This window comes from Planotetraspora kaengkrachanensis, from assembly GCF_016862895.1.
In the GTDB taxonomy this organism is placed as follows: domain Bacteria; phylum Actinomycetota; class Actinomycetes; order Streptosporangiales; family Streptosporangiaceae; genus Planotetraspora; species Planotetraspora kaengkrachanensis.
This window is the reverse complement of record NZ_BONV01000002.1, coordinates 114,250-339,436: the sequence shown is the minus strand read 5'-3', so window position 1 is coordinate 339,436 and position 225,187 is coordinate 114,250. Positions and strand designations below refer to the sequence as shown.

The following is a 225,187-nucleotide window of genomic DNA, read 5'->3' as shown; positions in this document are numbered from 1 at the left end:
GAGGTACCCGGTGGCCGGCCGCAGGGAGGCCGCGAGAACCTCAGCCGTGCCGGCGAGTCCGCTGTCGGAGACCACGATCCGGGATTTGGCCGTGAGCGCCCACGGCTGACCGGTGCCGGGCGTCTGCTGCACGGGCACGGGGATGATCTGACCCACGACCGGCGCCGGCTTGGGACCGGACCACACCTCGAACTCGTTGATCGTGTATCCGGTCGTGGAATTCGTGGCCAGGGCCTGCATCCGGACGCAGGAGATCGGGTCCTTGCGGTCGATCACATGGGAATCCTTGTCGCTCGGATTCACCACGTGGGTGACCGTCGTCCACGTCTGGCAGTCGGCGTCCGTGGCGACCTGCAGGTCGTACTCCGTCGGCTTGGCCGGTGACGTCCAGAGGCTGTACACCTCGTAGACCGGGGCGGGCGTGGCCAGCTTGACCTGGAACCAGTCCTGAGCCGGGTTGTAGCCGCCGCCGACCGACGCGTAGTTCGAGGTCCAGCCGTTGTGGACGAAGACGTCGACGGCGTTGGCGGGCGCGTACGTCGCGGCGGGCGCGGTCGTACGTTGCGACTTGGCGGAGGCGACCACACCCGGCAGGAGGGCGAGGTTGACGCTCTCGGGCGTGGTGCTCACCGAAACCGGAGGAACGATCTGGGGTGATGCCGGCGCGGTCGACGCCGTGTCGGCCTGTGCGGCGTTCGCCATGACACCGGTGAGGGATGTGGCGAGGAGCGCACCGAATGTCAGAGCAGAGACCGAGCGGGCCCGAGGTCGTCGGCTTCCGCCACGGCCCCTTGTCTGCTCGCGTTTCGCCGATAGGAACGAGATCTTCACGTCACTCCTTAAATCGGGGTACCGCATACCTCCAGCACGGGCCGCGTCCGGGCATCAGTTGGACATGTCCGGCGACCCGTTGGGCGCTGCAGCGTCGGTGCAGCTTCCTGATGTGGTGGTGGGGGAGTTCACGCGGCCAGGGGACCGACCGTCCCGGCGATCTTCTTGTTCATCTCGATTACCGCCTTGCTTTCGGGGGGTGGCTGGTCTATACCGGTTGGCGGCCATGGGCGGTGGATAGATCCCTTATGGAGGGATCTCAGGCTGTCAGGGTAAACAGAAGTTAAAGTTTTGGTCTATACCGCCATGTATCGGATTCGCAACAACGGCGGCTGTCGCCACAGCCGGTCTATACCGGGGGCCCGGCGACGCGGAGCAGCCGCGGTGGTACGGCCGCCGGCGCCGGCAGGCGCAGCGGATGGCGGCCCGGCGTGACACAGCCCAGCGGTGTGGCATGGCGCGCCCCGGTGCAGGAGGGCACCTGACCGGGCAGCCCGTGCACGGTCAGGAAACCGAGCACCGCGAAGGCCAGGGCCTCCTTCGCGGCGGACGGCACCCCGAGGTCGTCGCTGGACGGCAGCCGTACGCCCGGCAGTTCCTCCCCGATCACCCGCATCATCTCCGGGTTACGGACGCCGCCGCCGGACACGACGAGCTCGGTGACGCCATGGGCCCGGCAGGCGTCCGCGACGGTCACCGCGGTCAGCCGGGTGAGCGTGGCCAGGACGTCGTCAGGATTCGCCACGGGCCGCGCGGCCAGCGCCTCGAGCAGGTACGGCAGGTGGAAGTGCTCCTTGCCGGTGCTCTTCGGCGCGGACCTGCGGTAATACGGATCGTCGAGCAGCCACGCCAGCAGGCCCTGGTCCACCCGGCCCGCGGCCGCGCCGCGACCGTCCTCGTCGTGGTCGCGGGCGCCGCCGGTGAAATGCCGTACGGCCGCGTCGACCAGCGCGTTGGCCGGGCCGGTGTCGAAGGCGACCGGGTCGGCGCCCGGCGGGACGACGGTGACGTTGGCGATGCCGCCGAGGTTGAGGGCCGCGGGGACGCCGGCCCGGGCCCGCAGCAGCAGCGTGTCGAGCATGCTCACCAGCGGCGCGCCCTGCCCGCCGGCCGCGACGTCCCGGCCGCGCAGGTCGGAGACGACGGGCAGCCCGGTCGCCTCGGCGATCCAGGCAGGCTGGCCGAGTTGCAGGGTGCCCCGGACGACACCGTCGTCGACCCAGTGGAACACGGTCTGCCCGTGTGAGACCACCAGGTCGGCGGCTCCGCCACAGAGCTCGTCGAGGGCGCGGGCGGCCGCGTCCGCGAACGACCGGCCGATGCCGGTGTCGAGCCGGCAGACGTCCGCGGCCGTCGTCGCCGCCGGAGGCAGCACGGCGGCGATCCGCGTTCGCAGCTCCTGCGGATAGGGGAGGCTGAGCCCGCCCATCGGGCGCATCACCAGTTCGTCACCCAGGAGAGTCAGCTCGGCCGCCGCGGCGTCGATCGCGTCGTAGGACGTGCCCGACATCAGCCCGATCACGCGCACGATTCCTCCCCGTGCCGGCATGGGCGGGTCCCACAAGGTGACGTACGCGTGGAGCCGGCTGCGGTGCGATCCGCAAAGACGCCAGTAGGTTCCCTGGACGGTCTTCTAGATTGGCGGGGAGAAGTAGACCTTGAGGCTATCGCAGCCGTTTCTCGTTTCCCCGGAGGCGCGGATGGTCGCGGAGCCGTCTCCCTCGACCGTTGTGACGCCGACGGGGATGACCGCTCGCGCCTGTTGCGGCTGCCCATCAGGTGGCTGCTCCCAGAAGATGCAGACGACCCCGGCGGAGACCTTCCCGTGGTTCGGATTGGTGAGAACGACTGCGTCGAACGGCCCGAACTTCGTCGTCGGCCGCCCCGCTCCATCGACTGCTTGTGCCTCCACCTCTTGGGGCGCAACAGGGAATGCCGCATCAGCCATTCCACGGACGGTCACCCGGACGTCCGCCACGCTCGCGGCGTCACCGCCGGTGAAGGCGAGAACGTCGATTGATATTTCTCGAGCCGGCACAACCATCTTCGCCTGGTCGGATCCGTAGGCTGTGCTCACGGTGACTCCCGGCAGCGCTGCACCGGTGCGGTCCACCGCCGTGATCTCCAGTGTCGGTATGACGGCTGACGGCCCCTTGTTGACGATGTCCAGCGTCTGATCCATGTATCCAGACGGATTAATCCGGTGAAACGCGAACGCCAACTGGTTCACCCGGGTCGGTCCGCTCTTGCCCTGAGCGGCCAGAGAACAGCCGAAATTGGTCATTACAACCATGAGGGCGATGGCCGTGCGGAGGCTGCGCCATAAACCCACGTGCGGCCGAGGAATACGGACCCTGGCCGAGGTCCCGTTCGAGGTAGTGGGTCCGAGAGTGAAGATCACGCGCGAAGTATGCCAGGCCGGCGGACGCGAAGGGAGAGCGGCGACCTCGGCAGCATGTGGCCCTCAGATGGCGCCGGTCGACTCCTTCTACCGCGAGAACAGGACCGCACCCGAAGGAGCCTCATTTCAGGTCGGCGAGGACGCGGTCGAGGAGCCCGCACAGCGTCTCGAGTTCGCCGGGACCGAGGGCGGAGAACCATGTGGCGACGGCGGCGTGGTCGCCGATGTTCCGCTCGCGCCAGTATTCGGTGTTGGCCGTCGTGGTAACCAGCCTGCGGCGGCGCCTGTCGGCGGGGTCGGTGGCGATCCGCAGCATTCCCTTGCGCTCCAGGGACGCGACCAGTTGCGCGACGTTCTGGTGCGTGCTGCCGAGCACGGCCGCCGCCTCCTTGAGCGACGGTTCGCCGAGCGCGTCCACCACAGTGAGCAACGCGGCCTGCTGGGTGGTGAGCCCGTCCCCGCGCAGCCGGTCGTCCATGAGATACCGCAGTCGCTGGGCGAGGGCGAGGACCGCCCGGAAGGCGTGCACATGCGGCTCGGTGGCCTTGTACGGCTCAGACATAGGCAATATATTACCTAATATGATCGCTCTTGTCCCCCACTGCGGATACCTGTCGGAGACCTCGCGGATGCTGGAGCTGTACCACGCTCTGCGCCGCCGCGGCGCCCAGGTCAGGATCGCCACCCATGGCGGCACCCACGAGGACCAGCTCCGCGTGCCGTACGACGTCATCGAACCGCGCATGGATCACGAGCGCTGTGTCCGGTTCGTCCGGGACGGCCTGGGGCTCGGCCCACCCGACCAGAGCATGTACAGCGACGCCGAACTGCGGGAGCACGTGCTGGCGGAAGCCGACTACTTCCGGGAGCACGGCGTCACCGTCGCGGTCACGGGGATCACGCTCAGCACGCGGCTGTCCACGCAACTGACCGGAACCACGCTGGTGACCGAGCACGCGGGCTCCTGGGTGCCTCCCGCACTGGACCCGGGGCTCCTGGAGCTCACGGCGTACTGCGGAGGCTTCAACCGCGTGGCCGACGAGCTCGGCGTGAAGCGGATTCCCAACCTGCCCGAACTGCTGTGCGGCGACCTGACCCTCGTCCCCGAGGTGCCGCAGGTGCTCGGCGTGCCGGCCGATGAGATGGGTGCCAGGTTCCGCTACACCGGCCCGCTGTTCGCCCACCTCGACCTGCCCGTCCCCCCTCGGGTGACGGCGTTCCTCGACCGGCCGGGCCCCATCGTCTATGTCGCGCTCACGTCCACCCCGGCCGACCTGGTCAGGCGCATCGTCAGGCAACTGCGCGGGCGGGTGCTGGTCGCGGGGGTCGTCCACGATCTGTCCGACCTGGCCGGAGACGACGTCCTGGTGGAGGGCGTGCTGCCGAGCCACCTGATCATGCCGAGGGTCGATCTCGCGATCACCACCGGCGGGCAGGGGAGTGTTCAGACGGCGATGGCGGCGGGAGTCCCGCTCATCGCGGTGCCGCTGCAACCGGAGCAGCAGTTCAACGTCGGTCTGCTCCATCGGCTGGGGGCGGCCGAGCCGATCGATCTCGACCAGGTCGGCCCGCAGGCCGACAAGATGCTTCGAAGTGAGTCCCACCGCATGGCCGCGCGACAGATCAAGTCGTGGTACGACGAGGTCGACGGCCCCGGACTCGCCGCGGAGGCGATCATGGAGGTCGCGTCGCGCTGATCCACTGCGTGACCGTGGCGAAGGACGTTCTCCCTCGCGAAAGCTCGGAAGTGGATGGGAACCCTTGAGTTCCTCTCGAAGTGACGAAGACGCAAAAGTGGGCAATGCGAACCTACGTACAGTGCGTAGCGGATCACTGTTGTAGGCGACCGGGGGTCACTTTGATCAAGAACGTGTTCGTCCTAGTGTTGGCCGTCTTGGCGGGTTTCGTCACCTATGGCCTAGTAGCCGGTCATCGCGAACTGGCGAGACGGCGGGCGCGGTAAATCGTCGCGTTCGGCCCCACCGCCGGCCGTCATTCAGGGTCGGTTCCACGCGTCGCCGGCACGGGCCGGGACGGACGGCCGTCGCGTGCTTTGATGTTTAGCGGTAGCTCACCCAAGAGACCGCGTCAAAGGCAAGGTGGGGTTCCGGATGGCGGATGCCCGATCGGCCGTGCGTGACCCGAAGCGGCTGGCGGCCGTTCGGGCCTCGGGTCTGCTGGATTCCGAGCATGACCCCGGACTCGATCGGTTCACCCGGCTTGCCGCCGGCACGACGAACGCCGTGCGGTCGTTCGTGTCGATCGTCGGCAGTGAGCGTTCGCTCTGGAGGAGCACGATCGGGCCGGGTGGTCTGGCAGGCGCCGAGGAGGTGGACCGGCGGCTCCCGGTCGAGGCCAGTCCGTGCCGGACGCTGGTCGCGACGAATACGCCTCTGATCGTTGAGGACGCGGCCCACGATCCACGTGTCCGGGACCTGGCCGTGGTCGCGGAACTGGACATAGGTGCCATGGCGGGCTGCCCGGTCCACGGTCCCGAGGGTGAGGTCCTGGGCGGCCTGTGGGTGCTGGATGCGGCGCCGAGGGCATGGTCGGAGGGCGACATTCAGGTTCTGTCGGCCTTGGCGCAGGCGATTTCGGCTGAGATCGCGCTCCGTGGCGCGTTGACTCGTGCGAATCGCCGTGTGTCCGCGTTGCAGGCGGCGGGAGCGACCTCGACGGAGCTTGCGCAAACTCTTCAGCAAAGTCTTCTGCCACCGGTCATGCCGGAGATGGCCGGCATGGAGGCGGCGGCGGCTTTCATCCCCGCCGCCGGCGGCGTGATCGTCACGGGGGACTTCTACGACCTGTTCCCGACCGGCGAGTCTCGCTGGTGCGTGGTCCTGGGTGACGTCTCGGGACATGGTGTCGAGGCCGCCCAGTTGACGGCTCTGGCCAGGTACACCATCCGTGCCGACGCCCTCAACACGCTGTCGCCGAACCGCGTGTTGGCGCAGCTCAACCAGGCGCTGCTGACGCAACGGAAACCGGACGAACGGTTCCTCACGGCGGTCTGCGCCATCATGCGACCGGACAAGGACGGTTTCACCGGCCTGATCACCACCGCGGGGCACCCTTCGGCGCTGCTCCACCGCGCTGACGGCACCGTTGAGTCCCTGCGGACCTCGGGCACCCTGCTCGGCATGTTCCCGGACGCCGACCTTGGGCAGGTCCGGTTCTCGCTGCACCCCGGGGACGCTCTTGTGCTGTATTCCGACGGGGTCACCGAGGCGCACGCCGCGAACGACTGGGATCTCTTCGGAGAAGAGCGGTTGATCACGCTGATCTCGAAGGTCGGGAACGCGGAGGCGGAGGCTCACGTGAAGGGGATCAGTGATTCCGTCCTGACCTACAGCCGCGGGCACATGATCGATGACATGGCCATCCTGGTGCTTCGTGTGCTGCCGTCCGGCGAGACGGGCGCAGGCGGATAGCGGGCCTGGACGGCACGGCCCGCCTCTGCCCGGTTTGCACGGAACTGCCTTATCGCGCGAGCAGCGGGAGCGCCGGGAAGGTGTGATCCCGCCACAGCAGCCGCGAGGCCTCTTCCGGGTAGGCGGTGACCGTCGACGGCGTGTCGAAGAGCTGCGCGAGGCGGCGGTCGGCGTCGTACGGAGGCCAGCCCGGGTCGCCGTGAACGGCGAATGCCGTCCACGCCCGGCGGACCTGCGCGGACAGTTCCTCCGCCGCCGGGGAGGGCGGATCGCCGATCAGCATGGCGGTCTGCCCGCTGCTCAGGTTGCCGAAGACGAGAGGCACGTCCAGGCCGTGGCAGGCGCCGAGGGCACCGCCCGATTCCAGGGCGGACCAGGTCAGTTCGTAGAGGTGGGCCCGGCCGCCGCCGGCGATCTGCGCGTCGGCGAGGTGGAGGCTCGGCATGCGGAACAACCAGTCCGCGTTGACCAGCTCGTACAGCTCCTCATCGGCCGCGGCCGGGAACGCCTCCCGATAGCGGCGTGCACCGTCCGGGCCGGGCGCGAGCGTGTGCAGAGCGGTCTCGGTCTGCTCGTGCGTGACCTGGCCGAGCACGCCGTCGATCAGGCTGAACAACCGGTGCTCGTCACGAGTGTGCCCGACGAGAAGTCCGACGTCCCGGGCGGCGCCGCCGGCCAGTGCCTCCCAGGGAGTCGCCGGCAGGACGTCACCGTCGACAACAGGTGCGAACGGGATCGGCCGGTGTGTGATCTGCCCCCAGCGCTCCCGCCACTGGTCCGTCTTGGCGAAGACCGCGTCGCCCGCGGCGGGCAGCCGGGCCGGCGCCACCGCCGACAGGTCGGACACCGTGGGTCGTACGCCCAGCTCGGCGGCGAAGGCGGCGGCGATGTCGGCGGCCAGTTCGGGGGAGAAGAACGTCCCCGGAACGCTCTGCGCGACCGCCCGGCGGAAGAGCCCGGCGGCGCGCGGCATGGCGAGCAGCGCGGCGATCGATCCGCCACCCGCCGACTGCCCGAAGACCGTGACCCGGTCCGGGTCGCCGCCGAACACCCGGATGTTGTCCCGCACCCACTGCAGGGCCGCGACCTGGTCGAGCAGTCCCCGGTTGGCCGGGGCGCCGCCGATCTGCGCGAAACCCTCGATACCGAGACGGTAGTTGAGGGTCACGACCACGGCTCCGCTGCCGGCCAGGTGCCCGGCGTCGTATTCCGGGAGGCTGGAGTCGCCGATGGCGTAAGCGCCGCCGGGGATCCACACCATCACCGGGAGCCCTGCCGCGGGATCTGGTTCCGGTGTCCAGACGTTGATCGTCAGCCAGTCGTCGCCGTCGGTGTCCTGAGACATCCTGAGCACGCTGGACTGCGGGGGCGGCGGGCCGTACGCGACCGCCGGGCGCACACCGTCCCAGCTGCGCACCGGCTGCGGCGCGGCGAAACGGAGGGCGCCGACCGGCGGCTCGGCGAACGGGATGCCGCGGAAGACCGCCAGGCCCGCCTCCCGGCCGCCGCGGAGGACGCCGGCCGCCGTCCGGACTTCCGGCTCGGACCCGGACGGCTTGCTGGATGCGGTGACGGCCATCTGCGGCTTCCTCTCCGGCTGGCTCGTCCGAGCATCGCAGTGCGCGTCATCTGTGGGCAAAGCATTTAGGGGGCAGCCCACCTGAGCCTGAATTCGTCCAGCCTGCGGCGGGGCTTCCTGACGAAGCGCGCATACTGGATGGGTGGACCGCCTGACGAATCTGGGGGTCTTCCTCCAGTCATGCAGGGCCCGCCTCGGTCCTGAGGATGTCGGGATCAAGGCGGATCGGCCCAGGCGTGTCCGAGGACTGCGCCGTGAGGAGGTCTCGCGGCTCGCCGACGTCAGTGTCGAGTACTACACCCGGCTGGAGCAGGCGCGTAGCAAGAACGCCTCACCTGCGGTCCTCGACTCGATCTCCCGCGCCCTCAGGCTCAACGAGATCGAGCACGCCCACCTGTTCGCCCTGGCAGGGATATCGACGACCGGCGTCGAACATTCCTCGGCACAGGGCGTGCAGGCCCCGAGTTACGAACTACTCGACAACCTCGACCAGGCCGCCATCCCGTCATGTGTGGTCGGCCGTTACCTGGACGTCCTCGCGGTCAATCGGATGTACCGATGCCTGATGATCGGTTACGACGACATGCCGGCCCGCGAGAGGAACGTGGCGAGGTTCACCTTCCTGAACGAGGCATCCCGTGAGCTCTACGGGAACTGGCCTGCTGTGGCGAGAAATGTCACTGGCCTGCTCCGTTTCACCTTGGGACGCCACCCGGACGACCCGAAGCTCAATGAGCTGATCAACGAACTCCTGGAGAACTGTCAGGACTTCCGGCCTCTGTGGGCTGATTACAACGTTCAGATTCGCATGGCCGTGAGCAAACATTTCCACCACCCGATCGTCGGCGACTTCACGATCACGTGCCAGGCACTGTCGCTTCCTGCGACCTCGGACCAGCTGCTCTTCGTCTTCACCGCCGAACCGGGGTCGCCCTCCGAAGCCGCGCTGAAATCGCTCTCTGGCTGGGCGCAGACGCGGCGATGGGACTGACCGTTACCTGATTCGGGTAGCCGCTGCCAATGATGTCGAGCCGGGTCTTCTCGCTGCGACGCGCCGCCGCTTGGGCTGCGATTTTCAGTGTGGGGATCGAATGCTGCCAGTTGCTGCTGGTACTTCTCATCAACAATGACCGCGGAACTGACATCAATGACGTGATCGCTAATACTCTCGGAAGGCATGATCGGCTATACGATCATCCGGTTCGCCGGTCCACTGAAGCAGCCACTGCGCCGTTTCTCCCTTCCCGATTTCGTTCTGGCGACGGTGTGGACGCGCCGCGAGACGAGTGTCACGGCAGCCCGGACGGGGATCTCGTCTGCTCGCCGGGAGCTGGTGATCTACGACTCTGACTCCGAAAGCCTTCAGGCGGTCGAAGGCCGGCGGTCGACCCAGTCGATGATCAGCCGGCGCTCGGCGAAAAGCCACCGACCGCTCTGCCGGGCGAAGAGGTCGTGATAGCGGATCGACATGACCATGAGGGTGCGCTGCCCCTCCTGGGTCCAGAGATGGTGCGCCAGACAATACGTTTCTCCGGTGGCGCGGTCACCGTCGACGGTCACCGTGCTCTGACCGTTGAAGTGGGTCGTCTTGTCGTAGCTCCGCAGCGAGCCGAAGGCGGCGGCCAGTTCGTTCCGGCCGTTGAGGGCCTGGGCCGGCTCGGTGGTGTCGGGCTCGCCGTCGTACACCGCGACGCGGGCGTCTTCGGTGAAGAGCGCCGCCTGTCCCTGGGCGTCGCGCCGGTCCGCCAGATGGGCGTAGGCGTCGACCAGTTCGCGGATCGCCAGCCGATCGGCGAACTGTTCGGGGAACGGGTTGGGTGTGCTCATGGTGGTTCCTTGTGCTCAGCGGGACGGTGCCCGTGGTGCATTTGCCAGGAGCCGATACTGGCCCGGGCCGGTCCGGGCAGGCCAACACCGGTTGCCTGGCACGGCGGCAGGCGCAGCCTGTGGGCGCCAGGGGGTGGTCAGCCGGTGGCGGTGAGGTCCGTCGTGGCGGCCAGGTCGGTGACCACGTCCACCATCCGGCGCAGCGCGGGCGAGGTGTTGCCGGGCCGCCAGACCATCTCGGTCGGCATGCTCTCCCCGGTGAGCGGGATGAAGACCACGCCGGTACGGCGCAGGTTGTGCGCCGACCAGCCGAGCCGGGTGATCCCGACACCGGCGGCGACGAGGCCGAGCAACCCCTGAACGCCGGCGTCCCGGGCGACGATGTCGGGAGTGAACCCCGCGGCTCGGAAGTTCTCGTCGAATCTCTGGTGCCAGGGTTCCCAGGAGTTGCGCGGGGTCATCACCCAAAGTTCGTTCGCCAGTTCGGACAGGGCGAGCTCGGTGCGGTCGGCGAGCGGATGCCCCTGGGGCAGGACGACGCACACCTGTTCGGTGGCGACGGTTCGCGCGGCGAGGCCGGGGACCTGCGGTGGGCGGGTGAACGCGAGATCGTACCGGCCGTCGAACAGGCCCTCGACGAGCGACCCGATCGAGGTCTCCTCAGTGGTGAGTTTCAGGTTGGGGAGATGGTCCCGGGCGGCCCGGACCACCGGTGGGAGCAGGTGGTTGGCGGTGGTCGCCAGGAAGGCCAGGCGGAGTTCGCCGGTCTCGCCGCGTACGGCCCCACGAACCACGGCGACGGCCTCGTCGGCACGGTCCAGCACGGCGCGTGCCTCGGGCAGGAACAACGCCCCGGTATCGGTCAGCCTGGTACCCCGACTGTCTCGGTCGAACAGTCTCGCGCCCAGAATCCGTTCCAGTGTGTTGATCTGCTGCGACAGTGACTGCTGCGTGATCATCAGCCGGGCGGCGGCCTGGGTGAAGCTCGACTCCTCGGCGACGGCGACGAAGTACCTGAATTGCCGCAGGTCAGGGGTCACAGGCTGAGCCTACCGCCGCACCAGGCAATCGGTGTTGGCCGTAGCCGGCCGTCCCCCGGCAACATCGATCGCGTTCACGACGAACACGTAACGGGAGCGGGAAGATGCAGAACGACACGCAGGGCCGGGTCTGGTTGATCACTGGGTGTTCCTCCGGTTTCGGCCGCGAACTGGCGCTGGCGGCGGTGGCCGCGGGTGACCGGGTGATGGCCACCGCCCGCCGGCCGGAAACTCTGACCGAACTGGCCCGGCAGGGCAGGGGCCGGATCAGCACCGCGGCGCTCGACGTCACCGAACCGGCCTCGATCGACGCTGCGGTACAGGCCACGCTGGCGTCGTACGGCCGGATCGACGTCCTGGTGAACAACGCCGGGTTCACCATGATCGGGGCCGTCGAGGAAACCTCGATGGAGCAGTTGCGCTCACTGATGGAGGTCAATTTCTTCGGTGCCGCGGAGGTCACCAAGGCGATCGTCCCCCTGATGCGCGGGCAGCGCAGCGGGACGATCGTGCAGATGAGCTCCCTGGGCGGCCGGATGACCTACCCGGGGCTGGCCGCCTACGACGCCGCGAAGCACGCGCTCGAGGCTTTCAGCGAGGCGCTGTCGAGTGAACTGGCACCCCTGGGCGTTCGGGTACTACTGGTGGAACCGGGCATGTTCCGCACCAAGATCACCAACAACATGGTTCTGGCCCCAGAGAACCCGGCCTACCAGGCGAGCTCGGGAGGCCTCCGGCAGATGGTCGCGGGGATCGCGGGCAACGAACCGGGTGACCCCGCGAAGGCCGCTGCGGCCATCATCAAGGTGCTCGACGCCGAGAACCCGCCGCTCCGCCTCGTACTCGGCGGCGACGCGGTCGATGCGTTGCGTGCCCACCACGAGTCCCTGCTGGCCGACATGGTCACTTGGGAGACGCTCAGCCGGTCGACGACGGTCGCCTGAGCCGCCCCGCTGTACGTGCGGGCCGCCCCGTGAGGTCCGAGGGGCGGGATCTGAAGCATCCTTCGAGGAGAAATCTGACATGCCCAGTCCGCAACAACCGATCGGCTCCGGCTTCGGCGCCGCGTCCACGGCCGCCGACGTGATCAAGGGGATCGACCTGTCGGGCAGAACCGCAGTCGTCACCGGCGGCCATTCCGGCCTCGGCCTGGAGACCACCCGTGCCCTGCGGTCTGCCGGCGCGACGGTCGTCGTCCCGGTGCGCTTCCCGGACCGCGCCCGCGACATGCTCGCGGGGATCGACGGCGTCGAGATCGACCAGCTGGATCTGATGGATCCGGCCTCGATCGACGCGTTCGCCGACAGGTTCCTCGCCACCGGGCGGCCCCTGCACATCCTGGTCAACAGCGCGGGGATCCAGAACGTACCGCTGACCCGGGACACCCGCGGGTACGAGGCGCAGTTCGCCACGAACCACCTTGGCCACTTCCAGCTCACCACACGGCTCTGGCCCGCCCTGCGCCGGGCCGGGGGCGCGCGGGTGGTCACGGTGTCGGCCTGGGCGCACAACCTCTCGCCCGTGGACTTCGACGACCCGAACTTCGAACGGCGCGAGTACGACGGCTGGCTGGGTTACGGCCAGTCGAAGACCGCCAACATCCTGTTCTCGGTCGGGCTGGACCGGCGTGGTGAGGCCGACGGCATCCGCGGCTTCTCGCTGCACCCGGGCCTCATCATCGGCACCAACCTCAGCCCGTGGACCACGCCGGAGTATCTGCGAACCAATGACCTCGTCGACGAGCACGGCGACCGCGTCATCGACCCGCGGTCGGGCCGCAAGACCGCGGAACAGGGGGCGTCGACCATCGTCTGGTGCGCCACCGCTCCTCAGTTGGACGGCATGGGCGGCGTCTACTGCGAGAACAACGAGGTCTCCCCGCTGCTCACCTCGCATGACGAGATCATCGACGTGATGACGGGCCGGGTGGAGACACCCGTCGGAGTGATGTCCTATGCCGTCGACCCGCAGTTCGCCGACCGTCTGTGGGACCTGAGCGAACGGCTGACCGGCAGCACGATCTGACACTCCAGCGATCAGTCGTCGATCCGGAGCAGCGGCGCTGGGGGAGGTTCCCGGTGATCCCTGATCTGCCGGAGGATGGTCGGGTCGGTGATCCTGTCATCGTTGGCGAGGAGGAGTGCCTTGCTGAGGATGAGGGACAGGCGGCCGTCTTCTTCGAAGGGCAGGAACAGCTTGGCGTCGTGTCCGCGTGCGGAGACGATGCACAGGTAGACGTCGCCGGGTTCCATGAGGATGTTGGCGCTGCCGAGGTGGATCTTGTAGGTGCGCAGCTCGCCGCGGACCACGAGGAAACGGTCGGTGAGGGTGCAGCGGTCGGCGACAGCCGTACGGGGCAGCAGTCGTGCCAGCGCGTCGCGGCGCACCTCGGCCGACGGCGGCAGGTCGCCGAAGGCGGTCTGCCTCCAGTAAGCGTGGTGCCGGTCCTCACCGCGGTCCACCCACTCGGGGTCGGCGGCGATCGAGGTGACCGCGACGAACAGGTCCACATCTCGCATCGCCTCGCTGAACACCAGCGGCGGCACCTCGGCGAGCCTCGCCTCCCGCCATTCGCCGTCGGCCGAGTGGTGGAAGCGGACCTGGTCGGTGGCGGCGTAGTCGCCCTCCTCAGGGAGGTAGTCGTGGAAGAAGGAAGCCCGCCAGTGGCCGCCCGCCAGCACGCGCCGCGCGTCGCCCGCGTCGCCGCCGTCCCAGGGGCCGAGCAGGTCGGTCTCCCAGCCACGCTGTTTGAAGAGCGCGTACAGCTTTTGATAATCGACGACGTGGGCGGCGAAGCGGTTGGAATAGACGCCGGTGCGCTCCTCGGCGGGAGTGAGCAGGTAGACCTCGCGGAACGCCTGTTTGAAGGGTTGGCGCAACCGCCGGCCGGTCATGTGCTCCCGCCACGCCGTCACGTCGGCAAGCGGGGCGCGGGACGGATGCCACAGCCGGACTCGCGCCTCGGGTCCCGGCTCCGCGATGGGACGGCCCGTGACGTCGTGGAGGTCCGGCAGCACGCTCTGCCAATGCCCGGGTGAGGTTTCGATCTCCCAGATCAGACGCTTCGCGACGGCGCCCGCGATCGGGTGCGTCGCGACGTCCGCACGCCACTTCGCATAGGTGTGGACTGCCTCGCCGGTGTATCCGGCCTCCAAGGATCGGACCAGGGTGGCGAGCTGGCGACGGACCCGCGTAACCAGGTCGCGAAGCTGTTTGACCTCGTCAGGGCGGTCTCTGCGCAGTGCCGAGGGGACGCTCTTCAATCGCCTGTCACCCTGCCACCACGTGAGTTCGACGTCGTCGCCGATCGTCATCACCGCCGTGTGGTCACCCAAGGGGACGCTGAGCCGTCCGTCGGTGTCGAAGCCGAGGTCCGGCATCCTGAAGGCGACCTCGACTCGGTCGGCGAGCGAGCGCTCGGCTCGTTTGATCATGCGGTCGAGCTGCTTGGGCACGGCCTTGTGGCGGGTCACCGAGCTCGCCGCACGCAGAGCGACGATCACCTCGGGGGTCGGGAACCGTTGAGCGGCGCGGCCGACCTCGTACAGCACGGCCTGGGAGGGCAAGGTCCTGGCCGCGGTGGGCGCCACCGCGACCCCGGTCAGCAGCCTGGTCAGCAGGTCGGGGAGCCAGGGCTCGTCACGGAGAAGCGCCAGCCGTACGGCACGGCCGATCGTCTCCTTCTCCGCGCCGTCGAACGCACGGTCGGCCTGGTAGGCGAGCTCGTGGGCGTGGATCGCCGCGATCCTGGCGTCCGCCGCCTCCAGAGTCGTGCGGGCGAAGGCCACGTATTCCGGAATCGCCGCCAGCCGTTCCCAGGCGTCCGATAGCGGAGGAGGGGAGTTGTACGACCTGTCCTGGACGACTTCGAGCAGCAGGGCCCGGCGCTGCACGTCCCAGTCACGCAGCAGGTTGATCTCGCCGACTGCGATCGGCCCCCGGCCTCTTTCAAGCGTTCGGGCGACTTGGGCGTCCAACCCGGCGAGCCCCGCCACCGTCAGCAGCGCATAGGGGTGGTCGGTTCGACCGGCCCGGAGCAGGAAGCGGACCAGCGTCCGCGCGGGGCCGGCGAGGTCGGTGAGGGGCGGCCCGTCGGGGCAGCGCAACAGCGCCCCCGCGGCAACGCACAGATCGGCCCACTTCCGGGCATTCAAGCCGTTGACCAGTGCGACGAACAGGTCCAGGCAGGCCTCGGGTGTGAAGAGGGGCCGGCGCTGCCTGGCCGCGTCCTCCACCAAGAACCTCATTCCTCCGGCCACGCCGTTCCCGGCCGCGCGGTAGGCGAGAGGCAGGAGGGTCCCCAAATCGAAAGGGCTCAACTGGGATACGTCGGGCAACGGATCCGGACGCTCCGCGGCCGGATCCGTCATGAGCGTGCGCATACGGTGTGCCAGTGGGGAAAGAGGCATGCGGGCCGTCCCTTGAGTGAGTTCGCGCATGGCGGGATCATGGCGGGGCGCACCGACAGAATCCCGCCACCGGAACGGCCAGGCGGAATCACACGGTTGCGGCCGCTCTCCGGCCCACCGGTCTCGGCTTGTTCTGTCGGAGCGGACTGATATTCCTGGCGGCGCCCCCTACCCACTGGAGACAAGTGATGGCCCAGGTCACCCTCCGAGACGAGACCGCCACCGGCAGACCGCTGGAGGAGTTCACGCTGCCGGATCTGCCCGATCGGATCACCGCCCGCGAACTGGTACGGCTCCGCGTGCGTGAGGATGTCGCCCGCCACAACGCGACCACGTCGGCGCGCTTCAACGGACTGGTCATGCCCGAGGACGCTGAGGCCGAGCTGAACGGATACCGGGTGCGTACGGCCCGGCCGATCGACTGGGAGCGGCAGGCCGACATCGCGGAGAAGGCCTTTCAGCGCAACGGATTCATCCTGCTGGCCGATGACCGGCAGATCGAGGATCTGGACGAGCAGATAGACCTGACCACGGATCCGGTGATCTCGTTCGTCAAGCTCGTTCCCCTGGTCGGTGGCTGACCCGCCCGCCTGCGGAGACTCGGTACAGAGGGCGTGAACGAGGCATGCCCGCACCCGGCCTATGAGCCGAGACGCCCCTCCCACGCCCCCAGGCCGTCGATGAGCTGATCGATGAAGTGATCGGAGACGGATCCGGCCTGTATGGCGACGCGATAGATGATCGGCCCGACGAGTATCGCCGAGAAGTCGATCGGATCCGCGGAGATGTCGATCTCACGGTTCGCGGCGGCCAGCGCCAGCGCCGCCCCGAGCCTTTCGTTGAGTGTGTCGAGGCAGGCGTCGCGCTGCGTCGCGACGTGCGGATCCCCTCCTTCCGCCAGAAGAAGGCGCGCATGCCACCCTCAATGTGGCCACCGCCCCGGCACTGGCCGGGACCACAGGCCGCTACTTCCACATCGGGGCCGAGATCCGCTCCCCGGCCGTGTCGTACGACGTCGAATTCCAGCGGCGAATCTGGGAGATGACCGCTGCCCACATCGCTCGCGTGGGCGTCTGGAAATGACGACCTGCCCCGCGCCGCTGATCAGGGCGTGGTGAGCACGGCCTATGACGGCACGCCCCCGAGCTCGGCCAATCGCCTGGATTGTGGCGTTGACCTGCGGCTTCGCCCCTTCTAGCGTGAGGTGATGGCTGGTTCGAGGCAGGTGCGGCAGGTCGGCAACCTGCCTGCCGACCTGACCAGTTTCGTGGGCAGGAAACGGGAACTCGCAAGGATCAGGCAGTTGCTGGTCGCCTCACGGCTGGTGACGCTGACCGGGGTGGGCGGCGTCGGCAAGACACGGCTCGCTCTCCGGGCCGCCGCCGAGCAGCATCGGGCCTTCGACGCGGTGTGGCTGGTCGACCTCACCGGCCTCGACGATCCGCACCTCGTGGCGGAGACGGTCGCGGCGACCGTCGGCCTGCGCGACGAGTCCACGGCCTGCCCGCTGGACGGGCTCGCACAGCTGCTGGCCTCCCAGCGGACGTTGCTCCTTCTCGACAACTGCGAGCACCTGAGCGACTCCTGCGCCGAACTCGCCGACCGTCTTCTGCGATCCGCCTCCGAACTGCGGATCATCGCGACGAGCCGGCAGTCGCTCGGCATCGTGGGCGAGCAGGGGATGAGGGTGGCACCGCTCGCGGTCCCCGACTCGGGCCGGCCTCTGACGGCGAAGGCGCCGGAGCTGTACGACGGGGTCGCCCTGTTCCTGGAACGCGCGGTGGCCGCGGTGCCGGAGTTCACCCTCACGCAGGGCAACCAGGCGGCGGTCGCCGAGCTGTGCCGCCGCCTGGAGGGCATCCCTCTCGCGATCGAACTCGCCGCGGTGCGGCTGCGGGCGCTGTCGGTGGACGCGCTCGTCGAACACCTCAACGATCGCTACCGTTTCCTCACTCGCGGCAGCCGTACGGCCTCGCCGCGTCAGCGGACACTGCACGCGCTGGTCAACTGGAGCTTCCAGTTGCTCTCCGCCTCCGAGCAGACTCTGTGGACCCGCTTGTCGATCTTCCCGGGAGACTTCGATCTGGAGACCGTCGAATCCGTCTGCGCCGGCGACGGCATCGAAGGAGAGGACGTCCTGGATCTGATCGACGGGCTGCTGGACAAGTCGCTGCTGCAACGCGAGGAGCACGACAGGCAGGTCCGCTATCGCATGCTGGAGACGCTCCGGGAGTTCGGGCGGCAGCGGTTGGGCGCCGACGAGCGGCGGGCGCTGCTGCGACGGCACCGGGACAGGTACCGGCTGCTGGTCGACCAGGCCGTCGCCGAGTGGTTCGGCCCCCGGCAGGTCTCCTGGTTCACCCGGCTGCGGCTGGAGCGTGCGCATCTGCGGGCCGCCCTGGAATTCTGCCTGCAGGAGCCCGGCGAGGCGGAGGCCGGGTTGCACATCGCCACCCTCCTGTACGAGACCCACTGGAAGCCCAACGCGTTCTACAGCGAGGGCCACCACTGGCTCGCCCGCATGCTGGAGGCGGCTCCAGGTCCCACCGCGATGCGCGCGGAGGCCCTGTGCGCCGAGGCCGACGTCGCCTACACGCAGGGCGACATCGCGGCGGCCGAGCGGCTCGTCGAGGAGGGCCGGGCGCTCGCCTGTGAGCTGGGCCACGCGGGGGCCCTGGGCCTGGCCGCGCTCGTCTCGGGCATGGCGGCGAACATCACGGGCGACTACGAACGGGCGGCCGCCCTCTTCGAGGACGCCGTGACCAGGAACACCGAGGCCGGCAACACCATGCGTCTGGCGTGCGCCCTGCTCTCCCTCGGGACGGCCGCCGACTATCTCGGGGACCGGCGGCGGGCCGCCGAGCTGATCGAGCGGAGTCTCGCACTGTCCGAGGCGCACGGGGAGAGCTGGATCCGCGCCTGGGTGATGATCATCGTCGCCCTCGACGCCTGGCAGCACGGCGACAGCGCGCGGGCGATCTCGCTGCTGCGCGAAAGCCTGGTGGTCGGCCGCGACTTCGACGACCGGCTCATCATCACGATCGGCATGAGAGCGCTCGCCTGGACCCTGACGGGCACGGGCGACTTCATCGGCGCGGCTCACATGCTCGGCGCCGCGGACAAGGTGCGCCGCACGGCCGGCATCTCCGCCCATTGGAGCCAGCACGCCGAGTTCCACGAACGGTGCGTCGCCACCCTGCGGGACGGGCTGGGCGACGCCGCCTTCGCCGAGGCGGTCAGGCAGGGCGGCGAATGGACGCTCGGACACGCGACCGCGGAAGCGCTCGGCACCCCGCGGGTCACGGACAAGAAGGACGACGAGATCGACGCGCCGGCCCCCTCCCCGTTGACCAGGCGGGAGCACGAGGTCGCGGAACTCGTCGCCCGGGGATTGGGCAACAAGGAGATCTCGTCCGAGCTCGTCATCGCCCAGCGCACCGCGGAGAGCCACGTGGAGCACATCATGACCAAGCTCGGCTTCAAGTCCCGGACCCAGATCGCGTCCTGGATGACCGCCAGAAAAGTCGCCGGGGGAGGAGACCGGTGAGGGACCCCGCGCCGGCTCGTCCGCCGTGCCTCACTGAACGTCGAGGTTCCGTGCTCCACAGGACGCGGCGAGCAGCGGGTTCGGGGCGCCCGTGTCCAGCGAGCGGCCGTACGCCCCTTGATCCCGCAGAGACGTCAGGACGGACGACGCGAGTGGAAGGCGAACGACGAACCGCACGCCGGGATCGCCGTCCTGGATGATGATGTCCCCGCCGTGGGCCCTGACGACCTCTCGGACGATGGCCAGGCCGAGACCGGCGCCGCCGTGGCTCCTGCTCCTGGCCGCGTCCCTGCGGGCGAACAACTCGAAGATGTGCGTGCGGTCCTCCACGGGCACAGGCTCGCCGTCGTTGGCCACCGACAGCAGGGCTCGGTCGCCGTCCCGCCGGACGTCCACATCGACCGTCGTCGCCGCGTGGCGTTCCGCGTTGTCCAGCAGGCCCGCCACCAGCCGGGACAACATGGGGTGCGACCCCTCGACGGCCACACCCTCCTCGCAGTTGATCCGTATGCGCCGCCGTTCCGGGCGGCACCCGAGCTCGTCCGTAACCACTCGGCCCAAATCCACCTCGTCCCTGGTGGTCAGCGGCACGGTTCCGATGTCCGCCAGCAGCAACAGGTCGGCGGTTATCGACTCGAGCCTCTCGAGTGCCCCCAGCGCCCCGTCGAGAGCTTCGCGTGCGTCGCCGGGATACAGCAGGGCCGCCTCCAACTCGACACGTACGGCGGCGATGGGGGTGCGCAGCTCGTGCGACGCGTCGGCGGCGAACTGACGCTGCCGCCTGAGCACGCGGTCAGCGATCCGCTCGACATGGTCGGCACAGTTCAGACTGCGGTTCATTCTCGGATCTCCTCGATCCACGGCTGGAAGGTGCGGTCGAACACCCCACCCCCAGCATGAGAGCCCGCGGCCTCCCCGAGGACGGGAAAAACCACGAAATCCATACCGAGACTATGCGGGTAGGCGGGGAAAGCCCGCGTGGCGACGGTGTGGCCGGGCCGTCGGATCGCCCGGGGACGCGGCGCCGATGCCGCGATCCATACCTCTGAGCGCATCGCCCGATACTTGAGTGCTCATTGGTTCCCGGCACTCCCGGTGGTGAACTCGACCTGTTCACGATGCATCACCACCAGGAGTTTCACATGGGAAAGCTCGCCGGCAAGGTCGCCGTCGTCACCGGGGGCAGCGCGGGGATCGGGCTCGCCACGGCGCAACGGTTCGCCGAGGAGGGCGCACTCGTCTACATCACCGGCCGCAGACAGCAGGAGCTGGACTCCGCGGTCGCGAAGATCGGTCACGGCGTGGTCGGCGTACGGAGCGACGTCACCCGGCCGGAGGACGTGGACCGCCTGTACGCCACGGTCTCCGAGCATGGCCACCGGCTCGACGCCGTCGTCGCCAACGCCGGTTTCGGAGAGTTCGCCGGACTGGCCGATGTCACCGAGGAGCACATCGACAAGATCCTCGACATCAACGTGAAAGGCACCCTTTACACGGTGCAGAAGGCGCTGCCGCTGCTCAACGATGGCGGGTCGATCGTCCTGGTCACCTCGATGGCCTCCGTCAGCGGCCAGGCGGGCCTGAGCGTGTACTCCGCGTCCAAGGCCGCCGTCCGATCCTTCGCCCGGTCGTGGGCCAATGAGCTCAGCGCGCGCAACATCCGCGTCAACGCGCTCGCACCGGGCGGCACGATCACGCCCGCGGTGGACTCCGCCCTGGAGGCGTCCGGCCTGGACGCGGCGGCACGCGACCAGTGGCGGGTGGAGCACGCGGCGGCGATCCCGCTACGCCGCCTGGCCGGGCCCGAGGAGCAGGCCGCGGCCGCGCTCTTCCTCGCCTCGCCGGAGAGCAGCTACATCACGGGCGTCGAGCTGGCGGCCGACGGGGGCGCCACCCAGCTCGGCGTCGGGCTCGTCTAGGACGCCCGGCCCAGGCTGCCGTCATCGGCCGCGGCGGCCTTGGCCGTACGGACGAAAAGCGCGCGCGCCGCGTTCCGGGTGCCATCCGGCCAGGCCAGCACCAGCCGGGTGGCCGGGATGTCGGTGACGGGCAGCGCCACGATCGTGGTGCCGATGCGGTGGGTCACGCTCGCACCGGCCACCACGATCAACTGGCCGAGGGAGACCAGCTCGACGATCTGGTCCAGAGTGTCGGCCGGGCACAGCTCACGGTAGGTGTCCTCCCCGGCCAGCTCGGCGGACGTCACCGCGGACAGCCTGGACAGGCGGTGATCGGGCGGCAGCAGCGCGACCGCGGCCTCTCGGGCCACTTCGACGCTCGCCATCCCGTCCAGGTCACCGCGGCCGCACATCAGGCCGATGTCCGCCGCGCCGCTGTGAAGTGCTCCCACCTGGTCATTGGTGAAGACGAGCTCGACCGGCACCGCCCCGGGCAGCCGCTCGTACGCCCGGACCGTCCTCGCCATCAACCCCGGCCCCGTCCCCGGCCTGGTGGCGACGACCAGGCGCTGCCGCTGTGCGGCCCGCCGGGCCCGCCGTACGGCGGCGTCCATCGCGTCGAGCACCCGGCGGCTCTCGGCCAGGAAGACGCCGCCCGCGGCGGTCAGTTCCACCCGGCGGCTGGTCCGCTCGAACAACCGCACACCCAGCCGGCGTTCGAGCCGCCCGATGGCCCTCGACAGCGGCGGCTGTGCGATCCCGAGCCTCTCGGCCGCCCGTCCGAAGTGCAGCTCCTCGGCAAGAGTGATGAAGTACTCCACCTCGCGCATTTCCAGACGGTCCACATATCGCAAGGTAACAGGCCATGTCATCCCGCATACCGTGGGTCGGCGTTGACGGGTGCGACCACGCTCGTGACACTCCCTAGACGGATTCGAGCTCCTGGCTCTGCCCGGGCGGGGGAGCGGTGGTGTCGTCGTCAGGCGGGGATGCCGGCTTCTTGCGGACGCTCAGCTTGATGGCGATGTAGTACAGGTAGGAGCCGAGGAGGACCATGGCGATGGCGCTGGGCCATTGGAGCGGACCGGCGAGATAGAGCGGCAGGAACCACGACTTCACGTCGAGACCGATCAGCAGGAAGATCATCGGTACGATTCCCTGGGGGAAGAGCGCGATCGAACCCAGCGTCCAGCCGGTGAGGGCGACCCACGCGTCACGCTTCGGCATCTCGATCTTGACCGGCGTGCTGTTGCGCCCGGTGCGCATGAGGAAGAGCATCTCCGGCCCGCGCACCCGAAGGCTGCGAATCGCGACCCGTCCCAGCCACCAGGCGAGGAAGACGCCCGTGGCCACCCCCACCGGGACGGCCGTCCACAACAGGAACGCGTTGTCGTAGGCGGCGCCGAGAATGAGGAACGCGGCCGGGGGGATCCCTGTCAGCAGCCCGCCCCAGAACATGAGGTTGGCCTGGCCTGTCGTGTTGCCGTGTTCCAGCGGATTCTCTGGGCGCTTGTGGGCGTCGGGGCCGGGTGAGAGCGCCGCCACGGAGATGAGAGCGCCGAGCCCCGCCTGCCCGCCGAGCATCGCCGGTGTCAGGGCCAGCACCCAGGGCCAGGCGTAGGCGAATCCGCTCCAGGCGGTGAAGACCACCGCGATCAACAGCGTGATCGGGCCGAAGATGAGAAGGTAGGCCAGCTGCCTGCCGCGCAGGTCCGCACGCTCGCTGCCGGTGAGCAGGGTCATCCACAGCGCGGTCCCGTCCAGGCCGTAGATATTGCACATGGCGGCGCCGGCCATGACGGCGAGCGCCGGTGCGGTCCAGGGCAGCAGCAGTTTCTCGCCGAAGGTGAGCGGCAGCAGGGTCGTGCCCAGGGCCCAGACCAGCGGCACGAACACCGTCTGGGTGCGCAGCGGGTCGCGCCACCAGGTGCGCAACTCCTTGCGCAGGACCGTGCCGGAACGCCCGGCGAACAGCCCGCCGCTGGAGACCGCGGCGTTGCGCGAGCCGCGGATCGTGATCCGCGCCCGCCGTGGGGTGCCGAGGCTCCGGCTCCAGCCGAGCAGCAGCAACACGATGAGCAGTGCCAGCCCGGCGAGCGCGCCGAGCGCCAACGCCCAGTCGCCCCGGGCGGCCGACTCGACGGCGACGAGGCCCCAGCCGGACGGGATGGCCCGCACCGTGGTGGAGAAACCAGATCCGAAGCCGTCGTCGAGCACGCCGGAGACCTGGATCGCGACGGCGACCATCCAACCGGACTGGGCGAGGACCATCAACGCGGCGATGAGCACGCCGGTGAACGCGGCACCGACCCTGGACTTCGCCACGACGCCGAAGACGACCATGGCGACCCGCGACAACAGGACGACGAAGACCAACTGCAGAACGACCGCGGGCGCCGCGATGAGCGCGGGCACGAACCCGAGGCGGGCGCCGTAAACGATCAAGCTCACGAACGCCAGGAACGTCACCACCGTGGTGATGGCGACGAAGCCCGCACAGAGCAGTCCTACGGCGAGCTTGCGGTGCGGCACGGACAGCAGTGCGAAGTGGTCGACCCGCAGCACCGTGGAGCCGCCCCAGACCGGCCCGACGATCCAGCCGAGCATCCACATGACGTAGACCGCGGCGAGCAGGTCGGCCACCACGGCCGGGGAGAGGCTGTCCAGCACGCTCAGCCAGATGGTGGCGACCGCGAAGGCGATGCCGAAAAGGCCACCAATGATCATCCAGGCGGCCTTGCCGCCCGTCATGGAGTGCTGGATGATCGCGAGCTTCATCCGGATCAGGACGCCAGCCACGACAGTTCCTCCCAGGCGCCGGCCTCGACGCCCACCAGGCGGACGAACGTCTCCTCCAGGCTGCCGTCGCCGCGCACCTCGTCCAGGGGGCCCGCGGCGACGAGCCTGCCCTTGGCCATCACCGCGACGGTGTCGCACAGCTGCTCGACGAGGGGCATGACGTGGCTGGAGAGGATCACGGAACCACCCGAGGCGACGAAGCGCCCGAGTATCGCCTTGAGCGCGGCCGCCGAGACCGGATCGACGGCCTCGAAGGGCTCGTCGAGGACGAGCAGTCGCGGCCCGTGCAACAACGCGGTCGCGAGACCGATCTTCTTGCGCATGCCCGTGGAGTAGTCGACGACCAAGGTGCGCTCGGCGTCGTTGAGCTCCATGACGTTGAGCAGATCCTGGGTTCGCCGAGCCAGCACGTCGTCGGCGATGCCGCGCAGTTGGCCGATGAATGTCAGCAGCTCCCGGCCGGTCAGCCGTTCGGGCATCGCGAGCCCGTCCGGCAGGACGCCCATGAGCGACTTCGCCTGGACCGGGTCGGACCAGACATCGACGCCGAACACCTCGGACCGGCCCTCGTCCGGTCGGAGCAGGCCCACGGCCATCGACAGCGCTGTGGTCTTGCCGGCGCCGTTGGGTCCGACGAGGCCGAAGAACGAGCCTCGCGGAACCACCAGATCGACGTGGTCGACCGCGGTGTTGTCGGCGAAGACCTTATGAAGGCCTTTCAATCGCAGTGCTGGAGCCGGTCCTTCATCGCCCCCGGGTAACTCCCCTGAATTCTGGTCGATCGCTTTGTCCATCAATGCCCCCTTGGCCGATGTCGGTACGTTACTGCTGCGCAAATGGACTTAGAAGTCCTCTCGTAACACTTTTCACGCCGCTTCCGTTTCCGGGGGAATTCGCTTCAGCGAAGTTCGGAGCCGCGCTCGCGCCGCCGGAAATGCGACCGCGGGAGGTCAGTCCGCGGTGGCGGTGACCGTGAGGAAGAGGCGGAAATGGCGCCCCGTCATGCCCTTCTCCCGGGTCAGGCCGAAGGCGTAGCGGTCGACGGTCGTCTCGGCCTGCGCCCGCAGCACGCCGTTCTCGACGAGGAGGGAGGTCAGGGTCAGGACGGCCGGCCGGGTCACGCCGCGGACCGTCAGCGTGCCGTGCACCCGTGCCCCGTCGGACGACGGCTCGACGCGCAGTCCGCGGTAGACGATCTCCGGATGGGCGGCTGCGTCGAGGTAGACGTCCGACCTGACCTTGTGGTCTCGTGCCGCGATGCCGCTGGCGAAGCTGCCCGCGCGGACGACCGCGTCGATCGTGGAGTCCGCGACGGACTCGGCGATCCGCAGTTCGCCGTGGTCCAGCGCGAAGGACCCGGTGACGGGCAGCAGACCGAAGACATGCCGTGTGGCGAACCTGATCTCCGTGGCCTCAGGGTCGATGCGGTAAACGCCAGGGGCGGGCTCGGCATTCGTGGGCGACAGGGTCGGAGACGTCGTGGAGCGGGCTTCTTCTGTCGTCGTCATGACGACCACGCTAGAAAGCGGAGCGATCAGCCAGAAGCCGGTTGACTACCGTTCCGGGGTGTAGCTAGGTGCACCCCGGAACGGATCAAACCTACAGAAAACATGCCGTATATATCGCTACGGGAATGAACCGTTTCGGCCGATGAGATGTAATGGGGCTCATCTGCGCCCATGGGGAAGGCTGAACCGTCCACCGCGGACAGCTGCCGCGAACGCTTCTCACTCTCGGGAGAGAATTGTTCGATCGGCCCTGAGACGTCCCGTCCGGTGACCGGCTCCGTCTAGCTGATCGACGTTTCCGCCGGCGGCCGGGTGAGCACAAGGGTCGCAGCGCGGCGAAGCCGGAATCCCAGGGATTCGTACAGCCGGACGGCGTTCGTGTTGGACGCGACCACATGCAGGAACGGCGTCTCGCCGCGCATCCGGATGCCGGCCGCGACGGCCAGCACCAGCCGGGTCCCCAACCCCTGTCCGCGCCGGTCCGCGTCGGTGCAGACTCCGCTGATTTCCGTCCAGCCCGGAGGGCGCAGCCGTTCACCGGCCATCGCCACCAGGCGCCCGCCGTGCCGGATGCCCAGATAGGTGCCCATCTCGATCGTGCGCGGCAGGAACGGCCCCGGTTTGGTGCGTTCGGCCAGGGCGAGCATCTCCGGAACGTCCGCCTGGGTGAGGGTGACGGCCTCATCGTCCGGCGCGGCGGCGATCCCGTCGTCGACGAGTTGCAGCACTGTGCCCCGCATCACGACCTCCCAGCCGTCGGGCGGCTCGACCGTGAGGCCGGTCAGCGTGACTCCCCGATCGGGATCGGCGAGTGCCGCGATGTCCGCCCAGTCGGCGTCGCCGGGGGAGTCCGGCAGCGCCATGAACGGTGACATGTCCAACGGGTAGCGCAATGCGTTGCCCCGTCGCTGCGCGAAGTGGGCGTGCGGCCCGGTCAGCGCCGAGTAGACGGAATTGTCCAGCGGATGTGCTTGGCCGGACTCCGGTCTGAACGGCTCAACGTCTACCAATTGATTTCCGCCATCAGGAAGGGCTCGCTCTCCGGGGCCTCTTTGCGGGCCTGCAGGACCCGCCTGGCCGGTGCGCCGACCGGCACGCGAAACGGAGGCTCAGGCTGCTCGATCGTGTCGGCCACGGCCGTGGCCACCTCCTCGGGGGTGATGGACTCGCCACGGAGGACATCGAGTGCCTCATACAGCGGGGTGTACGGGTCGTTCTCTTGCAGGAACACCTTGGCGCGCCCACCGCCACCCGAGGAAACGACACCGGGCTGCACCACACTCACCTTGATTCCGAAATGACGCGTCTCGATGGCGAGCGTCTCCGCGAGCGCCTCCAGCGCCCATTTGCTGGCTCCATAAGGGCCGATCATCGGGAGGACCAGCCGCCCCTGGATGCTGGAGACGAAGAGGAGGTGCCCCGCGCCCCTTTCACGCATCGCCGGAAGCACTCCCTGCGCCACCCGCAGGGCACCCAGGGTGTTGAGCTGAAAGAGCCGTTCGACCTCCGCGAGCGGGACGCTCTCCAGAGGCGCGCGCACCGTCTCGCCGGCATTGCTGACCACCACATCGATGTCGCCGGCGTCCTTGATGGCCTGGTCGACGCTTTCCTGATCAGTGACATCAAGGCGCAGGCGCCGGTCGACGGGCAGGTCGGCCAGCGTCTCCGGACGACGTGCGGTGGCGATCACCCGGTGGCCGCGGCGTGCCAGCTCGGCCGCGACGGCTCGGCCGATGCCCTTGGACGCGCCGGTGATGAGCACGGACGACATGATGGATCTCCTCGTCAGTTGGTGACTTTTCAAGCGGGCCCCGCAGCGAACGTGCGTTCCGGATGACGGCTCGGGCCGGTGGTCTTCGGCGGCGCGGCGGACGCGGGTCAGGATCGACCGACGCGCACGAGCAGCTTGCCCGTGTTCGTGCCGTCGAAGAGCGTGTGAAGCGCCGCTGGGGCCGCGGTCAGTCCCTCGACCACGTGCTCCCGGCTGCGCAGCCCGCCGTCGCGCAGGCGGGGCAGGAGATCGGCTTCGATCTCATCGAAGCGATCCTCGTGATCCATGTAGATGAAGGCTTCCATCCGGACCCTGTTGACCAACAGGTGGAACCAGTTGTGCAGAGGAACAGGGCCACGTCCGCCGTCGTGCCGGGAGATCGCGCCGCACAGGACGACACGGGCGTTGACCGCCATGTGCGGGAGCAGGGCGTCGAGCATCGCCCCGCCGACGTTGTCGAAGACGACGTCGATTCCGTCGGGGCACAACCGGGAGCACGCCGCCGACACGTCGTCCTCCCGGTAGTCGACGCACTCGTCGGCACCGAGTTCCCGCACCCACTCACACTTGGCCGGTGTCCCGGCGACGCCGATCACGCGTGCGCCGGCGGCGACCGCCAGTTGGACGGCGACGGAACCGACGCCGCCGGCCGCCGCGGTGACGACGACCGTCTCGCCCTTCCGCGGCCGCCCGATGTCGTGCAACCCCAGCCAGGCGGTCTGCCCGGCGATGCCCAGGACATTCAAGGAGGCGTTCAGCGGCACGCCGTCGGGCACCCGCCGCAGGCTCGAGCCGTCCACCACGGCGTCCTCCTGCCAGCCCAGCAATCCGCACACCCGTTCCCCGACCACGAAATCAGGGTGCTCCGATGCGCTCACCGTGCCGGCGCCGAGGGCGCGCATGGTCTCGCCCAGCGGTGACGGCGGAAGGGAACTCGGGGTGTCGTTCATCCAGCTCCGGGTGGCGGGGTCCAGCGACATCCACTCGACCTTCACCAAAACCTGTCCTGATCCGAGCCGCGGCACGGGAACGTCCTCCTCGTAGCGCAGGACGCCTTCCTCCAGCGGCCCGGTGGGCGCGGCGGGGCGCTCCGCGAGAACGTAGCGGCGGGTTCGCCTCGGGGTCTCTGACATGGATGCCTCTCGATTTCCTCGTGTTGCCGCCGGATAGGACTCAGGCGGCGTCGTCGCCGATGAGGTTTCCTCTCATGAGCCACGCCGGACCCTCGGCGTAGGCGCCGGCCTCGGCGAAGAACGCGCCGAAGTAAGGACCGCTCGCGTGCGTGTCGAACGCGTCGAGGTCCGCATAGACCTCGTTCAGGTAGAAGACATTCGGGTCGTTCTCGTCCGCGATGACCTCGAACCGGTGGGAGCCGGGCTCGCTCGCCAGAGAGTCACGCGCGGTCTTCTTCGCCGCCCGGACGAAGTCGTCGCGATGCTCCGCCTGGACGGTGAAGGAGACGAGGAACTGGTACACGGGGCAGCCTCCTCAGGCTCGACCTACCCGGTTCATTGACTGAACTGCTACTGGTGGGACACCGTAGCACGCACCAGTTCGCTGAGTGAACCAGGCGGGTAGAATCGGAGCATGACGCTTCCGAGCACCTATGCCGACCGCAACTGCTCGCTGGCGCGATCGCTGGAGATCGTCGGGGAGCGGTGGACGCTCCTCATCGTCCGCGACGCGTTCTTCGGGGTCCGCCGGTTCGGAGACTTCGTCACTCAGCTGAAGATCCCCCGCGCCGTCTTGACCAGCCGGCTTAAGTCCCTCGTGCAGGAGGGCGTGCTCGTCCGTGACGACGGCGCGACCGGAGGTGTCGAGTACCGGCTGACCGCCAAGGGCGAAGGACTGTGGCCGGTCGTGCGTGCTCTGATGCACTGGGGGGACACGTTCTACTCTCCGTCCGGAGTCAAGCGCGCCGCCCGCCACGATCAGGACGGAGGTCTTCTCGACCACGAGGGGCGCTGCGGAGATTGCGGTCTGGTCATCCCGGTCCCGGAGATCCGGATCGAACCAGGACCCGGATTCGATTCGACGGACCCCGGTCACGATCCCGTGTCCGACGCGATCAACACGCCACGACGACTTCTCGAACCGATCACGGCGTCGCGCACCCGTTGACCGTCGGAGCCGGCGGCGGAGGCCGCCTGGTCAGCCCATGCCGAGGCGGCCGCCGCCGAGTTGTCGCGAAGGGTCGAAACCCGGCTGCGCCAGGCGATGAGCGACGAGGACTACTCCCGCCTGCTCAGGCTGCTCGACCGTGCCGCCGAGGTCACCGCCGACCTCGCTCTCGACGACTGACGCCGCGGGCTCGCCCGGCTCGGCGGAGCCGTGAGCTCAGAACAGACCGTTGGTGGGGGGTTCGGTCCCGTTGAGCCTGAAGGCGCCGACGACGGCCGCCTTCCAGTACCGGGGGTTGTGGTTGGCCACGGTCCGGGCGTTCCGCCAGTGCCTGTCCAGGTTGTGGGCACGCCCGGTCGCCGAGCCGCCGGCGACGTCGAACAGCGACTCGGCCGACTTGAGCGCCGCTTCGACCGCGAAGAACTGTGCCTGCGCGACCTCGACGGACGCGGCGGTCAGCGACTCGGGCCGCAGATCTTCGTGCCACGCTCGATCGATGGCGGCGGCCGCCCGCAGGACGGCGGCCTCGGCTGCGTAGGCCCGGGCGGAGATGTCCCCCACCGCGTGCTGGACGTACGGGTCGTCGACCGAGCGCGCGGCGCTGCTGTGCGCGATCGGCCGGGCCAGTTCGCGCACGAAGGCCACCGCGTCCGTGAGCGCGTTCCGTGCGATGCCGGCCTCGACCGCGGCCAGGTAGAGCTGCAGGAAGGCGGTGACGGGGGAGCGCCGTTCACCGCCGTCGCGGGTGCTGATCTCGTCGGGATGAACGACGACGTCGTCGAGTCTGGTGGTCCCGCTGGCGGTGAGGCGCTGGCCGATGCCGTCGTAGTCGTCGACGAGGTGCAGCCCCTCCCGATCGCGAGGCAGCGTGAAGAACACCTTCTCTCCGTCGTCGTCCAGAGCCGCCGTGCCGATCCAGTCGGCGTACAGCGCCCCCGTGCTGTAGAACTTGGTGCCGTTGACCTTGAAATGATCACCGTGCCGGGTGATCCGGGACTGGATCGTCCCGTTGGGGCCGCCGGTCTCCCAGCCCGCGTTGCCGAAGACGTCGCCGGCGAGGAAGCGGGGAAACCATTTGCGGCGTTCGGCTTCCGGTCCCGCCAGCAGCGCTTCGACCCGGCCGAAGTCCGGGCGCACCGCCTGGGCGATGTTCGAGTCCGCCGCGGCGAGATCGATCACGAAGCGGAACACGTCCTGGACCGACGAGCCCGCGCCGCCGTACTCGACCGGGATCCGGAAGGTGAACAGCCCCGCCTGGGCGACCCGGCGGATCTGGGCGTGCGGCAGTTCCCGTACGCGCTCCCGCTCGGCGGCGCCTTCTGCCAGCTCAGGCAGGATCAGCGCCGCACGCTCCCGCAGTTCCGTCACTCCGGCCGCGGGGAGGTTCTGAGTAGTCATGACGTCCCGCCGGGTCAGCTCGAGGATGCGGGGGCGAAGGGGATGGCGGCCGACCGGTCCGCGCCCTGCGGGGCCTGCGGGTGCTCCCAGAGCCCGCGGCTGCGCAGGATGGGCAGCACGCCCTCGCCGAACCAGTACGCCTCCTCGATGTGGGGATGGCCGGAGAGGACGAACTCGGTGATGCCGAGGCGGTGGTACTCCTCGATCCGGTCGGCGACCTCGGTGTGGCTGCCGACCAGAGCGGTGCCGGCTCCGCCGCGGACCAGGCCCACCCCCGCCCACAGGTTCGGATAGATCTCCAGGCCGTCGCGGCTGCCGCCGTGCAGGCCGAGCATCCGCTTCTGCCCTTCTGACTCGCTGCGGGCGAGGCCTGCCTGGACCTTCTCGACGGTGGCCGGGTCGATGCCGTCGAGCAGCCGCCGGGCCTGCGCCCACGCCTGCTCGCTGGTGTCCCGGCTGATCACATGGAGCCTGATGCCCTGGCGGAGGGTGCGGCCCTCGGCCGCCGCGAGTCCGGACACCCAGGCGATCTTCTCGGCCACGGCCGCAGGGGGCTCTCCCCACGTGAGGTACGCGTCGACGTGCCGGGCCGCGACCGGGCCCGCCGCGGCGGACGAGCCGCCGAAATAGACGTCCGGCACCGGGTCGGGCAGCCGGTCGAGTCGCGCGCCCTCGACTCTCAGATGGTCGCCCGCGAAGTCGACGACCTCTCCGCGCCACAGGGCCCGCACGATGTGCAGGAACTCGTCCGCCCGCGCGTATCGGGCGTCCTTGCCGAGGAAGTCGCCGTACGCGCGCTGCTCGTGGCTCTCCCCGCCGGTGACCACGTTGAGCAGCAGCCGGCCGCCCGAGTGGCGCTGGAACGTGGCGGCCATCTGGGCGGCCAGCGTCGGGGTGATGAAGCCCGGCCGGAACGCGACCAGGAACTTGAGCCGTTCCGTCGTCTCGACGAGCATGGCCGTGGTCAGCCAGGCGTCCTCGCACCAGGCGCCGGTCGGCGTCAGGGCGCCGACGAAGCCGAGCTGCTCGGCCGCGTCCACGATCTGCCGCAGGTAGGCCAAGGTGGCGGGCCGGGCGCCGCCGGCCGATCCCGCGGGCAGTCCGTGACCGCCGCCGACGATGTCGCGGCTGTCGCCGTACGTGGGCAGGAACCAGTGAAAGGTCAAAGTCATGGTTGTTCCTAGAGCAGGCCGTGGCGGGGCGGAAGCTGTCCGTTGAGTACGTACCGGCCGATGTGCTGGACCTTCCAGCGCGCCGGGTCGTGCAAGGTGTGGGTGCGGGCGTTGCGCCAGTGCCGGTTCAGGTTGAGCCCCTCCAGGCTGGACCTGGTGCCGCCCAGTTCGAAGACGGCGCTGCCGAGTTCGACCGCGACCGGGTCCGCGTAGGCCTTCGCGGTCGCCACGGCGATCGAGGCCGCTCCGGCCGACTCCGCGGTCAGGTCGGCTCGCGCCGCGTCGACCGCCTCCCCGGCCGCGACCAGCAACGCCTCGGCCGAGCGGACCTTGATGGAGAGTTCACCGACCCGCTGGATGACCAGCGGGTCCTCCGCGGCGGTCTCCTGGCCGCTCTCGAACCAGGGGCGGGCCTTGGTCCGCACGAACTTCACCGCCTCGGTCAGCGCACCGCCCGCGATTCCCACGTCGATGGCCGTGTGCAGCAGTTGCGCCAGCGCGCCGTGCAACTGCGGCCCGGTGAACGTCAGGTGGTGGGGCACCACATGCTCCGGCGGCACGGCGACGTCCTCGAGCCGTACCGTGCCGCTGGCGGTGGTCCGCTGCCCCATCCCGGCCCAGTCGTCCACCACGGTCAGCCCGGGGGCGTCCCCGGGCACGTACGCGACGTGCAGTGTCTCGTCTTCGTGACGGGCCAGGACCGGGATCCAGTCGGCGAACAGCGCGCCCGTGCTGTACTGCTTGACGCCGCGCAGCACGAAGTGGTCACCCGCGCGGACGAGCCGCGTCCGACAGTCCTGCACGTGCTTCGTCCCCGCCTCAGACTGGGCGTTGCCGAAGCGCCTGCCGGCCAGCACCTCGCCGAAGAAGAACTCCTGCTGCGCGGGGTCGCCCTGCTGACGCAGCACGTTGACGTAGACGATGTGGCTCTGCGGGATCTGGGCGATGTTCGGGTCGGCGGCGGCCAGGAGCCGGAACACTTCGGCGACGGTCCGCGCGCGCACGTCCGCGCCGCCGTGTTCACGCGGAACGGTGATCCCGAGCAGTCCGCTTGCCGACAACCGGTCCAGTTCCTGCCGGGGCAGTCGCCGCCGGGCGTCCCGCTCCGCCGCTTCCGCCGCGAATTCGCCGGCGAGCTCCTCCGCCACGGCCAGCGCCTCCGCGTCGTCCGCGATCACATGCGCGGTCGAGGTGCCGGGGGCTCGCGATGGTGGGCTGTCGATGCTCATGGTGCCGTCCGTTCGTGCGTGTTCACGTGGGAAGGCTAATCCATGTAAAACAGGTAGGTAATACTTTGTTTTCGTGCGGAAGGGTCCTTATGGTGTGGCGTGACGGCCCACGGCGGGCGTCGGGCCCGGCGTCATCCCGCCGAAGCCCTTCAGCGGGTGCGGCCAAGGGGACCCGGACTGCCAGATCCCGGCCGGACGAGCTCGGCCGGGCCGCATGCCCAGACCATCCGGAACACACAGTGAGCGAACGTGACTGACCTCGAACGCCGGATCATCCACTTCAACCTCTTCGAGATGAACTGCGTCGGCCACATCCAGCACGGGCTGTGGACGCATCCGGAGAACAACAGACACCGGTACACCGACATCGACTACTGGACCGACCTGGCCACGCTGCTCGAGCGGGGGCTGTTCGACGCGGTCTTCCTCGCCGACGTGGTGGGGCTCTACGACCGCTACCGAGGCGGGCCGGAGACCGCCGTTCGTGAGGCCGTGCAGGTGCCGGCCAACGACCCGCTGCTCGTGGTGCCCGCGATGGCCGCGGTGACCAGGCATCTCGGGTTCGCCGTGACGTTCTCCACCACCTATGAGCCGCCGTTCGCGCACGCGCGCCGGATGTCCACCCTGGACCACCTCACCAAGGGGCGGGTGGCGTGGAACGTCGTCACCTCCTATCTGCGCAGCGCGGCCAGGAACTTCGGGCTCGACGACGAGATCGAGCACGACCTGCGCTACGAGATCGCGGAAGAGTACCTGGAGGTCCTCTACAAGCTGTGGGAGGGCAGCTGGGAGGACGGCGCCGTCATCAGGGACGTGGAGGCGCGGGTCTACGCCGACCCGGCGAAGGTCCACGCGATCGACCACGTCGGCAAGCACTTCCGTGTCGCCGGGCCGCACCTGTCGGAACCGTCGCCACAGCGCACCCCCGTGCTCTACCAGGCCGGCAACTCCGAACGCGGCAGGGATTTCGCGGCCAGGCACGCGGAGGCCGTCTTCACCGGCGCCCCGTCACTGGAAGCGCTACGCGAGGAGATCGCCGATCTCAAGCGGCGCGCCGCCGCCTTCGGCCGCGACCCCGACCACGTCAAGGTCTTCCCCGGCGCCTCCGTGATCGTCGCGCCCACCCAGGCGGAGGCCGACGCCAAGGTGGCGGACCTGCAACGCCACATCAGTCCGGAAGGTTTCCTGGCACAGCGCGGCAGCGGCATCGATCTCGCGGCCTACGACCCCGACGAGGCGATCGACGACATCGTCGCGAGGGGAGGGGACTTCACCGAGCGCGCGATCCGCCCCCTGGTGGGCAGAGGGCTCACGGTCCGGGACGTGCTGGCATCCGTCGGCCGTGTCGGACAGGGCGGGCCGTTGTTCGTGGCCGGCACGCCGGAGCGAGTGGCGGACGAGATCGAGCGCTGGGCGGACGAGACCGGCGCCGCGGGCTTCAACCTCATGCAGTACCTCTCTCCTGGCACGGCCGAGGACTTCATCGAACTCGTCGTTCCCGAACTGCAGCGGCGCGGGCGTTATCGCACGTCGTACGACGACAGCACGTTGCGCGAGCGCCTGCTGGGCCGCGGAGTCCACCGGCTGCCGGACACCCACCCGGGTGCGGCGTTCCGCCGGGGCCCCAAGGCTCACGAGTCCGACTGACCGCGTGGTTCCGCTGCGGGAGGCCAGATCAGGCAAGTTCTATGTATAACCAGTAGGAAATATTGACTTTATGTCCTGGAGGTCGTAGATTGAGTGGCATGAGGCAGGATGTCCGACTGATTCGGCGCCAGCACGTGGACCTCTGCCACGTCGCCAGTGCGCAATGTCGCTGATCACTGACCATCACTCTTTCTGATCCGGTGGCATCGCCGCCGGCTTACCGAGCCCCGCCGACGCCGTCGGGGGACAGGCCCGAGGCCGCGGTCGCCTTGTGACCACCCATGCGCCGCCGCCGACGGCTCCCGCAGGAAACCCCAGCAGCAGAAGCGGGCGACCGTGGCATGGACGCGAAGGAGAGATCAGATGAGCACCCCTCAGGTGGTTCCGATTCCCGGGAAAGGTGCGGGAAGGTGACCGAGACCCTCCCCGGGCGGGCCGTGGACGGCGAGCAGTTCAGAAGGGCGCTCGCGGCGCACGCCGCGGGAGTCGTGGTGATCACGGCCCAGGACGAGGGGATCCCCGTCGGGCTGACCGCCACGTCGTTCTCCTCCGTGAGCCTCGAGCCCCCGCTGGTCTCCTTCTACGTGGACCAGGCCTCGACCACCTGGCCCCGGCTGCGTTCGGCCGACCACTTCGCCGTCAACGTGCTCACCAGCGACCAGGGCGAGCTGGCCGCCAGGTTCGCCCGCAAGGGCATCGACCGGTTCGCCGAGCCCACACGCTGGCGCCCCGGTCCGCACGCCACGCCGCTGCTGAGCGACGTGTCGGTGCACCTGGTCTGCCTGCCGTACGCGACGGTGGACGTGGGCGACCACGTGCTCGTCGTGGGCCTCGTCTCCGAGGCGACGGTGCACGGCGCCGACCGGCCACTGCTGTACCACCAGGGCCGATTCGGCCGATTCATCCCGCATTCCTGATCGTCGATTCATTTTTCCGCCGGCGGCTGCCCAGACGGCGCGGCCGGTGTGACTTCCGCGTACCCGCATCCCCCACGAGGAGCGTCAGTTGTCCCCCTCAAGAACCCTCCGGAGTCTCGTCGCCACGCTGGCCGGCCTGTCGCTGCTGACCGCGTGCGGCGGCGCTAGGGCGGGCACCGCCGACGGCGTCTCCGCCGAACCGGCGCGCGGTGGCACCCTGAACCTGTCCATGTCGCTCGACCCGCTGTGCCTCGACCCGCACGCGATCTCCTCAGACGTCGAGCAGATCTTCGGGCACATCCTCACGGACAACCTGGTCTACCTGGACGACAAGGGCGACCCGTCGCCGTGGCTGGCCACCTCATGGGAGATCTCGCCCGATGCCAAGACCTACACCTTCCACCTGCGCGAGGGTGTGACCTTCAGCGACGGCGCCGTGTTCGACGCCCAGGCGGTCGTCACCAACTTCGAGCACATGCTCGACCCGGCGACCCGATCACCGCTGGCCGGCCCGTACATCGCGCCGTACGAGGACAGCAAGATCATCGACGATTACACGCTCGAGGTGCACCTGTCCCGGCCGTACGTCCCGTTCCTGACCGTGCTGGCCCAGGGCTGGCTCGGGATGGAGTCACCCAAGGCGATCAAGGAGTCCACTCCGGCCCAGCTGTGCGAGCACCCGGTGGGCTCCGGGCCGTTCGTGCTGACCGGATACACCAAGAACCAGAGCGTCACCTTCGCCCGCAGGGCCGACTACAACTGGCCGCCCGACCTGTACAAGCGCGGCGGTCCGGCCTACCTCGACGGCATCAAGGTCGACTGGGTGGGCCAGGACGCGGTGCGCTTCAACTCGCTGGTCAGCGGCCAGTACCAGGCCACCGGCTACCTGCCGGCGCAGAACGCGCAGGCCGTGAAGTCCAACCCCGCCCTCGAATACCACAACAACAACCGGATCGGCTGGCCGTTCACGCTTGACTTCAACGTCTCCCGTGCGCCGTTCGACGACATCGACGTCCGCCGGGCCTTCGCCGCGTCCGTCAACGTGCCGGCGATCATCCAGACGATCGGGTTCGGGCAGCGGCAACCCGCGACCGGGTTCCTCGACCGGGTCACCCAGTATTACGACCCGAACGTGAAGTTCCCGGGGTACGACCCGGCGAAGGCCAACCAACTCCTCGACCAGGCCGGCTGGACGGGACGCGACGCCGACGGTTACCGCACCAAGGACGGCAAGGTCCTCGAGGCGCAGTCGCCGGTCACGCAGACCGCCACGGTCAGCCCGGTCTACAACCTGATCCAGGCACAGGCCAAGGCGGTCGGCTTCAAGGTGAACGTGAACCTCCTGCCCCTCACCCAGGTCACCACGCTGCGGTACGCCGGGGACTACGACCTCCTGTCGGGCGTCTGGCACACCAACACGCCGGACGTGCTCTACATCAAGTACGCGACGGAGAGCATCCCGAACGACAAGCGCCTGGGGCAGAACCTGTCCCATCTGTCCGACCAGCAGATCGACACCTGGTTGGAGCAGGCCCGCCAGACCACCGACGCCGCGAAACTCAGGGACCTCTACGGCAAGGTCCAGCAGCGGCTGGTCGACCTGGTGCCCGGCGTGCCCATCTACGACAACTCGGTGTTGTGGGCGACCAGCAGGAAGCTGCAGGGCGTCATCACCGACACGTCGCACGCCACGCCCGTGTTCACCTACGCGTGGCTCACGAAATGACAGCCCTCGGCACGACGGGGACCCGGCTCGCCGTGCGCCCCACGGCGGTCGCCATCGCCAAGCGGATCGGGGTACGCCTGATCGCCGGGGTGGGGGTCCTGTGGGGCGCGGCCACGCTCAGCTTCATCGCGCTGCACGTCACCGCGGGGGACGCCGCCCTGTCCACCGTGGCCGGCCAGGGGGCCAACCCGACCAAGGAGGTGCTGGACCAGGTCCGCCGTGACCTCGGCCTGGACCAGCCCCTCTACCACCAGTACCTGGACTACCTGGGTCGCCTGCTCCACGGCGACCTGGGCCGGTCCTACCAGCAGCGGATCTCGGTGAGCCAGGCGATCGGCGAGCAACTCGGCCAGACCGTTCAGCTCGCGGTGGCGGCGGCCGTTGTGGCCGTGCTGCTGGCGATCGCGGCCGCGGTGCTGACCGCGCGGAGGCGGCCGTGGCGGTCGATCGCCTCCGGAGTGGAGTTGACGCTGTCCGCGACGCCGACGTTCGTGATCGGCATCGTGCTCCTCATCGTCTTCTCCTTCACCCTCAAGGTCCTGCCCGTCTCCGGGAACGACGGGCCGCGCGCGCTGATCCTGCCGACGCTCACTCTGGCGTTGCCGATCGGCGCGGTGCTCGCCCAGGTCCTGCGAAGCGAACTGGAGGAGGTACTGGAGCAGCCCTTCATCCTCACCGCCCGCACCCGCGGCATGCGGGACACCGTCGTCCGGGTGCGGCACGCCCTGCGCCACGCACTGGTACAGATCGTCACGATGTCCGGTTTCGTGGTCGGCGGACTGCTGGGCGGCGCGGTCATCACCGAGACGCTGTTCGTACGCCAAGGGGTGGGACAGCTGATGCTCTCCGCGGTGACGACCAAGGACATCCCGATGGTGTTGGGGCTGGTGGTCTTCGCCGCCTTCGTCTACGTCTTGGTGAACCTGCTGGTGGACATCGCGTACACGCTCATCGACCCGAGGCTGGTGACTCGATGAGCGCGTTGACCGCGACGGATGCGGCGCTGCCGCGGGCAGGCCGCGTCCGGCTGCGCCCCGGGCTGATCCTGGCGGGGCTGTTCGTGGCGGCCGTCGTGGTCGCGGCCCTCGTGCCGCAACTGCTGGCACCGCACGACCCCCTGGAGATCGGCGCCGACGGGGCCTTCCTGGCGCCCGGCGGCACTCACCCGCTCGGAACCGACGAGTCCGGCCGCGACGTGCTCAGCCGCATGGTCTACGGGGCCCGGCCCTCGCTGGTGATGGGGCTGGGCGCGACGGCGATCGCGGTCACCGGCGGCACCCTGCTGGGTCTGATCGCAGGGCTGGGCAGCCGGTTGACCGAGAGCGTCGTCATGCGGCTGATCGACGTGGTGCTGTCCATACCGGAGCTGCTGCTGGCGCTGGTGGTCATCACCCTGGCGGGCGCCGGCAGCACCAATGCGATGTTCGCCGTCGCGTTCGCCAGCATCCCGTCGTACGCGAGGATCGTGCGGGCGCAGACGCACATCGTGCGCCGCTCCATCTTCGTCGAGGCGGCCACAGGGCTCGGCATGAAACGCTTCACGGTGATCTGGCGGCACGTGCTGCCCAACGCGATCCGGCCGGTGCTGGTGTTGTCCACCATCGGGATCGGCACCGCGATCAGTGCCGGCGCCGCACTGAGCTTCCTGGGGTTGGGCGCCGAGCCGCCGGCCGCCGAGTGGGGCGACATGCTCTCCAACGGCCTGCAGTACATCTCCAACGACTGGTTCCTGGTGGCCGTGCCGAGTGTGGCGATCACGCTGACCGTGCTGGCCATCACCGTGCTCGGCCGCGAAGTGCGCCGCCGCTCCGAAGGGAGAACCACATGACCAGCCTGCTCGAGGTCGCTGGGCTGAAGGTCGCGTTCAACGGCACCACGGTCGTCGACGGAGTCTCCTTCACGCTGGAGCGCGGCGAGTGCCTCGCGCTGGTGGGGGAGTCGGGCTCGGGCAAGAGCGTGACGACCCGTACGCTCGTCGGCCTCCCCGGGTACGGCGCCCGCGTGCACACCGACCGGTTGCGCTTCGACGGCACCGACGTCACCGGTTTCACCGACCGGACATGGCGTCGGGTGCGCGGGGCGCGGATCGGGTTCGTGCTCCAGGACGCGATGGCCTCGCTCGACCCGCTGCGGCCGGTGGGCCGGGAGATCGCCGAGCCGCTGGCCCTGCACACCACATTGAACCGGGCCGCGCGGGCCGCGCGGGTACACGAACTACTGGAGTCCGTCGGGGTGCCGGAGCCAGAGGTGCGGGCCGCCCAGTATCCGCACCAACTGTCCGGCGGCCTCCGCCAGCGGGCGCTCATCGCCTCCGCGATCGCGTGCGAACCGGAGCTGCTGCTCGCGGACGAGCCGACCACCGCGCTCGACGCGACCGTGGCCCTGCAGGTGCTCGATCTGCTCGGCTCGCTCAAGGGCAACCGCAGCGGACTGCTGATCGTCAGCCACGACCTGGCGGTGGTCGCCCGGCTGGCCGACCGGGTCGCGGTCATGAAGGCCGGCCGCATCGTCGAGCTCGGGGCGACCGATGCGGTGTTGCGGGATCCCCAGCACCCGTACACGAAGGCGCTGCTGGCCGCGGTGCCGTCCGCGCACGCGAAGGGCACGTGGCTCTCGACGGTGGAACGGCCTGCGGCCGCCGCGCCGGTCTCACCTCCCGCTGCGGCGCAGCCTGGCAGACCCGTTCTGGCCGCCGTCGGGCTGCGCAAGTCGTTCCCGGGACCGGACGGCGTCGCGCGGGTCGCGGTCGAGGATGTCTCGCTGACTCTGCGGGCCGGCGAGACGCTGGGCATCGTGGGGGAGTCGGGCTCCGGCAAGAGCACCACCGCCCGGCTCCTGCTGGGCCTGGAGACGCCGGACGCCGGCGAAGTCCACGTCGACGGGACCCCGTGGCCCGCGCTCACCCCTGAGCAGCGGCGCGCCCATCGGCGTCGGCTGCAGATCGTGTACCAGGATCCACTCGGTTCCTTCGACCCGCGATTCACCGTCGAAAGAGTCATCGGTGAGGCGCTCGGCGCCGCCGGTCACCCACGCGGCGCCCGCCGGGAGCGCACGGTCGAGTTGCTCGAGATGGTCGCGCTCGACGCCGGGCATCTTCGGCGGAGGCCGCTGGAACTGTCCGGCGGGCAGAGGCAGCGGGTGGCCGTCGCCCGTGCGCTGGCCGCCGAACCGGAGGTCATCGTCTGCGACGAGCCGGTGTCCGCGCTGGACGTCTCTGTGCAGGCGCAGATCCTCGACCTGCTCGCCGACCTGCAGGCCCGGCTGGGCGTGGCGTACCTGTTCATCTCGCACGACCTCGGCGTCGTCTACCACGCGAGCGACCGGGTGCTGGTCATGCGGGACGGGCGGGTGCTGGAGTCAGGCGACGTGCGCACCGTGTTCACCGATCCCCAGCACGACTACACCCGCGAACTGCTCGCCGCGATCCCACGCCTGACGCCCCAGGTGGCACCGCCGGCCACGCCCCTGGGAGTCGGCTGACCGTCCCGAGACCCATCACCTCTGTGGACCGCGGTCGCGGTGGGCGCGGATGAGTGCGATCACGGTGTCGGCGGTGTGGTCGAGGTAGGTGCGGCCGTCAGGCAGTCGCGCCTGCGGGCTGATGTAGCTGTGTTGCCCGATGTGGGTGGCCGGGTCGAGCCGGTGCACGGTGATCTTTTCCGCGCGGCGGGCCCGGTTCCATCCGCTGTTGCGGAACAGCCGCCAGCGCTGAGGGAACATCCAGGTGCCGACCCGCTCGATCCAGTCGCCGGCGCTGGTGAGCCGATGCAGATGACCGGCGTGGGTGAGATCGTTGGCGCCGTTGTGGAACCCGCCGAGAGTGATCAGTACGAGCGGGGCGCCGAGCAGGGTGTGCAGCTTCTCCACCGCGCCGGTGGCGACCTGGGCGCCGCCGCTGTAGCTGAGCAGGACCACGGGTGTGCCGCTGCCGGGCCGGTAACCGGCGAGGCGCAGGTGGCCGGCGATCTGGGTGCCCACGGCGCGGTTGTACAGGGGACGGTATCGGTGGTCGGCGGCGACGAAGATCTGCATGACGTTGTGCAGGAACAGCACGAGCCCGATGCGGTGGCGCAGCCACTCCCACACAGGCCGGTTGACGAGCGGGTCGGCCAGGGGGGAGTAGGGCTGCACCTGGCCCAGCACCCGCAGTTCCGGTGCTCCGGCGATCAGGGCCTTGACCAGCTGGCCCCCGTCCCGGGTGTCGGTGAAGTGGCGTTTGCCGATTCCGTCCAGATAGACCAGGTAGGCGTCCGGGGGACGGTCGGGGTCCGCGCCCCGGGCGTAGGGCATGCCGTGGGGGAGCTCGGTGGTGGGGGTCCGCCAGCCGGCCGTGTACGACATGACCTCGTAGCGGGCGAGCAGAGCCTCGGCGAGCAGGACCGGACCGAGCACCAGGACGAGGAGCGGGAACTCGATCATGCGAGCGACTCCCGTGCCCCGGTGCCGCTGATCTTCGCGACCAGGCGCCGAACGGCCTCGACGGCGACGCCGAGCCCGACGCCGGCGACGGCCACGCAGCCCGCGGCGGCCCACCAGCCCAGGCCCGTCATGGCGGAGAGCGGCGCCACGAGGCCGATCCCGACGCCCACGAAGAGCAGTAGATGCAGCAGGGGCCCGAGCAGTGGAAACGCGAGGACGGCGGAGAGCAGCAGCGGGGCGGCCAGGCCGGGTGTCCAGGTCAGCGCGGCGGCGCCGAACAGCGGAGGGGACAGCACGAGCTCGGCGATCGTCCATGAGGTCAGCGGCCACAGCGCGAACACGGCGCCTTCGACCACGGCGCCGATCAGCAGGAGCTCGGCGGCGACGGGCCGCGACACGCCGGGCCGGCGCGCCACCAGGGGCAGGAGCCGGCCGAGGGCCTCGGACAGCCCGGCGAGCAGCAGCACGGCGACGACCATGAGTGACATCGGTCAGCGCTCCTGGTGCGAATCCGCCCGGGTGGCGCTGCCGGGTCGGTGCAGGTAGCGCTCGAGTTCGTCGGCGGCCCGCAGATATCCACCCGCCTCGCGCTGGGCGACACGCAAGCCTTCCGCCGCGGCCAGGAAGCGTGGTTCGTCGAGCAGCCGCCGGGCGAGCGCGTTCACGCGTTCCGCGTCGGCGTCCTGGGTGCGGACCGACAGGCCGGCGCCGAGATCGACGACCCGCCGGGCCACCAGCGGCTGATCCGCGCCCTGCGGGACGACCACCATCGGAACCCCCGCGTGCAGGGCCTCGTTGGCGCTGTTCATCCCACCGTGAGTGACGAACAGCGCAGCACGGGCCAGCACCTCTGGTTGCGGCACGAACCGGCGGGCGATCACGTTGCCCGGCAGCGGACCCAGCGCGGCCGGATCAGTCTGTCCGGTGGAGATGATCACAGTGCCGCCCAGAGGCGCGAGCGCGGTGGCGAAGTCGCGCAACATCTGCGGGCCGGCGTTGAACACCGTGCCCAGCGAGGCGTACAGCACGGGGGCCCGCAGGCGATCGGCCGGGAACGACGGGTCGGGCGGACGAGCGCCGAGGCTGGGGCCGACGAACCGGTACGACTGATCGAATTCGTCGGCGCCGGGCTGGAACGCGCGCGAGGTGAAGACCAGGTTGAGCGGCTGACGCACGTTCAACAAGTCGAGCAGCGGCAACCCACGGGTGTCGTAGCGCCGGTACAACCCCCACCGCGAACGCAGATAACCCCGAACATCGCTGCGCCGGGTCGCCGCCGCTGCCAGCAGTTCCCATGAGGCGCGGCCGGGGCTGGGCACATGCCGGTTGAACGCGAACATGGTGAACAACGACGCCGCCGGCACGTCGAGCTCGCGGGCGGCGACCGCGCCCCAGGGGCAGGTGGAGTCGTGGACGATCAGGTCAGGCCGGATTTCCTGCAGATCAGAGAGCACAGCGGGCAGCAGGCCGACGGCGGTCCGCGCGAGCCCTTCGAGCAACGTGAGCGGCATCGGCGGATCGGGGAGGGACGGGTCGCCCCCCGGGTAGAGGCGCACGGTCGCACCGGTGGCCTCGATCTCCTTCGAGAACGCGGGCGAGGTGTGATACGTGACGGCGTGGCCACGGCGGACGAGTTCGGCCACGACCGGCAGCGTCGGGTTGATGTGCCCGTGCATGCCGATGTTGAGGAACGCGATGGTGCTCACCGGCCGACCCCCGACAAGGAGCCCGATACGGAGGCGGTCCGCACCTGGCCCGGACCGGCCGAGGTCGCAGAAGGACCATCGGCCCGGTACAGGCCTGGCCCGCTGATGCGCAGCTCGTCGAGAAACCGTCCCGCCGCGAGGGAGGCGGTATTGATCAGCCGCTGTGAATGGCCGAAGTCCCACGGGGCGGGCCAGTCCTCGATGCCGGTCGGCAGCACGACGGTCGGAATCCGCCGGGACACCTCGTGCAGGTCGCGCTCGATCTGATGGTGCCACAGCAGCAGCCGCGCCCTGGCGGCGACCGCGGCGGCCCGCCGGGGCGGGACGGCCGGGCGCAGCGGCCGGCTCTCCGGCCCGGTCACCAGCACCACCACGCTGGCCGCTCCTGACTGAAGGGCCGCCAGTACCGGGACGTAGGCGATCATCCCGCCGTCGACGAGCGTCCGGCCGTCCCGATTCACCGGGGGCAGGACCCCCGGAATGGCGGCGCTGGCCAGCAGCGCGGATTCGAGATCTCCGTGGTCGAGCAGCGCCTGGGCGCCGGTCGCCAGATCCATGGCGACCGCGGTGAAAGGTACCTTCAGCTGCTCGATCCGCGGCGGCAGCCCTGCCCGGGCGATCAGGGTGCGCAGGCCGCGATCGGAGCAGATACCGGCCCGCGAGGGCAGGTAGCCGAGCGGGAACACCTCACGGCGACGCACGTGCGTCCACACGCGATTCAGCCATGGTGCGGCCTCGCCCGGGTGGGCGGCCGCGACCGCTCCGTTGAGGGCGCCCACCGAGGTCCCGATGATCAGGTCCGGGACGAATCCTCGCTGTTCCAACGCGTGCCCGATTCCGACATGCGCGGCTCCAAGCACTCCTCCGCCCCCCACCACCACCGCCACGGGACGGGGAAGGGCGTGCAGGCCGGTCGATTTCCGGCGATATGTAACCCTCATGATCCCCCTCTCATCCGGGCGGATACTCGCGGCAGGTCGGCGAGGTCCTCCTCGGTGAGGGTGATCGACCGGGCCGTCAGGTTCTCCTCGAGGTGGGCCACCGAACCGGTGCCGGGGATGGCCAGGGTGACCGGGGACAGGGCCAGCAGCCAGGCCAGGGCGACCTGACGAGTGGTGGCGCCGTGCCGTCCGGCCACCTTGGCGAGGCCGGGGTCGTCGATGTCGGCCCTGCCCCCGCCGAGGGGGAAGAAGGGGACGAAGGCGATGCCGGATCGCGCGCAGGCGTCCAGGACGGCCGTCTCGTCGCGTTCGGCGATGTGGAAGTTGTTCTGGACGGCCGCGACAGGAGCGATCGTGCGCGCCTCCGCGAGATGGGCGGCGACGACGTTGCTGACGCCCAGGTGGCGGATCAGGCCCTCCTCACGCAGTGCGGCGAGCACCGCGAAGCGTTCGGCGAGCGACTCTCCGTGCGGGGCACCGGCCAGGCCGATGCGCAGATAGACCAGGTCGAGGCGGTCCAGGCCCAGGCTTTCCAGGTTGGCCTCGACCTGTGGCCGAAGTTCGGCGGCGGTGCCCTGGCGAGGGCCGTCCGGACCGAAGACCGGGCCGACCTTGGTGGCGATGACCAGGCCGCCCGGGTACGGGGACAGGGCTTCGCGGATCAGGGCGTTGGCGCCCGCCGAGCCGTCCTCGCCGCGGTAGAAGTGGGCGGTGTCGATGTGGGTGACACCGAGCTCGACGGCGCGGCGCAGGACGGCGCGTGCGGTCTCGGGGTCGCGGGCGGGTGCGCCCGGGCCGCCCCGGAGCAGGCGCATGGCGCCCAAGCCGAGCCGGTCGACCGTGAGGTCGCCACCGAGGCGGAACTGGTCGGTCATGTCTCTCCCTTGACGTGGTGCCTACGGGGCGTACCCCGGGCGCGGAACGGCCTCGTCACGCCGCGTGTGATCGCAGTACCGAACCCTCGACGAACGTGACCGTCTCCTCGAGCGGGGCCCGGCCCGTACGGGCGCAACCCACCGTGACGTCCTCGAACCCGATCGACATGCCGCAGAAGAGGATGAGTCCTTCCGGCGGCGACAGGATCTCCGCGACGGTTCTGCGATACACCGACCACGCCATCTGCGGGCAACTGTGCAGCCCTTCAGCGCGGAGCAACAGCATGACGGTCTGCAGATACATGCCGACGTCGGCCCATTGGGGCCGGCCCAGTTCGCGGTCGATGTAGCAGAACAGGGCGGCGGGCGCACCGAAACAGTCCCAGTTCGCAGCGGCGGCCCGCTGGCGCGCCGCCCAGTCCTCGCGCGCGATTCCGAGTTCTCCGTAGCGTTCCCTGCCGAAGGCGAATCGGCGCTCGCGGTAGGGGGACTTCAGCGCGGGCGGGTACGTCTCGTACTCCCGCTCGTCCCCGGGGGCGCCCGCGGCCACGCGCTCGAGGGCGCGCTTCTTGAGCTCGGCCAGCGGCGCACCGGTCAGCACATAGGCGTGCCACGGCTGCAGGTTCGACCCGGACGGCGACCACGCCGCGGCGGACAGCACACGCTCCAGCACCTCCCTCGGGACATGCCGGTCGGTGAATCCCCGCACCGCCCGCCGGCTCGTGACTGCCTCATAGACGTCCAAGATCACCTACCTCCTCATCCCTCCATGCGCGGATACTGTCATGTTTATGACGGTATCACTCATAATAGTATCATCCAATACTTTTTAGTGGGCGTGGCGAGCCTCACACCGTCGCGAGGAGGACGGTTCGTACGGGATCGGGAATGAACGTCGGCGTCGTCCGAGCGGGACGGCCGTCGTGAAGCGGCCCGGGAGGGGGTGCGCCCAGGCGCCCGGCGTGCGGCGGGTTTAGACCTCGCCGTCCGGCGGCGCGGCCGGCCTTACGCCTCGGTGCCCGGGGGATAGGCGAACCGGGTCAGGAGATCCCTCAGTTGCTCGGCCTCGCCGGGCCCCAGTTGGGCGACCAGACTCTCAGCGAGCGGTTCCGCCGCCACGTGGGCGGTGTCGAAGAGCTCGACGCCCGCAGGTGTGATCTCCACGGACTTCACCCGCCGGTCTCCCGGAACGCTCTTGCGTACGGCCAGCCCCATGCGCTCGAGATCGTCCACGACGCGCATGATTCCCGCCTTGTCCGATCCCGTCGCCGTCGCCAAGTCCCGCTGTACCGTGGCTCCGCGGTCGATCAGCACGAGCAGCACGGCGAAATGCCGCAACTCGATGCCGAGCGGCCGAAGCGCCTCCGTCATCACCGTGGCCGCGCGCCAGTGTGCCTGGCGCAGCAGCAGGCCGAGAGCGAAAGGCGAGGTGTCCCCAGGGCGGTCGGTCGCACGCGAAGCGGCGGTTCCGTGGGGGGTGTCAGAGGTCATAGAGACCATACTACCCATGATGCTAACGTTTGATACGGTATCATTTGAAATTATTTCACCCGGATGACGACGGACGGGGAGAACGCCGTCGATCTTTCCGCTGGAGCGCCGACGGACAGCGCCGGGCGGCTCGCCGCCGACCGCGAGGGCGCGGCGGCAGCTCGGTTCGAAGCACCGCGTCGGCTCCGTCACCTGCCGATGCGACCTGGTATCGGCGATGACCGCCTGAGGGGGCAGCTGAAATGAACGTGTTCGCCGAAGCGACGGACACAGGACGGAAGCCGGACCCGATCCAGCTCCTGCGCGCGCAACTCGCCGCGATCAACGTCAGCGACCTGAGCACCCGCATCCCGCAACCGCCGGGCTCCGGCGAGATCGCCCAACTGACGCGCATCATCAACCACACGCTCGGACGTCTGGAGCAGGCCAAAGCCTCGACCGAACACGCGCTGCAGCGGCAACGCCAGTTCGCCGCCGACGCCTCCCACGAGCTGCGCACCCCGCTGGCCGGGTTGCGCGTGCGTCTGGAGGAGGCCCAGATGCATCCCCGCGACATCGACCTGCCCGACCTGATCGGGCACGCGCTGGAGGACCTGGATCGGGTTCAGGGCATCATGACCGACCTGCTCCTGCTCGCCCGGCTGGGCGCCGCCGCACCCCAGGCCATTCAGCGCGTCGACCTGACCGACCTGATCCGCACCGAGATCGGCCGGCGCGCCGATCGCCACCCGGTGGCCCTGAATCTGGCCGACCTCGTCGTCGTCGACGCCGTGCCGGGACAGATCGCAAGGGTGCTGACCAACCTGCTGGACAACGCGCAGCGGCACGCCGCCAGCCAGGTACGGATACGGCTCCGCCGCTTGGTGACGCACGCCGAGCTGGTGGTGAGCGACGACGGCGACGGCGTGCCCCCGGCCGACCGAGAGCGGATCTTCCAGCGGTTCGTCCGCCTCGACGCCGCCCGCAGTCGCGACCGCGGAGGCACCGGCCTCGGCCTGGCCATCGCCCGGGACATCGCCACCGCCCACGACGGCACCCTGCACGTCCACCAGGCCGCGATCGGCGGGGCCGGCTTCATCCTGCGCCTGCCGCTGAGCGCCCCCGCCGCCTGACGACCCGGGCCGATTCGCGGTTCCGCGAGACCGGTATGGAACATTCCACGGGCATGCCGACAAGGTGCGGCTTCGGACGACATCTGACAGGAAAGATTGACGAATCGTCCGAACTGGGTGCGGTTTGTGGTGTTCTGTCGGTAACGTTGCGGCGAACCGAAAAGGGCCCCACCCCCGAGGGTCCTCTCACAAGGAGGTGGTTATGCGACACTTTTTCGGCTTCCTCGTCGGTGTGGTCGTCGCGGCGGTTCTGCTTGCCGGAGGCGGCTGGGCCGCCCAGGAACTGGTTCGGGGAGTCTCACAACACCTCGACCCGGCCACGGACACGCGGATGCTGATCGCCGTCGGCGTGATGGTCGTGACCGGCGTGCTCCTCGGGCTGGTGCTGGCTCTGCGCACGTCGCCGATGGCGACGTTGGTCCCGGCGCTGGCGCTGCTGGCCTGGACCGTGGTGTACGTCCTCGACGCCTCGACGGCCACCGGCCTGGTTCCCACCGGCTCCGCCTTCCAGGCGGAACTCGTGCTGGCAGGCAAGGGCATGACCACGCTGCTGTCCAGCGGCGTGTACGGCCTGCTCGGCGTGGCCCTGTTCATCCCCGTCCTCATGCCGTCCCGCTGGGCGGCCCCTCTGGACGAGGACGACGAGGACGAGTTGGAGGAGGAGAAGAAGGACGAGACGGTCAGCTTCTGGGACAAGGTCGACGTCCCAGTGGTGAGCGCGCCCAAGTAACGCGGGAAGTTGGGCGCGTACAGAACCGGCACGCGTCCTCCCGCATCAGCCCGGCGGGCGCCGCGCGGGACGGGGCCGACAGCGGGCCTACGACCACGGAAAGCGCGGTCCCGCCGGGGTCGGCGATCGCCGGCACCCGGCTCAGTCATGGGACGCCATCGCGAGCAACGCGCCAGGGCCGTCGGGGGAGAGCAGAACGTCCTGGACCGCGTGCGTGGCGGCGACCTCCTCCTCCATCCGGGTGAGCATCGACGTCTCGTACGCGCCGATCGCCGCGTCCACGTCGACGTGCTCGGCGGACGTGAGGGCGGTGACGAGCTCGAGGGCGTCGACGAGCCCCATGTTGACGCCCTGCCCGGTGAACGGGGGCATCACATGCGCCGCGTCGCCGATCAGGGTGAGCCCGCCGCGCCGCAGCCAGCGCTGCCGTACGGGAACGGTGTAGAGAGGCCACCAGACGAACTCGCTCTCCACCTCGTCGAGGATGCCGCGCATCCGCGGCGACCACTCCTGGAACTCGCGGTCCAGTTCGGCGCGGATGAAGCCGGGTTCCCTGAGCGTGCTCCCGGCCGTCCGGCTCGGATCCTGGTCGCGGCGCTGGGCGAAGTAGACGCGGATCGAGCCGTCGCCGTTCCGCTGGCACAGGAACGCCTTGCCGTACCCGAGGACGAGCCCGGCGCCCTCGCCGACGATCTCGGCGGCGTACGAGCCGGGCAGCGGACGGGCGATCTCGCCGGCGATGAACGTGACCCCCGTGTACGCCGGAGCCTCGTCGGTGACCACCGGGCGGGTCCTGGAGTTGATGCCGTCGGCGCCGATCACCAGGTCGGCCTCGACCGTGTCCCCGTCGTCGAGGGCGAGCCCCCACTGGTTGCCGGCCCTGGCGACCGAGGTGACCTTGCGGCCCCACTCGACGGTCCCGCCGGGAAGCGAGTCGAGCAGCAGGGAGCGCAGTTCGAGCCGGTCGATCTCGGGCCGGGTCTCGTCCTCGTCGGACTCGTCGGTGGTCAGCAGCACAGTGCCCTCGGTGTCGAAGTAGGCGGTGTGCTGCCCCTGGGGGCGGGCGAGGCGCTCGAATTCGGCCGTCAACCCGGCGGCGGAGAGCACGCGCAGTCCGGTGTTCACGCCGAGGTCGAGCGAGCCGCCCTGGGTCCGGGCGAGGCGGTCGGTGTCCCGCTCGAGCACACGGGCGCCCACTCCTGCCAAGTGAAGTAGCCGGGCGGTTGCGAGCCCGGCGGGGCCTGCGCCGATGATGACGATCTCCAGCTGGCCGAGAGCCTGTGTCGTGGGCATGACGCGTTCCTTTCTGTGGGGATGTCGGTGGGGATGTCCGCGGGATGCGGAGCTTGTGAGCTGGGGCTCAGTACTCGGGGACCTCGACCTTGCCTTCGGCGATCTCGATCATCGCGTCAGACAGCGGCTTCTCCCGCATGACGAGGGCGAGGACGAAGGAGACGGCCATGAAGGGGGTGGACCAGAAGAACACCGACTGGAACGCGTCCGTGGTCGAGGCGAGGCTGGGGTGGGCGCCCAGGCCTTCGGCGAGAAGGGCGCCGAAGACGGCCGCGCCGAACGCCCCGCCGATGCTCTTGAAGAAGTTCAGCGCGCCGGTCGCGGTGCCCAGGTGCCGGTGCTCGACGGCGTTCTGCCCGGCCAGCAACGCGACCTGGATCATGAACCCCATTCCCGCACCGGCGAGGGTCAGGGGCACGATGACCGCCCACGCCGGGGTGTCCTGGCCCGCGAATCCGACCGCCCACATCGACAGGCCGGTAAGCGCGGACCCGGCCACAGGGAAGAGCTTGTAGCGGCCCGTCCTCGTGATGATCGGCCCGGCGATCGCCGTGGCGACGACGAGGCCGGCGAGCATGGGGATCAGGAACAGCCCCGCCGCGAACGCGGAGCGGCCTTGCACGGTCTGCAGGAACAGAGGGACGTACAGCATGGCGACGAACAGGACCAGGGACGCGAACGCGAACTGAATCGAGGAGATCGTGAAGACGCTCGATCGGAACAGGGTGAGCGGAGTGATCGGTTCGGCAGCCCGGCGTTCGACGAGGATGTAGACGACGAGGCCCGCGACGGCGACGCCGGCCAGAGCGATCACCATCGGAGAGTCCCAGGCGTATCGGACGCCGCCGAGCGTGGCGAGCAGCAGGGCCGCCGTCGTCACGACCGTGGCGAGCAGTCCGCCCGTGACGTCGACCCGACCGCGCCGGTCGCCGAGCCTGGGCAGGTGCACGCGGAGCGCGACCATCACGACCGCGAGCACGCCGATCGGGACGTTGATGTAGAAGATCCAGCGCCAGGAGATCGTGTCCGCGAACAGACCCCCCAGGAACGGCCCAGCGATCAGGGCGAGCGTCGCGACGATCCCGGTGTAGGCCTGGTAGCGGGACCGTTGCCGGGCGGGCACGATGTCGCCGACGATCGCCATCACGAGCGAGTTCAGGCCTCCGCCGCCGATGCCCTGGAAGCCGCGGAAGACGATCAGCCAGGCCATGTCGCCCGAGACGGCCGCCAGGATCGAGCCGACCAGGAAGATCACGATCGACAGCTGGAAGATCCGCTTTCGGCCGAACATGTCGCCGAGCTTGCCGAAGAGCAGGGTCGTCACCGCGCTGGTGAGCAGGTAGGCGGACGCAACCCAGGCGATCTGGTCGGCGCCGCCCAGGTCCGCGCCGATGGTCGGCAGGGCGGTCGCGACGATCGTCTGATCCAGGTTCGAGATGAACAGGACGAGCGTCAGGGGGACCAGGATCACCATGATCGCGCGGTGGGTGAGTGGTGGTTGTCGCATGGTCGACGTCACGGTCGACCTCCTTCGATAGGTGAATGCCTAGGAAAGGTAAGTCACTCACCTATTCATGTCAACTCGCTGTATGTTCGCTATGGCTGATTAAGGAAACTGACTGTGAAAAGTGAGTTAGAGTGTGCGCATGGCCGCCGACATGAAGTCCCCGCTGCGGGAACGCAAGAAGGCACTCACCCGTCAGGCGCTGATCGACGCCGCCGAGAGGTTGTTCGAGGAGCGCGGCTTCGACGCGGTGACCGTGGCGGAGATCGCGGACGCCGCCAACGTGTCCGTGAAGACGCTGTTCGTCTACTTCCGGTCCAAGGAGGACCTCGCCTTCGCCGACACGCGGCTGATCGAGGCCGTGCTCGCGGGCCTGGCCGGGCGTCCGGCGGGAACGGCGGCGGCCGGCGTGGTCGCGGGCGTGCTGATCGCGACGCTCGACGGCGATGAGGCCGATCGGGGCCTGGAGGGGTTTCACCGCGCCTACGGCGAATCGGCGGCGCTCCGGTCGGGCCTGTTGCGGATGTGGGCCGACTTCGAGGACGGGATCACCGTCGAACTCGCCCGTGAAGCGGGCACCGAGACGACGCCTCACCTGCGCATGCACGCGATCCAGCTCGTCGGGATCATCCGGTTGGCGACCTCTTCTGAGGCCCGCGCGGCGGTCGCGGGACTGAGCCCGTCTGAGGCGGCCGCGCGCGTGCGGTCGATGCTCGACGAGGCCGCGTCCGCGGTCGCCCGTGCGTTTCCCGCCTGACCGCGCGCACCGGCCTCACGAGAAGGAGTTCGAGCTGTCGTGCCTCTCGCCACGGTTCCGGGCCTGCTGCACGGCTTCGGCAAAGGAGGCGGGCGCCCCTGTTTGCGGGCGTCGGGACTCCGTGCATGTCCCGCTCATATCCGGACGTGGAACGTCCGCAATGCCGTCTACGGTGGCGCCCATGACCGACGACGACACTCCGTGGGAACCGCCTCTTGCGGGCACCGAGATCGAGCACCTCATCGGGGCGCTCGACCGCCTGCGCACGACCTTCCTCTGGAAGGCCGACGGCCTTGACGCGGCCGGCCTGCAGGCCCGCGTCGGCGCCTCCTCGCTGACCATCGGCGGCCTGCTCAAGCATCTCGCCCTGGTGGAGGACTACACCTTCATGACCAAGCTGACCGGGAAGTCGATCGGCGCGGAGTGGGAGGCGCACGACGGCAGTGAAGGTTGGGAGTTCGTCTCCGCCGCCGATGACACCCCCGAACAGCTGTACGCGCTCTGGGACGGCGCCGTCGAACGCTCCCGCGCCAGGCTCGAAGCGGCCTTGGCCGAGGGCGGACTCGACGGGCTCGCCCACGTGTCCTCGTCCGACGGCCGCCGTGCCAGCCTGCGCCGGCTCGTCTGTGACCTGATCGAGGAGTACGGCCGGCACACCGGGCACGCCGACCTGCTCCGTGAGGCCGTGGACGGGCGGGTCGGTGAGGATCCTCCGGCCGGATGGCGCCCGATGCACAGCCGATCATCTGCCTGAGCACCTGACCGCCGTACCCGGCGAACGAGGCGTCGTGGGTGGTCCCCCGTGCCGGACCACCCACATGTGCATACGGGGCCTGCTGCGGCGACGTCCTCAGTCGCCGCCGTCGAGGCTCAGCCGGTCGAGTGCCTTCTCCGGGGTGGTGGAGGCGAGGTGGTGGCGTAGCCGTTCGCCCTCGACGTCGAGGTTGGGCAGCGCCCGGTCCAGAGGGCGGGGCAGCCACCAGGCGGCGCGGCCGAACATGGACGTCACCGCGGGGACGAGGGCCATCCGGACCACGAAGGCGTCGATGAGCACCCCGATGGCCAGCGCGAAGCCCATCGACTTGATGATCGCGTTGTCCATGAACACGAACCCGCCGAAAACGGCCGTCATGATCAGAGCGGCGGCGGTGACGACACGGGCGTTGTGCCCCATGCCGTTGATCACTGCCTGGCGGGGGGTGTCGCCGCGCACATGGTCTTCGCGCATCCGTGAGACCAGGAAGACCTGGTAGTCCATGGCCAGCCCGAACAAGATGCCGACCAGCAGGATCGGCAGGAAGCTGACCAGCGGCCCCGGCACGTCGACGCCGAACAGGTTCGCCAGACGTCCCTGCTGGAAGATCGCCACGGTTATGCCGAAGGTCGAGCCGACGGTGAGCAGGAACCCCAGCGCCGCCTTGACCGGTATCAGGATCGAACGGAAGACCAGCATCAGCAGCAGCACCGACAGGCCCACGACCAGCAGCAGGTAGACCGGCATGGCCTCGGCGAGCTTCGCTGAGATGTCGATGCCCACCGCGGTCGCGCCGGTCACGGCTATCTCCGCGGTCGTGATGGCGGCGACCTTGGTGCGGATGGCGTGGACGGCGTCTTCGGTGGCCGCGTCGGTCGGCCCGGTCTTCGGGATGATGGTGAGCAATGCCGTGGTACCGGCGGCGTTGGTCCGCGGTGGCGCCACGGCCAGTACGCCGCCGGTTCCCTGGATCAGTTGGGCGGCCTGCCCGGCGGCTGCGGCCGTTGCCTGAGGGTCGGCGGCCGTGACGACGGCGACAAGACGGGCGTTGAAGCCTTCGCCGAATCCTTCACTGGTCAGGTCGTATGCCTCGCGCGCCGGTGAGCCGGGTGCGGCGGTGCTCGCGTCCGGCAGGGCCAGCCGCAGGTCCTTCGCGGGGAGCGCCAGCGCGCCCAGTCCGAGGATCCCGGCCAGCAGGATCGGCACGCGCAGCCGGGTGACGACCCGCCCCCAGGTGTACCCGAAGCCGTCGCCGCCCGTGCTCGCGCTCTGGCCGGTGCGTTGCCTGCGCGGCAGGGCGCGAGCGCCGGCATAGGACAGGAAGGCGGGCAGCAGCGTGAGGGCGACGACCACGGCGACGGCCACGGTGCCGGCGGCGGCCAGGCCCATGACGCTCAGGAAGGGGATGCCGACGACCGACAGGCCGGCGAGCGCGATCACCACGGTGGCGCCGGCGAACACGACCGCGGATCCGGCGGTGCCGGTCGCCCGGCCCGCCGCCTCTTCGCGGTCCATGCCCTCGGCCAGGAACTGGCGGTAGCGGGAGGTGATGAACAGCGAGTAGTCGATGCCGACGGCCATGCCCAGCATCAGCGCCAGCACCGGCGTGACGGAGGTCAGGTCGATGACACCGCTGAGCGCGAACAGGCCGGCCATGCCGGTCCCGACGCCGATGAGCGCGTTGAGCAGGGTCATGCCGGCGGCCACCAGCGAGCCGAAGGTGAGGACCAGCACCACCGCGGCGATCAGGACGCCGATCCCTTCCGAGCCTCCGACCTCGGGCGTGCTGGTCATGACGTCGCCGCCGTGCTCCACCCGCAGCCCCGCGGCGGAGGAGCCGGCCTTCAGGTACGCCTCACGCTGCGCGTCGGTGATGTCCTGGACGTCCCGGTCGAACTGGACCTGGACCAGGGCGTAGCGGCCGTCGGGGGAGACCGCGCCGGCCCGGAACGGGTCCAGGGCCGCGATGACGCCGGGGACGGCGGACGCCTCCCTGACCACCGGCGCGACCCCGGCGGCGTCCAGTTTCCGCCCCTGTGCGGCGGCGATGACGATCGTGCCGGTGGCCCCGCTGGCCTGGGGGAACTCTCTGGACAGCGCGTCCAGCGCACGCTGCGACTCGGTGCCGGGCATGGTGAACTCGTCGCTGGACGGACCGTGGAAGACGGCGGCGGCCAGGCCCAGAAGCGCGAGCAGCAGCAGCCACGCGGTGGCCACGCGTCCGCGCCTGCGGAAGGAGAAGCGGCCCAGCCGGTACAGCAGGGTTGCCATGAGCGGGGGGTCTCTTTTCGGAAGATCGACAGGGTCAGTCGGTACCGCGGCCCAGCGTGCGCAGTGCGCCGCGGGTCAGCTCCGCGCGCAGTGCGGAGTCGGGGAGCGCGTGTTCGGCGGCGCTCGTCAGGAAGATCCCCACCATCGCCATCCACGCCCAGACCCGGGCCTGCGGGGTTGGCGAACGGCCGGTCAGCGCGTCGACCAGTCGTTCGGTGAGGGCGTACACGTCCGGCAGTTCCGGACGGTTGATCAGGGAGTCGACGTCCTGCACGAGTATCTTGACCTGCCGCCGGAAGTGCAGGGACAGATCCACGAGCCCGGCCACGGCCGCCCGTGCGGCGTCCTTGCCGTCCAGCCCGGCGAGTCTCTCCTCGAGTTCGGCCATCTCCCTTCCTGCGGGGGTGAGCAACTCCGTCAAGATCGCGTCCTTGTTGGTGAAGTGGTACAGCAGGGACGCCTTGGAGCAGCCCGCGTCCGACGCGATGTCCTGCAAGGACGTCCCGCGGAAGCCGTGCGCCGCGAACAGTCGCGCGGCCGACTCGAGGATTTCCGCGTGCAGGGCGGTCGCGGAGCGTGTCACGGCAGAACCCTATCTGACCGATCGGACAGTTCTGACCGATCGGCCAGATAATCCTGGACCTCCAGCTCGGGCGCCGTCGCCCGGGCGGCTCGACGCGGTGTCGTGCGTGGCGCCGCGTGGTGCCAGGTCGGCGGCCTCTTACCCTGCTTTCGTGTCCTCTTCGTCACTTTCTGTTCCCTCAGGGCTCTTGTGTTAGAGACTGACCGAAATTGGCGAAGAGTCTTGTTTTTTCGGCCCTTTAGTGATCAAGATGGCTGGGCCGTTCGGTATCGGGAGGGGGCGGTCAGTGGTGAGGGAACGGGAACGGGCACCCGCCGGCCTACGCGTACGACAGCCGCACTCCGCGACTCTGATCGGGCCCGCGGTCCCGCGCACGGCGCACCGCAGCCCGGACGCCCGCGTTCCTCGTGCACGACGAGGTCCCGCCGGTGGTGTCCGGCGGTACCGGACCTCCGCCCTCCATGGACTCGGCATCACCGGGCTCGCCCGCGGTGCCGCAGGAAATCCCCTCCCACTGCGATGAAAGGAACCCCATGATTCGCAAGCTCCGCTTCGGCCGCAGGCTCGCGGCGGTCACGGTCGCGGCGGCGAGCGTCGCCGCCACGGTCGCGTTCGCGCCGGCCGCCGGCGCCCAGACCGCCCCCGCGACCCCGCCCATCGCCTATGTGGACGTGTCCGTGGCGACCGTCTGGACCAGCCCTGACAGCCCGCGTCCGATCGACGCCCCCGCGCTGACCGACCCGGTGGACCCCGAGAAGTGGCTCGCCGGCATGACGGTGGACGACAAGCGGGGCCTGACGAGCGGCAACCTGACCCAGACGCAGGTCCTCTACGGCCGTCCCGTCTACGTGGTGGCCCAGCAGGGCGACTGGGCCGAGGTGGCGGTGCCGGGCCAGGCCACGCCGAAGAACTCCCTGGGTTACCCGGGCTGGGTGCCGAAGGCGCAGCTCACCAGCAGCCCCGGTTACGCCGCTGTGGCCGAGAACCGTCCCTTCGCGCTGGTGAACCGGGCCCCGGCCACGTGGCTCTACAACGACCTCGGGCGGCGGTCGAAGGCGCTGAAGATCAGCGCGAACACCCGGCTGCCGGAGCTCGCCCGCGTCGGCGACTCCGTCCTCGTCTTCACCCCGGGCGACGGCGCGAAGTGGCTCGCCGCCGGTGACGTCACCGTGTACGACTCGGAATCGGACATCCCCCGCCCGACCGGTGCGGACCTGGTGAACTACGCGAAGAAGTTCCTCAACGTGCCGTACCTGTGGGCGGGCCGGGCCGGGTTCGGCTTCGACTGCTCCGGCTTCACCTCCACCGTGTACGAGGCCAACGGCATCTCCATCCCGCGCGACTCCGGCCCCCAGGCGACCTTCGGCGGCGGCACCAAGGTGGACCGGGCCGACCTGCAAGCCGGCGACCTGATCTTCTACGCCCGCAACAACGGCACCGGCTCGATCTACCACGTGGCCATGTACATCGGGGACCAGCAGATGATCGAGGCGTACGACGCCGCGACCCCGGTCCGGATCACTCCAGTGCGCTTCAACAGCGACTACTGGGGCGCGGTTCGGTACCTCACCTCGGGCAACTGACGGTTCGCGCCCACGGCGACCTCGCCGTGGGCGCGGCCTCTGAGTGCTCGCACAGAGCGCGAAGGCGAACCGATGACCTTGCTGGTGCACCTCACCGCGGCCAAGAACATCCGTTCCGTGCGACGGGTTGGGATTCGTGCGGAAAGTCACGGGCGCGGCGGCGGGACCGGCGTCTACTGCGTGCCGGTGACGCCCTCCTACCAGATGACCTACCAGTGGGGGCGCGAGCTGCGGCGCGGCGGTCAGCGCACCTTCGTCGCCGTGCACTTCCGCATCCCGGACGACGAGATGGTGTGGGTCGGGCACTACAACTCTGTTCCGATTCAACTTGCCGGCGCGGAGGCCGCAGCTCTGGTGGCAGGGCGGGAGGATGCCCGCGGATACGAGTTGTTCGTCCCCCGGCCCATTCATGTCAGGGAGATCCACCGGGTTCGGCGAGTGAACCGGGTGACCGGATGGCGCTACATGCCGGACGCGCACGGCAGACCTCCATGCGGATGCCCGGTGTGCATTCCTCCGGGACAGTACGGCGGCGCCAAGATCCGCAAAGCCTACGAGGATTCCTTCAACAGTTAGGTCGTCACGTGTCGGTCCGACGCTGGGATGATCATGGACATGTCGCCGGACTGGTCACACCTCGAGCATGCCCATGGTGCCGCAGCCGACCTCCCGCTGGAACGTAGCTTGGGATCATGCTCGGCGAAATCCTCGGCGGCCTGCTCAGCAGTCTCCTTGGCTGGGCTCCACGTCGGTGGGGAATGCCTCGCGCCAGAGTGCATGCCGATGGCTCGGTGACCGTTCCCGGCCTGATCCATGGTTTCACCTCGATCGACAGTCACCACGGCTGGATCGGCGGCTACCTGACGATCTCGGATCAGCAGGTGGTTCACACCATCGACAGGGACGTCAAGGTCCTGCGCAGGACTGTCCCACGGGCAGGGGCCACCGTCGAGATCCAGTCGGCACACGGTGCGGACTGGGTCGTCATCGGTCTCGTCACGCCAGACGGGCGGCACTTCAAGATCAGCTTTGACCGCATGCACGACCAGGCCCTCGCGCAGTTTTCCTGACGTGCCCATCGTGCGGGCGGCCCCGGGGGGACGGGGGCCATGGCACAGCCCGGGGTCGAGCCCGTCTGACCCGACGAACATCACGGCCTACGTCACCTCTTCCGCCAGGGTTCATCGCATGCCCGTGGTGGCGTCACACAGGCTTCTTGGTTGATCTTTTTAATCGGGTGCGCGCCTTGATCGAACTGGGCGTAGCGGGGGCGTCGCCTCCGTTGCATCTCTTCACCCGAGGTTCCAATGAAATTGATGGTCTTGAACCATCGGCGTACGAGGACACTGCTGCCGGCGCTCGCCGTCGCGGTCACGATGGTGGTCGCACCTGCCGCCGCTTACGCGGACAGCGGTCAGCCCGCGCCGGTCACCGGCGGAATCCCCCTGATCAACACGGCCGAGAAGATCGGCCCCGGGATCGACCTGCGGCACGTGAAGGCCCTCGACCAGAAGGGCTGGTACGACGCGCAGTTCCTGACCGTGGACCTGTCGAACGGCGCGGTCGGCACGGACCTGCTGACCTCCGGACCGGTCGCGTCCGGCGGGCCGCTCAGTGAGGCCGCCAACAAGGCCGGCGCGGTCGCGGGCGTCAACGGCGAGTTCTTCGACATCGGCAACTCCAACGCGGCGCTCGGTGGCGAGATCCAGAACGGGCAGCTCGTCAAGACCGCCGACATCGGCGGCCGCCCGCACGTCGGCGTCAGCGAGGACGGCATCGCGCAGCTCGTGGACCTCACGGTCGACGCATCCGCGAACTTCGCGGGCGCGGACCACAAGGTTCTGACGATCAACGCCGCCAACGGCGGGGGAGTGCCCGCGGACGGCCTGATCGCGTTCACCTCCGCGTGGGGCGACTACAGCCGCAACCGCGGCCTGACGAACGTGGCCAACGACCAGATCGCCGAGGTGCTGGTCGAGAGCGGCTCGGTCGTGTCGGTCACGCCGAACGGCCCCGCCGGCTCGGGGACGATCCCCGGCGACGGATTCGTGCTCGTCGGGCGTGGAGCGGCGGCGGCCGCGATCCGGGCGCTGCAGCCCGGCGACCCGGTGAAGCTCAGCTACGCGCTCGCCGACACCGCTGCCAAGACGATGAAGTTCGCGCTCGGCAACGGCGGCACCATCGTCTCCGGCGGCAAGGTCGTCGACGGCCTCGACCCCTCGATCGCCCCGCGCACCGCGCTCGGCTTCAAGGACGGCGGCCACACGCTCGTGCTCGCCACCTGGGACGGCCCGGGCGGCACCGGCAAGGGCGGCGTCGGAATCGACAAGGAGGCGCGCGACCTGGCCGCGATGGGCGTGCAGACCGCGGTCAACCTCGACGGCGGCGGCTCGACCACGATGGTCGCCCGCGCGCTCGGCGAGGACGCCGCGACCGTCCGCAACGTCCCGTCCGACGGCCACGAGCGCAACGACCCGAACGGCGTGGGGGTGTTCGTCGCGAAGGGCGACGGCAGGCTGCACGACCTTCTCGTCAAGCCCGCGCCGGGCGCGGCCTCGGCCGACGGCGGCGTGAAGGTCTTCCCGGGGCTGCACCGCGCGTTCGTCGCGGCAGGCGTGGACAACCACCAGGCGCCGGTGAAGGTCGACCAGAAGTCCGTGCGGTGGTCCGCGCACGGAGCGACCGTCAAGAACGGCACGATCGCGGTCCCGGCCAAGGAGCACGGCGCGATCACGGTCGAGGCGAAGGTGGGACACGAGACGGCGAAGGAGAAGGTCACCGTCCTCGGCCCGGTCGACGGTGTCGAGCTGTCGTCCCAGCGCCTGTCGATCGCCGACGCGACGCCCGACCACGCGGTCACCGTCGCCGTGACCGGCCGCGACGGCCAGGGCTACTCGGCCCCGATCGACCCGCGTGACCTCACGCTCGACTACGACCACGGCGTCGTCGACATCCAGCCCGTCGACGGCAAGCTGAAGATCACCCCGCTTACCGCCGCGGGCACGATCCTCACGGTCTCGGTCGGCGGCAAGTCGGCTCAGCTTCCGATCACGGTCGGCGTCCAGACCAGGACGGTCTACGACTTCGACGACGACGTGCTCGCCCGCTGGCGCAACAACAGCACCGCGGCCACGACGTTCTCGGCGGACCCCGACGGTCTGCGGATCGACTTCAACGCGATGCGCAACGTCGGCATCACGGCGGCGTCGTCGGCGCAGCGCGTTCCGGTGCCCGGCCAGCCGCTGCGCCTGCGGGTGCGGATCAAGTCGAGCATCAGCGTGCCGAACGGCCTGACCTACATGGCCTACTACGACGCGAACGGCAAGAGCGGCGGTGTCTACGGCACCGCCCTGGCCCCGAGCGCCGACTGGCAGTACGCGACGTTCACGCTGCCCGCGAACACGGCGTTCCCGATCTCGTTCTCGGGCTTCCAGGGCATCAACACGAGCGTCGCCCAGCAGAAGGCCGGCACGTTCGTCCTGGACCGCGTCGAGGCGGACGTCCCGACGTCGATCGACCTGCCCGCGCAGCCCGGCCTGCGGGCCGACCCGCTCGTCTCCGGCGACGGCTCGCTGCTCGATGGCCACGACACGTGGCAGTTCGCCACGCTGTCGGACGTGCAGTTCACGGCCGACAACCCGGCGCTGACCCAGGTCGCGACGGCCGCCATCCAGCGGATCCGCAAGACCAGGCCGGACCTGCTCGTGCTCAACGGCGACATCACCGACCGCGGCCTGCCGCAGGACCTCGCGCTGGCCCGCCAGGTGCTCACCGACGCCGGCTGCGACCTCATCCCGGTCGGCCAGGAGCCGGGCGAGAACAGCACGCCGAACCCGAACACCGGCAAGATCCCCTGCTACTACGTGCCGGGCAACCACGAGTCGTACGGCCTCAACAACACCCAGTCCGACCTGACGAACTTCACCAACGAGTTCGGCCGGCCGTACCGGACGTTCGACCACAAGGGCACCCGGTTCATCCTTCTCGCCAGCTCCCTCGGGTCGCTGCGCGGGTCGGCGTGGGACCAGCTCCCGATGATGCAGAAGGCGCTCGCCGACGCCGAGAAGGACAAGTCGGTGCACAATGTCCTGGTGTTCGCCCACCATCCCGTGGACGACCCCGCCGAGACGAAGTCCAGCCAGCTCGGCGACCGCGACGAGGCCGCGCTCATCGAGAACATGCTCACGGACTTCCGCGACTCCTCGGGCAAGGGCGCCGCGATGGTCGGGTCCCACGCCCAGATCGCCGACGTCCACCGGCTCGAGGGCGTCCCGTACATGGTGTTGCCGTCGTCGGGCAAGGACCCGTACGGCACGCCGGACCGCGGCGGCTTCACCGGGTGGGTCGACTGGTCCGTCGACGCGCGGCGGGACGCCGACCAGCAGTGGCTCGAGGCCGACGTGCGCGCCTTCGCGCAGTCCATCACGCTCGACACCCCGGCTTCGATCGAGGTGGGCAAGGCGGCGCAGCTCTCGGGCAGCATCGTGCAGCCGCAGGGCGTGTCGGCGGGCACGCGGGTGGTGCCGCTGCGCTACCCGATGTCGGTTCACTGGAGCGGCTCGTCCAACCTGGCGATCGGCAGCGGGAAGGACGCCGTCGACAAGGCCCGCAAGTCACACAAGATCGTCGCGATCTTCGACCCGCTGACCCGTACGCTCACCGCGCTGCACCGTGGCTCGGTGACCGTGTCGGTGACGAACGACTCGATGCGTGCCTACACCGACGACAGCTCGCTCGCGCCGGTCACGACCTCGAAGACCATCGAGGTCGTGCCGTCCGCGGGCGGCGGAAAGTGACCGCGACCGACAGCGGCATACGGCCGCCGCGGATCCGCTCCCGGGCGGACTGACGGGCGAGACGGCCTGACTGAGGGCGAGCACCGGCTCCGGTGCTCGCCCTCAGCGCTGTCTCCCGGCTTGTCGTCGTCCTCTGGTGTGCGGCGGCGTGACGCCGTGCGCGGTTCGACTCCGTTCCGGCGCGGGGCGCCGTACGTGAAAAGGTGGCCGCCGGTTCAGCGAGCGGGCGGTGAAGCTCATCACGTTGATCGGGGAACTTAGATATGCCTAACCTAAGTTGCTTTCTAACTCCCTGACCTGATTTCCGAGGTGAGCTGTGCTTTTAGCGACCGTGGCGGCGGTTCCACCGCCCCCGACGCCGCTGGGTCCCTTCTCCGACTCCGCCGTGGCGTGGACGACGTGGATCACGTTGATGGGGTTCGTCGGTTTGACCGCGCTTGCGCTTTTCGCCGCGGGGCCGGCGGCCCGGCGGGTCGACTCCGACGCGCTCGCCCCCGTCACCGTACGACTGGCGCGAGCCGCGGTCGTCCTCGGAGTGTTGGTGGTTCCCGCCGTGCTGACCGACCTCGCGCACGGAGCGTCGAAGTCCGTCGGATATGACTACGCCGCGGCCTGGAACTCGCTTTATGACGGAAGCGGCGCCGGACTGCTGTCCGGGCTGGAGGTCACCCTCGCGTTGGCGGGCGCCGCGGTGGTCGCCCCACTCACGTTCCGGGCGCCGGCCGGCAGCCGGGCGAGGTCGTGGCTGCTCGGCGTCGGCCTTGCCGCGGGAGCGGTGTCGCTCGGCATGACCAAGTTCCCGGCCAAGGCGCCCGACGACTGGGGCCGGACCGCCTTCGAGACCCTGATCTGGATGGTGCACCTGCTCGGTGGCGCGGCCTGGATAGGCGGGCTGGCCGGACTGCTGCTGCTCGCCCTGTCCGGCGCAGCCCCGAAGGCGGCACAGGGCGCCTTCTGGTCGGCGGTCATCCGCAGGTTCTCCGCGCTCGCGATGAGCTGTGTGGCGGCGATCATGCTGTCCGGCCTGTTCCTGTACTGGGAGCACGTCGACGGCCCCAAGCAGCTGTTCACCACGATGTACGGCCAGGTGCTGGGCGTGAAGATCCTCATCTTCGGCACCATGCTGCTGCTCGGCGTGTTCAACCAGTTCTGGCTTCACCCCCGCATCGACGCCCTGCGCGCGGGCGGTGACCGGACAAGCCTGCGGACCATCCTCCTCCGGCGGTTCCCCGCCCTGCTGGCGGTGGAACTGCTGCTCGGCATGACGGTTCTGTTCGTCGCGCCCTTCCTGCACGGCTCGGCCCGCAACCAGGCGTTCCAGGCCGAGGCGGCCGAGCACGCCACGTCCGCGACGGTGGAGCTGCCGAAGATACCGGCGAAGGAGGTCAGCGCGTCCACCTGGACCTGGGGCACCGCCGAGACCGTCGCCGTAATCGTCGTCATGATCGCCGGCCACCGCGTGTCGGGGCGCATCGCCCGCAGCCGGACCGCGTCGGCCGCCGTCACGATGAGCAGGGAACCCGACGACCTCGTCGGAGCGTAGACGCACCGGTGACCAGGGGCTCGCCGTGCCGGCGGGCCCCTTCGGTCCGACGCCCCCTGCGCGGCAGCCGTTCAGTCTTGGGGGATCTGCGCGGCGATGGCGTTGTAGAAGGTGTCGATGTTCTGCACGGCCTGGGTGAATTCGTCGAAGTCGGCCGGCTTTATCACGTAGGCGTTGGCGTGACGCCGGTACGCGTCGGAGATGTCCTCGGGGGCGGAGGAGGTGGTGAGCACCACGACGGGGATGACGCGCAGCCGGTCGTCGGTCTTCAGGATGCTCAAGAGCTCGGCGCCGCCCATGCGGGGCATGTTCAGGTCCAGCATGATCAGGTCCGGGTGCCGCTCGGCGGACCGCAGGTGTTCCAGCGCGGCCAGCCCGTCGGGAGCTCGCACGATCGAGCGGAGCCGGCCTTCGGCGGTGAGCGCCTCCTCGATCAGTAACTGATCTCCAGGGTCGTCTTCGACCACCAGCACGTCGTAGGGCTTCCCGTCCTGCGCGGGCATTCCTGATCGCCCTCCTTCGAACGGCAGGCTCGTCGCGTCATGGAATATCCTCGGGACGAGTAACGTACGTATGCGGTTACGCGAAATCTTATTCGCCAATGACGTTCGTAGACTAGCCCCACCAAGGAAGTCGCCCGAACAGCGAGGTGGTCGGTGAAGGCCCCAGGAGAAACCGAAGATCGCAAGCCATGGACCTTCCTGACCAACCATGCGCGTGTGCTGATCTCCATCGCGCGCCTGTCCGACATCCGGATCCGCGACATCGCCGACGAGATCGGCATCACCGAACGCGCCGCCCAGCTCATCATCGCCGACCTGGAGGAAGCCGGATACCTCACCCGGTCGCGGGTGGGCCGCCGCAACGCCTACTCCATCGATCCCGGCCGGCCGTTCCGCCATCCTGCCGAAGCGGACCACGACGTACGGGCGCTGATCGCCATATTCGCCGGCAACGAAGTCGGCACCGCAGCGGGTGAGGCAGGCAAGCCCACGTCCTGATCGTGGAAGCGTGCGGGCACGGCCTCATGGAGAAGGCCGGCGCCGGCTCGAGCCGCCGCGCCGGGACGCTCAGTTCTGAGGCTTGCGCCAGACGATGCTGTAGCGCAACAGGAGGTGACGGCGATAGCGGGAGCCGGGCAGGACCTCGGCGGCCAGCGCCCGCATCTGCCGGTACGTCGCCGGTGGCGGCCACACCATGGGGGATGGATGCTCCCATTTGCCCTTCGTGGCCCGGTGGAAGGTGCTGACGGCGACGGCGGCGAGATCGCGCGGCAGGTCGGCGGGCATGGTGCTGCGGGCGAGGCCGACGACGGCCAGGACGCCGCCGGGACGCAGCAGGTCGCGCATGCGGGTCAGCCCCGTGACGGCGTCCATGTGGTGCAGGGTGGCCACGGATGCGATGACGTCGAACGAGGCGGGCTCGAAGGGGTGGGTGAGGAAGTCGCCGAGGACGTAGCCCACGTCATCCGGGTGCTCGCGGGCCTGGTCGATGCTGGGCGCGTGGAGGTCGATTCCGGTCACGCGCGGCACGCTCCGCCGGATTTCGCGGGCGAGCATGCCCTCGCCGCAGCCGACGTCGAGGGCATGCTGTGCGCCGTCAGGGATCGCGCGCAGGATGCGGGGGTGGTAGTGGATGTTGTGGTTCCACCGCCTGCCGTTCTCCTCTGTCATGTGATCATCGTGCCGGACGCGGGATCAGTGTGTCCGGCACTCAGGATCGGTGCGTTCGGGAACTTCCGCCGGGTCCAGTGATCCCGCAGGCGTCAGTCTCGCGCCAGTTCGATTGACGGCGCAGCGCCTCCGCGAAGCTGCGTGGCGGTGCGGTATTCGACCCGCCGTAAGCGGGGGCAAATCTACTCGGAAGCCATGTCGGGCCTGATGAGGGGTCGGCCGTCCGGCCCGCGCGATGGCCGGGTCGAATTGGTTAGCGTCCGGTTAAACGGCATATCAAATGGGTGAGTTGGTTATCGCCAGGTTAAATGGCATATAGCGGGTTAAATTTCATTTTCCCAATGTTTGACCACGTGTCTTACTGAGGCCAACCGAGATCCTTAGGTTCCCTAGCTGACGATCAAGCTAAGGGAGACCGACATGGACAGGACCCCCGCAGCCCGGGCTCGCGGGATCACGAAGGCGTTCGGTGATGTGGTCGCACTCGACGGCGTCGACCTCGACGTGGCGAGTGGGCAGATCCACGGCCTGGTCGGCCCGAACGGCGCCGGCAAGACGACGCTCCTCGGTCTGCTGCTGGGACTGGCGGTCGCGGACGGCGGCAGCCTCGAGATCCTGGGTACGCCGGTCGGGCGGACGCTGGCCGTCCCCGAGGGCGTCGCGGGTTTCGTGGACGGACCCGGGCTCTATCCTTCGCTCTCCGCGCGGCAGAACCTCTCGGCCCTGGCCTCGCTGCGCCGGTACGACGCCGATTCCACCGCCGGCGTCGACGAGGCCCTCGAGCAGGTCGGGCTCACCGACGTCGCCGACGACCGTGTCCGAGGCTTCTCGCTGGGGATGCGCCAGCGGCTCGGGCTGGCCGCCGCGCTGCTCACCGCACCACGCCTGCTCGTCCTCGACGAGCCCGCCAACGGTCTGGACCCCGCCGGTAAGCACCACGTGCACCGCGTCCTCACCCGCCTCGCCGCGGAGGGGACCGCGGTGGTCCTGTCCAGCCACCGGATGGACGACCTGGCCGCGCTGTGCTCCGAGGTCACCCTCCTCGCCACCGGACGGGTCGTCTTCTCCGGGCCGCTGAGCAAGCTCGCCGCCGAGAGCGGAGAACTCGACTACCGCCTGGTCACCTCTGACCCGGAGGCTGCCCGCCGGCTGGCGTCGGAGACACCCGGGCTCCGCGTCGTCTCCGGCTCCGAGCACGGTCAGCGACTGGACGCCGACGTCGTCGTACGCGGGCCGGTGCCGGCTGTCGACGAACTGGTCGTGCGACTCGTGCACGCCGGCGTGGCGCTCCGAGAACTCGGGCCTGTGGTGACACCGCTCGAGGCCGCGTTCCTGGCCCTGACCGGAACCGGCACCGTGCCTGCGAAGACCGATCAGGAGAACCTGTGATGACCGCCACCGTCACCCAGCCCCGGGCGGCCGCCCGGCCGGCGCCCGTGCTGCACGGCTACCGGTTCGAGCTGGTCAAACTGCTATCCCAGTGGCGGATCCGCCTGCTGCTGCTCGCCTGCTGGATCGGCCCGGCGGGCTTCGTGGCCGCGGTGAGCCTGCAGAGTTCGCTGCCCGCCGACACGGTCTTCGGCCGTCTGATGAACGCGACCGGCTGGGCGGGGTCGCTGGTCGTGCTGGACTTCTCGTGCACCTGGGCGCTCCCGCTGCTGACGGCGCTGGTCGCCGGCGACGTCTTCGCCGTCGAGGACCGGCTGGGCACGTGGCGCCACCTTCTCGTGGCGGTCCGCTCTCCGCAGCGGATCTTCATGGCGAAGACCCTGGCCAGCCTCACCGTGATCCTGCTGCTCGTCGTCGGCCTGACCGCGTCGGGCATCGCGGGCGGCCTGGCCGCGGTCGGCAACCGGCCGCTCGTCGGCTTGGACGGCCACCTCCTCGCCCCCGCCGACGCGGTCGGCAAGGTCCTGCTCGCCTGGGCCTGCGCGCTGGCGCCGACGCTGGCGTTCGCCGCGGTCGGCCTCCTCGGCTCGGTGGCCCTGGGCCGCTCCCCGATGGGACTGCTGATTCCCGTACTCCTCGCCCTCGCACTGCAGCTCGTGCAGTTGCTCCCGCTGCCGGTGGCCGTGCAGTTGGCCCTGCCGAGCCATGCCTTCCTCGCCTGGCGCGGGCTCTTCACCAGCCCGGCGCAGACCGGCCCGCTCCTCATCGGCCTCGTGGTGAGCCTCGTGTGGGCGGTAGTCGCCACCGCGCTGGCCTACCGCCTGTTCCTGCGCCGCGACTTCACCGACCTGACGTACGAGGGGTCGGGCCGGCGCGTACTCGTGACGGGAGCGCTGCCGCTGGCCGCACTGGTCGCCGTCGCCATCGGCGTGATCGCGGTCGCGACCCCGGCGACGGGCTCGGGGATCGAGAAGGGGAAGCTGCAGGACTCGCTCGCCACGGTGTACGGCCACCTCTACCGGCTGCAGACGCAGGAGCTCCACCGCCCCGACGTCACCGAGGCCCAGCTGCAGGCCGCCGCGACCTGCGACAAGGGCGACTCCCAGGTCTCCGACGAGGGGCCGGGCAACGACTGGCGGTGCGTCGTGACCTGGCGCCTCCCCGGCGCCACCGCCGTGGGCAACGCCATCTACCAGCTCGACGTCACCGCGGACGGGCGGTACGTCGCCGACGGAGACGGACCCAAGGAGGTGAACGGCTACTTCCAGGTGCGCACCCCCAACGGGGACGCGCCCAACCCCCTGTGGCAGTTCGACGGGAACGTCGACCTGCTCACAAGCACCACGAAGGAATAGTTTCATGCACGTCACGCGTCAGCGCGTCACGAAGGACCGTTTCGGACTTCGACCCACCGGCCGCCGGATCAACCTCCTGGCAGCCGCCACCGCCGCTCTCGTCGTCGCCGGCGGGGGCATCGCCTACGCCAACACCGGGATGTTCGGCACCGACCAGGTCGGCCAGACCACCGACAAGGGCCTGGTCGTGTCCGGCGACCAGTACATCAAGCCGATCGGTGACCGCCTCGTCATCAACAACGGCAAGATCATGTCGTCCTCGGTCAGTCCGGACGGTACCCACCTCGCGGCCGCGGTCACCGACGGTGGGGCGGCGCTCGCGATCGTCGACCTGAAGACCTGGCAAGTGCAGCAGGTCGTCAGCAACTCCGCGTCGTCGACCCCGCGCCTCAGCGGCACCGACGTCGGCCAGGAAGGCCCCACGTACTCGCCCGACGGCAAGCACCTGTGGCTGGGCCGGACCGACGGCTACACCCGGCTCGACGTGAACGCGGACGGCAGCGTCACCAACCCGGTCGACCTCAAGATCCCGGCGGACGGCTCCAAGCACGCGCTGATGGCCGCGGCGGTCTTCTCGGCCGACGGCTCCACCGTGTACGCGGCGGTCAACGGCCAGAACCGGGTGGTCGCGCTCGACGCGGTGACCGGGGCCGTCAAGCAGAGCTGGGCAGTGGGCAACGCCCCGCGCGGCATGGTCATGGTCGGGGACAAGCTGTACGTCAGCAACGAGGGCGGGCGTCCGGCGAAGCCCGGCGAGACCACGATCAACTCGTACGGCACCCAGGTGCCGGCCGACCCGAACACCGGTGCCACCACCACCGGCACGGTCAGCGTGATCGACCTGTCCAACCCGGCCGCCGCCCCCGCGAGCATCGACGTCGGTCTGCACCCGACCGCCGTGTACGCCAAGAACGGGGCGGTGTTCGTCACCAACACCGCCACCAACGACGTGTCGGTCATCGACACCAAGCGCGGCAAGGTCGTCCAGACCATCGCCACCCAGCCGTGGCCGGAGGCCTCGGTGGGTTACGAGCCCGACGCGGTGACGCTCACCGACGACGGTCACCTGCTGGTGACGCTCGGCCGCGCCAACGCGGTCGCCGTCTACCGCTACACCAAGCCGCAGGAGCCGGTCAGCTACGTCGGCCTGCTCCCGACGGACTACTTCCCCGCGGAGATCACCACCGTGGGCGACGACGTGGTCGTCTCCAACACCCGTGGCATCGACGCCCGCCGTCCCACGACCGCGGCCGGGCACGGTACCCACGACACGACGTCGAGCCTGACGCGGTTCAAGCTGCCGTCCGACAAGGAGATCGGCAAGTACACGGACACGGTCTTCGAGCAGAACGGCTGGGGCAAGAACGACCTCAAGCTGGCCCACGGCAACAAGCAGAAGGCCGAAGCGGTCCCGAAGCGACTCGGCGACCCGTCGACCATCAAGCACGTCTTCCTGCTGGTCAAGGAGAACCGGACCTACGACCAGGTCTTCGGTGACATCCCCCAGGGCAACGGCGACCCGACGCTGGCCCAGTACGGCGAGAACGTCACGCCGAACCAGCACGCGCTGGCCGAGCAGTTCGGGCTGTACGACAACACCTACGACATCGGCACCAACTCCGCCGAGGGTCACAACTGGCTGATGCAGGCCGACAACCCGGAGTACACCGAGTCCTCGGCCGGCGAGTACCTGCGCAGCTACGACACCGAGGACGACGCTCTCGGCCACCAGCGGACCGGCTTCATCTGGACCGGCGCGCAGGCGGCGGGCAACACCGTGCGTGACTTCGGCGAGTTCCACCAGTTCCTGACCAAGCCGGCCGCCGCCACCTGGCAGAACCTGTACTGCGACACCAAGAACATGGACGCGACCGGGCAGGGCACCGCCTACACCCTGGACTCGTCCTCGCCGATCCCGTCGCTCAACGACGTGTCGGTGCACGGCTTCCCGAAGTTCGACACCAGCGTCCCGGACATCTACCGGTACCAGATCTGGAAGCAGGACTTCGAGGCCAACGGGCCGGCGAACCTGAACATGTTCTGGCTCTCCAGCGACCACACCGGTGGCCCGGTGAACGGGGCCGCACAGGTCGCCGACAACGACCTGGCCGTCGGCAAGATCGTTGACGAGATCTCGCACAGCAAGTACTGGAAGGACTCGGCGATCTTCGTCGTCGAGGACGACTCCCAGGCCGGCACCGATCACGTCGACGGACACCGTGCCCCGGTCCAGATCATCAGCCCCTGGGCCCAGCACGGCAAGGTCGACAGCCACTACTACACGCAGATCAGCATGATGCGCACCATCGAGCAGATCCTCGGGATCCACCCGATGAACCAGAAGGACACCGCCGCCACCCCGATGACTGCGGCCTTCACCAACACGCCCGACTACACGCCGTTCACCTTCCTCCCGAACCGCACCTCGCTGACCCTGGGTCTGTCGGGCACGAAGCTGCCGTCCTGCGGTGCGGACGTCCCGGCCCCGCAGGACCCGGCCGCCGCGGCCGCGCCGACGGCGAAGGTGCCGGCGGACAAGCAGGAGATCGCGAAGAAGTGGGGGGCCTGGAAGTCGCAGCAGTCCTTCACCGGGCCCAGCGCCCGGGCCGACTCCGCCGCCCCCGAGCAGATGAACCGCTTCTCGTGGTACGAGGCGCACGACTGGAAGAAGCCCTACCCGGGCGATGACAAGATCTACGCGCCGGACCAGGTGCCCGGCGCCGCGATCCCGTCGTCGGAGAACGACGGCTGACCTCCGCACAACTCACAGGACGGCCCGCGGGGATCCCCGCGGGCCGTCTGGTTTCCCTGCCCTCCCTGTCCGGTGCACTCAGGGGCCGGTAACCACGGTGATCGGATGACGGGCCTGGAAGGCGAGCCGGTCGTCGGCATCCCGCGCCAGTGCGTCCAGGACGTCGTCGAGAGCCATGAACGCCTCCCAGGGACTTCCCCCGCAGTCCCGGCGGATCCGCTCGACGACGCGGTCTTCGAGGTCGCCGACCCGTTTCGCCTTCCAGATCTTGTCGGCGAGGCTGACCAGGAGGTCCTCCGTACTGATGTCGGCGGCCGTCCACGTCGCGTGGTTCCTGGCGAAGCGCGCGAGGCGGGCGTCCACGCCGTGAGTGCGGAGCAGTTCGTATCCGGCCTGTTCATGCGCGTGGCCCGGTCCGGACAGCTCGCCGGTGTGGATCACCTTGCCGACGTCGTGAGTGGCGGCGCCGAACAGGACCTCCTCGCGGTCGAACCGCAACCGGGGGAGCGTTTCGCCGAACGCGTCGACGAGACCGCGCGCGGTGTCGTGGACGGCCCGCAGGTGCGCGGCAAGGCGCGGCGGCGCCTCCAGGTCGAGGAGCAGGCGGGTGACGTCCTCCGGCAGCGGGCCGATCCCGGGGGTCGCAGGCTCGGTCAGGGCGCGCCGCAGGGCGATCAAGCTCACGTGGGAAGCCTAACCGCGGGGTCCGGCGTCAAGAGGGAATCTACGATGTAAAGGCCACCGGCCGCATACGCCACCGGCGTCGCAGGAGCTGTCGCGCCTGGCCCGGCTATCCTCTGGCGCCGTGTTTGAGCGCGTCGTCCAGTGATTCGTATGCCGTGATGCCTCCGACCCGGCCGGTGATCCCGGTCACGTCGAAGATCCGCCGGAGGCGTGGAGAGAGGCCGCATACGACGACCCGCTCGCCCATCCCGAGGCGTCTGTAGACGTCGAGGATCACGCGCAGGCCGGAACTGTCCATGAAGCGGAGCTCGCTGAGGTCGAAGACAAGGCGCTGCGGCTCCTGGGCCACGATCGCCTCGACCTGTTGGTGAAATGCAGGTTCAGCGGCGATGTCGAGCTCTCCACGTGCCCTGATGATCGTGAATGGAGGGCGATGTTCGGTCGAGGCTTCGAAGACTTCCATGCGGCTCACCTCCATCGCGTGCGGAGCAGAAGGTCTTGTCCTCTCACCAGCAACCCTATGTCGCGCTCCTGAGCCCCTGAGCTGGGCGGGGGCCTGCGGGCGGCCATACCCCCGTGGCGCCCGGCAAGATTGATCGCCTCGATCGTCTTGAAAGAGGTGAGGGAAGCCGAGGTGACCTCTAGGTACATTACTGTCGAGTCCGCCCATGTCAGCTGATCGAGGGGGCGAGGCCGAGCACCGCGACGAGGAGACCATGACACCGGCAGCCAAGCGCGTCACCAGTGCGGACGTCGCCCAGGCCGCGGGCGTTTCCCGGACCACGGTGAGCTTCGTGCTCAACGACAAGCCCGGATACTCCATCCCGGAGGAGACCCGCCGTCGCATCCTCGAAGCCGCCGAGCGTCTCGACTACCGCCCCCGCGCATCCGCGCGTTCCCTGGCCGCGGGACGGAGCGACATCGTGTTGCTCGCCGTCCCCGATCTGCCGATCGGCGCGGGCATCAGCCGTTTCATCGAGGAACTCGCCGGCGCCCTCGCGGGACACGGCCTGACCATGGTCACCCACCTCGCGGGCGCACGCGGTCGGCCCCTGCCGGATGTGTGCGCGGCCGTGGACGCGTCCGTGGTGATCGGCTTCGACTCGTTCGACGAGGACACCGTCCAAGCCCTTTATCGGGCGGGCGCCGACGTGGTGCTTCCGGCGCGTGCCGGCGCCTCCCTCGCGTTGCAGCCGATCGGCCGGCTGCAGGCCGACCACCTGATCGGCCGCGGGCATCGTCGGCTCGGCTACGCGATGCCGGAGCATCCCGATCTGCGGTCGATGGCCGAGGCCCGGCTGGACGGCGTCGTCGAGGCCTGCCTCGACGCCGGGCTCGAGCGTCCAGTGGTGCTGAGCACCAGCCTGGAGATCGCGCGGGCGGCCCAGGCGGTGGCCGGGTGGACCGAGAGATCCGTCACCGGCGTTTGCGCCTTCAACGATGAGACCGCGATCGCGGTGCTCGCGGGCATGCGCGAGCACGGTCTCGCCGCCCCCGGAGACCTGGCGGTCGTCGGCGTCGACGACATCCCCACCGCACGGCTGGCGGCTCCGCCGATCACCACGGTCTGCTTCGACCTGCCCGAGGTGGCCCGCCACCGTGCCGAAGAGATCGTGGCGGTCCTGTCCGGCCGCGAATCGCCCGTCGCGTTCACCTCGGCTCTCCTCCAGGTAGTCCCGCGCTCGTCCACGTGAGCGTCGCGGCCGCCCGGCGCCACGCCCGGCCGGACGCGCGGCCACGCGCCCGGCCGGACCTGCGTTCCGGCGGATCCTAGGCTGAGGGCTTCACCTGGAACACCGTGCTCGCGTCGTGGAACAGCGTTCCCTCGCCCGGCTTCTTGACCGTGATGTCGAGATAGAGGGGTCGGCCGGTGGCCGGAGTGGCGAAGGTGATCGGATACTGCTGCCGGCCGCCGAGCGCGACCTTCAGGTCGGCGCTGCCCTGGGCGACCGGACGGCCGCTCGCGGAACCGGCGCGCAGGCTCCACGAGACGGTCAGGCGTTCACCGGAGAAGGTGTCGTTGAACACCGTGAGCCGGCGCGTGGTGGGGCCGGGCGTGATGACCGCGGGCGTGGTCGGCCACGCGCCGGCCTCGTTCGACAGCTTGTTGGCATCCCAGAAAGCGGAGTCGATCACCGCGACGGGATTGAAGGCGTTCTGGATGAGGCGGATGGTGGGGTTCGCCCAGGGGTTGGGAAGGTTGTCTTCGCCGTAGATCGGGTGGGGACCGTTGGGATAGCCGGCCTCCAGTTGCATGTCCGTCCGTTTCACGCCGGGAATGTGCGAGGCCCAACCGGACAGCAGGGTGTAGGGGCGGGCCTCGGATCCGCCCTGCTCGCGCATGCGCATGGTGGCGGTGCCGAACCAGGTCAGCCCTTGCGGGGTGCTGTCGGCGGACCAGATGAACTCGCCCTGGCCGTGCGGTTTGCCGGTGGGTCCGTCGCAGATGCTCTCGTCGTACTTGCCGAATGAGTTGCCGTGGTAGTGGCAGAAGACGGTGTAGTTGTCATGAGGCAGGTCGGGTGACTCGCCGTCGGTGCTGATCGGCCGCGTGGTGTCGTACCGCATGACGGTCTGGTAGAGCGTTTCGTCGAAGGCGGGTCCTGCGCCGGGGTTGGCGAAGAACTGCACCTGGGGCTCGTTGGCCTGGCTCCATCGCAGCACCGACGCGTGGTTGCGGTCGCGCTGGACGAGGGCGGCCAGGTGATCGACCATGTTGTCCCGGCCGGCGTCGAAGTTCTCGCGGTTGTTCGAGCCGCGGATCGCGGTCTCGTCCTGGATCATGAGGCCCATCTCGTCGGCGACGTCGAGCATGTACGGCGTCGCCGGGATCTGGTGGATCCGCACGCTGTTGTAGTTCAGGCGCTGGTAGTCGTCCACCGCCTCGGGCCAGCCGCCGTTGCCCCGTGACGGCTTCAGGAACCCGGGGAACGTGTCGTACGCGTCGCTGCGGCCGTGGTGGTCGATGTTGTCGTAGTTCGCGCCCTGCAGGCTGTCCCCGCGGAAATTCACCCGCACGCCGTTGAGTTCGTAGTGGTCGCCGGCCTGGGCCAGTTCACGGAACCCGAACCGGACGTCGTACGTCGACGGCTTCGCGTGTCGGTCTCCGGTGGTGACCGCGAGGTGCAGATCATGCAGCTGGGCCCGGTAGCCCTCGCGGTAGGGCACGTTGGGCCACCAGAACGAATCCGGGCCCGCACGCCATGGCAGCGCGACGGTCACCGTGATCGTCGTGTCGGCGGGGACGGTCACGTCGCGGCGGGGGATCGAGGGATAGTTCCAGTGCTCGCGGTTCCACGAACTGAGCGCACCGCTCAGGGTGACCCGCTGCGGCCGGGACGTGCGGTTGGCGATGGACACGTCATAGCTCAGCTGACGCTTGCTCACCGAGGTACGGACGACCGCGTCGGTGACGGAGACGGCCGGGAGCACCTCGAGGTCGGCCGAACGGAAGATGCCCTGGGCGACGTCGTCCGACCAGGAGGCCCCTTCGGGGACCAGATAGCGGCCGTCGGGGCCGACGAGCGCCTTTCGACCCTCGACCGTGACGTCGATGCGGTGCGTTCCGCCCGGTCGGACGAAGCCGGTGAGGTCGAACGTGGACGCGGTGTACGACGTCACGTTGGTGCCGACGGTGCGTCCGTCGACCTTGACGGTCGCCCGGTGGTTGACGGCGCCGAAGGTCAGCCGGGTGACCTGGTCTGCGGCGACGTCTGGCACCCGGATCGTCCGGCTGTAGACGGCTCTGGACAGATCGGCGTAGCCCTGCTTCAGCCACCCGCCGCCGGGGACCTGGATCGTGGTCCGTTTCCCGCTCGCGGCCGAGTCGACGCACGTCATGGGGCCGGTGGTCGTGCCGAACGGGCCGCCGCCGGTACAGACGGTGTTCGTCAGCGGTGTGAAATCCCAGGTTCCGGCGAGGCTGACCGTCTTCGCCGGCTCAGGGCCGGAAACGCCGTTGAGATACCCCGCCTCGAACGTCGGCCGGCCGGGCTTCCCTTCGTGCGTGGGGGCGAGGCCTGCCGACTGGCCGAACGAAGGTGCGGCGGGGCCGGCGATCAGCCCGATCGCCGCCACCACGGCCGGTAATCCTTTGCCGAGAACCCGCATCGGCCAGGGGCGAGCGGCATTCGATCTGCTCACGGGGACTCCGTTTCTGTGGGGGTGTGCGGTTGTGGAGGCGTGCGCCACCGACGCGAATGCCGAGGCGGCATCGCGTGGTCGCTCATGAGTCGGAAAGCCGCCGCTCGCCGGTGAACCGATGGACTGATGCGATTCGCTGCTCAGGAATCCCGCGGTGAGGGAGCGGCGGCGACCGGCACGGCCGGTTGGTGCTGAGGCTCCTCGGAGCTCTGTTAGCGTTAACAACCTCCACTAGTAACGCGCGTTAGTAGTGCCAAGCCGGGAGTCAACCTCACCGGGTGAGGGTGGCGATAGTCGTGCGGGACCGACGTTGCCAACTCGTTATCGTCGGGCCCGGCATCCGGCCCAGGCGCCGGAGATGCGCGGTTCGATCCCTATGACGCGTGCCGTCCGGGCGCGGATCCCGTGCCCGGGGAGACGACTTCTCCTGATCGCAGGTCCTGGCTGAGTTCCCGATCTGGGAGGAGTCGCGACGCGGTGAGCACGATCGCCAGTGCCGCGAGGCCGGGGACCAGCGCGAAGGCTTCGCGAAGCTGAAAGAGCCCGGCGCCGGCGAGCGCGCCGGCCAGCAGGGCGACCACCGCGCCCGCGCGGCGGCGCCAGCGGACGCTGGTTCCGCCCGCGAGTCGTGAGTCCGCTCCGAGGCCGGTGAGGGTGCTGGTGACGACCGTCGTCGGCAGGTCGGCGACGGACAGTTTCTTGGTGGCGGCTCCCTGGACGCCCATCGCGAACGCCAGGAGAGGTGCGATCACGTGCGGCGCCGGCGCCCTCGGTTGTGTCACCCAGAGGAGGAACACCGACAGCAGCATCGCGAAGGTGATGCCTACGCAGACCGTCAGTTGTCGCGGCCAGGTGGCCGTGATGTCGCAACGCCGTACGATCCGTCCCGCGGCGATGGTGCCGACGATGAACGCGCCGAGGGCGATCGCGGAATTCAGCAACGGCAGAGCGGCTCCACCGGCGGCGAATCCGATGATCGCGACGTTGCCGGTCATGTTCGCGGTGAACACCTGACCGAGGCCGAGGTAGCTGGCGGCGTCGACCGCACCGGTGACCGAAGTCAGCAGCAGGAGGAGCAGGACGCGGGTGTTCTCACGATCAAGACCGAAGAGAGGTCCGGAGCGGCCGCGATAACGCTTACTTACTGACGGCGGAGGTAGTACGGCCATCTATATGGTGCCTTGCCTTGCTGTTCACAGATGTAACCGATGGTAGAGGGTGACCTCACCACGTGGTGACGCCGCCGTCCGAACCAGGGCGCCTGTGCTCCCGAGGGGCCGGTTCGACGGCTCGGGCGGGGCCCATGACCGCTTCTCGCCGGTTCGGCGCCGGCCGGGATCGCCGGCTTCAAGGGGCAGAGCCTTCTTCGCCGGGCCCGTTCATGGCCGGAAATCAAAACTTCGTGCGTGGTTAGAATGCAGGCATGAAGGCCGCATTCCGCACCAGGTACGGTCCGCCGGAAGTGGTAACAGTCACAGAAGTGGAGAAGCCTTCGCCCAAGGACGGCGAACTTCTCATCAAAGTCCACGCGACGACGGTCAATCGCACCGACTGCGCGCTGAGGGCGGCCAAGCCATTCTTGTGGCGATTCTTCACCGGGCTGATCAGGCCGAACGTGAGGATTCTCGGGAACGAGTTCGCGGGAGAAGTCCACGCGCTGGGCGCCGGCGTCACATCCTTCGCCGTCGGCGACAGGGTGTTCGGCTACAACGACGCCGGATTCGGGGCCCACGCCGAATACATGACGGTTGCGCATGACGGAACCCTCGCGACGATGCCGGAAGGACTGACCTTCGAGGAGGCCGCCCCCAGCACCGAGGGGTCGCACTACGCCCTCTCGGTGATCAGGGCGGCGAAGATCGAGCGCGGCCACGACGTCCTGGTCTACGGCGCGACCGGGGCCATCGGCTCGGCTGCGGTCCAGCTCCTGAAGAGCATCGGCGCCGGAGTCACCGCGGTCTGCGGAACGAAGGACGTGGAGCTCGTCAGGACCCTGGGCGCCGACAAGGTCGTCGACTACATGACAGAAGACTTCACGAGGGACGAGAGGAAATACGACTTCGTCATCGACGCGGTCGGCAAGAGCACGTTCTGGCGATGCAGGCGGCTGCTGAAACCACGCGGAGTCTTTGTCGTGGGTGACCTGGGCCCGTGGTCGCAGAATCCGATCCTGGCGCTCATCACTCCGCTGCTCGGCGGCAAGAAGGTCAAGTTCCCGCTGCCGAAGCACGACCAGGCGACGGCTCGCTATTTCAAGGAACTGATCGAGTCCGGGCGGTTCAAGCCGGTCATCGACAGGCGGTACTCACTGGACGAGATCCTCGAAGCCCACCGGTACGTGGAAACAGGCCGGAAAACGGGAAACGTTGTGATCAGCATCGGCCATTCGAGCTGAACGCCGGTGACCGCCCGCATCCCCGTCCGGATCTCACCGGCAGAGGGACGCGGGCGGGCGGCGCAGGTGGTCAGCGGAGCCTGAGGAGCTCCGCCGCGCGTTCTGCGATCGCGTAGACGGTGGGGTTGGTGTTCGCAGAGACGAGATGGCATCACGGAGGCGTCGGCGACCCGGAGACCTTCGACACCGTGTACGCGCGCGTTTCGTGCATGATCACGCTCGTGGTTCGCCCAGGTCGCAGGGTGTTTCGCCGAACCTTTGCATGATCACGGGGTGCGTTCATGCTGGCCGTACGGCGTGTCCCCGAACCTGTGCATGATCACGGCGGTCACCTCGGCGGCGGACGGCACGGCTAGCGGGCGGCCCGCAGGATCAACTTCGTCACCGCGTCGGGGTGGCTCATCATCGCGACGTGGGAGCTGTCGATCTCGACGGTCGTGGCCCCGGCCCGTTTCGCCATCGCGCGCTCGGCCTGGGGCGGGATGATCTTGTCCTGCCGGGCGACGAGGTACCAGCTCGGCACCGACTTCCACGCGGGCGGACCGGACGGCGTGACGAGCGCCGCCAAAGCGCCGGGCCGCTGCGTCGCGGCCATCACGCCGGTCGTGCTCCGCGGGAGGTCCTGTGCGAACAGGCTGTGGAAGTAGGCGGGGTCGATGGAGGCGTCTCCGTCTCCGGGGGTCGCGCCCGGGTAGGGCCGCACGATGAGGTGGTCGGTCACGTCGGTGTGGCCGCCGCCCAGCGTGTTCGCGGCCGCGACGCTCTCGCCCTGGTCCGGCGCGTAGGCCGCCACGTAGACCAGCGCCTTGACGTTCGGGTTTCCCGTGGCGCCGTTGCTGATCACCGCGCCGCCGTACGAATGCCCGACGAGCACGACGGGGCCGTCGACGGCGGTCAGGAACTGACGGAGGTACTCACCGTCAGCTTGCGGCCCGCGGAGCGGATTCGAGAACGCGACCACCTTGTAGCCGGCGGCGAGCAGCCGGCCGGTGACGGCGTTCCAGCCGCTGGAGTCGGCGAAGGCGCCGTGTACCAGGACGATCGTCGGCTTCACCGACGGCGTCCGGTGCGTCTGTGCGGCGGCGGTGAGGGGGGCGGAGGACGCGTTGGCCGAGGCGGTGGCCCCGGTGAGGGCGAGCCCGCCCATGAGGGCGGCGCCGGCGATCGTCCCGAGCAACCGGCGTCGCGGACGGGAGCGCGGAGGTGCGCCGGACTGGGAACTGCGGGAAGTCATGGGGACTCCTCGGGTCGGAGGGACCCGCACATCGTCGGCCGGTCGACCCGTGCGCCGGACCACGTGATGTTCGTAGTTCCCGGGCTTGGTGCCGTCCGGGTGGGTGGCTTAGCGTCATGGGCATGATCACAACCGGGGGACTATTCGGTCGCGACGACGAGCGGCGGAGGTTGGGCCTCCTGCTCGGCAACGCGCGCAACGGCCGCGGCGGATCACTCCTGATCACCGGAGAACCGGGGATCGGGAAGACCGCGCTGCTCGAGGCGTCCGCTGCCGGCGCGGCCGGATTGTCACTGCTCCGCCTCGACGGTTTCGAGTCGGAGATGACGCTTCCCTTCGCGGCCATCCAGCGGCTGACCATCCCGCTGAGTGAGCACTTACCCGCGCTCTCCGACCGCCAGCAGCAGGCGATCGAGGTCGCCTCGGGGGTCGCCGACGGCCCGCCACCCGATCGCTTCCTGGTGGGACTGGGAGTGCTCGGACTGCTCGCCGCGGCCGCCGCCGAGACTCCCGTCCTGTGTGCGGTGGACGACGCACACCTGCTGGACCAGGAGAGCCTGGAGGTCATGGCCTTCGTGGCTCGGCGTATCGCCGTCGAGCCGGTCGCGATGCTCTTCGCCGCCAGGGATGAGGAAACCGTCGCCGCGCGGATGGGCGGTGTTCCCGAGTTGGCTCTCGGCGGGCTCGATCAGGAGTCGGCCACGGCTCTTCTCAGCCGGTCGCTCGCCGCTCCGATCGACCCGGCCTCGGCGGCCGCGATCGCGCGGGCCACGGGAGGGAATCCGCTCGCGCTCATCGATCTCGCCGAAGGCCTGTCCGCGCAGGAGCTCGGCGGTCTGGGCCTCGGCAACGATCCGATCCCGGTGGGCCGTCGTCTCGAGGCGCATTACGCGCGGCGGGTGCGGGAGACGGACGACGAGGTCCAGCAGTGGGTGCTGCTGGCCGCCGCTGACACCACGGGCAACATCGACTTCATCACGTCCGCGGCACGCGCGATGGGTCTCGGTGAGGACGTGCTGGATCAGGCCGAGGCCGCCGGGCTGGTGGAGCTGCGGGAAACGGTCCGGTTCCGGCACCCGCTGGTGCGATCCGCCGTTTACAACGCCGCCTCGGGCGCGGACCGCAGGCGAGCCCACCGCGCCCTGGCCGGGGCAGCGGACCAGCACGGGATGGTCGAGCTCGAGGCATGGCATTCCGCGAAGGCCACGCTGGGAACGGACGCGCACGTGGCCGACCGGCTGGAGCACGCGGCAGACCTCGCCGCGCGTCGTGGCGGTTTCGCTTCCCGGGCGAGCATTCTGACCCGCGCCGCGGAGCTGACTCCGCCCGGCCGCGTCAAGGACTCGCGCCTGGTCGGCGCGGCAGAGGCCGCGCTCGCCGTGGGCGCCGCCCAGATAGCCCACGAGCTGCTCGAGAGGGTCGACGCCGACTCCGCCGATCGCGTCGATCGCGGGCGGATGATCGTCGTTCGCTGTGCGCTCGGCATGTTCACGGCGGATCCGGCCGTGTTGCTGCCTGCGGCGGCCGAACTCGCCCGCGCCGCGGACGAGTTCCACGGACTCGACACCGAACGTGAACAACGGGCCCTCCTCAGGGCCTTCGAGTCCTGTGCGGTCGCCGACCGGCTCATGCGCGGTGTCTCGCAGGACGCCCTGGGCCTGCGCATCGAGGCCGCGTCGCAGCTGGGCGGCGGACCGGACACGATCATCTTGGCGGGCCTCGGGTCGCTCATCCTGCGGCCCTACGCGGAGGCGGTTCCCCATGCCAGGGCGGCGTTCGATGCGATCGTGAAGTTGCCGAACCGCGAGATGATGCACATGGGTTCGGTGATCGCGGCGCTGGGGACCTTCCTGTGGGATGACGCCGGTCGCAGGTCCGCGCTCGCCCGGGCCTCCGCGGCGGCGCGGGAGGCCGGGGCGCTGCAGGCCCTCGACGCGTTGATGTGGGCCACGTCACTGTCCGAGTTGAACGGTGGGACCGTGCGACGGGCCGAGGAGGCCATCGAACAGGTCCGCGAGGTACGGCGGGCGATGGGCTACGACGCGGAGAATGTGATCAACGCCGCCCTGATGGCGTGGACCGGTTCGCCGCGCCATGTCGTCCTCGCCGTCGCGGACGGTGCGAACGCCGTCGGCTTCGGTGGTGTCGGCGCTTCCGCGATCGCGGCCGTCGGCCTCCGCGACCTCGCCGAAGGCCGTTACCGTGACGCCTACGACTGCCTCAAGCCGCTGATCCAGGACCCGTTTCTCCAGGTGACACCCCTTCAGTACCCCGACTTCGTCGAAGCGGCGGTCCGGAGCGGACGCGCGCACGAGGCAGAGCCGTACGTCGACCTGCTCATGGAGCGGGCGGCGGCGAACGACTCGCTGTGGTGCCGAGGGGTCGCCGAGCGCGCTCGAGCGCTGACAAGTGAGGACTCGGTTGCGGAATCCCACTTCGTGGCCGCGGTCCAGGCGCTTGGGCGAACAGGTGCGCAGATCGACCTCGCCCGTGCCCATCTGCTGTACGGCGAGTGGCTGAGGCGGATGAGGCGTCGCCGTGAAGCGGGCGAGCAGCTACAGGTGGCACTCCAGCACTTCGACCACAGCGGCGCCCAGATGTTCGTCCCACGGACTCGCGCCGAGCTTGAGGCCGTCGGAGCGAAGCCGGTGGCCCACACCGACTCCGGGACACCCGATCTGACCGCTCAGGAGTCGACCATCGCCAGGCTGGCGGCGGTCGGACACACGAATCCGGAGATAGCGGCCAACCTTTTCATCAGTGCGAACACTGTCGACTACCACCTGCGCAAAGTGTTCCAGAAGCTCGGCATCTCCTCACGGCGTCAGCTCGCGGACAGGCTGGACGCCGCCGACGGCTGAGTGACCCCTGAGCGACCACTGAGCGACTACGTGGATCACGTGGTCCACGAGAGGGGGCACCGGCGGCACGCTCGATTCACCCATCGAGCCAAAGGAGGCCACGGTGCCCTACGTCACCGCCGACGACGGAGCCAAGATCTTCTACAAGGACTGGGGGACCGAAGGATCCCCGGTTCTGCTCAGCCACGGCTGGCCGCTCAACTCCGACGCCTGGGAGGCGACCGCACTCTTCCTCGCGAGGAACGGGCACCGTGCGATCGCCCACGACCGGCGGGGCCACGGACGCTCGTCGCAGACCTGGCACGGCAACGAGATGGACACCTACGCCGACGACCTGGCCTGCCTGATCGAACACCTCGACCTGCGGGACCTCACCCTGGTCGGTCACTCGACCGGCGGCGGGGAGGTCGTCCACTACATCGGCCGGCACGGCACCAGCCGGGTGTCCAAGGTGGTCCTCGTGTCGGCCGTCCCGCCGTTGATGCTGCGCACCGACGACAATCCCGAGGGGCTGCCGATCGAGACCTTCGACGCCATCCGCGCGGGCGAGGCCGCGAACCGGTCCCAGCTCTACCGCGATCTGGCCGACGGCCCGTTCTTCGGGCACAACCGCAGGCAGGACGTCGACCGGGGGTTCCGGGACGCATTCTGGCTGCAGAGCATGGCGTGCGGGCACCGGGCCGCGTACGAGTGCATCGCGGCCTTCTCGGCCACCGACTTCCGGCCGGACCTGGCGAAGATCGACGTCCCCACCCTGGTCGTCCACGGCGACGACGACCAGATCGTGCCGTTCGAGGTCGGGGGGAAGCGGTCGGCAGGACTAATCGACGGAGCCGTCCTGAAGATGTACGAAGGGAGCGGACACGCTCTGCCGGACACCGACCGCGACCGCCTGCACGCCGACCTGCTCGAGTTCATCGACGCCTGAATCGACACCGCACCCCTGCCTGCCGAAGGAGACCTCATGAACCACAGCATCCGTCCCGACACCGTCGTGCTCGTTCACGGCCTTTGGATGACGCCCCGCAGCTGGGAGAGCTGGGTCGAGTACTACGAGGCCAAGGGCTTCACCGTGCTCACCCCCGGCTATCCGGGCTTCGAGATCGAAGTCGAGGCGCTCCGCGAGAACCCGGACCTCATCGCCAAACTGACCGTCCCCGAGACCGTCGACCACCTCGCCGCCGTCATCGAGGCCGTCCCGACCCCGCCCATCATCATGGGTCACTCGTTCGGCGGCACGCTCACCCAGCTGCTCCTGGCCCGCGGGCTGGGATCCGCGGGGGTGGTCATCGACTCCGCGCCCACCGAGGGAGTCCGGGTCAACCCGCTGTCGCAGGTGAAGTCGCTGTTCCCGGCGCTGAAGAACCCGGCCAACCGGCACAGGGCCGTCGCCTTCACTCCCGAGGAGTTCCACTACGCGTTCACCAACACCCTCACCGAGGAGGACTCGCGCAAGGTCTGGGACCGCTACGCCATCGCGGCCCCGGGCAACTGGGTGTGGGAGTACGGGCTGTTCGCGAACTTCAAGCCCGGACACCAGGACACGTGGGTCGACTACTCCGCCGACCGGGCTCCGCTCCTGTTCATCGGCGGCGAGAAGGACCACATCATGCCGCCGTCGGTGAACAGGTCGAACGCCAGGCACTACGAGAAGTCGCCCGCGCTCACGGAGTACCACGAGTTCGAGGGCCGTGACCACTGGACCTGTGGCGCACCCGGTTGGGAGGCCGTGGCCGACTACGGTCTGGCCTGGGCGCTGGAGCACGCGACGTCCTCCTCCCGCGGAACCCACGGGGACCAGTGACCCGCATGGCGAAGGGAGGCCCGCCCACAACGACCATCACCCACGTGGGCGGGCCCACCGTCTTGGTGGAGCTGGACGGCTGGCGCATCCTCACCGACCCCACCTTCGACCCGGCAGGCCGGCGGTACGGATTCGGGTGGGGCACCTCGTCCGTCAAGCAGCACGGCCCCGCCCTGGCGCCCGAGGACGTGGGCCCCGTCGACGTGATTCTGCTCAGCCACGATCACCACGCCGACAACCTCGACGACCTCGGCCGATCACTGCTCCCCGGCGCGACCACGGTCGTGACGACGAAGTCTGGGGCACGGCGTCTGGCCCTGCCCGACACCCGCGGCCTCACTGCGGGCGAGACGACAAGACTCACCGCACCGGGAAAGCCGCCGTTGACCGTCACCGCCACGCCCTGCCGGCATGGACCGCCTTTGAGCCGTCCCGTCGCCGGAGACGTGGTCGGATTCGCCCTCGCCGTCGGCGACCGGCCGGGCGTCGCGGTGTGGATGACGGGTGACACCGTTTTGAACCGCCCGCTCCGCCGGATCGCTCGGGAGATGGACGTCGACGTCCTTGTCCTCCACCTCGGCAGCGTCCGCTTCCGGCAGACCGGCCGCCTGCGCTACTCCATGGACGGCCGGGACGCCGTCGAGCTGCTGGCCCTGGCGCGTCCGCGAGTGGCCGTTCCCGTGCACTACGAGGGCTGGTCGCACTTCTCCGAATCACCGGAACACCTGCGCGGCACGCTGGCCGCCGATCCCGGTTCGAAGTCCGTCGTCCGCTGGCTCGAGCCGGGAATCGCCGACGTCCTGTGACCTGTGCGGCGGTGCTCGTCACGTCGCCGGGTTCCAGGCTCCGCGCGTGGCTCACCCGGCGTGCCGGTGCGGCGGGTCGTGCAGGGGGAGGCGTGCGACGAAACGTGCGCCGCGGTCGGAATCCTCGACAGTGAGGGTTCCGCCGTGGAGACCGGCGATCTCCCGGGCGAGCGGCAGCCCGAGGCCGGAGTCCGTACGGTCCTTGGCGCCCGCGGTGTCCGTCCGGCCGAAGCGGTGGAACACCACGTCACGCTGATCGGCGGGAAGTTCGGGGCCGTCGTCATGGACCTCGAGCACGGCCTGACCGTCGTCACGGCCGACGCGAACCGTTACGGCCGAGGCGGCGTGGCGTTCGGCGTTGTCGAGGAGGTTGGTGAACAACCGCGCGAGCTTGAACGGGTCGCCCCGGACCAGTGCGGGGTGGAGGTCGGAGACGATGTGCACCGTGCGGGGATGGCCGGCCAGCTCGCGGTTCACCATGTCACTCAGGTCCACCGGTGTCATCGCGCCGGCCTCGCCCTCGTCGATGCGGGTGAGCTGCAGCAGGTCGGTGACGATGGTCTGCAGGCGGTCGACGCTGTTGAGGACGCATCGGGCCATGGCCGGCCAGTCGGTCTCCGCGGGATGCAGGAGCGCCTCTTCGATCTGGGTGCGCATCGCGGTGATGGGGCTGCGCAGTTCGTGTGAGGCGTTGGCGGTCAGGCGCCGTTCTCGGTGCAGCGCGGTCTCCAGCAGGTTCAGGGTGGTGTTCACGGTGCAGGCCAGGTCGCGGATCTCGTCACGCGGTTCGGGCACCGGCACGCGGTGCCCGAGGTCGGTCAAGGTGATTTTGCGTAGCTGCGCGCGGGTGGCCTCGACCGGCTCGAGCGACCGGCCGACGATCCGGCGTGCGCCGAGCGTCGTGACCGCGACGACGAGCCCGGATCCGACGAGCAGACTCGCCAGGAGCCGGCCGCTGACGAGCCATGGGTAGGCGGGGGCGGCCGTGTAGATCATCCAGTAGCCGTCCTTCCTGGGGGCCCGCTGGACCGAGACGAGCATGCACGCGTTCCCGAAGCCGGGCACGTCGCACATGGTCTGCCCCGAGCCCAGGCGTTGCCCGGGTGGCGGGTAGAACCACGCCATTCGCGGCCGGCCGATCATGCTGGGGCTCGCCGCGGCGATCCGGCCCCTGGGGTCGATGACCTGAAGGGCGGACACCGACGGATCGTCGACGACGGGGGGAAGCTGATGGGTGGCCTGCAGGGTCCCCGCCCGCATGCCCGCATTCTGATTGAGGCGATTGCGCTCGGCCGTGCGGTCGGCATGGGCGGACGTCAGGATCAGCATGCTGATGATCGCGCACAGGGCCGTCATCACGACTGCCGTCGCCAAGGTCAAAGAAGTCCGCACCGACCAGCGGCGCCATGGCATCCTCATGCTCGCGCCCCTGATACCAGGCTAAATGCGTGCGGTCGGCTATCGATGAGAGGGAAGAACGCATTTGCCCAATCTCTAGCCAAATCCCTCCGCTGCCGCCGCGCACCCCGAGTCACTCACGCCGCTGGACGGCCACGAGAGAAGCGCATGCCGCCCTTGCCGATGGTGTTGATGATCAGCAGGAGTTTCCCTCTAATCAGAAAGAGCGTTCTTTCGGATTTAAACTCATATATCTACCGTAAAAGTATGAAATCCCATCAAACTTCATCGGGTATCGATGAGCGTCCTCAGGACCTGCGCCCGCCTCTGGGTCGACGACCTGGACGAGCGTCAGGTCTGGAGGGTTCTCCAGGATTCCACGGTCGCTTCGGCAATGATTTCGATGCGGCGTCCGTATGCCAGATGCCCATCGGACACGAAGCTGCCGTCCCTGAACGGCAACCCGCAGAAGGTGGCGCGGAAGGGTCCCGGGGATCCGCTCTGCGGGAGCGGCGCGTACTCCGCGAAGGGCGCCATGTCGTAGCTCGACCGTGCCCCGTGCTTGTTTCGTGCCACCTGATGTGCCGCCACGCGGAGCAGTGCGTCGATGCCCTTGTCCATGTAGAGCTGTAGCTGGCGGAACTGACCGTCGAGGTATTTCTCATGGGCTCTGGAAGGATGCTGCAGGAGATATGCGCAGACCACAGGCGTGTGCCACCTGTACATCTGAGGATCGGCCTGCTCTTCAGCCAGGATCGCGTGGTAGTAGTCCACGCACCCACCCAGCGGGCCGGCGGTCGCACCGCAGTCGCACTGACCCATGCTGGGGCTGGCTGCCATGGTCTGCAACATAGGTGGCCGGCAACAGCGTTGTCGACGGCATTTCGTGTCTCAGCGGGTGAGCAGGGCGCGCAGGGCCTTGGCGATGTCGTCCGGGGCCTCCTCTGCCATGAAGTGGCCGCAGGTGACGGTCTCGTGCCGCAGATCGGGCGCCCAGGCGCGCCACAGCGCCGCCGCGTCGTAGCCGAGTGCGGCGCCCCAGTCCTGCTGCAGCACGGTGACCGGCATCCGCAGCCCTCTGCCCGCCTCCCGGTCGGCCCGGTCGTGCTCGATGTCGATGCCGGCTGAGGCGCGGTAGTCGGCGACGATCGAGGGGATCGCCTGGCGGCACGCCTCCAGGTACGCGGCGCGGACGTCGTCCGGGATCGCCTGCGGGTCGCCGGTCCACAGGTCGAGGAAGTGGCTGAAGAAGCCGTCCGCGTCGGCGGCGATCATGCGCTCGGGCAGCCCGGGTGGCTGCGCCATCAGGTAGAGGTGGAAGGCGACGGCGGCGCCCGCGCCGTGCAGCACGTCCCACATGTCCAGGGTCGGCAGCACGTCCAGGCAGGCGAGATGGGTGATCGCCGCCGGGTGGTCGAGGCCGGCGCGGAAGGCGACGAGGGCGCCGCGGTCGTGCCCGGCCAGCGCGAACCGCTCGTGGCCGAGCCATCGGGCCAGCGTCACCACGTCGGCGGCCATGGTCCGCTTGGCGTAGGTGTGGGCTCCGGCCTCGGCGGGCTTGTCGCTGTCGCCGTACCCGCGCAGGTCGGGGCAGATCACGGTGTGGTCGGCGGCCAGGTCGGCGGCGACGTGCCGCCACATGAGATGGGTTTGGGGGAAGCCGTGCAGCAGCACGATCGGGCTGCCTGAGCCCGCGACGGCGACGTTGAGCGACACGTCGTCTGCGACGGGGACGCGCCGGTGGTCGAACCCGGTGATCATGATTTGCGCTCCTTTGCGATGGCCGATCCGGTCGGCTTCCAGCGTGCGGGGCGCGAATGAGCATCCGATGAGCGCGCTACCGTGGCTGCCGGGGAAGGCGGTTGCTGCGGTGCGGGTCGAGTTCGGGGTGCTGGGGCCGGTCACGGCCTGGGACGAGGCCGGGGGCGTGATCGACGTCAAGGGGCCTCGGCATCGGGCGGTGCTGGCCCGGCTGATCGTCGCCCGCCGGCGGGTCGTGCCCGTTTCCCGTCTGGTCGCCGACCTGTGGGAGGACGACCCGCCGGAGGGCGCGGTGGGCGCGGTGCGGACGTTCGTCGCGGCGCTGCGGCGCGCGCTTGAGCCCGACCGGCCGCCCCGGTCCGCGCCGCGGCTGCTGGTCACAGAAGGGCCGGGGTACGTCCTGCACGCCGGCCCCGACGCGGTGGACGCTTGGCGCTTCGAGCGGGCGGTCGCCGCCGCCGCGACGCAGCCGGCCGACGGGGCCATCGAGCGGCTGGAGGAGGCGCTGGGCTGGTGGCGTGGGCCCGCGTACGCCGACTTCGCCGATCAGGCGTGGGCGGTGGCGGAGCGGTCACGGCTGGCCGAGCTGCGGCTACACGCAGTCGAACGGCAGGCCGAGGCGCGGCTGGCGATGGGGCCGGCGGCCGAGGCGGTACCCGATCTGGACGCGCACGTGGCCGAGCATCCGTGGCGGGAAGACGCATGGCGGCTGCTGGCCCTGGCGCTGTACCGCGCCGGCCGCCAGGGCGACGCCCTTGCGGTCCTTCGCCGCGCGCGCACCCTGCTGGTGGAGCACCTGGGCGTGGACCCGGGGCCGCGCCTGCGCGGCCTTGAGGCCGACATCCTCCACCATGCGCCCCATCTGGACCCGGCGCCGGACGCGGCGGGGTCGGTGTGGGCGCAGGCGGCGGCCGCCTACGACCGCAGCGTGCCGTCGGGCGCCAGGGCGCGGCTGGAGTCGACGGTCAGCCTGATGCGCGACCTGGCTCTGACCGGCGGCGCCGGGCTGTCGGCGGCGCGCAGGCACCGCGTGGCGGCGGTCGCGGCGGCGGAGGAACTGGGCGACGCCGAGCTGACCGCGCGGGTGATCGGGTCCTACGACGTGCCGGCGATCTGGACCCGTTCGGACGACCCGGCGCAGGCGGCGCAGGTCGTCGCGGCAGCCGAACGCGCCCTGGCCGCCCTCCCGCCCACCGCCCCCGACGCCACCCGAGCCCGCCTGCTCGCCACGATCGCCCTGGAGTCACGGAGCGGTGTCCCGGAACCGCACGGCCCTGCCACGCGTGGCGATGAGGCGGCTCGACAGGCGGAGGAGATCGCTCGGCGGCTGGACGACCCCGCGCTGCTGGTCTTCGTGCTCAACGGCGTGTTCATGCAGAGTTTCCACCGCACGGGCCTGGCCGGTCGCCGCGACGAGATAGGCGCCGAGGTCGTGGCGCTGTCGGCCCGGCACGGCCTGTCCACCTACGAGATCCTCGGCCACCTCGTCCGCCTGCAGGCACGCTGCGCCCTCGGGGACTTCGCCGGCGCCGATCGGCACGCGGCCGCCGTGGAACGGCTGGCGCAGCGGCATGAGCGGCCACTCGTCGGCGTGTTCACCGGCTGGTACCGGGCACTACGGCTGGACACGACCGGCAAGGCGACGGCGGACGAGGCGGAGACCGCCTATCGTGAGGCCGCCGCCCGCCTTGACGGCGCCGGCATGCCTGGCCTGGAGCGGGGGCTGCTGCCTCTGGCCCTGCTGTGCATGCGGGCGCGACGCGGCCTGCCCCTGTGCCCTGATGGCCGCCGGCGTCCCCATCGGGCCCCACCCGAGACGGACGGGACGGACTGGGGGCCGTACGAACCGTGGGTCCGTCCCTTCCTCCTGGCGGCGGGCGGCCACCACAGGGAGGCGGCTGCGGCGCTGCGCGAGGTCCCGGCCCCGCCGCGCGACCTGCTGACGGAGGCGATGTGGTGCCTGGTGGCGAGGGCCGCTGTCATCGTCGGCGACCGGGAGGCGATTCTGCGCGCCCGCGACGCCCTCGCTCCCGCGGCCGGGGAACTTGCGGGAGCGGGCAGCGGCCTGCTCTCCCTGGGCCCGGTCGCGGACCACCTCGCCGCCCTCCGCGAATGCCGGTGAACAGCGGAGCCCTGCGAACCCGGAGCGCTCCAGTCTCCACACGGGCGGCTTGAGCCGGGCCGCCGTCCGTATCATCTCGGCATGGCGCTGAATCCGGAGTCACGGCTCAGCCGGAGGGCGGTGCTCCTGGCCGCCGGCGGGCTGCTCGTCGGTTGCTCGCAGCAGCCCAAGTCCGACGAGGTCCGGCTGCGACTGGCCACCGGACCGGCGGGGGCGGTGTATCGCCGCATCGGCGGTGCGCTGGCCGAGCACATCTCCGAGAAGGTGCCGGGCGCCACGGTGGTCACCGTGCCGAGCGGGGCGTCGACGGACAACATCCGGATGCTCCGGGCCGGCGAGGTGCACCTCGGGCTGACGAGCCTGGACGCCCTGATCACAAGTGACGGCAGCGCGCCCGAGGGGTTGTCGGCGATATGCCGGCTCTACGACAGCCACCTGCATCTCGTCGTCATGGCCGGTTCCGCGATCGAGGAGTTCCGGGATCTCGCGGGCAGCCGCATATCGCTCGGCGCCCGCGACTCCGGCACGGAGTTCACGTCGCTGCGGGTCCTGGAACTCGGCCGGGTCGACGCCGACGGCCGGTACCTCAGCCAGGCGGCGTCGGCGGCGGCGCTGCGCGACGGCGAGATCGACGCGATGTTCTCGCTGACCGGCGTCCCGACACCCGCCATCACGGAGCTGGCGAAGCGGCACCCTATCCGGCTGATCCCGTTGGACGCGCAGGCCGACGCGCTCTTCTCGGCGTTCCCCGGCCCCTACACCCCGGCCATGATCCCCGCGACCGCCTACGCCGGCGTTCCCGCCACCCGCACCGTCGCCGTGCCGAACGTGCTCCTCGCGCGCAACGACCTGCCCGACGACCTGGTCTACGCCATCACCGACACGATCTTCACGCACACCGGCACGATCACCTCCCGCGGGCGCGACGACGCCGAGGCCGTTCCCGAGGCGTGGCAGATCAATGTGCGCACTGGGATATCCACCTCGTCGATCCCGCTTCATCCGGGCGCGGCGGTCTGGTTCCGCGACCGCAAGCGCTGACCCGGAACGGCGACGAGCAGGCGACGAGCCGGCGACCAAGTGCCCTCAGACGGGCGACGGACCCGTGGCGTCGGACGGCGTCTCCCGCGGAACGGCCGGCAACGCGACCACGGCGGCGAATCCGTGCCCGGAGCCGTCAGGTCGCGGCAGGCCGTCCTCCAGTCGCAGCTCGCCTCCGGCGGCCCCGACCAGGTCGGCGCAGATCGCGAGGCCCAGGCCGGTCCCGGGCACGTTCTGGTGCCGCGGCGACCGCCAGAACCGCCGCAGCGCCTGGGCCCGCTCGGACGCGTCGATCCCCTGACCGTCGTCACGGACGGCGATCGTCACCACGTCGACGTCAGCGTCGGCGGCCGTGAACGCCTTGCCGCGTCCGTCACCCGGACGGCCCGGGCGGACGCGGGCGGAGACCTTCACCACCTGCGCGTCCGACAGCCGCAACGCGTTGCTGACCAGCTCGTCCAGGACGCTGCCGAGCCCGCCCGGCGGCTCCAGCAACCGCAGCCCCGGCGGCACGTCGACCGCCAGCGTCTGTCCCGCCGTCGCCGTCAACGCCCGCCACCTGTCCACCCGGGTCGCCAGCACCGCGTCGAGATCCACCGGCGACGCCGTCCGCATGCTCTCCATGCGCGCGCTGGCCTGCAACGAGTTCAGCATCCGCTGCATCGCCTTCAGCTCGTCGACGGCGACGTCGAACACCTGCCGCCCGTCGCCGCCCGCGCGCAGGTGCGGTTCCAGGCTCTCAACGGCGAGCCGGAGACTGGTCAGCGGATTGCGCAACTGGTGCGACGCGTCGGACACGAAGGCCCGCTGCCGCTGCACGGCGTTCTCCACCGCGTCCATCATGGTGTTGAACGACGCCGCGAGCCGCCGCAGCTCGACCGGACCGGCTTCGGCGTCCGCCCGGATGGTGAGGTCGCCCTGTGAGATGCGCGAGCTCGCCGCGTCCAGCTCCCGAACGGGCCGCAGCACCCACGCCGACACGGGCCATGCGACGGCGACCAGCGCGACCAACGGCAGCAGCCCGAGCCCGGCGAGCCGGGCCCAGCGCACGAGGATGCGATCGCGTGTCTTCGACAGGTCGGAAATCGTCACGACGGCGCCGACGACCTCGCTGTCCCGGCCCACCGGCTCCGCGACCACGAGTGCGGAGTCGTCCCACGGCGCCCACTCGCCGGACGGCTCCGACCTCGCCCCGGCCAGCGCGGCGGTCACGATCCTGGGCAACGCCGGTTCGCTCCGCGCGGCCTTCTGGTACGCGCCGGCGGGTCCGAGCAACACCGTGCCCGACGTGTCGATCACGGCCACCGGGATGCCGTACAGCTCGTGGTAGCGCGCAAGCTCCTGCTGGAGCGCCTCGGTCCGCCCCGCCGACAGCGCGGTCTCAGCCAGCGACGCGAACCGGCCGACGTCGCCCAGCCGGTCGACGTAGGTCTCCTGCATCTCCCGTTCGGCCACGGTGACGCTGAGCGGCACGCCGAGGGCCGCGACGAGCAGCACCGCGAGGGGCACGAGGACGGCGAGCAGGCGACGGTGCACGGCGGGTCAGCCGGCCAGCCCCGGCTGGTCGGCCAGGAGCCGATAGCCGACCCCGTGGATCGTGCGGATGAGCACGGGCGGCCCGAGTTTGTGCCGCAGGGCCGCGATGTGGGTGTCCAGGGTGCGGCTCGAGGACTCCCAGGTCGCGCCCCAGATCTGGTCGAGGATGACGTCGCGGCTCACCACGTTCGGCGCCCGCCGGGCCAGCAGCAGGAGCAGCTCGAACTCCTTGCGGGTCAGCGTCACGGGTGTGCCGTCGACGGTGACCTCGCGGGTGCCGACGCAGATCCGCATCGGGCCGAGGACGAGCGGCTCGTCCGGGTGGGTCAGGGCACGGGCCACCCGGGTGCGCCGCAGGACGGCGTCGATCCTGGCCAGCAGTTCCGGGATGCCGAACGGCTTCACGATGTAGTCGTCGGCGCCGGCGCGCAGGCCGCGGACCCGCTCGTGCTCCTCCGATCGTGCCGTCACGGCGATGACGGCGGTCTCCGGGCGGTCACGCAGCTTGCGGATCACGTCGAGCCCGTCGCCGTCGGGCAGGCCCAGGTCGACGAGGACCACATCGGACGGGTCGGCGCGCACGGCCTCCGCTGCGGTGGCGATGCGGTGGACCTCGAAGCCCGCCTGGGCCAGGACGGTCGCCAGTGCCCGTGCCACGCGGTCGTCATCCTCGATGATGGTGATCCGCATACCGGCGGATTGTAAGCCCGGATCGACACTCTTGTTAGACCCATAGTTATTGGGATTTCTCTGACATCCGGCGCATTCCTTGGGATTCCTCTGACACCATCCGCGTTCCTCCCGGTCAAGACTGAGGCCGCGCATGTACCGACGTACGCGCACGCGCTGACGAGGAGGCCGCGATATGAGAAGGACCAGCAGGTACCGGGCCGCGCGGATGATCGCCGCGATCGGCGTGGTTTCGCTCGTCGCCGCCTGTTCCGGCAACGGGGGCACGACCGGCGCGGGCGCCACCGGCGGAGCCGAGGCGGCGGCGGGCTACCCCGACCAGAACATCACGATCGTGGTGCCGTTCAGCGCGGGCGGCCCGACGGACACCGTCACCCGCATGATCGCCGAGCCGATGGCCGCCAAGCTCGGCGGCAAGATCGTCGTCCAGAACGTCGAGGGCGCGGGCGGCACCGTCGGCGCCGGCGAGGTCGCACGGGCCCAGCCCGACGGCTACACCGTGCTCATGCACCACATCGGCATGTCGACGGCGCCCGCGCTGTACCAGGACCTGGGCTACAAGCCGCTCGAGGACTTCGAGATGGTCGGGCTCGTCACCGAGGTGCCGATGACCGTCGTCGCCCGCAAGGACTTCGCGCCCGCCACGCTCCAGGACCTCGTGACGTACGTGAAGGCGAACGCCGACAAGGTCACGCTGGCCAACGCCGGCATCGGCGCCGCCTCCCACCTGTGCGGCCTGCTGTTCCAGACCGCCGCGGGTGTCAAGCTCCAGGAGGTCCCGTACGAGGGCACCGGCCCCGCGCTGACCGACCTCGTCGGCGGCCAGGTCGACTTCATGTGCGATCAGACGACCAACACCAGCGGCCAGATCTCCGCGGGCGAGGTGAAGGCGTACGCGGTCACCACGCCGGAACGGGTCAAGAGCCTGCCCGACCTGCCGACCACGGCCGAGGCGGGACTGCCGCAACTCGAGGTCAGCGTGTGGCACGGCCTCTACGTCCCGAAGGGCACGCCGCAGGACGTCGTCCAGAAGCTGTCGGACGCGCTGAAGACGGCACTGGCCGACCAGGGGGTCATCGACCAGATGGCCAAGCTCGGCACCGCGCCGGTGCCGGCCGAGGACGCGACTCCGCAGGCGCACCGGGCCAAGCTCGAAGAGCAGCTGGGGACCTGGGCGAAGGTCATCGCCGACGCCGGCGTCAAGGCCTCCTGAGTGGAAAGCCGCCGATCCTTCCCTGACGTCCTCGCCGGGGGAGTGTTCGTCCTGATCGGTGGCGCGTTCGTGGTGGGGTCGCTCGGCTACGAGCTCGGCACCCCGCTGCGGATGGGCCCCGGCGCCTTCCCGCTGCTGGTCGGCGCGGCCGTGGTCGCGCTGGGCCTGGCGATCGTCGTCAAGGGGCTCGTCGCCGGCGAGGTGATCTCCTTCGGGCCGATCCCCTGGCGGGCGGTCGCCGTCATCGTGCTCGCGGTCCTGTTCTTCGGCTTCACCGTCCGGGGCCTCGGATTCGTGCCGACGTCGGCGGTGACCGCCCTGCTCACGACGCTGGCCAGCTCGCGCGTACGGCCGCTCGCCGCCGTGGCGGTGGCCGCCGGGCTGACCGCGGCCGCCACGCTCATCTTCGTCGTCGGACTTCAGCTGCGGATCCCGTTATGGGGCCCATGGCTGGGGTTGTGACGCGGCATCCGGATTGAGGCATGGAACTTCTCGACAACCTCGCGCTGGGCTTCTCGACCGCCCTCCTCGTCCAGAACGTCGTCTACTGCTTCGTGGGAGTGCTGCTCGGGACGGCGGTCGGCGTGCTGCCCGGCATCGGCCCGACGGCGACGGTGGCGATGCTGCTGCCGATCACGTTCAACTTCGAGCCGGTGACGGCGCTGATCATGCTGGCCGGCATCTATTACGGCGCGCAGTACGGCGGCTCGACGACCGCCATCCTGATCAACCTGCCCGGTGAGTCGTCCGCGGCCGTCACCGCGCTGGACGGGCACGAGATGGCCCGGCAGGGCCGGGCGGGCGCGGCGCTGGCCGCCGCCGCGGTCGGGTCCTTCGTCGCGGGCACGGTGGCCACCGTCGCGCTGGCCGTCGCGGCCCCGCCGCTGGCCCGCGTCGCGCTGAAGTTCGGCCCGGCCGAATACTTCTCGCTGGTGCTGCTCGGCCTGATCGTGTCGATCGCCCTGGCGCGCGGCACGGCGCTCAAGGCGCTGGCGATGATCGCGCTCGGCGTCCTGCTCGGCACGATCGGCCAGGACATCTACACCGGCACGCCCCGGTTCGTGTTCGACCAGCGCGAACTGTACGGCGGCATCGACTTCGTGTCGGTCGCCGTCGGGATGTTCGGAGTGGCCGAGATCCTGCGCAACCTGGAGAACGAGCAGACCCGCACGGCGATCGTCAGCAAGGTGAAGAACCTCTGGCCGACCCGCGAGGACCGGCGCAGGATCGTCTGGCCGATCCTGCGGGGCACCGGACTCGGCGCGGCGCTCGGCGTGTTACCCGGCGGCGGCCACGTGCTCGCCTCGTTCGCCTCGTACGCCGTCGAGAAGCGCGTCTCGAAGCGGCGGGAGGAGTTCGGGCGCGGCGCGATCGAGGGCGTCGCGGGCCCGGAGTCCGCGAACAACGCCGCCGCACAGACGTCGTTCATCCCGCTGCTCACTCTGGGCCTGCCCGCCCACCCGGTGATGGCGCTGATGGTCGGCGCGTTCATCGTCCACGGCATAACCCCCGGCCCGAACGTCATCACCGACGAGCCGGCGCTGTTCTGGGGCCTGATCGCGTCGATGTGGATCGGCAACGTGCTGCTCGTGCTGCTGAACCTGCCGCTGATCGGCATGTGGGTACGCATGCTGCGCATCCCGTACCAGGTGCTGTTCCCGATGATCATTTTGTTCGCCGCGATCGGCACGTACTCCCTGGGGTTCAACGCGTACGACGTCTACGCGATCGCGTTCTTCGGGATCCTGGGCTACGTCCTGATCAAGTGCGGCTGCGAGCCGGCGCCGCTGCTGCTCGGCTTCGTCCTCGGGCCGTTGCTCGAGGAGAACCTGCGGCGGGCGCTCATCATCTCGCGCGGCGACGCGTCGGTCTTCCTGACCCGGCCGATCTCCGCGGTGCTCCTGGCCCTGACCGTGGCGGCGCTCGTCGTCACCGTGCTCCCGGCGATCCGCAAGCGACGCGAGGTCGTGTTCGCGGAGGAGGAGTAGGACCCGTTCAGCTGAATCGAATCGGCGAAAGCAAATCGATACTCACTTCTCGGGCGATCGCCACTCCATATTCACACCTGCGAGTCCGGAAATTCGGACCGATACGGGCATCCGAAATTCCTGACGAGTCTGAGGTGCAGCATGTTCGAGGTCTGTGATCCAACAGATATATGCCGCAATCTTCCAGTCCGCCGTATTAGTGAATACGTTGCGGGCTACGTGTGCGTTTTTCCGCGGTTCACCTGCAACGTCCCGAGGAGCAAGTATGCGTTCCCGCCTGAGTAAGGGCACGATCGGCGCGATCACCGCCGTCGCCGTGGCCCTGTCACCGCTCGCGTTGTCGGGCACGGCCAGTGCCCACTCCAACAACAACTCCGTTCGCAAGCTCGTCAAGGCTGTCTCCGGCAAGAACGTCAAGAAGCACCTCCAGGCATTTCAGGCCATCGCCGACCGCAACGGCGGCACCCGCGTGTCCGGCACCCCCGGATTCGACGCCTCCCGCGACTACGTGGCCCACAAGCTGCGTTCCGCCGGATACGACGTGACGATCCAGCCGTTCGAGTTCACCTTCGACGGCTACAAGACGCCACCCGTGCTGAAGCGGACCAGCCCGGCGCAGAAGACGTACGCGTACGGGTTCTTCGGCGACTACGTCGCGATGGGCGAGTCGCCTTCGGGGGCCGCCAGTGGCACAGTCCAGGGTGTGGACCTGGTGCTGCCGCCTGGTCCCGCGGCCAACTCCTCGAGTTCGGGGTGTGAGGCGAGCGACTTCGCCGGGTTCGTCGCCGGGAGCGTCGCGCTGATGCAGCGCGGCACCTGCAACTTCCGCGTGAAGGTGGACAACGCCATGGCGGCGGGGGCTTCGGCGGCGATCGTGTTCAACGAGGGGCAGCCGGGCCGCACGGAGGTCGACCTCAACCCGGTGCTCGGCGGCCCCGGGGTGACGATCCCGTCGTTCTTCACCAGCTTCGAGGTCGGACAGGAGCTGGCCGCCGCGGGCACCGCGGTCACGATGAACTGGGACCCGATCGTGGAGACCCGGACCACCTACAACGTGATCGCCCAGAGCAGGAAGGGCGACCCGAACAACGTCGTCATGCTCGGCGCGCACCTGGACGGCGTCCAGGAGGGGCCCGGCATCAACGACAACGGCTCGGGCAGCGCCGGCACCCTCGAGGTGGCGTTGCAGTTCGCCAAGACCAAGCCGAAGAACAAGATGCGCTTCGCCTTCTGGGGCGCCGAGGAGTTCGGCCTGCTCGGCTCCGACCACTACGTCGCCTCGCTGACGGAGGCGGAGCGGGCCAAGATCGCCCTCTACCTCAACTTCGACATGATCGCCTCGCCCAACTACACGTTCGGGATCTACGACGGCGACGGCGACGCGTTCGGCACCGCCGGTCCTCCCGGATCCGACGTGATCGAGGAGGACTTCGAGAAGTTCTTCGCCGGCCGCAAGCTGCCGTTCACGGCGACGGCGTTCACCGGACGCTCGGACTACGGGCCGTTCATCGCGGCGGGGATCCCGGCCGGCGGCCTGTTCACCGGGGCCGAGGTCCTCAAGACCGAGGAGGAGGCCCAGATCTTCGGCGGCACGGCCGGCATCCCGCTGGACCCGTGCTACCACAGCGTCTGCGACACGATCGCCAACATCAGCGACAAGGCGCTGGACGTGAACTCCGACGCCATCGCGACCCTGGCCGCGACGTACGCCTTCGACACCAGGGCGATCGGTGACCGCGCCCCGGCCGCCGCGAAGAGCGCCGCGCGCACCGCGCACGGGCACAAGCCGGCCGACTCGGCGAGCTGATCACCGGACGGCGCCCGCACCCGCGTGGTGCGGGCGCTCGTCATCTCCCGCGGCGACGTCGTCGGGGTCTTCACCGCTTGACTTGAACTTAAGTTCAGACGGCCACCTACGAGATGGTGCACGTGCTGTTCATCCGGCCGGATGTCGCGGCCGTCAAGGTGCGGCAGAGGGTGGTGACGCTCGACCGCAGGCCGATCGAGGGGCTGAGCGAGGGAAGCCCGCTGTTCGTCATGGCCAAGGAAGAAGGCCGATGGCTTCTCGTGGCATGTCAGAACACCGAGGTGATCGACTCCTGAGCGACAGGGGGATCCTGATCGCGGCGCTTGGTCTAGCTTGGGTGCTTGATCCCAGATGTTGGCCCTTGTGACCGCGAGAGGTGAGCGCCGGTGCTGGAGCGTTTGGACGAGATCCGGTGGGATCGGCTCGAGCACAACTACGGCTCGGCCGAGGACCTCCCCGGTCTGCTCCGCACGCTGGCTGGTCCGGCGCAGGAGGACGCGCCGTACGAACTCGGCAACCTGCTGCTCCATCAGGGCGGCTGGATCTGCTCGGCCGCTCCCGCCGCACTCCCGTTCCTGGTCGACCTGGCCACGGCATCGGGGAACGCGCGGCGGGCCCGGATCGTCGGCATCGTCGCCTCGCTGGCGCGTGAGGCCGAGCAACTCGCCGGCCGGAACGTCGATCCGGCCTGGCCACAGGCGTGGGCGGCGGCCGTACCCCGCCTGTTGACGTTGGCCGGCGACGCCGACGTGGAGGTCCGCCGCCGGGTCCCGTACGCGCTGGGTGCGGCGAGGCCGCAGGCGGGCGAGGTGGTCCCCCCGCTCATGGACCGGTTCTCGCACGAGCCCGATCTGGCCGTGCGGCTCGGGCTGGTGCTCGCCGTCGGCGAACTGACCGGCGGCGAGTTGACCCGCGGCGAGCCGGTCGGCGGTGAGGCGGGAGCCGCGAACGGTTGGCTGCGCGACCTCCACGGACACGCGGAGCCGCAGGTGCGGCTGGCCGCCACGATCGCTTCGGGACGGGCCGGCGAGGACCTCGACGTCGTCCTCGACGCGATCGACACGGGTGACCTGACGCCCTGGCGGGACAACCCGTGGATCTCGGGGACACCGGAATCGGTGATCTACTGGGTGGACGCCGAACTGGTGGAGTCCCGCCCGGCCCGCACACGCCTGGCGGCGAGGCTGCTCGGTCACGCCGACCCGGGCCGCCGAGCCGGAGCGGTCAAGGTGGCCGCCCGCGTTCTGACCACGTGGCGCTCCGCCATGCCGGACCTTCTCCCGCTGCTGGCCGAGCGGCTCGACAGCCCGGACGAAACCCTGCGCGCCTTCGCGGCGCATCTCATCGTGGCCAGTGGATCGGCGGGCGACCACGCCGATCGGATCGTCGCCGCGTCCGCTGACGACACCAGGCTGTCGCGCCGCCAGGACACGCGCATCAGTGATATCGCCGTGTGGGGCATGGCTCGGACGGGCGATGAACGCGCCCTGCCCGAACTGGTCGAACGCATCGCTGGAAAGCGGACGGGGTTCCCGTTGACGGCGAATCACTTCGGTGGTTCCGTCTACATGCTCGACCTGCCCGGCCTGCAGGAGGTTCTCAGCCGGTTGAGCAGGTGGGCCGACGAGCTTCTTCCCGCGGTGCGCGGTCGTCTGCGGCCGGGCGGTCCGCTGGAGATGAACCGAGCCCTCGCGCAGACGCTGGAGGCCTGGGGACCTGCCGCGGCGCCTGCCGTACCGGAACTGGCGGGGCTTCTCGAGGGCGAGGCGCGGCAGTGGGCGGTGCGTGCGCTGGGGGCCATCGGCGAACCCGCGGCCGAGGTCGCTCCTGCTCTGCGCCCGTTGGTGCGCTTCCCGCTTTCTCCTCCGGGGCAACCGGTGCGCAACGCCGGGCGGTTCGACGCCGCCTGGGCCCTGTGGCGGATCACCGGCGAGGCCGGTCCCATGCTCGAGCTGTCCGTCGCGGCGCTGGAGCAGAACACGGCGGTCACGGACGCGGCCTGGCGGCTGGCTGACCTGGGCCGGACAGCCGCTCGCCACGCGGACCTGTTGCGCGGGCTCCTGAAGAGCACCGGTGAGTGGGAGCGGGTGGAGGCTGCCCACGCCCTGTGGCGGGTGACCGGCGACTCCGCCGAGGCGATCCCGGTGCTGGCGGAAACGATCCGCCCGCTCGCTGAGGGGAGGGCCACTCCTGTCATGCGCCAGGCGACTGGATACCTCGCAGAGATCGGCTCGCCTACCGGCGATGTCGTCGCGCTGCTCGAAACGGCGCAGTCGCTCGACGTACGGCTCAACTACTTCGGCGGCTGGCGTGCCTTCACCGAGGACGAGGAGCAACGTCTGCTCATACGGCGGGCACTCGGCGACGGAGGGGCGGCGGTGGGCGCATTCTGAAAGACATATGTGTGTTCGTGTGCGCGGACTGCGAGGCCGTTCTGACCGCGCCGGTCTCGTCGGTCGCGCTTCCCGCTCACGCTTATCAGACGTACGGCTACAAGTTGCTTCCCGCACTCCTGGAGCCTGGGACCTATGCGGTGGACCCGGAGCCCTCCGGGTCGCCGTGGCGGCGGTGGGATGAGGTCGGTGCGGAGGAGGCGGAAGCACGTGGCGTGTACGCGCCGGTGTATTCGCTGTCGTACGGGCCGCCGGGAGAGGTCGCGGTCGCCCCAGGCGATATACGCGGAACGACTCTGATTCCAGATCGATGCGACGGCTCCTGCTGCGGCCTGGACGGCAGGTCCGGCCCGAACTTGGCCTGCGCTCAGTGCGGGCAGGCCGTCGCCAGCCTGATCGACGACTGCTCGATGTGGCAGGTGGTGTGGCTGGATCCGAGTGCCGTACGTCGGGTCGATGTCGACGCGCCCGCTCGCCGGGTGCTCAGCTGGGAGGAACTGCGGGAGTCGTGGCCGGAGAAACCGCCGGTTGAGCCGACCGGGGCGTGGAGCCCGGAGTGGGAGGCGGCGGTCGCAGTGGCGCTGGCCCATCTGATCGCGGTGTCGGACGGCGTGCCCGTGATCGTCCCCGGCGGCCACGTCGCCGACGTGTTCCGTCGGGCGGTCGACGCCCTGCTCCCGCCGGGCCCACCGGCACGGACCCTCACCCTGGCGGGGCCCGGCCTGTCCGCCACGGGTACGGACATCGCCCTGGTCCCGCGGCATCCGCAGACCGGTGACGTGTGGCCGTCCGGGACGCGGGCAGCGGTGCCGCTGGCCGCGGAGGTGTGGATGCATCTGGCCTTCGACGACGCTCGGCGGCGCATTCCCGCGACGGGCGGGCTGCCCGACGGCGTACACCGGGACGACCCTCCGCCGTTGTTGCCGTTCGGTCGATTCCGGCCCGACTGGAACGTGTTCCTCTACACGCTCGCACGGATGCCGGAGGTCCGTCAGCCCTGGTTACGTGCGATTCATGACCGCGTGAGGACCGACCGATCCGGAGCCCTGTTCTGGTGATGTCGCGGAAGGCTCAGTCCCACCAGGATTCCCATGCGCTGAAGCCGATGAGTCGTTCCGCGTAGCCGGTCAGCGTGTACGGCTTGTGGCCCTGCCAGATGTCGTCCGGGCACAGCGCGATGTGTTCGGCGGCGATGTGGAGCGCCTCGTCCATGGTCGCCGGGGGCGCCGCGACGCTCAGGAACAGTTCGGACCGGCTGACTCCGACGACCCGTGCGCCGTAGCGGCGAGGCCCGGCCACTCCTGGCCGAAGGGCGCGGTCACGGCCAATCGCTCGGCCGGCGACAGCGGATCGTCCTCGGCGTCCATTTCCGTGTACCGGCCACACCACGCGGCCAGCCACGATGTCGGCACGCCGGCGCCTTCATCGGCCAGGACGATCCGGCCGGGCGGCAGGGACACGGACAGGGATCGGTCCTCGCCCGTTCCCCCTCCGAAGAGGTCGCCGAGACCGTGCTGAAGGGACGCGTTGTCACTCACGCGGGCACCTTAAGACATGGCTGCGACAAGCAGTTCCTCAACCAGATCCGGCCTTGAGCCATGCGAGTGCTTCCGCCGGTCCTCGCCCGGCCCGGATACATGTGGGCGAAATATATGTTGACAGTCAGATCAGTTGTGTTGCATATAATAGTTCCAACAGCTCAATGGGCATCCCGGCGGCGTGTGAAGCACTCATGCGACCCCCGTGGCGCCTGCCCGCGGCACGCCCCCCTGCCGCCCACTCGAGGCGATCGGAGAAAGAGCCATGCGGAAGATCGACCAGGTCTACATCGGCGGCGCGTTCGTCACTCCCCATGGAAGTGAGCTCTCACCGCTGTTCAACCCGGCGACCGAGGAGGTCGTCGGCGAGGTCCGTCTCGCCGACGAGGCGGACGCGGAAGCGGCGATCGCGGCCGCCAAACGGGCCTTAGTGAACTTCTCCACGACGGGCAAACGTGAGCGGATCGACATCCTCGAACGGGTGAGCGCGGCGATCGCGAAGCGCGTCGACGAACTGAAGGAGGCGATGATCGAGGAGTACGGCGGGACGAAGGACTTCGTGGACGCGACCATGCCGCATGCGGCATCGGTGTTCCTCGACGCGGCGAGGACCCTCGAGTCGTACGAACTGACCCGTCCGGCCGGGGGCGCGATCGTCTCGATGCAGCCGGTGGGCGTCGCCGCCGTGATCACTCCCTGGAACCACAGCGTCGCATTCATCTGCGAGAAGGTGTCCAGCGCCATCGCCGCGGGATGCACCACGGTGGTCAAGCCGAGCGAGCTCAGCGCCCTCCAAACCCAGATCATGACCGAGTGCTTCGACGACGCCGGCGTCCCGGCCGGGTTGATCAACGTCGTGACCGGACGGGGTGACGTGGTCGGCGAGGTCCTCTCCCGGCACCCCGACGTGGCCAAGGTCAGCTTCACCGGCTCGACCGCCGTCGGGCAGCGGATCATGCGCAACGGCGCGGAGACCATGAAACGGGTGACCCTGGAACTGGGCGGCAAGGGGCCCAGCGTGTTCCTCGACGACGCCGACCTGGAGGCCGGCGTGCCTGCCGCCATCGCCGTGGGATTCGCCAACAACGGCCAGGCGTGCTTTGCGGGAACGCGCATCCTGGCGCCGGACAGCCGCCTTGAGGAGGTGCTCGACGCCGTCAGGGCCGTCGTTCCGACGTTCAAGGTGGGCGACCCGCGCGACCCCTCGACCGCCCTGGGCCCGCTCGTCAACCAGAGGCAGTACGACCGGGTTCAGAGCTACATCCGCCTGGGACGGGACGAGGGCGCCCAGATCCTGGTCGGTGGTGAGGGCAGGCCCGAGGGTCTGGACAAGGGCTGGTTCACCAGGCCGACGGTCTTCACCGGCGTGAGCAACGACATGCGCATCGCGCGTGAGGAGATCTTCGGGCCCGTCCTGTGCGTCATCTCCTACCGCGACGAGGACGAGGCCGTGGCGATCGCCAACGACACGCCCTACGGCCTGCAGGCGTACGTCTTCTCCGCCGACGCGGCGAGGGCGAGGCGCATCGCCGACCGGCTCGAATCGGGGACCGTCCTCATCAACGGGGCGCGGATGGATCCGCGGGCGCCCCACGGCGGGGTCAAGATGTCCGGACTCGGCCGTGAGCACGGTGTCTACGGCATGGAGGCCTACCTGGAGCCGCGCGCCGTCATCGCCTGATCCTCGCGCATCCACGCGGAGCCCCCCGTTTCAGCCTCCGGTGTCGCTGAGCGAGCGAGAAACATTCACCGTCCTCAGAAAAGGCACCCCAATGCCGTCTCCTCGGAAGTCTCATTCCTGCGTGCTCGCGGTCGTCCTGCTGGCCGTCTTCTCGTACGCGCTGCTCCAGTCCCTCGTCAACCCGGTGCTGCCCCGGCTGCAGAAGGACCTGCACACGACGCAGAGCCAGGTCACCTGGATCGTCACCGCGTATCTCCTGTCCGCCTCGATCTTCACCCCGATCATGGGACGGCTGGGCGACCGGTACGGCAAGGACCGGATCCTCATCGTGGCCCTCGTCGCCCTCGCGGCCGGCTCCCTTGTCTCCGCGGTGGCGCCCGGCATCGGCGTGATGATCGCAGGACGGGCCGTCCAGGGCGTCGGCGGCGGCGTCCTGCCCATGGCCTTCGGAATCATCCGTGACGAGGTGCCGCCGGGGAAGGTCCCCGCCGCCATCGGGGCCACCGCGGCGCTGACCGCGGTGGGCGGCGGAGCGGGCATCGTCCTGGCAGGTCCGCTAGTCGACGCGCTCGGCGTCCGGTCGCTGTTCTGGATCCCACTGGCGATGACCGCGCTCGCGGCCGTGGCCGCCCACTTCGTGGTTCCGCCCTCACGCTCCAGGCAGGAGGGGTCGATCAACTGGGCGAGCGCACTCCTCATGGCCGGCTGGCTGCTCGCTCTGCTGCTGCCGCTCGCCAAGGCGCCCGCCTGGGGGTGGTCGTCTCCCCGGGCGATCGGCCTCCTTGTCGCCGCCGTCGTCCTCGCGGGGTCCTGGTTCGTGGTCGAAGCGCGTTCGCCCAGCCCTCTGGTCGACATGCGCATGATGCGCGTCCCCGCCGTCTGGACCACCAACCTGGTCGCGCTGCTCCTGGGCATCGGTCTCTTCTCGGTGTTCGGTTTCCTGCCCGCCTTCGTGCAGACGCCGCCGGAGGCCGGCTACGGCTTCGGGGCGAGCGTCACCGAGGCGGGACTGCTCCTGCTGCCGATGACCGTGATGATGTTCGTCGCCGGGCTCGTGTCGGCCCGGTGGGTGATCCGGCTCGGCGCGCGCACGATGTTCGCCGCGTCGACGACGCTCAACGTCATCGCGCTGGCGATGCTCGCGTTCGAACACGACCGCCCATGGCAGGTGCTGGTCGCGATGGCGCTGCTCGGCGTCGCCTTCGGCAGCGCGTTCTCCACCATGTCGAACGTCATCGTGGCCGCCGTCCGTCCCGAGCAGACGGGGGTGGCCAACGGGGTCAACGTGAACGTCCGGACGATCGGCGGGTCACTCGGGGCCGCGTTGATGGGCGGAATCGTCAGCGCCCACACCCCTGCGGGCGGTCTGCCCACCGAGAACGGCTACGTGTACGGCTTCGCCGCGCTGGGCGCCGCCGGAGTCATCGCGGCACTGGCGGCCCTGCTGGTGCCAGGGCGCAAGCCCACCGCGGATGCCGTGCCCGGTCGCCATGAGCGCCCGGCGGCCGTACTCCACCAAGTAAGGAAGTCCTGATGAGGGTTCGAGCAGCCGTGGCGCAAGAACGGTCGCGGCCTTTCGTCTTCGAGGAACTGGAACTCGACGAGCCACAGGGCGACGAGGTCCTGGTCGCCGTCACGGCCACGGGCGTCTGCCAGACCGACGCGCATGTACGGAGCGGGCACATCCCCGTGCCGCTGCCGATCGTGCTGGGTCACGAGGGAGCCGGTGTGGTCGAGCGCGTCGGCCCGGACGTCATGGGTCTCAAGCCGGGCGACCATGTCGTCCTGTCCTTCCTGGCATGTGGACACTGCGCGCAGTGCCTGAGCGGACGGCCCGCGTACTGCGACGACGCCGTCGCCGCGAACTTCTCGGGGGCCCGGCTCGACGGAACCCGCGGACTGCGCCGCACCGGAGCCGGAAACGGTGACGTCCACGGGCACTTCTTCGGCCAGTCCTCGTTCGCCACGCATGCGCTGGCGACGGAGCGCAACACGGTCAAGGTTCCCGGCGACGCCCCGCTCGAACTGCTGGGCCCCCTCGGCTGCGGCCTGCAGACCGGGGCCGGCGCCGTACTGAACTCCTTGGATGTGCCGGCGGGCGCCGCCGTCGCCGTGCTCGGCGTGGGAGCCGTCGGGTTCGGCGCCCTCATGGCGGCGCGACTGTCGGGCGCGGGAACCATCGTGGCCGTCGACGTGAACCCGCGGCGCCTCGCCCTCGCCGAGGAGTTGGGCGCCACGCACGCGCTCGACGCCCGTCACGTGGACGTGGCGAAGGAGATCAGGCGCATCACGGGCAGGGGAGCGGCCTTCGTCCTCGACACCACCGGCCGCGCCGACATGCTCGATCACGCGATCGACTCGCTGGCGCCCACGGGCCAGGTGGGCCTGGTCGCCGGCGGTCCGGGCACGGTGCCCGCCTCCAAGCTCGGGCTCGGAATGGCGGTACGCGGAATCGTCCAGGGGGACGCGGTTCCGCGGCTGTTCATTCCGAAGCTCGTCCAGATGTACCAGTCCGGCCGGTTCCCGATCGACCGACTGGTGCAGTTCTACGAATTCGGCGACATCGACGCGGCGTTCGCCGACGCGGCACGCGGAGACGTCGTCAAGCCGGTTCTGCGCATCGCGGATTCCGGCGGCTCAGAAAAGGAGTAACACCATGGCAGGCAAGTACGGCGATTTCTACCCGTCGAAGTGGGGCTTCCCGAAGGCTGTGCGGGAGGGGAACATGCCGTCCCCGAAGCAGTTCATGCCCGACTACCTCGACGACCCGTCCTTCTACGAGAGGGGCTGGCACACGGAGAACCTGGGCGACGGCGGGAACTTCTACTGGGTCACCGGCCCCGCCGGTTACGACGCGGGTTTCGTGGTGACCGGCAGCGGGGTCGTCGTGATCGACGCTCCGCCGACGCTCGGCGAGAACCTCCAGTCGGCGATCAGGTCCGTCACCGACGAGCCCGTCACGCACCTGATCTACAGCCACTGGCACTCCGACCACATCGGCTCGGCGTCCCAGTTCGGCCCGGACGTGAAGATCATCGCGCATGACATCACCCGGGAACTGCTCACGCGTTTCCCCGACAAGTACCGTCCGGTGCCCACCGAGACGTTCACCACCGACGAGACCCTCGACGTGGGCGGCACCAGGCTCGAGCTGTCCTACAAGGGCGCGGACCACTGCCCGGGCAACATCTACATCTACGGACCCGCGCAGAAGGTGCTCACGAAGATCGACATCGTGAGTCCCGGTTCGGTGACGTTCGCGCACGCGGACGTCTCGGAGAACATCAGCGGGTTCTACCAGGCCCACGACGACATCCTGTCCTACGACTTCAAGGCCCTGATCGGCGGGCACATCTCCCGCTGGGGCACCAGGCAGGACGTGGAGATCGTGCGTGAGTACTGGCACGACCTGCTGGCGTTCTCCCAGGAGGCCCTCAGGGAGATGAGCAGCTCCGAGGCCCTGCAGGGCTTCATCGTGGGACTGGGCCGGGAGAACCAGCTCGTCGGCGCCGAGAACTGGATCAACTCGATAGCGAACTACGTCACCGAGAAGACGCTCACCAAGACCACGTCCAACGGCCAGACCTGGCCCGAGCGGCTCGCGGGCGCCACCGTGTTCACCAAGTATCACGCCTGGACGGTCGCGGAGACCACCCGCACCGAGCGGACCCACCTCGGCTATCAGACGGAGGGGAACGGCGGCCCCTTCTACATCGCCTAGATCCGTGACGGGACGCTGGAGCATGGGCCCGTGCTCCAGCACCCGCACGTTCCGCCGTGACGCTCGGCGGGGGGCGCCGGGATGACGACGGTGTGATCACGGTTGGGCTTCCGGCCCGGAAATCCCATTGTCACGAAATGCGCGAATGCGGCATATTTCCGCATTGTTCTTCTTGGTAGAGGAGTAATTCGTGCACCCCGCATCACCCCCCGATGTTCTCCGCCCCATCAACGGCCGGGCGATCGTGGCCGCCGCCGCGCTGGGCCTGAACGCCCTCGCCGCCATGGCGTCGGCCGTCGTCGGCGTGCAGCGCCTCGTCCTCATCGGCGATCTCATGGCCGAACCGGAGTCGGTGGACGTGGCCGAGGTCGAGGCGACGGACTCGGTCGCCACCGCCGTGGCCATGGTCCAGTACGTCGCCTATGTCGTCGCCATCGTGACGTTCCTGATCTGGCTCTTCCGGGCCAGGAGGAACGCCGAGCCACTGGCCATGTGGCCGCACCGCCGCGCCATGCCGTGGCTGATCTTCGGGTGGGTCGTCCCGGTGGTCTGCTGGTGGTTCCCGAAGCAGATCATGGACGACATCTGGGCCTCGTCGAAGCCGGGCGGCCTGGGCCTGGCCCACAACTTCGGCGAGGCACAACGATCGGGCCTCGTCTGGGCGTGGTGGCTGTCCTGGCTGGGCGCCGTCTGGGGGTCGAAGCTGGTGTCCAACGGCCTCCACCCCACCGACGAGCTCGAATCGATCAGGCAGGCGGTGCTGGTCGGCACCGTCACCGACGCCCTGCTCGTCGTCGCGGCCGTGCTCGCCGCCATGGTCGTCCTGCAGATCAGCCGTTTCCAGGAGGCGCGTAGAAGCGTCGCGGTGCAGCAGGCCGTCATCGCCGGCTGATCCTCCGTCGTGGGCTGACCTGGGAGTCCTTCGACTGTGAGTCCGGGATCCTGGGAGCGGCAGGGCCACCACGCCGAGGCGTTCCGCGTCGTACCGTGATGCGGTGACGCCGGAGGAAGAATAAGGACGCCCGTGTCGCCTCTGCACTCGATACGAGCGCGCTACACGATCATCGCGACCACGCTGTCGCTGGTGCTACTCGCGACGATCGGCCTGAGCCTCGACCTCGCGATCCGCTACAAGGTTCAGAACGAGCTCTTCTTCCAGGCCGAGCGAGCCGCCGCCCGGTGGAGCGCGGCGGAACGCAACGGCGTCCTGCCGCACCCGATCCCCGCCTCCACCGGTGTCGACCTCATCCAGTTGGTGGACGTCCGCGGCAAGGTCGTGGACTCGAGCCCGGGAGCCGCGGGCAGGCCGCCGGTGAGCCTGCACCGTCCTCCGGCCGATGACCGGCTCCAGCAGCAGATCGAGTGCTCGCACGGCCGATGTCTCATCCTCATGGCCAACCGCGTCACCCCCGCGGCGAACTCCTCCGTGGTCTACGCCGGTACGGCGGAGCCGTCCATTCTCGTGACCCACAGGCTGGAGTACGTCGTCGCAGGTGGGGCGGCGCTGATCGTGGCTCTGGCGGCGTGGACCACATGGTGCGCGGTGGGAAGGACGTTGCGGCCGGTGGAGGCCATCCGCGCGAGGATGGCCGAGATCACGGTGAGCGACCTGAGTCTCCGGGTGCCCACGCCTCGCGGCGACGACGAGATCGCGCTTCTCGCCAGAACCGCGAATCAGACCCTGGCCCGCTTGGAGGAGGCGGTGGAGCAACAACGCGAGTTCGCCTCCAATACGTCCCATGAGCTCAGAACGCCGATCACCGCCCTGCGCACACGGCTGGAGGAGGCGTTGCTCTACCCGGACGACGTCGATCTGCGCGACGCGGTCACGGACGCGCTGGCGGCCGGCGACCGGCTGGAGGCGATCGTCAACGACCTGCTGCTGATGGCCCGTCTGCGCGCCGCCGACCCGTCGCCGCACGAGGCGATCGAACTCGGAGCGCTCGTGGGCGAGGAGGCGGCGCGAGTCGGCGATGTGCCGGTGGTCGTGCATGCGCCGTCCGAGGTCTGGGTCCTCGGCTCGCGGATCCAGCTGATCCGCGTCGTGGACAACCTCCTGAGCAACGCGCGGCGGCACGCGGCGACCGGCGTCGAGGTTTCCGTCGAAGCCGTGGACGGCCAGGCCGTCGTGGCCGTGACCGACGACGGCGCGGGCATCGCGCCGGCCGATCGCCACCGGGTCTTCGAACGGTTCACCCGCCTGGAGGAGGGGCGTCGCCGGGACGCCGGCGGCAGCGGCCTGGGTCTGGCGATCTCGCTCGACATCGCCCGGGGCCATCGCGGAAATCTGGGCATCGAGGACTCGCCCCGAGGCGCCAGGTTCGTCCTCCGGCTTCCCCTGCTGAACCGAGGTGGTCCCGTCGACGACCGCGGCGCCGAGTAGGCCCTGACCGCCAGATCGGGGCTCCTTCGCCGGCGCACGGCACCCGCACTCGTGACCGCGAGTCACATCCTTCGATCTTCCCTCTTTACCCCCTATTCCTACTCCATTACTATGGAATCGTGCCGGACCCTTACAAGAGAGGTCGGAGATGAGCGAGACCGAAGCGGTCCGCCGCGAGGAGCCGCCCGCGCAGTCCAGTGGCTGGAAAAGGGCGATCAATGAGGACTGGGCAGCCACGATCATCGGGCTCCTGCTGCTCATACTGGTGATCTCCGGTGTGATCCCGACCGGGCTGGTGCCCTGATGAGCGCCGGGGAAGCGGGCGTCACGCCGCGCGACGGGGAACCCGCGGCGCGATCCGCCCCGGAATCCACCGCGGGATGGGCGGAGGGCCGACCGGCGGGAGCGGCCTGGCCCCTGACGCTGGCGGGTCTCGTCGTGGTGCTCGCACTGGCGGCGGTCACCCGACTGCTGGACAAGAACGTGCCGGGCCTGCTCGAGGGCACGGCGCTTGAGGACCTGGGCGCAGCCATCGAGTACCCGGTGTACGCGATCCTCCTCGGCCTCCTCGGCAACGCCGTGCTCACGGCCACGGGTCTGCGGGACCGGCTCGCCGGCGGATTCCGTACGGAGTTCTTCATCAAGACGGGCCTGGTCCTGCTGGGCGCCTCGATCAACCTCAAGGTGATCGCCACAGCCGCGGGTCCCGCCATCCTTCAGGCGATCGTGCTGATCAGCACGGTGTTCCTGTTCACCTGGTGGCTCGGCGGCAGGCTCGGCCTGGACGACAAGCTGCGCGCGTTGTTGTCGGCGGCCGTGTCCATCTGCGGGGTGAGCGCCGCGATCGCGGCGGCGGGAGCCGTACAGGCGAAGCGAGAACAACTCGCCTACAGCGCGAGCCTCGTCATCGCCTTCGCGCTCCCGTCGATCTTCATCCTGCCCTGGGCGGCCACCGCGCTGGGCCTGAGCCCCGAGGTGGCCGGGGCGTGGATCGGCGGCAACATCGACACCACGGCGGCCGTCACGGCGGCGGGGACGATCGTCGGTGAACAGGCGCTCCAGGTGGCGACGATCGTCAAGGTCACCCAGAACGCCCTGATGGGCGTGGTGGCCGTCGCGCTCACCGCCTACTTCGCCTTCAAGGTCGAGCGTCGCCCGGACGCCCGGCGTCCCGGTCTGGGGGACCTCTGGGAGCGGTTCCCGAAGTTCGTGCTCGGGTTCGTCGCCGCCTCCGTGATCGCCACCTGGTGGCTGTCCACGGTGAGCGCCGACACCGGTAAGGCGACCATCGGGGTGGCCAACGACCTGCGGGTGTGGTTCCTGATCCTGGCCTTCGTCAGCATCGGCCTCGAGTTCCGGGTGGCGTCGCTGAAGGAGGCCGGCTGGCGGCCCGTCGGCGTCTTCGCCACCGCGACGGCGGTGAACGTGGCGCTGGCGCTGGGCCTCGCGGCGCTGCTGTTCAGCGGCTTCTCCGTCGCCTGACGGAGAAGGAGTGAGGCCGGTACGGCGGACGCGGAGCCGTACCGGCCTTCTTCTCAGGGTGGCGGGTCAGGACGGCGCCGACGCCCGCCCCGCGAGCAGCACGGGAAGCCGGGCAAGGCGCCACGAGCCAGGGAGGAGTTGGCGCTGCAGGTCCGCCGGATCGACGGCCAGGGCGAGATCGGGGAAGCGGCGCAACAGCGCCTCGATCGCCACCTCGCCCTCCTGGCGGGCCAGCGCCGCGCCCAGGCAGTAGTGCAAACCGTGCCCGAACCCGACGTGGTTCTCCCGGCGTTCGTCGGGCTCGCGGGTGACGTCGAACCGATCCGGCGCGTCGAACTCGCGGGGGTCGTAGTTGGCTCCCACGAGCATGGCCATCACCGCCTCGCCCTGCCGCACGGGCATGCCGCCGATCTCGAGGTCCTCGCCGGCGTAGCGCATCCGTGTCGCGTGGACGGGGCCGCACCAGCGCATCAGCTCGTGGACGGCGCGGGGCGTCAGCCCGGGGCGGTCCCTGAGCAGGGCGAGCTGCTCAGGATGCGTGAGCAGCGCGACCACCCCGTTGCCGATCAGGTGCGCCGTGGTCTCGTGGCCGGCGAGGACCAGTGTCAAGACCATTGTGATCATCTCGGTGTCGCTGAGGTGGTCGCCGTCTTCGTCGTGGGCGCGGATCAGCCCGGTGAGCAGATCGCCGGCGGGTTCCGCCCGGCGCCGCTCGATCAGGTCCTGTATGTGAGTGACCATCGCGCCGACGACGTCGCCGAAGCGTCCGGGTTCCAGCGACACCAGGGCCTTTCCCCACTCCCGCCACCGCGGGCGGCACTCCTCGGGAATGCCGACCAGTTCGCAGATGACGGTGATCGGCAGGGGGTAGGCGTAGCGCTCCATGAGGTCGACGACGCCGTCCGCGGGTGTCGCGGCGAGCCCGTCGAGGAGGTCCTCGGTGATCCCCTCCACCCGTGGCCGGAGCTCGGCCACCCGGCGGGCGGTGAACGTGCGCGACACCAGCTTGCGCAGGCGGATGTGGTCGGCGCCGTCGACGTCCAGGATCCCGTCCATCAGGTACCGCGCGTATTCGGCAGGGATTCCACGCGCCTGGATCGCCCTCTCCCGGATGTTCCGCACGTCCATCCCGGGCACGTTCGCGGGGTCGTTGACGAAACGCCGGTCGCTCAGCACCAGCTTGACGTCGTCGTATCGGCTGACCAGCCAGATCGGCGTGTCGACGCCGGGAAAGACGCCGCGCACCATCGGGGCCTTCTCCCGCAACCGCGAGAACCCGGCGAACGGGTCGCCCATCAACGCGGGGTCCATCAGGTCGACCGTCTCGGCGGCGGCCTCGTTCGACTCGACCGGACCGGTCATGGTCGTCCCTCCAAATGGATCGTCTGTGCAGGCGCTCGTTGACCTGCGGCGCGAGCCGGGGCCGCCCTCGGAGAATCTCGATCGGGCCGCTGCCTGGATCCCCGTGGCTCACGCGTCCCGGTGACCACATACCCGGCTTCCGTACGGTCGTCCCGGCTCCATGCCACGCGGCACGCCTCAGAAGACGGCCGCCTCGGCCGCCGCAGGCCTCACGTCAGTCTCGCGTGTGCCGTTCCGCGTATGGATCGCGTCAATACTCCCGCCACATCCGTAGTGATTGCGTCAAGGGGAGGGGAAATCAAACACTTTGTACCTTGCTTTCCTTTAAGTTGCCGGATCGGGTAACTGAAGACCCCGGCGATCGCGGTGTCCGTGATTTCGGGAAGGTCGTGTCACGACATCGCAAGGTGCCGTCGCTCGTCGAAGTCAACCCCCACCGGCAGGGCCCTCGGCTCGGACGGGCGAGCCTGCGGTGGACGCTCCCGAGCCGACCTCTGCCCCTGAAGAGGAGTAGTGATCGCAGGTGCCACGCGGGCGGTTACGTGTCTATCTCGGGGCGGCTCCCGGTGTCGGGAAGACGTTCGCGATGCTCGCAGGGGGATGCCGGGCGACAGGCCGCGGCAGGGACGTGGTCGTGGGTCTCGTGGAGACCCACGGCCGCCCGCACACCGCCGAACTCCTCGACGGCATGGAGGTCATCCCTCGCAAGACGATGGAGTACCGGGGGACGACCTTCACCGAGCTCGACGTCGACGCCGTCATCGAACGCGCGCCCTCCATCGCCCTGATCGACGAGCTGGCCCACACCAACGTCCCCGGCTCGCGCAACACCAAGCGGTGGCAGGACATCGAGGAGATCCTGGACGCCGGCATCGACGTCGTCTCGACGGTCAACGTCCAGCATCTGGAGTCGGTGAACGACGTCGTCGAGCAGATCACCGGGGTGGCTCAGCAAGAGACGGTGCCAGACGAGGTCGTCCGGCGAGCCGACCAGGTCGAACTGGTCGACATGTCGCCGGAGGCGCTCCGCCGCCGGATGGCGCACGGCAACGTGTACGCGCCGGAGAAGGTCGACGCGGCGCTGTCGAACTACTTCAGGGTGGGCAACCTGACCGCCCTGCGCGAGCTCGCCCTGCTGTGGGTCGCGGACAAGGTGGACGACCAGCTCGACCGCTACCGGGCGGAGCACGGCATCGCCACGACGTGGGAGGCACGCGAACGAGTCGTCGTCGCGCTGACCGGCGGGCCCGAGGGCGACACCCTGGTGCGCAGGGCCACCCGCATCGCCGCACGCACCAAGGGCGCCGACCTGCTCGCCGTCCACGTCACCAAGGCCGACGGCCTCGCCGGAGGCGATCCGGCCAACCTGGCACGTCAGCGAACCCTGGTGGAAAGCCTGGGAGGCACCTACCACCAGGTCGTGGGGGAAGACGTCCCACGAGCGCTGCTCGACTTCGCCCGAGGCGTGAACGCCACCCAGCTCGTTCTCGGCGCGTCCCGGCGCGGCCGGTTCGCCCAGATCTTCTCCCGCGGCGTGGGCGTTGAGACCACCTCGCACTCCGGATCCATCGACGTCCACATGGTCACCCACGACGAGGTACGGAAGGGGCGCCGGCGGGCGGCCAGGTCCTCCGCCGCGCTCACGCGGACGAGACGGCTGGTCGGGTGGGGCGTCGCCCTCGCCGGAGTGCCGGGGCTCACGGCCGCACTCATCCCGTTCAGGGACAAGCTGTCGCTGCCGAGCGAGATCCTGTTCTTCCTGCTCATGGTCGTCGGCGTCGCGCTCATCGGGGGCATGTGGCCGGCCATCGTCGCCGCGATCGGCGGCTCTCTCCTGCTCAACTACTTCTTCACCCCACCGGTCAACGAGTTCACGATCTCGGACCCGGAGAATCTGTTCGCCCTGGTCGTCTTCGTGCTCGTCGGGGCCGCGGTCAGCACCATCGTGGACCTCGCGGCCCGCCGAACCAGGGAGTCCGCGCGGGCCCGAGCGGAGGCCGAGATCCTCTCGACCCTCGCCGGCCACGTACTGCGCGGCGACTCGGCCGTGTCGTCCCTGCTCGCGCGGATGCGCGAGACGTTCGGCCTGACCTCGGTCGCACTGCTCGAACGCCGGCCCGAGGCGGGGCAGACGCCGGACGACCGCTCCGACCCGGACAGCTGGCGCATCGTCGCCACCTCGGGCGGGGTTCCCTGCACGTACCCCGCCCTCGCCGACACCGACGTCGCCATCGACGACGACCTCGTGCTGGCCGCACGCGGCCGTCTCCTGGAGGCGTCCGACCGCCGCATGCTGGAGGCGTTCGCCGCCGAGACCGCCGTGGCCCTGCGCCAGGAACGGCTGAGGGAGGAGGCCGAGCAGGCGAGACCGCTCGCCGCGGCCGACCGGATGCGCACCGCCCTGCTCGCCGCCGTCAGCCACGACCTGCGCACGCCCCTCGCCTCGGCGAAGGCCGCCGTGGACAGCCTGCGCAGCGCCGACGTCGAGTGGTCCCCCGAGGACCGCGAGGAGTTGCTGGCGACCGCCGACGAGTCCCTGGTCAAGCTGGACCGCCTGGTCGCCAACCTGCTCGACATGAGCCGCCTGCAGGCCGGAGTGCTCGGCCTGTCCCTCCAGCCTGTCGCGCTGGAAGAGATCGTGCCGCGGGCGGTCGACGACCTCGGGCCGCTCGGCACGACCATCGAGACCGACTTCGGCACCGACGTGCCCGAGGTGATCGCCGACCCGGCGCTGCTCGAGCGGGTGCTGGTCAACCTCACGTCCAACGCGGTCCGCTACACCCCCACGGGGCAGAAGGTGCTGGTCACCGCCAGCTGGTACGGCGACCAGCTCGAGATCCGGGTCATCGACCGCGGACCCGGGATTCCGCGCGAAGCATATGAACGGGTGTTCCTGCCGTTCCAGCGGCTCGGCGACCGCGACAACCATTCGGGGGTGGGCCTGGGCCTGGCCCTGTCGCGGGGACTGGCCGAGGCGATGGGCGGGACGCTCATACCCGAGGAGACGCCGGGGGGAGGCCTCACCATGGTGCTGTCTCTGCCCATGGCGTCGGCGGCGCGTCCCGATCCGATGCCCCTGTGACGGGTGCACTCGTCACCTCGTCACCGACGACGATGGCGCGGGGCTCCGGCGCAGGGGAGCGCCGGAGCCCCCGAACCTCAGCCGTGGCCGGGTTTCATGCCGTGGTTGGCGTTCTTCTTCCTACGGGTGCGCTTCTTGCGGGCGCGCTTGGACATGCGTTCTCTTTCAGAAGGGCCAGGCGTCGGTGCGCGCCCGCTCGATGTGCGTGATCGCGGCGAACCAGCCGTCGGTGACGTCGGTGATGATGTGCTCGTGACCGGGCACGGTCACGGCCTCCGCCGCTTCGACGGCGGCGCCGTGGTGGGTGAGGACGACGACGCGGTCGTGTCCCTTCACGTGTTCGCGCAGGGCCTCGGCGACCGTCTGAGCGCCACCCGTTTCACCGAAGCGGCCGACGGCGTCGATCAGGCGGCCGGCGCCTTCGAACGTCACCGGCCCGGTGACCTGCCCGCATTCGACCAGGTCGGCGGAGGCGGCGCGCAGTGCGAGGGCGGCCCCGAAGACGGCCGCCGCGTCCGCTCGGGTCAGGGCCGACCCGGCGAAGGACGGTTCGAGCATCGCCTTGCTGCGATCCACCAGGATCAGCGTGCGACCGGGCAGGGCGGGGACCTCGGCCAGCGCATGGTCCAGGGCCTGCTCGAGCACCGACGACCAGCGTGACGAGGGGACCGACCGGTACGCGGCCAGGATCTCCACCGGGAGGGCTCCGCCGCGCGCCACCGACGCCTTGTCGGCCAGGTCGGCCGAGATCCGGTCGGCGACCTCGCCGGCCAGGTCGGTCTGGTCGAAGTCGCGCAGGTGCTCCATCCGGTCGCGGTAGCTCATCCGGGCGACGACCGTGGCCCATGCCTTGTCGGTCATCGAGCCGCCCAGCCAGGCGCGTACCTCTCGCCAGGACATGGCCGCCTGCGCGAAAGCGTCGGCGATGTCGGGACGGTCGAGCATGCGCGGACGCTTGTCGGCCGGTACGGCATGCAGCTGGGCCCGCGCCCGAAGGGTCGTCAGCGACTCGGGCACGGGGTGCGAGCCGCGCCGGCGGAGCGCCGCGTGCTGGAACGTCTCGTTCTGGATCTTGCCCACGGGCTTGGGATGGGTGAGGGCGATCACCTCGGCGAAGCGCATCTCGGTGTCCGCCGTGTCGTAGGTGGCGAGCGCCACTTCGTCGTACAGCCGCTCCGCGGCGTCGGCCACGCCCGCCTTCACCGCCTTGGGGATCGAGCGGCCGTGACTGCGTAGCCACTGCGCGAGCAGTTCGCCCGGCTCGTCGGGGCGGGTCAGCAGGGTGCCGATCAGCTCGCGGGTTTCGCCGGGAGTGCCGACCCCGGCAGCCGTCCGCGCATGGACGAACTCCACGGTGAGCGCGATGCCGAGCCGGCGCAGCGCGGGCTGCCGGCGGGTCCAGTCGATGAGGGCGCGCACCCACGTGTCTTCGGCGATCGCCAGCTGACCGGTCAGGGCGGCGAACCGGTCGCCCAGATCCCGCGCGTCGCCGTCGGCCAAAGCGCGCGCGGCGAGCAGGAACAGTTCCCTCTTGGCTGTTGTGACGGCTGAAGGTGCGAGGGAGTGAGGTGTGGTCATGGACCTTTCTCCATTAATGGACGGGAAACCTGTTCCCGCCCTCGGAAAAGGGCCTCCCGAAATGAGTCACCGGATTTCTCCGTGAATGCCGGAGGCATGGTGACAGAGGGGCGCCGTGCCCAGTCGCGTCCCCGTTCGCCGGCCAAGGGCGTTCACCGGGAGGCCATGTCCGCCGGATCACGTACTCGTGGTCACGGCGCGGTGCGGGTCGGCCTCGACGAGGCAGAGTCCGTCACCTGAACAGGCGTCCTGCTAGGGGACGCGACATCGGACGGGCACAAACGGAGAGGGAACACGCTCGCGGCAGACGTCCTCACGGAGACTCCGTGGCGCCATGGGTTCCCTCCCCTCCGGGTGCTTGATTTCGTCCGGGAATTCACTATGGAGGTACGGGAAGTTCCCCGGCAAGAGACGTTGACGCTTCTCTGATGCCGATTCAACATGGCGGGCCGTTAAACGGGCCGCCGCCGCACGACGAGTGTGGCCTTGGCCGGCGTGATGGCAGGGCACGACCAATCATTTACGCATCCGATCATTCGCGGCGCGGACGGCATCCCCACCCGCGGGGTATGAGTTCCGCACCGTATGTCGAACGTCGTTCAGCACACGAGCGCAGGGCGGGTGAGCACGGAAATGAATCTGCACTTCGCGGGCAATCCGCTTGCCGGCATGGTCGTCGGCGTGCGACGACTGACCCTGGCCCTGCTCGTGACGGCGGGTGCCGGCGCCGCGGTGTCGCCGCCGGCGAGCGCGAGCGCGGCGGCGCCCAGAACGGGGATGACGGCCGCCACCGCCGACGACCGCGGGCCCGTGCGCAACGGTAACGGCATCAAGAACAGGAACTATTCAGCCGTCAGAAGCCCGACCATCATGCGCGGCCAGCAGCAGGTGTCGATCAGCATCAGCGGGAGGACCAACACCCAGTCCGCCCTGTGCAACGGCGGACGGCACGGCTGCAACATCTCCCAGAGAATCCGCACATCCCACCGACGGTGACCCGCGAGCGGGCGCTAGCGATCGGATGATCGTGGCAGGCCGGAGACCCGGTCCCGGCCCGCCTTCCAGCGCTTCTGTTCCTCGAGCCAGTGCACGAAGCGCGGCGAGGTGACACGCAGGTCGACGCTGAGAGGGTAGGGGTCGTACTCGTCCAGAAGCAGCCCGCGCAGGAATTCGACCATGCCGCAGGGGAAGAGCGTGAAGTCCTCACTGGTGTGCCGGCCGCAGACCAGGACCGGCCACCGGTCGGGGTCGGGGTCGGTGGTCAGCCAGCACAGGATGTCAGGGCCCGAGGTGATGCCCCAGGCGAGGATGTGGTCCGGGTCGATGTCGAGGCCTTCCTGACCGCCCAGCATCTCCCAGGTGTCTCTGGCGTTCTCCGTCTCCTCCTCGAAGGTCCCGGGATCCCACTGGATGTACTCCTTGGGCAACGGCATCAGGACGCCGACCTCGCCGAACGAGCCGGCGCCGTAGACGGACATGAAGGTCATGTAGTCATGCGGGAACCGCGTGCCCCAGCGTGCCTGCGCCGCCGGCCAGTCGATCTTCTCGTCCGCGCCGAGATCTGGAGGCACGATCTCGGCCAGCGCTGCGATATCCGTCGGGTATTCCACTGCAATCCCTTCGACCATATGGCCGGGAGTCTACGAGGGTGCACCGACATGAGCCGCGACGAGCGCTTTCACACCGGGCTTCTACACGTGCCACATCGAGGCGAGCCGTCGCGTGGCCATCCCCCGCGGTGTCGCGCGGAGCACGGCGTCGCGCAGCCACGCCGTGGCGCCGGTTCGCGACATCAGCCACGACTGCCGCGACGACGCCAGCATCAGCCGGCTGGTACGGGGCCGGCGCTCGGCGTCGTAGCGGAGCAGCCGCTCCTCGACGTCCGCCGGCTCGGCGCCGGCCAGGTGCCGGGTCACCGCGGCCGCGTCCTCGAACGCCTGACTGGCTCCCTGCCCGAGATCGGGGGTCATGGCGTGCGCGGCGTCGCCGAGCAACGCGACCCTGCCGATCGTGAACGACGGCAGCGGTCCGGCCAGGCAGGCGATCGCGTCGACGTAGATGTCGGCGGGCAGGGTGGCCTCGATGAGTGCGGGGACCACCGGGTGCCAGTCGGCCGTCAGTGACAGCATGTCGCCGCGCGCCTCACGGGCCGGCGGCGGCGGTCCGTGCAGCGCCGAGTCGGTGAACCAGTACAGGTGACTCTCGCCGACCGGGAACAGGCCGAACATCGCCCCGGTGCGCCGGTCGATCATGATGCAGGCCAGAAACTCGCTCACGTCGAGGCCGGAGGGCGTGGGCAGCATGCCGCGCAGGTCCAGCCGGCCTGCCCGCCGCAGTCCGGGATGCCGGGGGAAGAGCCGGCCGCGTAACGCGCTGCCGATGCCGTCGGCCACGATCACCGCGTCGGCCCTGGTCACGGGCCGACCGTCGCTGATCACGGTCACTTCGGCGTGGTCGGACTCCAGCCGCTGAACCGGCGTCGCGGTACGCACCAGCCCGGCGGGCAGCGGGCCGCGCAGCGCCTGGTGCAACTCCGCCCGGCTCACGGCCACCGACGGGCCGACCGTCCGCTGCGCCTGGACGGCGTCGGTGACCAGCAACGGCCGTCCGCGCCAGTCCCGCAGGCCGCCGTTGACGGCCGGCATGGCCTGGCCGCGGACGTAGTCGCTCAACCCCAGCTCGTCCAGTGCCCGGACGCCGTTGGGCATCACCACGACGGCGGTGCCCGCCTCCCGAAGCTCGGCGCCGCGTTCGTACAGCGTCACCTCGTGACCTCGCCGATGCAGCCCCACCGCGGCCGCCACCCCGCCCAGCCCGGCACCCACCACCACGACCCGCATGCCGCTCACCCGCCCTGTCCGCACAGACTGGTACCACTACGATCGTTCTAGTACGGATACCGTCATACCATCGTCGTGTGCCGCCGACCAACCCAGCCCGCCGCCGAGCCTTGACGGATGCCGCCATCGATCTGCTGGCGGGCTCCGGGGCGCACGGGGTGACCCACCGCGCGGTCGAGAAGGCCGCAGGACTGCCGTACGGAACGGCCTCGAACTACTTCCGGAGCAGGGAGGCGCTGCTCGTGGCCACCGCCGAGCGCATCGTCGAGCTGCATCATGCCGACATGGACCGGGCCGCTCGGCGTCAGAAGAAGGCGGCCGCGGCGCACGGTGAAAGCATTCCGGCGGACTTCACGGAACACGTCGTCGATCTGCTGGCCGACTCACTGTTCGGCGCGGCGACCATTCTTCGCGACCGGTATCTGGCGATCTTCGAGCTTCAGCTGGAGGCCGTACGACGGCCTGTGCTCGCGTCGGCCCTCGCGGGACTGCAGGACGGCTCGATGAGGTTCACCGCCGGCCATCACGCCGACCTCGGTCTCCCCATTTCCCCTGAGCGGATCCCCGCACTGGTCGCGCTCTACGGCGGGGCGCTGTTCACCCTGGTGACCGCCCCACCCGAGAGCGTCAGCGAGGACGCCGTCCGCGGTGTCGCCCGCGCCATCGTGCACGGCGCGCTGCGCGGGTGACACCGGTTCCCCGTCCGTCGCTCCCCGTCCCGTCCCGTCAAACGGTGAGCCGGTAGAAACGCCAGTACGGCGTGTCGATGGGCAGGATCTCCACGTCCGTGAAGCCGGCCGCGCCGGCGTACGCGCGCAGGGTGGCCGGGCGCATGACGGTACCCGTCGCGGCGGTGTCGGGGACCCCCATGGAGTCGGGCAGACACGCGATGAGGCTCCAGCCGTAGTCGCACTGTTCCCGTTCCGTGCCGGGGCCGTGAACTCCTCCTCGGCCTTCACGTCGGCGATCAGCAGCCGGCCGTCGTCGGCCAACATCGTGCGCGCCGCCCTGAGCGCGTCCACGGGGAGGGCCATGTCGTGGAGCGCCTCGAAGATCGTCACGAGGTCGTACCGCTCCGGTCCGGTCAACTCGGCCGCGTCGCCGACGCGGAACCGCACCCGCTCGGCGACATCCGACGACTTCGCGTTCGCCCGGGCCGTCTCGACGCCGCGGCTGTCGAGATCGATGCCGTCGACCTCGACCAGCGGATACGCCAGCGCCATCGCGATGCCGGCCCACCCGGTGCCGCAGCCGATGTCCGCTATGCGGGCGGGCGGCTCCGAGCGCAACCGGTGGTCGAGCTCTCCGAGCGAGGGCAGCCACCGTTCGCCGAGAAGGTTGCGGAAGATCGCGCGGTTGGTGTCCACGCGGCCCTCCGGCTCCCAGGGGAGCGGCGGCGGCGCCCCCGCCGGTCCGGTACGCGGCGACGATCTCGGGGAGCCGCCGCCCGTACCGAGCGAGCTGCACCGCGGGTCTCCCCGCGAACAGGACGCTGTCCAACTGGTCGTCCAAATAGACGGAGTTCATCTCCAGGGCGCCGATGGTGCTGCCGAACAGATGCTCGGATAGCCGCTCTGCGCTGAAGTCCATGCGAACCGACCGTACCGGCCGCCGCATTTGTCCCCTGTTCAGCCCCCTGATCAGCGAAAATGCCAGGCGGAGAGCCCGCTGGGACGGCTCACCGCTCCCAGGGCGCGGTGTCGCCGAACTTGTCGTAGTACTTCGCCAGATGCGCCTTCACGCGCGGCATCTCCTGCTTGGGGATGTCGACTCCGCCGCGGGCGCCTTCGACGATCCCGCCGGCCGACATCACCGCCCTCGGCACGACCTTGAGATCGCCGCCGACGACGTCGGCGATCAGGAACTTGTACGCGGTGAAGTTGTCCTCGGCGTCGCCGTCGTACCAGACGTGGGCGTCCCGGTAGGCCGCGTTGGGAGCGTCCTTCGCGTCGGCCCAGGCCCGGACCCGCTTGTCGGCTGCGTCGCCGTCCCACTCGCGGTCACGGTCGGCCACGGGCAGGTCCTGAAATCTGGTCACGGTCATGCCTGCTCGCGTACCCCTGAGCCGCGGGTTAAACGAGGCCGCCCCTCACCATGACGCGGCTACAGTCGTCCGGTGCGGTGGGAGTGCCAAGGATGAGATGGGCGATTCGGGGTAACTGCCGTCTGTGACCAGGCGAGACGAGCCGTACCTGCGTATGGCGGGAGGCTGACGTGCGGGTGATGTTCGGGATCACGCTCGTCATCGTCGCCGTCGGCCTCGCGTACTTCATGGCCGTCGGGCTGCTGAAACGGTGAAGTGCCGTCCGAACTGTCGGCGCATTTGCCAATTATTGACCAAGATTTCCTATTCTGCCCATTATGGGAAGTTCTCTGGGTGAATTTCTTCGCGCCCGTCGCCAGCGCACCACCGTCGATCAGGTCGGGCTGACGGGCAGTGGCGGTCGTCGCCGGACTCCGGGGCGGCCAAGCTGCGCGCGCTCATCGCCGGCAACGGACGCCTCCGGGCGCACGGACCCCCGCGGCGAGCCGGCCTAGCTTTGCTCCTCTTCGTCCGAGGTTTCGGGCCCGGGTCCGGATACCGCGACGTCGGTGAAAGGCCGCACCAGCAGGGTGACCGCCTTGACGACGTTGTCGCGCAGCACCTCGGGAGCCGGGTGCCTGGTGGAGGTGCCGAACGGGAGCGCGGGTGACCACGCCGTGGCGATCGCCATCAGCGTCGTCACGAGGAACTCGGGCTCGAAGCCGGGGTCGATCCGGCCCTCCCGCTGGCCGTCGATCACCGCCGCGGCCATGTAGTCGAACGATTCCGCCCTGGTCTCCGGCAGTTGGGCGCTCTGCTCAAGGGTCGACCACGCGAGCAGTCGCAGGATCTCGGGATGCGCCGTGGCGAAGTCGTACACCTTGCCGGCGAAGCCGGGCAGGTCGTCGGCCGTGAACGGCATATGCAGGTTCACGTCCGCCAGATGGCGCTGGAGCAGCGTGGTGAACAGCTTCTCCTTGCTCTCGAAGTAGATGTAGATCAAGTTCTTGTTGCACCCGGCCTTGTGCGCGATGCGGTCGACGCGTGCGCCTGCGACCCCGAAGGTCGAGAACTCCTCCAGCGCGGCGTCGAGGATCCGTTCGCGTGTCGCTTCCGCCTTGCTCATCTTCTCGCCTCCCGGGTGCGACCCTACCAGTTTGACTAACCGGTTAGTTCGACCCTAGGCTTTGGCTAACTGGTTAGTTAGTCGCCTGCACAGGCGATCGATCCGGAGGGGAACCTCATGACCGCGACATCCGCGGGGAGCATCGCTCTCGCCGACGGCCTCACCGTCAACCGCATGGGCTACGGCGCCATGCAACTGGCCGGCCCGCACGTCTTCGGACCGCCGAAGGACCGGGACGAGGCCGTCCGCGTGGTCCGCACCGCCGTCGAGCGGGGTGTCACCTACATCGACACCTCCGACTTCTACGGCCCGCATGTGACCAACGAGATCATCAGAGAAGCGCTGGCGCCGTACGCCGAGGGTGTGCACATCTTCACCAAGGTCGGTGCGCTGCGGGGCGACGACGGCTCGTGGATCCCGAGCATCACGCCCGCCTCGCTGAAGGAGCAGGTCCACTCCAACCTGAAGACCCTCGGCCTCGACGTGCTCGACGTCGTCTACCTGCGTCTGCCCAACCGCGACACCACGACCGACGACCCGATCTCGGAGGAGTTCGGCGCGCTCGCCGAACTGCGCCAGGAGGGCCTGATCAGGCACCTCGGTCTGTCAGGCGCCTCGGACACGCAGCTCACCGAGGCACAGCGGATCGCCCCGGTCGTGGCGATCCAGAACCTCTACAACCTGGTCAACCGGCAGGACGACGCGCTGCTCGAGCGCTGCGCACGGGAGAACATCGCATTCGCCTCGTTCTTCCCGCTGGGCGGCTTCAGCCCGATCCAGTCGGACACGCTGAGCGACGTCGCCGCCCGCGTCGGCGCCTCGCCGCAGCAGGTCGCACTGGCCTGGCTGCTGCGGCGCTCTGCCACCTCGGTGGTGATCCCGGGCACCTCGAAGGTCGCCCACCTGGAGGAGAACATCAAGGCGGCCGAACTGACCCTGCCTGCCGACGCGATCGCCGGACTGGACGCCATCGGGGAGTCGTGACATCCACCAGGATGTGCGCATGAATTCCGCCCGTGCCTTCTGGGAGCAGCACGCCTGCCTGCCCCTCACGCTCGACGCCGACGTGACCGACCTGCTGCGCTACCGCCGTACCGGCGGGGCCTACGTGTGCGTCAACGTCGGCTACGCGCCGCATTCCCGTGCGGACGCGCTCTCCTACATCGGCCACTTCACCCGCGCGATCGAGGCGCACCCCGACCTGACGCTCGCGACGAGCGTCGCCGACGTCGACGCGGCGGTGCCGGACGACCGGATCGTCGTCGCGTTCGACCTGGAGGACTCCGCCCCGCTGGAGGGGGACCTCGACATGGTGCGCGTCTTCTCCGACCTGGGCGTGAAGTCGCTGCTGCCGAGCTACAACAACGGCAACGCCGCCGGCGGCGGCTGCCTGGACGCCGTCGACACCGGCCTGACGGCCTACGGCCGCGACCTGGTCCGGCGGATGAACGAGGTCGGCATGCTGGTCGACGGGTCGCACTGCGGCACCCGTACGGGGCTGGACCTGTCGGCCGCCACCGAGCAGCCGATGATCTACTCGCATTCGGCGATGCGCGGCCTGTGGGAGCACGCCCGCAACATCACCGACGAGCAGGCCCGGGAGTGCGCCGCTACCGGGGGCGTCATCGGCATCCCCGGTGTCGGCATCTTCCTGGGGCCCAACACCGCGACCTTGGACGCGTTCATCGCGCACATCGACTACGCCGTCGACCTGGTCGGCCCCGAGCACGTCGGCATCGGCAGCGACTACTCCTTCGACGCCGAGGACCTGACGGCGGAGCTGGCGGACAACCCCGACCTGTTCCCCGAGGAGTACACGCGCTGGGGCGTCATCGAGTTCGTCGAGCCGGAGACGACGCTGCTGGTCGAGCGCGAACTGGTGGGGCGCGGCTATCCGGAGGAGGCGGTCCGCGGCATCCTCGGCGGCAACTTCCGGCGGGTGGCCGCCCAGGTCTGGAGGTGACCCTTGTCCGATCGCACAACCCCAGCCGCACGCGGTTGTGCGATCGGCCGAGTACGCGCTCCCTGGTGGCGATCTAGCCTCTGCGCATGACGTCGCGCTGTTGAGCGGCCGTACCAGAAAAGGAACCGCATGAGTCCCTTCCGCACGAGGGCCCTCACGGCCCTGGCCCTGACCGGTTCGGTCGGGCTGACCGCCTGCGGCGGCGCGAGCTCTCCCTCCCCGAGCGCGGGCACGGCCGCCGCCTACGCCAGCGGCAAGACCTTCACCCTGGACCTGGCGACCGATCCCGGCGCCCTCGACCCGCAGGGGTCGGCGGTCAGCGCCCTGTTCGGCATGACCCAGTACGCCTACGACAACCTGGTCGCCGTCGCCAAGGACGGCACGATCAAGCCGCACCTGGCCACCGCGTGGACCGTCGAAGGTGCCACCCTCACCTTCGACATCAAGCCGGGCGTCACCTGCTCTGACGGCACCCCGTTCACGGCGCAGACCGTGGTCGACAACATTGCCTACGTGGAGAATCCGGACAACAAGAGCCCGTTCCTGGGCGCCTTCATCCCGGCCGGCGCCACCGCCTCCGCATCCGGCTCGAAGGTCACCGTCAAGCTGGCGGCCCCCGCGCCGTTCGCGCTGAACGCGTTCGCGAACCTGCCGATGGTGTGCGACGCCGGCATGAAGGACCGGTCGAGCCTGAAGGCCGCCACGAACGGCACCGGCCCGTACGTGCTGAAGGAAGCGGTCCCCTCCGACCACTACACGTACGAGTTGCGTCAGGGCTACACCTGGGGACCCGGCGGCGCCACCACGGCCGAGAAGGGCATGCCGGCCAAGGTCATCGTCAAGATCGTCGCGAACGAGACCACCGCCGCCAACGAGCTGCTCGCGGGCACGGTCAACGCGGTCCTGATCAACGGCCCTGACGCCGCCCGCCTGGCGGCCGCGGGCCTGAAGTCCGTCGGCACACAGGCGTTGATCGGCGAGCAGTGGTACAACCACGCCGAGGGTCACCCCACCTCGGACCCGGCCGTGCGCATGGCGCTGACCCAGGCGCTCGACCTCAAGCAGCTCCAGACCGCCCTCACCTCCGGCAAGGGCGCGGCCGCGACCCAGCTGGCCGCCCTCGAGCCCACCGGCTGCAGCGGCGACTCCGTCACCGGTCACCTGCCGGCCTTCGACGCCGCCGCGGCCGGGGCCGCGCTCGACGCCGCCGGCTGGGCCAAGGGCGCCGACGGCGTCCGCGTCAAGGACGGCAAGCCGCTCACGGTCTCCTTCGTCTACGACGCCGGGCTCGGCACCGGCGGCAGCGCGGCCGCCGAACTGGCCGCCGCGGCCTGGAAGGCGATCGGCGTCGAGGTCAAGGCCACTCAGCAGAACACGACACAGATCTCGGGCGCCCTCTTCGGCACCGGCGACTGGGACATCGCCTGGGAGGCCCTGAACCTCAGCACTCCCGACCAGGTCATGCCGTTCGTCTCCGGCCCCGCCGCGCCGGAGGGCACGAACTTCGCCGCCATCGACAACGCCGACTACCTGGCCCTGGCCACCAAGGCGAAGGCCGCGACCGGCAACGCCGGATGCGCGGACTGGTTCGCCGCCGAGCAGGCGCTGTACAAGGCCGCGGACCTGGTGCCGTTCGCCAACAACGTCATCCCCACCTTCCTCAAGGGCGCGGAGCTGGACATCGCCGGCAGCATCATCCCCACCAGCATCCGGATGCTCGGCTGACGATGAAGATCCCGACCAGCGGCCGGTGGCCGCGCTTCGCGCTCCGGCGCGCCGCGCGGCTGCTGGTGTCGCTCTGGGTGCTGGTGACCGCCGCGTTCCTGATGATCCACCTGGTCCCGGGCGATCCCGTACGCGCGGCGCTCGGCCCGACCGCGCCGGCCGACCTGGTGCTGGCCCGCAAACAGGAGCTCGGCCTGCTGGAACCCCTCTGGCGGCAGTACGTCACCTTCCTGCGCCACCTGCTGAGCGGCGAGCTGGGAGTGTCGATCTCCAGCCGGCTCCCGGTGGGCGAGACGATCGCCCAGCGGCTGCCCGCCACGGCCCAGCTCGCCGTGGCCGCGTTCCTGCTCGCGGTGGCCGTCGCGGTCCCCGTGGGCGTGGCGATGGCGACGCTCACCCGCCGCGGCCGCGGCAGACGCGTGGAGCTGGCGTTCACCAGCACGAACGTCGTCATCGGCGCGATCCCCGACTTCCTGCTCGGCGTCGGCCTGGTCTACCTGCTGGCGGTGCAGACGCACCTTTTCCCGGTGGCGGGACGCGACGGGCTCGACTCCTACGTGCTGCCGGTGCTCGCGCTGGCGATCGGCCCGGCTGCGGTGCTGTCGCGCATCGTCCGGGTGGAGATGCTCGCGGTGCTGGAGACCGACTACGTCCGCACGGCGCGGGCCAAGCGGCTCGCGTCGCTGCGGGTGCACCTCGTGCACGCCCTGCCGAACGCGGTGACGGCGACCCTGACGCTCGGCGGGCTGCTGCTGAGTTCGCTGGTGGCCGGGACGGTGCTGGTGGAGAACGTCTTCGCCTGGCCGGGGCTCGGCTCCTCGATCGTCTCCTCGATCGTCGCCAAGGACTACCCGATGGTCCAGGGCACCGTCCTGGTGTACGGCGTCGGCGTCCTGCTGGTCAACACCCTCGTCGACGTGGTGCTCGCGCTGCTCGACCCCCGTTCGGCGATCGGAGAGAGCTGACATGCGGGCGGCACGTGTTCTGCTCAGGCCGGTCGGCTTCGCCGGGTTCGGGCTGCTGACCCTGGTACTGCTGGCCGCCGCGTTCGGGCCCGTCCTGTGGGGTGGGCGGGCCGCGGCCGTCGACACCGGCAACCTGCTGGCCGGACCGTCGGCCGAGCACTGGATCGGCACCGACAACCTCGGCCGCGACCTGTTCGCCCGGGTGCTGGTGGCCGCCCGGCTGTCGATCCTGCTCGCGGTGGCGGCGACGGCGATCAGCCTGTTGCTGGGCATCCTTCTGGGGGCCGCGCCGATGCTGCTCGGACGGCGGCTGGGCCGCCTGGTCACCTCGGCCGTCAACGTGCTGGTGGCCTTTCCCGGCCTGCTGCTCGTCCTGTTCTTCGCCGTCGTCTTCGGCGTCGGCGCCCGGGGGGCCGTGCTCGCGGTCGGCGTGGCCGGGGCGCCCGCGTTCGCCCGGCTGTGCCACACCCTGATGGCCGCAGTCTCCGAGCGGGACTACATCGCGGTGGCGCGCATCGCCGGGGTGAGCCGCATCCGGGTGCTGCTTCGCCATGTGCTGCCGAACGTCGCCGAGCCGCTCGTCGTGAACGCGACGATGGCGGCCGGCGGGGTGCTGCTGACCTTCGCCGGGCTGTCCTTCCTGGGGCTGGGCGTGCAGGCGCCGTCCTACGACTGGGGCAAGCTCATGCAGGACGGGCTCAACGGAATCTACGTCCACCCGCTGGCCGCGCTCGGCCCCGGCATCGCCGTCGTCCTGGCCGGTCTGGCGTTCAACCTCACCGGTGAGGCGTTCGCGGCGATGTTCGGCCTCGGCGACTCGCCCGGCAGGTCCCGCTCCCTGGAGGAGCCCCGCGAACCGGTCGCCGCCACACCTGCCGTCCCCGGGACGGTCCTGTCGGTGGAGGGCCTGCGCGTGACGATCCCCGGCCCGGCCGGCCCGATCCGTGCGGTGCGCGGGGTCACGTTCTCCGTCTCCGACGGCGAGGCCGTCGGAGTGGTCGGCGAGTCCGGCTCGGGCAAGTCGCTGACGGCGCTGGCGTTGGCCGGGCTCATCGAGCCGCCGGTACGCGTCGAGGCCGGCCACCTCGTCGTCGCGGGCGAGGACCTCATGGCCGCCGGCGCCCACCGGCGCCTGGGCACCTCGCTGGCGATCGTCTTCCAGGACCCGATGACGTCGTTCAACCCGGCGCACCGGGTGGGGCCGCAGCTGGCCGAGGTGAGCCGCTTCCACCAGCGCATTGGCCGCAGGGCCGCCCTCGCGCGCGCCGTCGACCGCCTGCGCGCGGTACGGATCCGCGAGCCCGAACGGCGCGCGCGCCAGTACCCCTTCGAGTTCTCCGGCGGCATGCGGCAGCGGGCGATGATCGGCATGGGCCTCATGGGCGACCCCCGGCTCATCATCGCCGACGAGCCGACCACCGCCCTGGACGTCACCGTGCAGCGGCAGGTCCTGGAACTGCTCGCCGAGGTACGCCGCGACACCGGCGCCGCCCTCCTGCTCATCAGCCACGACGTCTCGGTCGTGACCGACGTGTGCGACCGGGTGCTGGTGATGTACGCCGGCCGGGTCGTCGAGGAGCTGCCCGCCAAGGACCTGCGCACGCTCGCGCGGCACCCGTACACGCGGGCGCTGGTGGCGGCCGTGCCGGACATGGACACCGACCTGAGCCGCCCGCTCGCCGTCATCCCCGGGCTGCCCGCCGACCCCGTACATGTTCCGGCCGGGTGCGCGTTCGCGCCCCGCTGCCCGCTCGCCGACGACCACTGCCGTGCGGTCGCGCCCGCGCTGGTGGCCGGTGTGGCGTGCCACAAAGCCACGGAGGTCCCGGTATGAGCACGCTCAGCTTCCATGATGTCCGCGTCCGGTACGGCTCGCACACCGTGCTTGACGACGTCAGCCTGGAGGTGGCCGACGGGCAGACCGTCGGCCTGGTCGGCGAGTCGGGCTGCGGCAAGTCGACCCTCGCCCGGGCCGCCGTCGGGCTGGCGCCCCTGACCGGCGGGCAGATCCTGCTCGACGGCAGACCCGTCCCGAACAGGGGCCGCCGCCCGGTGCAGATGGTCTTCCAGGATCCGTACTCCTCCCTGGACCCCCGCATGACCGTGGGGGAGAGCTTGGCGGAGGCCATGCCGGAGCGCCTGGGCAGGACCGCCCGCCAGGCGGAGATCGCGCGCCTGCTCGCGCTGGTCCACCTGGACGCGGCCCGGGCCGCCGACCTGCCGGTGCGCCTGTCGGGCGGGCAGCGGCAGCGGGTCGCGCTGGCCCGGGCACTGGCCGCCCGGCCGCAGGTGATCCTCGCCGACGAGATCACCTCGGCGCTGGACGTCTCCGTGCAGGGCGCCGTGCTCAACCTGATCCGTGACATGCGCCGGGATCTGGGCCTGTCGATGCTGTTCATCTCCCACAACCTGGCCGTCGTCCGGTACGTCGCCGACCAGGTGGCGGTGCTCCACAACGGGCAGATCGTCGAATTCGGCCCCACCGCCCAGGTGCTCGGCGCGCCTCGCCACGACTACACCCGCCACCTCCTCGCCGCCCTTCCCGGCGCCGTCCCCCTGAAGGAGCAGATGTGACCCTCGACCAGGCCCACTGGCAGAACCGTCTCGACGAACTCGCCGCCAAGCACGGCGTCCCCGGTGCCCAGCTCGGCATCCTCCGCCTCGGCACCGACGGCGCGGACGACGAACTGCTCACCGCCGCCACCGGCGTGCTGCACGCCGGCACCGGCCAGCCCGCCACCACCGACTCCGTCTGGCAGATCGGCTCGATCTCCAAGGTGTGGACGGCGACCGTCATCATGCAGCTGGTCGACGAGGGCGCCCTCACCCTCCAGACCCCGGTCGCCGAGGTCCTGCCGGAGTTCCGGCTGCGCGACCCGGAGACCACCGCCGCGGTCACCGTCTGGCACCTGCTCACCCACACCAGCGGCATCGACGGCGACCTGTTCACCGACACCGGCCGGGGCGACGACGCCCTGGAGAAGTACGTCGCCCTGCTGGCCGACGTGGCGCACAACCACCCCATCGGCGCCACCTGGTCCTACTGCAACGCCGGCTACTCCGTACTCGGCCGGATCATCGAGGTCCTCACCGGCCAGACCTGGGACCAGGCGATCAAGGCCAAGCTGTTCGCGCCGCTCGGCCTGACCCACACCACGACGCTGCCCGAGGAGGCGATGGTCTTCGCCCACGCGATGGGTCACGTCAAGGGCGGAGACGACCCGGTGATCGCCCCGGTGTGGGGGCTGCCCCGCGCGGTCGGCCCGGCCGGGCTGATCACGTCCACCGTCTCGGACGTGCTCGCCTTCGCTCGCATGCACCTGCTGGGCGGGCTAGCCTCCGACGGCACCCGCGTCCTGTCGGCGGACAGCGCCGAGGCGATGTCCGCGTACCAGACAGACTGCCCGGAAAAGCTCCTGCTCGGCGACTCGTGGGGACTGGGCTGGTTCCGCTGCGACTGGCACGGCCACCGCGCCTACGGCCACGACGGCAACACCATCGGCCAGGCGGCGTTCCTGCGGGTGTTGCCGGAAGCCGGTGTCGCGGTCGCGCTCACGACCAACGGCGGCCACACCCACGACCTGCACGTCGATCTGTACGACGAGATCTTCTCCGACCTCACCGGGGTCCGGCTGCCCGAGCCGTTCGAGCCTCCGGCCGAGCCGGTGACCACCGACCTGGCCCCGTACGCCGGCACGTACGCTCGGGAATCCGTCCGCATGGAGGTGCTGGAGGAGGACGGCAAGCCGACCCTGCGCGTCACGGTGATCGGGCCGATCGCCGAGCTGGAGGGCACCCCCGTCCAGATCTACGAGATGACCCCCGTCGCCCCGGCCCTGTACGCGGTCCGCCCCGAGGGCATGGAGTCGTGGGTCCCCGTGACGTTCTACTCGCTGCCCACCGGCGAGGAATACGTGCACTACGGCGCCCGCGCGACCCCGAAGAAGCACGGCTGACCGTGCCCGTCAGCATCGAGACGTTCCTCGCCGACCTCAGGGCGCTCGTCGAGTGCGAGTCGCCCTCCGCCGACCGGGCCGCGGTCGCCCGGTCGGCCGACCTGGTCGCCCGTGTCGGCACCACGCGACTCGGCGTGGCGCCCGAGCGCATCACCCTGGACGGGTGGTCGCACCTGCGGTGGCGGTTCGGGGACGGCGACCGCCAGGTACTGCTCCTGGCCCATCACGACACGGTCTGGCCCATCGGCACGCTGGCCGCCCGGCCGTACCGGCTGACCGGCGGGGTGGTGCGCGGCCCCGGCTGTTTCGACATGCTCGCCGGCCTGGTGATGGCGATCCACGCCGTCGCCGGCCTGGCCGAGCGCACCGGCGTCACCCTGCTCGTGACCGGGGACGAGGAGCTCGGCTCGCCGAGTTCGGCCGCCCTGATCGAGGAGGAGGCCCGGCGGTCCAAGGCGGCGCTCGTCCTGGAGGCCTCGGCCGACGGCGGCGCCCTCAAGACGGCCCGCAAGGGCGTGTCCCTGTACGAGGTGCGCGTCACCGGCCGGGCCGCCCACGCCGGGCTGGAACCGGACAAGGGCGTCAACGCCACTCTCGAACTGGCGCGCCTGGCCCTGGCCGCGAGCGCCCTGTCGGACCCGGCGGCCGGGACGACGGTCACCCCGACGGTGTTCGCCGCGGGCACCACGGCGAACACGGTGCCCGCCCACGGCTCGTTCGCCGTCGACGTACGCGCGTGGACCAACCGCGAGCAACTGCGCGTCGACCACGCGCTGCGCGCTTTGGTCCCGCTCGACCCCGCTGCCGTGATCGAGATCGGGGGAGGCGTCAACCGGCCCCCGCTGGAGGAGCCGTCCAGCCGGGAGCTGTTCGGCCGGGCCGCCGCCGTCGCGGCCCGGCTCGGCCTGCCGCCCCTGTCCGGCACGGCCGTCGGCGGCGCCTCCGACGGCAACCTCACCGCCGGCGCCGGCACCCCGACCCTCGACGGCCTGGGCGCGGTCGGCGCCGGAGCCCACGCCGACCATGAGCACGTCGTCGTCGACCTGCTTCCCGGCCGCACCGCGCTGCTGCGCGAGCTGGTCGCCGAACTTCTGGAGGACGAGTCGTGAGCATGCTCGACCTGGCGGCGCGGGACGCGGGCAGACGGGCCGAGAATGCGGGCGTGGTGATCAGGGAACTCCAGGACCTGAACGAAGCCCAGGCCATGATCGACCTGCTGCTGGAGATCTGGGGCCGCCCGCTGATCACGATGGAGTTCCTGCGCGCGCTGACCAAGGCGGGCAACTACGCCGCAGGCGCCTACGACGGTGACCGGCTCGTCGGCGTCTGCATCGGCTTCCACGAGGCGCCGGCGGCCCGTACCCTGCACAGTCACGTCGCCGGGGTCGCCCCCGGCATGGAGGGCCGCAGCGTCGGCATGGCGCTCAAGCTGCACCAGCGCGCCTGGGCCCTGACCCGCGGCATCACGACGATCGAGTGGACGTACGACCCGCTGGTCGGCCGCAACGCCTATTTCAACATCGTCAAACTGGGTGCGCTGCCGGTGGAGTACCTGCCGAACTTCTACGGCGCGATGCACGACGCGATCAACGGCGCCGACGACTCCGACCGGCTGCTGGTGCGCTGGAGCCTGCTCGCGCCGAGGGTCGTCGCCGCCTGCGCGGGGACGCGCTTCGACCGTCCCACGGGCGGCCCGTCGAGCCGCCGGGTCGCCACCCCGCCCGACATCGAGGCCCTGCGCGCCGCGGACCCGGCCGCCGCCGCGGCCTGGCGCCGCGGGCTCCGCGCCGAACTGGAGCCGCTGATGGCCTCCGGCGGGCGCGTCGTCGACTTCGATCTCGACCTCGGTTACCTCGTCGATCTGGAGTACTGATGAAGCTGCGCGGAATCGAACTCCGCCGTGTCTCGATGCCGCTGGTGTCGCCGTTCCGTACCTCGTTCGGCACGCAGACCGAGCGCGACATCCTGCTGATCAAGGTGGTGACCGACGACGCCGAAGGTTGGGGCGAATGCGTCGCGCTGGCCGATCCGCTCTACTCGGCGGAGTACGTCGACTCCCAGCAGGACGTCCTGCGCCGGTTCCTGCTGCCGCGACTGGCCGCGCATGAGAGCCGGGCCGAGCTCGCCCGGTTCGGCGCCGCCGCCGTCGCCGGGCTGCTGCACGCGGTCAAGGGGCACCGGATGGCCAAGGCCGCGGTGGAGATGGCGGTCCTCGACGCGGAACTGCGCGCCCTCGGCCGCTCCTTCGGCCGCGAACTCGGCGCCGTCGCCGACCGGGTCCCCAGCGGAGTGTCGGTCGGCATCCACGACTCGATCCCCCAGCTGCTGGCCGCCGTCGAGGGTTATCTGGACGAGGGGTACGTCCGGATCAAGCTCAAGATCGAACCGGGCTGGGACCTGGCTCCGGTGGCCGCTGTACGCGACCGGTTCGGCGGGGACCTGCCCCTACAGGTCGACGCCAACACCGCCTACACCCTGCGCGACGCCCGTCACCTGGCCAAGCTCGACGCGTACGACCTGCTGCTGATCGAGCAGCCGCTGGAGGAGGAGGACGTCCTCGGGCACGCCGCGCTCGCGCGGGAGCTGGCGACGCCGATCTGCCTGGACGAATCCGTCGTGTCCGCGCAGACGGCCGCCGCGGCCGTCACGCTCGGCGCGTGCCAGATCATCAACATCAAGCCCGGCCGGGTCGGCGGATACCTGGAGGCCAGGAAGATCCACGACCTGGCCGCAGCCCACGGGATCGCGGTCTGGTGCGGCGGCATGCTGGAGACGGGCCTCGGCCGCTCCGCCAACATCGCCTTGTCCGCCCTGCCCGGCTTCACCCTGCCCGGCGACGTCTCGGCGTCGGACCGCTTCTACCGCACCGACATCACCGAGCCGGTCGTCCTGGTGGACGGCCACGTCCCGGTGCCCACGGGCCCAGGTCTCGGCGTCACCCCCGTACCGGAGGTGCTGGAGCGGGTGACGACCTCGGTGGAGTGGATCGACTTCTGAGGAGCGCGCCTATACTGCCGGGCGTGGGTCAGCGACCGCGTGCCAGCCTCGGCCGGGTCCTGGACGACCTGGGCTCCACCCTCCTCGAGCTCGTCGCCGGCGACGTCGACCAGCCGGAGGGCATCAGCGCCCTGGCCATCTTCGACCCGCTCGACGAACCCGTACTCGCCCCCCGCTCGCTGGTGCTGGGCGTCGGGGTCGACCCGGCGGGCGGCAACCTGGCGCCGCTGCTGCGCGCACTCGGTGACGACGGTACGGCGGGCCTGGTCGTACGGGCGCCGGTCGCCCTGACCCCGGAGGTGCGCGCGGCGGTCCAGGACAGCGGCGTGGCCCTGATCGGACTGCGCCGGGGCGCCACCTGGGCGCAGCTCACCGCCCTCATCCGCGCGATGCTCGCCGAAGGCGACATCGGGGTCACCGGCCACGAGTCCCTCGGCGGCCTGCCGTCCGGTGACCTGTTCGCGGTGGCCAACGCCGTGGCCGCCCTCCTCGACGCACCCATCACCATCGAGGACCGCAGTTCGCGGGTGCTCGCCTTCTCCGGCCGCCAGGACGAGGCCGACCCCTCCCGGGTGGAGACCGTCATCGGCCGCCAGGTGCCCGAACGGTACGCCACCCGGCTCACCGAGATGGGGGTCTTCCGCGACCTCTACCGCTACCACGCCCCGGTCGTCGTCAGCCCCCTGGACCTGGGCTATGACGGCATGACGGTGCAACGCGTCGCCATCGCGGTCCGCGCCGGCGACGAGGTCCTGGGTTCGATCTGGGCCGCCATGGACGGCGAGGTCGACGGCGAACGGATCCAGGCCCTCCTGGACGCGTCGAAACTGGTCGCGCTGCACCTGCTGCGGCTGCGGGGCGGCGCCGACGTCCAGCGCAGACTGCGGACGGACCTGATCGGCACCGTCCTGGAAGGCGGCGCCGGGGCGCGGGACGCGCTGGCCCGGCTCGGCCTGTCCGGCCGCCGCCTGGTCATCGTGAGCGCCGGCCTGCTCGCCGGCGACGACCACGCGCACGCCGACCTCGAACGCCTGGCCGACGCCCTGTCGGTGCACCTGTCGGCGACCGTGCCGTCCTCCGCTGTCGCCGCCGTCGGCGGTACGGTCTACGGCCTGCTGCCGGTGGTCACGGCGACGGCCGGCCCCGAGCAACGGGTCGCCCGGCTGGCCGCCGACTTCGTCGACCGCGTGGACGGCAATCTGCACGCGGTCGTGGCGGTCGCCCCGGCGGGTTCGGACATCAGCGCCATCGTCCACGGCAAGGCGCAAGCCGACCGCGTGCTGCGGGTGATGCGTGAGGGTCACACCGGCCTTCGGGTGGCCCGCCTCGACGACGTCCAGACGCTCGCCCTGATGCTGGAACTGCGCGACCTCGCCGCCGCCCGCGACGAACGCCCCGGCGGCGCGATCGCCCGCCTGATGGAGTACGACGAGCGCAACAACGCGGGCCTGGTCGAATCCCTCGAGGCCTGGCTGGACGCGCTCGGCGACGTGGGCAAGGCGGCGGCCGCCCTGTTCATCCACCCGAACACGCTGCGTTACCGCCTGCGCCGGGTCGTCGAGGTGGGCGAACTCGACCTGAACGACCCGGAGCAGCGGTTCGCGGCGATGCTGCAACTGCGCATCCTGGCGCAGCGCTGAACGTCATTTGATGCAGGGTCGGGGGCCGATCAGCCGCCGGCAGCTCCGCAACCGGTTCCGAGTAGGGCTTGCGCACTAACTCTATCTAGGTAGATATTGGGGTCATGGCACGCACGCGACGCCCGTCCCCGCAGACCGCGGCGGTGCTCATCGCACTCGCCGAGTCAGGCGCGGGATGGAACCACGGCTACGACCTGTGCCGCGCCCTCGACCTGAAGGCGGGCACGGTCTACCCGATCCTCATCCGGCTCTTCGAGCGCGGGCTGGTGGAGACCTCCTGGGAGACCGACCCGCCGCGCGGGCGACCGGCCCGGCACCTGTACCGGCTCACCACGGCGGGCGCCGAACTCGCGCGCACCGTCGCGGTGCCGGCGCCCGCCGATGACGGCGCACCCGCCCCCGGCGCGGCCCGGCTCGCGCCCAGGACCACCTGACCCGCGACCACCCGACCTGGACCACCCGAGAACCACCCGAGAACCACCCGACGTGCGGACCGCCTGACCCGCGGCCGCCCGACCCCCGACTTCTCGACCACCGGCCAGCCCTGCCGTTCGGAGGCCCCCGATGCTCGACTTCCTCCTCTTCCTGGGGGTGCTCGCGCCCGCGCCCCTGCTCGCGATCGTGGTGCTCACGGCCCGGCTGCGTGGCGCCGTACGCCAGGGCGGTGCGGGGACGCTCGCCGCCCGCGTCCGCGCGGCGTGGCGGGGCGGCACCCGACGCCCCGTGTGGCTCGCACTGATCGGTGTCGCCGCCGGTGCGGCGCTGCTCGCCTTCGGCCTGGGGCGCGCGTACCTGGCCTCGGTCGAGAACGGCCCGCGTTGGGGCTTCGATGTGGTGCTGCTGTCCATGGTGCTCGGACTGCTCGCGGCGGCCGGGTGCGGCGGGCTCGCCGGTCTGGCCGCCGCCGCGGTGGCCCGCGCCCGCGGATTCGGAGCCGGGACCGTCGCGGGGCTGCTCGCCATCGTCGCCGTAGCCGCGGGCACCGCGTCCGTGCATCTGCCGCTGCGTGCCGCCTACCTGGGTGCGCCCGGCGATTTTCCCGTCGTCGTGAACCTCGCCGCCGCCGACCTGCTCATACCGTTCGAGGTGTTCCTCGCCGCTCTGGTCTGGGCTCTGCCGTGGCCCGTCCTCGGAGCCGCGCTCGGCGCCCGCGCCGAGACCGCGGGCCGCCGACGCGCGGTACGCGACGCCTGGCAACTCCTGCTCGACCTGGCCACCGCCGACCTGCCCGAGAGCCGGTCCGCGTGGGGAGCCGCGCTGCGGTCCGAGCTCGCGGCGATCGACCCGCCGGCCGAGCGCCGCAGGTTCGCCTTCGGAGGAGCGTGGGCCGCGCTGCGGTCCGGGCGGCCGCACGGCGCGTGGATGCAGGCGGCCGGGGTGGCGCTCCTCGTGGCGGGTGGGTCGTTCGCCGCCTCGCGCTGGTCGCTCGCACATGACCGGGGCGGCATACTCGGCTTCTGGGTGCCCGCCCCGAGCGCACTGCTGCTCGCCGTCGCGCTCGCCACGGCCTGGCGTGACCGATCCTTCGGGTCAGGGCTGCGCGCCGGAGCCCTGGGAGGGATCGCGGCACTGGTGGCGGTGATCGCCGTCGGCATACCCGAGGCCGTGTTCTGGATGCGCGAGCGAGGCGGTTACCTGAGCACCGGCGACGCCGTCCCGCCGACGTGGCAGGCGGCGGTCCTCGACGTGCTGCGTCCGGAGTTCATCGTGGTCATGATCGTCTTCTGGGGCGTGGGTGCGGTCGGCGGCGCGGCGCTCGGCACGGCGCTCGGACGCCGTCGAACCGGCGCACCCGACGATCTCCCGGCGGCCGCCCCCCGCTGACGGCCGCCCGGCCGGACCCCTTGTCAGGGAGATCCATACTTAGACAGATCTTGATCGACGGCATGGGCGTTGTCGAGCAGATGCGATGAGATTTCCGTGGATCACCGTGCTGATGCGATGCCAGGTACCCATTGAGATCGGAATCTGCGAGCCACGACCGGGTGCACCACCCTTCGTCCGCCGAGCCGTTCACCGCCTTGCACTGGGCGGGCGCGGCGGTGACGATCTGCCTGCCGGAATGCGACCGCGACGCCGCCGGCCGGCGGGAGCGCAGAGGTTCCCGGCACCGCGGCGATGAGTTCCCGCGATGCCGGCGGTCCTATTCACATGGCGGCCTCCGCGACCACTTTCGCCATCGGCGCGACGCTCACGCGTGCGGACATCCCTGTCCTGTGCGCCGACCTCGCCGAACTGGTCCGCGGACGCGTCGGCGGCGTCGTGGTCTGCGACGTGGCCCATGTGGTCCACCCGGGCGTGGTGACGGTCGAGGCGCTGGCCAGGTTGCGCCTCACCGCGCGGAGGCACGGCTGGCGTCTGGCGGTCGCCGGCGCCGGGCCGGACCTGCTCGAGCTCGTACGCCTGCTCGGGTTGACCGACGTGCTATTCGAGGTGGGCCGGCAGTCCGAACAGCGGGAAGAGGCGTGCGGTGTCGAGGAAGTTGTTGATGGCCGCGATCCGCCCGGCTGAGATCTCCAGCACCGTCAGCCCCCACGGGTCGTGACCGGAGCCGCCGAGGGCGGGCCGGTACTGCCCGAACGCCGGCATGCCGTTGGCCACCACCGGCACCAGGCGCGAGCCGCGGCAGCCGCTGCCCGTGCCGGCCATCCAGGCGACGATGTCGTCGGGGCCGCGCAACCACAGCGGGAGCGGCGGCATCGACAGCGTCGCGTCGTCGTGCAGCAGCGTCGTCAGCGCCTCGAGGTCGTAGTCTTCGAACGCCTTCACATACCGAGCGAGCAGGGCCTTCTGCTCTTCGTCCAGAGGCTCGTGGACGTCGGCTGCGGTGTCGGTGGCCGCGATGGTGGCCCGGGCGCGCTGGAGTGCGCTGTTGACGCCGGCCACCGAGGTGTCGAGCAGTTCGGCGACCTCCTGGGCCGACCAGGCGAGCACCTCCCGCAGGATCAGCACGGCCCGCTGCCGAGGTGGCAGGTGCTGCAGCGCGGCGACGAACGCCAGCCGGATCGACTCGCGCTCGGCCACCACGTTCGCCGGATCGGCGACTTCCGCCAGCACCCGGCCGTCCGGCACCGGGCCCACCCAGATCTGGTCGGGGCGCGGCTCGCCGGGATCGGTGGCGCGGCCCGACCCGGCCGGTCCGAGATCCATGGGCCGGACCCGCAGTTGAGCGCTGGAGAGCATGTTCAGGCAGACGTTCGTCGCGATCCGGTACAGCCAGGACCGCAGCGTCGAGCGTCCTTCGAACCGGTCGAAACCACGCCAGGCGCGTACCAAGGTGTCCTGTACGGCGTCTTCGGCTTCGAAGGCGGACCCCAGCATCCGGTAGCAGTAGCCCGTCAGCTCAGGCCGGTACTCCTCCAGCCGCGACTCGATCGGTGCATTGGTCGCCACATCGTTCACTCTGTCGAACCTAGCGGGCGACTACGACTTTTTCGGGGGCGAAGTGGCATCCTCCCCGACATGGGGTCGGGGTCGGCCACGCCTGCCACCATGCCGACGGCCGAACCGCACCAGGTGCTCATGACGTGGATGCTTACGAGCGTGCGGAAAAGTCGCCCCGCCCCGGGCGATGAGTTTTCCGGGCCCGCCCGGTCTGAAAGCACGTCAAGCCGAACGGGACCTACGCAGGGAGCAATCATGACCGCCACGGAATGGACCGCGGAGAGCGCCGGCTCGGGTCGGTACGCCGAAGTCAACGGAATCAACCTGTACTACGAGACGTACGGGACGGGATCCCCGATGATCCTTTTGCACGGAGGTCTCGGCTCGGGGGAGATGTTCGGGCCGATCATCCCCACGCTGGCCGACCACCACCAGGTCGTCCTCGTCGACCTGCAGGGGCACGGCCGTACAGCCGACATCGACCGGCCGCTCGACGTCCGGCTGATGGCCGATGACGTCGCCGCGCTCATCGACCACCTCGGCCTGCGGAAGCCGAGCGTGGTCGGCTACTCCCTCGGCGGCGGGGTGGCGTTCCAGGTCGCGATCAGGCACCCGGAGAAGGTGGGCCGCCTGGTCATGGCGTCGGCGCACGTCAGCCGCGACGCGATCCACCGGGAGATCCTCGAGCAGCAGGGCCAGGTGAGCGGGGCCGCGGCCGAGTTCATGAAGGACACCCCGATGTACGAGCTCTACCAGCGGGTGGCCCCCCATCCCGAGTACTTCCCGAAGCTGCTCGACAAGATCGGAGAGGCGATGGCGCAGGACTTCGACTTCTCCGAAGACGTCGGTGGCCTGCGGATGCCGACGCTCGTGGTCGCCGCCGACGCCGACATGGCGCCGCCGAGCCACTTCGTCGAGGTCTTCAAGCGCCTCGACGGCGGGCTGCGCGACGGCGGCTGGCAGGGCGAGGCCCGGCCCAAGGGAGGCCACGCACTGGCGATCCTGCCCGGTCTCACGCACTACGACATCTTCCTGTCACCGCTCTTCGCGGCGGTCACCCTCGCCTTCCTCGACCAGGAGAGCTGAACCGGTCCGTCCGCCCCTGGCCCGGATCCCGGTGGCCGACGCCGTGCTCAGGGCGACCTGGTCGCGCCCGGACCGCCATAGGCCACGTTCTCACCTCCCACGAACGGCAGCAGGCGCTCCGCCTCCTGCTCCAAGGCCGCGCGATCGGTCGCGGACAGCGGGCGGAACGGGGTGAGGCGCAGGGTGTCGCCTTCGAGGGACCAGCTTCCGCGCACGTGGCCGTCCACGAGGAAGGTGGGCCGTACCCGTGCCTGGCCGGGCATCACGTGATTGCGGTCCTCGTGGCTGATGATGCGGGTCCGGTCGGCGTGACCGAGCAGGGCGTTGTCGAAGGCGGGCAGGAGTCGCACGGGGGCGGGCGCGTCGGGATCGGGCAGTTCCGCGTCGGCCAGGTCGATCAGTTCCCTGCCGTCGGGGCCGCGGTAGTGGCGCAGCTCGGCGCGCATGTCGGAGACGATCTCGCCGAGGCGGGTCAGCCCGGACCAGGCCTGTACGTCCATGGTCCCGGCCGGCCCGAACGCCGCCAGATAGCGGCGGATCAGGTCCTTGGCGGTCGCCGGGGCCATGGGCCGGCCGAGCCAGATCTCGGCGGGTGTGACGGAGACGGCCGACCGGGTGCCCCAAGAGCCCCATGCGCCGGTGGCCGGGTTGTGGATGAGAGGCGTTCTGAGCTCGACCTCTCCGGCGAGGGTGCGCCCGTCCCGGCCCGGGTGGCGTTCGGCCAGCCGTCGGGCCAGCTCCTTTCGCGGTGTCATTCCGTCCGCCAGCAGCTCAAGCCCGGTGGCGACCAGTGAGGCGGGGTCCAGGCCCGCGCTGTTGCGGGCGAAGTACGCCGAGCGGGCGGTGCGGTCGAGCACGGGCTGCAGCAGCGGCCGCAGCCGGCGGAAGTCGTCGGCCGCGGCGAGGTGCTGGGTGCTGCGGAGCAGGCCGGAGCGGACCACCGTCCGATCCTGCAGCAGTGTGGTGAGCCGGGAGTGGGTGAAGCCGTGGATCCTGCTCCACAGCCCGACGTAGGGCCAGTTGGGCTCTTGCGCCTGCAGCGCGACCAGGCGCCCGATCACCTCCAGCGGGGTGTGATCGGTGCGGACCAGCAGGAACTGGCGGTCCAGCAGGGCCCGGTTCAGGGCCCTGTTCGAGAGGGTCGTCATGACAGCCGCACCGAGACGTTGCCCCGGCAGGAGCCCTGGAGCAGGGACAAGAACCCGCCCTTGACGTCCGGCTGCGGGTGGACGAAGCGGCCCTGCGCGGCCGGCTGGATCTCACGGGTGATCATTTTTTGGTCCTCAGGTCGGTACGGCCTTCGAGATCGACGCTAAAGAGGATTCCGGCCACTTTTTGACCGGAAGTTGGGCGACACGGCTCACAATTGTGGACAGATCGGTTCCTTATTTGTATGGTCGTCGCATGGGCAGGCCAAGAACGTTCGACATCGACGCGGCGGTGGATCGCGCGATGACGTTGTTCTGGCGTCAGGGGTTCGAGGCGACCTCGACGGAGGATCTCGTGGAGGGTCTCGGGATCACCAGAGGCAGCCTGTACAAGGCGTTCGGATCCAAGGAGCAGCTCTATGCGATGGCGCTTCGCCGTTACTGTCAGCACCACGCGGCGGGGTTGATCGAGATGCTGGACCGGGCGGAGCAGGTGCGTCCGGCGATCCGGGCGGCACTGCTGGAGCTGGTGGAGGCCGACCTGGCCGATCCGGTGCCAGGGTGCCTACTGGTCAACGCGGCCACGGAGCGCTCGGCGCATGCGGACACGGTGCAGCAGGTCTCCAGCACCATGGGCCAGGTCGAGTCGGCCCTGGCCGGGGCCTTGGAGCGGGCCCGGGCCCGCGGTGAGATCGCGGCCGACAAGGAACCGAGGGAGCTGGCCCAGTTCCTGACCACGTTCCTGCAGGGTCTGCGGGTGATGGGCAAGGCCCGCGCGAATCGCGCGTTCCTCGAAAACGCCGTCGAGGTGGCCGTGCGCGCCCTCGACTGACTTTTTGCCGCCCGAATTAGGAACCGATCAGTCAACAACTGGGCGGCCGACCTTGAACCGCAGGGCAAGGCCGCAGTCCCCACCTGCTTTTTGTCACCCCAATTGGGAACCGATCAGTCAACAACTAGGAGTAACAGTGGATCTCGAACTGCAGGGCAAGGTCGCCGTCGTGACCGGCGCGAGCAAGGGCATCGGCCTGGCCACAGTGGCGGCGTTGCTCAATGAGGGCGCGAACGTGGTGGCGAGCAGTCGCACGAGCACCCCCGAACTCGACGCCTTGGCCGCACGCGGCGCAACCGTGGTGTCGGCCGACATCACCGACGCGGGTACGCCGCAGCGGCTCATCGACGCCGCGTTGTCGACGTACGGGCGGCTGGACGTGCTGGTCAACAACGTGGGCACCGGCAGCGTCCGGTCGAGCTTCCTCGACGTCGACGACGCCGAGTGGGCGCGGATGTTCGACGTGACGTTCTTCAGCGCCGTGCGCACCAGCAGGGCGGCCCTGCCCGCTCTGCTGGACACCGGCGGGGTGATCGTCAACATCAGCAGCATCAACGCCCGGCTGCCGTTCCCGATGGTGGTCGACTACTCCGCGGCGAAGGCGGCGATGACCAACCTGACCAAGGCCCTGTCGGAGGAGTTCGCGCCGCGCGGAGTGCGGGTCAACGCCGTCTCGCCCGGCCCGGTGCGTACCCCGTTCTGGACCGCCCCGGGCGGGTTCGCGGACGCCGTCGCCGCCGGCGCCGGAGTCACCGCCCAGCAAGCGCTCGACGAGGTGGTGCCGCGGAACATGGCGATCAGCACCGGCCGGATCACCGAGGCCGCCGAGGTCGCCGACCTTGTGCTGTTCCTCGCCTCCGCCCGCTCCGCCAACACCACCGGCGCCGAGTTCACCCTCGACGGCGGCCAAGTCAAGACGACTTAATTCTGCGCGACCCCTTATGCGAAGATGATCCGCGTAGGCGACGGCGGAACGAGGAAGCCGGTATGAATCCGGCGCGGTCCCGCCACTGTGATCGGCGAGCGGACCCCGACGATGCCACTGCCCGGATTCCCGGGTGGGAAGGCCGGGGCGAGCATCGACCCGAGAGCCAGGAGACTCACGCGGTCGCCTCCTCAGGAATTGGGGCGGATCTCCCCAAGAGAGGACGGTGGGTCGTGTGCCGCGCTCCTTTGCGCTGCGGACGCCGACGCTCTCGGGGCGGTTCGTCTCCCGCTCGCCGTGGTCGCCGTCGAGGAACGGTGGCCGCGGCCCGTCGTCAGGAGACCGTCGATGAGCCTTCCCCACCGGGTGAGCGGTGCGGGCCGCGCCGGCCACGCGTTCCGTCCGCTCCGGTCGCTGTCGCCGATCGCGGTGGCCTTGCTGCTGCTCGCGGGATGCGGTGCGCAGCAGGTCCCGCCGTCGGCGGCCGGTCCGTCGCCGGCGAGCGGTTCCGTCGCGGGCTTCCCCGTGACCGTCGCCGACTGCGGCGTGACGGCCACCTACCAGGGGCCGCCGCGGCGGGCGGTGTCGCTCAACCAGCACGCCACCGAGATCATGCTCGCTCTCGGGCTGGAGAAGTCGATGGTCGGCACGGCCTACCTGGACGACTCGATCCTGCCCGAGTACAAGGCGGCGTACGACGGCGTCAAGGTGCTGGCCGAGGATTACCCGTCGTACGAGGCGCTGCTGTCGGCCGAGCCCGACTTCGTGTACGGCGGGTTCGCCAGCGCCTTCGACGAGAAGGAGGGACGCGGCCGGGACGCTCTCATGAAGGCCGGCATCGGCACCTACCTCAACACGGAGGGATGCACCGAGGGCCCGGTGACCACGGCCCAGGTCGACGAGGAGGTCCGGAACATCGGAAAGATCTTCGGCGTCTCCGACCGCGCCGACCGGCAGATCACGGCGATGCATGACGTCCTCGACGACGTCCGCGTGAAGATCGACGGGGTCGATCCCGTCACGGTGTTCGTCTACGACAGCGGCGACAAGACGGCCTTCACGGCGGGCGGCGCCGGCATCGGCAACGAGATGATCAAGCTGGCGGCCGGGACGAACGTGTTCGCCGACCTCGGCAAGGCGTTCGGCGACGTCTCCTTCGAACAGGTGGCGGAGCGGGCGCCCGACGCGATCGTCATCTACGACTACGGCGACGAGTCCGTGGAGCAGAAGAAGGCGTTCCTGCTCGGCAACCCGGCGCTCAAGGACGTGCCCGCGATCAAGAATCGGCGGTTCGCGGTGTTGCCGCTGTCGTCGACCGTGCTGGGAGTCCGGGTGCCGGTGGGCGTGCGGTCGCTCGCCCAGCAACTGCACCCGGACCGCTTCGCGTGACCGGAACGACGACCGGCGTGCGGCCGGCGCCCGTGCCGGCCGTCGCCCGGCGCGGGCGGCTGCCGTACGTGCCCGTGCTGGTCCTGCTCGGGATCCTCGTCGTGGCCGCGGCCACTGCCGGGATCGCGTTCGGGTCCGTACCGCTGCCGCCCGGCCAGGTCTGGGGCATCCTGCTGCACCGGCTCGTGCCGTCCCTGGTCGATCCGGCGTGGCCGCCGGTCAGGGAGACGATCGTGATGGACGTTCGCCTGCCGCGGGTCGTGTTGGGAGGTGTCGTCGGCGCAGGCCTGTCGGTCTGCGGAATGGCCTTGCAGGCCGTCGTTCGCAATCCGCTGGCCGACCCGATGTTGCTGGGCGTCTCGTCGGGGGCCACGGTCGGGGCCGTGCTCGTGCTTGTGGTCAACGTGTCACTGCTCGGCGCGTTCTCGCTTCCCGTGGCGGCCTTCGCCGGAGCTCTCGTGGCTCTGCTGCTCGTCTACTTCCTGGCCCGCACCGGCGGTCGGATGACCACGGTCAGGCTGGTCTTGTCCGGGGTGGCGACGGGGGAGGTGCTGTCGGCCGTCGCCGGTTATCTCATCGTCTCCTCCGGAGACCCGCGCAAGACCGAATCTGCGCTCAGGTGGATGCTCGGAGGTCTCGCCGGCATCACCTGGGACCTCGTGTGGATTCCCGCGGCGGCGGTCCTGCTGGGGACGGGTGCGCTGCTCGGTGTGAGCCGCCCGCTCAACCTGCTGCTGGCGGGCGAGGAGGCCGCCGCGTCCCTTGGGCTGAACGTCCACCGCTTCCGCGCCGCGCTGTTCGTGCTCGTCGCCCTGCTCGTCGGGGCGATCGTGGCGGTCAGCGGCTCGATCGGATTCGTCGGCCTGATGATGCCGCACGTGGTGCGCCTGCTCGTCGGAGCGGACCACCGCCGTGCGCTGCCCGCGGTGGCGCTGCTGGGCGCGGCCTTCATGATCGCCGCTGACCTGGCCGCACGCACCCTGACGGCGCCAGAGGAGATCCCGATCGGCATCCTGACCGCGTTGACCGGCGGCCCGTTCTTCCTCTGGCTGATGCGGCGGAAGGCGGCCCGATGAGGGAGACGGGCACGCCCGCGACGTTGCGAGCAGAGAAGGTCAGCGTTGTGATCGGCGGCCGTGCGCTGGTGCAGGACGTCACATTCCAGGTCGGACCCGGGGAGGTCGTCGCGCTGGTCGGCCCGAACGGCGCCGGCAAGTCCACCCTCCTGCGCACCCTCTACCGCGCACTGCGGCCGACGTCGGGCCGGGTGCTCCTCGACGGCGAAGACGTGTGGCGCATGCCGGGCAGGCGCCTCGCGCGGCGGCTGGCCGCCGTCCTGCAGGAGACGCCCGGCGAATTCGACCTGACGGTGTACGACGTGACCGCCATGGGCCGCACTCCCTACAAGCGGGCCTTCCAGGGCGACGACGCCGACGACCGGCGCATCATCATGGACGCCCTGGAGTCACTGGACGTCGCCGATCTCGCCGAGGCGCCTTTCGACCGGCTGTCCGGGGGAGAGAAGCAACGCGTCCTCATCGCCCGCGCCCTGGCCCAGGGGACGGGGACCATGGTGCTGGACGAGCCGACCAACCACCTCGACATGCGTCATCAGCTCGACGCGCTCCAGCAGGTGCGACGGCTCGGCGTGACGGCGATCGTCGCGCTGCACGACCTGAACCTGGCCGCGGCCTTCGGCGATCGGATCTGCGTGCTGAACGCCGGCCGGGTCGTCGCGACCGGCCCGCCCGCGGCGGTGCTCACCCCCGCGCTGCTCGAGGAGGTCTACCGGGTCACCGCGGACGTGCACAGCGACCCCCGCACCGGTATCCCGCAGATCAGCGTCATGCCGTACGGCCGGTCCGCGTCGCCGGGCGCGGACGGGAGACCGCCGAAGTGACGCCGCCGCAGCCTGCGCCACGCGCGACCGTCGCCGCCGCGCTGGCCGGCTGGTCATGAGCCTGCTCGACACCGGCGACCTGCGAGACACCGGCGTCGTCATGGGTCCGGACCTTCAGTTCCGGCGCCGCAGTTGCTGCCTGTACTACCGCGTACCCGGCGCCCGGAGGTGCGGGGACTGCTCCCTGGACCGGGATCCCCGCTGAGGCGACGGCCGCCGCGCCGCCGTGACCGTCAGGGGCGGCAGACGCGCCGCACGAGGTCCTGCCAGCTGTCGCTGAGTTGCCGCTCCGACTGCTGGGGGGACCGGGTGAGCGTGGTCGCCGACAGGTAGAGCAGCAGGGGGCCGTCGAGCGCGGCGGTGAGCTGGACGGCGAGGAGGTCCAGGTTGGCCGGGCCGAGGTCGATCTGGCCGAGCAGCATCCGGATGTGGGTGCGCGACAGCGGCGACTGGGATCCGGCGGGGACGGCCTGGCGGCCGTCGAGGGCGGAGCGGGCGATCTCCCGATGCTCCAAAAGGAAGCGGATCCGGGCGTGGCCGTAGGCGACGAGCCGGTCCAGCGGCGGGGCGCCGGGACCCAGCGGGGGCGGGCCGCAGAGCACCTGCTCCTGGAAAACGCGTTCGCCGTCGTCCAGCAGGGCGCCGAAGATGCCGGCGCGGGTGCCGAAGCGGCGGAACACGGTTCCCTTGCCGAGCCCTGAGCGTTCGGCGAGGGCGTCCATCGTGAGCCGGTCCGGGCCGAGTTCGGCGAGCATCTCGCGGGCCGTGGCGATCAGGTGCTGCCGGTTGCGCGCGGCGTCGGCGCGCTCCGGGCGCGGTGGCCCCCACGACGCGTCGGACTGTTTCACGCGACCCACCCTACCGTCGGCCGAATAAGCGGGGTAAAGTCCGGTTACGCCGCTCGCGGCTCAGGGCTCCCCGACGCCGATGGCGCCGACCTCCTGGCCGTGTGCGGCTCCGTATCGCTGACAAGGAGAAACTCATGACCACGATTGACACATCGGAGCGCTTCGGCACGTTGCCCGACGACGCGACGCTCTCGGCGACGGTGGTGGCGCTGGAGGAACACGGGTTCAGCGTGGAGGTCGTCGACGACTTCGACGCCGCCCGCCGTGCGGCGTTGGCACGCATCCCGCACGGCTCGTCCGTGATGACCAACACGTCGGTGACGCTGCAGGAGACCGGCATCGAGGACGCCGTCAACGCCGACGGTCCGTACGAGTCGGCGCGCAACAAGATGATGGCGCTGGACTTCCAGACCCAGGCGCAGGAGATGAAGGTGATCGCCGGCCAGGCCGAATACGCCCTGGGCAGCGTGCACGCCGTCACGCGTGACGGAACGCTCGCCATCGCGTCGTTCTCCGGCAGCCAGCTCGCGACGTACGCGTGGGGAGCCGCCAACGTGATCTTCGTCGTGGGGGCGCAGAAGCTGGTCCCCACGCTGGAGGTCGCTCACGAGCGGATCCGCCTGCACAGCCTGAAGCTGGAGGACATCCGGGCGCAGGCCGCTTACGGCCAGCACAGCAGCATCGGCAAGATCCTCGAGATCCACCAGGAACTGCCCGGCCGCATCCACATCATCCTGATCCGGCAGGTCGTCGGCTTCTGACCGATCTGGCGGGCGACCGTCGGTGACGCCGCCGGCGTCATCGGCACGACGTTCCCGCGGCGCCCCCGGGCGTCCCCGCCGACGTGCCGGGCGAGGTCGTGATCGCCGTTCGCGCGACCGCGACCCCGCCCGGGCCTCGCACCAGCCGTGCGGGCCTCGCACCAGCAGTGGGCGGAGGTCAGGCGTCCCGGCGGCGCAGCACGAGGAGGCCGCCGACGAGCGTGAGGGCGGTCCAGAGCACCAGGATGCCGAGCCCGGTCCACGGGCCGTAGTCGCGGGCCCAGCGCGGATCGTCCTGCGGCCCGGCGAGATGCATGACGACCATGCCGACCTGGTCGGGGGCCGCACTGCTGGTCCGGGATTCCGGAGTGCCGGGGTGAACGCTTCCGGCCGGGTCATTGGCGGGAGAGTGCGCGAGTGAGGCCTGCCAGGATGGTCGTCGCAAGGATCCACCCCGCAGCGATCATCGTGGCGGCGAGCCACTGCTGTAAGCCGCGCGGACCGAAGGCGGTCTCCTGTCCGAAGCTGATGATCGGGAGAAGCAGGTCCAGGGTGTAGAGCAAGGCGTTGAAGGGGGGCCCCTCGCCCGGCTTGAAGGCCGGTGGCTGGTGGACGGTGAAAACGACCGTGCCTATGAGGAGAAGGGCTGCGAGCCAGAGCGCGGCACGGAATGGGCGGTAGCCATACCCAACGGTCCAGTCCTGCAGGTACCCCCACAATCGCGCCCCGAGTCGTTGCCCCGCGCGACGGCGACGCTGTTTGGCCAGCAGCACGTCCCGAGCGGCCTCATCGTGACCATGCCTGCGGTAGACGGCGGCCAACTGCTCATACGGTTGGGGCTGGTAGGCCTCCTTGGCCAGCCAGTCGAGACGCTCCTGGACAGGCAGGGGAGCCTCCAGGCTGTCGTAGGTGAAGCCGTTCATCAGGAGGTGGGCGGGCCACCGGCCAGGAACGTCATCGAGCACGCCGACTCGGGTGTGGCGAAGGTCGACGGTGCGCAGCAGTACGGTCTCCGGCCCGATCTTCAGTGAAGCCGCTTGGACGCCACGCAGGTGAAGGTCACCGTCGATGGTGGTCTCCGCGAAGCACAGTGTGGCGGCGATCCGGGAATCTCTGATCGAGAGGGTCCCCTTGGCCGTGAAGCCTTCGCAGCAGTCGACGGCACCGCCCGCGATCACTTGCCACAGAGCCAGGACCCGCCCCCCGGGATTGCTGAGGGCGGCACCGTGGAAATGCATGCTGCCCTCGACCTTGGCGTCGATGAGCACGATCTCCCCATCGGCACTGAAGCCCTCGCTACAGCTGAGCCTCCCGGTGACCCCCAGCCGCCGCAGTGAAAGCGCCGTCGCACCCGGGTTGGACAGCTTCCCGCCGTCAAGGTTGACCGATCCGCGGACCTGCGTCGAGTCCAGGAAGACCACTCCGGTCGCCACGAAGCCCGGTGTGGCTCGCAGCCCGCTGCCGACCTCCATCAGCGGCGCGTTCAGCGCGTGTCCTCCCGGATTGACGAGACTCGCATGAGCGAAGGAGAGCGAACCGGCCACGTGGGCCCCGCGCAAGAGGACTTCGCCCTCGGCGGCAAAGCCCTCATCGATGAGCAGCCCACCCTCGACGGTGAGCCTTTCCGCGTTCAGGGCGATGCCGTCGGGGTTGGACAGCCGGGCTCCGCTGAACACGCACCGGCGTCCCACCCGGGCATCCTGCACGCTCAGCTCGCCGTAGGAGTGGAAGCCGTGACCACACGACAACCCGCCGTCGATGACGATCCCCTCGGCGGTGAGGCTGAGGCCGCCTGACCGCCCGACCTGGGCCCCATTGAGGGTCATCGTCCCGCCGATCCTGGCGCCCGCGACGCGTAACTCACCGTCGATGACGGCGTTCGCACCCAGAAGATCACGGTCGACGATCAGGCCGTCGGCATGGACGGCCAGATCCGCGTGGATCCTCGTGCCGCTGAGATTCATCGTCCCCGACACGTGAGCCCCGGCCAGCTGGATCGGGCCATCCATCACGCAGCCTTCCAGGCGCAGGCCTCCGCCGATCACGGCGTCCGCGGCCTGCAGTCCGGGCATCCGGGAAGCCGCGAGGTCGACCAGGCCGGTGCGGGCTCCGGTGAAGACCGGTGTTTCCTCGAAATCGCACGTGGTCAGGACCAGAGGGTGTTGAACCTCGGCGTACGACAGGTCCAACCGGCCGGTGATCCGGGCCCCGGACAGGTGCAGCCCGGGCGTCTGCCCTGGAAGGCGTTCCCGGGCGCCGAGCAGCATCTTTGCGATGACGGCGGCCCGAACGGGAGTGCCGGGAAGATCTACAGGCCGCGCTGTGGGAAACGCCTCCCAGAGGACGAGTTCCGGCTCGAACAGATCGCCGATGATCACAGGGCACTCCCGGAACGTCGCATGCGTCGGTGAACAGATGCTCCAAGGCCATCACCGGCTTCGCAACCGTCATGCCCTGCTCGTCGGTACCCGAGGGCGCCGGTCATAACGAAAGTCAGTCGGGCCGCGCGGAATCGCTATTGGATGCCCCGATATCCGGACTCCTACGTTGGAAAAGCAGCCCGTCCCGTGAGGCGATCCGCCTCAGCACGAAAGGGAGTCCCCCAATGATCGGCGACATGTTCGTCTTCGACTGCGTATGCCACGCATACGACTTCTCACCCGCGAACCAGCGCAGGGAACTGCGGGAGATGGAGCCGATGTTGTACGGCTGGCGCGTCGCCATGGACTCCATGAAGTACGAGCCGCAGATGGGGCAGTTCGCCGGCGACTTCGACTGGGAGACGAAGTTCACCACCGAGCAGATGTACGAGATGGAGTTCGTCCAGTCGCCGGTCGACATGGCGATGGCCTGCGCGGTCCCCGTGTGGGACTGGTTCCAGGACTCGTTCTCGTCCATCGAGGCGCAGCACGCCTTCGCCTCGGCGTACCCGGAGAGGGTGCTGCTCTCGGGCGGCGTGGACCCGATCCATCACGGTCTGCACGGAGCGAAGGTCGAGATGATCCGCCAGAAGGAGGAACTCGGCGCCCGCTCGTTCAAGTTCTACAACGGTCACATCGACATGTCGTGGCGCTGCGACGACCGCGAACTCGCCTACCCGCTCTACGAGCAGGCGCTCGACCTGGGCGTCGACGTGCTCCAGTTCCACAAGGGCCTCCCGTTCGGCATGTGGGACGTCGACGTCCTGCGGCCGGTCGACCTTCAGAGGCCGGCACGGGACTTTCCCGACGCGAAGTTCGTGATCCACCACCTCGCGCTGCCGTACTTCGACGAGGTCGTCTCGATCGCGTCGCGGTTCCCGAACGTCTACCTCGCCCTGTCCGGTGTCCTGAGCTTCTACAAGGTCGCGCCGCGCCGGGTGCAGGAGCAGTTGGGACGGCTTCTCATGGAGGTCGGTCCCGACAAGCTGATGTGGGGCTCCGAGGCCGCGATGACGGGCGCTCCCGCTCCGTTCCTCGAGGACTTCGTCGGCCTGGAGATCCCGGACGACCTGCGCCAGGGGTACGGCTACCCGCAGATCACCCGCTCCGACAAGGAGAAGATCCTCGGTCTCAACATGGCCCGCCTGTTCGGCGTCGACGTCGAGGCCAAGAAGGCCGAGCTCGCGGCGTCCGGCGATCCGGCGTCGCGGGTGATCGGCGGGAACTGATGGGCGGCGAAGGCGTCGACCGTGAGGCGGTCGAGCGTCGGGTCCGATCCGTTGGCCGGATGATGTCCGTCCACCGCGGCGGCGTCGAGCTCGCCGGCGTCGACGACCAGGGCACCGTCGAGGTGAGGTACACCGGCATGTGCACCGGGTGCACCTACCGTCCCGTCTGCTCCGAGGTGACCGTTCGGCCCGCTCTCCTCGAACTCGAGGGTGTCGTCTCGGTGGAGATCCATGGCGGCCGGATCGACGAGGGCAATCGGGCCCGCCTCGTGGCGGACCTGGAGAAGTGGCCTCGCCCATCCATGCCGCGCGAAGAGAACGGGTGACGGCGACCAGTCGCTCTTCATTTCATGAAATCGATATTCGGGATCTCCCTATATCGGGATGATGCTGATCGGCTCATCATCGGGGGACAGAGCCGCCGATCGCCCTTCTGCGCCGGGCCGGCGCGGAAAGAAGAGGCCCATGAATGCGCAACCGCCGGACGGCGCCCCGCGTCAGGGCGCCGGAGACTGGATCGACGGACGGATGGCGAGATTCGCGCAATGGGCTCAGCAGAAGTCCGGCCCCGATGACGGTTCCCGGCTGCCGTTCGTCACGCCGGAGGCCGGATCCGAGCTCGACCAGTGGTTCACGCTGAGCCGGGCGGTGGCCGCCTTCGGGCTCGAGGTCGCCCAGGTTCCCGGTGCCGCTTCCGGGATGCGCGTCCTCGAGGCGTTGCTGGGAACGGGCGGAGCCCAGGTCGCGATGCTGGCCTCGATCGACCGGAAGGTGACTCTCATTCTCGAGGGTCCGTTCCGGGCCGCTCAGATCCATCTCAGCGAGGCCGGCCGGATGACGTCGGCGGATCCGGACTACGACCGGCATCTTCAGCAGGCTCGCGACAAGTTCATCGACGCGCACGGACTCGCTGTGTCCATCCAGGATCGCGCGGTGGTCGAAATGCACCTAGGGGTCGTCTACCTCCTCCTCGGACGGCGGAGCGACGCGTCTCATTGGCTGTCCGCGAGTTACGGTTCGGCGCGGGCGGTCGTGGACCACTTCGCCGAGACGGCGGGCAACGTCAAGGTCCTTCGCAGCAAATGGAGCACGGCCGCCGCCTCCTACGTCTACTTTGTGGGCGTCGCCGTGTTCGCGAAGAAATTGAAGAAGGTGTGGAACGCGCAGCGAGCCATCGCCGCGATGCGCAGCTTCATTCCGTTCGTCAACTGTGTGGCGGATTCGTATAACGGTGTCGCCGGCGGTGGTCTGGTCGCGATCCTGCATCTCGAGCAGACCGGCGCGAACAAGTTCGTGCTCCGCGAAACCATGAGATGAGCCTCGGCCGGAGCCAGGCGGTCGCTAGCCGCTCTGATGGCGTACGGGCGATCCGGCCGCCGCCGCCCGCGTCGAGCAGCCCTCTGACGAAGGTCGTCTTACCGCTGCCGAGGAACCCGGTGACGATCGCGACCGGCAGTGCCGCGGCTCCGGTCGTCTCGACCGGGTCGGGTGCCTGGTCCGCCGTCACTGGATCCTCCCCGGTCTGGTCGTGGCCGCCTGTGCGTGCAGGCGTGCGCTCCGGTGGTGGATTTTATGGCGCCACCGTTACCCCCGTATACAGACCAATACATAGGTTTTCGGCGCGACCTCATTCGAGAACGGTTATGACGCGTCCGGGCCGTCGCCGGGTCACCGGCCGGGGTGACGGAGGCGCGATTGAGGAATGACGGCCACGCCGACGATTTCGACCATCGCCTCCGGCTGCCACAGAGCGGTGCAGCCGATGCCGGCCATCGCGGGGTAGGTCGGGCCGGCCAGTTCCCGCCACACCTTCCCGATCTCCTTGCCGTGCGCCTGGTAGTCGGGGATGTCGGTGAGGTAGATGGTCACGCTGACGAGGTCTTCCGGCTCGCCGCCGACGTCGCGGAGCGTGACGAGGACGTTCGACAGCGCCTGGCGGAACTGTTCGACGATGCCGCCGGGGACGATCCGCATCTCCGCGTCGAGGGCCGTCTGGCCGGCCAGGTAGAGCGTGTTACCCGAGAGGGTCCCGTGGGAGAAGCCGCTGGGGGTGGGCAGCGCGTCGGGGTTGACGGCAACTGGTCGCATGGGCGGGTCTCCTCGCGCTGTGAGTCGTGTGAGTCATCCGAGATTCTATTGACATTTCTTGACGGTCGTGAAGAATACGGCATACATGAGGGGGCCGTACAGGCCCAGATACGACGCTGCGAGGAGGCCGGCAGTGAAGCTGGCGACGCTTGCCGGCCGCCACGGCGTGACCGCCGCCGCCGTCCAGGTGGAGGGCGACTGGCGCCGCCTGCCGTTCCCCGATCTGAACGACCTCCTGACGCGCACGGGCGGCGCGATCGGCGCGGTCGCCGGCCTCGCCGGGGAGGTCCTCGACGGCTGGCGTCTCGCCTGCCCGCTGCCTCGGCCGGCGAAGGTCGTCTGCTGCGGGCTCAACTACGCCGACCACATCCGGGAAACGGGCAGGGAGCTTCCCGCGCATCCGACGCTGTTCGCCAAGTACGCCGACACCCTCCTCGGCCCCGACGAGACATCGTGCTTCCCGCGGACGTCGACGTCGACTGGGAGGCGGAACTCGCCGTGGTCGTCGGAGCGGACCTCGAGCGGGCGGACGTCGCCGTCGCCGAGCGCTCGATCGCGGCGTACACGGTCGCCAACGACATCTCCGTACGTGACTGGCAGCGCCGCACGCTCCAGTGGTTCCAGGGCAAGGCCTGGGACCGCTCGACCCCGATCGGCCCGGTGCTCGTCACTCCCGACGAGCTCGACGTGGCGGGCGGCGTCGACGTGATCTGCCGGGTCAACGGCGTGCAGCGCCAGCGGGGCGACACCGGGACCCTCGTCTTCGGCCCGGCGGAACTGCTGGCCTACGTCTCGGCCTTCACCCGGCTGCGTCCCGGCGACCTCGTCCTGACCGGCACACCCGGCGGCGTCGGGATGGGGATGCGACCGCCCCTCTATCTGGCCGACGGCGACGTCGTCGAGACCGAGATCACCGGCATCGGCACCCTGCAGAACCGTTTCACGACCCGCTGAGGAGCAACTCGATGGAACCCGATCCGAGCAAATACGTCCTCGAGGGCGACAACTCGATGTACGCCGGCGCGAGCGGTCTCGTCGTGCCCGTGGTGACCCGAGGGGGACTGGAGGTGGGCGACACCGGTCAGTCCGCGGGCGCAACGCGCGTCTCCGGCGTCAGCGTCCAACACACCCCCGCGACCAAACTGTGGTTCGGCAAGGTCAGCAACGAGCCGGGCTACCGGTCGGTGACGCACCACCACGGAGAGGCCGAGACCGGAGGCTACGTGCTCTCCGGCCGGGCGCGGATCTACTTCGGCGAGCGCTTCGAGGACTACATCGACATGGAGGAGAGCGACTGGGTCTTCGTCCCGCCCTTCATGCCGCACATCGAGTGCAACCTGGACCGCAACAAGCCGCTGACCTGGATGACGACCCGCACGCCCGAGAACATCGTCGTCAACCTCGCGGACGTCCCCGACGCCGACCTGCGTGACTGGCTGGACCGCCCGTGACCGACCAGGCGCGTCCCACCAGCGAGATCTTCACGGCGGCCGTCACCCTGAAGGCCGCGGAACCCGAGCATCTCGACCTCGCCTTCACCGCCGTCACCCAGGCCTGCCCCTGGCCCAAGGCGTACGGCGGCGACATGGTCGCCCAGGCGGCGGCCGCGGCCATGCGGTCGGTGCCCGGGGGAGAGGGCGGCAAGACCCTGCACTCCATGCACTCCTACTTCCTCCGGCCGGTCGACATCGGCGCCGAGGTGCAGTACGAGGTGGAGTTGCTGCGCGACGGCCGCGGCTACGCCACCCGGCACGTGCGCGGCTACCAGAACGGCAAACCGGTCTACGTCTGCCTGGCCAACTTCGCCGCCGGTGAGCCGGGCGGCGGCTTCACCCCCGTGGCCCCGCTCGACGTTCCCGCCCCCGAGGACCTGCCCGGCTCGGCCGCGTACCTCGCGGGCTTCGGGCTGGAGGGGACGATGACCGCTCAGTCGCAGGCCTACTGGGCGGGCGGCCGCGGCTTCGACATGCGCCATGTGCCCGGCCCCGTCTATCTCGCCGTCGAGGGGGAGCGGGTCCCGCACCAGGCCGTCTGGGTCAGGCCGTTCGACGCGCTGCGCCCCGTCGAGGGCCTCACCGACGAGCAGCGGGACATGGCCGCGCTCGCCTACGTCTGCGACTACACCATCCTCGAGCCGGTGCTGCGGGTGCTCGGCCTCGCCTGGGCCGATCCCGGCCTGGTGACGGCGAGCCTCGACCACGCGATGTGGTTCCACCGCGCCCCCGGCCCGGGCGTCGTCGACGGCTGGCTGCTCTACGTGCAGGAGGCGGGATCCGCCGAGTCCGGCCGCGGGCTGGCCGCCGGCCGCTTCTTCACCCGGGATCACACCCACCTGGCCACCGTCGCCCAAGAAGGCATGATCCGCACCCCCTAAGGACGACACCGATGGACCTCAGCCCCTCCGCCTATCCGGACACCTTCGCCCGAGACCACCTGCCGCCGGCCGACCAGTGGCCGACCCTCGAGTTCACGTCGGAGACCCTGCGCTACCCCGAGCGGCTCAACGCCGCGACCGAGCTCATCGACGTGCCGGTGGAACGGTTCGGCGCCGGCCGCCCGGCTCTGCGGACGCCGACCGGCGAAACCTGGACCTACGGCCAGTTACAGCGGCGCGCCAACCAGGTCGCGCAGGTGCTCACCGAGGATCTCGGCCTCGTGCCCGGCAACCGGGTGCTGCTGCGCTCGCCCAACAACCCCTGGACCGTCGCCGCCTGGCTGGGCGTCCTCAAGGCCGGCGGCATCGTCGTCACCACCATGGCCGCCCTCCGCGCCCGCGAACTGGCCCCCATCGTCGAGAAGACCCGGCCGGCGATCGCGCTGGTCGACCACCGGTTCGCCGAAGACGTCGAGGCCGTCCGCGACACCGTGAGCCCGGGACTGGCGATCATGGCGTACGGCGGCGAGGGGGCGGACGACCTGACGCTGCGGGCCACGGCGAAGTCCGGTGAGTTCGTGAACGTCGCGACCGCCGCCGACGACGTCGCGCTCTTCGGGCCGACCTCCGGCAGCACGGGCGTCCCGAAGGTCACCACGCACTTCCACCGCGACATCCTGTCCATCGACAACACCTTCGGCGGCAACGTCCTGCGGCTCCAGGCCGACGATCTGGTCTCGTGCACCGCGCCGTTCGCGTTCACCTTCGGCCTCGGCATGCTCGTCGTCTTCCCGCCGCGGGCCGGCGCGTGCGCGTTCCTGACCGAGTCGGCCACCCCGGTCCAGCTGGCCGAACTCGTCGCCGAGCACGGCGTGACCGTGCTGGCGACCGCGCCCACGGCGTACAAGCAGATCCTCAGGTCCGGCAACGCCAAGCTGCTGCGCGGCCTCCGCGCGGCCGTCAGCGCGGGCGAGCACATCCCGCAGGGAGTCTGGGAGCAGGTCCGTGACGAGCTCGGCCTCGAGATCATCGACGGCATCGGGGCGACCGAACTGCTGCACATCTTCATCTCCGCGGCGGGGGCGGACATCCGCCCCGGGGCGACCGGCAAGCCGGTGCCGGGCTACCGGGCGACCATCATCGGCCCGGACGGCGAGGAGGCCGGGCCAGGTGAGGAAGGCATGCTCGCCGTCATCGGCCCGGTCGGCTGCCGGTACCTCGACGACGAACGGCAGGGGAACTACGTCGTCAACGGCTGGAACGTCACCGGCGACACCTTCGTCAGGGACGAGGACGGCTACTTCTTCTACCGGGCCCGCACCGACAACATGATCGTCTCCTCCGGCTACAACATCGGCGGCCCCGAGGTGGAGGCCGCGATCGACACCCATCCCGACGTCGTCGAGTCGGCGGTCGTGGCCGAGCCCCACGCCGAGCGGGGCTCGATCGTCTGCGCCTTCGTGGTGCTTCGCGAGGGCGTCGCAGGAGATGCGGCCAAGGCCCGGGAGCTCCAGGACTACGTCAAGGGCCAGATCGCGCCGTACAAGTACCCGCGCGACGTCCGGTTCATCGACTCGCTGCCGCGCAACCGCAGCGGCAAGCTCCAGCACTTCGTGCTCCGCCGCATCGTCGAACAAGAGCAGGCCGACGTTCCTGCCGCCTCGCAGTGAAAGGGACTCCTTTGAAGATCGCCATCGTCGGCGGCGGCCCCGGGGGCCTCTACCTCGCTGCCCTGATGAAGGGCCTCGACGCCACGCACGAGGTCACCGTCTGGGAGCGCAACGCGCCCGAGGACACCTTCGGCTTCGGCGTCGTCTTCTCCGACGAGACCCTGGGCGGCATCGAGAGCGCCGACCAGGTCGTCTACCGGAAGATGGAGAGCCGGTTCGCCCGCTGGACCGACATCGACATCGAGTTCGACGGCCACCCCTTCACCGTCGGCGGGCAGGGCTTCGCGGCGATGAGCCGCAAGGAGTTGCTGCAGCTGCTGCAGGAGCGCGTCGCCGAGCTCGGCGTCACCGTCCACTACCGCACGACGGCGCCCGACGTGGACGAGCTCAGATCGGCGTACGACGTCGTCGCCGCGGCCGACGGTCTCAACTCCACGGTCCGCACGAAGTACGCCGACGTCTTCGGCCCCGCCCTGGACCGCCGGCGGAACAAGTACATCTGGCTCGGCACCGACCTGGTCTTCGAGGCGTTCCAGTTCTTCGTCAAGGAGACGGAGTGGGGCACCATGCAGATCCACGGCTACCCCTACTCGGACCAGGGCTCGACCTTCATCGTCGAGATGCACGAGGACGTCTGGCGCCGCGCGGGGTTCGACCGGACGGAGAGCGAGGAGTTCCCGCCCGGAACCAGCGACGAGTACGCCGTCGCCCGGATCAAGGAGATCTGGGCCGAGGAGCTCGACGGGCACGAGATCCTCACCAACAACTCCAAGTGGCTCAACTTCACCACTGTCAGGAACGCCCGCTGGCACCACGGCAACGTCGTGCTGCTCGGCGACGCCGCCCACACCGCGCACTTCTCGATCGGCTCGGGCACGAAGCTCGCCATGGAGGACGCGCTCGCGCTCGCCGCGTGCCTGCACGAGAACCCCACGGTCGAGGCGGCGCTCGAGGCGTACCAGACCGAGCGCAAGCCGGTGGTGGAGTCGACCCAGCGGGCCGCGCAGGCGTCGCTGGAGTGGTTCGAGAACATCGGCATGTACGCCGACCAGGAGCCCGCCCAGTTCTGCTTCAACCTGCTCACCCGCAGCCGGCGGATCACCTTCGAGAACCTCAAGGACCGCGACGCGGCGTTCGCGGGACTGGTCGAGGCGGATTTCGCACGGGCCAACGGAGGCGACCAGGCCGCCCCCGCGATGTTCCAGCCGGTCCGCATCGGCCGACTGGAGCTGAAGAACCGCGTGATCGTCTCGCCGATGGACATGTACTCGGCGGTCGACGGCGTCGCCAACGACTTCCACCTCGTCCACCTCGGCTCCAAGGCGCTCGGTGGCGCCGGGCTGGTCATGACCGAGATGGTGTGCGTCTCGCCGGAGGGACGGATCACACCGGGCTGCACCGGCCTGTGGACCGACGAGCAGCGCGACGCGTACAGCAGGATCACCGATTTCGTGCACACCCGCACCACCGCCAAGATCGGCGCCCAGATCGGCCACTCCGGCCGCAAGGGCTCGACCAGGCTGATGTGGGAGGGCATCGACGACCCGCTGCCCGAGGGCAACTGGGAGGTCATCGGCCCCACCTCGCTGCCGTACGGCGTGGGCTGCCACGTGCCCCGCGAGGCCACGCGCGCCGACCTCGACAAGGTGGTCGCCGACTTCGTCCACACCGCGCGGCGGGCGGTCGAGGCGGGCTTCGACCTCGTCGAGGTGCACGCCGCGCACGGCTATCTGCTCTCCTCGTTCCTGTCTCCGATCGCCAACAGGCGCGCCGACGAGTACGGGGGATCGCTGGAGAACCGGCTGCGCTTCCCGCTCGAGGTCTTCGACGCCGTACGCGCGGTGGTGCCGGGGCACGTCCCGGTGACGGTCCGCATCTCGGCGACGGACTGGGTCCCCGACGGCAACACCGAACACGACGCCGTCGAGATCGCGCGCGCGTTCATCGAGCACGGCGCGGCCGCCATCGACGTCTCCTCCGGTCAGGTCGCCAAGGAGGAGAAGCCCGCGTTCGGCCGGTCGTACCAGACCCCGTTCGCCGACCGGATCCGCCACGAGGTGGCCGCGCCGGCGGGGGCGAAGGTGATCGCGGTCGGCGCGATCAGCTCTTACGACGACGTGAACTCGATCCTGCTCGCCGGACGGGCCGACCTGTGCGCCCTCGGCCGCACCCACCTGTACAACCCGCAATGGACGCTCCACGCCGGGGCCGAGCAGGAGTACCGGGGTCCCGGCGCCGACTGGCCGGTGCAGTTCAGGGCCGGCCGTCGCAGGCCGCCGACCTCGCGCACGGACAAGATCCCGCCGCGCCTGGCGCTCCTGCGGGCGGACCAGGACGACCAGGTGCACCTGCGGTGGACGCCGGACCGGGCCGCGGTGTCCGCGTGACCGACACTCGCAAGCAGGGCACGGTCGGGGTCCACCACACCCGGGTGGAGTGGGTCGACACCGACGCGGCCGGCATCTACCACAACACCGCGGTCGTGCGGTTCGTCGAGTCGGCCGAGGCTGCGCTGATGCGGGAACGGGGGCTCCACGACTACTTCCAGAAGGCCCCCCGCGTGCGGTACGAGGTGGAGTTCGACGCTCCACTGAGATTCGGCCAGCAGGTCACCGCGGTCGTCGAGCTGATCAGGCTCGGCGCTTCCTCGATGACGTTCTCGTTCGAGGTCTGGGGTGAGGAGTTCGAGGGACGGCCGCGGACCCTGGCGGCACACGGGTCGTACGTCACCGTGCACGTCGCGGACAGGGGTCACAGGAGCTCACGCTGGCCCGACAGCTGGCGGGCGGCGCTCACCGCGTGACGGGCCCCGGTCGTTTCCGGGCTCGGATCAGGAGTGAATCGTCCTGAGCGCGTGTTCCCGCGCGGGCCGGCGCAACAGCGCGTCGAGGTCGGCGAACAGGTCCTCGGCGCGACTGCCGATCCAGCCCTCGGGGAGCAGTTCGAGCGGCAGGCCGGGATCCCGGTACGGCAGGCGGCGCCATTCGGTGAGCATCGGCACGTAGATCTCGAATGCCGTCTTCGGGCCGTCGGCGGCCGCGGCGAACCGCTTCGGGGCGTCCTGGAAATGGACGACGAACTCGTTGTACTCCGACTCGATCGCATCGAGATCCCACCACTCGGCGACCCGCTCGCGAAGGTCGCCGAAGGCTCGGTGGTGCGCGACGAACAGGTCGACGTAGTCGGTCAGCCCCATCCGCTCGATCGTGCGGACCGTGTGCTCGTGGAGCGTTCCTGGTGCCACCCAGACTCCAGGCGAGGCCGTACCGAATCCCATCTCGGCGAGGGTGGAGCGCAGGGCGTGACGACGGTCGCGTTCGGACTCCGGGATGGAGAAGACCACGAGGACGAACCCGTCCGCCAGCCGAGCCCTCGGGTGGGAGAAGATCCGTACGTCGCCCTCACGTAGCAGTTCGAGGGCGCCGGGGGAGAGGCAGTAGCCGGCGGTCCGCTCGACCTTGACCGACTCGAGCACGCCGCGCCGCTTGAGACGCGAGATCGACGAACGCACGCCGGCCGGGTCGACGTCCAGGTCGCTCAGGAGCTTGACGACCGAGGCGACCGACAGCCAGTTGTGCTCGTCGCGTGCGTACAGCCCGTAGAGCGTCAAGATCAACTGGCGCGGGGCGATCTCCGGCATGCGGAGAACTCTAATGGCGGGTGTCGTCGCGGACATGCCCGGTGTCGTCCGCGGCGAAGGTCTTCGTCGGGGTCTTCGTCGGGGTCGGGGTCGGGGTCGCGGCGCCGTCGCGGTGCGCGCAGGCGGCCCGGCCGGAGCCGGTCAAGCACTCTCTTTGTTCTCGAGGCCGACGGCATCTCGCAGTTCCTGAACGTCGGTGTGGAGCGGCTTCTCGTCGTGATCCTCGCTGACCTGTTTCATCAGGTCGGCCAGCCCGTCGGCGATGGCGTTGAGCTTGTGCTGGATCGCGGCGTCGGCTCGGCTCTGCGTGTTCTGCAACAGTGCCACCAGAAGGAAGGTGACGATCGTGGTGGCCGTGTTGATGATCAGCTGCCACGTGTCGATGTCGCCGATGAGGAAGAAGGAAGGCGCCCAGACCAGAACCAGGAGCACGCACATCGCGAAGAACGAGCCCCTGGAGGCGTACTTGGAGGCGGCGCTGGCGAACCGGTCGAATGCCGACAAGTGGCGTCTGACATCGGACGGCATCGTGGGAGTGGAACCCTCGGCAAGGGACACCGTGGTCCTCCTCGCTCGCTGGGACACGGGGCCCGTCACCTGCCCTGAAAAGCCGCCCGAAAACAATCGCACCGGTCCGATCACGGTCAGAGTGCGCGCCGCATGCGCCTTTGTTTCCTGACCTTCCGGCCACCACGCAGAACCGGGCGCCGCGTCCATGCCGGCGACGTCGACCAGTGTCTGGCCACGACCAGTGACGGGTACGCGACCGCCGGTGAACATGGAATCTCCCGTGCTGCCGACGCCCCGCTGCCGGGCTTCAGCGGGCGTCGTACTCCGCGACCAGGCGCTTCGGCGCCCGGTGGCGCCAGGCGTGCTCGATCAGCTCCCGCATGCGCCCTTCTGTGACCTTGGCCAGGTCGACGCGGAGGCCGACGAAGATGCGGCCGTTCCGCCACACCTCCTCGTAGACGTCCGGCTGATCCGCGGCCGCCTCCTCGGCCTCCGCCTGGCCGACGCACACGATCGCGTGCGCGTCGCCCCTCTCCAGGTGCGCGAGGAGTTTGTCCGCCACTCGGAAGCCGGGCAACCGGAAGTGCGGCTTCTCCACGACGTCCGGCAGTGCCATCGCGTGCTCACGGATATCAGCCAGCGTGATCATGAAGGGACTCCGTTCGTGTGGCGAATGCACACAGTTGTAGCGGAACCCTGGTTTCGAATTGAGGAATAGTCACGAGTTGTGGGCCGGAAGGCCACGATGAGGTGGCACGGTCAATCGACGGGAAGGGGACGGAAATGCCGGAGCGTTCAGAGACCCTCGCTGACGATCCGTTCAGTGGTCGGCGCCCGACCAGTCACGAACGGATGACGGGACAGTCCTGGGACGCGTCGTACCATGACGGTCCCGCGCCCTGGGACATCGGACGGCCGCAGCCGGCGATAGTGCGTCTGGCGGCAGAAGGCGGGTTCGCCGGAGCGGTGCTCGACGCGGGCTGCGGGACCGGCGAGAACACCCTTCACGTCGCGTCGCATGGATTCTCGGTTCTGGGCGTCGACGTGGCCGAGACCGCGCTGGCGATCGCCAGGGAGAACGCCGCCGGCCGTGGGATCGCGGCCGAGTTCGCCATCGCCGACGCCTTCCAGCTCGGGCGTCTGGGACGCCGGTTCGAGACCGTGCTGGACTGCGGGCTTCTCCACACCTTCGACGCCGACGAGCGACCCGGATACGTGGCGAGTCTCGCGTCGGTGACCGAGCGCGGTGGAACCGTGTACGTGTTGTGCTTCAGCGACCAGGGTCCCGGCACCGGCCCGCACCCCGTGAGTCGGGAAGAACTGCGAGCGGCGTTCACTCCCGAAGGCGGATGGAACATCGCCGCCATCGAACCGGACCGGGTCCTCACGAGATTCCACGGCGACGACGGCGCGCCGGCCTGGTTCGCGACGATCGAACGGATCTAGAACGGTGGGTTATCACGTCGCGTACTGCCGGACACCCGAGCAGGTTGCGAAGCATGTGCCGCTCGCTGACCCCGTCGAGATCGCCGAGGTCGTCGATATCGCCTCAGGCGTGGGGTCGCGGAAGCTGATGCGGCAGTGAAAACGGCGTGGGGGTGCCGGGGTCATGGACCGATGAGTTTCGGCTCCGGTGTCGGTCGGCAATGGTGGACACTTCTTCCTGAAGGAGACCCGTGATGAGCAACGACCCCGCAATGCAGGCCCTGGCCCGGCTGATCGGCACCTGGACGATCACCGGTGGACACGAGGGCACCGTCACCTACCGCTGGATGAACGACCACTTCATCCAGCAGGACATCCAACTGGGCGACGAGCACGGCATCGAGATCATCGGCCGGGAGCGCAAACTGATGGCCGAACCCAGCGCGGACATCAAGTCCCGCTACTACGGCCAGGACGGCAGCACTCTGGATTACACCTACGAGATCGACGGCGACACCCTCACCATCTGGGCGGGTGATCGCGATTCCCCCGCCTATTACCAGGGCACCTTCAGTCCCGACGACCGCACCCTTAACGGGGCCTGGGTCTACCCGGGCGGAGGCGGCTACGTCTCCAACGCCATGCGCGTCTCCTAAGGCGCGTCTCCCTAAAGGCGTGTCCCCCGTACTTCCAGCGCGTGCTGAACACGATCCGGATTGCACGACGGGGCTTGGGCAAGGCGACCCGCGGAAAGTTCTCGAAGGAAATCCGGGGGCCGGTGTCGGATCAGAGCAGAGGCGTTCGTAGTAGGGGTGAGCGGCCGCCCACGCGGGGTGCCACGAAACACAGGAGATGATCCGAGATGCAGTACATGGTTTCCGTGATCTTTGACGGGCCCGGCTTGGCCACCCCGGAAGAGGACGCTGCGATCGACGTGTTCAACGACCGGCTCGTGGCCGAAGGCCACTGGGTCTTCGCCGGCGGTCTCGGGGCACCCGCCACGGCCACTGTGATCGACAACCGGCGTGGGGAGGCGATGTTCACCGACGGGCCCTTCGTGGAGTCGAAGGAGTTCCTCGCCGGCTTCTGGATCATCGAGGCCGCGGACCTCGACGTGGCGCTCAAGCTGGCCGCCGAGGGGTCGAAGGCCTGCAATCGGAAGGTCGAGGTGCGGCCGTTCCTGTGAACGGGATCGACGTCCGCGAGGCGGTCACCCGTGCCCACCACGAGGAGTGGGCACGGGTGGTCGCTGCCCTGACCAGGCGTTTCGGTGATCTCGACATCGCCGAGGAGGCGGCGGGTGAAGCGTTCGCGATCGCCGTCGAGCGGTGGTCGGCCGAGGGCGTACCGCCCAACCCCGGCGCCTGGCTGACCACCACCGCCAACCGCAGGGCCATCGACCGGATCCGGCGCGAGAACAAGCGCGACGACAAGCACAGGGAGGCTCAGCTGTTGTACGACGACGACCCGCCCGGGCCTGTCGGCGCCATCGACGACGAACGGCTCCGGCTGATCTTCACCTGCTGTCACCCGGCGCTGGCGATGGAGGCCCGCGTGGCGCTGACGCTGCGCATGGTCGCCGGCCTGACCATGCCCGAGATCGCCCGTGCCTTCCTGGTGCAGGAGAGCAGCATGGGGCAGCGGATCACCCGCGCGAAGGCCAAGATCAAAGCGGCGCGCATCCCTTATCGCGTGCCGTCCGGGGAGGATCTCCCGGCGCGTGTCTCCGGCGTGCTCGCCGTCCTCTACCTCGTCTTCAACGAGGGCTACCTGGCCACCGGCCCCGGCACCGATCCGGTGCGCCACGACCTGACCGCCGAGGCGATCCGGCTCACTCGCCTGATCCGTGCCCTCATGCCACAGGACGGTGAGGTGGCCGGGCTGCTGGCGCTGATGCTCATGATCGAGGCCCGCCGCACCGCCCGGGTCTCGGGCAGCGGCGAACTGGTCACCCTCGACGAGCAGGACCGTGGGGCCTGGGACGCGGCGCTGATCGCCGAGGGACACCAACTGGTGCGCGGGCGCCTGGCCTCCGGGGTGGCCCCCGGCCCCTACCAGCTCCTCGCAGCGATCAACGCCGTGCACACCTCGGCCCGCGACGTACGCGACACCGACTGGTCGCAGGTCGTCGCCCTCTACGACCAGCTCGTCCGCCTCGATCCTTCGCCGATCATCGCCCTCAACCGGGCCATCGCGGTCGCCGAGCTCGACGGCCCGGAGGTGGCACTGGCGGCCGTCGACCGTCTTGAGGACAAGCTGGCCGGCTATCACGCCTACCATGCGACCCGCGCCGACCTGCTGCGCCGGCTGGGCCACAGTCAGAAGTCGCGCGCGGCGTACGACAAAGCCATCGAGCTTGCGGGCAACACCGCCGAGACCGCGTACCTGACACGCCGCCGAGACCAGCTGCGGTAATGCCCCGGCCGCCGACCAAAGCCGGGAACCGCCAACGGGGAGTCACCACGGCCGCGACCGGTGATCATGCTGCCCGGCTCCTTGCGGCCGGCTCGTCTTGACCGTCGGTGGATCCGCCCTCGGTGAGCCGGTCGGATGTCTGTTCTCCTGAGGCTCGGTCATCTATCATTCTGATATCACATTTCTAGGTGCTGGGCTGTCGATGGAAGGACGGCGCAGATGGACTATGAGGATCACGGCACGCGTTCCCCGGCGTTGTCGGTCCACGGTCTGAGCAAACGCTTCGGTGACCGTGTCGCGTTCGAAGACATCTCGTTCGAGGTCGGCATCGGCGAGGTCTTCGGTTTCCTCGGGCCCAACGGTGCGGGGAAGACGACGACGGTACGGACTCTCGGCACCCTCATCGCGCCGACGTCGGGGTCGGCGGTCGTCGCCGGTATTCCGCTGACGCCGGAGAACGCGGCGCGGATCCGGCGGCGAATATCGATCATGCCGGAGTCGCCGGGGCTCTACCTTCGCCTGAGCGTGGCGGAAAACCTCGAATGTTTCGCCGACCTGTACCAGGTGTCCAACCCGCGTGAGCGGATGGAGGGCGCGCTGAAGGCCGTGAACCTGGCCGACCGGGCACAGGATGTCTGCGCGTCCCTGTCCAAGGGCATGCGTCAGCGGGTCGCGCTGGCCAGGGCGCTTCTCGGCGACCCGCAGATCCTCTTCCTCGACGAACCGACCGCGGGCCTCGATCCGGTCGCCGCCCGAGACGTCCACGAGTTGATCGACCGGCTCCGCCGGCGAGGCGTGACCGTCTTCCTCACCACGCATCGCCTGGAGGAGGCCGAGCGGCTCTGCGACCACGTCGCAATCTTGAACACCACGCTGCGGACGATCGGCCGACCCGATGAGTTGCGCGATCGGCTGTTCGCCAAGACACTCGCGGTCACCACCCGTGCCCCGCTGCCCGACCCGGGTCGCGTCTTCGCCGGCCTCCCGGCCGTAGAACGCTGGCACCCGGACGGCGGCTGCGCCTACAGGCTGACGGTCACCGACCCGGCGGTCGCCGCGCCCGCCGCCACACGCGCGCTGGTGGCCGCGGGAGCCGACGTGCTGTCGATCAGCCCGTCGAACCACTCACTGGAGGACGTCTACCTCCGACTCGTCGGCGCCGACGCTCCTGCCGGTGCCGGCGAGGAGGCGGGGGAGCGATGAGCGTGAGCATCAGGCGCATCCGGGCCATCGTCCGCAAAGAGCTGCGGGAATACCGCCGGACGCCCTCCATCGTCGTGGCAATGGGGATCATCCCGCTGATCTTCCTCGTGCAGCCGCTCGTCGTGGTCTTCGGGCTGCCCGCCTCCTCCTCGGGCCAACTGGCGCACGCGCACGTCCTGCTGTATCTGCTGGGCATCCCGGCACTCACCCCCGTGCTGATCGCCGCGTACGCGGTGGTGGGGGAGCGCCGGCAGGACACCCTCGAGCCCGTGCTCGCGACGCCGGTCCTCCGCGAAGAGTTCCTGCTGGGCAAGGCGCTGGCCGCGCTTGTCCCGTCGGCGGCGGTGGCGTACACGGTCTATGCGCTCTGCATCGTCTTCGTAGCGCTCTTCGCCGATCCGGCGGTGGCCTCGGCGCTGCTGCGATGGCCGCAGATCCTCGCCCAGGTGCTCTTCACGCCACTGATCGCCGCGTGGTCGATCTGGGTCGGCATGGCCATATCCGCGAAGGCCGGCGACATCAGGGTCGCTCAGCAACTCGGCATGCTCGCGGGCATCCCGATGATCGCGTTGACGTCCCTCACGGCGCTCGACGTGATCCACCCGACGCTCGGACGTGCCCTCGGCCTCGCGGCGGTCCTGCTGCTCCTTGACGCACTCGGCTGGCGGATCGTGTCGGCGGCCTTCGACCGCGAGCGGCTCATCACCGGCACCCGCTGACCCCGCGCCCTCGCCGACATGTCACAGGAACGCGGGCGGCCTTGACCGATCGGCCCCGCCCGCCTGCCTAACCGGCCGCCTGACGGGGCTCAGCGATCTCCGCGATCTCCTTGCCGACCGCGCACGCGTCACTCACGGGGTCGATCGAGTCGGCGCGGTCCGCGACGCGGCCCAGGAGACGGCAGAACACGGCCTGCTCCTCTGCCGTCAGGTCGGAGAGCACATGCCGCTCGACCTCGCGGAGCCGGCTCTGCACGCTCTCCCACAGCTCGCGGCCACGCTCGGTCACGACGATGACGCGGTTGCGGCGGTCGGACGGATCGGCGCGCCGCTCGACCAGGCCCGCCCCCTCGAGGTCGTCGACCAGGTAGGTCATGACGGTCTTGTTCACGCCGTGCCGCTGGGCGAGCTGGATCTGGCTCCCGGCCCGCTCGTGCACGGCGTCGGAGATCACGTGGTAGCCGCGGGTGCCGCCCGGCACGTCCTCGAGCACCGCCGTGGAGGCCTTGGCGTACCAGCGATAGACGAGCCCCAATGTGAGGCCGAGATCGTCTGTTCGGGGCATGCGAACAGTGTACTGCCTGTAGACCATCCAAAATTTGGATGGTCAATTCGACGGATAGTTCATTTTGCGTATTATTGGCGCCGGAGGTGACCAGACGATGACCGATACCGACGAGGTGGCCGGCCGGCTGTTCCTGGAGTTCAAGGCGGTGCACGATCGCATCCGGAGCGACATCGCGCGGTGCCGCCGGCTCGCCGCCGACGCGGCCGCGGGGGCCGATGCTTCCGCTCTGCGCGCGGGAGTGGACCGGCTGCGCAGCAACGGGCTGCTGTTCCAGTTACGAGTGAATTGCCTGCAAGCATGCGGGTTCGTCCACATGCACCACCGTGGTGAGGACGCCATGTTGTTCCCCTCGGTCCGTGCGGCGGCGCCGGAGCTGAGTGCCGTGGTGGACAAGCTGGAGGCCGACCACCGCGTGGTCTCCGACCTGCTCGACGAGGTGGAGGACGCCGCCGGCGCGGCGACCGGCGCGGCGCACGACCACAAGAGCAGAAGGCGTCTTGTCGAGGCGCTCGAATCCCTGAGCCGGCATCTGCTCGACCATCTGTCCTACGAGGAGAAGATGCTGGCGCCGGTGATCAACCGCTGGAAGAGGTGGCCCTTCTATGGCTGACTACGGAGCCCCACTGCGGTTCGGACTGTCCGTGACGCCGGACGCCGGAGATCTGCCCGGCCTCACCGAGCTGACCCACGCCGCGGAGGCCGCCGGACTCGACCTCGTCGCGATCCAGGACCACCCCTACCAGCCCGCCTACTTCGACACCTGGACCCTCATCACCCATCTGGCCGCCCGCACCAGCCGCGTCCGGTTCATCCCGGACGTGCTCAACCTGGCGTTGCGCCCGCCGGCGATGCTCGCCAAGGCGGCCGTCACCCTCGACGTGCTCAGCGGCGGCCGATTCGACCTCGCCGTCGGAGCCGGCGGGTACGCGCCCCAGGTCGAGGCGATGGGGGGAGCCGGCCTCACGGGCGGCGCCCTGGTCGCCGCGGCCGCCGAGTCGGTGCAGATCCTGCGCCACACCGTGGACGCCGCGTTGGAGGGCGTGACCGTTACGTTCTCCGGTGACCATCACCAGGTGCGCGGTTTCCATCCGGGGCCGGCGCCCGCGCACCGCATCCCGGTCTGGGTCGGCGGGCTGCGCCCGAAGATGCTGGCCCTGACCGGCCGCTACGCCGACGGCTGGATCTGCCCGATCAACACGGGCCTGCCGCCTGAGGCGGTGCCCGATGCCCAGCGGATCATCGACGAGGCCGCGGCCGGGGCCGGGCGCAGGCCTGAGGACGTCCGGCGCCTGTACAACATCCTCGGCTCGATCGGGCCCCGCACCGGCGGCCACGGTCTCAACGGCCCGGTCGAGTCGTGGGTGGACACCCTCACCGAGTGGGCCGTCGATCTCGGGTTCGACAGCATGATCTTCTGGCCTGCCTCGCCCTCGATCGATCAGGTCCGCCTGTTCGCCGACGAGGTGGTCCCCCAGGTACGGCGGCGCGTCGCGGAACTCCGCCGCGGCGCACAGGGCGGAGGAGGCGAAAAGATCGTCTAAGGATTCGCGGCGAGGAACAGGTAGCCGGCGCACAGGGCGAGGTGTATCCCCGCCTGGAGCAGGGTGGCACGACCGGGCATGACGGTGAGGGTGCCGACGATCGCGGTGAGGGCCAGCAGCACCATCTGGGTGGGGCCGAGACCGAGCAGCAGCGGGCCCTCGAGCCAGATGGAGGCCACCGCGATGGCGGGGATGGTCAGCCCGATGCTGGCCATGGCCGAGCCGAGGGCGAGGTTGAGGCTGACCTGGGTACGGCCGCGCCGCGCGTTGCGTGCGGCGGCGAGAGCCTCGGGAAGCAGCACCAGCAAGGCGATCACGACGCCGACGACGGACTGCGGAAGCCTTGCCGCGGCGACGGTCTCCTCGATGGTGCCGGACTCCACCTTGGCCAGGCCGACGACGGCGACGAGCGCGGCCGTGAGCAGCGCGAGGCTGACCTGAGCGGCCCGGACGGACGGAATCTCCGCATGTGCGTCGTCGCCGTCGTCCTGGCCGTCGGCCGCATTTCGCCGGGGCGGGGGAGAGGCCAGGAAGGAGTCCCGGTGCCGCACGTTCTGGACGAACACGAACAGCGCGTACAAGATCAGGGAGGCTGCGGCGGCGAAGGCCAGTTGCGGCGTGGAGAAGTTCGGTCCTGGGGCGCTGGTGGTGAAGCTGGGCAGCACCAGGCTCAGTGTCGCCAGAGTGATCACTGTGGCGAGGGCGGCGCCGGTGCCTTCGGGATTGAACTCCGCGACCCGCGTACGGAGGGCGCCGAGCATCAGGGACAGGCCGAGGATGCCGTTACAAGTGATCATCACGGCGGCGAAGACGGTGTCGCGGGCCAGGGAGGAGGTCGAGCCGCCACCGGAGATCATCAAGGTGATGATGAGACCCACCTCGATGACGGTGACGGCCACGGCCAGGATCAGTGCGCCGAACAGGTCGCCCACGCGCCGGGCGACCACGTCGGCATGGTGCACCGCGGCCAGCACCGAGGCGGCCAGCAGCACCACGACCACGAGTTCCACGATGATCGGCAATGTGCGGTTCCACACGCCGACCAAGGTGAGGACCGCGACCACGGGAACGACCCTGGCGGCCAGGACCGATGGCGAGCCGATGGCGGCCGCGGCAGCCGACGTGATCTTCAAACGGCCTCCACTGCCCCGGCCCTCACCCACGCGGTGTCCGGGGCGGATCCGCAGGCCGGTCGCTCGCGTGGGCGACCGAACCCCATGCCGAGCTTGCTTGGTGGCGCAATACCCTCATTATCCCGTCTTGCCCGGTCGCGAGGGCCGGTGACCGCCGCCGCCGGCCTCGTCATCGCACCACCACGGCTCGGGAACGGTCGTCAGCCCGCGGGACAGCCAGGCGATCTCCTCGGTCAGCCCGGTGAGCTCGGCTCGGCGGCGGGCGAGCGCCGTCCGGTAGAGCGTGAGCATCGAGCCGGGGTCGCCGTCCTGGGCTTCGACCGTCGAGGCGCCCCAGTCCGGGGGCTGGGGCGGCCACGGCCGTGCCCGAGCCGGGCAGCGCCAGCGTGAGGAGGGCGGCCGCGCGGGCCCTGCGGCGGCCGAGCTACGTGACGGACTGCGACGACCCTGACGTGCGGCGTGCGTGGTCGGCCGGTTCGAGCAGGGTCTCGCTCAGGATCCGCGCCAGCCAGTCCCGGCAGTCGCGCATGGTCCAGCCGCAGACATCGGTCAGCCGCTCGAACAACTCGATCGAGGTCAGGGCGTAGATCTGATCGGCGGCCCGCTCGACGCCCAGGCCTGTGCGCAGTGCACCCACGGCCGCCAGGTGTTCAGCAGGTCCCCGGCTGCCTGCCAATCGCTGGCGTTCCGTGTCGGCCAGCAGTTCGGCCAGGCCGGCATCGGTCGCCGCGGCGGCGCGGAGCACGCGATGCACCGGACCGACACGTTCGTATATCGCCAGTGCCATCTCCGCGAAGGCGACCAGCTTACGCGCGGGGTCGGGCTCGAGGATGATCGCCTGTACCTGCGGCCGGGCGCTCTGCGGGACGGCTTGCGCGTCGCCGGCCAAGGTCACGTCCCAGACGAGCTTCGCCAAGCCCGGCTTGCCGCCGGGGCAGGACGTGTACAGGGTCTGCACGACGACACCTGCGGCCCGCGCGACGCCGGCCATCGTCGTGGAGGCGTAGCCGTGCTCCAGCATGAGTGCCCGTGCGGCCTCGGCGATTCGCAGCCGGGTCGCCTCCGCGTTCTCGCGCCGCACCTCACTGACGTACCGGCGCTTGGGCTTCCGCTCCATGAGCGATCACCATGCCAGACATATTGACTTTAATCGATTCAAATGAAATTTTGTGCATCCAGTCAATCTTGACGCACCGGAGGTGCGGCATGTCCCCCGTGCTGTTGGTGATCGCTCGGACGGGCGCGGTATCGCTGCTCGGCCTCTTCGCCGGAGGCCTCGTCTTCACCGTGCTGGCTCCGTCGCTGCGGGCGTTGCCCGCGCCCGCCTACGTGCGGTACTGGCAGGCGCTCAACGTGGATTACGGCCGTGCCATGCCGGTGTTGCTGCTCACCTGCCTCGCCCTGCTCCTTGCGACATGTGCGATGTCCTTCCCGCGTGGCCGGCTCGTCTTCTGGCTCACCATCGTCGCCCTGCTGCTGTTGGTGGCCACGATCGTGCTCACCTTGACCAGATTGGATCCGCTCAATCAGCTCGCGAACTCCTGGGACGCCGATCAGCCGCCGACCGACTGGGCGGACGTCCGCCTGCGCTGGTGGGCGCTGCACGGGGTTCGGACCGCGATGGCGACGCTGGCCTTCTTCGCTCTTCTGATCGCTCAGGCGGCCGATGGGGAAGGGGGGACCGTCAGCGCGCACGCGGCGGCACGGCATGGCCAGATCTCCGCTTGAGACAGCCCTGGAGACCGTCGTGAAACCGGCAAGGTTATGCGCCGGACAGGTCAGCGGGCGGCCGTCACCAGGCGCCTGATCTCCTCAGCGACCAGGGCGCAGGCGTCCGCCGCCGGATCGATCAACGGGAAGTGCCCGGCCCCGGCCACCTCGATCAGGCGAACCGTCTCGCCGGCCTCGGCTGCCGCGCGTACGAAGGATGCGGCGACGTCGGCCGGGACGACGATGTCGGTGTCGCCCTGGACGACGGTGGTGGGGACGCCGGTGGGAAGCAGCGCCGCGGGGTCCGCGGACGGGCGCCGTTCCTCGAAGCGCCCGGGCCCGCCGAGGAACTGGAGCGTGGCGCCGGAGCACACGGACAGTTCGCCGGCCTTGACGAAGTCGGCGATCGGCGCGAGCGCGACGACCCCGCCGGCGGACGGTTCCGGCAGCCGCCAGGGCGAGCCCTCCGGCAGCCTGTGGCGGGCCGCCGCCCACAGTGCGAGGTGCCCGCCGGCCGAATGGCCGACCAGGATCGGACGGCGGGGGTCCGCCTGGGGGAGCGCGTCCGCCACGAGGCCGGGCAGCGCGTCCACGGCGGCGGCCACGTCGTCGAGGGTCTGCGGCCAGCGGCCCGCCGCGCCCGGCTCGTCGCCACCCCGCCGGTACTCGACGGAGGCGACCGCGAAGGCACGACCCGCGAGGTAGGCCGCGAAGGGCGCGACGTGCCGCCGGTCGTAGGCGGCACGCCACGCGCCTCCGTGGAGGACGACGACGAGGGGCGCCTTCACCTCGCCGAGATCCTCGCGGGGCGCGTAGAAGTCGACGACCTGATCGGCGTGGCCGCCGTAGGAGGCGGTGGCGTCCGGTTCCACGAAGGGATGGGAGAAGGCCGACTCCTGCTCGACGGCGTCTCGCGCCGCGGCGTCCGGGGACACCGCTCGCGTTCCCGCTATGGCCATGTGCGAGATTCCTCCTTCGCCCGGGGGTGCGAACCACACGCCGGTCAACGGGTTGAGATCACCTCTGCCAGCACCCGCGCCGCCCGCTCCGCGTCCGCGAACGACACGTACAGAGGCGTGAAGCCGAAGCGCAGCACGTCGGGACGCCGGTAGTCGCCGACGACCCCACGCGCGATCAGCGCGTCCATCACCTCGCCCGCGTCGGCGCAGCGCAGCGCGACCTGGCTGCCCCGCTCCGCGTGCGGGACGGGCGTGATCGACTCGACTCGTCCCGCGGGCAGGTACGCCGTGACGCACTCCAGGAAGAAGTCGGTCAGGGCGAGGCTCTTGTCACGTACGGCCTCGATCGGCACCTCGTCCCACACCTCGAGCGCCGCCTCCAGGGCGAGCATCGAGAGGATGTCGGGGGTGCCCACCCGGCCGCGCGGCGCGCCGTCCGCCGCCTCGTACCGGGGAGACATGCCGAAGGGATCCCGATGCGAGTTCCAGCCGGGAAGCGGCGAGTCGAAGCGGGGCTGCAGGTCCTCGCGCACGTACAGGAAGGCCGGCGAGCCGGGGCCCCCGTTGAGGTACTTGTAGGTGCAGCCGACCGCGAGGTCGACGCCGTGCGCGTCGAGCCCCACCGGCAGCGCGCCCGCGCTGTGGCACAGGTCCCACACCACCAGGGCGCCGGCGGCATGCGCGGCGGCCGTCAGACCGGGCAGGTCGTGCAGCCGTCCGCTGCGGTAGTCGACGTGGTTGACGAGGGCGGCGGCGGTGCGGGGGCCGAAGGCCGTCCGGAGTTCGCTCGGGTCGACGGCGACCACGCGGCGGCCGGTCATCCGCGCGGCGGACTCCGCGATGTAGCCGTCGGTGGGGAACGTGGTCGCGTCGACGACGATCTCGTCGCGTTCCGCGTGCGCCATCCGAGCCGCGCCCACCAGGGCCTTGAAGACGTTCACGCTGGTGGAGTCGCCGACCACGATCTGGCCGGGGGCCGCGCCCACCAGCGGGGCGATGCGGTCGCCGATGCGTTCGGGCGACGTCCACCATCCGGACTCCGTCCAGGACCTGATGCGCAGGCGTCCCCACTCCCTGGCCACCACGTCGGCCATCCGGCCGGGCACGGCGGCGGGCAGCGCGCCCAGCGAGTTGCCGTCCAGGTAGACGGTGTCGTCGAGGACGAAGTCTGCGCGCTTGGCACGCAGCACGTCCGCTTCGTCGAGTTTGCGGGCCTTCTCCGGGAGGTTCATGAGATGTACGTGATCAGACATGGCTGCGCGCCGTCCACAACTCGGGGAACACGTTCTTCGCGGCCCGTTTCTCGAGCCAGGCCACGCCCGCGGAGCCGCCGGTCCCGGTCTTGGCGCCCATCGCGCGCCGGGTCGCCACGAGATGGTCGTTGCGCCAGCGCCACACCAGTTCGCCGACGTCCGTCAACGCCTCGCCGAGCCGTGCCAGGTCGGCGAGCCGGTCACCGGAGTAGATCTCCGTCCATGCCGCCTCGACCTCGGCCGAGGGCTCGTACCGCTGCGACAGATCCCTGTCCAGCACGGCCCGCGGTATGGCGTGACCACGCCGCGCCAGCAGATGCAGCACCTCGTCGTACAGGCTCGGCTGGAGCAGCGCCTTCTCCAGTTCCGCGTGGACGCGCGGCGTGCCTCGGTGCGGCACCAGCATGGACGGCGACTTCTCGCCGAGCAGGAACTCCAGCCGCCGGTACATCGCGGACTGGAAGCCGGAGCCCTCGCCGAGCGCGCTCCGGTACGCGTTGAACTCGGCGGGAGTGAGCTGTGACAGCGGCCGCCAGGAGGCGTTCAGCGCCTCCAACTCGCGCACGCTGCGCCTGAGCGCGTCCATCGCGACGGGCAGCCGGTCCTCGCGCAGCGCGCGGCAGGCGGTCTCCCACTCGTGCACGATCACGGTGAACCACAACTCCATGACCTGGGTGGTGACCAGGAAGACCATCTCGCCGGGGTCGTCGGAGAGGGGGTGTTGCAGGTGGGTGAGGACGTCGGCCTGGACGTAGGCCTCGTACGGCGTCGTGCCCGTGAAGTCGAGGTTCGGGGACTCCGAACCGATGCCGGCTTCTCGGGACGGGGGGCGATGCGACATCGCGGTCTCCTCGAGACGTGCTACCGGGTAGCGGTCCGCTCCCTTCCTCTCGGCACTGGAGCCCCGGTCCCCTCGGGCCCGGCCATCTCGGACAGCCGGGAACCCACCAGGAATGATGCGGGATTTTGTCCCGATATAGCAAGGCAGCTCCCTGGATGAGGTGGATCAAGAGACGAGCGGTAGGCGCAACACGAACCGCGCGCCACCGTCGGCGGAGTCCTCGACGTGCAGGGTGCCGCGGTGGGCCGAGGCGATGTCCCGGGCGACGGCCAGGCCCAGGCCGGCGTCTCCGCGGTCGCGGCCGCGGGCGGCGTCCACGCGTGCGAACGGCTGGAAGACGCGGTCGCGGTCGGCCTGGCGGACACCCTGCCCGTCGTCGGCCACGGCCAGCTCGGCGTGATCGCCGTCGCGGCGCAGGTTCACTCCTAGCCTGCGCTGGGCGTGACGCCGGGCGTTGTCGAGCAGATTGACGAGCAGCCGGGTGATCTGCCAGGGGGCGCCCGCCACCGTCACCGCGGGCTCGAGGTCGAGACGCACGTCACAGCTCTCGGCGCACCGGGCGGCCACCGTCTCGACCAGGCTCGTGACGTTCACCTCCTCCGACCTTCCTTCGAGGTCGACCTCGAGCGCGGCCAGCACGAGCAGGTCGTCGACGATGTTCTCCAGCCGGCGGAGGCCGTCGGTCAGGCGGCCGAGCAGATCCGGCAGATCGACGTCGTCCGGGTGCAGTCGCGCCTCCTCCACGCACAACCGCAGCGCCGCCAGCGGCGTGCGCAACTCGTGCGAGGCGTCCGCGGCGAACTGGCGCTGCCGGTCCATGTCCGGTCTCCTCGGCTTGTCTTCCCGGTCCTCGGCGGAGCTCAAGAATCCGTCGCTCCGCGCCGGTGCCGGTCCGTACGTCGAACGGCAGGGGCGGCCGCGCCCGAGAGAGGAAGCCGCAGGACGAAGCGTGCGCCGCCTGTTTCCGACTCTTCGGCGTGCAGGCTGCCGATGTGAGCGTGGGCGATGTCGCGGGCGATCGCCAGGCCCAGGCCGGTGCCGGTGTGGTCGAGGCGGCGCGCTGCCGTCAGCCGGGTGAAGCGCTGGAAGATCCGTTCCCGCTCGCCCTCCGCGACACCGTCTCCGTCGTCGGTGACGGTCAGGACCGCGTGGTCGCCGTCGGTGCCCACCCGGACCTCGACCAGCTGCCGGGCGTGCCGTTGGGCGTTGTCCAGCAGGTTGGTGAGCAGCCGGCCGATCCGGATCGGCACGGCCTGGACGGTCACGCCCGTCTCCAGCCGGAGCCGTACGTCGAAGCGGTCGGTCCTTCTGGCGACCTCGTCCCGGACCATCTCCGCGAGGTCGACGCACCGGGGCTTCAGCGGCGGGCCGGCGTCCATCCCGGCGAGGACGCGCAGGTCGGTGATGATCGCGTCCAACCGGGCGACGTCGCCGAGCGCCCGGGCGAGCAGATCGCCGAGATCGGTCTCATCCGGATGCAGGCGGGCCTCCTCCAGCTCCGTGCGCAGACCCGCGACCGCCGTGCGCAGCTCATGTGAGGCGTCGGAGGCGAATCGTCGTTTGTTCTCCAGCTCGCGGGTCAACTCGCACGTCCGGTCGCCGGGCTTTTGGATCACCGGCGCGGACCGGCCGTGGGGGGACGGCTGGGAGGCCTCGAAGTCGTAGGGGGGCGTCGGGAATGCCGTCACAGCACATGCTCCTTCCGTTGCATGCGTTCATGGGAGATGTCGCCTGACGGACCGCGTGGGCGGATGCCGCGCGGCTGACGTCGGTCTTCGTGCGCCCTCGCCGGGGGCCGGGCGTCCCCGGCTCCTCGACCGTTTCGACCCGATCAGGCCGGTCCGCCGGTCAACACGATCTGCGTGCTCGTCGGGGGACGTTCCGCTGTCATGCGGTCACCACCTACGACAAGCCGGCCTCGCGGCCTGTGACAGCCCGGCGGAGAAGTTTCCTGTGCGCGTTGTCACAGATCGGCGGGCTGCCCTGTCTTAGACGGGACGCACTCGTGAGAGACGACGGGAGACCCACCTTGTCGCCAGCAACCCCCACGCGCCGGATCCGGGTCCGGATGCGCGCTCGCCCCATCGACGAGCCGCACCGCGTATCGAGTCAGCTGGAGCTTCTGTTCGACCTCACCTTCGTGGTGGCGGTCGCCGCCGTCACCGCCGAACTCGCGCACGACATCGCCGACGGTCACGGCCTCGCCGGGCTGATCCCGTTCCTCCAGGTGTTCTTCGCGATCTGGTGGGCGTGGATGAACTTCACCTGGTTCGCCTCGTCCTACGACACCGACGACGTCGCGTACCGGCTGCTGACCATGGTGCAGATGGCCGGCGTCCTGGTGCTCGCGGCAGGCGTGCCGCTCGCCGCGAGCACGGGCGACTTCAAGATCGTCACGTTGGGCTACTTCGTCATGAGGGTGGCGCTCGTCGCCCAATGGGTGCGGGCGGGTCTCGAAGATCCGGAGCGGCGCCGCACCGCGCTGCGCTACGCCGTCGGCATCGGCCTCCTGCAGTTCTGGTGGATCCTCCGCTTCCTCGTCACGGACATGGGGATCCTGCCCCCGTCGTTGGAACTGCTGTTCTTCATCGTTCTGGCCGCCGCTGAGCTCGCGGTGCCCTGGTGGGCCGAGAAGGCCGTGGCCACCAACTGGCACCCGCACCACATCGCCGAGCGCTACGGCCTGTTCACGATCATCCTGCTCGGTGAGAGCGTCCTGGCCGCGAGCAGAGGAGTCGGCAGGGCGCTCGAGGCGGGCGACATCAGCAGCCCCTTCATCGTCGTCGCCGTCTCCGGCCTCGTCCTGTTGTTCGCTCTTTGGTGGCTGTACTTCCTCGTGGAGGCCGGAGAGGGCCTCAGCGACCGCCGTGATCGGTCCTACCTGTGGGGATACGGCCACTACGGCATCTTCGCGGCCCTGGCGGCCCTCGGCGCGGGGCTCGAGGTGGCGGTGGAGCAGAGCGGGCACCACGTGGGGGTGTCGCCCACGGCGTCCGGCTACGCCGTCGCCATCCCCGTCGGCGTGTGCCTCGTTCTGGTGTGGGCGGTCCACGCGTACGTCGCCGCGGAACCCGCCATGCGGCCCGGGGCGGTTCTGGGCGGCGCCACCCTCGTTCTGCTGCTGCCACTCGCGACGCACCAGGTCGGCGTGGCCGCCGTGGTGGCGGGGATCGCGGCCATCTGCGTCCTCCTGGTCGCCGTCACGATCGCGGCCGGGGCGGATCGGAGCCGGCGCCGGAACGCGTCGACGTGGCGCGCGATCTCCGAGCTCCGGAGCGGCGTCGAGTAGCCGGGCCGAAGCCGAACGGCTGCCCCGTCGAGGAATCGGAGATCACTCCTGCGCTGGCATCGCTCCTTCGGGCGAGCTCATGGTGTCCCCTCTTGGTCGCATGGCGAGGAGTGATTTCGGGAAAGACGCTTAATAGCGGCATGATTTATGACATTTCTCTCTCAGGTGTACGGCCGCTCTCGCAGAGGCGGCTCCCCACCGGCGAGGCCTGCCGTGGATCGCGTCGCTGCGGGGACGTCGCTCCGGCGGCGGGAGGATCCGCTCCGGCTCGGCCCGCGGGGTGTCGGTGAAGTCGGGAATCTACTGAAAAGTTCAACGAAAACTGTCACAGGCCCGGAGGCTGTCCTGTCTTAGCTGGCGACCGGTTGGCAACAGGGCGCGCCGGCGACAGGAAGGCTTGTCATGAAGATCGTGGTAGTCGGCGGCACCGGCCTGATCGGGTCGAAGCTGGTGGCCAAGCTGGGAGAACATGGTCACGAGGTGCTGGCGGCGGCGCCGAGCACCGGTGTGAACACTCTCACGGGGGAGGGGCTGGCGGAGGCCCTGGCGGGCGCCCAGGTGGTGATCGACGTGTCGAACTCCCCGATCTTCGTGGGCCCCGAGGTGCAGGAGTTCTTCGAGACCGCGACGGGCAACCTGCTCGCCGCCGAGGCGGCGGCCGGCGTCGGTCACCATGTCGCGCTGTCGGTGGTGGGAACGGAGCGGCTGCCCGGGAGCGACTACTTCCGGGCGAAGGTCGCCCAGGAGAAGCTGATCGAGGGCTCGTCGATTCCGTTCTCGCTCGTGCACGCCACTCAGTTCTTCGAGTTCGTCCGGGGGATCGCCGACTCGGCCACGGAAGGAAACGAGGTGCGGATCGCACCCGTGCGGTTCCAGCCCATGGCGGGCGAGGAGGTCGCGCAGGCGGTCGGCAGGGTCTCCGTCGGGCGGCCGTTGAACGGCCGCGTCGAGATCGCCGGACCCGAGCAGGTCCGCATGGACGAGTTCTTCCGCGACGCTCTGGCCGCCTGGGGCGACCCGCGTGTGGTGGTCACCGACCCGCACGCGCGGTACTTCGGAGCCGAGCTTGAGGACCGGTCGCTGGTCCCCGGGGACGACGCGACCCTCGGCCGGATCCGGTACCGCGACTGGCCCGGCCTGACCGCTGCCGGCAAGTAGCGCGCCGCACCCGGACGTCATCGCCCTCAGTCCACGAAAGGCGGATGCCATGCCCGACATCGACCCCGCCACCGACGGGCCCACGCCGAGATCGGTCGCGTGGCAGACCGCGGTCACCGTGCTGCAGGAGGCCGCGCCTCCGTTCATCCCGGCGGGTGCGCACGTCATGACCCTGGTCGTCGAGTATCCGCCCGGCGACCCCGGCACCCCGCCGCATCGGCACTCGGGACCGGCGTTCGGCTTCGTGGTGGAGGGCGAGATGCTGCTCGAGGTGGAGGGCGATCCGGAACGGGTCGTGCGCGCCGGTGAGGCGTTCTGGGAGCCGGGCGGCGACGTCATCCACTACCAGGACGGCAACAACCGCGACGACGTCCCGCTCCGGTTCACCGTCACGATGTTGTGCGAACCGGGCCAGCCGATGCTCACCCTGGTGGACGAACAGGAGCTCGCGCAGCGCACGGACCGCCGCGCCCCTCGGCCGTCCTGAGCGCGGACGGGCTCGCCGCGGTGCCCCCACGGCATCGGGTCTGAGCCCGCGAAGAGATCGACCAGGTGATTCACGCGGGCCGGCCCCCGGCCCGCCGTCCAGCCACGCCATGCATGGAGGAGCGATGAACGCCGCGAACGGCGAAAACGGATTTCTGTACGAGCTCGAGATCGAGGTCGAGGAGGAAGTGATCTTGGCCGAGTCGAGCCGTCCGGAGGAGGCGGCCGAGCTGCCGGTCTCCGAATGGCGGTTCGATCCTGCGGACGCCGAGCGTGAGGAGATCGGTTTGCGTGGTCTGCTCGGCGCGGTCGAGGCGCTGGAAGAGGGCCATCGGCCGGACGATCGGCGCGCGTGACGACCGCCGCCCCCGGCCGGCACCGACCCGGTGCCGGTGAAATCCGCCCCATCAGACAGTCAGAGGCACGACATCAATGAAACAAACTGAGTCGCGGGAGCCGGCCGCCGCCCACTCCGCGGCGCGGATCGACACGATCGACGGCCTTCGTGAACATCTGCAGTGGGCGATCGAGTTGGAGCATGCGACTCTGCCGCCCTATCTGTGCGCGTTGTACTCGCTCGATCCGGAGCGCAATCCCGAGGCCGTCGAGGTGGTGAGCAGTGTCTTCTCCGAGGAGATGCTGCATCTGGCGTTGGCGGCGAACCTGCTGAACGCGGTCGGCGGCGGCCCGCGGCTGGACCCGGCGCGGATGTTGCCGCCGCATCCGCGGCCCCTGCCGCACGGCGACCGGTCGTTGGAGTTGTCGCTGCTCCCGTTCGGCGTCGAAGCGCTCGAGATGTTCCTGCGGATCGAGCGTCCGGCTCCGCCCGGTGCCGCGGCGGAGGGCGATCAGTACGAGACGATCGGGCAGTTCTACGCCGCCGTCGAACAGGGGCTGCGTCATCTGTGTGACCGGCTCGGAGAGCAGGCGGTCTTCAGCGGTGATCCGGCTCGTCAGCTGGGTGCGGGTCATTTCCGGCACACTGCGGGGAAGCTGGTCGTGGTGAGGGATCTGGCGTCGGCGCTCGCGGCGTTGGAGGAGATCGTCGAGCAGGGTGAGGGCACGTCGCGGGGTGAGGTCTGGGACGGGGATCAGGATGTGTTCCATCCGGATCGGGATGAGGTGGGGCATTACTACCGGTTCCAGGAGCTGAGGATCGGGCGGCGGTATCGGCGGGGTGATACTCCGCAGTCGGGTCCCACGGGTGAGGCCGTCGCGGTGGACTGGGCCGGTGTCCGTCCGATGCGGCGCAATCCACGGCTGGCCGACCATGCTCCGGGCAGTGCGATCCGCACGGCTCAGGAGGAGTTCAACCAGACCTACGGCGACATCCTGCACCTGCTCGAGCAGGCCTTCAACGGCAATCCCAGGCTGCTGCGCGTCGCCGTCGCCACCATGTACCAGCTCAAGGCGCAGGCCCAGGCACTGATGCGGCTGCCCGACGATGACGGCACCACGGCCGGGCCCACCTTCGAGTACGTCGAATCCGATCCGCGGAGGTGGGACGCCGGCGACGAGCAGAGGATCGTCGTGCTCAGCAACGGCCCCTACATCGTGTTCGGCGGTGTCCCGCTCCGCCGCAAAACCAAGATCGTCTCCGCGGAGAACAACGCGCTCACGTGGAAGACCGGTGAAGCCCTGGAGACCGAGCAGACGTACGCGCTGTGCCGCTGCGGCCACTCGGGCACCAAGCCGTTCTGCGACGGGACCCACGCGGCGATCGGGTTCGACGGCACGGAGACGGCGGGCGAGCGGCCGTACAGGGAACTGCAGCACGTCCACGACGGGGTGGGGATCTCGGCCCAGCGGGTGGGAGAGCTGTGCGTCCACGCCGCCTTCTGCATCGGACGCACCAGGCCGATCGCCGAGATGCTCGCCGACACCGACGACAGCGACGTGCGCTCCGACATCATGGGCCGCATCGATCACTGCCCCTCGGGGTCGTACAGCTACGCCCTCCAACGTGGGGGCGACACGATCGAGGCCGACCTGCCCCGGGCCGTTTCCGTCCTGGAGGAGGAGGACGGGCTGGCCGGTGCGCTGTGGGTCACCGGGGGAGTGCCGGTCCTGCGGGCGGACGGCAGGCCGCTGGAGGCCCGCAACAGGATGACCCTGTGCCGCTGCGGCCATTCCGCGAACAAGCCGCTGTGCGACGGAACCCACAGAAAGATCGGCTTCCGCGAGGAGCCCCCCGCAGGCGACCATCGGCAGGGCACCGCGCCCGCCGCCGCCCGCGAGACACGCGACGAGACGACCTCCGCAACCTGATGAAGAAGCCGACGCCGACGCCGCGAGGCCGGGTGACCATGCATGCAGAATCCGTGGACCAGGAAAGCGCTCTCGAACAGGCCGCCCTCGCCTTCGTCGAGATGCGCCCACGCCTGTTCGGCATCGCCTACCGGATGCTCGGCAGCGCGGCGGAGGCCGAGGACATTCTTCAGGAGGTCTGGTTGCGCTGGCAGCAGACCGACCGCGCGACCATCGAGAACCCCTCGGCCTTCCTGGCGCTGGTCACCACCAGGCTGGCCATCAACGTCGCGCAGTCCGCCCGCGCGCGGCGCGAGGCCTACCTAGGTCCCTGGCTTCCCGAACCCGTCGACACCAGCCTCGACCCCACCCTCGGAGCCGAACGAGGCGAAGCGCTCGAGCTGGCCTTCCTGCTGTTGCTCGAGAGGCTCACCCCCACGGAGCGGGCCGCCTACGTCCTGCGCGAGGCGTTCGACTACCCCTACCCCCAGATCGCCGAGATCCTCCAGCTCACCCCGGTCAACGTCCGCCAGTTCGTGAGCCGCGCCCGCAGGCATCTGAACGCCGGACGGCACGAGACCATCGACAGGACCGAACATCGACGCCTGCTGGAGGTCTTCCTCGCGGCCGCCCAGACGGGGGACGTCGCAGCCCTCGAATCCCTGTTCGCCGCGGACGTCGTCAGCACCTCCGACGGAGGCGGCATCCGCGGGGCCGCCCGTTTTCCGCTGCTGGGCGCCACACGCGTGGCGAAGTTCGTCGCCGCGCTCGCGCCGCGTCACTGGACCGGGGCCGACCTCACGTGGGTCGAAGCGAACGGCCACGCGGGACTGCTGGTCCCCCGTGGCCGGACCGGGGTCACGCTTCTCACCGTCGAAGCCTCGCCGAAAGGCATCCACCACCTCATGTGGATCGTCAACCCGGCCAAACTCGACGCATTCGAGCGATCACGCGCCCGGCTCCGCCGGGACATCTGACCGCGGCCAACCGTGCCGCGTCCCGCCGGGACGCCCGGCACGGCCGCTGATCGTCCCGTGGCTGTCACAACGGGACGCCCTGTCCGGTCTTAGCCGGCGACACCGAAAGAGAACAGAGGACATCGTGCGGACGACCTCGTCAGCCGCCGGCCATGCCGGCCTGACCACCGCCTGGAGACGGGACGGGCTTGCCCGCTCCGCCGGCCGCTTTCCGCGACCCCCGGCCGGTGCGGGTGGCACCACATGACCGAGGCGGGCGCCGGTTCCCTGGCGGAGATGCTCGACGAACGGCAGCACCTGCTCGAGATCGCCCTGTGGATGTTCGGTTCGGCCGCCACGGCCGACCGGATCGTCCAGGAGACCTACCGCCGCTGGTACGCACTCGACGACGAGGACCGTGCCGCGATCGAGGTGCCGCGAGCATGGCTGACCAGGGTCGCCGGGGGCATCTGCATGGAACTGCTCGCCATTCCGGACGCGTTCCCGCCTTCCGGCGCCGCACCTGAGCGGGACCCGGCGCCGGCTCCCGTGGCCGCCGTCCGGGCTCCCCGCTCGGGCGCGACGCGGCGGCCCCCGGTCAGCCCGGGCCACGGAAGGCGATGCTCGACCGGCATGACCGGGTCGCGCGCCGGTTCGCGGCAGCGTGCGAAACCGGAGACGTGGCGGCGCTGAAGACGGTCCTGGCCGCCGACGCGCTGGTCGTGAGCGACGGCGGCGGCAAGGTGCGCGCCTCGGTGCGCCCGACATACGGCGCGGACGCGGCCGCCCGGTTCGTCGTGACCCTGCTGGTCGGGCCGCCCGGCACCCAGGTGAGCGTCGAGTCCGTCAACGGCCGCACAGGTCTGGTGCTGCGCCGGGCGGGCCACGCGGTGGCGGTGGTCAGCCTGAGCGTCGCGGGAGCCGAGGTCACCGCTGTGTGGATCGTCCTGAACCCCGACAAGCTGCATCTCTGGCATCACGCATGACCGACCCGCCCGCCACGGACTGCTCGCCGCCTCGTCGCCAGGGCATCCTCGCCACCGTCAGCCTCGACGAGGACGGGCCGAGAGGTCAGTTGGCCGCGAGCCAGTCGGCGTAGTGGGTGGGGGCGATGAGGGCGTCGGCCGGGGCGATGATGACGTCGCCCTTGATCGCGCTGAACAGGCCCGCGGTGTCGTCGATGACGACGACCCGGCTGTCGCCCCTGGCCTTCAGGGTGATCCTGCCGAGTTCGTCGAGGGTGAAGACGTCGGGTCCGGCGATGTCGCGGACGCCGTACAGGGGCGCGCCGGCGGCGACCTCCGAGACCGCGGCGGCGACGTCAGCGGCGGCGATCGGCTGAATGGGCGTCCGCGGCAGGCGCACGACGTCGCCCTCGGTGGTCCAGGACATGGTCGCGTCCATGAACTCCATGAACTGCGTGGCGCGGACGATCGAGAACGGGACCGATCCCGCCCGCAGCAGGTTCTCCTGAAGCACCTTCGCCCGGTAGTAGACGAGGTCGGGCGCTAGGTCGACGCCGACGATGGACAGGATGACGAAGTGCCCGACGCCGGCCTTCGCGCTCGCGGCGAGGAGGTTGTCCATCGAGGTCTGGAAGAAGGCGGGGGAGGCGTCGTCGAAGGTCGGGGAATTGGTGAGGTTGACGACGACGTCCGCGCCCGTCACCGCGTCCTCAACGCCCGCGCCGGTGATGACGTCCACGCCCGTGGACAGCGAGTACGGCACGGCCTCGTGCCCGGCCGCGGTGAGATTCCTGACGACCTGCGAGCCGATCAGGCCGGTCCCGCCGATGACTGCGATCTTCATGGTGAGCCTTTCAACTCCGGAGCACTTGGGTCTTCGCGTCACTATACTCGGATAAAACATGTCCGAGTATGGGGGTACGGATACCATGGCGCGGTGAAGATGTCCGAGGGCGTCGAGTGGGCGGTGCACTGCTGCGTCGTGCTCACGTCCGTGGCGGCGCCTGTGCCGGCCGCCCGGCTGGCCGAGTTGCACCAGGTGTCGCCCACCTACCTGGCCAAGCAGCTCCAGGCACTCGCGCGGGCCGGTCTCGTGTTCTCAGTGCAGGGCAAGTCGGGCGGTTACGTGCTGAGCCGCCCTCCGGCGGAGATCACGCTGCTCGACGTCGTCGAAGCCATCGACGGGCCCGAGCCCGCCTTCGTCTGCACGGAGATCCGCCAGCGGGGCCCCATGGCGACTCCGGCCGAATACTGCACAACGCCGTGCCCGATCTCCCGCGCGATGGCCGCCTCCGAGTCGGCGCGAAGGGACGCGCTGCGCTCCGTGACCATCGCCGGCCTCGCCGAGCAGGTCGAAGCCGGCAGCGGTGCGGGCACGCTGAACGGCGTCGCGGCCTGGCTCGGCTCCACCGGCACGTAGTTCCGGCGCCCCGGCCGTCCTGTCCGGGGCGGTCGTCCGGGAGTGGCGTCTGATGGACCGACCGGCGTCGATCCTCAGACGAGCGGCTCGCCTCCGTCGACCGCGAGCGACACACCGGTCAGGAAGGTGTTGGTCAGTGCGAAGAGCACGGCCTCCGCGATGTCGTCGGCGGTGCCGACACGGCGCACCGGGTTGGTCCGGCTGCGCTGTTCGAACAGGGCGTTCTTCTTCTCCTCGCCGAGCGCGTCGTAGGCGCCGGTGTCGACCGTGCCCGGGGAGATCGCGTTGACCCGGATCGGCGCGAGTTCCACGGCCAGCGAGCGGGTGACGACGTCCACGGCTCCGTTGGTGGCGGCGACGGCGAGCATGCCGATCGCGGGCTTGCGCGCCGACGATCCGGAGAAGAGCACGAACGACCCGTCTCGCGGCATGCGCGGTGCCAGGTGCTTCGCGAGCAGGATCGGACCGAGCACCTTGGTGGTGAACGACAGCGCCATCGTGTCGTGCTCGAGGTCCGCGACCTGTCCCCGGGCCCTCGCCGACGCGGTGGACACGACGTGGTCGACGTGGCCGAGCCGGGCGGCGAGCGCCTCGACGCTCGGCTCGTCGGTCAGGTCGACGGCCTCGGCCTCGATGCCGGGATCCTCGTACGATCCGGCCAGCTTTCCCGCGTCCCTGCTGGCCGCGACCACCGTCGCGCCCGCGGCGCGTACGGCGAGTGTGACGGCACGGGCGATGCCGCTTCCACGGCCGATGACGAGGACCCTGCGCCCCTGCAGGGATGAGGACATGACGGTTCTCCTTGACGTTGTCGGAAGTCGAATCCGGAAAGCGGACACGGGTCAGGCCGGTCGGAGACAGACGTGATCTCTCCGCCGCGAGGACGGTCTCAGGACCGCCGGAGGATCTCCGAGGGATCGAGGCCGCGGTCGATGCCGTGCGCGACGACCGTCTGGCCGGGCTCGAGCTCGAGGCGCCGCCCGTCGAGGTACACCTCGACCTTGTCCGGTTCGAAGGACATCAGCCCGCGCACGCGGCCCACCTCGGGCCAGGCCTCCACATAGGACCAGGCGGCGCGGGTGCGGCCGCCGATGTCGTAGTAGCTGGCGAGCCCCTTGTACGGGCAGAAGGTCTGACCTGCGACCGGTGTCAGCGCGGTCTCGTCGACGTCCTCCCGCGGCACGTACCAGCGAGGCGCGAACCCCGACTCGTAGAGCACCACCGGCCGGTGCGTGTCGGCGACCACCCGGTCGCCGTCGCGGACGACGAGATGCCGCGACGTCGACCGGATGTCGTTGCGGTGGTAGAGGTCGGCGGCGTGGCCGACGACGCGCTCGTCCTCCTCGTAGAAGGCGTCCATCGCGCGCCACGCGAACGCCACCCGATCCCGCAGTTCGGCGGCGTGGCCGGGCAACTCGACGTGCTGCCACGCCGCCCGCTCGGTGGTCCGGCCGGGGGTCGTGACGGTGAACCAGGCCGTGGTTCCGAGGTCGCGATGCCGCGTGACGTGATCCGTCGTGCGCAGGGTGTCCGCCCGCACGTCCCCGGCCGGGAAGTAGGCCACGGGGTATCGGCTGGGCTCGTGGAGCAGGACGACGTCCTCGCTGTCCGCGATCCATTCACCGGCGAACCGGACGCGCATGCGCCGGCGCAGCGGCTCCGCGAACAGCAGGCGCTCGGGAAGCGGTTGTTCGACGAGGAACCGCCCGACCGACCTGGGCGACAGAGGTCCCTGCTGCCACGACAACCCCATGGATCCGCTCCTTCCCCCGTGCGGGCCACCGGCCCGCGTAAGCGATGAGGACGTGACGTTCTCGCTGACGTTCTCCTCGAAATCGAAGCCTAAAAGCGGATTCGAGCAGGGCGGGCCGACGAGAGATGCGAGTTTTCTGCCGTGAACACAAAAAGGCCGAATATCTCAGGAGTTTTCGGCGAGGCGTGGGGGATCGGATTTTTGTGATGTGACCATAGAAAAGAAGAATGCGGATGCGTGCCACATCGAGTGGCGGCGAAACGTGAAGCGGCAAGAAGATGAGCGGGTGAACTACGAACTCGAAGTCGTGACGCTGCCGGTGAGCGACGTGGACCGATCCCTGGCGTTCTACACCGAGCAGGCCGGCTTCACGCTCGACGTCGACTACCGGCCGAACGACGGTTTCCGCGTCGTGCAGCTGACCCCACCGGGCTCCGCCTGCTCGGTGCAGATCGGCGTGGGCCTCACCGACGCCGTGCCCGGGTCCGTACGCGGGCTCTACCTGGTGGTCGGTGATGTCGAGGCCGCCAGGCGCGAGCTGACCCGGCGCGGAGTCGAGGTCGGCGCGGTACGGCACAAAGCCGCGAAGAATGACTGGCAGGGGGATTGGCAGGACGGCGTCGATCCGCAGCGAGGCGATTACGCGAGCTTCGCGGATTTCGCCGATCCCGATGGAAACACCTGGGTGCTGCAGGAGCGGGGATTCCGCCCGTCGTGAATCGACGCTGGCGACCGTTGGACGCGGGCGAGCCCAGGCGGCGTCCTGCCGGGTGTCAGAGGTCCAGCACCACGTCGTCTCGCGGCCGGGCGCAGCAGATCAGGACCTCTCCGCCGGCGGGAGGTTCCAGCGGGTCCGGGGAGTAGTCCACCTCTCCGGCGAGGAGCGGCGTGACGCAGGTGTGGCAGACGCCGGTACGGCAGGACCAGCGGGTGGGAACGTCGCACGCGTCGGCGAGGTCGAGCACCGACCGGTACCGGGGAGACCAGCGGACCGACAGGCCGCTGCGGGCGAACGTGAGCAGCGGTCCGGTGCCGGATTCGCCGGGCGGCGGGTGCGGCGCCACCGCGGGCCGGGGCGTGAGGCCCGGTGTGATGGCGGCGAGCGCGCCGAACAGCTCGGTGTGGATGTGGTCGCCGGCCAGGCCGATCGTGGTGAGCATGTCGCGCATGGCGGCCATGAAGGACACGGGGCCGCACAGGTAGGCGGTGGCGTCGGCCGGCGGGCCGAGGGCCGCCAGGCCGTCCAGGGTGGGCCGGCCGTGGTGGATCGCCGGGCCGATGCCCCCGGACTCGCCCGGGGAGCCTTCGGTGTCCGCTGTGTAGAAGACGTGCTCATGAGCGTGGGGAAGCGCGGCGAGCAGCGTGTGCGCCTCGTGGGCGAAGGCATGCTCGGCGGGTGTGCGCGCGACGTGGATCCACCAGACGGGACGGAGGGTGTGCTCGGCGGCGAGCCGGTGCAGCATCGCCGTGACCGGGGTCGCCCCGATGCCGGCCGAGACGAGGAGCACGGGCTCGGTGCCGGGGGACAGGACGAAGTCGCCTCGTGGTGCGGCCGCCTCAAGCACGGCGCCGGGCCGCAGGTCGGCGTGCAGATAACGGCTGACCAGGCCGAGTTCCTCCCGTTTCACGCTCACCCGGTAGGCGGGGTCGCCGGGCGCCGAGGAGAGGGAGTAGCTGCGCACCGGCGCCGGGTCGCCCGCTCCGTCCACCCGGAGCGTTATGTACTGCCCGGCCTCCGCGACCGGCAGCACGCTCCCGTCGCCGGCTTCGAGATGGACGGACAGCACCGACGGGGTCTCGTGCACGATCCTGGTCACCCGCATCGGGCGGAAGCCGCGCCACCCTTCTGCGCGCGGCGCCGCCGTACGACCGGAGGCCATGTCCTGGAACGACTGCCGCCATCCGGGGCTGAGGGCGGGAATCGCGAGTGCTCTTGTGAGCTTGTCCGGGTCCTCGCCGGGGAGGTAGAGCAGCGCGTCGGCGTCGGCGACGGTGAGCGCTCCGGGGCCCGTCCTGGTCTTCACGATGGCGTCGCCCGCCTCCACCTCGCCTTCGGTGATGACGCGGAGGTAGAAGCCGGGGCGGTGGTGGGAGACGAGGAGGGCGGGGAGTTCCGGCTCGCCGAGTCGCATGCCGACCCGGTAGCAGGTGACCCGGGGTTGCGTGACTTCGAACTCCGCCTCGCCGATGCGGTAGCGGTCGCCGATGCACACGTCGTCGTCGGGCAGTCCGTCGACGGTGAAGTTCTCCCCGAACTGGCCGTACTGGAAGTCGGACCGGCCGAAGTGGTCCTGCCAGTAGGCGTAGGACTGGATCTGGTAGACGAGCACGGCTCGCTGCTCGCCGCCGTGGCCCTGCAGGTCGCCCTGGCCGTCGCCGTCGATGTTGAGCCGTCTGGCCGTCCGCGGGCCGGTGACCGCGTGCTTCCAGACGCCGGTGTGCACGGTCCTGCCCTGCCAGGACACGTCCTTCGGCATCCCGATGTTCACCGACAAGAGCGTCGCCATCATGATCCTCGCGATCGGAGCGCACGGCCGGTCACGACGACGGGCTCGGCCTTCCCCCGTCCCATGACTCCGACACTAGCCGCAGGCCCTTTGACATGGCTTCTGTTGGATTATGAAACTTGTGGGTGTATAGGTTAGTTTTTGCGAATGGCCACACTTCGCGCATTGGAGTGTCTCGTGGCCTTGGTGGACACCGGATCGGTGACCAAGGCCGCCGCCGCCCTGTACATGTCCCAGCCCGCGCTCTCCCACCAGATCGCGGCCCTGGAACGGGAACTGGGGACCCGGGTCGTGGAACGCCTGGCCCGCGGAGTCCGGGTCACCGCCGCCGGTCACGCCACGGCGGCCGAGGCCCGGGTCGCGCTCCAGGCGGCGGCGCGAGCCGTACGGGTGGGTCACGAGGTCGGCGCGGGAGTGGCCGGCCGGCTGAGAATCGCCTGCGCCGAGACGATGACCGTCTGGCTGCTCGTTCCCGTGTTGCGCCAGTGGTGTTCCGAGCGCCCCGCCGTACGGCTGGACCTGATGGAGTTCACCAGCGCTGATCGCATGGTGGACCACCTCATGGCGGGCGAGGCGGATCTCGTGATCGGGCCGCGCCCCACCGGCACCTCCGCCCATGTCGAGGTCCTGGGCCAAGAGGAGATGGTCGTGGTGGCACCCGAGGACCACCCATTCGCGGCCCGGCCATCGGTGCCCGTCGCCGACCTCGCCAGCGAGCCTTTCGTGCACTACGACCAGGGCAACGGCATGGCCGTATGGATCGACCAGTTCGCCGCGTCGCACCAGGTGACGTTCACTCCGGTGCTGCGCACGCGCAGCCCGCGGACGGCGGCCCAGCTCGCGGGAGCCGGGATGGGCGTCACCATCGTGCCGGCCTCCGCCCTGATCGCCTGCCCGTACGGCGTGGTCCGCTCCATGGACCCGCAGGTCCGGCGCGACGTGGTCGCGATCATGGCGGCGCCGGCGGACAGCCTCGCCCGGCGGTTCGTCGAGGACCTGCACGCACGCGGGTTGCCCGCGACCGAGACCGACGGCTGAAGCCGCCCCGGCGGACCGGGGACGGCTTCCCGCACGCGTCTGTCAGGCCCGGCCGTCGCGCGCCGCGGAACCCAGGCCGCGCTCGATGGCCTCGATGATCCGCGGCCGCAGCTCGGCGGCGCTGATGATCGCGTCCACCGAGCCGACCTCGACCGCGCGCTGGATGCTGTGCACCCGGTCGAACTCCGCGGCGACCTCGCCGAGCTTCTCCGCCCTGACGGTGGACTGCACCTCGGCGAGCCGGGCGTGCAGCGCGGCCCGCTCGGCGCCGCTGGCGGCCGCGACCCGCGTCTGCAGCTCGGTCACCCGCGGGTCGGTCGCGGTGCGGTTGTTCACCTCGCCGGAGAACACCACGGCCGCAGCCGGGGCGCCGCCGAGCACCGAGGCGAACGAGCCCTCCAGCGCCAGCACCGTCATGTTCGGGTTGAGGGCCTTGGAGAACACCACGAACGCGCCACCGTGATAGCGGGAGATCACGCAGAACACGATCGGCCCGTCGAAGTTGACGATCGCCCGGCCGATCTCCGCGCCGTACTCGAGCTGGAGTTTGCGCATCGACTCCGGTGAGCCGTCGAACCCGGACAGGTTCGCCAGCACCACCAGCGGCCGGTTGCCGGACGCCGCGTTGATCGCCCGCGCGGTCTTCTTCGACGACCGCGGGAACAGCGTGCCCGCGGTGTAGGTGTCCGGCCCGTCGGTGGGCGGGTAGCCGCGCCGCGGCACCGACCGCGACTCGATGCCGATCAGGCAGACCGGATGGCCGCCGATGTGCACGTCCTGCACGGCGGACGTCTCCGCGTCGGCCATGTCCGCCCAGCGCTCCAGCACCGGATGATCCTGGTCGGACAGGGCGCGCATCACCGTGCGGATGTCGAACGGCTTCTTGCGGTCCGGGTTGTGCTCGCTGGAGAAGATCTGGCCGACGGTGGCGAAGTCGCTGCCGGAGATCGTGTGCGGGAACCCGGACACGTCGCGGTCGGCCGGGTCGTTGGTCCAGGCCCGCCGCGGCGCCGTCTCGCCGGGCACGACGTACGTGTGGTCGTAATGCGACATCAGCACGTCGCGGGCGGCCGGCAGGTTGGGCGCCCAGTACTGCGCCTGGCCGTTCGGCCCCATGACGCGGTCGTAGCCGCCGATGCCGAAGTTGTCCTCGGCCGACACGCCGCCGGAGAAGTCCAGCGACTGCTTGCCGGTGAGCACCATCGCCGAGTCCGGCGTCATCACCAGGATGCCCTTGGTGTGCATGAGCATCGTCGCCTCGGCGTTCCAGTACGGCTGGGCGCCGACGGTGATCCCGGCGACCACGATGTTGATCTCGCCGCCGTCCTGGGTGAACGTGACGATCCGCTTGAGCGCGGCCGCGACCCAGTCCATGTTCTCGGTGCCTGAGCTCATCGAGATCCGCGCGCCCGCCGACAGCGCGAACCACTCCAGGGGGACCCGCATCCGCTCGGCGAGGTCGAGTGCGGCGATCACCCGCGCGCACTCCGGCTCCGACAGCGCGCCCAGCGCCTTCGTCGGGTCGCCGAGCAGGACCACCCGGGTGACGCCCTCGGGGTGCCGCTCGGTGGGCGTGGTGACGACGCCCGCCACGATCGCCGCGGAGTTCTTCCCCTTCGGCCGGTCGACCGGCACCAGCGCGCCGTGTTCGTCGAGGTCGTGCTCGACGAAGCTCCCCTCCGGCCCGGCGAGCATGCCGGTCAGCTCGTACGGGTACACGTTCCCGCGCCTGGCCGCGCGCAGCACCTTCTGGCGGTAGTCGTCCAGCGGCCGCAGCGGCTCCGTCGACGGCGCCTCGACGTGCACGTGCGCGCCGTTGCCCGGGTCGAGGGTGATCCGCACGGCGACCTCGGTCAGCTCACCGGCGGAGTTGCGCTGACGGGCGATGAACTGGACCTCCTCGAGCCCCGCGCCCGCCGTGGTCGGCAGGATGCGCTGGACCAGCGCGTTCAGCTCGTCGCCCGACAGCTCGGTCGACGGCCAGACGTACATCAGGATCCGGTTGGTGTCGAACCGCTTGTTCTGGGGTCGTTGCGCCTGGACGTTGCGGATCGCGTCCAGGCCCGCGGTCATCGCGTCCTCCACCGCGGGCAGCGCGACCAGCCTGCCGTCGGCCTCGCGCAGCGGCGTCAGGTCGCGGACCTGGCCCATCGCGATGAGCCGCTCGTCGGCCGGGTTGCTGCGCGCCACGGCCTTGAACAGGTAGATCTCCTCGTCCGCGGACGGCAGCCTGGTGAGGTCGAACTCGCGCAGCCGCTGCAGTTGCAGGCGCTGCGCGATCTGCGGGTGCAGGCCGCGGATCAGCCGGTCCTCGGCGAAGCCCGTGCCGTCGGGCCGGAAGGTGAAGTGGTGGTGCATGACGGCGCCGCCGGTGCCGGCGACGGTCGTGGTGATCCGGCGGACGCCCGCGGGCTGCGGGTGCTCGGCGAGCAGTTGCCCGAGCCGCACCGCGATCGCGTTGGCGTCCGGCTGGTCCTCCCACATGACGTAGAGGTCGGCGACCAGACCGCGCTCGGCCACGTCGGTGGCGAGCGTGCCGACGGCGCCGATGGCGTCGGGCAGGGCGGCGATGTCGACGGCGGTGGTGACCACGCGGGTCAGGCCGCGCGGGCCCGTGTGCTCGGCGGTGACGAACCGGCAGCCCGCGGCGTCACGAGTGGTGACGCCGGACAACCCGCGGTTTCCGTAGTAGCGGCGGGTCAGCACCTCCAGCAGCGGCGCGTGGTCCCGCCCGGGCAGCCCGATCCGCTGGCCGATCAGGCGGACCAGCGGCTCGGCGCTGGCCACCATGGCCTGGATCCGCTCGGCGCGGTCCGGCGCCGCCGGGTTGTGGTCCAGATGACGCAGGTGCCTGCGCACCTCGGCGTAGACCTTGGCGCGGTTGCGGCGCAGCAGCGGCTGGGCGAACCAGCGGAAGACCACACCGCGGGCCAGGTCGGACACCGTGGGGAAGCGCACCTGCGTGGCCTCGACCAGGTGCTCGAGGGTGAGCCCGGCGCGCTCGCTGAGCGGCTCGACCGGCGGCACGCCGGCCAGCCACTGGCGCAGCAGCTCCGACACGATCGCGACGCCGGTGCTCATCTGCTGCTGAGCCAGGAAGATCCGGAAGACCGCGGCCTCCAGCTCAGGCGTGCGGTCGAGGCCGTCGATCCCGTAGTGGGCGAGGACCTGCCGCAGCTTGTCCTGGAAGCCCTCGGTGACGCCGGCGCGTTCGACGTCGAGGCTCTGCAGGTAGCTGTGGAAGAACTCGCGCGGGCTGTGCACCGGGCTGTGCGGCTCGACGTCGAGTTCGCCGCCCGGCTTGTTGCGGCTCAGCTCGGACAGGTCGGCGAACACGGTGAGCAGGTCGAGCTCGCCGTCGAGCGGACGGCCGCCGAGCTCGGCCCGCGCGGCCAGATACCCGGACAACACGCGCTTGGGGTCGTACGGGTCGGCGTCGAAACCGAGCAGCAGGCTGCGCAGGTCCTGCAGGCCGCGCTCGACCCGGTCGGCCGCGGACACGTCCGCAGGCTCGGCGGGCAGGTCGATCTCGACGGTCTCGCCGGTGCTCTCCGCCTCCTTCTCCGCGTCTTCGTCGGCCAGTGGCTCCAGGCGCATCAGCGGAGCGCCGGTCTCGACCTGGCTGCCCACCGACACCGGGCACTCGCGGACCCGGGCGCGGAACGGCGCGCGCAGCACCGTCTCCATCTTCATGCTCTCGAGGACCAGGATCGGGGCGCCGGGCTCGACCTCGTCGCCGACGGAAAGCGGCGTCGCGACGACCAGCGCGGGCGCGGGGGAACGCACGACACCGCCCTCGTCGCGGCTGATCCGGTGGGTGACGCCGTCGACCTCGACCAGGTGGATCGGCCCGTGGGTGGCCGACACCAGGCGGAACCTGCGGCCGTTGACCAGGATCTGCCCGCTGTGCTCGTCGAACCGCTCGACCTCGACGTCGACGGGGTGCGTCTCACCGCCGCTGGAGATGCCGACGCGGAACCGACGCTGCCCGACCCGGGCCACGCTCACCCGGTAGCCGACCCCGCGGAGCTTGAGGTCCAGCGGGCGGCCCGAGTCGTGCTGCACCTGCGGGCGGCCTCCGCGGGCGGTGGACAGCAGGCGCCGTCGGCCGACCTCCTCCTCGTCCTCGTACGCCTCGATCGCGGCGGCGGCCAGGGCGATCGCGGAGTGCCGGTGGCTGACCAGGCGGCCCTCGGCGCGCACACGGTCGATCCAGCCGGTGTCGGCGCTCGCGTCGATCACCTCGGGCTGGTCGAGCAGGTCGAGCACGAAGCTCTTGTTGGTGGCGCCGCCCTCGATGATCACCGTGGTGTCGGTCATCGCGCGGCGCAGCCGGCCCAGGGCCTGCTCGCGGTCGCGGCCGTAGGCGATGATCTTGGCGATCATCGAGTCGAAGTCGGCCGGGATGATGTCGCCCTCGCTGACGCCGGTGTCCACGCGGATGCCGGGGCCGGCGGGCAGCACCAGGCGTGCGATGCGGCCCGGGGCGGGCGCGAAGTCGCGGTCGGGGTCCTCGGCGTTGAGCCTGGCCTCGATGGCGTGCCCGGCCTCGGCCGGCTGGGCGCCCTCCAGCCTTCCGCCGCCCGCCACGTGCAGTTGCAGCCTGACCAGGTCGGTGTCGGTGGTGATCTCGGTGATCGGGTGCTCGACCTGCAGCCGGGTGTTGACCTCGAGGAAGGCGAACAGCTTCTCGCCGGGGTGGTAGAGGAACTCGACGGTGCAGGCGCCGCGATAGCCGACGGCCACGGCGAGCCGTTCCGCCGACGCCTTCAGCTCGGCGGTCTGCTCGGCCGCGAGGACGGGGGAGGCGGACTCCTCGATGATCTTCTGGTTGCGCCGCTGCACCGAGCAGTCCCGGACGCCCAGCGCCCACGCGGTGCCCTGCCCGTCGGCGATGACCTGGACCTCGACGTGCCGGGCACCGGTGACCAGGCTCTCCAGGAAGACCACGCCCGAGCCGAACGCGCGCTGCGCCTCCTGGCGGGTGCGCTCGTAGGCGTCGGTCAGCTCCTCCGCCGAGGTGACCTTGCGGATGCCGCGCCCGCCGCCGCCCGCGGTGGCCTTGAGCATCAGCGGGTAGCCGATCTGCTCGCCGGCGCGCAGCGCGTCTTCGAGGGTGGCGACCTCGCCGCGGCTCCACGGCGCGACGGGGACGCCGACCTCCTCGGCGATGAGCTTGGCGCCGATCTTGTCGCCGAGCCTGCGCATGGCCTCCGCGCTCGGCCCGACGAAGGTGACGCCGATCTTGTCGCACAGCTCGGCGAACGCCGGATCCTCGGCGACGAAGCCCCAGCCGACCCACGCGGCGTCGGCGCCCGTCTCCGTCAGCGCCTGCTCAAGGACGGCGTGGTCGAGGTACGGGCGCGCGGACGCGGGGCCCAGCGGGTAGGCGATGTCCGCTTCACGGACGAAGGTCGCGTTGCGGTCGGCGTCGGTGTAGAGGGCGACCGTCTCGATCCGTGCCCCGGTTTCCGCAGAAAGCTCGCGGACGGCGTGAATGAGCCGCATCGCAGCCTCTCCACGGTTGACGATGGCGACACGACTGAACACCGGTTGGGCCTCCCAAATACCCGCAGCGCAGATACCGGCGTCCGGGTACTTCCCGGAAGCGCCGTCTGCACCTCTCGCTACCCTGCTAGCTCGCGGCGGGGTAAACCAAGGTCCCGCATCGCGCATAGCTGAGCTGCTGGTTTGTGGAGACCCGACAAAAAGTGTTCCGGCCACGCCCTACGGCCGCCGGTTCACGCAAGGTCTGCCACAAACACCACGGCACTTTACGGCGTCTGGCGACGATGTGGTGACCTGTGTCTTCGTCCCCACGGCGGCTCGGCGGCAATCACGGACGGTCAGGTGCGCGGGAGCCGGGCTCGGATCAGGGCGTCGAGCCGCCGCCACGCCGGGGATGAGGCGTTGACCACTCCCTGGATGAGTGCCGGCATGTCGGCGTCGACGTCCTGCCCGGGAAGGTCGGCGGAACCGTACCGTTCCTCCGTCGCGCGGGCGATGCGCTCGGCGAGCTCGTCGATGCGGGGATCGTGCGGGTCGAGGTCGTGGGCGCGGTCGTAGTCGAGGTAGATCTGACGCAGCGCGGGGTCGGCCAGCGCCTGGGCCTGGTCGCGGAACAGCTCGAGCGCGGTGTCGGGATGGGTGGCGAACACCAGGATCCACAGGTCGGTCTCGAGGGCGACCCACCGCGGGCTGAACCCGAGCCCGGGCAGCCGCTCGAGATGGTCGCCCACTTCGGGGGAGAGGACCTGCAGGCTTCCCGCCGCGAGCCGTCTCAGCCGCCGCTGGGTCGCCCGCAGGTCCCGGATCCTGGCCGTGAGGCCGGCGTCCACCTGGCGGAGAGCCTCCCGGAAGTCCTCGTCCGAGGCCGCGCGGAGCTCTCTGATGCGCGCCAGCGGGACGCCTGCCTCGGCCAGGGTGCGGATCTTGATCAGGTCGATGGCGTGCCGCGCGGTGTAACGCCGGTAGCCGGAGGAGTCACAGCCGGGCTCGGGAAGCAGCCCCTTGTCGTGGTAGACCCGGATCGTCTTGATCGAGACGCCGGCGTACCTGGCGAGCCGGCCGATGGTTATCACGCCTCCATTGTTCTCCCGCTTGACCCTGCCCCAGGGGCGGGGTTGCAGCATGTGGCCATGACGAACATCACCCCTGACCTGGACACCCTCCGCGCGCTGGCCGACGAGGGGAACGAGATGGCCCTGGACCGCCTGGCCGACCTCGCCGACGCCCGCGGCGACCTCGAAGAGCTGAGGGACCTGCTTGACGAGGGCTCCATGCGGGCCGGGCACCTGCTGACCCGGCTCGCGGTCGCGACCGGCGACCTGCGTGAACTGCAGCGGGTGTGGGACGCGGGATGCGACGAGGCCGGACGCGAGCTGGAACGGCTGCTCGCCCGGCCGGCCGGCCCGCGAGAGGGCTGACGACTCGTCACGCGCCGGTTCGGAGACCGGAAGGCGTGCCGGCGGGTCCTTCCCGCACATCGGGCCGGCGTGAGCCGCCCTGTTCGCCGGCCGGCCCGGCCGCCGTGGCCCGGAGCGGAATGCGGGCCGTGACACGCCATCCATCCGCGGTCGGCCCCGCGGAGGCCGCGCCGCCGAGTTCCTCCGCGCGTTCGGCGATCGACTGGAGCCCGACGCCGGGACGCCAGGTGGCGGGCAGGCTCCCGTCGTCGCTCACCTCCACGTGCAGGTCGTCGTCGACGCGCAGGGTTATGCGGCAGGTGCGCGCGTCGGAGTGGCGAAGCACGTTCGTGAGGGCCTCCTTCGCTATCCGGTAGGCCGCGAGTTCGACCGCCGCGGACAGGGAGGGCATCGGACGGGGCGCCGCCACTTCGACCGCGACGCCCTTCCCGGCCTCCGTGGGGATGGCCGCCACGTGTTCGCGCAGCGCGCCGTCGAGGCCGAGCCGATCCAGTTCCATGGGGCGCAGGCCGTAAACGATGTTCCGTACGTCGTCGATGACCGCTCGCAGGTCTGTGCGAACCTCGCCGATCAGCCGACCGGCGGCCTCGACGTCGGACCTGAGCAGGTTGGACGCCGCGTCGGCGCGGAACGCCACGCTGGTCAGTGAAGGGCCGAGGCCGTCGTGAAGCTCACGCTGCAGGCGCACGCGCTCCGCTCCGGCGGCCTCGACGGTGGCGACGCGGGCCTGGCGCACCTGCTCGGTCAACTGCAGCGCGTGCAGCGCGACCGCGAGCGGCGTGCCTATCAGGCCGAGCGTGTCGCGGTCGGCGGTGTGCAGGCGCCGTTCACCCCGGCGCAGTTCGACGCGGACCGTCCCGACCTGGTCGCCGCGGTACCGCAAGGCGACCTCCTCGGTCGTGCCCTCCTGTGACGTGCCGGCCTGGGCGAGGAGGGCGCCGTCCGCCGTGTGCAACGCGATCCACGGGATGCGCAGGGCGACGCGGGTGCGGTCGAGCACGCCGCCGAGGTCGTCCTCGTGATGCAGCGTCTGCCCGATCTGCTGCGCGGTGCGGGCGGGGTCCGACCGGCCGCCGTAGAAGGCACGATCGGTGAGGCGCCGCATCAGCAGCCGTACGGGCGTGAATCCGATCGCCACCAGGATCGCCGCGCCGGTTTGGGCGCCCCGTTCGGCGGTGGGGGGAACGAACAGGGAGAACGCGGCGACGAGACCGGCGTACACGGCGACGATCACAGTCAGGGTCAGGCCGTACAGGAGCGTGCGGGACAACACCAGCCGGATGTCGAACAGCTGGTGGCGCACGATCGCCACACCCACGGCCAACGGGATCATCACGAACGACAGCAGCAGGAGGATCGGCCCGTCGCCGGTGATCCAACGCTGGGTGTTGAGCACGATCATGGCGATCAGCGCCAGGATGAGCCACAGCAGCTGCCGCTTCGTCCGCTCGTCGCCGCGCCGGTACCGGACGACGAGCGCCGTGACCCACGCGATGTTCAGGGGGATGAACAGGAGCTCGAAGACCGTGTCGGCGAGGTTGGGCTGGACGAGGCCCACGTTGAGAATCGACGTCACGCCGGGGTGGCCGAAGAACGTGCCGGTCGACAGGACGCTGCTCACGGTTTCGTACAGACCGGCGGCCATCGTCAGCCACAGGACGGGAAGCCAGCGGCGGGACGGCAGCCGGCCGTCAGGGAAGAGCAGCAACGCGATGTTGGCGAGGAAGCCGATCCCCAGTTGCCAGCCCGCGAAGTAGAAGGTGACCAGCGTGCGCTCCAGCGGCAGCGGCCAGCCGTGCTGGAGCCCGTACGTCAGCAGCATGCCACTGGCCGCGGTGACCAGGTGCCCCAGACCGCTGATCATGAAGAGGGTGCCGACCGGGTGACGCGGCCGGTACCACCCGATGATCGAGGCGGGCAGGACGAATCCGACGCCGAAGACGATGTTGGTGATCGCGTAGGTGTCCACCCAGCCCCGCCAGGTGACGCCGGCGAGCCGGGCGAAGACGATCGCGACGGCGGTCAGGACGAGACCGGCGACTCCCGTCACGAGGACGCGGGCACGGGTGCGCGTGTCAGCCACGCCGGCCCAGCCCGGCATCCTTGGCGATCACGATGGCCTGGCCGCGGGTCGCGACGCCGAGCTTCATCAAGATCGCCGATACGTGGTTGGCGACCGTCTTGTGCGACAGGTGCAACCGCAGCGCTATGGCGCCGTTGGTCGCGCCCGTGGCCACCTCGTCCAGCACCTCACGCTCACGGGGGGACAGCTGCGGGAGAGGCGGCTCCCGCGTCGACAGCCGGTCGATGAGCCGCCCCGCGACCGCCTGCGAGAAGATCGCGTCACCTACGGCCACCGCCCGGATCGCGCGCTCGATCTCGTCGGACTCGGCCGTCTTCAGCAGGTAACCGCGGGCGCCCGCCCGCAACGCCTCGGTCACCATCGTGTCCTCACTGACCATCGTCAGGACCAGGACCGCCGTGCTCGGATGGTCGCGCACCACCCGCGCGGTCGTCTCCACGCCGTCCATCACGGGCATGTGCAGGTCCATGACGACCACGTCCGGGCGGTGCAGCGCCACCTCCCGCAGCGTCGCCTCGCCGTCCCCGGCCTGTGCCACGACGTCGATGCCCGGAAGGGTCTCGAGCAGGAGCGCGAGTCCCCGCCGCAACGCCGGATGATCGTCGGCGAGGAGCACCCGTATTGCGGCGGAAGCGTCGCGATCCGTGTCCATGCGCACAGTATGGCGATCACCGGCGCGGCGGGGTAAGGCACACGATCACGGTCGTCGTAGGGCAGCGGTCCCGATTCCGCCGGGAATCTCTCCCGCTCCGCCGGCGCCCCTCGGGAAGCCCGACTCATCCGCGCATGCCGTCCGTCTTCGCAGACTGAAGTCCCCACACCACCGGAAGGACTCATGCGATGCGCGATGCCGGCCAGGGCAAGGCGCCGATCCCGGCCCCCGCACGTTGGGGGCTGGTCATCGCGGCGATGTGCGCCGGCTCGGACATCGCCGTGTCCGTCCATCGGCTGCCGTCGGGATCCGTGACACCGGCGGTGGTGCTCGGACTCGCCGTCCTCACTCTCGCGGCGATTCCAGCGGCGTGGCGTGGGGCGGTCTGGGCCCGCAACACGGTCGTGTCCGCCCAGGCGCTGACGGCGGTTACCGGCGTGCCGGCGTTCGTGCTGCCTGCCGTCCCCCCGCTCGACGTCGTGATCTCCGCCGCGCGGCTCGGTGTCGCCGTGGCCGTCGCCGCGCTGCTGCTCACCGCCCAACCCATCACCTGACCCCCGTTTCATCACCCCCACAGGTGGGCCTGTCCCGGCCGCCGCAGAAAGGATCGACATGCACCACTCCTCCCGCGCCCGTGTCTTCGGCGCCGTCGGCATCGCCGGCGCCCTGTTCTCCCTCGCCGGGTGGCCCTTCATGCTCGGCGACCCGGCGGACCGGACGACCTCCTGGTACGTCGGGAACACGCTCGGCGACATCACGTGTGTCGCCATGGCGGTCTTCACCGCGGGCCTCGCCCTGTTGAAGGAGGCCGGGCCGGGCCTGCCGTCCCGGATCACGCTGGCTCTGTGGCCGGTCTGCTGGGCGCTGCTGAGCGTCGGCGGGATCGTCATGCTCACGACCGGGCAGGACAACGTGCTCCTGCCGATCGGCGGTCTCGGGTCGACGCTCGTTGCGCTCGTCGCGGGGATCCTCATCGCCCGCCGGGCCGACCTGCCGGGCGGGCGCCGATGGGCGCCCCTCGTCTACGGCGTCGGAGGTTTCGTGCTCACCTTCGCCCAGAGCGACCGCCACGACCTGCTGACGAACATCGTCGATCTGGCGACGACCCTGCTGATGCTCGGCGTCGTCATCGCACTGTTCGCCGGGGCGAAGGAGAGCCGGGCCGCCGCCGTCTCCACAGCCCCGGCGTCGAGAACGTGAACCGGCGGAAGGCGTCCCCGGCCGCGCCGGATGCTTGGAGCATCGGACCCGGAGTGATCGACAATGGGGCATGGAGTTCTTCTGCTATCACCGCGACAGGCCCGGCTCGATGGCGTTACGCGACGAGCTGCTGGAAGAGCACTGGTCGTACATGGACCGGTACGCGAAGGAGCTGATCGCCCGTGGCCCGACCTTCACCGCCCACGACGACGCGGCCACCGGCAGCGTGCACATCGTCGACCTGCCCGACCCCGCCGCCGCACGCGCGTTCGCGTTCGACGAGCCCAACTACCAGGCCGGCGTGTACCGGGACGTCATGCTGCGCCGCTGGCGCAACCTGCTGGGACGCACCATGTGGGACTTCCCCGGCGGCCGGACCGGCGGCAACCGGTATCTGGTGCTCGGCCTCGGTTCGGGGCAGGCCGTGGACCTCGCCGTGCCGTCCGGCCGGGACGAACTGATCGCGTACGGGCCGCTGCTGTCGGACGACGGCGTCGCCTGGCTGGGTACGGCCGCGCTGGTCCGGGCGCCGGACCCCGCCGCGGCACGCGCCGTCCTGACCCAGGACCTGTACGCCGGAGTCGAGGTGCACGACTGGGAGTTCGGCGGGCGGCGGTGAGGACCACAGGACGCCCCTGACGCCGGCAGGACGAAGCCGTGATCGCGGATGAGCGATCACGGCTTCCCCGTTTCACCTCGCCGTCCTCCGCCCGGATCGGACGGCCCCCCAGCGGCTCTACTCGAGCGGCGGGACCGTGGCGAAGGCCGGGCGGCCGGTCGTCTCATAGGTCTGCAGCATCACTCCGGTGCTGGTCGCCTTGGAGTCGACGAGCTTGAGACCGGTCGGGACGATGTCGCCGAACAGCCGCTTGCCGGTGCCGAGCACGACCGGGAAGACCAGCAGCCGGAACTCGTCGACGAGGTCGGCCTTGACGAGGGTCTGGATCAGGGACAGGCTGCCATGGCGCGGCACACGGTGGGCGTTCGATGATCGTCATCAACGCGGCCTCGCCGGTGCCGCCGTTCGAGCAACTGCGGGCCCAGCTCGCCCGGCAGATCCAGGACCGCACGCTGCCGGTGGGCTCCCGCCTGCCGACCATCCGCCGGCTCGCGACCGACCTCGGCCTGGCCGTCAACACGGTGGGCCGTGCCTACCGGGAGCTGGAGGAGGCCGGGCTGATCGAGACCCGGGGGAGGGCGGGGTCGTTCGTGTCTGCGGCCGGCGAGCGTGCCCGCGAGCGGGCCGTCCAGGCGGCCGCCGAATACGCGGCCGTCGTCGCCAGCGTCGGCCTCGACGTGCGCGAGGCGCTCGGCATCGTCGAGGCGGCGTTGAGGCCCGCCCTTCGGCGGCACTGAGACCCGCGGGCCCGCCCCGCTGAGAGGGCGGGCCCGCGAAGCCGTCCTTTCAGCGTCGTCCGACGGAGAACCGGGGGATCCGGTCCTTCCACGGCATGGCCTGTTCCAGCCGGGCGGCGACCCGGAGCAGCAGATCCTCGCGGCCGTAGCCGGCGACGAGCTGCACCCCGATCGGCAGACCGCCCTCGCTCGTGCCCAGCGGCAGGCTGACTGCGGGCTGGCCGGAGATGTTGAACACCATGGTGAACGGGCCGTAGTCGAACAGCGACTTCAGCCAGCTCGTCAGGGTGTGGCCGGGGTCGTCATAGCGCAGCGTGCCATGGGGCGCGGGGAGGCGGCCCAGGACCGGGGTGACGAGCAGGTCGTACTCGGTGAAGAACGCCCCCACCGACCGGGTGACCCTGTTCTGCGCGCCGAAGGCGGCCATCATGTCGAGCGCGCTGTAGTCGCCGGCGACCTGCAGGAGCCGTCTGGAGACGGCTTCCATCGCGGCCGGGTCCGGTCGCCTGGGGGCCAGGAGCAGCAGCGAGCCGATCGCGACGGATTCGGCCACGGTGGTTCGCATGACGTCGTCCCAATCGAGGACCGGGCTCGCGCCGGCGACGGCGTGGCCCATCTCCTCCAGCAGACGACCGACCTCGACCGCCGCCGCGGCCACTTCGCCGTCGACCGCGGCGCCGGACCAGGCCTCGGTGGTGACGGCCACCCGCAGGAGTCCGGGGTCGGCCCCCAGTTCGTCGGCGTACTTGCCGTGCGGCGGCGGCGCAGTGTACTTGTCGCCGACACCGGGCCCCTGGACGGCGTCCAGAAGGTGTGCGGTGTCGCGGACGGTGCGCGTCAGCGCGAACTCGTACGCCATGCCGAGCATCAGTTCCCCCTGGTCGGGTCCGCAGGGGACGCGGCCCCGGCTCGGCTTGAGCCCGACGAGCCCGCAGCAGGAGGCGGGGATCCGGAGGGATCCGGCTCCGTCGCTGCCGTGCGCCACGGGCACGGCGCCGGCCGCGACGAGAGCGGCCGCGCCGCCGCTCGACCCGCCCACGCCGCGCTCCGGATCCCAGGGGTTGCGGGTCGGCCCGTGTTTGACCGATTCGGTGGAGAAGTTGATGGCCATCTCCGGCACGGTGGTCAGGCCCAGGGTCACCAGGCCGGCGGCGCGGAAGCGCGCCATGAGATCGCTGTCGTGCTCGGGAACGATGCCCGGCAGGCTCCGGCTTCCGAGGAAGAACGGGACCCCCTTCGCCACCGGCCCGTGGTCCTTGATCAGGAACGGAACCCCCGTGAGGGGACCGTCCTCTGCGTGGTCGAGCGCGGGTGAGAACACCGGCAGCGCCAGGCCGTTCACCTCCGTGTCGGCCACGGCCAGGGCGTTCCGGGCGGCGCTCTCGACCTCGGCGGCGGCGACCTCGCCCGCCGCGATCAGCTCACGAAGCCCGACGGCGTCATACCGCGCGTACTCGTGGAGTTCCATGTCAGTCCGTTTCTCGGCGTACTCGACGCCTGCACATCGATCACATTCGGATCCGCGGACGGATCCTCGTCGTCCCAGATGGGGGAGCGGCGCGCCAATGGAGGCGCCGCTGACGGCATGCGGCCGCAGCGGGCGGACGGTCGTCACGCCGGGCACGTGGCTCCGGGGACCGTTCCCCGCCGGTGATCGAGGTGCTTCTACGCTCGGGACATCACGCCCATGGTGCCGCGAACAGTGCGCCGTCGGCGACCGAATTTCGAACCGCGGTCTTCATTTGCGCCGGCGGCTGCTGATCGCCCGGTAGGTGTCCTCAAGTGCGGTGAGGGTCTCGTCGTAGGTGCGCCGGGCGGCGACCCCGACGAAGAGGCAGTCGATGACGGTGAGCTGGGCGATCCTGCTGCCCATCGCGCCGGAGCGGAACGGCGTCTCGCGGGCGGCCGTCTTCAGCACGATGTCGGCGAGCTCGGTGATCGGAGACGGGTGGAAGTTCGTGATCGCGATCGTGGTCGCCCCGTGGTCGGCGGCGAGCCGCAGCGCCTCCAGCACGTCGACCGTGGTGCCGGTGTGCGAGATGCCGATCGCGACGTCGCCCTTGCGCAGCAGCGCGGCCGAGGTGAGGGCGCTGTGGAAGTCCTGCCAGGCGAACGCCATGAGGCCGATCCTGTGCAGCTTCTGATGCAGGTCGGCAGCGACGAAGCCGCTCGCCCCCGCGCCGTAGAGATCCACCCGGCGGGCCTCGACGATCGCGCCGACCGCGCGTTCCAGAGCGGCGACGTCGAGATGCTCGGCCGTCTCCGCCACCGCACGGGAGTCGCTGTAGCCGATCTTGGCGACGATCTCCTCAAGCGGGTCGTCGGCGCTGATGTCGCCGTCGAGCGGCCGGGCCACGCCGGCGCGCGACGCCTCCCGCGACGCCTCCCGTGTCGCCTCCCGGGCGAGCGCGAGCCGCAGCTCGGGGTAGCCGCGCAACCCGATGGCGCGGCAGAACCGCAACACCGTGGTCTCCGAGGTGCCGCATTCGCGGGCGAGCACGCCGATCGGCCGGTCGGCGACGCCCTGCGGGTCTGCCAGTACCGCCTGCGCGACCCTCTGCTCGGCGGGCCGCAGGGACGGGATCGTTCCGCGCAGCCGCACCAGGATGCCGCTCGAGTTGTCGCCACCGGGGTCCACGCCGCCTCCGCGCAAGTTTCTGACGTGTACAGGGTAAAGCGTGCCAGTCCTTGACTACTTGCTCATACCGGCGGTCAGCCCGGCGATGATCTGCCTGGTCGCCAGGACGAACAGCACGAACAGCGGCGCCGTGGCGAGGACCAGCCCGGCGAACAGCGCCGACCAGTCGGTCGTGTACTCGCCGAAGAACTGCGACAACCCGCGCGGGATCGTGAACTTCTCGTCGGAGCGCAGCAGCACGAGCGGGTAGAGGAACTCATGCCACAGCGGTACGAACTGGAACAGCATCACCGACGCCAGCGCCGGCCGTACGAGCGGCAACATGATCTGCCCGAAGATCCGGAACTCGCCGGCCCCGTCGAGCCGGGCCGCCTCGTCCAGCTCGACCGGCAGAGAACGGTAGAACGCCGACAGGACGAAGATGCAGAACGGCACGCCGGACGCGGCGTACAGCAGCGTGAGCCCGAGCAGCGAGTCGATGAGCCCCATCGAGTCCATGAGATAGAAGATCGGCACCAGGCCCAGCCGGATCGGCAACATCAGCCCCGCCAGGAAGTACGCCCCGAGCACCCGGTTGCCGAAGAAGTCGTAACGGGCCAGCGGGAAGGCCGCCAGCGCGGAGACCGCCGTGCCGAGCAGTACCGCGCCGCCGGTGACGATCAGCGAGTTCATGAAGTACGTGCTGAACGACGCCTCCGTCCACACCTGGCCGTAACTGCGCAGGCTGGGGGACGTCGGCAGCCCCAGCGGCGCGGTGAAGACCTCGCTCGTCGGCCGCAGCGAGTTGAGCAGCATGACGACCAGCGGCAGTAGCGCGACGACCGCGTACCCCCACAGCAGCAGGTGGACGGCGACCCGCCCGGGCGCCCGGCGCGCGGTCTTCACACCAGCCTCCGTTCGCGGCGGCGGAAGTACGAGGTGGCCAGCAGCGACACCCCGAAGATGAACACGAACATCAGCACGGCGAGCGCCGACGACCGCCCGATCGCCTCCACGCCTCCCTCCACGAACGCGACCCGGTAGAACAGCAGGCCGAGCACGTCCGTCGAACCTGCCGGGGACCCGGTCGAGCCGGCCATCGCATAGACCAGCCCGAAGGCGTTGAAGTTGCCGATGAACGTCAGCACGCTCACCACGCCGATCGCCGGAGTGAGCAGCGGCAGCGTCACCCGGCGGAACGCCTGCCAGGCCGAGGCCCCGTCGACCCGGGCCGCCTCGTGGTACTCGGCCGGGATGCCGGCGAGCGCGGCGGAGAACATCAGCATGGGGAAGCCCACCCACTGCCACGCGTTGACCAGGATGACGATCGGCAGCGCCGTATTGGTGTCGCCCAGCCACGGCAACGCCCACGAGTCGAGGCCCGCGGCCTTGAGCAGCGCGTTGACCGGGCCGAACGTCGGGTTGAGCAGCAGGCTCCACAGGTAGCCGACGACGAGCGGGTCGACCAGGTACGGCGTGGTGAAGGAGGCCTGCAGGAACCGCTTGCCGCGGCCGTACCGGAACAGCAGGACGGCGAAGAGCAGCCCGACCGTGTTCTGGATCAGCATGGTCCCGGCGAAGAACAGCGCGTTGTGCGCGAACGCCCGCCACAGCTGCTGGTCGTACGGGTAGACGGACAGCAGGTCCCGGTAGTTGTCGAGCCCGGCGAACCCCGCCTGCCGGATCCCGCGCCACTCGAAGAAGCTGTAGTCGAGCGCGCTGACCAGCGGATAGACGATGAAGACCGAGTAGAGCAGGAAGGCCGGGAGCAGGAACACGGCCAGCACCCGCCAGCGCGGCACGTACCGGCCCCCGGTGCCGGTACGTGCCGCGCGACGCCGAGGCGTGCTCAGTTGCCTGGCTTGAACCACTGCTCGACGCCCTTCTGCACGCTCTCGGAGACCGACTCAGGGTCGGCCTGGCCCGCGAGCATCTTCTGCACCTCGTCCCGGAAGACCGCGTCACCGTTCGGCTGGCCGTACCGGAAGTCGACGAGCAGTGTGTACGGGGCGCCGTTGCCGGCGTAGTTCTTGGCCATCTCGGCCAGCAGCGGGTCCGACGGCGTGACTCCCGGAACCGCGGACAGCTGCTTCAGCTCGGTCGCGTAGAGCTGCCCGAACTCCGGGGTCGCCATCCACTTGACCAGTTCGAGCGCCTCGGCCTGGTGGGTGGACTTGGCGTTCACGCCGAACGAGCCGTCGGCCCAGCCCGGTGTGACCGGCGTGGTGACGGGGGAGCCGGGCGGCGGCGGCACGGGGAACTGGCCGACCTCCAGGCTCGGGTTCGCCTTGAGCACGGGCGCCAGGTCGAAGGCGCCCGTCGGGTACATCGCGGCCTTCCCCGTGGCGAACAACGCCTGGACGTCGGGGATCTTGACAGCCACGACGTCCTCGGGGAAGTACGGCTCCAGGTCCTTGATCAGCTTGACGGAGGCCGTGAAGTCGGGGTCGGTGAACTTCTTCTTGCCGCCGACCACCGCGTCCCGGAACGCGGTGCTGCCGTAGCGGGCGTTGCCGAAGATCTCGTGGACGATCGGCAGCGTCCAGGTGGCGTCCGGCCCGGCGGCGACGGCGAACGGGGTGATCCCGGCCGCCTTCAGCTTCCGGGCCGCCGCGATCATGTCGTCCCAGGTGGCGGGGGGCTGGATGCCGTTGTCCGCGAACAGCTTCTTGTTGTAGAGCACCTGGAGCGTCTGGTAGGCGAAGGGCACGCCGTAGACCTTGCCGTCCGTGTGGCCCTTGGCGCCCTCAAGGAGTTTGGCGTCGAAGCCGGACAGTGCCTCCACCTTGTCGTCGAGCGGGAGCAGCTGGCCCGCCTCGACCAGCGGCTGCAGTCCGCCGTACGCCCGCAGCTGGGCAACGTCAGGCCCGGCGGTTCCGGACAGGCCTGTGGCCAGGATGTTGTTGTACTCGGTGGCCTGGAACGGCTTGAACTCGACGTTGATGTTCGGATGCGAATCCTCGAACTTGGCGAGGATCTTCTCGTACGCCTTGACGTCCTCCACCCGCCACGACCACAGACTCAGCGTGACCTTGCCGGCGGTCTCCTCCTGCCGGCCGGACGCGCCGCCACCGGGCGCGCACGCCGCCAGCGCCAGCATGAGCGCCCCGATCGCCCCCGCGATCCACCTTCTCTTCATGAGACTTCCTTTCGGCTCGTGGCCAGGTCGGCGAGTGCTGCGCGCACCCCGCCGCCGGCGGCCTGTAGTGCGATTCGCGCCTCTCCCACGGGGGCATCGGCGAGGAGGCAGACCAGGGCGACCTTGAGGTCCCCTTCTGCCGCGGTGAGCGTTCGCGCGCACTGCTCCTCGGTGCGGCCGGTGGCCTCTTCGAGGATCGTGACCAGCCGGCCGCGAAGCTTGGCGTTGGTGGCGGTCACGTCGGTCATGAGGTTCGAGTACGTCCGGCCGAGCCGGATCATGACCGCGGTGGAGAACGTGTTCAGCACGAGCTTCTGCGCGGTTCCCGCCTTCATCCGCGTCGATCCCGCGATGACCTCGGGGCCGGTGGCGACCGCGACGTGGACGTCGACCTGCTCGCCGAGCGGGGCAGGCGGGTTCGACGACACCAGTACGGTGGCCGCGCCCGCGGCGCCCGCCGCGCGCAGCGCCCCCGCGACGTACGGCGTGCGCCCGCTGGCCGACAGCCCGATCGCGAGGTCGCCCGCGCCCAGGCCGAGAGCCTCGGCCGCGCCCGTCGCCTCGTCGTCCTCCACGTTCTCCATCGCCTGCTCGAAGGCGGCGAGGCCGCCCGCGTGGTGCGCGACGAACTGGCGCGGGTCGATCGTGTACGTCGGCAGGAGCTCGGCCGCGTCGAGCACCGCGATGCGGCCGGAGCTGCCCGCGCCGAAGTAGTGGATCGACCGGCCGGCCATCAGCGCGCTCACCCCGAGGTCGACGGCCTTGGCCAGCTCGGGGAGGGCGGCGCGGACCGCCGGGGCGACCAGGCGGTCCTCGTCGTTGATGAGCCGCAGCATGTCGAGGGTCGAGCGGAGGTCGATGTCCCGCGTGCGCGGGTTGGCCCCTTCTGTGGGGGCCGCCACCTTGACCGCCTCAAGCTCGCTATCCGTCACGGAACCTTCCGCCTTAGTGGAGTACGCGGTGGACATGGGTGTCACGGTGAGCCGGGCGTCAATACATGGATCTGCTCCAGCCGTCGGCGGCGAACAGGTCGGCGTCGTGCGGGTTTCCGTCCTCGAAGTGCACCCCGGGCCCGGTGATCCGCACCAGGTCCACGTACACCCCGCGGCCCTGGTAGAGCTGGTCGTTGACGTAACGCCACCGCAGCGCGGCCGTTCCGGCGGGAAGGCGGGCCTGCGCGCGCAGCCACTGCCGTCCCTCGAATCCCGAGAACGTGCCGTCCGACGACCAGCGGTGCCGGCCCGCGCTCAGCTCCATCGGCACCGGGCTCCAGGTGGCCCCGCCGTCGGTGCTGGCCTCGAGTGACCCGATGTCGGAGTCCGCCTCCGTGTCGTACCAGAGGGCGAAGGAGAGCCGGGCGCCCCGCGGCGCGCCGACCGGCAGCGTGAGCGTCGCCGTCCGGGCGTCCGCGACCCCGGAGAACCAGGCGTCCCGTCCCTGTGCCGGCCGCACCGGAACGGCGAGCGCCAGGTCGCGGGCGACCGCCCGGCGGGCCGGGTTGTTGGAGCCCCAGTCCCGGCTGGGGTGCACCCGGTTGGTCAGCAGGATCACGAACGAGCGGGACAACGGGTCGATGACCAGCGACGTCCCGGTGTAGCCGGTGTGCCCGCCGGTCACCGGCGAGGAGAGCCCGTCCATGTACCACATCTGGTCGAGCTCGAAGCCGAGACCGTGCGCGTTGCCGGGGAAGGCGGTGTTGAAGTTCGTCAGCAGCAGCCGCACCGAGTCCTCCGACAGGATGCGCGCCCGGCCGTGGTGGCCGCCGTTGAGGAGCGTCTGGGCCAGGATCGCCATGTCGTACGCCGTGGAGAAGACCCCCGCGTGGCCCGCGACCCCGCCGAGTGACCAGGCGTTCTCGTCGTGCACCTGGCCCCAGATCATGCCGCGGTCGGGTTCCGTCGTGGTCTGGTACTCGGTGGCGGCGATCCGCGGCCTGAGCGCCGGGTCCGGGTTGTAGCCCGTGTCGCGCATCCCGAGCGGCCGGGTCAGGCTCTCCGCGACGACGGCGTCGAGCGGCTTGCCGGTCACCCGCTCCACGATGACCCCGAGCGTGATCAGGTTGAGGTCGGAGTAGAGGTAGACCTTGCCCGGCGGGTTCGACGGCGCGACGTTCCAGACCGCGGCGTACCGTTCCTCGATGGTCGGCTGGTTGTACAGCGGTATCCAGGCGGGCAGGCCCGACGTGTGGGTCAGCAGGTCGCGGACCGTGATCCCGTCCTTGCCTTTCGCCGCGAACTCCGGGATGTACGCCGTGACCGGGGTGTCGAGCCCGATCCTTCCCCGCTCGATCTGCTGCACGGCCACGATCGAGGTGAAGAGCTTGGACACCGACGCCAGGTCGAAGATCGTGTCCTTGCGCATCGGGATCTGCTGGTCGGGCGGCAGTTCGGTGGGCGTGGAGTCGGCGTAGCGCACCGCCTTCCCCATCGCCTCGTGGGTGGCGATCACGCCGTTCCTGCCCGCGATCACGACCGCGCCCGCGTAGAGGGGCCACGTCGGCGATGGTCGCATGAACTGCGCGGCGTCGGGGGCGATCCGGTCCACGTACTCGGAGACCAGGTCCGCCGTGCGGGCGTCGCCGTATCGCAGCCGGTCGTCGGCGAAACGCACGTCGCCGATGGTGACGGTCGGCGGGCCCTCGACGGCCGCCGACGCGGGCAGGGGGGTCGCCACGACGAGCGCGCCTGCGATGGACACGGCGAGGAGAGCGGGCAGTGCACGCACGACTAGCGCCCTCCACGGTAGATCAGGTGCTTGTCGCGCGTCTTGGCGAACGCCTTGAGCTCGACGGCCCAGCCTGCCTCGACCTCGGCCGGGCCCTTGCCCGCGTCGATGTCGGTCCTGACCCGGGTCGACCCGGTCAGCTTGTCGATCCAGTACGGCCTGGCCGGATCGGAGGTGTCGTATCGCCAGGCGAAGTTCCCCGGGTAGAGCTGCCTCACCGTGACGATCATCGCGATGGCCGTTCTGACCGGGTCGAACGTCTTCCGGTCGGTGACGTACAGCTGCACGCCGCCGCACAACAGGTTCGCGTGCTTGGAGAACGTGGGCGTGAAGTAGGCAAGGCGGAACCCGGCGCCGGGCAGGCGCTGCGCGTTGAGCGCGTCCGCCCACCGGTGGTCGGCGTAGGGGGCGCCGATGAGCTCGAAGGGCCGGGTCGTGCCGCGGCCCTCCGACAGGTTGGTGCCCTCGAACATGCCGGTGCCCGAGTAGACGAAGGCGGTGTCCACGGTCGGCATGTTCGGCGACGGCAGGACCCAGGGCAGGCCGGTGTCCTCGTACGCCAGGTCGCGTTTCCAGCCGCGCATCTCCACGACCGTGAGATCCGCGGGCTGGTCAAGGAACTCGGCGTTGAACAGCCTGGCCAGCTCGCCGACGGTCATGCCGTGCGCCTGGGAGATCGCCTCCCTGCCGATGAAGGTGGAGAACTCCGGTGTCATGACGGGGCCGTAGGCCCGGCGGCCGGTGATCGGGTTGGGCCGGTCGAGGACGACGAACCGTTTGCCGGCCGACGCCGCGGCCTGCATGGAGTCGAACATCGTCCAGATGTAGGTGTAGAAGCGGGCGCCGGCGTCCTGGATGTCGAACATGATCGTGTCCACGCCCGACCTGGTGAAGATGTCGGCCAGGGCCTGGCCGCTCTTCAGGTACGTGTCGTAGACCGGCAGCCCGGTCTGCTCGTCGACGTAGAAGCCTTCTGAGCCGCCGGCCTGCGCCGCGCCGCGGAACCCGTGCTCGGGGCCGAACACCGCGACGAGTTCGATCCTGTCGTCGGCGGCCATCACGTCGACCTCGTGGCGGAGGTCCGGCAGGATGCCGGTCGGGTTGGTCACGATGCCGACCTTCTGGCCGCGGACGAGCCGGTAGCCGTCGGACATCAGGACCTGGACGCCGGTCTGGAAGTCGCTGTGTGACGGACGTTGGTCGAGTCGGGGGAGACCCATGCCCGTCCCGGCCACGGCGACGGCCGCGGTGGACAGCAGGGCCCTCCGTGAGAGGGGGTGACCCATGAGGGTGGTGCTCCGTTCTGCCGGAGGATCAGTAGCTCAGGCCGTGTCCGTAGGGGTAGAGGACCGAGCCGTCGGCGGACGGGATCGTCACCGGCAGCGTGCCCGTGGGGCGGGTCAGGCCGAACAGCACCCGTGCGGCGGCCTCCATCGCCGGCCTCTCCCACGAGTACGTCGCGAGGTACGTGGGGGCGCCGGGGAAGTCCACGATGTCGTACGGGTTGCGGGCGGCGACGATGACGACGGGCTTGCCGGTCGCGAGCAGCGCGTTGACCAGGTTGCGCTGGGCGGCAGAGCCGGTGGAGTTCACCGTGGTGACCACGACGAGGTCGTTGGCGCCGGCCTTGGCGACCGCGGCGTCGATGGTGGCCTGGCCGGGGGCTGTCCCCGTCTCGAACAACTCGGTGGTGAGCCCGAGATCGCCGATCGCCGCGGCGAGCCGCTCGGCCGGCGGGATCTTCACGGACGGCGGCGCGACGTTGCGGTAGCCGGTCACCAGAACCCGCTGGCCGGTTCTGCGCAACGGCAGCGCGCGGGCGTCGTTCCGCACGAGGGTCACGCTGTGGCCGGCGACCGTGCGAGCGAGCGCCTCGTGCGCGGGGGTGCCGATGCGGTCGAGCACCTTGCGCTCGCTGACCTGCTGGTCGCCGTGGAAGAAGCCGCGCTGCTTCTTGAGGCGCAGGACCCGGTAGACGGACTCGTCGATGCGCTTTTCCGTCAGCTCGCCCGAGCGGACGGCGTTCAGCACGGCGTTGTAGGCGACGTCGAGGGAGAGCGAGCTCGCCGGATCGTCGACGATCATCAGCATGTCCACTCCGGCCTTGAGCGCGAGCACCGGGACGCGGTCGTCGCCGTACTTGTCGCGCACGCCCTGCATGGACAGCGAGTCGGTGACCACGACGCCGTCGTAGCCGAGTTCGCCGCGGAGCAGCCCCGTCATGATCTCGGGATCGAGCGTCGCGGGGTCGCAGCCCTCCTGGGTCACCACGTCGCAGTCGCTCTGCAGGTACGGCATGACGACGTGGGCCGTCATGATCATGTCGGCGCCCGCGGCGATGCCCGCCCTGAACGGCGGCGCGTCGATCTGCTCCCACTCCTGCTTCGTGTGGAAGATCCAGGGCACGCCGTTGTGGCTGTCGGTGATCGTGTCGCCGTGGCCGGGGAAGTGCTTCAGGCTCGCTGAGACGCCGCCCTGCTGCAGGCCGCGGACGGAGGCTCGCGTCAGGTCGGACACGAGCGAGGTGCTCTCACCGAACGAGCGCACGCCGATCACCGGGTTGCCCGGGTTGATGTTGACGTCGGCGACCGGCGCGTAGTCCTGGTTGATGCCGAGTGCGGCGAGCTCCTTGCCGGTGACCATCCCCGTGGTGAACGCGTCACCCGCGCTGCGGGTCGCGCCGAGCGCCATCTGCCCGGGGAACGCGGTGAACGGCTCGTCCAGCCGGTAGACGGCGCCGTGCTCCTGGTCGGTGGCGATCAGCAGCGGAATCCTCGCCCGCTGCTTCGACGCCGCGCGCTGCAGGTCGTTGGACAGCCCCGCCGTCTTGACGGGGTCGTTCAGGTTGTTGGCCCACCGGAAGTAGAGGATCGCGCCGAGCTTGTACTTGGCGATGAGGTCGTCGCCGTTCTTGACGTCGGGGCCGTACATCGCCTGGTTGGCGGCGACGTCGGCCGCGGCCGGCGCGTCGCCGCTCTCTCCGTAGACGTTCGCCACGAAGAGCTGCCCGACCTTCTCCTCGAGACTCATGCTCGCGATCTTGTCGAGGATCCACCGGTCCTTCTTCGCGCCGTGAGCATGCGCGGCCGGCGCCGTCCCCACACCGAGAACCACCACCGCCGCCAGAGTCAGTAACCGCCGGTAACGCATCTGGTCCTCCAACCACTCGCATGTGAGTAAATGTCATGCAAGGTCACCGCGTTGCCTGGAAGTTACTTACATCCGACTGGATGGTCAACGCCTTCTTGACGGAAAATTCAGGCCTTCCGCGTCGGGACGACCGGCGGTGCGGGAGAGGGATGCGTGCGAGCGCCCCCCGTGCTTCGCGGGCTTCCGCAGGTCGCGAGCGGAATGGAACCGGCGTCGACGACGCGCGTCATCCGCCGGAGCCGGAGCGCTTCAGCAAGACCCGCGCGCTCAGATTGCGGGCGGCGATGCCCCAGCGCGTTCTGGGGATGAGCAGCGCCTTGGCGCGCCCGATGCGCCGTTGCTTCGGCCCGACGAGGGTGCGGTGCTCGGTCTCGTAGCGGCGGAAGGCCTCCGCGTGGCCCGCCGTTGCCGCGAGCGCCTCGGCGAGGGTGTGTGCGCCGGCCATGGCGAGGCTCGAGCCGTCGCCGAACAGCGACACGCACGACGCCGCGTCGCCGAGCAGCGCGACGCGGCCCCGCGCCCAGGTGGGCAGCCGCACCTGGCTGACCGAGTCGAAGTAGAGGTCCTCGGTCTTCGCGAGCCGTGCGAGCAGCTCCGGCACCCGCCAGCCGGCGTCAGCGTAGGCCGCGGTGACGATCCGTCTGTGCTGCTCGGTGTCCCGATGGTCGAAGCCGGCGATCGCGGAGCTCCGGAAGATGAAGGCGGCGACGGCCCGCCCCCGTGACGGGTGGACGGAGACCAGCCTCCCCGGCGTGTTGAACATGAGCACGTCGTGCGGATGGTCGACCGGCCCGTCGAGGGGGCCGTCGAGGGGGCCGTCGAGGGGGCCGTCGAGGGGGATGGTCGCGACGTAGACGCCCATGTGGCTCACGAAGCCGGCCTCCGGCCCGAACGCGAGCCGCCGCACGGTGGAGTGGAGTCCGTCGGCACCGACGACCAGGTCGAAGCGGCGCGGAGCGGCGTGGTCGAAGGTGACGTCGACCCCGTGCTCGTCCTGCCGCATCGTGACGATCGTGTCGTCGAACAGGAACTCCGCTTCGTCGCGGGCGCTCTCGTAGAGGGCCGCGGCCAGGTCGCCGCGCGGAATCTCGACCTCCTGGTTTCCGGCCGCGCTGCGGGTGGCGGGCATGGCCACGCGGGCGACCTGCCGTCCGGAGGCGTCGACGACGCGCATCGCGGTCGTCTGGGTGGCGAGGTCGCGCAGGCGGGACATGATGCCCATCCCCTCCGCCACGGGGAGGGCGGGTCCGCGCACGTCGACGGGGTTGCCGCTGGAGCGCAGGCCCTGCGACCGCTCCACGACGGTGGGCTTGAACCCGTGGCGGGCCAGCCAGTAGGCGAGGGTGGGCCCGGCGACGCCGCCGCCGGAGATGAGCACGTTGCGAGGAGACATGCCGACACCATAACCGCACTCAGTGCGAATTTGCAATGAGTGCGAATCTGCGTTGGATGCTTGTCTGCGCCGAGTGCCGTATGCTGGGCGTGTGTCTCTGCGCGAACGCAAGCGGGCCCGCATCCGCCAGACCCTCGTCGACGCCGCGACGGAACTGTTCGAACGCGACGGTTACGACGAGACGACCATCGCCGACATCGCCGCCGCGGCCGACATCGGCACGCGCACGTTCTTCAGCTACTTCGCCAGCAAGGAGGAGTTGCTGTTCCCGGAGAGCGACGCCCGAGTGCGGGCGGCGGTCGAGGCGATCGCGTCGCGCGGTCCGGGCGAAGGACCCGCCGAGGTGTTGCTGCGCGCGCTGCGCAAGGTCGGCGACGACAACGACGAGATGGCGAGCCGGCTCGCCGCCCTCCGGCTGCGGCTGATCCGCACCGTGCCCGCGGTGCGCGGGCGCGGGCTGCAGATACAGTTCGAGGCGCAGCGGGAGATCGCCAGGAATCTGGCCGAGGCGTTCCCCGAGCAGCTCGACGAGGTGAGCGCGGCGGCGCTGACCGGGGCCTTTGTGGGCGCGGTCACCAGTGCGCTGCAGGTGCTGCTCGACGACGCCGACGCGCTCGACGACCCGGCCGCGGTGCAGGAGGCCGTCCGCCGTGCGACGGACGTGGCGTTGACCCCGTGGCTGCGGGCGCCGGCGGCCGAACAACCTGCGCGCGGCACGGCCTGAGCGGTTCACGACCCCGGCCTTCACCCGGCCGCGGCGGCGGTCCGTGCGCCGGACGGTTCCGGCGCACGGACCGGCGTCAGCCGAGCAGGCCGTCGGCGAGCGGACCGAGGGAGAGCGCGGGCAGGAAGTTGAGCAGCGCGACGATCAGGGCGACGCCGGTGGCGAGAACCACGAAGCTGACGCCCTGGGTGCGCAGGGTGCCGGCGGTCACCGCCTGGGGTTGCCGCCTCACGAGCCGGCCGGCCAACGCCAGGACGAAGGCGATGGGCAGATAGCGCCCGATGAACATGGCCGCCGTCATCGTGAGGTTGTAGAACATCGTGTTGCCGTTCAGGCCGGCCATGGCGCTGCCGTTGCTGTTGACGTTGCTTGTGTAGGCGTACAGCACCTCGGTGAGACCGTGCGCCCCGACGTTGCCCATCGACGACACTCCCGCCGGAAGCGCGACGGCGAGCCCGGTGAAGGCGAGGATGAGGGAGGGCGACACCAGCCCGTAGAGCACGACGTAGCGCATCTCGGCGAAGCCGATGCGCTTACCCATGAACTCGGGCGTGCGGCCCACCATGAGCCCGCCGAGGAAGATGGCCACCAGCACGACGATGATCAGGCCGTAGAGGCCGCTGCCCGTGCCGCCCGGGGCGATCTCGCCCAGCATCATGGCCGCGAGCAGGACTCCGCCGCCGAGACTGGAGAAGCTGTCGTAGGAGGAGTTGAGCGCTCCGTCGGCGCTCGCCGTCGCCGAGACGCCGAACAGTGTGCTCGCGGGGATGCCGAAGCGGGTCTCTGTCCCCTCCGCCTGCGCGCCCACCGCCTGTGCGACCGTCCCCGTGCCGGCGGTCTGGGCGAGGTTGCCGGCGACGAGCAGCAGGCCGAACAGGATGCCGACCACGATGAGCAGCGTCCAGCCGAGCCTGAGGTCGCCCGCAAGCCGGCCGAAGGTCCGGATGAAGGCGGTGGGGACGATCAGCATGATCAGGATCTCGAGGGCGTTGCTCAGCGACGAGGGGTTCTCGAACGGATGGGCGCTGCTGGCGTTGAAGAAGCCGCCGCCGTCCCCGCTCATGAGTTTGATCGACTCCCAGGAGCCGACGGGCCCGCCGATCAGGCTCTGCGTGCCGCCCGCGACCGTGTTCACGGCGTGCGCGCCGTCCAGGTTCTGCTGGACGCCCATGCAGATCAGCACGATTCCGAAGAGGACGGCCAGCGGCAGCAGCACACGGAAGACGCTGCGGACCAGGTCGACCCAGAAGTTGCCGATCTCCGTGCCGCCCCGCCTGACCAGGGCGCGGATGAGCGCGAGGCCGACGCACATGCCGACGGCCGCGGAGGCGAAGGCCTGCACGCCGAGCCCGGCCATGACGGCCAGGTGGCCGGTCGTGGCCTCACCGGCGTAGTTCTGCCAGCTCGTGTTCGTCGTGAAGCTGACCGCGGTGTGCAGCGCCAGCTCCCATGACATGCCGGGGTGGCCGAGCGACCACGGCAGCCGGTTCTGGAGGGTGAACAGCGCGAACAGGGCGACGACGCTCAGCACGGTGAACGCCGTCAGCGCCACCAGATAGTTGCGCCAGTCCTGCTCACGGTCGGGATCGATGCCGCAGATCCGGTAGAGGCGGCGCTCGACGGCGAGGTGGCGGCCGCCGTCCAGAGTGCGGGCCATGTAGTCGCCCACGGGGACGTGCAGCACCACCAGGAGGGCGAGGACGAACAACGCTTGCAGCCAGCCGTACATGATCAGGACTCCCGGTCCAGCGCGAGGTTGAGCGTCAGCACGTTCACGCCGGGCTCACCGAGAAAGCCGAGGCCGCGGCTGGTCGTGTTGTCGGCGACGAGCTCCTTGACCCGGTTCAGGTCGAGGCCGCGCTCCCGCGCGACGCGGGGGGCCTGGAGAGCGGCGTACGCCGGCGAGATGTGCGGGTCGAGGCCGCTGCCGCTCGCGGTGACCGCGTCCGCGGGCACCACGGGCCGGGCGGGCGCGTTCCCGCGTACGGGCACGACCAGAGCCCTGCTGTAGTCGTCGCCCGGTCGGGCGCATTCCACGGTCACGCCCTCGTAGGAGGACACGAACGGAGCGGCGGGGCACGCCTGGTTCAGGCTGACCACCCGGGTCGCCCGCCCGCTCAGACCCTGTTCGCGGAACACGCCGAGGACGGCGCCCACGCCGTCCGACGTGCAGTACGGCCGGGCGCCGCTGACCCCCTCGAGTTCGCCGACGGCCACGCTCCGCGCGCACACCTGGGTGAGCAGGCTGAGCTTGCCCGAGTCGGGGTCGGCCGGATCGGGGAGGACGTCGACGACGCTCTGCGAACCCTGGTTGCCCGCCCCGGTCGCGCCCGGGTCGTAGCCGTCGCCGGCCGCCGAAGGACGGCTCTGGAAGTAGCGCAGGATCGGCGTGCTGTCCGTCCCGGTGAAGGACTGGCCGACGAGCTCGCTGCCGACGGCTGCGCCGTCCTTCTCGATGACGGACCCGTCGGCCCGGTGGCCGAAGACCGCCTGGGCGACGCCGGTCATCGCGAGCGGATAGAACAGGCCGACGGTGAGGGTGAGCACCACCACCACCCGTAAGGCCGCCAGATGGTGGGCGAGCCACCGCGGAAGACGATTCATGATCAGATTCCTGGGATGAACTGGACGACGAGGTCGATCAGCTTGATCGCCACGAAGGGCACGACCACACCGCCGAGGCCGTACACCCACAGGTTGCGGGCCAGCAGCGTCCCGGCGCCGGACGGGCGGTAGCGGACGCCCCGCAGCGCGAGCGGGATCAGCGCGACGATGACGACGGCGTTGAAGATGACGGCGGACAGGATGGCGGAAAGCGGCGACTCGAGGCCCATGATGTTGAGCCGGGACAGGCCCGGGTAGATCGGGCCGAACATGGCGGGAAGGATCGCGAAGTACTTGGCGATGTCGTTGGCGATCGAGAACGTGGTCAGCGCGCCGCGGGTGATCAGCAACTGCTTGCCGATCTCGACGATCTCGACGATCTTCGTCGGGTCGGAGTCGAGGTCGACCATGTTGCCGGCCTCCTTGGCGGCCGACGTTCCGGTGTTCATCGCCACGCCGACGTCGGCCTGCGCGAGCGCGGGCGCGTCGTTGGTGCCGTCACCCGTCATCGCGACCAGCCGGCCCCCTTCCTGCTCCTTGCGGATCAGGGCGAGCTTGTCCTCGGGGGTCGCCTCGGCCAGGAAGTCGTCGACGCCCGCCTCGCCGGCGATCGCCCGCGCGGTGGTCGGGTTGTCGCCCGTGATCATGACGGTGCGGATGCCCATCCTGCGCAGATCCGCGAACCGCTCGCGAAGACCGGGCTTCACGACGTCCTTCAGATGGATCACGCCGAGGACCCGCGTCCGGTCCGCGACGGCCAGGGGAGTGCCGCCGGACGCGGAGACCGCCTCGACGATCCCGTCGAGTTCCGGCGCGACGGTCCCGCCGTGCTCACGCACCCACGTGGACACGGCGGCGGCCGCGCCCTTGCGCAGGCTGCCCGTGGGGAGGTTCACGCCGGACATCCGGGTCACGGCGGAGAAGGGCACCCATTCCCCGTCCTCCTCGGCACCCGCGTCCGCGCCGACACGGCGGCGCGCGAGGTCCAGGATGGAGCGTCCCTCGGGCGTCCTGTCGGCGAGGCTGGACAGCAGCGCGGCGCGCGCGAGGTCGGCCTCCCGGGTTCCGCCGACGGGGACGAAGGAGTCGGCCTGGCGGTTGCCGTACGTGATGGTGCCGGTCTTGTCGAGCAGCAGCGTGTGCACGTCGCCGGCGGCCTCCACCGCCCGGCCGGACATCGCGAGCACGTTGCGCTGCACCATCCGGTCCATGCCGGCGATGCCGATCGCGGACAGGAGCGCGCCGATCGTGGTCGGGATCAGGCAGACCAGCAGAGAGACCAGCACGAGGGTGGAGATGCCCGCGCCGGTGATGGCGAGGGTGTCCGGCGCGGCGGCCACCACGCCCTTGGAGTAGATCGCCATCGGCTGGAGCGTGACGGTTGCCATCAGGAAGATGACGGTCAGCGCGACCAGAAGCAGGTTGAGCGCGAGCTCGTTCGGCGTCTTCTGCCGCTTGGCGCCCTCCACGAGGGCGATCATCCGGTCGATGAAGCTCTCACCCGGATCCTGGGCGATCCGCACGACGATCCGGTCGGACAGGACGCGCGTTCCCCCTGTCACGGCACAACGGTCGCCGCCGGACTCCCTGATGACCGGGGCCGACTCGCCGGTGATCGCGGACTCGTCGACGCTGGCCACCCCGTCGACCACGTCGCCGTCGCCCGGGATCAGCTCTCCGGCGTCGACGACCACGACGTCGCCACGGCGCAGAAGTGAGGCCGGGATCTCCTCCGCACGGATCGACGACGCCGGCACGCCCTCGGTCCAGCCCACGACACGGTGGGCGACGGTCTGCTGCCGGGTGCGGCGCAGCGTGTCCGCCTGAGCACGGCCCCTGCTCTCGGCGACGGCTTCGGCCAGGTTGGCGAAGATGACGGTCAGCCAGAGCCAGGCGGTGATCAGCCAGCCGAACAGCGACGGATGGGGGATGGTGAACACCGTGGTCAGCAGCGCGCCCACCTCGGTGACGAACATGACGGGGTTGCGCCACAGAGTCCGCGGGTCGAGCTTGCGCAGCGCCTCCGGCAGTGCCCTCCACAGCTGACGCGGGTCGAGCATGCCGGCGGCGACCCTGCGGACGGATCGCGAGTCCTCGACGCGGGGGGTGTCCGGAGCGGCCGGCGCTTCGACGGCCATCAGAACCTCTCAGGGAAGCGGATCGCGAGGACGAGATAGACGAGCAGCCCGACGGAAACGATCAAGCCGATAAGATTTTCAACGGTCATCCGAGATCACCATAAATTCCACTTCAAAGGTGCTCGTCGAACGTAGAACCTCCTAGAGCGGGTGGCGCAAGCCGTTTAACGCGTCCACGATGGAATCTCATCGCGGTCTTGACGCGGAACGGCCTTCGGGCGGGCCGGCGGCGATTCGCGGGGGAGCGCGAGTGCTCGCTGGGATTTGAACGGCGCGCCGACCGGCTGAACGTGACGTCGTGAACGGAGCCGAGCGCGGCGCCGGATCAGGTGCGGTCGGCGGCGAGCGTCCTCAGCCGGCTCAGGGCCCGTTCGGACGGGCTGCCGGGCTGGGCGCGGCCGACCACGAGATTCTGCCCGGGGGTGCTGTTGACGGAGAGGGTCTCATAGAAAGGGTTAATTCGCCGACTTCCGGGTGCCGGTAGCGAATGGACTCGTTCGTCCTGGCCCGTACGTCGTGCCGGTCCCATATTCGCCGGAAGTCCGCGCTTTCAACGGAGAGTTCGTCGACCAGCGCGAGCAGATGCCGGTCGCCGGAGGCCATCCCCGCGGCGGCCCTCACGTGGGCCACTCTGAACAGGGCTTCACTCTCCCAGTCGAGATAGAACTCGCGTGCCGCCGGATCGAGGAAATGCATCTTTATCAGGTTGTCGCTGTGCTTCAGCCATCCGTGGAGGGCGTCGGCCAACGAATTCCGATACGCCACGTCCATGCAGCGATTAGTGGTGAAAACGACTAAATGATCCAAGTCTTTTCCGAGCTGCGCGACGGTCGGATTGACGTGATCGATGGGCCCGCGTTTGCAGCCCCGGGGGTGTGCGAGTTCGTGGAGGTATTCGGTGGCCTCGGGGCCGAGCTGGAAGACCTGCGCCAGCGCGTTGAGCACCTGAGCCGAGGGACTGCGTTCCCTTCCCTGCTCCAGCCGGGTGTAGTAGTCGGCGCTCAGACTGGCCAGCACGGCCACCTCGTCGCGGCGTAATCCGGGCGTCCTGCGGTGATCGTCGACGCGGGGGAGACCCACCTGCTCAATCGTCGTGAGGTGGCGTCGAGCGCGGAGGAACTCGCCCAGTGGATTTCCCATGTCACGCAGAATAGGAATCCAATGGTCAAAAGAGTGCAAATCGCCCGTTGGGGGAGGGTGGCGGCCGCACCATGCGGCCGGGCATGGCGGGCTCCGATGCGGTCCCCGGAGGGTGGCAATGCCACACCCAGGCGAATCCCACCCTGGCACCCCCGAGCCGTGCCCTTGAAGATGTGTGTACGGCATCAATGAAGACATGGTGATCGGAGGGGTGGCCAGATGCACCTGTACAGCTTCGCGACCAGCCAGGAGGAATTCCTCTTCCTCCTCGTCACGGTCATGTTCTGGGTGGTCGTCGTCGGCGGCCTGGGGGCGGCGATCCACGCGAGGGCCCGCGCCCACAAGTCGAGGACCCCTGAGGAGGCCCTCTTCCAGGGGTTCACCGCAGGGAAGATCGACGATGACGAGTACCGGCACCGCCTCGAGGCGCTCCGCGCCGCGGTTGGCTCATAAAGGCGCGTAACCCGCGCGCGTAACCCTGTGCGTAACCCGCGCGCGTAACCCGGCGCGTAACCCGCGCCCCTGAAGGGTCGGCGGCCCCGGATTCGGCCCGACGGGCCCAGCCCCATTTATGAATCTACGACGTAAAGGCGCCGCGCCGGCATCAGGCCTGGAGGCACCGCATTCGTGCTGGACACGCCCTTGCCGGGCGGGGAGATCGGTGCCGTCGGGGTGGGTGGTGCGCCGCCGGCCGATCGCACGGACTTGCATGCTCATGCATGACTGTGTATATATTTCTACTCGTGTCCAAAGTGCTCACCTCTCTGCCTGTCGGCGAACGCGTCGGGATCGCCTTCTCCGGCGGCCTCGACACTTCCGTGGCGGTCGCGTGGAT

215 protein-coding genes, 2 pseudogenes and 1 riboswitch (2 of these 218 running past the window's edge) are annotated in these 225,187 nt (G+C 70.1%); of the genes and pseudogenes, 116 read left to right on the top strand and 101 right to left on the bottom strand.

Translation table 11 applies throughout. The features are described 5' to 3' along the window. The 4 genes from Pka01_RS04365 to Pka01_RS04350 form a co-directional block, all read right to left on the bottom strand. A protein-coding gene (locus tag Pka01_RS04365; protein WP_203881243.1) for a beta-N-acetylhexosaminidase crosses the window boundary here: on the bottom strand, nt 1–630 show its 5' end (the start). Its footprint begins 2,169 nt before the window's first position; the window shows 630 of its 2,799 coding nt (coding positions 1–630); the start codon lies at nt 628–630; its stop codon lies beyond the left edge, outside the window. A 550-nt stretch (nt 631–1,180) separates the two neighbouring features. Beyond that, nucleotides 1,181–2,359: an anhydro-N-acetylmuramic acid kinase gene (locus Pka01_RS04360; RefSeq protein WP_203881242.1), complete on the bottom strand. Its 1,179-nt coding sequence runs from the start codon at nt 2,357–2,359 to the stop codon at nt 1,181–1,183. Between the two features lie 105 nt (nt 2,360–2,464). Beyond that, nucleotides 2,465–3,115 carry a hypothetical protein gene (locus tag Pka01_RS04355; protein ID WP_203881241.1) on the bottom strand — a complete coding sequence of 217 codons (651 nt, stop codon included), beginning with the start codon at nt 3,113–3,115 and terminating at the stop codon, nt 2,465–2,467. Nucleotides 3,116–3,353: 238 nt separating this feature from the next. After that, on the bottom strand, nt 3,354–3,794 hold the full coding sequence (locus tag Pka01_RS04350; protein ID WP_203881240.1) for a MarR family winged helix-turn-helix transcriptional regulator: 441 nt from the start codon (nt 3,792–3,794) through the stop codon (nt 3,354–3,356). 19 nt (nt 3,795–3,813) lie between these two features. Here Pka01_RS04350 and Pka01_RS04345 point away from each other — a divergent pair, with 19 nt between their 5' ends. Together Pka01_RS04345 and Pka01_RS04340 are read left to right on the top strand one after the other, a co-directional pair. Then, nucleotides 3,814–4,929: a glycosyltransferase gene (locus tag Pka01_RS04345; protein ID WP_203881239.1), complete on the top strand. Its 1,116-nt coding sequence runs from the start codon at nt 3,814–3,816 to the stop codon at nt 4,927–4,929. Between the two features lie 414 nt (nt 4,930–5,343). Next, nucleotides 5,344–6,663 carry a PP2C family protein-serine/threonine phosphatase gene (locus Pka01_RS04340; protein WP_203881238.1) on the top strand — a complete coding sequence of 440 codons (1,320 nt, stop codon included), beginning with the start codon at nt 5,344–5,346 and terminating at the stop codon, nt 6,661–6,663. Between the two features lie 49 nt (nt 6,664–6,712). Here Pka01_RS04340 and Pka01_RS04335 read toward each other — a convergent pair whose 3' ends face one another. Beyond that, on the bottom strand, nt 6,713–8,242 hold the full coding sequence (locus Pka01_RS04335) for a carboxylesterase/lipase family protein (protein WP_203881237.1): 1,530 nt from the start codon (nt 8,240–8,242) through the stop codon (nt 6,713–6,715). Between the two features lie 142 nt (nt 8,243–8,384). Here Pka01_RS04335 and Pka01_RS04330 point away from each other — a divergent pair, with 142 nt between their 5' ends. Together Pka01_RS04330 and Pka01_RS41525 are read left to right on the top strand one after the other, a co-directional pair. Continuing rightward, complete coding sequence (locus Pka01_RS04330) at nt 8,385–9,233, top strand: helix-turn-helix transcriptional regulator (protein ID WP_203881236.1); 849 nt, start codon at nt 8,385–8,387, stop codon at nt 9,231–9,233. A 29-nt stretch (nt 9,234–9,262) separates the two neighbouring features. Next, complete coding sequence (locus Pka01_RS41525) at nt 9,263–9,592, top strand: VanZ family protein (RefSeq protein WP_373318093.1); 330 nt, start codon at nt 9,263–9,265, stop codon at nt 9,590–9,592. A gap of 12 nt (nt 9,593–9,604) precedes the next feature. Here Pka01_RS41525 and Pka01_RS04325 read toward each other — a convergent pair whose 3' ends face one another. Both Pka01_RS04325 and Pka01_RS04320 read right to left on the bottom strand, forming a co-directional pair. Next, a complete protein-coding gene (locus tag Pka01_RS04325) occupies nt 9,605–10,069 on the bottom strand; it encodes a nuclear transport factor 2 family protein (protein ID WP_203881235.1) in 465 nt (154 codons plus the stop codon). Nucleotides 10,070–10,206: 137 nt separating this feature from the next. Further along, a complete protein-coding gene (locus tag Pka01_RS04320; protein WP_203881234.1) occupies nt 10,207–11,109 on the bottom strand; it encodes a LysR family transcriptional regulator in 903 nt (300 codons plus the stop codon). 104 nt (nt 11,110–11,213) lie between these two features. Between Pka01_RS04320 and Pka01_RS04315 the strand changes: the two genes are divergently transcribed. Further along, a complete protein-coding gene (locus tag Pka01_RS04315) occupies nt 11,214–12,053 on the top strand; it encodes an oxidoreductase (protein ID WP_239114721.1) in 840 nt (279 codons plus the stop codon). Between the two features lie 79 nt (nt 12,054–12,132). Continuing rightward, complete coding sequence (locus Pka01_RS04310) at nt 12,133–13,134, top strand: SDR family NAD(P)-dependent oxidoreductase (RefSeq protein ID WP_203881233.1); 1,002 nt, start codon at nt 12,133–12,135, stop codon at nt 13,132–13,134. Nucleotides 13,135–13,145: 11 nt separating this feature from the next. On the opposite strand, the gene Pka01_RS04305 is transcribed toward Pka01_RS04310, so the two are convergent. After that, nucleotides 13,146–15,479 carry a DUF4132 domain-containing protein gene (locus Pka01_RS04305; RefSeq protein WP_203881232.1) on the bottom strand — a complete coding sequence of 778 codons (2,334 nt, stop codon included), beginning with the start codon at nt 15,477–15,479 and terminating at the stop codon, nt 13,146–13,148. Nucleotides 15,480–15,706: 227 nt separating this feature from the next. Between Pka01_RS04305 and Pka01_RS04300 the strand changes: the two genes are divergently transcribed. Next, nucleotides 15,707–16,099 carry a hypothetical protein gene (locus tag Pka01_RS04300; RefSeq protein ID WP_203881231.1) on the top strand — a complete coding sequence of 131 codons (393 nt, stop codon included), beginning with the start codon at nt 15,707–15,709 and terminating at the stop codon, nt 16,097–16,099. Nucleotides 16,100–16,158: 59 nt separating this feature from the next. On the opposite strand, the gene Pka01_RS41520 is transcribed toward Pka01_RS04300, so the two are convergent. After that, the gene (locus Pka01_RS41520) at nt 16,159–16,419 is read right to left on the bottom strand and encodes a TetR/AcrR family transcriptional regulator C-terminal ligand-binding domain-containing protein (RefSeq protein ID WP_203881323.1); all 261 of its coding nucleotides are present in this window, start codon (nt 16,417–16,419) and stop codon (nt 16,159–16,161) included. Between the two features lie 26 nt (nt 16,420–16,445). Here Pka01_RS41520 and Pka01_RS04290 point away from each other — a divergent pair, with 26 nt between their 5' ends. Both Pka01_RS04290 and Pka01_RS04285 read left to right on the top strand, forming a co-directional pair. Continuing rightward, nucleotides 16,446–16,601, top strand: coding sequence for a hypothetical protein (locus tag Pka01_RS04290; protein WP_203881230.1), 156 nt, complete (start codon nt 16,446–16,448; stop codon nt 16,599–16,601). Between the two features lie 124 nt (nt 16,602–16,725). Beyond that, nucleotides 16,726–19,065: an ATP-binding protein gene (locus Pka01_RS04285; RefSeq protein WP_203881229.1), complete on the top strand. Its 2,340-nt coding sequence runs from the start codon at nt 16,726–16,728 to the stop codon at nt 19,063–19,065. Between the two features lie 30 nt (nt 19,066–19,095). Here Pka01_RS04285 and Pka01_RS04280 read toward each other — a convergent pair whose 3' ends face one another. After that, nucleotides 19,096–19,905 carry a sensor histidine kinase gene (locus tag Pka01_RS04280; RefSeq protein WP_203881228.1) on the bottom strand — a complete coding sequence of 270 codons (810 nt, stop codon included), beginning with the start codon at nt 19,903–19,905 and terminating at the stop codon, nt 19,096–19,098. A gap of 302 nt (nt 19,906–20,207) precedes the next feature. Between Pka01_RS04280 and Pka01_RS04275 the strand changes: the two genes are divergently transcribed. Continuing rightward, nucleotides 20,208–20,984, top strand: coding sequence for an SDR family NAD(P)-dependent oxidoreductase (locus Pka01_RS04275; RefSeq protein WP_203881227.1), 777 nt, complete (start codon nt 20,208–20,210; stop codon nt 20,982–20,984). Here the strand turns inward: Pka01_RS04275 and Pka01_RS41140 are convergent. The 8 genes from Pka01_RS41140 to Pka01_RS04235 form a co-directional block, all read right to left on the bottom strand. Next, nucleotides 20,981–21,808, bottom strand: a complete 828-nt coding sequence (locus Pka01_RS41140) for a LysR family transcriptional regulator (protein WP_203881226.1) — start codon at nt 21,806–21,808, stop codon at nt 20,981–20,983. The two genes, Pka01_RS04275 and Pka01_RS41140, sit on opposite strands and share 4 nt — an antisense overlap. 79 nt (nt 21,809–21,887) lie before the next feature. Then, nucleotides 21,888–23,762: a hypothetical protein gene (locus Pka01_RS04265; protein ID WP_203881225.1), complete on the bottom strand. Its 1,875-nt coding sequence runs from the start codon at nt 23,760–23,762 to the stop codon at nt 21,888–21,890. Continuing rightward, nucleotides 23,747–24,556 (bottom strand): ABC transporter ATP-binding protein, encoded by an 810-nt coding sequence (locus Pka01_RS04260; RefSeq protein WP_203881224.1) that lies wholly within the window; start codon nt 24,554–24,556, stop codon nt 23,747–23,749. Before Pka01_RS04260 ends, Pka01_RS04265 begins: the two co-directional genes overlap by 16 nt. A 156-nt stretch (nt 24,557–24,712) precedes the next feature. Continuing rightward, on the bottom strand, nt 24,713–25,270 hold the full coding sequence (locus Pka01_RS04255; RefSeq protein ID WP_203881223.1) for a YceI family protein: 558 nt from the start codon (nt 25,268–25,270) through the stop codon (nt 24,713–24,715). Between the two features lie 281 nt (nt 25,271–25,551). Then, a complete protein-coding gene (locus Pka01_RS04250; RefSeq protein WP_203881222.1) occupies nt 25,552–26,145 on the bottom strand; it encodes a GNAT family N-acetyltransferase in 594 nt (197 codons plus the stop codon). A gap of 128 nt (nt 26,146–26,273) precedes the next feature. Further along, on the bottom strand, nt 26,274–27,041 hold the full coding sequence (locus tag Pka01_RS04245; protein ID WP_203881221.1) for an SDR family oxidoreductase: 768 nt from the start codon (nt 27,039–27,041) through the stop codon (nt 26,274–26,276). Nucleotides 27,042–27,148: 107 nt separating this feature from the next. Next, nucleotides 27,149–28,174, bottom strand: a complete 1,026-nt coding sequence (locus Pka01_RS04240) for an NADP-dependent oxidoreductase (RefSeq protein WP_203881220.1) — start codon at nt 28,172–28,174, stop codon at nt 27,149–27,151. Between the two features lie 40 nt (nt 28,175–28,214). Continuing rightward, entirely contained in the window at nt 28,215–28,517 is a 303-nt protein-coding gene (locus tag Pka01_RS04235; protein ID WP_203881219.1) for a putative quinol monooxygenase, read from the bottom strand. A 111-nt stretch (nt 28,518–28,628) separates the two neighbouring features. Between Pka01_RS04235 and Pka01_RS04230 the strand changes: the two genes are divergently transcribed. Then, nucleotides 28,629–29,162, top strand: coding sequence for a winged helix-turn-helix transcriptional regulator (locus Pka01_RS04230; protein ID WP_203881218.1), 534 nt, complete (start codon nt 28,629–28,631; stop codon nt 29,160–29,162). Between the two features lie 216 nt (nt 29,163–29,378). Here the strand turns inward: Pka01_RS04230 and Pka01_RS04225 are convergent, their stop codons facing one another. Genes Pka01_RS04225 through Pka01_RS04215 form a run of 3 tightly spaced genes read right to left on the bottom strand, consistent with a single transcriptional unit; the run spans nt 29,379 to nt 32,961 of the window. Next, on the bottom strand, nt 29,379–30,560 hold the full coding sequence (locus Pka01_RS04225; protein WP_203881217.1) for an acyl-CoA dehydrogenase family protein: 1,182 nt from the start codon (nt 30,558–30,560) through the stop codon (nt 29,379–29,381). Between the two features lie 14 nt (nt 30,561–30,574). Beyond that, nucleotides 30,575–31,732 (bottom strand): LLM class flavin-dependent oxidoreductase, encoded by a 1,158-nt coding sequence (locus Pka01_RS04220; protein ID WP_203881216.1) that lies wholly within the window; start codon nt 31,730–31,732, stop codon nt 30,575–30,577. Nucleotides 31,733–31,740: 8 nt separating this feature from the next. Continuing rightward, complete coding sequence (locus Pka01_RS04215) at nt 31,741–32,961, bottom strand: SfnB family sulfur acquisition oxidoreductase (protein ID WP_203881215.1); 1,221 nt, start codon at nt 32,959–32,961, stop codon at nt 31,741–31,743. A gap of 249 nt (nt 32,962–33,210) precedes the next feature. Between Pka01_RS04215 and Pka01_RS04210 the strand changes: the two genes are divergently transcribed. From Pka01_RS04210 to Pka01_RS04185, 6 genes are all read left to right on the top strand, one after another. Further along, on the top strand, nt 33,211–34,608 hold the full coding sequence (locus Pka01_RS04210; protein WP_239114720.1) for an LLM class flavin-dependent oxidoreductase: 1,398 nt from the start codon (nt 33,211–33,213) through the stop codon (nt 34,606–34,608). A gap of 410 nt (nt 34,609–35,018) precedes the next feature. Further along, the gene (locus Pka01_RS04205; RefSeq protein WP_239114719.1) at nt 35,019–35,525 is read left to right on the top strand and encodes a flavin reductase family protein; all 507 of its coding nucleotides are present in this window, start codon (nt 35,019–35,021) and stop codon (nt 35,523–35,525) included. Nucleotides 35,526–35,613: 88 nt separating this feature from the next. Next, nucleotides 35,614–37,251, top strand: coding sequence for an ABC transporter substrate-binding protein (locus tag Pka01_RS04200; RefSeq protein ID WP_203881213.1), 1,638 nt, complete (start codon nt 35,614–35,616; stop codon nt 37,249–37,251). Next, on the top strand, nt 37,248–38,228 hold the full coding sequence (locus Pka01_RS04195; protein ID WP_239114718.1) for an ABC transporter permease: 981 nt from the start codon (nt 37,248–37,250) through the stop codon (nt 38,226–38,228). Before Pka01_RS04200 ends, Pka01_RS04195 begins: the two co-directional genes overlap by 4 nt. Then, nucleotides 38,225–39,079, top strand: coding sequence for an ABC transporter permease (locus Pka01_RS04190; RefSeq protein WP_203881212.1), 855 nt, complete (start codon nt 38,225–38,227; stop codon nt 39,077–39,079). The genes Pka01_RS04195 and Pka01_RS04190 overlap by 4 nt, the downstream gene beginning before the upstream one ends. Beyond that, the gene (locus tag Pka01_RS04185) at nt 39,076–40,731 is read left to right on the top strand and encodes a dipeptide ABC transporter ATP-binding protein (protein ID WP_203881211.1); all 1,656 of its coding nucleotides are present in this window, start codon (nt 39,076–39,078) and stop codon (nt 40,729–40,731) included. Before Pka01_RS04190 ends, Pka01_RS04185 begins: the two co-directional genes overlap by 4 nt. 15 nt (nt 40,732–40,746) lie before the next feature. On the opposite strand, the gene Pka01_RS04180 is transcribed toward Pka01_RS04185, so the two are convergent. The 7 genes from Pka01_RS04180 to Pka01_RS04150 all read right to left on the bottom strand — a co-directional run bounded on the left by Pka01_RS04180 (nt 40,747) and on the right by Pka01_RS04150 (nt 46,683). After that, entirely contained in the window at nt 40,747–41,670 is a 924-nt protein-coding gene (locus tag Pka01_RS04180; protein ID WP_203881210.1) for a hypothetical protein, read from the bottom strand. Further along, on the bottom strand, nt 41,667–42,158 hold the full coding sequence (locus Pka01_RS04175) for a hypothetical protein (protein ID WP_203881209.1): 492 nt from the start codon (nt 42,156–42,158) through the stop codon (nt 41,667–41,669). The genes Pka01_RS04180 and Pka01_RS04175 overlap by 4 nt, the downstream gene beginning before the upstream one ends. 3 nt (nt 42,159–42,161) lie before the next feature. After that, nucleotides 42,162–43,376 (bottom strand): macrolide family glycosyltransferase, encoded by a 1,215-nt coding sequence (locus Pka01_RS04170; protein ID WP_203881208.1) that lies wholly within the window; start codon nt 43,374–43,376, stop codon nt 42,162–42,164. Then, entirely contained in the window at nt 43,373–44,317 is a 945-nt protein-coding gene (locus Pka01_RS04165; protein WP_203881207.1) for a patatin-like phospholipase family protein, read from the bottom strand. The genes Pka01_RS04170 and Pka01_RS04165 overlap by 4 nt, the downstream gene beginning before the upstream one ends. Next, entirely contained in the window at nt 44,314–45,192 is an 879-nt protein-coding gene (locus Pka01_RS04160; RefSeq protein ID WP_203881206.1) for an oxidoreductase, read from the bottom strand. The genes Pka01_RS04165 and Pka01_RS04160 overlap by 4 nt, the downstream gene beginning before the upstream one ends. A gap of 55 nt (nt 45,193–45,247) precedes the next feature. Beyond that, nucleotides 45,248–45,937, bottom strand: coding sequence for a nitroreductase (locus Pka01_RS04155; RefSeq protein WP_203881205.1), 690 nt, complete (start codon nt 45,935–45,937; stop codon nt 45,248–45,250). Nucleotides 45,938–46,197: 260 nt separating this feature from the next. Continuing rightward, a complete protein-coding gene (locus Pka01_RS04150) occupies nt 46,198–46,683 on the bottom strand; it encodes a MarR family winged helix-turn-helix transcriptional regulator (RefSeq protein WP_203881204.1) in 486 nt (161 codons plus the stop codon). A 242-nt stretch (nt 46,684–46,925) separates the two neighbouring features. Between Pka01_RS04150 and Pka01_RS04145 the strand changes: the two genes are divergently transcribed. After that, complete coding sequence (locus Pka01_RS04145; protein ID WP_203881203.1) at nt 46,926–47,795, top strand: sensor histidine kinase; 870 nt, start codon at nt 46,926–46,928, stop codon at nt 47,793–47,795. A gap of 202 nt (nt 47,796–47,997) precedes the next feature. Beyond that, nucleotides 47,998–48,525, top strand: a complete 528-nt coding sequence (locus Pka01_RS04140) for a hypothetical protein (protein ID WP_203881202.1) — start codon at nt 47,998–48,000, stop codon at nt 48,523–48,525. 141 nt (nt 48,526–48,666) lie between these two features. Here Pka01_RS04140 and Pka01_RS04135 read toward each other — a convergent pair whose 3' ends face one another. After that, entirely contained in the window at nt 48,667–49,818 is a 1,152-nt protein-coding gene (locus tag Pka01_RS04135; RefSeq protein WP_203881201.1) for an FAD-dependent oxidoreductase, read from the bottom strand. A 67-nt stretch (nt 49,819–49,885) separates the two neighbouring features. Further along, a complete protein-coding gene (locus Pka01_RS04130) occupies nt 49,886–51,337 on the bottom strand; it encodes an MDR family MFS transporter (RefSeq protein WP_203881200.1) in 1,452 nt (483 codons plus the stop codon). Nucleotides 51,338–51,464: 127 nt separating this feature from the next. On the opposite strand from Pka01_RS04130, the gene Pka01_RS04125 reads away from it, so the two are divergent. Continuing rightward, nucleotides 51,465–52,079 (top strand): TetR/AcrR family transcriptional regulator, encoded by a 615-nt coding sequence (locus Pka01_RS04125; RefSeq protein WP_203881199.1) that lies wholly within the window; start codon nt 51,465–51,467, stop codon nt 52,077–52,079. Nucleotides 52,080–52,260: 181 nt separating this feature from the next. Beyond that, nucleotides 52,261–52,833, top strand: coding sequence for a mycothiol transferase (locus Pka01_RS04120; RefSeq protein WP_203881198.1), 573 nt, complete (start codon nt 52,261–52,263; stop codon nt 52,831–52,833). 96 nt (nt 52,834–52,929) lie between these two features. On the opposite strand, the gene Pka01_RS04115 is transcribed toward Pka01_RS04120, so the two are convergent. Both Pka01_RS04115 and Pka01_RS04110 read right to left on the bottom strand, forming a co-directional pair. Then, nucleotides 52,930–55,104, bottom strand: a complete 2,175-nt coding sequence (locus Pka01_RS04115; RefSeq protein ID WP_203881197.1) for an MMPL family transporter — start codon at nt 55,102–55,104, stop codon at nt 52,930–52,932. A gap of 34 nt (nt 55,105–55,138) precedes the next feature. Next, the gene (locus Pka01_RS04110) at nt 55,139–55,687 is read right to left on the bottom strand and encodes a TetR/AcrR family transcriptional regulator (RefSeq protein WP_203881196.1); all 549 of its coding nucleotides are present in this window, start codon (nt 55,685–55,687) and stop codon (nt 55,139–55,141) included. A 533-nt stretch (nt 55,688–56,220) separates the two neighbouring features. Here Pka01_RS04110 and Pka01_RS04105 point away from each other — a divergent pair. The 5 genes from Pka01_RS04105 to Pka01_RS04085 all read left to right on the top strand — a co-directional run bounded on the left by Pka01_RS04105 (nt 56,221) and on the right by Pka01_RS04085 (nt 63,609). Then, nucleotides 56,221–57,270 (top strand): C40 family peptidase, encoded by a 1,050-nt coding sequence (locus tag Pka01_RS04105; RefSeq protein WP_203881195.1) that lies wholly within the window; start codon nt 56,221–56,223, stop codon nt 57,268–57,270. Between the two features lie 72 nt (nt 57,271–57,342). Next, complete coding sequence (locus Pka01_RS04100; protein WP_203881194.1) at nt 57,343–57,846, top strand: hypothetical protein; 504 nt, start codon at nt 57,343–57,345, stop codon at nt 57,844–57,846. A gap of 116 nt (nt 57,847–57,962) precedes the next feature. After that, nucleotides 57,963–58,340, top strand: coding sequence for a hypothetical protein (locus Pka01_RS04095; protein ID WP_203881193.1), 378 nt, complete (start codon nt 57,963–57,965; stop codon nt 58,338–58,340). Nucleotides 58,341–58,586: 246 nt separating this feature from the next. Continuing rightward, nucleotides 58,587–62,066 (top strand): phosphodiester glycosidase family protein, encoded by a 3,480-nt coding sequence (locus Pka01_RS04090; RefSeq protein WP_203881192.1) that lies wholly within the window; start codon nt 58,587–58,589, stop codon nt 62,064–62,066. A gap of 316 nt (nt 62,067–62,382) precedes the next feature. Continuing rightward, nucleotides 62,383–63,609, top strand: a complete 1,227-nt coding sequence (locus Pka01_RS04085) for a CopD family protein (protein ID WP_203881191.1) — start codon at nt 62,383–62,385, stop codon at nt 63,607–63,609. A 71-nt stretch (nt 63,610–63,680) separates the two neighbouring features. Here Pka01_RS04085 and Pka01_RS04080 read toward each other — a convergent pair whose 3' ends face one another. Further along, nucleotides 63,681–64,112: a response regulator gene (locus Pka01_RS04080; protein WP_203881190.1), complete on the bottom strand. Its 432-nt coding sequence runs from the start codon at nt 64,110–64,112 to the stop codon at nt 63,681–63,683. Between the two features lie 216 nt (nt 64,113–64,328). Here Pka01_RS04080 and Pka01_RS04075 point away from each other — a divergent pair, with 216 nt between their 5' ends. Beyond that, nucleotides 64,329–64,610 (top strand): helix-turn-helix transcriptional regulator, encoded by a 282-nt coding sequence (locus tag Pka01_RS04075; RefSeq protein ID WP_239114717.1) that lies wholly within the window; start codon nt 64,329–64,331, stop codon nt 64,608–64,610. Between the two features lie 69 nt (nt 64,611–64,679). On the opposite strand, the gene Pka01_RS04070 is transcribed toward Pka01_RS04075, so the two are convergent. Further along, nucleotides 64,680–65,282, bottom strand: a complete 603-nt coding sequence (locus tag Pka01_RS04070) for a class I SAM-dependent methyltransferase (RefSeq protein WP_203881188.1) — start codon at nt 65,280–65,282, stop codon at nt 64,680–64,682. A gap of 420 nt (nt 65,283–65,702) precedes the next feature. On the opposite strand from Pka01_RS04070, the gene Pka01_RS04065 reads away from it, so the two are divergent. The 3 genes from Pka01_RS04065 to Pka01_RS04055 are packed head-to-tail and all read left to right on the top strand — an operon-like array spanning nt 65,703 to nt 70,778. Further along, nucleotides 65,703–66,671 carry an ABC transporter ATP-binding protein gene (locus Pka01_RS04065; protein ID WP_203881187.1) on the top strand — a complete coding sequence of 323 codons (969 nt, stop codon included), beginning with the start codon at nt 65,703–65,705 and terminating at the stop codon, nt 66,669–66,671. After that, entirely contained in the window at nt 66,671–68,026 is a 1,356-nt protein-coding gene (locus Pka01_RS04060) for an ABC transporter permease (RefSeq protein ID WP_203881186.1), read from the top strand. Before Pka01_RS04065 ends, Pka01_RS04060 begins: the two co-directional genes overlap by 1 nt. A 4-nt stretch (nt 68,027–68,030) precedes the next feature. Continuing rightward, nucleotides 68,031–70,778, top strand: a complete 2,748-nt coding sequence (locus Pka01_RS04055) for an alkaline phosphatase family protein (RefSeq protein ID WP_203881185.1) — start codon at nt 68,031–68,033, stop codon at nt 70,776–70,778. Between the two features lie 78 nt (nt 70,779–70,856). Here Pka01_RS04055 and Pka01_RS04050 read toward each other — a convergent pair whose 3' ends face one another. Together Pka01_RS04050 and Pka01_RS04045 are read right to left on the bottom strand one after the other, a co-directional pair. After that, nucleotides 70,857–71,462, bottom strand: coding sequence for an HD domain-containing protein (locus tag Pka01_RS04050; RefSeq protein WP_239114716.1), 606 nt, complete (start codon nt 71,460–71,462; stop codon nt 70,857–70,859). 106 nt (nt 71,463–71,568) lie between these two features. Then, a complete protein-coding gene (locus Pka01_RS04045; RefSeq protein WP_203881184.1) occupies nt 71,569–71,925 on the bottom strand; it encodes an STAS domain-containing protein in 357 nt (118 codons plus the stop codon). Between the two features lie 205 nt (nt 71,926–72,130). Between Pka01_RS04045 and Pka01_RS04040 the strand changes: the two genes are divergently transcribed. Beyond that, the gene (locus tag Pka01_RS04040) at nt 72,131–73,156 is read left to right on the top strand and encodes a LacI family DNA-binding transcriptional regulator (protein WP_203881183.1); all 1,026 of its coding nucleotides are present in this window, start codon (nt 72,131–72,133) and stop codon (nt 73,154–73,156) included. A gap of 76 nt (nt 73,157–73,232) precedes the next feature. Here the strand turns inward: Pka01_RS04040 and Pka01_RS04035 are convergent, their stop codons facing one another. Beyond that, complete coding sequence (locus Pka01_RS04035) at nt 73,233–75,605, bottom strand: glycoside hydrolase family 2 TIM barrel-domain containing protein (RefSeq protein WP_203881182.1); 2,373 nt, start codon at nt 75,603–75,605, stop codon at nt 73,233–73,235. Nucleotides 75,606–75,979: 374 nt separating this feature from the next. After that, a complete protein-coding gene (locus tag Pka01_RS04030; RefSeq protein ID WP_203881181.1) occupies nt 75,980–76,774 on the bottom strand; it encodes a YoaK family protein in 795 nt (264 codons plus the stop codon). A gap of 254 nt (nt 76,775–77,028) precedes the next feature. Between Pka01_RS04030 and Pka01_RS04025 the strand changes: the two genes are divergently transcribed. Then, nucleotides 77,029–78,000 (top strand): NAD(P)-dependent alcohol dehydrogenase, encoded by a 972-nt coding sequence (locus tag Pka01_RS04025; RefSeq protein WP_203881180.1) that lies wholly within the window; start codon nt 77,029–77,031, stop codon nt 77,998–78,000. A gap of 137 nt (nt 78,001–78,137) precedes the next feature. Here Pka01_RS04025 and Pka01_RS41515 read toward each other — a convergent pair. Both Pka01_RS41515 and Pka01_RS04015 read right to left on the bottom strand, forming a co-directional pair. Then, nucleotides 78,138–78,194, bottom strand: a pseudogene (locus Pka01_RS41515) (GMC oxidoreductase); the annotation flags it as partial. Nucleotides 78,195–78,352: 158 nt separating this feature from the next. Then, nucleotides 78,353–79,234: an alpha/beta fold hydrolase gene (locus tag Pka01_RS04015; RefSeq protein ID WP_239114715.1), complete on the bottom strand. Its 882-nt coding sequence runs from the start codon at nt 79,232–79,234 to the stop codon at nt 78,353–78,355. Nucleotides 79,235–79,356: 122 nt separating this feature from the next. On the opposite strand from Pka01_RS04015, the gene Pka01_RS04010 reads away from it, so the two are divergent. The 4 genes from Pka01_RS04010 to Pka01_RS03995 all read left to right on the top strand — a co-directional run bounded on the left by Pka01_RS04010 (nt 79,357) and on the right by Pka01_RS03995 (nt 84,705). Further along, the gene (locus Pka01_RS04010) at nt 79,357–82,095 is read left to right on the top strand and encodes a helix-turn-helix transcriptional regulator (RefSeq protein WP_203881179.1); all 2,739 of its coding nucleotides are present in this window, start codon (nt 79,357–79,359) and stop codon (nt 82,093–82,095) included. Nucleotides 82,096–82,198: 103 nt separating this feature from the next. After that, nucleotides 82,199–83,023, top strand: coding sequence for an alpha/beta fold hydrolase (locus Pka01_RS04005; RefSeq protein WP_203881178.1), 825 nt, complete (start codon nt 82,199–82,201; stop codon nt 83,021–83,023). 36 nt (nt 83,024–83,059) lie between these two features. Continuing rightward, nucleotides 83,060–83,899: an alpha/beta hydrolase gene (locus tag Pka01_RS04000; protein WP_203881177.1), complete on the top strand. Its 840-nt coding sequence runs from the start codon at nt 83,060–83,062 to the stop codon at nt 83,897–83,899. A 44-nt stretch (nt 83,900–83,943) separates the two neighbouring features. After that, nucleotides 83,944–84,705, top strand: a complete 762-nt coding sequence (locus Pka01_RS03995; protein WP_203881176.1) for an MBL fold metallo-hydrolase — start codon at nt 83,944–83,946, stop codon at nt 84,703–84,705. A 51-nt stretch (nt 84,706–84,756) separates the two neighbouring features. Here the strand turns inward: Pka01_RS03995 and Pka01_RS03990 are convergent, their stop codons facing one another. The 3 genes from Pka01_RS03990 to Pka01_RS03980 form a co-directional block, all read right to left on the bottom strand. Then, nucleotides 84,757–86,124 carry a sensor histidine kinase gene (locus Pka01_RS03990; protein WP_203881175.1) on the bottom strand — a complete coding sequence of 456 codons (1,368 nt, stop codon included), beginning with the start codon at nt 86,122–86,124 and terminating at the stop codon, nt 84,757–84,759. Nucleotides 86,125–86,454: 330 nt separating this feature from the next. After that, nucleotides 86,455–86,925, bottom strand: coding sequence for a DUF5946 family protein (locus Pka01_RS03985; protein WP_275414427.1), 471 nt, complete (start codon nt 86,923–86,925; stop codon nt 86,455–86,457). 69 nt (nt 86,926–86,994) lie between these two features. Continuing rightward, nucleotides 86,995–87,864: an alpha/beta fold hydrolase gene (locus tag Pka01_RS03980; protein ID WP_203881173.1), complete on the bottom strand. Its 870-nt coding sequence runs from the start codon at nt 87,862–87,864 to the stop codon at nt 86,995–86,997. Nucleotides 87,865–87,931: 67 nt separating this feature from the next. Between Pka01_RS03980 and Pka01_RS03975 the strand changes: the two genes are divergently transcribed. Beyond that, nucleotides 87,932–89,986: an AfsR/SARP family transcriptional regulator gene (locus tag Pka01_RS03975; RefSeq protein ID WP_203881172.1), complete on the top strand. Its 2,055-nt coding sequence runs from the start codon at nt 87,932–87,934 to the stop codon at nt 89,984–89,986. Nucleotides 89,987–90,067: 81 nt separating this feature from the next. Continuing rightward, nucleotides 90,068–91,027 (top strand): TAXI family TRAP transporter solute-binding subunit, encoded by a 960-nt coding sequence (locus Pka01_RS03970; RefSeq protein ID WP_203881171.1) that lies wholly within the window; start codon nt 90,068–90,070, stop codon nt 91,025–91,027. A 45-nt stretch (nt 91,028–91,072) separates the two neighbouring features. Here the strand turns inward: Pka01_RS03970 and Pka01_RS03965 are convergent, their stop codons facing one another. Both Pka01_RS03965 and Pka01_RS03960 read right to left on the bottom strand, forming a co-directional pair. Then, nucleotides 91,073–92,563, bottom strand: a complete 1,491-nt coding sequence (locus Pka01_RS03965; RefSeq protein ID WP_203881170.1) for a sensor histidine kinase — start codon at nt 92,561–92,563, stop codon at nt 91,073–91,075. A 6-nt stretch (nt 92,564–92,569) separates the two neighbouring features. Beyond that, on the bottom strand, nt 92,570–93,253 hold the full coding sequence (locus Pka01_RS03960) for a response regulator transcription factor (protein ID WP_203881169.1): 684 nt from the start codon (nt 93,251–93,253) through the stop codon (nt 92,570–92,572). A 175-nt stretch (nt 93,254–93,428) separates the two neighbouring features. On the opposite strand from Pka01_RS03960, the gene Pka01_RS03955 reads away from it, so the two are divergent. The 7 genes from Pka01_RS03955 to Pka01_RS03925 all read left to right on the top strand — a co-directional run bounded on the left by Pka01_RS03955 (nt 93,429) and on the right by Pka01_RS03925 (nt 101,712). Beyond that, nucleotides 93,429–94,466, top strand: coding sequence for a tripartite tricarboxylate transporter substrate-binding protein (locus Pka01_RS03955; protein WP_203881168.1), 1,038 nt, complete (start codon nt 93,429–93,431; stop codon nt 94,464–94,466). Continuing rightward, a complete protein-coding gene (locus tag Pka01_RS03950) occupies nt 94,467–94,928 on the top strand; it encodes a tripartite tricarboxylate transporter TctB family protein (protein WP_203881167.1) in 462 nt (153 codons plus the stop codon). A 20-nt stretch (nt 94,929–94,948) separates the two neighbouring features. After that, nucleotides 94,949–96,454 (top strand): tripartite tricarboxylate transporter permease, encoded by a 1,506-nt coding sequence (locus Pka01_RS03945; protein ID WP_203881166.1) that lies wholly within the window; start codon nt 94,949–94,951, stop codon nt 96,452–96,454. A 265-nt stretch (nt 96,455–96,719) separates the two neighbouring features. Further along, on the top strand, nt 96,720–98,261 hold the full coding sequence (locus Pka01_RS03940) for a M28 family metallopeptidase (RefSeq protein WP_203881165.1): 1,542 nt from the start codon (nt 96,720–96,722) through the stop codon (nt 98,259–98,261). A gap of 113 nt (nt 98,262–98,374) precedes the next feature. Beyond that, nucleotides 98,375–98,557, top strand: coding sequence for a nuclear transport factor 2 family protein (locus tag Pka01_RS03935; protein ID WP_203881164.1), 183 nt, complete (start codon nt 98,375–98,377; stop codon nt 98,555–98,557). Nucleotides 98,558–98,647: 90 nt separating this feature from the next. Then, on the top strand, nt 98,648–100,654 hold the full coding sequence (locus Pka01_RS03930; protein WP_203881163.1) for a serine/threonine-protein kinase: 2,007 nt from the start codon (nt 98,648–98,650) through the stop codon (nt 100,652–100,654). 11 nt (nt 100,655–100,665) lie between these two features. Further along, a complete protein-coding gene (locus Pka01_RS03925) occupies nt 100,666–101,712 on the top strand; it encodes a hypothetical protein (protein WP_239114713.1) in 1,047 nt (348 codons plus the stop codon). A gap of 13 nt (nt 101,713–101,725) precedes the next feature. Here Pka01_RS03925 and Pka01_RS03920 read toward each other — a convergent pair whose 3' ends face one another. Both Pka01_RS03920 and Pka01_RS40590 read right to left on the bottom strand, forming a co-directional pair. Then, a complete protein-coding gene (locus Pka01_RS03920; RefSeq protein ID WP_239114712.1) occupies nt 101,726–101,953 on the bottom strand; it encodes a DUF4253 domain-containing protein in 228 nt (75 codons plus the stop codon). Then, nucleotides 101,890–102,192: a hypothetical protein gene (locus Pka01_RS40590; RefSeq protein ID WP_239114734.1), complete on the bottom strand. Its 303-nt coding sequence runs from the start codon at nt 102,190–102,192 to the stop codon at nt 101,890–101,892. The genes Pka01_RS03920 and Pka01_RS40590 overlap by 64 nt, the downstream gene beginning before the upstream one ends. A 265-nt stretch (nt 102,193–102,457) precedes the next feature. Between Pka01_RS40590 and Pka01_RS03915 the strand changes: the two genes are divergently transcribed. From Pka01_RS03915 to Pka01_RS03880, 8 genes are all read left to right on the top strand, one after another. Then, on the top strand, nt 102,458–103,873 hold the full coding sequence (locus tag Pka01_RS03915) for an aldehyde dehydrogenase family protein (protein ID WP_203881162.1): 1,416 nt from the start codon (nt 102,458–102,460) through the stop codon (nt 103,871–103,873). 121 nt (nt 103,874–103,994) lie between these two features. Further along, nucleotides 103,995–105,407 carry an MFS transporter gene (locus Pka01_RS03910; RefSeq protein ID WP_203881161.1) on the top strand — a complete coding sequence of 471 codons (1,413 nt, stop codon included), beginning with the start codon at nt 103,995–103,997 and terminating at the stop codon, nt 105,405–105,407. Next, nucleotides 105,407–106,525, top strand: coding sequence for an NAD(P)-dependent alcohol dehydrogenase (locus Pka01_RS03905; RefSeq protein ID WP_203881160.1), 1,119 nt, complete (start codon nt 105,407–105,409; stop codon nt 106,523–106,525). The genes Pka01_RS03910 and Pka01_RS03905 overlap by 1 nt, the downstream gene beginning before the upstream one ends. Nucleotides 106,526–106,529: 4 nt before the next feature. Continuing rightward, entirely contained in the window at nt 106,530–107,594 is a 1,065-nt protein-coding gene (locus Pka01_RS03900; RefSeq protein ID WP_203881159.1) for an MBL fold metallo-hydrolase, read from the top strand. A 190-nt stretch (nt 107,595–107,784) separates the two neighbouring features. After that, a complete protein-coding gene (locus Pka01_RS03895; RefSeq protein ID WP_203881158.1) occupies nt 107,785–108,486 on the top strand; it encodes a DUF4328 domain-containing protein in 702 nt (233 codons plus the stop codon). 132 nt (nt 108,487–108,618) lie between these two features. Beyond that, the gene (locus Pka01_RS03890; RefSeq protein WP_203881157.1) at nt 108,619–109,977 is read left to right on the top strand and encodes a HAMP domain-containing sensor histidine kinase; all 1,359 of its coding nucleotides are present in this window, start codon (nt 108,619–108,621) and stop codon (nt 109,975–109,977) included. Between the two features lie 148 nt (nt 109,978–110,125). Then, nucleotides 110,126–110,281 (top strand): hypothetical protein, encoded by a 156-nt coding sequence (locus Pka01_RS03885; protein ID WP_203881330.1) that lies wholly within the window; start codon nt 110,126–110,128, stop codon nt 110,279–110,281. Then, nucleotides 110,281–111,459, top strand: coding sequence for a YeiH family protein (locus Pka01_RS03880; protein WP_203881156.1), 1,179 nt, complete (start codon nt 110,281–110,283; stop codon nt 111,457–111,459). Before Pka01_RS03885 ends, Pka01_RS03880 begins: the two co-directional genes overlap by 1 nt. A 66-nt stretch (nt 111,460–111,525) precedes the next feature. Here the strand turns inward: Pka01_RS03880 and Pka01_RS03875 are convergent, their stop codons facing one another. Then, nucleotides 111,526–112,821 carry a cytochrome P450 family protein gene (locus Pka01_RS03875; RefSeq protein ID WP_203881155.1) on the bottom strand — a complete coding sequence of 432 codons (1,296 nt, stop codon included), beginning with the start codon at nt 112,819–112,821 and terminating at the stop codon, nt 111,526–111,528. A gap of 523 nt (nt 112,822–113,344) precedes the next feature. On the opposite strand from Pka01_RS03875, the gene Pka01_RS03870 reads away from it, so the two are divergent. Further along, a complete protein-coding gene (locus Pka01_RS03870; RefSeq protein ID WP_203881154.1) occupies nt 113,345–115,903 on the top strand; it encodes a DUF4118 domain-containing protein in 2,559 nt (852 codons plus the stop codon). 77 nt (nt 115,904–115,980) lie between these two features. Here Pka01_RS03870 and Pka01_RS41510 read toward each other — a convergent pair whose 3' ends face one another. Continuing rightward, nucleotides 115,981–116,058 carry a 50S ribosomal protein bL37 gene (locus Pka01_RS41510; RefSeq protein WP_373318094.1) on the bottom strand — a complete coding sequence of 26 codons (78 nt, stop codon included), beginning with the start codon at nt 116,056–116,058 and terminating at the stop codon, nt 115,981–115,983. A 10-nt stretch (nt 116,059–116,068) separates the two neighbouring features. Beyond that, nucleotides 116,069–117,481, bottom strand: a complete 1,413-nt coding sequence (locus Pka01_RS03865) for a TROVE domain-containing protein (protein ID WP_203881153.1) — start codon at nt 117,479–117,481, stop codon at nt 116,069–116,071. 633 nt (nt 117,482–118,114) lie between these two features. Here Pka01_RS03865 and Pka01_RS03860 point away from each other — a divergent pair. Beyond that, on the top strand, nt 118,115–118,477 hold the full coding sequence (locus tag Pka01_RS03860; RefSeq protein ID WP_203881152.1) for a hypothetical protein: 363 nt from the start codon (nt 118,115–118,117) through the stop codon (nt 118,475–118,477). A 14-nt stretch (nt 118,478–118,491) separates the two neighbouring features. Here Pka01_RS03860 and Pka01_RS03855 read toward each other — a convergent pair whose 3' ends face one another. Further along, nucleotides 118,492–119,091 carry an SMI1/KNR4 family protein gene (locus Pka01_RS03855; protein ID WP_203881151.1) on the bottom strand — a complete coding sequence of 200 codons (600 nt, stop codon included), beginning with the start codon at nt 119,089–119,091 and terminating at the stop codon, nt 118,492–118,494. Between the two features lie 81 nt (nt 119,092–119,172). Next, nucleotides 119,173–120,321: an FAD-dependent monooxygenase gene (locus Pka01_RS03850; protein ID WP_203881150.1), complete on the bottom strand. Its 1,149-nt coding sequence runs from the start codon at nt 120,319–120,321 to the stop codon at nt 119,173–119,175. 77 nt (nt 120,322–120,398) lie between these two features. Between Pka01_RS03850 and Pka01_RS03845 the strand changes: the two genes are divergently transcribed. Next, on the top strand, nt 120,399–121,010 hold the full coding sequence (locus Pka01_RS03845; protein ID WP_203881149.1) for a TetR/AcrR family transcriptional regulator: 612 nt from the start codon (nt 120,399–120,401) through the stop codon (nt 121,008–121,010). A 37-nt stretch (nt 121,011–121,047) separates the two neighbouring features. Here the strand turns inward: Pka01_RS03845 and Pka01_RS03840 are convergent, their stop codons facing one another. The 4 genes and pseudogenes from Pka01_RS03840 to Pka01_RS03825 form a co-directional block, all read right to left on the bottom strand. After that, nucleotides 121,048–121,191: a hypothetical protein gene (locus Pka01_RS03840; RefSeq protein ID WP_203881329.1), complete on the bottom strand. Its 144-nt coding sequence runs from the start codon at nt 121,189–121,191 to the stop codon at nt 121,048–121,050. Nucleotides 121,192–121,292: 101 nt separating this feature from the next. Beyond that, nucleotides 121,293–121,688, bottom strand: a pseudogene (locus tag Pka01_RS41505) (class I SAM-dependent methyltransferase); the annotation flags it as partial. Between the two features lie 311 nt (nt 121,689–121,999). Next, nucleotides 122,000–122,365, bottom strand: a complete 366-nt coding sequence (locus Pka01_RS03830) for a hypothetical protein (RefSeq protein WP_203881148.1) — start codon at nt 122,363–122,365, stop codon at nt 122,000–122,002. A gap of 490 nt (nt 122,366–122,855) precedes the next feature. Then, the gene (locus tag Pka01_RS03825; RefSeq protein WP_203881147.1) at nt 122,856–123,470 is read right to left on the bottom strand and encodes a TetR family transcriptional regulator; all 615 of its coding nucleotides are present in this window, start codon (nt 123,468–123,470) and stop codon (nt 122,856–122,858) included. A 117-nt stretch (nt 123,471–123,587) separates the two neighbouring features. Between Pka01_RS03825 and Pka01_RS03820 the strand changes: the two genes are divergently transcribed. The 14 genes from Pka01_RS03820 to Pka01_RS03755 all read left to right on the top strand — a co-directional run bounded on the left by Pka01_RS03820 (nt 123,588) and on the right by Pka01_RS03755 (nt 139,227). Then, nucleotides 123,588–124,454 (top strand): oxidoreductase, encoded by an 867-nt coding sequence (locus Pka01_RS03820; RefSeq protein WP_203881146.1) that lies wholly within the window; start codon nt 123,588–123,590, stop codon nt 124,452–124,454. A 19-nt stretch (nt 124,455–124,473) separates the two neighbouring features. Further along, nucleotides 124,474–125,433, top strand: a complete 960-nt coding sequence (locus tag Pka01_RS03815) for a dipeptidase (RefSeq protein WP_203881145.1) — start codon at nt 124,474–124,476, stop codon at nt 125,431–125,433. Between the two features lie 129 nt (nt 125,434–125,562). Continuing rightward, nucleotides 125,563–127,158, top strand: a complete 1,596-nt coding sequence (locus tag Pka01_RS03810) for an ABC transporter substrate-binding protein (protein WP_203881144.1) — start codon at nt 125,563–125,565, stop codon at nt 127,156–127,158. Nucleotides 127,159–127,160: 2 nt separating this feature from the next. Beyond that, a complete protein-coding gene (locus Pka01_RS03805; RefSeq protein ID WP_203881143.1) occupies nt 127,161–128,123 on the top strand; it encodes an ABC transporter permease in 963 nt (320 codons plus the stop codon). 1 nt (nt 128,124) lies between these two features. After that, entirely contained in the window at nt 128,125–129,957 is a 1,833-nt protein-coding gene (locus Pka01_RS03800) for a dipeptide/oligopeptide/nickel ABC transporter permease/ATP-binding protein (RefSeq protein ID WP_203881142.1), read from the top strand. After that, a complete protein-coding gene (locus Pka01_RS03795; protein WP_203881141.1) occupies nt 129,954–130,697 on the top strand; it encodes an ABC transporter ATP-binding protein in 744 nt (247 codons plus the stop codon). Before Pka01_RS03800 ends, Pka01_RS03795 begins: the two co-directional genes overlap by 4 nt. Then, the gene (locus Pka01_RS03790) at nt 130,694–132,079 is read left to right on the top strand and encodes a serine hydrolase domain-containing protein (RefSeq protein WP_203881140.1); all 1,386 of its coding nucleotides are present in this window, start codon (nt 130,694–130,696) and stop codon (nt 132,077–132,079) included. The genes Pka01_RS03795 and Pka01_RS03790 overlap by 4 nt, the downstream gene beginning before the upstream one ends. 2 nt (nt 132,080–132,081) lie before the next feature. Beyond that, entirely contained in the window at nt 132,082–133,188 is a 1,107-nt protein-coding gene (locus tag Pka01_RS03785) for a M20/M25/M40 family metallo-hydrolase (RefSeq protein ID WP_239114711.1), read from the top strand. A 2-nt stretch (nt 133,189–133,190) separates the two neighbouring features. Next, entirely contained in the window at nt 133,191–133,952 is a 762-nt protein-coding gene (locus Pka01_RS03780) for a GNAT family N-acetyltransferase (RefSeq protein ID WP_203881315.1), read from the top strand. Next, nucleotides 133,952–135,076, top strand: coding sequence for an o-succinylbenzoate synthase (menC, locus tag Pka01_RS03775; protein WP_203881139.1), 1,125 nt, complete (start codon nt 133,952–133,954; stop codon nt 135,074–135,076). The genes Pka01_RS03780 and menC overlap by 1 nt, the downstream gene beginning before the upstream one ends. Nucleotides 135,077–135,099: 23 nt before the next feature. Beyond that, nucleotides 135,100–136,716 (top strand): PucR family transcriptional regulator, encoded by a 1,617-nt coding sequence (locus Pka01_RS03770; protein WP_203881138.1) that lies wholly within the window; start codon nt 135,100–135,102, stop codon nt 136,714–136,716. A 104-nt stretch (nt 136,717–136,820) separates the two neighbouring features. Further along, complete coding sequence (locus Pka01_RS03765; RefSeq protein ID WP_203881137.1) at nt 136,821–137,150, top strand: PadR family transcriptional regulator; 330 nt, start codon at nt 136,821–136,823, stop codon at nt 137,148–137,150. A gap of 130 nt (nt 137,151–137,280) precedes the next feature. Beyond that, a complete protein-coding gene (locus tag Pka01_RS03760) occupies nt 137,281–138,540 on the top strand; it encodes a hypothetical protein (RefSeq protein WP_203881136.1) in 1,260 nt (419 codons plus the stop codon). 327 nt (nt 138,541–138,867) lie between these two features. After that, entirely contained in the window at nt 138,868–139,227 is a 360-nt protein-coding gene (locus Pka01_RS03755) for an STAS domain-containing protein (RefSeq protein WP_203881135.1), read from the top strand. Here the strand turns inward: Pka01_RS03755 and Pka01_RS03750 are convergent. Further along, entirely contained in the window at nt 139,141–140,109 is a 969-nt protein-coding gene (locus Pka01_RS03750; protein WP_239114710.1) for a sigma-70 family RNA polymerase sigma factor, read from the bottom strand. The two genes, Pka01_RS03755 and Pka01_RS03750, sit on opposite strands and share 87 nt — an antisense overlap. A gap of 246 nt (nt 140,110–140,355) precedes the next feature. Between Pka01_RS03750 and Pka01_RS03745 the strand changes: the two genes are divergently transcribed. Next, a complete protein-coding gene (locus Pka01_RS03745; RefSeq protein ID WP_203881134.1) occupies nt 140,356–141,186 on the top strand; it encodes an alpha/beta fold hydrolase in 831 nt (276 codons plus the stop codon). 47 nt (nt 141,187–141,233) lie between these two features. On the opposite strand, the gene Pka01_RS03740 is transcribed toward Pka01_RS03745, so the two are convergent. Further along, complete coding sequence (locus Pka01_RS03740; protein WP_203881133.1) at nt 141,234–142,334, bottom strand: winged helix DNA-binding domain-containing protein; 1,101 nt, start codon at nt 142,332–142,334, stop codon at nt 141,234–141,236. Then, nucleotides 142,331–142,459 carry a hypothetical protein gene (locus tag Pka01_RS41135; protein ID WP_275414423.1) on the bottom strand — a complete coding sequence of 43 codons (129 nt, stop codon included), beginning with the start codon at nt 142,457–142,459 and terminating at the stop codon, nt 142,331–142,333. Before Pka01_RS41135 ends, Pka01_RS03740 begins: the two co-directional genes overlap by 4 nt. Nucleotides 142,460–142,590: 131 nt before the next feature. Here Pka01_RS41135 and Pka01_RS03735 point away from each other — a divergent pair, with 131 nt between their 5' ends. The 6 genes from Pka01_RS03735 to Pka01_RS03710 all read left to right on the top strand — a co-directional run bounded on the left by Pka01_RS03735 (nt 142,591) and on the right by Pka01_RS03710 (nt 147,585). Continuing rightward, nucleotides 142,591–143,166, top strand: a complete 576-nt coding sequence (locus Pka01_RS03735; protein ID WP_203881132.1) for a TetR/AcrR family transcriptional regulator — start codon at nt 142,591–142,593, stop codon at nt 143,164–143,166. A 136-nt stretch (nt 143,167–143,302) separates the two neighbouring features. Continuing rightward, the gene (locus tag Pka01_RS03730; protein WP_203881131.1) at nt 143,303–144,091 is read left to right on the top strand and encodes an SDR family NAD(P)-dependent oxidoreductase; all 789 of its coding nucleotides are present in this window, start codon (nt 143,303–143,305) and stop codon (nt 144,089–144,091) included. 14 nt (nt 144,092–144,105) lie between these two features. Then, nucleotides 144,106–144,288, top strand: a riboswitch (cobalamin riboswitch). A 151-nt stretch (nt 144,289–144,439) separates the two neighbouring features. Continuing rightward, entirely contained in the window at nt 144,440–145,480 is a 1,041-nt protein-coding gene (locus Pka01_RS03725) for an ABC transporter substrate-binding protein (RefSeq protein WP_203881130.1), read from the top strand. Continuing rightward, nucleotides 145,477–146,556, top strand: a complete 1,080-nt coding sequence (locus Pka01_RS03720) for a FecCD family ABC transporter permease (RefSeq protein ID WP_239114709.1) — start codon at nt 145,477–145,479, stop codon at nt 146,554–146,556. Before Pka01_RS03725 ends, Pka01_RS03720 begins: the two co-directional genes overlap by 4 nt. Next, nucleotides 146,553–147,380, top strand: coding sequence for an ABC transporter ATP-binding protein (locus Pka01_RS03715; protein ID WP_203881129.1), 828 nt, complete (start codon nt 146,553–146,555; stop codon nt 147,378–147,380). The genes Pka01_RS03720 and Pka01_RS03715 overlap by 4 nt, the downstream gene beginning before the upstream one ends. Nucleotides 147,381–147,435: 55 nt before the next feature. Then, the gene (locus Pka01_RS03710) at nt 147,436–147,585 is read left to right on the top strand and encodes a (2Fe-2S)-binding protein (protein ID WP_203881128.1); all 150 of its coding nucleotides are present in this window, start codon (nt 147,436–147,438) and stop codon (nt 147,583–147,585) included. Between the two features lie 28 nt (nt 147,586–147,613). Here the strand turns inward: Pka01_RS03710 and Pka01_RS03705 are convergent, their stop codons facing one another. After that, complete coding sequence (locus tag Pka01_RS03705; protein ID WP_239114708.1) at nt 147,614–148,228, bottom strand: TetR/AcrR family transcriptional regulator; 615 nt, start codon at nt 148,226–148,228, stop codon at nt 147,614–147,616. A gap of 134 nt (nt 148,229–148,362) precedes the next feature. Here Pka01_RS03705 and Pka01_RS03700 point away from each other — a divergent pair, with 134 nt between their 5' ends. Beyond that, nucleotides 148,363–148,989: an LUD domain-containing protein gene (locus tag Pka01_RS03700; RefSeq protein ID WP_203881127.1), complete on the top strand. Its 627-nt coding sequence runs from the start codon at nt 148,363–148,365 to the stop codon at nt 148,987–148,989. Nucleotides 148,990–149,167: 178 nt separating this feature from the next. Here Pka01_RS03700 and Pka01_RS03695 read toward each other — a convergent pair whose 3' ends face one another. Together Pka01_RS03695 and Pka01_RS03690 are read right to left on the bottom strand one after the other, a co-directional pair. Next, nucleotides 149,168–149,314 carry a hypothetical protein gene (locus Pka01_RS03695; RefSeq protein ID WP_203881126.1) on the bottom strand — a complete coding sequence of 49 codons (147 nt, stop codon included), beginning with the start codon at nt 149,312–149,314 and terminating at the stop codon, nt 149,168–149,170. A gap of 70 nt (nt 149,315–149,384) precedes the next feature. After that, entirely contained in the window at nt 149,385–151,367 is a 1,983-nt protein-coding gene (locus tag Pka01_RS03690) for a hypothetical protein (protein ID WP_203881125.1), read from the bottom strand. 227 nt (nt 151,368–151,594) lie between these two features. Here Pka01_RS03690 and Pka01_RS03685 point away from each other — a divergent pair, with 227 nt between their 5' ends. The 3 genes from Pka01_RS03685 (at nt 151,595) to Pka01_RS03675 (ending at nt 153,955) form a co-directional block, all read left to right on the top strand. Continuing rightward, entirely contained in the window at nt 151,595–152,638 is a 1,044-nt protein-coding gene (locus tag Pka01_RS03685; RefSeq protein ID WP_203881124.1) for an amidohydrolase family protein, read from the top strand. A 59-nt stretch (nt 152,639–152,697) separates the two neighbouring features. After that, the gene (locus tag Pka01_RS03680) at nt 152,698–152,964 is read left to right on the top strand and encodes a NifU family protein (protein WP_203881123.1); all 267 of its coding nucleotides are present in this window, start codon (nt 152,698–152,700) and stop codon (nt 152,962–152,964) included. Between the two features lie 139 nt (nt 152,965–153,103). Beyond that, nucleotides 153,104–153,955, top strand: coding sequence for a hypothetical protein (locus tag Pka01_RS03675; RefSeq protein ID WP_203881122.1), 852 nt, complete (start codon nt 153,104–153,106; stop codon nt 153,953–153,955). Here the strand turns inward: Pka01_RS03675 and Pka01_RS41720 are convergent. Together Pka01_RS41720 and Pka01_RS03665 are read right to left on the bottom strand one after the other, a co-directional pair. Then, nucleotides 153,843–154,145, bottom strand: coding sequence for a GTP-binding protein (locus Pka01_RS41720; RefSeq protein ID WP_203881121.1), 303 nt, complete (start codon nt 154,143–154,145; stop codon nt 153,843–153,845). The two genes, Pka01_RS03675 and Pka01_RS41720, sit on opposite strands and share 113 nt — an antisense overlap. Before the next feature lie 161 nt (nt 154,146–154,306). Further along, the gene (locus Pka01_RS03665; protein WP_203881120.1) at nt 154,307–154,726 is read right to left on the bottom strand and encodes a RidA family protein; all 420 of its coding nucleotides are present in this window, start codon (nt 154,724–154,726) and stop codon (nt 154,307–154,309) included. Nucleotides 154,727–155,179: 453 nt separating this feature from the next. Between Pka01_RS03665 and Pka01_RS03660 the strand changes: the two genes are divergently transcribed. Genes Pka01_RS03660 through Pka01_RS03635 form a run of 6 tightly spaced genes read left to right on the top strand, consistent with a single transcriptional unit; the run spans nt 155,180 to nt 161,573 of the window. Beyond that, nucleotides 155,180–155,680, top strand: a complete 501-nt coding sequence (locus tag Pka01_RS03660; RefSeq protein WP_203881119.1) for a fumarylacetoacetate hydrolase family protein — start codon at nt 155,180–155,182, stop codon at nt 155,678–155,680. Nucleotides 155,681–155,691: 11 nt separating this feature from the next. Then, on the top strand, nt 155,692–156,177 hold the full coding sequence (locus Pka01_RS03655; RefSeq protein ID WP_203881118.1) for a cupin domain-containing protein: 486 nt from the start codon (nt 155,692–155,694) through the stop codon (nt 156,175–156,177). Continuing rightward, on the top strand, nt 156,174–157,100 hold the full coding sequence (locus Pka01_RS03650) for an acyl-CoA thioesterase (RefSeq protein ID WP_203881117.1): 927 nt from the start codon (nt 156,174–156,176) through the stop codon (nt 157,098–157,100). Before Pka01_RS03655 ends, Pka01_RS03650 begins: the two co-directional genes overlap by 4 nt. 11 nt (nt 157,101–157,111) lie before the next feature. Next, entirely contained in the window at nt 157,112–158,770 is a 1,659-nt protein-coding gene (locus Pka01_RS03645; protein ID WP_203881116.1) for an AMP-binding protein, read from the top strand. An 11-nt stretch (nt 158,771–158,781) separates the two neighbouring features. After that, nucleotides 158,782–161,157 (top strand): bifunctional salicylyl-CoA 5-hydroxylase/oxidoreductase, encoded by a 2,376-nt coding sequence (locus Pka01_RS03640; protein ID WP_203881115.1) that lies wholly within the window; start codon nt 158,782–158,784, stop codon nt 161,155–161,157. Next, the gene (locus Pka01_RS03635; protein ID WP_203881114.1) at nt 161,154–161,573 is read left to right on the top strand and encodes an acyl-CoA thioesterase; all 420 of its coding nucleotides are present in this window, start codon (nt 161,154–161,156) and stop codon (nt 161,571–161,573) included. Before Pka01_RS03640 ends, Pka01_RS03635 begins: the two co-directional genes overlap by 4 nt. A 27-nt stretch (nt 161,574–161,600) precedes the next feature. Here the strand turns inward: Pka01_RS03635 and Pka01_RS03630 are convergent, their stop codons facing one another. From Pka01_RS03630 to Pka01_RS03620, 4 genes are read right to left on the bottom strand one after another with little or no spacing between them, the layout of a single operon-like run. Beyond that, nucleotides 161,601–162,410: a PaaX family transcriptional regulator gene (locus Pka01_RS03630; RefSeq protein ID WP_239114707.1), complete on the bottom strand. Its 810-nt coding sequence runs from the start codon at nt 162,408–162,410 to the stop codon at nt 161,601–161,603. Between the two features lie 10 nt (nt 162,411–162,420). Further along, a complete protein-coding gene (locus Pka01_RS41125) occupies nt 162,421–162,555 on the bottom strand; it encodes a hypothetical protein (RefSeq protein WP_275414422.1) in 135 nt (44 codons plus the stop codon). Beyond that, nucleotides 162,552–163,190, bottom strand: coding sequence for a low affinity iron permease family protein (locus tag Pka01_RS40585; RefSeq protein ID WP_239114706.1), 639 nt, complete (start codon nt 163,188–163,190; stop codon nt 162,552–162,554). Before Pka01_RS40585 ends, Pka01_RS41125 begins: the two co-directional genes overlap by 4 nt. Before the next feature lie 37 nt (nt 163,191–163,227). Beyond that, complete coding sequence (locus tag Pka01_RS03620; RefSeq protein ID WP_203881113.1) at nt 163,228–163,569, bottom strand: MmcQ/YjbR family DNA-binding protein; 342 nt, start codon at nt 163,567–163,569, stop codon at nt 163,228–163,230. Nucleotides 163,570–163,772: 203 nt separating this feature from the next. Between Pka01_RS03620 and Pka01_RS03615 the strand changes: the two genes are divergently transcribed. The 7 genes from Pka01_RS03615 (at nt 163,773) to Pka01_RS03590 (ending at nt 168,682) form a co-directional block, all read left to right on the top strand. Then, entirely contained in the window at nt 163,773–164,366 is a 594-nt protein-coding gene (locus tag Pka01_RS03615) for a class I SAM-dependent methyltransferase (protein ID WP_239114705.1), read from the top strand. Between the two features lie 4 nt (nt 164,367–164,370). Beyond that, nucleotides 164,371–164,505, top strand: a complete 135-nt coding sequence (locus tag Pka01_RS41120) for a hypothetical protein (protein ID WP_275414421.1) — start codon at nt 164,371–164,373, stop codon at nt 164,503–164,505. A 94-nt stretch (nt 164,506–164,599) separates the two neighbouring features. Beyond that, nucleotides 164,600–165,001 carry a hypothetical protein gene (locus tag Pka01_RS03610; RefSeq protein ID WP_203881111.1) on the top strand — a complete coding sequence of 134 codons (402 nt, stop codon included), beginning with the start codon at nt 164,600–164,602 and terminating at the stop codon, nt 164,999–165,001. A 206-nt stretch (nt 165,002–165,207) separates the two neighbouring features. Further along, on the top strand, nt 165,208–165,531 hold the full coding sequence (locus tag Pka01_RS03605; protein ID WP_203881110.1) for a YciI family protein: 324 nt from the start codon (nt 165,208–165,210) through the stop codon (nt 165,529–165,531). Further along, entirely contained in the window at nt 165,528–166,760 is a 1,233-nt protein-coding gene (locus Pka01_RS03600; protein ID WP_239114704.1) for an RNA polymerase sigma factor, read from the top strand. Before Pka01_RS03605 ends, Pka01_RS03600 begins: the two co-directional genes overlap by 4 nt. A 219-nt stretch (nt 166,761–166,979) precedes the next feature. Beyond that, nucleotides 166,980–167,963 carry an ABC transporter ATP-binding protein gene (locus tag Pka01_RS03595; protein ID WP_203881109.1) on the top strand — a complete coding sequence of 328 codons (984 nt, stop codon included), beginning with the start codon at nt 166,980–166,982 and terminating at the stop codon, nt 167,961–167,963. After that, nucleotides 167,960–168,682, top strand: coding sequence for an ABC transporter permease (locus tag Pka01_RS03590; RefSeq protein WP_203881108.1), 723 nt, complete (start codon nt 167,960–167,962; stop codon nt 168,680–168,682). Before Pka01_RS03595 ends, Pka01_RS03590 begins: the two co-directional genes overlap by 4 nt. 67 nt (nt 168,683–168,749) lie before the next feature. Here the strand turns inward: Pka01_RS03590 and Pka01_RS03585 are convergent, their stop codons facing one another. Next, complete coding sequence (locus Pka01_RS03585) at nt 168,750–169,247, bottom strand: MarR family winged helix-turn-helix transcriptional regulator (protein ID WP_203881107.1); 498 nt, start codon at nt 169,245–169,247, stop codon at nt 168,750–168,752. 97 nt (nt 169,248–169,344) lie between these two features. Here Pka01_RS03585 and Pka01_RS03580 point away from each other — a divergent pair, with 97 nt between their 5' ends. Both Pka01_RS03580 and Pka01_RS03575 read left to right on the top strand, forming a co-directional pair. Next, nucleotides 169,345–169,860, top strand: coding sequence for a hemerythrin domain-containing protein (locus Pka01_RS03580; RefSeq protein ID WP_203881106.1), 516 nt, complete (start codon nt 169,345–169,347; stop codon nt 169,858–169,860). Further along, nucleotides 169,853–170,791, top strand: coding sequence for an LLM class flavin-dependent oxidoreductase (locus Pka01_RS03575; protein ID WP_203881105.1), 939 nt, complete (start codon nt 169,853–169,855; stop codon nt 170,789–170,791). The genes Pka01_RS03580 and Pka01_RS03575 overlap by 8 nt, the downstream gene beginning before the upstream one ends. Here Pka01_RS03575 and Pka01_RS03570 read toward each other — a convergent pair. From Pka01_RS03570 to Pka01_RS03560, 3 genes are all read right to left on the bottom strand, one after another. Continuing rightward, nucleotides 170,788–171,924 (bottom strand): calcium:cation antiporter, encoded by a 1,137-nt coding sequence (locus tag Pka01_RS03570; protein WP_203881104.1) that lies wholly within the window; start codon nt 171,922–171,924, stop codon nt 170,788–170,790. The genes Pka01_RS03575 and Pka01_RS03570 overlap by 4 nt on opposite strands. Before the next feature lie 117 nt (nt 171,925–172,041). Next, nucleotides 172,042–172,215, bottom strand: a complete 174-nt coding sequence (locus Pka01_RS03565; protein WP_203881103.1) for a hypothetical protein — start codon at nt 172,213–172,215, stop codon at nt 172,042–172,044. A gap of 133 nt (nt 172,216–172,348) precedes the next feature. Then, the gene (locus tag Pka01_RS03560; RefSeq protein ID WP_203881102.1) at nt 172,349–173,041 is read right to left on the bottom strand and encodes a TetR/AcrR family transcriptional regulator; all 693 of its coding nucleotides are present in this window, start codon (nt 173,039–173,041) and stop codon (nt 172,349–172,351) included. A gap of 89 nt (nt 173,042–173,130) precedes the next feature. Here Pka01_RS03560 and Pka01_RS03555 point away from each other — a divergent pair, with 89 nt between their 5' ends. Further along, nucleotides 173,131–173,652: an anthrone oxygenase family protein gene (locus Pka01_RS03555; protein WP_203881101.1), complete on the top strand. Its 522-nt coding sequence runs from the start codon at nt 173,131–173,133 to the stop codon at nt 173,650–173,652. A 50-nt stretch (nt 173,653–173,702) separates the two neighbouring features. Here the strand turns inward: Pka01_RS03555 and Pka01_RS03550 are convergent, their stop codons facing one another. From Pka01_RS03550 to Pka01_RS03530, 5 genes are all read right to left on the bottom strand, one after another. Beyond that, nucleotides 173,703–174,593 carry an alpha/beta hydrolase family protein gene (locus Pka01_RS03550; protein WP_203881100.1) on the bottom strand — a complete coding sequence of 297 codons (891 nt, stop codon included), beginning with the start codon at nt 174,591–174,593 and terminating at the stop codon, nt 173,703–173,705. Between the two features lie 44 nt (nt 174,594–174,637). Beyond that, complete coding sequence (gene kynU, locus Pka01_RS03545; protein ID WP_203881099.1) at nt 174,638–175,825, bottom strand: kynureninase; 1,188 nt, start codon at nt 175,823–175,825, stop codon at nt 174,638–174,640. Nucleotides 175,826–175,838: 13 nt separating this feature from the next. Next, a complete protein-coding gene (locus Pka01_RS03540; RefSeq protein WP_203881098.1) occupies nt 175,839–176,687 on the bottom strand; it encodes a tryptophan 2,3-dioxygenase family protein in 849 nt (282 codons plus the stop codon). Nucleotides 176,688–176,852: 165 nt separating this feature from the next. After that, nucleotides 176,853–177,506, bottom strand: a complete 654-nt coding sequence (locus Pka01_RS03535; RefSeq protein ID WP_203881097.1) for a sensor histidine kinase — start codon at nt 177,504–177,506, stop codon at nt 176,853–176,855. Nucleotides 177,507–177,547: 41 nt separating this feature from the next. Further along, nucleotides 177,548–178,375 carry a sensor histidine kinase gene (locus tag Pka01_RS03530; RefSeq protein ID WP_203881096.1) on the bottom strand — a complete coding sequence of 276 codons (828 nt, stop codon included), beginning with the start codon at nt 178,373–178,375 and terminating at the stop codon, nt 177,548–177,550. Between the two features lie 380 nt (nt 178,376–178,755). Here Pka01_RS03530 and Pka01_RS03525 point away from each other — a divergent pair, with 380 nt between their 5' ends. The 8 genes from Pka01_RS03525 (at nt 178,756) to Pka01_RS03490 (ending at nt 185,809) form a co-directional block, all read left to right on the top strand. Beyond that, the gene (locus tag Pka01_RS03525) at nt 178,756–179,976 is read left to right on the top strand and encodes a low temperature requirement protein A (protein ID WP_203881095.1); all 1,221 of its coding nucleotides are present in this window, start codon (nt 178,756–178,758) and stop codon (nt 179,974–179,976) included. Between the two features lie 402 nt (nt 179,977–180,378). Then, nucleotides 180,379–181,134: an SDR family oxidoreductase gene (locus Pka01_RS03520; RefSeq protein ID WP_203881094.1), complete on the top strand. Its 756-nt coding sequence runs from the start codon at nt 180,379–180,381 to the stop codon at nt 181,132–181,134. A 49-nt stretch (nt 181,135–181,183) separates the two neighbouring features. Further along, complete coding sequence (locus tag Pka01_RS03515) at nt 181,184–181,621, top strand: cupin domain-containing protein (RefSeq protein ID WP_203881093.1); 438 nt, start codon at nt 181,184–181,186, stop codon at nt 181,619–181,621. 124 nt (nt 181,622–181,745) lie between these two features. Further along, complete coding sequence (locus Pka01_RS03510) at nt 181,746–181,976, top strand: hypothetical protein (RefSeq protein WP_203881092.1); 231 nt, start codon at nt 181,746–181,748, stop codon at nt 181,974–181,976. Between the two features lie 76 nt (nt 181,977–182,052). After that, on the top strand, nt 182,053–183,888 hold the full coding sequence (locus tag Pka01_RS03505; protein WP_203881091.1) for a ferritin-like domain-containing protein: 1,836 nt from the start codon (nt 182,053–182,055) through the stop codon (nt 183,886–183,888). 53 nt (nt 183,889–183,941) lie between these two features. Then, nucleotides 183,942–184,844: an RNA polymerase sigma-70 factor gene (locus Pka01_RS03500; protein WP_239114703.1), complete on the top strand. Its 903-nt coding sequence runs from the start codon at nt 183,942–183,944 to the stop codon at nt 184,842–184,844. A gap of 243 nt (nt 184,845–185,087) precedes the next feature. Further along, the gene (locus Pka01_RS03495) at nt 185,088–185,516 is read left to right on the top strand and encodes a sigma-70 family RNA polymerase sigma factor family protein (RefSeq protein ID WP_203881089.1); all 429 of its coding nucleotides are present in this window, start codon (nt 185,088–185,090) and stop codon (nt 185,514–185,516) included. After that, on the top strand, nt 185,504–185,809 hold the full coding sequence (locus Pka01_RS03490) for a sigma-70 family RNA polymerase sigma factor family protein (protein WP_203881088.1): 306 nt from the start codon (nt 185,504–185,506) through the stop codon (nt 185,807–185,809). The genes Pka01_RS03495 and Pka01_RS03490 overlap by 13 nt, the downstream gene beginning before the upstream one ends. A gap of 85 nt (nt 185,810–185,894) precedes the next feature. On the opposite strand, the gene Pka01_RS03485 is transcribed toward Pka01_RS03490, so the two are convergent. Continuing rightward, nucleotides 185,895–186,632, bottom strand: a complete 738-nt coding sequence (locus tag Pka01_RS03485; protein ID WP_203881087.1) for an SDR family oxidoreductase — start codon at nt 186,630–186,632, stop codon at nt 185,895–185,897. A gap of 99 nt (nt 186,633–186,731) precedes the next feature. Between Pka01_RS03485 and Pka01_RS03480 the strand changes: the two genes are divergently transcribed. Continuing rightward, nucleotides 186,732–187,208, top strand: coding sequence for an RrF2 family transcriptional regulator (locus Pka01_RS03480; protein WP_203881308.1), 477 nt, complete (start codon nt 186,732–186,734; stop codon nt 187,206–187,208). Between the two features lie 74 nt (nt 187,209–187,282). Here the strand turns inward: Pka01_RS03480 and Pka01_RS03475 are convergent, their stop codons facing one another. Together Pka01_RS03475 and Pka01_RS03470 are read right to left on the bottom strand one after the other, a co-directional pair. Further along, nucleotides 187,283–187,999, bottom strand: coding sequence for an SDR family oxidoreductase (locus tag Pka01_RS03475; protein WP_203881086.1), 717 nt, complete (start codon nt 187,997–187,999; stop codon nt 187,283–187,285). A gap of 98 nt (nt 188,000–188,097) precedes the next feature. Next, nucleotides 188,098–188,961 (bottom strand): DUF427 domain-containing protein, encoded by an 864-nt coding sequence (locus Pka01_RS03470; RefSeq protein WP_203881085.1) that lies wholly within the window; start codon nt 188,959–188,961, stop codon nt 188,098–188,100. Between the two features lie 286 nt (nt 188,962–189,247). On the opposite strand from Pka01_RS03470, the gene Pka01_RS03465 reads away from it, so the two are divergent. Further along, the gene (locus tag Pka01_RS03465; protein WP_203881084.1) at nt 189,248–189,679 is read left to right on the top strand and encodes a VOC family protein; all 432 of its coding nucleotides are present in this window, start codon (nt 189,248–189,250) and stop codon (nt 189,677–189,679) included. A gap of 55 nt (nt 189,680–189,734) precedes the next feature. Here Pka01_RS03465 and Pka01_RS03460 read toward each other — a convergent pair whose 3' ends face one another. Next, nucleotides 189,735–191,468 carry an MOSC and FAD-binding oxidoreductase domain-containing protein gene (locus Pka01_RS03460; RefSeq protein ID WP_203881083.1) on the bottom strand — a complete coding sequence of 578 codons (1,734 nt, stop codon included), beginning with the start codon at nt 191,466–191,468 and terminating at the stop codon, nt 189,735–189,737. A gap of 147 nt (nt 191,469–191,615) precedes the next feature. Here Pka01_RS03460 and Pka01_RS03455 point away from each other — a divergent pair, with 147 nt between their 5' ends. Continuing rightward, nucleotides 191,616–192,506: a LysR family transcriptional regulator gene (locus tag Pka01_RS03455; protein WP_203881082.1), complete on the top strand. Its 891-nt coding sequence runs from the start codon at nt 191,616–191,618 to the stop codon at nt 192,504–192,506. Between the two features lie 42 nt (nt 192,507–192,548). Here the strand turns inward: Pka01_RS03455 and Pka01_RS03450 are convergent, their stop codons facing one another. Both Pka01_RS03450 and Pka01_RS03445 read right to left on the bottom strand, forming a co-directional pair. After that, a complete protein-coding gene (locus tag Pka01_RS03450) occupies nt 192,549–198,056 on the bottom strand; it encodes an ATP-binding protein (protein WP_203881081.1) in 5,508 nt (1,835 codons plus the stop codon). 296 nt (nt 198,057–198,352) lie between these two features. Further along, nucleotides 198,353–199,087 carry a MerR family transcriptional regulator gene (locus Pka01_RS03445; RefSeq protein ID WP_203881080.1) on the bottom strand — a complete coding sequence of 245 codons (735 nt, stop codon included), beginning with the start codon at nt 199,085–199,087 and terminating at the stop codon, nt 198,353–198,355. Nucleotides 199,088–199,144: 57 nt separating this feature from the next. Here Pka01_RS03445 and Pka01_RS03440 point away from each other — a divergent pair, with 57 nt between their 5' ends. Beyond that, complete coding sequence (locus tag Pka01_RS03440; protein ID WP_203881079.1) at nt 199,145–199,432, top strand: hypothetical protein; 288 nt, start codon at nt 199,145–199,147, stop codon at nt 199,430–199,432. Nucleotides 199,433–199,439: 7 nt separating this feature from the next. On the opposite strand, the gene Pka01_RS03435 is transcribed toward Pka01_RS03440, so the two are convergent. Both Pka01_RS03435 and Pka01_RS03430 read right to left on the bottom strand, forming a co-directional pair. Next, on the bottom strand, nt 199,440–201,515 hold the full coding sequence (locus Pka01_RS03435; RefSeq protein WP_203881078.1) for a sensor histidine kinase: 2,076 nt from the start codon (nt 201,513–201,515) through the stop codon (nt 199,440–199,442). Further along, nucleotides 201,508–202,167, bottom strand: coding sequence for a response regulator transcription factor (locus tag Pka01_RS03430; protein ID WP_203881077.1), 660 nt, complete (start codon nt 202,165–202,167; stop codon nt 201,508–201,510). Before Pka01_RS03430 ends, Pka01_RS03435 begins: the two co-directional genes overlap by 8 nt. A gap of 188 nt (nt 202,168–202,355) precedes the next feature. Here Pka01_RS03430 and Pka01_RS03425 point away from each other — a divergent pair, with 188 nt between their 5' ends. The 3 genes from Pka01_RS03425 to Pka01_RS03415 all read left to right on the top strand — a co-directional run bounded on the left by Pka01_RS03425 (nt 202,356) and on the right by Pka01_RS03415 (nt 203,986). Continuing rightward, nucleotides 202,356–202,721, top strand: a complete 366-nt coding sequence (locus Pka01_RS03425; protein WP_203881076.1) for a hypothetical protein — start codon at nt 202,356–202,358, stop codon at nt 202,719–202,721. Between the two features lie 58 nt (nt 202,722–202,779). Continuing rightward, nucleotides 202,780–203,367 (top strand): hypothetical protein, encoded by a 588-nt coding sequence (locus tag Pka01_RS03420; protein WP_203881075.1) that lies wholly within the window; start codon nt 202,780–202,782, stop codon nt 203,365–203,367. A 70-nt stretch (nt 203,368–203,437) separates the two neighbouring features. Beyond that, nucleotides 203,438–203,986: a YciI family protein gene (locus Pka01_RS03415; RefSeq protein WP_203881074.1), complete on the top strand. Its 549-nt coding sequence runs from the start codon at nt 203,438–203,440 to the stop codon at nt 203,984–203,986. A 117-nt stretch (nt 203,987–204,103) separates the two neighbouring features. On the opposite strand, the gene Pka01_RS03410 is transcribed toward Pka01_RS03415, so the two are convergent. Beyond that, the gene (locus Pka01_RS03410) at nt 204,104–204,340 is read right to left on the bottom strand and encodes a dihydrofolate reductase family protein (protein ID WP_203881073.1); all 237 of its coding nucleotides are present in this window, start codon (nt 204,338–204,340) and stop codon (nt 204,104–204,106) included. Between the two features lie 14 nt (nt 204,341–204,354). On the opposite strand from Pka01_RS03410, the gene Pka01_RS03405 reads away from it, so the two are divergent. Further along, a complete protein-coding gene (locus Pka01_RS03405; protein WP_203881072.1) occupies nt 204,355–204,723 on the top strand; it encodes a GntR family transcriptional regulator in 369 nt (122 codons plus the stop codon). A gap of 49 nt (nt 204,724–204,772) precedes the next feature. On the opposite strand, the gene Pka01_RS03400 is transcribed toward Pka01_RS03405, so the two are convergent. The 10 genes from Pka01_RS03400 to Pka01_RS03355 all read right to left on the bottom strand — a co-directional run bounded on the left by Pka01_RS03400 (nt 204,773) and on the right by Pka01_RS03355 (nt 217,746). Beyond that, nucleotides 204,773–206,191 carry an amidase gene (locus Pka01_RS03400; protein ID WP_203881071.1) on the bottom strand — a complete coding sequence of 473 codons (1,419 nt, stop codon included), beginning with the start codon at nt 206,189–206,191 and terminating at the stop codon, nt 204,773–204,775. 270 nt (nt 206,192–206,461) lie between these two features. Next, complete coding sequence (locus Pka01_RS03395; RefSeq protein ID WP_239114702.1) at nt 206,462–207,361, bottom strand: MurR/RpiR family transcriptional regulator; 900 nt, start codon at nt 207,359–207,361, stop codon at nt 206,462–206,464. 54 nt (nt 207,362–207,415) lie between these two features. Continuing rightward, nucleotides 207,416–208,246: a carbohydrate ABC transporter permease gene (locus Pka01_RS03390; RefSeq protein WP_239114701.1), complete on the bottom strand. Its 831-nt coding sequence runs from the start codon at nt 208,244–208,246 to the stop codon at nt 207,416–207,418. Next, the gene (locus tag Pka01_RS03385) at nt 208,243–209,142 is read right to left on the bottom strand and encodes a carbohydrate ABC transporter permease (RefSeq protein ID WP_203881070.1); all 900 of its coding nucleotides are present in this window, start codon (nt 209,140–209,142) and stop codon (nt 208,243–208,245) included. Before Pka01_RS03385 ends, Pka01_RS03390 begins: the two co-directional genes overlap by 4 nt. 47 nt (nt 209,143–209,189) lie before the next feature. Further along, nucleotides 209,190–210,479 carry an extracellular solute-binding protein gene (locus Pka01_RS03380; protein ID WP_203881069.1) on the bottom strand — a complete coding sequence of 430 codons (1,290 nt, stop codon included), beginning with the start codon at nt 210,477–210,479 and terminating at the stop codon, nt 209,190–209,192. Continuing rightward, nucleotides 210,476–211,447: an N-acetylmuramic acid 6-phosphate etherase gene (locus Pka01_RS03375; RefSeq protein ID WP_373318092.1), complete on the bottom strand. Its 972-nt coding sequence runs from the start codon at nt 211,445–211,447 to the stop codon at nt 210,476–210,478. The genes Pka01_RS03380 and Pka01_RS03375 overlap by 4 nt, the downstream gene beginning before the upstream one ends. Before the next feature lie 22 nt (nt 211,448–211,469). Next, nucleotides 211,470–213,203 carry a serine hydrolase domain-containing protein gene (locus Pka01_RS03370; RefSeq protein ID WP_203881067.1) on the bottom strand — a complete coding sequence of 578 codons (1,734 nt, stop codon included), beginning with the start codon at nt 213,201–213,203 and terminating at the stop codon, nt 211,470–211,472. Nucleotides 213,204–213,205: 2 nt separating this feature from the next. Then, nucleotides 213,206–214,489 carry an exo-beta-N-acetylmuramidase NamZ family protein gene (locus Pka01_RS03365; protein ID WP_203881066.1) on the bottom strand — a complete coding sequence of 428 codons (1,284 nt, stop codon included), beginning with the start codon at nt 214,487–214,489 and terminating at the stop codon, nt 213,206–213,208. A 28-nt stretch (nt 214,490–214,517) separates the two neighbouring features. After that, the gene (locus tag Pka01_RS03360; protein ID WP_203881065.1) at nt 214,518–216,353 is read right to left on the bottom strand and encodes a glycoside hydrolase family 3 protein; all 1,836 of its coding nucleotides are present in this window, start codon (nt 216,351–216,353) and stop codon (nt 214,518–214,520) included. Between the two features lie 226 nt (nt 216,354–216,579). Continuing rightward, nucleotides 216,580–217,746 carry an FAD-dependent monooxygenase gene (locus Pka01_RS03355; RefSeq protein WP_203881064.1) on the bottom strand — a complete coding sequence of 389 codons (1,167 nt, stop codon included), beginning with the start codon at nt 217,744–217,746 and terminating at the stop codon, nt 216,580–216,582. A 91-nt stretch (nt 217,747–217,837) separates the two neighbouring features. Here Pka01_RS03355 and Pka01_RS03350 point away from each other — a divergent pair, with 91 nt between their 5' ends. Next, nucleotides 217,838–218,470: a TetR/AcrR family transcriptional regulator gene (locus Pka01_RS03350; RefSeq protein WP_239114700.1), complete on the top strand. Its 633-nt coding sequence runs from the start codon at nt 217,838–217,840 to the stop codon at nt 218,468–218,470. A 76-nt stretch (nt 218,471–218,546) separates the two neighbouring features. Here Pka01_RS03350 and kdpA read toward each other — a convergent pair whose 3' ends face one another. From kdpA to Pka01_RS03325, 5 genes are all read right to left on the bottom strand, one after another. Continuing rightward, nucleotides 218,547–220,199: a potassium-transporting ATPase subunit KdpA gene (gene kdpA, locus Pka01_RS03345; RefSeq protein WP_203881062.1), complete on the bottom strand. Its 1,653-nt coding sequence runs from the start codon at nt 220,197–220,199 to the stop codon at nt 218,547–218,549. Between the two features lie 2 nt (nt 220,200–220,201). After that, the gene (locus Pka01_RS03340; RefSeq protein ID WP_203881061.1) at nt 220,202–221,074 is read right to left on the bottom strand and encodes a potassium-transporting ATPase subunit C; all 873 of its coding nucleotides are present in this window, start codon (nt 221,072–221,074) and stop codon (nt 220,202–220,204) included. A 2-nt stretch (nt 221,075–221,076) separates the two neighbouring features. Further along, nucleotides 221,077–223,212, bottom strand: a complete 2,136-nt coding sequence (gene kdpB / locus Pka01_RS03335) for a potassium-transporting ATPase subunit KdpB (RefSeq protein WP_203881060.1) — start codon at nt 223,210–223,212, stop codon at nt 221,077–221,079. Beyond that, entirely contained in the window at nt 223,212–223,301 is a 90-nt protein-coding gene (gene kdpF / locus Pka01_RS03330; protein ID WP_203881059.1) for a K(+)-transporting ATPase subunit F, read from the bottom strand. Before kdpF ends, kdpB begins: the two co-directional genes overlap by 1 nt. 271 nt (nt 223,302–223,572) lie before the next feature. After that, nucleotides 223,573–224,352 (bottom strand): helix-turn-helix transcriptional regulator, encoded by a 780-nt coding sequence (locus tag Pka01_RS03325; RefSeq protein WP_203881058.1) that lies wholly within the window; start codon nt 224,350–224,352, stop codon nt 223,573–223,575. 219 nt (nt 224,353–224,571) lie between these two features. On the opposite strand from Pka01_RS03325, the gene Pka01_RS03320 reads away from it, so the two are divergent. Then, the gene (locus Pka01_RS03320; RefSeq protein WP_203881057.1) at nt 224,572–224,805 is read left to right on the top strand and encodes a hypothetical protein; all 234 of its coding nucleotides are present in this window, start codon (nt 224,572–224,574) and stop codon (nt 224,803–224,805) included. A 290-nt stretch (nt 224,806–225,095) separates the two neighbouring features. Beyond that, a protein-coding gene (argG, locus tag Pka01_RS03315) for an argininosuccinate synthase (protein ID WP_203881056.1) crosses the window boundary here: on the top strand, nt 225,096–225,187 show its 5' portion. Its footprint extends 1,357 nt past the window's final position; 92 of the gene's 1,449 nt are visible here — the first part of the coding sequence; the start codon lies at nt 225,096–225,098; the stop codon falls past the right edge of the window.

What these genes read in the sequence shown, in the direction of transcription:
- Pka01_RS04355 (WP_203881241.1), bottom strand. Translation starts at nt 3,115, where the DNA reads ATGACCAATTTCGGCTGTTCTCTGGCCGCTCAGGGCAAGAGCGGACCG.
- Pka01_RS04350 (WP_203881240.1), bottom strand. Translation starts at nt 3,794, where the DNA reads ATGTCTGAGCCGTACAAGGCCACCGAGCCGCATGTGCACGCCTTCCGG.
- Pka01_RS04345 (WP_203881239.1), top strand. Translation starts at nt 3,814, where the DNA reads ATGATCGCTCTTGTCCCCCACTGCGGATACCTGTCGGAGACCTCGCGG.
- Pka01_RS04340 (WP_203881238.1), top strand. Translation starts at nt 5,344, where the DNA reads ATGGCGGATGCCCGATCGGCCGTGCGTGACCCGAAGCGGCTGGCGGCC.
- Pka01_RS04335 (WP_203881237.1), bottom strand. Translation starts at nt 8,242, where the DNA reads ATGGCCGTCACCGCATCCAGCAAGCCGTCCGGGTCCGAGCCGGAAGTC.
- Pka01_RS41525 (WP_373318093.1), top strand. Translation starts at nt 9,263, where the DNA reads ATGATGTCGAGCCGGGTCTTCTCGCTGCGACGCGCCGCCGCTTGGGCT.
- Pka01_RS04325 (WP_203881235.1), bottom strand. Translation starts at nt 10,069, where the DNA reads ATGAGCACACCCAACCCGTTCCCCGAACAGTTCGCCGATCGGCTGGCG.
- Pka01_RS04315 (WP_239114721.1), top strand. Translation starts at nt 11,214, where the DNA reads ATGCAGAACGACACGCAGGGCCGGGTCTGGTTGATCACTGGGTGTTCC.
- Pka01_RS04310 (WP_203881233.1), top strand. Translation starts at nt 12,133, where the DNA reads ATGCCCAGTCCGCAACAACCGATCGGCTCCGGCTTCGGCGCCGCGTCC.
- Pka01_RS04305 (WP_203881232.1), bottom strand. Translation starts at nt 15,479, where the DNA reads ATGACGGATCCGGCCGCGGAGCGTCCGGATCCGTTGCCCGACGTATCC.
- Pka01_RS04300 (WP_203881231.1), top strand. Translation starts at nt 15,707, where the DNA reads ATGGCCCAGGTCACCCTCCGAGACGAGACCGCCACCGGCAGACCGCTG.
- Pka01_RS04285 (WP_203881229.1), top strand. Translation starts at nt 16,726, where the DNA reads ATGGCTGGTTCGAGGCAGGTGCGGCAGGTCGGCAACCTGCCTGCCGAC.
- Pka01_RS04280 (WP_203881228.1), bottom strand. Translation starts at nt 19,905, where the DNA reads ATGAACCGCAGTCTGAACTGTGCCGACCATGTCGAGCGGATCGCTGAC.
- Pka01_RS04275 (WP_203881227.1), top strand. Translation starts at nt 20,208, where the DNA reads ATGGGAAAGCTCGCCGGCAAGGTCGCCGTCGTCACCGGGGGCAGCGCG.
- Pka01_RS04260 (WP_203881224.1), bottom strand. Translation starts at nt 24,556, where the DNA reads ATGGACAAAGCGATCGACCAGAATTCAGGGGAGTTACCCGGGGGCGAT.
- Pka01_RS04255 (WP_203881223.1), bottom strand. Translation starts at nt 25,270, where the DNA reads ATGACGACGACAGAAGAAGCCCGCTCCACGACGTCTCCGACCCTGTCG.
- Pka01_RS04250 (WP_203881222.1), bottom strand. Translation starts at nt 26,145, where the DNA reads ATGTCACCGTTCATGGCGCTGCCGGACTCCCCCGGCGACGCCGACTGG.
- Pka01_RS04245 (WP_203881221.1), bottom strand. Translation starts at nt 27,041, where the DNA reads ATGTCGTCCGTGCTCATCACCGGCGCGTCCAAGGGCATCGGCCGAGCC.
- Pka01_RS04240 (WP_203881220.1), bottom strand. Translation starts at nt 28,174, where the DNA reads ATGTCAGAGACCCCGAGGCGAACCCGCCGCTACGTTCTCGCGGAGCGC.
- Pka01_RS04230 (WP_203881218.1), top strand. Translation starts at nt 28,629, where the DNA reads ATGACGCTTCCGAGCACCTATGCCGACCGCAACTGCTCGCTGGCGCGA.
- Pka01_RS04225 (WP_203881217.1), bottom strand. Translation starts at nt 30,560, where the DNA reads ATGACTACTCAGAACCTCCCCGCGGCCGGAGTGACGGAACTGCGGGAG.
- Pka01_RS04220 (WP_203881216.1), bottom strand. Translation starts at nt 31,732, where the DNA reads ATGACTTTGACCTTTCACTGGTTCCTGCCCACGTACGGCGACAGCCGC.
- Pka01_RS04215 (WP_203881215.1), bottom strand. Translation starts at nt 32,961, where the DNA reads ATGAGCATCGACAGCCCACCATCGCGAGCCCCCGGCACCTCGACCGCG.
- Pka01_RS04195 (WP_239114718.1), top strand. Translation starts at nt 37,248, where the DNA reads ATGACAGCCCTCGGCACGACGGGGACCCGGCTCGCCGTGCGCCCCACG.
- Pka01_RS04190 (WP_203881212.1), top strand. Translation starts at nt 38,225, where the DNA reads ATGAGCGCGTTGACCGCGACGGATGCGGCGCTGCCGCGGGCAGGCCGC.
- Pka01_RS04185 (WP_203881211.1), top strand. Translation starts at nt 39,076, where the DNA reads ATGACCAGCCTGCTCGAGGTCGCTGGGCTGAAGGTCGCGTTCAACGGC.
- Pka01_RS04180 (WP_203881210.1), bottom strand. Translation starts at nt 41,670, where the DNA reads ATGATCGAGTTCCCGCTCCTCGTCCTGGTGCTCGGTCCGGTCCTGCTC.
- Pka01_RS04175 (WP_203881209.1), bottom strand. Translation starts at nt 42,158, where the DNA reads ATGTCACTCATGGTCGTCGCCGTGCTGCTGCTCGCCGGGCTGTCCGAG.
- Pka01_RS04165 (WP_203881207.1), bottom strand. Translation starts at nt 44,317, where the DNA reads ATGAGGGTTACATATCGCCGGAAATCGACCGGCCTGCACGCCCTTCCC.
- Pka01_RS04160 (WP_203881206.1), bottom strand. Translation starts at nt 45,192, where the DNA reads ATGACCGACCAGTTCCGCCTCGGTGGCGACCTCACGGTCGACCGGCTC.
- Pka01_RS04150 (WP_203881204.1), bottom strand. Translation starts at nt 46,683, where the DNA reads ATGACCTCTGACACCCCCCACGGAACCGCCGCTTCGCGTGCGACCGAC.
- Pka01_RS04145 (WP_203881203.1), top strand. Translation starts at nt 46,926, where the DNA reads ATGAACGTGTTCGCCGAAGCGACGGACACAGGACGGAAGCCGGACCCG.
- Pka01_RS04140 (WP_203881202.1), top strand. Translation starts at nt 47,998, where the DNA reads ATGCGACACTTTTTCGGCTTCCTCGTCGGTGTGGTCGTCGCGGCGGTT.
- Pka01_RS04135 (WP_203881201.1), bottom strand. Translation starts at nt 49,818, where the DNA reads ATGCCCACGACACAGGCTCTCGGCCAGCTGGAGATCGTCATCATCGGC.
- Pka01_RS04125 (WP_203881199.1), top strand. Translation starts at nt 51,465, where the DNA reads ATGGCCGCCGACATGAAGTCCCCGCTGCGGGAACGCAAGAAGGCACTC.
- Pka01_RS04120 (WP_203881198.1), top strand. Translation starts at nt 52,261, where the DNA reads ATGACCGACGACGACACTCCGTGGGAACCGCCTCTTGCGGGCACCGAG.
- Pka01_RS04115 (WP_203881197.1), bottom strand. Translation starts at nt 55,104, where the DNA reads ATGGCAACCCTGCTGTACCGGCTGGGCCGCTTCTCCTTCCGCAGGCGC.
- Pka01_RS04105 (WP_203881195.1), top strand. Translation starts at nt 56,221, where the DNA reads ATGATTCGCAAGCTCCGCTTCGGCCGCAGGCTCGCGGCGGTCACGGTC.
- Pka01_RS04100 (WP_203881194.1), top strand. Translation starts at nt 57,343, where the DNA reads ATGACCTTGCTGGTGCACCTCACCGCGGCCAAGAACATCCGTTCCGTG.
- Pka01_RS04095 (WP_203881193.1), top strand. Translation starts at nt 57,963, where the DNA reads ATGCTCGGCGAAATCCTCGGCGGCCTGCTCAGCAGTCTCCTTGGCTGG.
- Pka01_RS04090 (WP_203881192.1), top strand. Translation starts at nt 58,587, where the DNA reads ATGGTCTTGAACCATCGGCGTACGAGGACACTGCTGCCGGCGCTCGCC.
- Pka01_RS04080 (WP_203881190.1), bottom strand. Translation starts at nt 64,112, where the DNA reads ATGCCCGCGCAGGACGGGAAGCCCTACGACGTGCTGGTGGTCGAAGAC.
- Pka01_RS04070 (WP_203881188.1), bottom strand. Translation starts at nt 65,282, where the DNA reads ATGACAGAGGAGAACGGCAGGCGGTGGAACCACAACATCCACTACCAC.
- Pka01_RS04065 (WP_203881187.1), top strand. Translation starts at nt 65,703, where the DNA reads ATGGACAGGACCCCCGCAGCCCGGGCTCGCGGGATCACGAAGGCGTTC.
- Pka01_RS04060 (WP_203881186.1), top strand. Translation starts at nt 66,671, where the DNA reads ATGACCGCCACCGTCACCCAGCCCCGGGCGGCCGCCCGGCCGGCGCCC.
- Pka01_RS04055 (WP_203881185.1), top strand. Translation starts at nt 68,031, where the DNA reads ATGCACGTCACGCGTCAGCGCGTCACGAAGGACCGTTTCGGACTTCGA.
- Pka01_RS04045 (WP_203881184.1), bottom strand. Translation starts at nt 71,925, where the DNA reads ATGGAAGTCTTCGAAGCCTCGACCGAACATCGCCCTCCATTCACGATC.
- Pka01_RS04040 (WP_203881183.1), top strand. Translation starts at nt 72,131, where the DNA reads ATGTCAGCTGATCGAGGGGGCGAGGCCGAGCACCGCGACGAGGAGACC.
- Pka01_RS04030 (WP_203881181.1), bottom strand. Translation starts at nt 76,774, where the DNA reads ATGGCCGTACTACCTCCGCCGTCAGTAAGTAAGCGTTATCGCGGCCGC.
- Pka01_RS04025 (WP_203881180.1), top strand. Translation starts at nt 77,029, where the DNA reads ATGAAGGCCGCATTCCGCACCAGGTACGGTCCGCCGGAAGTGGTAACA.
- Pka01_RS04015 (WP_239114715.1), bottom strand. Translation starts at nt 79,234, where the DNA reads ATGACTTCCCGCAGTTCCCAGTCCGGCGCACCTCCGCGCTCCCGTCCG.
- Pka01_RS04010 (WP_203881179.1), top strand. Translation starts at nt 79,357, where the DNA reads ATGATCACAACCGGGGGACTATTCGGTCGCGACGACGAGCGGCGGAGG.
- Pka01_RS04000 (WP_203881177.1), top strand. Translation starts at nt 83,060, where the DNA reads ATGAACCACAGCATCCGTCCCGACACCGTCGTGCTCGTTCACGGCCTT.
- Pka01_RS03990 (WP_203881175.1), bottom strand. Translation starts at nt 86,124, where the DNA reads ATGAGGATGCCATGGCGCCGCTGGTCGGTGCGGACTTCTTTGACCTTG.
- Pka01_RS03985 (WP_275414427.1), bottom strand. Translation starts at nt 86,925, where the DNA reads ATGGGTCAGTGCGACTGCGGTGCGACCGCCGGCCCGCTGGGTGGGTGC.
- Pka01_RS03980 (WP_203881173.1), bottom strand. Translation starts at nt 87,864, where the DNA reads ATGATCACCGGGTTCGACCACCGGCGCGTCCCCGTCGCAGACGACGTG.
- Pka01_RS03975 (WP_203881172.1), top strand. Translation starts at nt 87,932, where the DNA reads ATGAGCGCGCTACCGTGGCTGCCGGGGAAGGCGGTTGCTGCGGTGCGG.
- Pka01_RS03970 (WP_203881171.1), top strand. Translation starts at nt 90,068, where the DNA reads ATGGCGCTGAATCCGGAGTCACGGCTCAGCCGGAGGGCGGTGCTCCTG.
- Pka01_RS03960 (WP_203881169.1), bottom strand. Translation starts at nt 93,253, where the DNA reads ATGCGGATCACCATCATCGAGGATGACGACCGCGTGGCACGGGCACTG.
- Pka01_RS03955 (WP_203881168.1), top strand. Translation starts at nt 93,429, where the DNA reads ATGAGAAGGACCAGCAGGTACCGGGCCGCGCGGATGATCGCCGCGATC.
- Pka01_RS03945 (WP_203881166.1), top strand. Translation starts at nt 94,949, where the DNA reads ATGGAACTTCTCGACAACCTCGCGCTGGGCTTCTCGACCGCCCTCCTC.
- Pka01_RS03940 (WP_203881165.1), top strand. Translation starts at nt 96,720, where the DNA reads ATGCGTTCCCGCCTGAGTAAGGGCACGATCGGCGCGATCACCGCCGTC.
- Pka01_RS03935 (WP_203881164.1), top strand. Translation starts at nt 98,375, where the DNA reads ATGGTGCACGTGCTGTTCATCCGGCCGGATGTCGCGGCCGTCAAGGTG.
- Pka01_RS03915 (WP_203881162.1), top strand. Translation starts at nt 102,458, where the DNA reads ATGCGGAAGATCGACCAGGTCTACATCGGCGGCGCGTTCGTCACTCCC.
- Pka01_RS03905 (WP_203881160.1), top strand. Translation starts at nt 105,407, where the DNA reads ATGAGGGTTCGAGCAGCCGTGGCGCAAGAACGGTCGCGGCCTTTCGTC.
- Pka01_RS03900 (WP_203881159.1), top strand. Translation starts at nt 106,530, where the DNA reads ATGGCAGGCAAGTACGGCGATTTCTACCCGTCGAAGTGGGGCTTCCCG.
- Pka01_RS03885 (WP_203881330.1), top strand. Translation starts at nt 110,126, where the DNA reads ATGAGCGAGACCGAAGCGGTCCGCCGCGAGGAGCCGCCCGCGCAGTCC.
- Pka01_RS03880 (WP_203881156.1), top strand. Translation starts at nt 110,281, where the DNA reads ATGAGCGCCGGGGAAGCGGGCGTCACGCCGCGCGACGGGGAACCCGCG.
- Pka01_RS03875 (WP_203881155.1), bottom strand. Translation starts at nt 112,821, where the DNA reads ATGACCGGTCCGGTCGAGTCGAACGAGGCCGCCGCCGAGACGGTCGAC.
- Pka01_RS41510 (WP_373318094.1), bottom strand. Translation starts at nt 116,058, where the DNA reads ATGTCCAAGCGCGCCCGCAAGAAGCGCACCCGTAGGAAGAAGAACGCC.
- Pka01_RS03865 (WP_203881153.1), bottom strand. Translation starts at nt 117,481, where the DNA reads ATGACCACACCTCACTCCCTCGCACCTTCAGCCGTCACAACAGCCAAG.
- Pka01_RS03860 (WP_203881152.1), top strand. Translation starts at nt 118,115, where the DNA reads ATGAATCTGCACTTCGCGGGCAATCCGCTTGCCGGCATGGTCGTCGGC.
- Pka01_RS03850 (WP_203881150.1), bottom strand. Translation starts at nt 120,321, where the DNA reads ATGCGGGTCGTGGTGGTGGGTGCCGGGCTGGGCGGGGTGGCGGCCGCG.
- Pka01_RS03840 (WP_203881329.1), bottom strand. Translation starts at nt 121,191, where the DNA reads ATGGGGGTCCCCGACACCGCCGCGACGGGTACCGTCATGCGCCCGGCC.
- Pka01_RS03830 (WP_203881148.1), bottom strand. Translation starts at nt 122,365, where the DNA reads ATGACCGTGACCAGATTTCAGGACCTGCCCGTGGCCGACCGTGACCGC.
- Pka01_RS03825 (WP_203881147.1), bottom strand. Translation starts at nt 123,470, where the DNA reads ATGAGCAAGGCGGAAGCGACACGCGAACGGATCCTCGACGCCGCGCTG.
- Pka01_RS03820 (WP_203881146.1), top strand. Translation starts at nt 123,588, where the DNA reads ATGACCGCGACATCCGCGGGGAGCATCGCTCTCGCCGACGGCCTCACC.
- Pka01_RS03815 (WP_203881145.1), top strand. Translation starts at nt 124,474, where the DNA reads ATGAATTCCGCCCGTGCCTTCTGGGAGCAGCACGCCTGCCTGCCCCTC.
- Pka01_RS03810 (WP_203881144.1), top strand. Translation starts at nt 125,563, where the DNA reads ATGAGTCCCTTCCGCACGAGGGCCCTCACGGCCCTGGCCCTGACCGGT.
- Pka01_RS03805 (WP_203881143.1), top strand. Translation starts at nt 127,161, where the DNA reads ATGAAGATCCCGACCAGCGGCCGGTGGCCGCGCTTCGCGCTCCGGCGC.
- Pka01_RS03800 (WP_203881142.1), top strand. Translation starts at nt 128,125, where the DNA reads ATGCGGGCGGCACGTGTTCTGCTCAGGCCGGTCGGCTTCGCCGGGTTC.
- Pka01_RS03795 (WP_203881141.1), top strand. Translation starts at nt 129,954, where the DNA reads ATGAGCACGCTCAGCTTCCATGATGTCCGCGTCCGGTACGGCTCGCAC.
- Pka01_RS03780 (WP_203881315.1), top strand. Translation starts at nt 133,191, where the DNA reads ATGCTCGACCTGGCGGCGCGGGACGCGGGCAGACGGGCCGAGAATGCG.
- menC (WP_203881139.1), top strand. Translation starts at nt 133,952, where the DNA reads ATGAAGCTGCGCGGAATCGAACTCCGCCGTGTCTCGATGCCGCTGGTG.
- Pka01_RS03765 (WP_203881137.1), top strand. Translation starts at nt 136,821, where the DNA reads ATGGCACGCACGCGACGCCCGTCCCCGCAGACCGCGGCGGTGCTCATC.
- Pka01_RS03760 (WP_203881136.1), top strand. Translation starts at nt 137,281, where the DNA reads ATGCTCGACTTCCTCCTCTTCCTGGGGGTGCTCGCGCCCGCGCCCCTG.
- Pka01_RS03755 (WP_203881135.1), top strand. Translation starts at nt 138,868, where the DNA reads ATGGCGGCCTCCGCGACCACTTTCGCCATCGGCGCGACGCTCACGCGT.
- Pka01_RS03745 (WP_203881134.1), top strand. Translation starts at nt 140,356, where the DNA reads ATGACCGCCACGGAATGGACCGCGGAGAGCGCCGGCTCGGGTCGGTAC.
- Pka01_RS03740 (WP_203881133.1), bottom strand. Translation starts at nt 142,334, where the DNA reads ATGACGACCCTCTCGAACAGGGCCCTGAACCGGGCCCTGCTGGACCGC.
- Pka01_RS41135 (WP_275414423.1), bottom strand. Translation starts at nt 142,459, where the DNA reads ATGATCACCCGTGAGATCCAGCCGGCCGCGCAGGGCCGCTTCGTCCAC.
- Pka01_RS03735 (WP_203881132.1), top strand. Translation starts at nt 142,591, where the DNA reads ATGGGCAGGCCAAGAACGTTCGACATCGACGCGGCGGTGGATCGCGCG.
- Pka01_RS03725 (WP_203881130.1), top strand. Translation starts at nt 144,440, where the DNA reads ATGAGCCTTCCCCACCGGGTGAGCGGTGCGGGCCGCGCCGGCCACGCG.
- Pka01_RS03715 (WP_203881129.1), top strand. Translation starts at nt 146,553, where the DNA reads ATGAGGGAGACGGGCACGCCCGCGACGTTGCGAGCAGAGAAGGTCAGC.
- Pka01_RS03710 (WP_203881128.1), top strand. Translation starts at nt 147,436, where the DNA reads ATGAGCCTGCTCGACACCGGCGACCTGCGAGACACCGGCGTCGTCATG.
- Pka01_RS03700 (WP_203881127.1), top strand. Translation starts at nt 148,363, where the DNA reads ATGACCACGATTGACACATCGGAGCGCTTCGGCACGTTGCCCGACGAC.
- Pka01_RS03695 (WP_203881126.1), bottom strand. Translation starts at nt 149,314, where the DNA reads ATGGTCGTCATGCATCTCGCCGGGCCGCAGGACGATCCGCGCTGGGCC.
- Pka01_RS03685 (WP_203881124.1), top strand. Translation starts at nt 151,595, where the DNA reads ATGATCGGCGACATGTTCGTCTTCGACTGCGTATGCCACGCATACGAC.
- Pka01_RS03680 (WP_203881123.1), top strand. Translation starts at nt 152,698, where the DNA reads ATGATGTCCGTCCACCGCGGCGGCGTCGAGCTCGCCGGCGTCGACGAC.
- Pka01_RS03675 (WP_203881122.1), top strand. Translation starts at nt 153,104, where the DNA reads ATGAATGCGCAACCGCCGGACGGCGCCCCGCGTCAGGGCGCCGGAGAC.
- Pka01_RS03665 (WP_203881120.1), bottom strand. Translation starts at nt 154,726, where the DNA reads ATGCGACCAGTTGCCGTCAACCCCGACGCGCTGCCCACCCCCAGCGGC.
- Pka01_RS03655 (WP_203881118.1), top strand. Translation starts at nt 155,692, where the DNA reads ATGGAACCCGATCCGAGCAAATACGTCCTCGAGGGCGACAACTCGATG.
- Pka01_RS03645 (WP_203881116.1), top strand. Translation starts at nt 157,112, where the DNA reads ATGGACCTCAGCCCCTCCGCCTATCCGGACACCTTCGCCCGAGACCAC.
- Pka01_RS03630 (WP_239114707.1), bottom strand. Translation starts at nt 162,410, where the DNA reads ATGCCGGAGATCGCCCCGCGCCAGTTGATCTTGACGCTCTACGGGCTG.
- Pka01_RS40585 (WP_239114706.1), bottom strand. Translation starts at nt 163,190, where the DNA reads ATGTTCACCGGCGGTCGCGTACCCGTCACTGGTCGTGGCCAGACACTG.
- Pka01_RS03620 (WP_203881113.1), bottom strand. Translation starts at nt 163,569, where the DNA reads ATGATCACGCTGGCTGATATCCGTGAGCACGCGATGGCACTGCCGGAC.
- Pka01_RS03615 (WP_239114705.1), top strand. Translation starts at nt 163,773, where the DNA reads ATGACGGGACAGTCCTGGGACGCGTCGTACCATGACGGTCCCGCGCCC.
- Pka01_RS03610 (WP_203881111.1), top strand. Translation starts at nt 164,600, where the DNA reads ATGAGCAACGACCCCGCAATGCAGGCCCTGGCCCGGCTGATCGGCACC.
- Pka01_RS03605 (WP_203881110.1), top strand. Translation starts at nt 165,208, where the DNA reads ATGCAGTACATGGTTTCCGTGATCTTTGACGGGCCCGGCTTGGCCACC.
- Pka01_RS03595 (WP_203881109.1), top strand. Translation starts at nt 166,980, where the DNA reads ATGGACTATGAGGATCACGGCACGCGTTCCCCGGCGTTGTCGGTCCAC.
- Pka01_RS03590 (WP_203881108.1), top strand. Translation starts at nt 167,960, where the DNA reads ATGAGCGTGAGCATCAGGCGCATCCGGGCCATCGTCCGCAAAGAGCTG.
- Pka01_RS03585 (WP_203881107.1), bottom strand. Translation starts at nt 169,247, where the DNA reads ATGCCCCGAACAGACGATCTCGGCCTCACATTGGGGCTCGTCTATCGC.
- Pka01_RS03580 (WP_203881106.1), top strand. Translation starts at nt 169,345, where the DNA reads ATGACCGATACCGACGAGGTGGCCGGCCGGCTGTTCCTGGAGTTCAAG.
- Pka01_RS03575 (WP_203881105.1), top strand. Translation starts at nt 169,853, where the DNA reads ATGGCTGACTACGGAGCCCCACTGCGGTTCGGACTGTCCGTGACGCCG.
- Pka01_RS03565 (WP_203881103.1), bottom strand. Translation starts at nt 172,215, where the DNA reads ATGCTCACGCTCTACCGGACGGCGCTCGCCCGCCGCCGAGCCGAGCTC.
- Pka01_RS03560 (WP_203881102.1), bottom strand. Translation starts at nt 173,041, where the DNA reads ATGGAGCGGAAGCCCAAGCGCCGGTACGTCAGTGAGGTGCGGCGCGAG.
- Pka01_RS03555 (WP_203881101.1), top strand. Translation starts at nt 173,131, where the DNA reads ATGTCCCCCGTGCTGTTGGTGATCGCTCGGACGGGCGCGGTATCGCTG.
- Pka01_RS03550 (WP_203881100.1), bottom strand. Translation starts at nt 174,593, where the DNA reads ATGGCCATAGCGGGAACGCGAGCGGTGTCCCCGGACGCCGCGGCGCGA.
- kynU (WP_203881099.1), bottom strand. Translation starts at nt 175,825, where the DNA reads ATGAACCTCCCGGAGAAGGCCCGCAAACTCGACGAAGCGGACGTGCTG.
- Pka01_RS03540 (WP_203881098.1), bottom strand. Translation starts at nt 176,687, where the DNA reads ATGTCGCATCGCCCCCCGTCCCGAGAAGCCGGCATCGGTTCGGAGTCC.
- Pka01_RS03535 (WP_203881097.1), bottom strand. Translation starts at nt 177,506, where the DNA reads ATGGACCGGCAGCGCCAGTTCGCCGCGGACGCCTCGCACGAGTTGCGC.
- Pka01_RS03525 (WP_203881095.1), top strand. Translation starts at nt 178,756, where the DNA reads ATGCGCGCTCGCCCCATCGACGAGCCGCACCGCGTATCGAGTCAGCTG.
- Pka01_RS03520 (WP_203881094.1), top strand. Translation starts at nt 180,379, where the DNA reads ATGAAGATCGTGGTAGTCGGCGGCACCGGCCTGATCGGGTCGAAGCTG.
- Pka01_RS03515 (WP_203881093.1), top strand. Translation starts at nt 181,184, where the DNA reads ATGCCCGACATCGACCCCGCCACCGACGGGCCCACGCCGAGATCGGTC.
- Pka01_RS03510 (WP_203881092.1), top strand. Translation starts at nt 181,746, where the DNA reads ATGAACGCCGCGAACGGCGAAAACGGATTTCTGTACGAGCTCGAGATC.
- Pka01_RS03505 (WP_203881091.1), top strand. Translation starts at nt 182,053, where the DNA reads ATGAAACAAACTGAGTCGCGGGAGCCGGCCGCCGCCCACTCCGCGGCG.
- Pka01_RS03495 (WP_203881089.1), top strand. Translation starts at nt 185,088, where the DNA reads ATGACCGAGGCGGGCGCCGGTTCCCTGGCGGAGATGCTCGACGAACGG.
- Pka01_RS03485 (WP_203881087.1), bottom strand. Translation starts at nt 186,632, where the DNA reads ATGAAGATCGCAGTCATCGGCGGGACCGGCCTGATCGGCTCGCAGGTC.
- Pka01_RS03480 (WP_203881308.1), top strand. Translation starts at nt 186,732, where the DNA reads ATGTCCGAGGGCGTCGAGTGGGCGGTGCACTGCTGCGTCGTGCTCACG.
- Pka01_RS03475 (WP_203881086.1), bottom strand. Translation starts at nt 187,999, where the DNA reads ATGTCCTCATCCCTGCAGGGGCGCAGGGTCCTCGTCATCGGCCGTGGA.
- Pka01_RS03470 (WP_203881085.1), bottom strand. Translation starts at nt 188,961, where the DNA reads ATGGGGTTGTCGTGGCAGCAGGGACCTCTGTCGCCCAGGTCGGTCGGG.
- Pka01_RS03460 (WP_203881083.1), bottom strand. Translation starts at nt 191,468, where the DNA reads ATGGCGACGCTCTTGTCGGTGAACATCGGGATGCCGAAGGACGTGTCC.
- Pka01_RS03455 (WP_203881082.1), top strand. Translation starts at nt 191,616, where the DNA reads ATGGCCACACTTCGCGCATTGGAGTGTCTCGTGGCCTTGGTGGACACC.
- Pka01_RS03440 (WP_203881079.1), top strand. Translation starts at nt 199,145, where the DNA reads ATGACGAACATCACCCCTGACCTGGACACCCTCCGCGCGCTGGCCGAC.
- Pka01_RS03430 (WP_203881077.1), bottom strand. Translation starts at nt 202,167, where the DNA reads ATGGACACGGATCGCGACGCTTCCGCCGCAATACGGGTGCTCCTCGCC.
- Pka01_RS03425 (WP_203881076.1), top strand. Translation starts at nt 202,356, where the DNA reads ATGCGCGATGCCGGCCAGGGCAAGGCGCCGATCCCGGCCCCCGCACGT.
- Pka01_RS03420 (WP_203881075.1), top strand. Translation starts at nt 202,780, where the DNA reads ATGCACCACTCCTCCCGCGCCCGTGTCTTCGGCGCCGTCGGCATCGCC.
- Pka01_RS03415 (WP_203881074.1), top strand. Translation starts at nt 203,438, where the DNA reads ATGGAGTTCTTCTGCTATCACCGCGACAGGCCCGGCTCGATGGCGTTA.
- Pka01_RS03405 (WP_203881072.1), top strand. Translation starts at nt 204,355, where the DNA reads ATGATCGTCATCAACGCGGCCTCGCCGGTGCCGCCGTTCGAGCAACTG.
- Pka01_RS03400 (WP_203881071.1), bottom strand. Translation starts at nt 206,191, where the DNA reads ATGGAACTCCACGAGTACGCGCGGTATGACGCCGTCGGGCTTCGTGAG.
- Pka01_RS03380 (WP_203881069.1), bottom strand. Translation starts at nt 210,479, where the DNA reads ATGAAGAGAAGGTGGATCGCGGGGGCGATCGGGGCGCTCATGCTGGCG.
- Pka01_RS03375 (WP_373318092.1), bottom strand. Translation starts at nt 211,447, where the DNA reads ATGTCCACCGCGTACTCCACTAAGGCGGAAGGTTCCGTGACGGATAGC.
- Pka01_RS03365 (WP_203881066.1), bottom strand. Translation starts at nt 214,489, where the DNA reads ATGGGTCACCCCCTCTCACGGAGGGCCCTGCTGTCCACCGCGGCCGTC.
- Pka01_RS03360 (WP_203881065.1), bottom strand. Translation starts at nt 216,353, where the DNA reads ATGCGTTACCGGCGGTTACTGACTCTGGCGGCGGTGGTGGTTCTCGGT.
- Pka01_RS03355 (WP_203881064.1), bottom strand. Translation starts at nt 217,746, where the DNA reads ATGTCTCCTCGCAACGTGCTCATCTCCGGCGGCGGCGTCGCCGGGCCC.
- kdpA (WP_203881062.1), bottom strand. Translation starts at nt 220,199, where the DNA reads ATGTACGGCTGGCTGCAAGCGTTGTTCGTCCTCGCCCTCCTGGTGGTG.
- Pka01_RS03340 (WP_203881061.1), bottom strand. Translation starts at nt 221,074, where the DNA reads ATGAATCGTCTTCCGCGGTGGCTCGCCCACCATCTGGCGGCCTTACGG.
- kdpB (WP_203881060.1), bottom strand. Translation starts at nt 223,212, where the DNA reads ATGGCCGTCGAAGCGCCGGCCGCTCCGGACACCCCCCGCGTCGAGGAC.
- kdpF (WP_203881059.1), bottom strand. Translation starts at nt 223,301, where the DNA reads ATGACCGTTGAAAATCTTATCGGCTTGATCGTTTCCGTCGGGCTGCTC.
- Pka01_RS03325 (WP_203881058.1), bottom strand. Translation starts at nt 224,352, where the DNA reads ATGGGAAATCCACTGGGCGAGTTCCTCCGCGCTCGACGCCACCTCACG.
- Pka01_RS03320 (WP_203881057.1), top strand. Translation starts at nt 224,572, where the DNA reads ATGCACCTGTACAGCTTCGCGACCAGCCAGGAGGAATTCCTCTTCCTC.